Origin of the sequence: Kitasatospora sp. NPDC094015, assembly GCF_040304075.1 — a bacterium.
Lineage (GTDB): Bacteria > Actinomycetota > Actinomycetes > Streptomycetales > Streptomycetaceae > Kitasatospora.
In genome coordinates, this window is record NZ_JBEOUL010000004.1 from 1 (window position 1) to 230,686 (window position 230,686).

189 protein-coding genes, 5 tRNA genes and 2 pseudogenes (1 of these 196 cut by a window edge) are annotated in these 230,686 nt (G+C 73.4%); 102 read left to right on the forward strand and 94 right to left on the reverse strand.

The window, feature by feature from the left end; all coding sequences use genetic code 11:
- The first annotated feature begins 209 nt into the window (after positions 1 to 209).
- Positions 210 to 2,033, forward strand: coding sequence for an alkyl/aryl-sulfatase (locus ABT014_RS06300; RefSeq protein WP_350637494.1), 1,824 nt, complete (start codon positions 210 to 212; stop codon positions 2,031 to 2,033).
- A 106-nt stretch (positions 2,034 to 2,139) separates the two neighbouring features.
- On the opposite strand, the gene ABT014_RS06305 is transcribed toward ABT014_RS06300, so the two are convergent.
- On the reverse strand, positions 2,140 to 2,859 hold the full coding sequence (locus ABT014_RS06305) for a DedA family protein (RefSeq protein ID WP_350637495.1): 720 nt from the start codon (positions 2,857 to 2,859) through the stop codon (positions 2,140 to 2,142).
- 314 nt (positions 2,860 to 3,173) lie between these two features.
- Here ABT014_RS06305 and fbaA point away from each other — a divergent pair, with 314 nt between their 5' ends.
- A complete protein-coding gene (gene fbaA / locus ABT014_RS06310; RefSeq protein WP_350637496.1) occupies positions 3,174 to 4,196 on the forward strand; it encodes a class II fructose-bisphosphate aldolase in 1,023 nt (340 codons plus the stop codon).
- Positions 4,197 to 4,287: 91 nt separating this feature from the next.
- Positions 4,288 to 4,701, forward strand: coding sequence for a DUF3151 domain-containing protein (locus tag ABT014_RS06315; RefSeq protein ID WP_350637497.1), 414 nt, complete (start codon positions 4,288 to 4,290; stop codon positions 4,699 to 4,701).
- A gap of 120 nt (positions 4,702 to 4,821) precedes the next feature.
- Here ABT014_RS06315 and wrbA read toward each other — a convergent pair whose 3' ends face one another.
- Together wrbA and ABT014_RS06325 are read right to left on the reverse strand one after the other, a co-directional pair.
- Positions 4,822 to 5,430: an NAD(P)H:quinone oxidoreductase gene (wrbA, locus tag ABT014_RS06320; protein ID WP_350637498.1), complete on the reverse strand. Its 609-nt coding sequence runs from the start codon at positions 5,428 to 5,430 to the stop codon at positions 4,822 to 4,824.
- A 170-nt stretch (positions 5,431 to 5,600) separates the two neighbouring features.
- Positions 5,601 to 6,242 carry a TetR/AcrR family transcriptional regulator gene (locus tag ABT014_RS06325; protein WP_350637499.1) on the reverse strand — a complete coding sequence of 214 codons (642 nt, stop codon included), beginning with the start codon at positions 6,240 to 6,242 and terminating at the stop codon, positions 5,601 to 5,603.
- A gap of 223 nt (positions 6,243 to 6,465) precedes the next feature.
- Here ABT014_RS06325 and ABT014_RS06330 point away from each other — a divergent pair, with 223 nt between their 5' ends.
- Complete coding sequence (locus tag ABT014_RS06330) at positions 6,466 to 7,317, forward strand: DUF3152 domain-containing protein (protein ID WP_350637500.1); 852 nt, start codon at positions 6,466 to 6,468, stop codon at positions 7,315 to 7,317.
- A gap of 76 nt (positions 7,318 to 7,393) precedes the next feature.
- Here ABT014_RS06330 and ABT014_RS06335 read toward each other — a convergent pair whose 3' ends face one another.
- The 5 genes from ABT014_RS06335 to purS all read right to left on the reverse strand — a co-directional run bounded on the left by ABT014_RS06335 (position 7,394) and on the right by purS (position 13,395).
- Positions 7,394 to 9,154, reverse strand: a complete 1,761-nt coding sequence (locus ABT014_RS06335; protein WP_350637501.1) for a WD40 repeat domain-containing protein — start codon at positions 9,152 to 9,154, stop codon at positions 7,394 to 7,396.
- Between the two features lie 142 nt (positions 9,155 to 9,296).
- Positions 9,297 to 10,124, reverse strand: a complete 828-nt coding sequence (locus ABT014_RS06340) for a sterol carrier family protein (RefSeq protein ID WP_350637502.1) — start codon at positions 10,122 to 10,124, stop codon at positions 9,297 to 9,299.
- An 81-nt stretch (positions 10,125 to 10,205) separates the two neighbouring features.
- Positions 10,206 to 12,461: a phosphoribosylformylglycinamidine synthase subunit PurL gene (gene purL, locus ABT014_RS06345; RefSeq protein ID WP_350637503.1), complete on the reverse strand. Its 2,256-nt coding sequence runs from the start codon at positions 12,459 to 12,461 to the stop codon at positions 10,206 to 10,208.
- Entirely contained in the window at positions 12,461 to 13,138 is a 678-nt protein-coding gene (gene purQ, locus ABT014_RS06350; protein WP_350637504.1) for a phosphoribosylformylglycinamidine synthase subunit PurQ, read from the reverse strand. Before purQ ends, purL begins: the two co-directional genes overlap by 1 nt.
- Positions 13,135 to 13,395 carry a phosphoribosylformylglycinamidine synthase subunit PurS gene (gene purS / locus ABT014_RS06355; RefSeq protein ID WP_350637505.1) on the reverse strand — a complete coding sequence of 87 codons (261 nt, stop codon included), beginning with the start codon at positions 13,393 to 13,395 and terminating at the stop codon, positions 13,135 to 13,137. The genes purQ and purS overlap by 4 nt, the downstream gene beginning before the upstream one ends.
- A gap of 460 nt (positions 13,396 to 13,855) precedes the next feature.
- Between purS and ABT014_RS06360 the strand changes: the two genes are divergently transcribed.
- From ABT014_RS06360 to ABT014_RS06370, 3 genes are all read left to right on the forward strand, one after another.
- Entirely contained in the window at positions 13,856 to 14,173 is a 318-nt protein-coding gene (locus ABT014_RS06360; protein WP_033817889.1) for a histone-like nucleoid-structuring protein Lsr2, read from the forward strand.
- A 139-nt stretch (positions 14,174 to 14,312) separates the two neighbouring features.
- Positions 14,313 to 14,385 (forward strand) — tRNA-Gly (locus tag ABT014_RS06365).
- Between the two features lie 49 nt (positions 14,386 to 14,434).
- A tRNA-Gly gene (locus ABT014_RS06370) sits at positions 14,435 to 14,506 on the forward strand.
- A 111-nt stretch (positions 14,507 to 14,617) separates the two neighbouring features.
- Here ABT014_RS06370 and ABT014_RS06375 read toward each other — a convergent pair.
- The 4 genes from ABT014_RS06375 to purD all read right to left on the reverse strand — a co-directional run bounded on the left by ABT014_RS06375 (position 14,618) and on the right by purD (position 20,667).
- Positions 14,618 to 15,517, reverse strand: coding sequence for a phosphoribosylaminoimidazolesuccinocarboxamide synthase (locus ABT014_RS06375; RefSeq protein ID WP_350637506.1), 900 nt, complete (start codon positions 15,515 to 15,517; stop codon positions 14,618 to 14,620).
- 131 nt (positions 15,518 to 15,648) lie between these two features.
- Entirely contained in the window at positions 15,649 to 17,235 is a 1,587-nt protein-coding gene (locus ABT014_RS06380; protein ID WP_502894863.1) for a N,N-dimethylformamidase beta subunit family domain-containing protein, read from the reverse strand.
- Between the two features lie 159 nt (positions 17,236 to 17,394).
- Entirely contained in the window at positions 17,395 to 18,900 is a 1,506-nt protein-coding gene (locus ABT014_RS06385) for a hypothetical protein (protein WP_350637508.1), read from the reverse strand.
- 486 nt (positions 18,901 to 19,386) lie between these two features.
- Positions 19,387 to 20,667, reverse strand: a complete 1,281-nt coding sequence (gene purD, locus ABT014_RS06390; protein WP_350637509.1) for a phosphoribosylamine--glycine ligase — start codon at positions 20,665 to 20,667, stop codon at positions 19,387 to 19,389.
- Positions 20,668 to 21,129: 462 nt separating this feature from the next.
- Here purD and ABT014_RS06395 point away from each other — a divergent pair, with 462 nt between their 5' ends.
- The gene (locus ABT014_RS06395; protein ID WP_350637510.1) at positions 21,130 to 21,921 is read left to right on the forward strand and encodes an SLATT domain-containing protein; all 792 of its coding nucleotides are present in this window, start codon (positions 21,130 to 21,132) and stop codon (positions 21,919 to 21,921) included.
- A gap of 69 nt (positions 21,922 to 21,990) precedes the next feature.
- On the opposite strand, the gene ABT014_RS06400 is transcribed toward ABT014_RS06395, so the two are convergent.
- From ABT014_RS06400 to ABT014_RS06410, 3 genes are all read right to left on the reverse strand, one after another.
- On the reverse strand, positions 21,991 to 22,638 hold the full coding sequence (locus ABT014_RS06400; RefSeq protein WP_350637511.1) for a putative DNA-mimic protein: 648 nt from the start codon (positions 22,636 to 22,638) through the stop codon (positions 21,991 to 21,993).
- A gap of 74 nt (positions 22,639 to 22,712) precedes the next feature.
- The gene (locus ABT014_RS06405) at positions 22,713 to 23,711 is read right to left on the reverse strand and encodes a GntR family transcriptional regulator (RefSeq protein WP_350637512.1); all 999 of its coding nucleotides are present in this window, start codon (positions 23,709 to 23,711) and stop codon (positions 22,713 to 22,715) included.
- Between the two features lie 168 nt (positions 23,712 to 23,879).
- Positions 23,880 to 24,677 carry a carbon-nitrogen family hydrolase gene (locus ABT014_RS06410; RefSeq protein ID WP_350637513.1) on the reverse strand — a complete coding sequence of 266 codons (798 nt, stop codon included), beginning with the start codon at positions 24,675 to 24,677 and terminating at the stop codon, positions 23,880 to 23,882.
- A gap of 166 nt (positions 24,678 to 24,843) precedes the next feature.
- On the opposite strand from ABT014_RS06410, the gene ABT014_RS06415 reads away from it, so the two are divergent.
- Both ABT014_RS06415 and ABT014_RS06420 read left to right on the forward strand, forming a co-directional pair.
- Entirely contained in the window at positions 24,844 to 25,677 is an 834-nt protein-coding gene (locus tag ABT014_RS06415) for a maleylpyruvate isomerase family mycothiol-dependent enzyme (protein ID WP_350637514.1), read from the forward strand.
- Positions 25,678 to 25,928: 251 nt separating this feature from the next.
- Complete coding sequence (locus ABT014_RS06420; protein ID WP_350637784.1) at positions 25,929 to 26,672, forward strand: BRO-N domain-containing protein; 744 nt, start codon at positions 25,929 to 25,931, stop codon at positions 26,670 to 26,672.
- Positions 26,673 to 26,703: 31 nt separating this feature from the next.
- Here the strand turns inward: ABT014_RS06420 and ABT014_RS06425 are convergent, their stop codons facing one another.
- The 6 genes from ABT014_RS06425 to ABT014_RS06450 form a co-directional block, all read right to left on the reverse strand.
- Complete coding sequence (locus ABT014_RS06425; RefSeq protein ID WP_350637515.1) at positions 26,704 to 27,957, reverse strand: MFS transporter; 1,254 nt, start codon at positions 27,955 to 27,957, stop codon at positions 26,704 to 26,706.
- A 209-nt stretch (positions 27,958 to 28,166) separates the two neighbouring features.
- Positions 28,167 to 29,354: a M64 family metallopeptidase gene (locus ABT014_RS06430; RefSeq protein ID WP_350637516.1), complete on the reverse strand. Its 1,188-nt coding sequence runs from the start codon at positions 29,352 to 29,354 to the stop codon at positions 28,167 to 28,169.
- 220 nt (positions 29,355 to 29,574) lie between these two features.
- Entirely contained in the window at positions 29,575 to 30,831 is a 1,257-nt protein-coding gene (locus ABT014_RS06435) for an ABC transporter permease (protein ID WP_350637517.1), read from the reverse strand.
- 1 nt (position 30,832) lies between these two features.
- Positions 30,833 to 31,573 carry an ABC transporter ATP-binding protein gene (locus ABT014_RS06440; RefSeq protein ID WP_350637518.1) on the reverse strand — a complete coding sequence of 247 codons (741 nt, stop codon included), beginning with the start codon at positions 31,571 to 31,573 and terminating at the stop codon, positions 30,833 to 30,835.
- Positions 31,570 to 33,156, reverse strand: a complete 1,587-nt coding sequence (locus ABT014_RS06445) for a peptidoglycan-binding protein (RefSeq protein WP_350637519.1) — start codon at positions 33,154 to 33,156, stop codon at positions 31,570 to 31,572. The genes ABT014_RS06440 and ABT014_RS06445 overlap by 4 nt, the downstream gene beginning before the upstream one ends.
- 168 nt (positions 33,157 to 33,324) lie before the next feature.
- Complete coding sequence (locus tag ABT014_RS06450; RefSeq protein WP_350637520.1) at positions 33,325 to 34,572, reverse strand: benzoate/H(+) symporter BenE family transporter; 1,248 nt, start codon at positions 34,570 to 34,572, stop codon at positions 33,325 to 33,327.
- Positions 34,573 to 34,764: 192 nt separating this feature from the next.
- Here ABT014_RS06450 and ABT014_RS06455 point away from each other — a divergent pair, with 192 nt between their 5' ends.
- Positions 34,765 to 35,484 carry a hypothetical protein gene (locus ABT014_RS06455; RefSeq protein ID WP_350637521.1) on the forward strand — a complete coding sequence of 240 codons (720 nt, stop codon included), beginning with the start codon at positions 34,765 to 34,767 and terminating at the stop codon, positions 35,482 to 35,484.
- A 71-nt stretch (positions 35,485 to 35,555) separates the two neighbouring features.
- Here the strand turns inward: ABT014_RS06455 and ABT014_RS06460 are convergent, their stop codons facing one another.
- Genes ABT014_RS06460 through pdhA (ABT014_RS06470) form a run of 3 tightly spaced genes read right to left on the reverse strand, consistent with a single transcriptional unit; the run spans position 35,556 to position 39,135 of the window.
- On the reverse strand, positions 35,556 to 36,995 hold the full coding sequence (locus ABT014_RS06460) for a dihydrolipoamide acetyltransferase family protein (protein WP_350637522.1): 1,440 nt from the start codon (positions 36,993 to 36,995) through the stop codon (positions 35,556 to 35,558).
- Between the two features lie 14 nt (positions 36,996 to 37,009).
- Positions 37,010 to 37,984 (reverse strand): alpha-ketoacid dehydrogenase subunit beta, encoded by a 975-nt coding sequence (locus ABT014_RS06465; RefSeq protein WP_502894865.1) that lies wholly within the window; start codon positions 37,982 to 37,984, stop codon positions 37,010 to 37,012.
- The gene (gene pdhA, locus ABT014_RS06470) at positions 37,984 to 39,135 is read right to left on the reverse strand and encodes a pyruvate dehydrogenase (acetyl-transferring) E1 component subunit alpha (RefSeq protein ID WP_502894866.1); all 1,152 of its coding nucleotides are present in this window, start codon (positions 39,133 to 39,135) and stop codon (positions 37,984 to 37,986) included. Before pdhA (ABT014_RS06470) ends, ABT014_RS06465 begins: the two co-directional genes overlap by 1 nt.
- A gap of 382 nt (positions 39,136 to 39,517) precedes the next feature.
- Between pdhA (ABT014_RS06470) and ABT014_RS06475 the strand changes: the two genes are divergently transcribed.
- The gene (locus ABT014_RS06475; RefSeq protein WP_350637524.1) at positions 39,518 to 40,180 is read left to right on the forward strand and encodes a response regulator; all 663 of its coding nucleotides are present in this window, start codon (positions 39,518 to 39,520) and stop codon (positions 40,178 to 40,180) included.
- A gap of 65 nt (positions 40,181 to 40,245) precedes the next feature.
- Positions 40,246 to 41,427, forward strand: a complete 1,182-nt coding sequence (locus ABT014_RS06480; protein ID WP_350637525.1) for a phosphotransferase enzyme family protein — start codon at positions 40,246 to 40,248, stop codon at positions 41,425 to 41,427.
- A gap of 129 nt (positions 41,428 to 41,556) precedes the next feature.
- Here the strand turns inward: ABT014_RS06480 and ABT014_RS06485 are convergent, their stop codons facing one another.
- The 5 genes from ABT014_RS06485 to ABT014_RS06505 form a co-directional block, all read right to left on the reverse strand.
- Positions 41,557 to 43,293 (reverse strand): protein kinase domain-containing protein, encoded by a 1,737-nt coding sequence (locus tag ABT014_RS06485; RefSeq protein WP_502894867.1) that lies wholly within the window; start codon positions 43,291 to 43,293, stop codon positions 41,557 to 41,559.
- 98 nt (positions 43,294 to 43,391) lie between these two features.
- Positions 43,392 to 44,846, reverse strand: coding sequence for a protein kinase domain-containing protein (locus ABT014_RS06490; protein ID WP_350637526.1), 1,455 nt, complete (start codon positions 44,844 to 44,846; stop codon positions 43,392 to 43,394).
- Between the two features lie 244 nt (positions 44,847 to 45,090).
- Positions 45,091 to 45,723: a bacterial proteasome activator family protein gene (locus tag ABT014_RS06495; protein WP_350637527.1), complete on the reverse strand. Its 633-nt coding sequence runs from the start codon at positions 45,721 to 45,723 to the stop codon at positions 45,091 to 45,093.
- A 243-nt stretch (positions 45,724 to 45,966) separates the two neighbouring features.
- On the reverse strand, positions 45,967 to 47,007 hold the full coding sequence (locus ABT014_RS06500; RefSeq protein ID WP_350637528.1) for a hypothetical protein: 1,041 nt from the start codon (positions 47,005 to 47,007) through the stop codon (positions 45,967 to 45,969).
- A 125-nt stretch (positions 47,008 to 47,132) separates the two neighbouring features.
- Positions 47,133 to 48,113 carry an NAD(P)H-quinone oxidoreductase gene (locus ABT014_RS06505; protein ID WP_350637529.1) on the reverse strand — a complete coding sequence of 327 codons (981 nt, stop codon included), beginning with the start codon at positions 48,111 to 48,113 and terminating at the stop codon, positions 47,133 to 47,135.
- 125 nt (positions 48,114 to 48,238) lie between these two features.
- On the opposite strand from ABT014_RS06505, the gene ABT014_RS06510 reads away from it, so the two are divergent.
- Positions 48,239 to 49,366: a potassium channel family protein gene (locus tag ABT014_RS06510; RefSeq protein WP_350637530.1), complete on the forward strand. Its 1,128-nt coding sequence runs from the start codon at positions 48,239 to 48,241 to the stop codon at positions 49,364 to 49,366.
- Between the two features lie 45 nt (positions 49,367 to 49,411).
- Here the strand turns inward: ABT014_RS06510 and ABT014_RS06515 are convergent, their stop codons facing one another.
- The 3 genes and pseudogenes from ABT014_RS06515 to ABT014_RS06530 all read right to left on the reverse strand — a co-directional run bounded on the left by ABT014_RS06515 (position 49,412) and on the right by ABT014_RS06530 (position 52,475).
- A complete protein-coding gene (locus tag ABT014_RS06515; RefSeq protein ID WP_502894888.1) occupies positions 49,412 to 50,581 on the reverse strand; it encodes a molybdopterin molybdotransferase MoeA in 1,170 nt (389 codons plus the stop codon).
- A gap of 50 nt (positions 50,582 to 50,631) precedes the next feature.
- Positions 50,632 to 51,547: pseudogene (locus ABT014_RS06525) on the reverse strand (NTP transferase domain-containing protein).
- Positions 51,548 to 51,581: 34 nt separating this feature from the next.
- On the reverse strand, positions 51,582 to 52,475 hold the full coding sequence (locus ABT014_RS06530; RefSeq protein WP_350637532.1) for an MBL fold metallo-hydrolase: 894 nt from the start codon (positions 52,473 to 52,475) through the stop codon (positions 51,582 to 51,584).
- 292 nt (positions 52,476 to 52,767) lie between these two features.
- On the opposite strand from ABT014_RS06530, the gene manA reads away from it, so the two are divergent.
- Entirely contained in the window at positions 52,768 to 53,961 is a 1,194-nt protein-coding gene (gene manA / locus ABT014_RS06535; protein WP_350637533.1) for a mannose-6-phosphate isomerase, class I, read from the forward strand.
- 168 nt (positions 53,962 to 54,129) lie between these two features.
- Entirely contained in the window at positions 54,130 to 55,056 is a 927-nt protein-coding gene (locus ABT014_RS06540; RefSeq protein ID WP_350637534.1) for an NADP-dependent oxidoreductase, read from the forward strand.
- Positions 55,057 to 55,132: 76 nt separating this feature from the next.
- Here the strand turns inward: ABT014_RS06540 and dnaB are convergent, their stop codons facing one another.
- On the reverse strand, positions 55,133 to 58,054 hold the full coding sequence (gene dnaB / locus ABT014_RS06545) for a replicative DNA helicase (RefSeq protein ID WP_350637535.1): 2,922 nt from the start codon (positions 58,052 to 58,054) through the stop codon (positions 55,133 to 55,135).
- 450 nt (positions 58,055 to 58,504) lie between these two features.
- Between dnaB and ABT014_RS06550 the strand changes: the two genes are divergently transcribed.
- Positions 58,505 to 59,833 carry an MATE family efflux transporter gene (locus ABT014_RS06550; protein WP_350637536.1) on the forward strand — a complete coding sequence of 443 codons (1,329 nt, stop codon included), beginning with the start codon at positions 58,505 to 58,507 and terminating at the stop codon, positions 59,831 to 59,833.
- A gap of 129 nt (positions 59,834 to 59,962) precedes the next feature.
- Here the strand turns inward: ABT014_RS06550 and rplI are convergent, their stop codons facing one another.
- The 4 genes from rplI to rpsF form a co-directional block, all read right to left on the reverse strand.
- Positions 59,963 to 60,409 (reverse strand): 50S ribosomal protein L9, encoded by a 447-nt coding sequence (gene rplI, locus ABT014_RS06555; protein WP_350637537.1) that lies wholly within the window; start codon positions 60,407 to 60,409, stop codon positions 59,963 to 59,965.
- A gap of 17 nt (positions 60,410 to 60,426) precedes the next feature.
- On the reverse strand, positions 60,427 to 60,663 hold the full coding sequence (gene rpsR / locus ABT014_RS06560; protein ID WP_033821237.1) for a 30S ribosomal protein S18: 237 nt from the start codon (positions 60,661 to 60,663) through the stop codon (positions 60,427 to 60,429).
- Positions 60,664 to 60,779: 116 nt separating this feature from the next.
- A complete protein-coding gene (locus ABT014_RS06565; RefSeq protein WP_350637538.1) occupies positions 60,780 to 61,391 on the reverse strand; it encodes a single-stranded DNA-binding protein in 612 nt (203 codons plus the stop codon).
- Between the two features lie 103 nt (positions 61,392 to 61,494).
- Positions 61,495 to 61,785, reverse strand: a complete 291-nt coding sequence (rpsF, locus tag ABT014_RS06570) for a 30S ribosomal protein S6 (RefSeq protein WP_100889263.1) — start codon at positions 61,783 to 61,785, stop codon at positions 61,495 to 61,497.
- A 381-nt stretch (positions 61,786 to 62,166) separates the two neighbouring features.
- Here rpsF and ABT014_RS06575 point away from each other — a divergent pair, with 381 nt between their 5' ends.
- From ABT014_RS06575 to ABT014_RS06585, 3 genes are all read left to right on the forward strand, one after another.
- Positions 62,167 to 62,463 (forward strand): hypothetical protein, encoded by a 297-nt coding sequence (locus ABT014_RS06575; RefSeq protein ID WP_350637539.1) that lies wholly within the window; start codon positions 62,167 to 62,169, stop codon positions 62,461 to 62,463.
- Positions 62,464 to 62,662: 199 nt separating this feature from the next.
- Complete coding sequence (locus tag ABT014_RS06580) at positions 62,663 to 63,781, forward strand: lipid II:glycine glycyltransferase FemX (protein ID WP_350637540.1); 1,119 nt, start codon at positions 62,663 to 62,665, stop codon at positions 63,779 to 63,781.
- 46 nt (positions 63,782 to 63,827) lie between these two features.
- Positions 63,828 to 64,856, forward strand: coding sequence for an alanine racemase (locus ABT014_RS06585; RefSeq protein ID WP_350637541.1), 1,029 nt, complete (start codon positions 63,828 to 63,830; stop codon positions 64,854 to 64,856).
- Positions 64,857 to 64,865: 9 nt separating this feature from the next.
- Here ABT014_RS06585 and ABT014_RS06590 read toward each other — a convergent pair whose 3' ends face one another.
- Together ABT014_RS06590 and ABT014_RS06595 are read right to left on the reverse strand one after the other, a co-directional pair.
- Entirely contained in the window at positions 64,866 to 66,452 is a 1,587-nt protein-coding gene (locus tag ABT014_RS06590; RefSeq protein WP_502894869.1) for a glycosyltransferase family 87 protein, read from the reverse strand.
- A 144-nt stretch (positions 66,453 to 66,596) separates the two neighbouring features.
- Positions 66,597 to 69,209, reverse strand: a complete 2,613-nt coding sequence (locus ABT014_RS06595; protein WP_350637543.1) for a transglycosylase domain-containing protein — start codon at positions 69,207 to 69,209, stop codon at positions 66,597 to 66,599.
- Between the two features lie 398 nt (positions 69,210 to 69,607).
- On the opposite strand from ABT014_RS06595, the gene ABT014_RS06600 reads away from it, so the two are divergent.
- From ABT014_RS06600 to ABT014_RS06615, 4 genes are all read left to right on the forward strand, one after another.
- Positions 69,608 to 70,279: a PadR family transcriptional regulator gene (locus ABT014_RS06600; protein ID WP_350637544.1), complete on the forward strand. Its 672-nt coding sequence runs from the start codon at positions 69,608 to 69,610 to the stop codon at positions 70,277 to 70,279.
- A gap of 146 nt (positions 70,280 to 70,425) precedes the next feature.
- Positions 70,426 to 71,508 carry an inositol-3-phosphate synthase gene (locus ABT014_RS06605; RefSeq protein ID WP_350637545.1) on the forward strand — a complete coding sequence of 361 codons (1,083 nt, stop codon included), beginning with the start codon at positions 70,426 to 70,428 and terminating at the stop codon, positions 71,506 to 71,508.
- Between the two features lie 168 nt (positions 71,509 to 71,676).
- Positions 71,677 to 73,026, forward strand: coding sequence for an MFS transporter (locus ABT014_RS06610; protein WP_350637546.1), 1,350 nt, complete (start codon positions 71,677 to 71,679; stop codon positions 73,024 to 73,026).
- A 317-nt stretch (positions 73,027 to 73,343) separates the two neighbouring features.
- A complete protein-coding gene (locus ABT014_RS06615; protein ID WP_350637547.1) occupies positions 73,344 to 73,646 on the forward strand; it encodes an LppU/SCO3897 family protein in 303 nt (100 codons plus the stop codon).
- A gap of 16 nt (positions 73,647 to 73,662) precedes the next feature.
- Here the strand turns inward: ABT014_RS06615 and ABT014_RS06620 are convergent, their stop codons facing one another.
- A complete protein-coding gene (locus ABT014_RS06620) occupies positions 73,663 to 74,379 on the reverse strand; it encodes a restriction endonuclease (protein ID WP_350637548.1) in 717 nt (238 codons plus the stop codon).
- Positions 74,380 to 74,736: 357 nt separating this feature from the next.
- Between ABT014_RS06620 and ABT014_RS06625 the strand changes: the two genes are divergently transcribed.
- Positions 74,737 to 75,540: an LppU/SCO3897 family protein gene (locus ABT014_RS06625; protein ID WP_350637549.1), complete on the forward strand. Its 804-nt coding sequence runs from the start codon at positions 74,737 to 74,739 to the stop codon at positions 75,538 to 75,540.
- Between the two features lie 9 nt (positions 75,541 to 75,549).
- On the opposite strand, the gene ABT014_RS06630 is transcribed toward ABT014_RS06625, so the two are convergent.
- The gene (locus tag ABT014_RS06630; RefSeq protein WP_350637788.1) at positions 75,550 to 76,986 is read right to left on the reverse strand and encodes a CCA tRNA nucleotidyltransferase; all 1,437 of its coding nucleotides are present in this window, start codon (positions 76,984 to 76,986) and stop codon (positions 75,550 to 75,552) included.
- A gap of 370 nt (positions 76,987 to 77,356) precedes the next feature.
- Here ABT014_RS06630 and ABT014_RS06635 point away from each other — a divergent pair, with 370 nt between their 5' ends.
- From ABT014_RS06635 to trxA, 7 genes are all read left to right on the forward strand, one after another.
- Positions 77,357 to 79,810, forward strand: a complete 2,454-nt coding sequence (locus ABT014_RS06635; RefSeq protein WP_350637550.1) for a DUF6049 family protein — start codon at positions 77,357 to 77,359, stop codon at positions 79,808 to 79,810.
- Positions 79,811 to 79,857: 47 nt separating this feature from the next.
- Positions 79,858 to 82,371, forward strand: a complete 2,514-nt coding sequence (gene murJ, locus ABT014_RS06640) for a murein biosynthesis integral membrane protein MurJ (protein ID WP_350637551.1) — start codon at positions 79,858 to 79,860, stop codon at positions 82,369 to 82,371.
- A 268-nt stretch (positions 82,372 to 82,639) separates the two neighbouring features.
- Entirely contained in the window at positions 82,640 to 84,901 is a 2,262-nt protein-coding gene (locus ABT014_RS06645) for a protein kinase family protein (protein WP_350637552.1), read from the forward strand.
- A 23-nt stretch (positions 84,902 to 84,924) separates the two neighbouring features.
- The gene (sigM, locus tag ABT014_RS06650; protein WP_350637553.1) at positions 84,925 to 85,671 is read left to right on the forward strand and encodes an RNA polymerase sigma factor SigM; all 747 of its coding nucleotides are present in this window, start codon (positions 84,925 to 84,927) and stop codon (positions 85,669 to 85,671) included.
- Positions 85,668 to 86,603 carry an anti-sigma factor family protein gene (locus tag ABT014_RS06655; protein ID WP_350637554.1) on the forward strand — a complete coding sequence of 312 codons (936 nt, stop codon included), beginning with the start codon at positions 85,668 to 85,670 and terminating at the stop codon, positions 86,601 to 86,603. Before sigM ends, ABT014_RS06655 begins: the two co-directional genes overlap by 4 nt.
- Before the next feature lie 188 nt (positions 86,604 to 86,791).
- Positions 86,792 to 87,757: a thioredoxin-disulfide reductase gene (gene trxB, locus ABT014_RS06660; RefSeq protein ID WP_350637555.1), complete on the forward strand. Its 966-nt coding sequence runs from the start codon at positions 86,792 to 86,794 to the stop codon at positions 87,755 to 87,757.
- Between the two features lie 212 nt (positions 87,758 to 87,969).
- On the forward strand, positions 87,970 to 88,302 hold the full coding sequence (gene trxA / locus ABT014_RS06665) for a thioredoxin (protein WP_350637556.1): 333 nt from the start codon (positions 87,970 to 87,972) through the stop codon (positions 88,300 to 88,302).
- Between the two features lie 122 nt (positions 88,303 to 88,424).
- Here the strand turns inward: trxA and ABT014_RS06670 are convergent, their stop codons facing one another.
- The 9 genes from ABT014_RS06670 to rpmH form a co-directional block, all read right to left on the reverse strand.
- Positions 88,425 to 89,039 (reverse strand): GNAT family N-acetyltransferase, encoded by a 615-nt coding sequence (locus ABT014_RS06670; protein WP_350637557.1) that lies wholly within the window; start codon positions 89,037 to 89,039, stop codon positions 88,425 to 88,427.
- A gap of 150 nt (positions 89,040 to 89,189) precedes the next feature.
- Positions 89,190 to 90,299 carry a ParB/RepB/Spo0J family partition protein gene (locus tag ABT014_RS06675; protein WP_350637558.1) on the reverse strand — a complete coding sequence of 370 codons (1,110 nt, stop codon included), beginning with the start codon at positions 90,297 to 90,299 and terminating at the stop codon, positions 89,190 to 89,192.
- Entirely contained in the window at positions 90,296 to 91,261 is a 966-nt protein-coding gene (locus ABT014_RS06680) for a ParA family protein (protein ID WP_350637789.1), read from the reverse strand. The genes ABT014_RS06675 and ABT014_RS06680 overlap by 4 nt, the downstream gene beginning before the upstream one ends.
- A gap of 219 nt (positions 91,262 to 91,480) precedes the next feature.
- A complete protein-coding gene (gene rsmG, locus ABT014_RS06685; protein ID WP_350637559.1) occupies positions 91,481 to 92,269 on the reverse strand; it encodes a 16S rRNA (guanine(527)-N(7))-methyltransferase RsmG in 789 nt (262 codons plus the stop codon).
- Positions 92,270 to 92,432: 163 nt separating this feature from the next.
- Positions 92,433 to 92,972 (reverse strand): Jag family protein, encoded by a 540-nt coding sequence (locus ABT014_RS06690; RefSeq protein WP_502894870.1) that lies wholly within the window; start codon positions 92,970 to 92,972, stop codon positions 92,433 to 92,435.
- Between the two features lie 80 nt (positions 92,973 to 93,052).
- The gene (yidC, locus tag ABT014_RS06695) at positions 93,053 to 94,234 is read right to left on the reverse strand and encodes a membrane protein insertase YidC (RefSeq protein ID WP_350637560.1); all 1,182 of its coding nucleotides are present in this window, start codon (positions 94,232 to 94,234) and stop codon (positions 93,053 to 93,055) included.
- Between the two features lie 3 nt (positions 94,235 to 94,237).
- The gene (yidD, locus tag ABT014_RS06700) at positions 94,238 to 94,552 is read right to left on the reverse strand and encodes a membrane protein insertion efficiency factor YidD (RefSeq protein ID WP_350637561.1); all 315 of its coding nucleotides are present in this window, start codon (positions 94,550 to 94,552) and stop codon (positions 94,238 to 94,240) included.
- Positions 94,549 to 94,977 (reverse strand): ribonuclease P protein component, encoded by a 429-nt coding sequence (rnpA, locus tag ABT014_RS06705; protein WP_350637562.1) that lies wholly within the window; start codon positions 94,975 to 94,977, stop codon positions 94,549 to 94,551. The genes yidD and rnpA overlap by 4 nt, the downstream gene beginning before the upstream one ends.
- Before the next feature lie 19 nt (positions 94,978 to 94,996).
- Positions 94,997 to 95,134 (reverse strand): 50S ribosomal protein L34, encoded by a 138-nt coding sequence (gene rpmH / locus ABT014_RS06710; RefSeq protein WP_033823201.1) that lies wholly within the window; start codon positions 95,132 to 95,134, stop codon positions 94,997 to 94,999.
- 429 nt (positions 95,135 to 95,563) lie between these two features.
- Between rpmH and dnaA the strand changes: the two genes are divergently transcribed.
- The 14 genes from dnaA to ABT014_RS06780 all read left to right on the forward strand — a co-directional run bounded on the left by dnaA (position 95,564) and on the right by ABT014_RS06780 (position 112,292).
- Positions 95,564 to 97,603, forward strand: coding sequence for a chromosomal replication initiator protein DnaA (gene dnaA, locus ABT014_RS06715; RefSeq protein ID WP_350637563.1), 2,040 nt, complete (start codon positions 95,564 to 95,566; stop codon positions 97,601 to 97,603).
- 1,073 nt (positions 97,604 to 98,676) lie between these two features.
- Positions 98,677 to 99,807 carry a DNA polymerase III subunit beta gene (gene dnaN / locus ABT014_RS06720; RefSeq protein ID WP_350637564.1) on the forward strand — a complete coding sequence of 377 codons (1,131 nt, stop codon included), beginning with the start codon at positions 98,677 to 98,679 and terminating at the stop codon, positions 99,805 to 99,807.
- A gap of 171 nt (positions 99,808 to 99,978) precedes the next feature.
- Positions 99,979 to 100,854 (forward strand): phosphogluconate dehydrogenase (NAD(+)-dependent, decarboxylating), encoded by an 876-nt coding sequence (gnd, locus tag ABT014_RS06725; RefSeq protein ID WP_350637565.1) that lies wholly within the window; start codon positions 99,979 to 99,981, stop codon positions 100,852 to 100,854.
- A gap of 109 nt (positions 100,855 to 100,963) precedes the next feature.
- On the forward strand, positions 100,964 to 102,097 hold the full coding sequence (gene recF, locus ABT014_RS06730) for a DNA replication/repair protein RecF (RefSeq protein ID WP_350637566.1): 1,134 nt from the start codon (positions 100,964 to 100,966) through the stop codon (positions 102,095 to 102,097).
- Between the two features lie 79 nt (positions 102,098 to 102,176).
- Positions 102,177 to 102,689 carry a DciA family protein gene (locus ABT014_RS06735; protein ID WP_350637567.1) on the forward strand — a complete coding sequence of 171 codons (513 nt, stop codon included), beginning with the start codon at positions 102,177 to 102,179 and terminating at the stop codon, positions 102,687 to 102,689.
- Between the two features lie 270 nt (positions 102,690 to 102,959).
- Entirely contained in the window at positions 102,960 to 104,960 is a 2,001-nt protein-coding gene (gene gyrB, locus ABT014_RS06740; RefSeq protein WP_350637568.1) for a DNA topoisomerase (ATP-hydrolyzing) subunit B, read from the forward strand.
- A 56-nt stretch (positions 104,961 to 105,016) separates the two neighbouring features.
- Positions 105,017 to 107,617, forward strand: a complete 2,601-nt coding sequence (gene gyrA, locus ABT014_RS06745) for a DNA gyrase subunit A (protein ID WP_350637569.1) — start codon at positions 105,017 to 105,019, stop codon at positions 107,615 to 107,617.
- 142 nt (positions 107,618 to 107,759) lie between these two features.
- Entirely contained in the window at positions 107,760 to 108,446 is a 687-nt protein-coding gene (locus ABT014_RS06750; protein WP_350637570.1) for a DUF3566 domain-containing protein, read from the forward strand.
- A gap of 316 nt (positions 108,447 to 108,762) precedes the next feature.
- Positions 108,763 to 110,154, forward strand: a complete 1,392-nt coding sequence (locus ABT014_RS06755; RefSeq protein ID WP_350637571.1) for a class I SAM-dependent methyltransferase — start codon at positions 108,763 to 108,765, stop codon at positions 110,152 to 110,154.
- Positions 110,155 to 110,170: 16 nt separating this feature from the next.
- A tRNA-Ile gene (locus ABT014_RS06760) sits at positions 110,171 to 110,244 on the forward strand.
- Between the two features lie 273 nt (positions 110,245 to 110,517).
- Entirely contained in the window at positions 110,518 to 111,276 is a 759-nt protein-coding gene (locus ABT014_RS06765) for a hypothetical protein (protein WP_350637572.1), read from the forward strand.
- A 110-nt stretch (positions 111,277 to 111,386) separates the two neighbouring features.
- Positions 111,387 to 111,776, forward strand: coding sequence for a DUF6191 domain-containing protein (locus tag ABT014_RS06770; protein WP_350637573.1), 390 nt, complete (start codon positions 111,387 to 111,389; stop codon positions 111,774 to 111,776).
- A 153-nt stretch (positions 111,777 to 111,929) separates the two neighbouring features.
- Complete coding sequence (locus ABT014_RS06775; RefSeq protein WP_014137031.1) at positions 111,930 to 112,058, forward strand: DLW-39 family protein; 129 nt, start codon at positions 111,930 to 111,932, stop codon at positions 112,056 to 112,058.
- A gap of 161 nt (positions 112,059 to 112,219) precedes the next feature.
- Positions 112,220 to 112,292, forward strand: a tRNA-Ala gene (locus ABT014_RS06780).
- A 106-nt stretch (positions 112,293 to 112,398) separates the two neighbouring features.
- On the opposite strand, the gene ABT014_RS06785 is transcribed toward ABT014_RS06780, so the two are convergent.
- The gene (locus ABT014_RS06785; protein ID WP_350637574.1) at positions 112,399 to 113,328 is read right to left on the reverse strand and encodes a DUF5324 family protein; all 930 of its coding nucleotides are present in this window, start codon (positions 113,326 to 113,328) and stop codon (positions 112,399 to 112,401) included.
- Positions 113,329 to 113,483: 155 nt separating this feature from the next.
- Here ABT014_RS06785 and ABT014_RS06790 point away from each other — a divergent pair, with 155 nt between their 5' ends.
- Both ABT014_RS06790 and ABT014_RS06795 read left to right on the forward strand, forming a co-directional pair.
- On the forward strand, positions 113,484 to 114,008 hold the full coding sequence (locus ABT014_RS06790) for a peptidylprolyl isomerase (RefSeq protein WP_350637575.1): 525 nt from the start codon (positions 113,484 to 113,486) through the stop codon (positions 114,006 to 114,008).
- A gap of 80 nt (positions 114,009 to 114,088) precedes the next feature.
- The gene (locus ABT014_RS06795) at positions 114,089 to 114,973 is read left to right on the forward strand and encodes a rhomboid family intramembrane serine protease (protein ID WP_350637576.1); all 885 of its coding nucleotides are present in this window, start codon (positions 114,089 to 114,091) and stop codon (positions 114,971 to 114,973) included.
- A 297-nt stretch (positions 114,974 to 115,270) separates the two neighbouring features.
- Here ABT014_RS06795 and crgA read toward each other — a convergent pair whose 3' ends face one another.
- Entirely contained in the window at positions 115,271 to 115,522 is a 252-nt protein-coding gene (crgA, locus tag ABT014_RS06800) for a cell division protein CrgA (protein WP_350637577.1), read from the reverse strand.
- A 202-nt stretch (positions 115,523 to 115,724) separates the two neighbouring features.
- Here crgA and ABT014_RS06805 point away from each other — a divergent pair, with 202 nt between their 5' ends.
- The 4 genes from ABT014_RS06805 (at position 115,725) to ABT014_RS06820 (ending at position 118,484) form a co-directional block, all read left to right on the forward strand.
- Entirely contained in the window at positions 115,725 to 116,492 is a 768-nt protein-coding gene (locus tag ABT014_RS06805) for a DUF881 domain-containing protein (protein WP_502894871.1), read from the forward strand.
- A 120-nt stretch (positions 116,493 to 116,612) separates the two neighbouring features.
- Positions 116,613 to 116,783, forward strand: a complete 171-nt coding sequence (locus ABT014_RS06810; protein WP_350637578.1) for a hypothetical protein — start codon at positions 116,613 to 116,615, stop codon at positions 116,781 to 116,783.
- 53 nt (positions 116,784 to 116,836) lie between these two features.
- Positions 116,837 to 117,496, forward strand: a complete 660-nt coding sequence (locus ABT014_RS06815; RefSeq protein ID WP_350637579.1) for an aminodeoxychorismate/anthranilate synthase component II — start codon at positions 116,837 to 116,839, stop codon at positions 117,494 to 117,496.
- A gap of 4 nt (positions 117,497 to 117,500) precedes the next feature.
- Positions 117,501 to 118,484, forward strand: a complete 984-nt coding sequence (locus tag ABT014_RS06820; protein ID WP_350637580.1) for a class E sortase — start codon at positions 117,501 to 117,503, stop codon at positions 118,482 to 118,484.
- A gap of 106 nt (positions 118,485 to 118,590) precedes the next feature.
- Here the strand turns inward: ABT014_RS06820 and ABT014_RS06825 are convergent, their stop codons facing one another.
- On the reverse strand, positions 118,591 to 119,625 hold the full coding sequence (locus ABT014_RS06825; RefSeq protein ID WP_350637581.1) for a GlxA family transcriptional regulator: 1,035 nt from the start codon (positions 119,623 to 119,625) through the stop codon (positions 118,591 to 118,593).
- 194 nt (positions 119,626 to 119,819) lie between these two features.
- Here ABT014_RS06825 and ABT014_RS06830 point away from each other — a divergent pair, with 194 nt between their 5' ends.
- Complete coding sequence (locus tag ABT014_RS06830) at positions 119,820 to 120,764, forward strand: BRO-N domain-containing protein (protein WP_350637582.1); 945 nt, start codon at positions 119,820 to 119,822, stop codon at positions 120,762 to 120,764.
- Positions 120,765 to 121,018: 254 nt separating this feature from the next.
- Here the strand turns inward: ABT014_RS06830 and pknB are convergent, their stop codons facing one another.
- The 6 genes from pknB to ABT014_RS06860 form a co-directional block, all read right to left on the reverse strand.
- Entirely contained in the window at positions 121,019 to 123,085 is a 2,067-nt protein-coding gene (gene pknB, locus ABT014_RS06835) for a Stk1 family PASTA domain-containing Ser/Thr kinase (protein ID WP_350637583.1), read from the reverse strand.
- A 296-nt stretch (positions 123,086 to 123,381) separates the two neighbouring features.
- Complete coding sequence (locus tag ABT014_RS06840) at positions 123,382 to 124,842, reverse strand: peptidoglycan D,D-transpeptidase FtsI family protein (protein WP_350637584.1); 1,461 nt, start codon at positions 124,840 to 124,842, stop codon at positions 123,382 to 123,384.
- A 97-nt stretch (positions 124,843 to 124,939) separates the two neighbouring features.
- Positions 124,940 to 126,409, reverse strand: a complete 1,470-nt coding sequence (locus tag ABT014_RS06845) for an FtsW/RodA/SpoVE family cell cycle protein (RefSeq protein WP_350637585.1) — start codon at positions 126,407 to 126,409, stop codon at positions 124,940 to 124,942.
- 39 nt (positions 126,410 to 126,448) lie between these two features.
- Positions 126,449 to 127,954 (reverse strand): PP2C family protein-serine/threonine phosphatase, encoded by a 1,506-nt coding sequence (locus ABT014_RS06850; RefSeq protein ID WP_350637586.1) that lies wholly within the window; start codon positions 127,952 to 127,954, stop codon positions 126,449 to 126,451.
- A 51-nt stretch (positions 127,955 to 128,005) separates the two neighbouring features.
- Entirely contained in the window at positions 128,006 to 128,515 is a 510-nt protein-coding gene (locus ABT014_RS06855) for an FHA domain-containing protein FhaB/FipA (RefSeq protein ID WP_350637587.1), read from the reverse strand.
- Positions 128,516 to 128,527: 12 nt separating this feature from the next.
- Positions 128,528 to 129,394: an FHA domain-containing protein gene (locus ABT014_RS06860; RefSeq protein ID WP_350637588.1), complete on the reverse strand. Its 867-nt coding sequence runs from the start codon at positions 129,392 to 129,394 to the stop codon at positions 128,528 to 128,530.
- Positions 129,395 to 129,799: 405 nt separating this feature from the next.
- On the opposite strand from ABT014_RS06860, the gene ABT014_RS06865 reads away from it, so the two are divergent.
- Positions 129,800 to 129,886: transfer RNA gene (locus ABT014_RS06865), tRNA-Leu, on the forward strand.
- Positions 129,887 to 129,983: 97 nt separating this feature from the next.
- Here ABT014_RS06865 and ABT014_RS06870 read toward each other — a convergent pair.
- Entirely contained in the window at positions 129,984 to 131,129 is a 1,146-nt protein-coding gene (locus ABT014_RS06870) for a sensor histidine kinase (protein WP_350637589.1), read from the reverse strand.
- Positions 131,126 to 131,797 carry a response regulator gene (locus ABT014_RS06875; protein WP_350637590.1) on the reverse strand — a complete coding sequence of 224 codons (672 nt, stop codon included), beginning with the start codon at positions 131,795 to 131,797 and terminating at the stop codon, positions 131,126 to 131,128. Before ABT014_RS06875 ends, ABT014_RS06870 begins: the two co-directional genes overlap by 4 nt.
- A gap of 281 nt (positions 131,798 to 132,078) precedes the next feature.
- Here ABT014_RS06875 and ABT014_RS06880 point away from each other — a divergent pair, with 281 nt between their 5' ends.
- Together ABT014_RS06880 and ABT014_RS06885 are read left to right on the forward strand one after the other, a co-directional pair.
- Entirely contained in the window at positions 132,079 to 133,887 is a 1,809-nt protein-coding gene (locus ABT014_RS06880; protein ID WP_502894873.1) for a phosphatidylglycerol lysyltransferase domain-containing protein, read from the forward strand.
- A gap of 365 nt (positions 133,888 to 134,252) precedes the next feature.
- Positions 134,253 to 134,939 (forward strand): hypothetical protein, encoded by a 687-nt coding sequence (locus ABT014_RS06885; RefSeq protein WP_350637591.1) that lies wholly within the window; start codon positions 134,253 to 134,255, stop codon positions 134,937 to 134,939.
- Positions 134,940 to 134,973: 34 nt separating this feature from the next.
- Here the strand turns inward: ABT014_RS06885 and ABT014_RS06890 are convergent, their stop codons facing one another.
- Positions 134,974 to 137,760: a SpoIIE family protein phosphatase gene (locus ABT014_RS06890; protein ID WP_350637592.1), complete on the reverse strand. Its 2,787-nt coding sequence runs from the start codon at positions 137,758 to 137,760 to the stop codon at positions 134,974 to 134,976.
- Between the two features lie 364 nt (positions 137,761 to 138,124).
- On the opposite strand from ABT014_RS06890, the gene ABT014_RS06895 reads away from it, so the two are divergent.
- From ABT014_RS06895 to ABT014_RS06915, 5 genes are all read left to right on the forward strand, one after another.
- Positions 138,125 to 139,267: a rhodanese-like domain-containing protein gene (locus ABT014_RS06895; RefSeq protein ID WP_350637593.1), complete on the forward strand. Its 1,143-nt coding sequence runs from the start codon at positions 138,125 to 138,127 to the stop codon at positions 139,265 to 139,267.
- Between the two features lie 106 nt (positions 139,268 to 139,373).
- The gene (locus tag ABT014_RS06900; RefSeq protein ID WP_350637594.1) at positions 139,374 to 140,003 is read left to right on the forward strand and encodes a DUF5819 family protein; all 630 of its coding nucleotides are present in this window, start codon (positions 139,374 to 139,376) and stop codon (positions 140,001 to 140,003) included.
- Entirely contained in the window at positions 140,000 to 141,178 is a 1,179-nt protein-coding gene (locus ABT014_RS06905; RefSeq protein ID WP_350637595.1) for an HTTM domain-containing protein, read from the forward strand. Before ABT014_RS06900 ends, ABT014_RS06905 begins: the two co-directional genes overlap by 4 nt.
- A gap of 9 nt (positions 141,179 to 141,187) precedes the next feature.
- Positions 141,188 to 143,332: an FUSC family protein gene (locus ABT014_RS06910; protein ID WP_350637596.1), complete on the forward strand. Its 2,145-nt coding sequence runs from the start codon at positions 141,188 to 141,190 to the stop codon at positions 143,330 to 143,332.
- Positions 143,329 to 143,985 carry a TrmH family RNA methyltransferase gene (locus ABT014_RS06915; RefSeq protein ID WP_350637597.1) on the forward strand — a complete coding sequence of 219 codons (657 nt, stop codon included), beginning with the start codon at positions 143,329 to 143,331 and terminating at the stop codon, positions 143,983 to 143,985. Before ABT014_RS06910 ends, ABT014_RS06915 begins: the two co-directional genes overlap by 4 nt.
- Positions 143,986 to 144,011: 26 nt before the next feature.
- Here ABT014_RS06915 and ABT014_RS06920 read toward each other — a convergent pair whose 3' ends face one another.
- From ABT014_RS06920 to ABT014_RS06940, 5 genes are all read right to left on the reverse strand, one after another.
- On the reverse strand, positions 144,012 to 145,313 hold the full coding sequence (locus ABT014_RS06920; protein ID WP_350637598.1) for a peptidoglycan-binding protein: 1,302 nt from the start codon (positions 145,311 to 145,313) through the stop codon (positions 144,012 to 144,014).
- Between the two features lie 108 nt (positions 145,314 to 145,421).
- A complete protein-coding gene (locus tag ABT014_RS06925) occupies positions 145,422 to 146,261 on the reverse strand; it encodes a pyridoxamine 5'-phosphate oxidase family protein (protein WP_350637599.1) in 840 nt (279 codons plus the stop codon).
- 38 nt (positions 146,262 to 146,299) lie between these two features.
- Positions 146,300 to 146,776, reverse strand: a complete 477-nt coding sequence (locus ABT014_RS06930; protein WP_350637600.1) for a VOC family protein — start codon at positions 146,774 to 146,776, stop codon at positions 146,300 to 146,302.
- A gap of 112 nt (positions 146,777 to 146,888) precedes the next feature.
- Positions 146,889 to 147,842, reverse strand: coding sequence for a hypothetical protein (locus tag ABT014_RS06935; protein WP_350637601.1), 954 nt, complete (start codon positions 147,840 to 147,842; stop codon positions 146,889 to 146,891).
- 324 nt (positions 147,843 to 148,166) lie between these two features.
- Positions 148,167 to 150,320, reverse strand: a complete 2,154-nt coding sequence (locus ABT014_RS06940) for a protease pro-enzyme activation domain-containing protein (RefSeq protein WP_350637602.1) — start codon at positions 150,318 to 150,320, stop codon at positions 148,167 to 148,169.
- Positions 150,321 to 150,520: 200 nt separating this feature from the next.
- Here ABT014_RS06940 and ABT014_RS06945 point away from each other — a divergent pair, with 200 nt between their 5' ends.
- Positions 150,521 to 151,066, forward strand: coding sequence for a CGNR zinc finger domain-containing protein (locus ABT014_RS06945; RefSeq protein WP_350637603.1), 546 nt, complete (start codon positions 150,521 to 150,523; stop codon positions 151,064 to 151,066).
- Positions 151,067 to 151,097: 31 nt separating this feature from the next.
- Here ABT014_RS06945 and ABT014_RS06950 read toward each other — a convergent pair whose 3' ends face one another.
- Positions 151,098 to 152,582, reverse strand: coding sequence for an FAD-dependent monooxygenase (locus tag ABT014_RS06950; protein ID WP_350637604.1), 1,485 nt, complete (start codon positions 152,580 to 152,582; stop codon positions 151,098 to 151,100).
- Positions 152,583 to 152,700: 118 nt separating this feature from the next.
- Here ABT014_RS06950 and ABT014_RS06955 point away from each other — a divergent pair, with 118 nt between their 5' ends.
- Positions 152,701 to 153,933 (forward strand): glycosyltransferase, encoded by a 1,233-nt coding sequence (locus tag ABT014_RS06955; RefSeq protein WP_350637605.1) that lies wholly within the window; start codon positions 152,701 to 152,703, stop codon positions 153,931 to 153,933.
- Positions 153,934 to 153,946: 13 nt separating this feature from the next.
- Here the strand turns inward: ABT014_RS06955 and paaN are convergent, their stop codons facing one another.
- Positions 153,947 to 155,647, reverse strand: a complete 1,701-nt coding sequence (gene paaN, locus ABT014_RS06960) for a phenylacetic acid degradation protein PaaN (RefSeq protein ID WP_350637606.1) — start codon at positions 155,645 to 155,647, stop codon at positions 153,947 to 153,949.
- Positions 155,648 to 155,778: 131 nt separating this feature from the next.
- Complete coding sequence (locus ABT014_RS06965; RefSeq protein ID WP_502894889.1) at positions 155,779 to 157,047, reverse strand: putative hexosyltransferase; 1,269 nt, start codon at positions 157,045 to 157,047, stop codon at positions 155,779 to 155,781.
- Positions 157,048 to 157,224: 177 nt separating this feature from the next.
- On the opposite strand from ABT014_RS06965, the gene ABT014_RS06970 reads away from it, so the two are divergent.
- Positions 157,225 to 157,806, forward strand: a complete 582-nt coding sequence (locus ABT014_RS06970; protein ID WP_350637608.1) for a TetR/AcrR family transcriptional regulator — start codon at positions 157,225 to 157,227, stop codon at positions 157,804 to 157,806.
- 61 nt (positions 157,807 to 157,867) lie between these two features.
- Here the strand turns inward: ABT014_RS06970 and ABT014_RS06975 are convergent, their stop codons facing one another.
- The gene (locus ABT014_RS06975) at positions 157,868 to 158,368 is read right to left on the reverse strand and encodes an Lrp/AsnC family transcriptional regulator (RefSeq protein WP_350637609.1); all 501 of its coding nucleotides are present in this window, start codon (positions 158,366 to 158,368) and stop codon (positions 157,868 to 157,870) included.
- A 229-nt stretch (positions 158,369 to 158,597) separates the two neighbouring features.
- Between ABT014_RS06975 and pdhA (ABT014_RS06980) the strand changes: the two genes are divergently transcribed.
- The 4 genes from pdhA (ABT014_RS06980) (at position 158,598) to ABT014_RS06995 (ending at position 164,045) form a co-directional block, all read left to right on the forward strand.
- Entirely contained in the window at positions 158,598 to 159,737 is a 1,140-nt protein-coding gene (pdhA, locus tag ABT014_RS06980; RefSeq protein WP_502894874.1) for a pyruvate dehydrogenase (acetyl-transferring) E1 component subunit alpha, read from the forward strand.
- Positions 159,737 to 160,741, forward strand: coding sequence for an alpha-ketoacid dehydrogenase subunit beta (locus tag ABT014_RS06985; protein ID WP_350637610.1), 1,005 nt, complete (start codon positions 159,737 to 159,739; stop codon positions 160,739 to 160,741). The genes pdhA (ABT014_RS06980) and ABT014_RS06985 overlap by 1 nt, the downstream gene beginning before the upstream one ends.
- Before the next feature lie 4 nt (positions 160,742 to 160,745).
- Positions 160,746 to 162,077: a dihydrolipoamide acetyltransferase family protein gene (locus ABT014_RS06990; RefSeq protein WP_350637611.1), complete on the forward strand. Its 1,332-nt coding sequence runs from the start codon at positions 160,746 to 160,748 to the stop codon at positions 162,075 to 162,077.
- A gap of 462 nt (positions 162,078 to 162,539) precedes the next feature.
- Entirely contained in the window at positions 162,540 to 164,045 is a 1,506-nt protein-coding gene (locus tag ABT014_RS06995) for a globin domain-containing protein (protein ID WP_350637612.1), read from the forward strand.
- Positions 164,046 to 164,102: 57 nt separating this feature from the next.
- On the opposite strand, the gene ABT014_RS07000 is transcribed toward ABT014_RS06995, so the two are convergent.
- Positions 164,103 to 164,627, reverse strand: a complete 525-nt coding sequence (locus tag ABT014_RS07000) for an NUDIX domain-containing protein (RefSeq protein WP_350637613.1) — start codon at positions 164,625 to 164,627, stop codon at positions 164,103 to 164,105.
- Between the two features lie 517 nt (positions 164,628 to 165,144).
- Between ABT014_RS07000 and ABT014_RS07005 the strand changes: the two genes are divergently transcribed.
- Positions 165,145 to 165,573, forward strand: coding sequence for an SsgA family sporulation/cell division regulator (locus ABT014_RS07005; RefSeq protein ID WP_350637614.1), 429 nt, complete (start codon positions 165,145 to 165,147; stop codon positions 165,571 to 165,573).
- Positions 165,574 to 165,637: 64 nt separating this feature from the next.
- Here the strand turns inward: ABT014_RS07005 and ABT014_RS07010 are convergent, their stop codons facing one another.
- Positions 165,638 to 166,009 (reverse strand): phage holin family protein, encoded by a 372-nt coding sequence (locus ABT014_RS07010; protein WP_350637615.1) that lies wholly within the window; start codon positions 166,007 to 166,009, stop codon positions 165,638 to 165,640.
- A 299-nt stretch (positions 166,010 to 166,308) separates the two neighbouring features.
- Between ABT014_RS07010 and tenA the strand changes: the two genes are divergently transcribed.
- Both tenA and ABT014_RS07020 read left to right on the forward strand, forming a co-directional pair.
- Positions 166,309 to 166,971 carry a thiaminase II gene (tenA, locus tag ABT014_RS07015; protein WP_350637616.1) on the forward strand — a complete coding sequence of 221 codons (663 nt, stop codon included), beginning with the start codon at positions 166,309 to 166,311 and terminating at the stop codon, positions 166,969 to 166,971.
- Positions 166,972 to 167,219: 248 nt separating this feature from the next.
- A complete protein-coding gene (locus tag ABT014_RS07020; protein ID WP_350637617.1) occupies positions 167,220 to 167,420 on the forward strand; it encodes a DUF5326 family protein in 201 nt (66 codons plus the stop codon).
- 25 nt (positions 167,421 to 167,445) lie between these two features.
- Here the strand turns inward: ABT014_RS07020 and ABT014_RS07025 are convergent, their stop codons facing one another.
- From ABT014_RS07025 to ABT014_RS07045, 5 genes are read right to left on the reverse strand one after another with little or no spacing between them, the layout of a single operon-like run.
- Positions 167,446 to 168,342: an NAD-dependent epimerase/dehydratase family protein gene (locus ABT014_RS07025; RefSeq protein WP_350637618.1), complete on the reverse strand. Its 897-nt coding sequence runs from the start codon at positions 168,340 to 168,342 to the stop codon at positions 167,446 to 167,448.
- Between the two features lie 4 nt (positions 168,343 to 168,346).
- Positions 168,347 to 169,429, reverse strand: a complete 1,083-nt coding sequence (locus ABT014_RS07030) for a cytochrome P450 family protein (protein WP_350637619.1) — start codon at positions 169,427 to 169,429, stop codon at positions 168,347 to 168,349.
- Positions 169,426 to 170,895, reverse strand: coding sequence for a class I adenylate-forming enzyme family protein (locus tag ABT014_RS07035; RefSeq protein WP_350637620.1), 1,470 nt, complete (start codon positions 170,893 to 170,895; stop codon positions 169,426 to 169,428). Before ABT014_RS07035 ends, ABT014_RS07030 begins: the two co-directional genes overlap by 4 nt.
- Positions 170,896 to 170,907: 12 nt before the next feature.
- Entirely contained in the window at positions 170,908 to 171,648 is a 741-nt protein-coding gene (locus tag ABT014_RS07040) for a glycosyltransferase family A protein (protein ID WP_350637621.1), read from the reverse strand.
- A complete protein-coding gene (locus ABT014_RS07045; RefSeq protein WP_350637622.1) occupies positions 171,645 to 172,655 on the reverse strand; it encodes a 3-oxoacyl-ACP synthase III family protein in 1,011 nt (336 codons plus the stop codon). The genes ABT014_RS07040 and ABT014_RS07045 overlap by 4 nt, the downstream gene beginning before the upstream one ends.
- A gap of 189 nt (positions 172,656 to 172,844) precedes the next feature.
- Here ABT014_RS07045 and ABT014_RS07050 point away from each other — a divergent pair, with 189 nt between their 5' ends.
- Positions 172,845 to 173,543: a VC0807 family protein gene (locus ABT014_RS07050; RefSeq protein WP_350637623.1), complete on the forward strand. Its 699-nt coding sequence runs from the start codon at positions 172,845 to 172,847 to the stop codon at positions 173,541 to 173,543.
- 122 nt (positions 173,544 to 173,665) lie between these two features.
- Here the strand turns inward: ABT014_RS07050 and ABT014_RS07055 are convergent, their stop codons facing one another.
- Both ABT014_RS07055 and ABT014_RS07060 read right to left on the reverse strand, forming a co-directional pair.
- Positions 173,666 to 175,153: an SPFH domain-containing protein gene (locus ABT014_RS07055; protein WP_350637624.1), complete on the reverse strand. Its 1,488-nt coding sequence runs from the start codon at positions 175,151 to 175,153 to the stop codon at positions 173,666 to 173,668.
- A 180-nt stretch (positions 175,154 to 175,333) separates the two neighbouring features.
- Positions 175,334 to 175,540, reverse strand: a complete 207-nt coding sequence (locus ABT014_RS07060) for an NfeD C-terminal domain-containing protein (protein WP_350637625.1) — start codon at positions 175,538 to 175,540, stop codon at positions 175,334 to 175,336.
- Between the two features lie 228 nt (positions 175,541 to 175,768).
- Between ABT014_RS07060 and thiC the strand changes: the two genes are divergently transcribed.
- Positions 175,769 to 177,604, forward strand: a complete 1,836-nt coding sequence (gene thiC / locus ABT014_RS07065; RefSeq protein WP_350637626.1) for a phosphomethylpyrimidine synthase ThiC — start codon at positions 175,769 to 175,771, stop codon at positions 177,602 to 177,604.
- 119 nt (positions 177,605 to 177,723) lie between these two features.
- Here the strand turns inward: thiC and ABT014_RS07070 are convergent, their stop codons facing one another.
- Positions 177,724 to 178,224 (reverse strand): NUDIX domain-containing protein, encoded by a 501-nt coding sequence (locus ABT014_RS07070; protein WP_350637627.1) that lies wholly within the window; start codon positions 178,222 to 178,224, stop codon positions 177,724 to 177,726.
- Between the two features lie 210 nt (positions 178,225 to 178,434).
- Between ABT014_RS07070 and ABT014_RS07075 the strand changes: the two genes are divergently transcribed.
- The 3 genes from ABT014_RS07075 to ABT014_RS07085 all read left to right on the forward strand — a co-directional run bounded on the left by ABT014_RS07075 (position 178,435) and on the right by ABT014_RS07085 (position 180,090).
- On the forward strand, positions 178,435 to 178,647 hold the full coding sequence (locus tag ABT014_RS07075; RefSeq protein ID WP_350637628.1) for a hypothetical protein: 213 nt from the start codon (positions 178,435 to 178,437) through the stop codon (positions 178,645 to 178,647).
- A 111-nt stretch (positions 178,648 to 178,758) separates the two neighbouring features.
- On the forward strand, positions 178,759 to 179,625 hold the full coding sequence (locus tag ABT014_RS07080; RefSeq protein WP_350637629.1) for a GyrI-like domain-containing protein: 867 nt from the start codon (positions 178,759 to 178,761) through the stop codon (positions 179,623 to 179,625).
- Between the two features lie 108 nt (positions 179,626 to 179,733).
- On the forward strand, positions 179,734 to 180,090 hold the full coding sequence (locus tag ABT014_RS07085; RefSeq protein WP_350637630.1) for a PRC-barrel domain-containing protein: 357 nt from the start codon (positions 179,734 to 179,736) through the stop codon (positions 180,088 to 180,090).
- 56 nt (positions 180,091 to 180,146) lie between these two features.
- On the opposite strand, the gene ABT014_RS07090 is transcribed toward ABT014_RS07085, so the two are convergent.
- The 3 genes from ABT014_RS07090 to ABT014_RS07100 form a co-directional block, all read right to left on the reverse strand.
- Entirely contained in the window at positions 180,147 to 180,971 is an 825-nt protein-coding gene (locus ABT014_RS07090) for a hypothetical protein (protein ID WP_350637631.1), read from the reverse strand.
- A gap of 234 nt (positions 180,972 to 181,205) precedes the next feature.
- Positions 181,206 to 182,555 carry a metallophosphoesterase gene (locus ABT014_RS07095; protein WP_350637632.1) on the reverse strand — a complete coding sequence of 450 codons (1,350 nt, stop codon included), beginning with the start codon at positions 182,553 to 182,555 and terminating at the stop codon, positions 181,206 to 181,208.
- A gap of 189 nt (positions 182,556 to 182,744) precedes the next feature.
- The gene (locus ABT014_RS07100; protein ID WP_350637633.1) at positions 182,745 to 183,902 is read right to left on the reverse strand and encodes a LacI family DNA-binding transcriptional regulator; all 1,158 of its coding nucleotides are present in this window, start codon (positions 183,900 to 183,902) and stop codon (positions 182,745 to 182,747) included.
- A 338-nt stretch (positions 183,903 to 184,240) separates the two neighbouring features.
- On the opposite strand from ABT014_RS07100, the gene hisC reads away from it, so the two are divergent.
- From hisC to ABT014_RS07155, 11 genes are all read left to right on the forward strand, one after another.
- Positions 184,241 to 185,320, forward strand: coding sequence for a histidinol-phosphate transaminase (gene hisC, locus ABT014_RS07105; RefSeq protein ID WP_350637634.1), 1,080 nt, complete (start codon positions 184,241 to 184,243; stop codon positions 185,318 to 185,320).
- A 254-nt stretch (positions 185,321 to 185,574) separates the two neighbouring features.
- Positions 185,575 to 186,960 carry an efflux RND transporter periplasmic adaptor subunit gene (locus ABT014_RS07110; protein WP_350637635.1) on the forward strand — a complete coding sequence of 462 codons (1,386 nt, stop codon included), beginning with the start codon at positions 185,575 to 185,577 and terminating at the stop codon, positions 186,958 to 186,960.
- Positions 186,960 to 187,736 (forward strand): ABC transporter ATP-binding protein, encoded by a 777-nt coding sequence (locus ABT014_RS07115; protein ID WP_350637636.1) that lies wholly within the window; start codon positions 186,960 to 186,962, stop codon positions 187,734 to 187,736. The genes ABT014_RS07110 and ABT014_RS07115 overlap by 1 nt, the downstream gene beginning before the upstream one ends.
- On the forward strand, positions 187,733 to 188,935 hold the full coding sequence (locus ABT014_RS07120) for an ABC transporter permease (protein ID WP_350637637.1): 1,203 nt from the start codon (positions 187,733 to 187,735) through the stop codon (positions 188,933 to 188,935). Before ABT014_RS07115 ends, ABT014_RS07120 begins: the two co-directional genes overlap by 4 nt.
- 28 nt (positions 188,936 to 188,963) lie before the next feature.
- Positions 188,964 to 189,623 carry a hypothetical protein gene (locus ABT014_RS07125; protein ID WP_350637638.1) on the forward strand — a complete coding sequence of 220 codons (660 nt, stop codon included), beginning with the start codon at positions 188,964 to 188,966 and terminating at the stop codon, positions 189,621 to 189,623.
- Between the two features lie 330 nt (positions 189,624 to 189,953).
- Positions 189,954 to 190,742: a response regulator transcription factor gene (locus tag ABT014_RS07130; RefSeq protein ID WP_502894890.1), complete on the forward strand. Its 789-nt coding sequence runs from the start codon at positions 189,954 to 189,956 to the stop codon at positions 190,740 to 190,742.
- Between the two features lie 688 nt (positions 190,743 to 191,430).
- Positions 191,431 to 192,498 carry a sensor histidine kinase gene (locus ABT014_RS34580; protein WP_502894891.1) on the forward strand — a complete coding sequence of 356 codons (1,068 nt, stop codon included), beginning with the start codon at positions 191,431 to 191,433 and terminating at the stop codon, positions 192,496 to 192,498.
- Positions 192,499 to 192,778: 280 nt separating this feature from the next.
- Complete coding sequence (locus ABT014_RS07140; RefSeq protein ID WP_350637640.1) at positions 192,779 to 194,320, forward strand: cytochrome ubiquinol oxidase subunit I; 1,542 nt, start codon at positions 192,779 to 192,781, stop codon at positions 194,318 to 194,320.
- Positions 194,321 to 194,332: 12 nt separating this feature from the next.
- Positions 194,333 to 195,349 carry a cytochrome d ubiquinol oxidase subunit II gene (gene cydB / locus ABT014_RS07145; RefSeq protein ID WP_350637641.1) on the forward strand — a complete coding sequence of 339 codons (1,017 nt, stop codon included), beginning with the start codon at positions 194,333 to 194,335 and terminating at the stop codon, positions 195,347 to 195,349.
- 13 nt (positions 195,350 to 195,362) lie between these two features.
- Positions 195,363 to 198,845: a thiol reductant ABC exporter subunit CydD gene (gene cydD / locus ABT014_RS07150; protein ID WP_350637642.1), complete on the forward strand. Its 3,483-nt coding sequence runs from the start codon at positions 195,363 to 195,365 to the stop codon at positions 198,843 to 198,845.
- 81 nt (positions 198,846 to 198,926) lie between these two features.
- A complete protein-coding gene (locus ABT014_RS07155) occupies positions 198,927 to 200,789 on the forward strand; it encodes a sensor histidine kinase (RefSeq protein ID WP_350637643.1) in 1,863 nt (620 codons plus the stop codon).
- A 64-nt stretch (positions 200,790 to 200,853) separates the two neighbouring features.
- Here the strand turns inward: ABT014_RS07155 and ABT014_RS07160 are convergent, their stop codons facing one another.
- Together ABT014_RS07160 and ABT014_RS07165 are read right to left on the reverse strand one after the other, a co-directional pair.
- The gene (locus tag ABT014_RS07160) at positions 200,854 to 201,462 is read right to left on the reverse strand and encodes a hypothetical protein (protein ID WP_350637644.1); all 609 of its coding nucleotides are present in this window, start codon (positions 201,460 to 201,462) and stop codon (positions 200,854 to 200,856) included.
- A 114-nt stretch (positions 201,463 to 201,576) separates the two neighbouring features.
- Positions 201,577 to 202,389, reverse strand: coding sequence for an HAD family hydrolase (locus ABT014_RS07165; RefSeq protein WP_350637645.1), 813 nt, complete (start codon positions 202,387 to 202,389; stop codon positions 201,577 to 201,579).
- Positions 202,390 to 202,640: 251 nt separating this feature from the next.
- Between ABT014_RS07165 and ABT014_RS07170 the strand changes: the two genes are divergently transcribed.
- From ABT014_RS07170 to ABT014_RS07185, 4 genes are all read left to right on the forward strand, one after another.
- Positions 202,641 to 203,363, forward strand: a complete 723-nt coding sequence (locus ABT014_RS07170) for a WXG100 family type VII secretion target (protein ID WP_350637646.1) — start codon at positions 202,641 to 202,643, stop codon at positions 203,361 to 203,363.
- Positions 203,360 to 207,100, forward strand: a complete 3,741-nt coding sequence (locus ABT014_RS07175; protein ID WP_350637647.1) for a DUF6531 domain-containing protein — start codon at positions 203,360 to 203,362, stop codon at positions 207,098 to 207,100. The genes ABT014_RS07170 and ABT014_RS07175 overlap by 4 nt, the downstream gene beginning before the upstream one ends.
- Positions 207,097 to 207,567, forward strand: coding sequence for a hypothetical protein (locus tag ABT014_RS07180; RefSeq protein ID WP_350637648.1), 471 nt, complete (start codon positions 207,097 to 207,099; stop codon positions 207,565 to 207,567). Before ABT014_RS07175 ends, ABT014_RS07180 begins: the two co-directional genes overlap by 4 nt.
- A gap of 61 nt (positions 207,568 to 207,628) precedes the next feature.
- Entirely contained in the window at positions 207,629 to 207,874 is a 246-nt protein-coding gene (locus ABT014_RS07185) for an LLM class flavin-dependent oxidoreductase (protein ID WP_350637649.1), read from the forward strand.
- 905 nt (positions 207,875 to 208,779) lie between these two features.
- On the opposite strand, the gene ABT014_RS07190 is transcribed toward ABT014_RS07185, so the two are convergent.
- Positions 208,780 to 209,667, reverse strand: coding sequence for an LLM class flavin-dependent oxidoreductase (locus ABT014_RS07190; protein WP_502894876.1), 888 nt, complete (start codon positions 209,665 to 209,667; stop codon positions 208,780 to 208,782).
- A 400-nt stretch (positions 209,668 to 210,067) separates the two neighbouring features.
- Here ABT014_RS07190 and ABT014_RS07195 point away from each other — a divergent pair, with 400 nt between their 5' ends.
- Positions 210,068 to 210,751: an NsdA family TPR-like regulatory protein gene (locus ABT014_RS07195; RefSeq protein WP_502894877.1), complete on the forward strand. Its 684-nt coding sequence runs from the start codon at positions 210,068 to 210,070 to the stop codon at positions 210,749 to 210,751.
- 316 nt (positions 210,752 to 211,067) lie between these two features.
- Here the strand turns inward: ABT014_RS07195 and ABT014_RS07200 are convergent, their stop codons facing one another.
- The 5 genes and pseudogenes from ABT014_RS07200 to ABT014_RS07220 form a co-directional block, all read right to left on the reverse strand.
- The gene (locus ABT014_RS07200; RefSeq protein WP_350637650.1) at positions 211,068 to 211,478 is read right to left on the reverse strand and encodes a hypothetical protein; all 411 of its coding nucleotides are present in this window, start codon (positions 211,476 to 211,478) and stop codon (positions 211,068 to 211,070) included.
- Positions 211,479 to 211,489: 11 nt separating this feature from the next.
- Positions 211,490 to 216,403 (reverse strand): RICIN domain-containing protein, encoded by a 4,914-nt coding sequence (locus tag ABT014_RS07205; RefSeq protein WP_350637651.1) that lies wholly within the window; start codon positions 216,401 to 216,403, stop codon positions 211,490 to 211,492.
- Positions 216,404 to 216,814: 411 nt separating this feature from the next.
- Positions 216,815 to 217,825: pseudogene (locus ABT014_RS07210) on the reverse strand (hypothetical protein).
- Complete coding sequence (locus ABT014_RS07215) at positions 217,822 to 218,145, reverse strand: MobC domain-containing protein (RefSeq protein ID WP_350637652.1); 324 nt, start codon at positions 218,143 to 218,145, stop codon at positions 217,822 to 217,824. Before ABT014_RS07215 ends, ABT014_RS07210 begins: the two are co-directional and overlap by 4 nt.
- Before the next feature lie 11 nt (positions 218,146 to 218,156).
- Positions 218,157 to 218,498: a hypothetical protein gene (locus ABT014_RS07220; RefSeq protein ID WP_350637653.1), complete on the reverse strand. Its 342-nt coding sequence runs from the start codon at positions 218,496 to 218,498 to the stop codon at positions 218,157 to 218,159.
- Between the two features lie 386 nt (positions 218,499 to 218,884).
- On the opposite strand from ABT014_RS07220, the gene ABT014_RS07225 reads away from it, so the two are divergent.
- The 9 genes from ABT014_RS07225 (at position 218,885) to ABT014_RS07265 (ending at position 227,573) form a co-directional block, all read left to right on the forward strand.
- Positions 218,885 to 219,610, forward strand: a complete 726-nt coding sequence (locus ABT014_RS07225) for an LLM class flavin-dependent oxidoreductase (RefSeq protein ID WP_350637796.1) — start codon at positions 218,885 to 218,887, stop codon at positions 219,608 to 219,610.
- Positions 219,611 to 219,863: 253 nt separating this feature from the next.
- Complete coding sequence (locus ABT014_RS07230; RefSeq protein WP_350637654.1) at positions 219,864 to 220,835, forward strand: hypothetical protein; 972 nt, start codon at positions 219,864 to 219,866, stop codon at positions 220,833 to 220,835.
- Positions 220,836 to 220,899: 64 nt separating this feature from the next.
- On the forward strand, positions 220,900 to 221,775 hold the full coding sequence (locus tag ABT014_RS07235; RefSeq protein WP_350637655.1) for a hypothetical protein: 876 nt from the start codon (positions 220,900 to 220,902) through the stop codon (positions 221,773 to 221,775).
- Positions 221,772 to 222,728: a hypothetical protein gene (locus ABT014_RS07240; protein ID WP_350637656.1), complete on the forward strand. Its 957-nt coding sequence runs from the start codon at positions 221,772 to 221,774 to the stop codon at positions 222,726 to 222,728. The genes ABT014_RS07235 and ABT014_RS07240 overlap by 4 nt, the downstream gene beginning before the upstream one ends.
- Complete coding sequence (locus ABT014_RS07245; protein WP_350637657.1) at positions 222,725 to 223,750, forward strand: hypothetical protein; 1,026 nt, start codon at positions 222,725 to 222,727, stop codon at positions 223,748 to 223,750. Before ABT014_RS07240 ends, ABT014_RS07245 begins: the two co-directional genes overlap by 4 nt.
- A 124-nt stretch (positions 223,751 to 223,874) precedes the next feature.
- Positions 223,875 to 224,921 (forward strand): ABC transporter ATP-binding protein, encoded by a 1,047-nt coding sequence (locus ABT014_RS07250; protein WP_350637658.1) that lies wholly within the window; start codon positions 223,875 to 223,877, stop codon positions 224,919 to 224,921.
- A complete protein-coding gene (locus ABT014_RS07255; RefSeq protein WP_350637659.1) occupies positions 224,905 to 225,801 on the forward strand; it encodes an ABC transporter permease in 897 nt (298 codons plus the stop codon). Before ABT014_RS07250 ends, ABT014_RS07255 begins: the two co-directional genes overlap by 17 nt.
- Before the next feature lie 9 nt (positions 225,802 to 225,810).
- A complete protein-coding gene (locus tag ABT014_RS07260) occupies positions 225,811 to 226,728 on the forward strand; it encodes an ABC transporter ATP-binding protein (protein WP_350637660.1) in 918 nt (305 codons plus the stop codon).
- A gap of 125 nt (positions 226,729 to 226,853) precedes the next feature.
- Entirely contained in the window at positions 226,854 to 227,573 is a 720-nt protein-coding gene (locus tag ABT014_RS07265) for an ABC transporter permease (protein ID WP_350637797.1), read from the forward strand.
- 127 nt (positions 227,574 to 227,700) lie between these two features.
- Here the strand turns inward: ABT014_RS07265 and ABT014_RS07270 are convergent, their stop codons facing one another.
- Positions 227,701 to 228,969 (reverse strand): CynX/NimT family MFS transporter, encoded by a 1,269-nt coding sequence (locus ABT014_RS07270; protein ID WP_350637661.1) that lies wholly within the window; start codon positions 228,967 to 228,969, stop codon positions 227,701 to 227,703.
- Between the two features lie 71 nt (positions 228,970 to 229,040).
- On the reverse strand, positions 229,041 to 229,769 hold the full coding sequence (locus ABT014_RS07275) for a FadR/GntR family transcriptional regulator (RefSeq protein WP_350637662.1): 729 nt from the start codon (positions 229,767 to 229,769) through the stop codon (positions 229,041 to 229,043).
- 376 nt (positions 229,770 to 230,145) lie between these two features.
- Between ABT014_RS07275 and ABT014_RS07280 the strand changes: the two genes are divergently transcribed.
- A protein-coding gene (locus tag ABT014_RS07280) for a sporulation protein (RefSeq protein WP_350637663.1) crosses the window boundary here: on the forward strand, positions 230,146 to 230,686 show its 5' portion. 380 nt of this gene lie beyond the right edge of the window; the window shows 541 of its 921 coding nt (coding positions 1-541); the start codon lies at positions 230,146 to 230,148; the stop codon falls past the right edge of the window.

Below are 230,686 nucleotides of genomic sequence, written 5' to 3' on the forward strand. Positions count from 1 at the left end.
CAGCCCTTTCCCATCTGTACCGCCCGCCCCACCCCCTGCACCACCCCGCCCGGGGCTGCGCCCTTGCGGGCCCCCCCCCGGCGTGGCGGCCGGTGGGCCGCGTTGTTTCACGTGAAACAACGCGGCCCACCGGCCGTTGGCGTACCGAGGTCCGCCCGACGCTGGATCCGCCGGGCGACAAACCGGGCAAACGGTGCGATTCTCGGCCCATGACGACGCTTCCCTTCGAGGACACCGAAGACTTCTCCGACGCCGAACGCGGCCTGGTCGACACCCTCTCCCCCGCGGTCGTCACCGCCCCCGACGGCCGGGTGGTCTGGGACAACGACGCCTACGCCTTCCTGGCCGGGGAGTGCCCCGACACCGCCGACCCGAGCCTGTGGCGGCAGGGGCAGCTGGCCGCCAAGCAGGGGCTGTACCTGGTGACCGAGGGGATCTACCAGGTCCGCGGCCTGGACCTGTCCAACATGACGCTGGTCGAGGGCGACCGCGGGGTGATCGTGATCGACCCGCTGATCTCCGCCGAGACGGCCGCCGCGGCCCTCGCGCTCTACCGCCGCAACCGCGGCGACCGCCCGGTCACCGGGATGATCTACACCCACTCGCACGGCGACCACTTCGGCGGTGCCCGCGGCATCCTCCCGCACGGCCACGACCCGGTGCCGGTGCTCGCCCCGGCCGGCTTCCTGGAGCACGCGGTGAGCGAGAACGTGTACGCCGGCAACGCGATGACCCGGCGCGCGGTCTACATGTACGGCGCCCGGCTGCCCAAGGGGCCGGAGGGCCAGATCGGCTGCGGACTGGGGATGACCACCTCCACCGGCACCATCACCCTGGTCCCGCCGACCGTGGACATCACCCGCACCGGGCAGGAGGAGGTGGTCGACGGGGTCCGGATCGTCTTTCAGCTCACCCCGGGCACCGAGGCGCCGGCCGAGATGAACTTCCACTTCCCCGACCGCCGGGCGCTGTGCATGGCCGAGAACGCCACCCACACCATGCACAACGTGCTCACCCTGCGCGGGGCGGTGGTCCGCGACGCCCGGATCTGGGCCCGCTACCTGGACGAGGCGCTGCGGCTGTTCGGCGCCGACAGCGACGTCTCCTTCGCCTCGCACCACTGGCCGACCTGGGGCGGCGAGCGGATCGCCGGACACCTGACGATCCAGCGCGACCTGTACGCCTACCTGCACGACCAGACCCTGCGGCTGCTCAACCAGGGCCTGACCGGCGCGGAGATCGCCGAGGCGATCCGGCTGCCCCCGGCGCTGGAGCGGGCCTGGGCGGCGCGCGGCTACTACGGCTCGGTCAGCCACAACGTGAAGGCGGTCTACCAGCGCTACATGGGCTGGTTCGACGGCAACCCGGCGCACCTGTGGCCGCACCCGCCGGCCGAGGAGGCCAAGCGGTACGTGGACGTGCTCGGCGGCCTCGCGGCGACCGTCGCCAAGGCCCAGGGGTACGCCGACACCGGCGACCTGCGGTTCGCCGCCACCCTGCTCGACCACGCCGTCTTCGCCGAGCCCGGCCACCGGCCGGCCCGGGAGGCGCTGGCCGCGGTCTACGAGCGGCTCGGCCACGGCGCCGAGAACGGCACCTGGCGCAACTTCTACCTGACCGCCGCGATGGAGCTGCGCGGCACCTTGGCCACGGTCGACCTGGACGTCGGCAACCCCGAGATGGCGATGGCCCTCACCGTCGGCCAGCTGATCGACACGATGGCGGTGCGGCTCGACGGCCCGCGGGCCTGGGACACCGCGCTCACCGTCGACCTGCTGGTCACCGACCAGCGGCGCGGCTGGCGGCTGACCCTGTCCAACGGGGCGCTGACCCACCACAGCACACCCGCCGGGGAACCGCTCGGGGCCGGCGCCGCGAACCTGACGCTGACCCTGACCAAGCCGCAGCTGCTCGGCCTGCTGGCCGGCGGCGGCCTGGACGGGATCGAGCACACCGGGGACCCGCGGGCCTTCGCCACCCTGGTGTCCTTCCTGGACACCCCGGACCCGGACTTCCCGATCGTCACCCCCTGATCGCGCGGGGCGCCCCCGCACCCCCGTACGACGGAGCCCCGGCCCCCGGACGCGGTGTCCGGAGGGCCGGGGCCCGGTCGTGCCTGGTGCGGGGTGCGCCGCGGGATCAGCCCTTGCGGTGCCGGCCACCGGCCACCGGGTGCTGCTCCTCCTCGACGGCGGCGCCGGCGGCCTTCTTCTTCTTCCGCTCGCGCACCACCTCGAAGATGATGGGGGAGATCGAGATCAGGATGATCAGGGCCATCGCCGGGATCAGGTACTTGTCGATCACGGGGGCCAGCGAGTCACCGGTGAAGTAGCCGATCAGCAGCATGGACTCGGTCCACAGCACGCCGCCGACCACGTTCCACACGAAGAAGGTCCGGGCGGGCATCTCCAGGGTGCCGGCGACCGGGTTCAGGAAGGTGCGCACCACCGGGATGAAGCGGGCGATCACCACCGCCTTGGCCGGGCCGAACTTGTCGAAGTACTCCTCGGCCTTGACCACGAAGTCCCGCCGGAAGATCTTCGACTCCGGCTTGTCGAAGAGCCGTGGGCCGACCTTGGCCCCGAAGAAGTGGCCGAGCTGGGCGCCCGCGATCGCGCAGATCGGCGCACCGATCAGCAGCACCGCGATCGGCAGCCGGGCACCCTCCCCGAGCACCGAGGAGGCCGCGCCGGAGGCGGCCACGCCGGCCAGGATCAGCAGCGAGTCACCCGGGAAGAAGAAACCGATCAGCAGGCCGGTCTCGGCGAAGATGATCGCGAGCAGTCCGATGGCGCCCAGTGACGAGATCAGCGACTTCGCGTCGAGCACATTGACGGCGAGCTGGTTGTAGGTGTCCACGCGCGCAGGATAGCGCCCCCTGATGACGGGACGCTCAGGGCGCCGTCCGGGCGCCCGGCGACCGCACCCACCTGCTCCGTCCCAAGTGGCGGGCCGCCGGGTGTCCCGGGCGCCGAGTCTGGGAAGATGACACAGGTGTCCGGCCCGCGGTCGTGGACCACCCTCAGTCCCGTGCCGCATCGGACCCGTCGATCCTGGTACCACCAAGCCGTACCGCTGAGTCGCGTCGGCCCGGTGCCACACGTCGTACCACTGGCGTACTGAGCATCGGACAGCGTCGTCCGATCGCCCCACACCGACAGGAGCGGATTCGCATGCCCATCGCAACTCCCGAGGTCTACAACGAGATGCTCGACCGGGCCAAGGCGGGCAAGTTCGCCTACCCGGCCATCAACGTCACCTCGTCGCAGACGCTGCACGCCGCCCTGCGTGGCTTCGCCGAGGCCGAGAGCGACGGCATCATCCAGATCTCCACGGGTGGTGCGGAGTTCCTGGGCGGCCAGCACAGCAAGGACATGGTGACCGGCGCCGTCGCGCTCGCCGAGTTCGCGCACATCGTGGCCGCCAAGTACGACGTCACCGTGGCGCTGCACACCGACCACTGCCCCAAGGACAAGCTGGACGGCTACGTCCGCCCGCTGCTGGCGATCTCCGCCGAGCGCGTCGCCCAGGGCCGCAACCCGCTGTTCCAGTCGCACATGTGGGACGGCTCCGCCGAGACCCTGGCCGACAACCTGGCCATCGGCCGCGAGCTGCTGGCCAAGGCCGTCGCCGCGAAGATCATCCTCGAGGTAGAGATCACCCCGACCGGCGGCGAGGAGGACGGTGTCTCGCACGAGATCAACGACGAGCTGTACACCACGGTCAACGACGCCGTCCGCACCGCCGAGGCGCTCGGCCTGGGCGAGCAGGGCCGCTACCTGCTGGCCGCCTCCTTCGGCAACGTGCACGGCGTGTACAAGCCCGGCAACGTGGTGCTGAAGCCGGAGCTGCTGCGCGAGCTGCAGGACGCGATCGGCAAGCAGTACGGCAAGACCGACCCGTTCGACTTCGTCTTCCACGGCGGCTCGGGCTCCACCGCCGAGGAGATCGCCACCGCGCTGGAGAACGGCGTGGTGAAGATGAACCTCGACACCGACACCCAGTACGCCTTCACCCGCCCCGTCGTGGACCACATGTTCCGCAACTACGACGGTGTGCTGAAGGTCGACGGCGAGGTCGGCAAGAAGAACACCTACGACCCCCGCACCTGGGGCAAGCTGGCCGAGGCCGGCATGGCCGCGCGCGTGCTCGAGGCCGCCCAGCAGCTGCGCTCGGCGGGCAACCGCATCAAGTAGGGTCCGACGCCCCGGTGCCCCCGCACGGCTCGCGCCGTCCGGGGGCACCGGCGTCTCCGCCCGGCCCCCGGTCAGTGGTTGACTGGGGCCCATGAGCATGCACGAGAACCTGCTCGGCGGACCGCCGCCGACCCACCTGCCGGCCGAGACCGGCCCGCTGGAGCTGCTGGCCTCGGGTGCCACGCCCGCCGAGGTCGCGGCCAAGTACCCGACCTCCTCGCTGGCCTGGGCGCAGCTGGCCGACGACGCCTTCGTGGCGGGCCGGACCATCGAGTCCTACGCCTACGCCCGCACCGGCTACCACCGCGGCCTGGACGCGCTGCGCCGGGCCGGCTGGAAGGGCCACGGGCCGGTGCCGTGGGACCACGAGCCGAACCGCGGCTTCCTGCGCGCCCTGCACGCGCTGGCCCGGGCGGCCGGCGCGATCGAGGAGAAGGACGAGTACGAGCGCTGCACGCAGTTCCTCCGGGACAGCTCGCCGACCGCCGCCGACACCCTCGGCTGACCCGCTCCCGCGCCCCGGCCGCCCGTTCGGGCCCGTGCCGATCCGCCGAAACCCGCCGCCGCCCAGGGCCTGCCCGGGCGGCGGAGGGCTGTCCGGGGCCGGTGCCCGGGCGGCGCGGCCTCAGTCCTGCCGGCCGGCCAGCAGGCGCTCGGTGAAGGTGGCCAGCCGGGTGCCCTGGTAGCGGGCGGCGGCGAGCAGTTCCTCGCTCGGGGCGCCGGCGCCGGAGGGGTGGGCGGCGCCGTACGGGTTGCCGTAGGCGGCGAACACGGACGGGTCGGTGTAGCCGGGCGGGATGATGATGGTGCCCCAGTGGTACAGCGTGTTGTAGAGCGCCAGCAGGGTGGACTCGTTGCCGCCGTGCATGTTCTGGGCGCTGGCGAAGGCGGTGGCCGGCTTGTCCTGGAGCTTGCCCTGGTACCAGAGGCCACCGGTGGTGTCGAGGAACTGCTTGAGCTGGGCGGCCACGTTGCCGAACCGGGTCGGGGTGCCGAAGGCGTACGCGTCGGCCCAGAGCAGGTCCTCGTGCGAGGCGACCGGCACGTCCGCGGTGGCCTCCAGGTGGGCGCGCCAGGCCGGGTTGGCGTCGATCGACTCCTCGGGCGCCAGCTCGGCGACCCGCCGCAGCCGGACCTCGGCGCCGGCCTTCACGGCCCCCTCGGCGACCGCCTCGGCGAGCTGGTGGACGCTGCCGGTGGCGGAGTAGTAGATGACTGCGACCTTGCTGGCCATGAGAGTTGGTCCCCCTGTGCGATGGGCTGCTGCCGGACGTGCGCTGGTCAACCTTGCGGCACCCGCGGCGGGGTACGGCAGGGTTTCCCGCCCGAACGCCGCGACTGCGTCAGGTCGACAGTAAAGCGGAGCGCACTCCGCTTACAAGGGGTATCCGGAACGAGTTCCGCTCAGCTCGTCCCCGGGCCGCCGCAGAGCCCGTCCACCAGGTCCCGCACCGCGTCCTTGATCTGCTGCGGATCCATCCCCCGCCCCTCCCGGAACCACCGCAGCTGCTCGGCCGAGAGCGCCGCCAACAGGGTGTCGGCGAGGAAGTGCGGGTCCGCGCCCGGCCGGACCCGGGCCAGCAGGATCGACAGGTGGGCGTGGTGGACCGAGTACCGACCGCTGCGCAGCCGGCCGGCGGGCGAGCTGCGCTCGGCGAGCAGGGCCAGCTCGTGCTGCGCCTGGATCCGGTCCACCAGCGCCGACAGGAAGGCGCGCAGCCTGACCTCGTCCGGCGCGCCCGGACCGAGCGGCGGCGGGCCGGACATGAAGGCCGCCTGGAACTCGCGCTCGCGCTCGTCCAGCAGCGCCAGGAGCAGTCCGGTGCGGTCACCGAAGCGGCGGTAGACCGTGCCGACCCCGGTGTCCGCCACCCGTGCCACCTCGGCGACCGACAGGCCCTCGGGCCCCGCGGCGTCCAGGATCTCGGCGGCCGCACGGAGGATCTTCAGCCGGTTCCGGGCCGCGTCGGCGCGCTCGGGGGGCGCCTGGCCGGCGACCGGGAGCGGGTCGGCCGGCCCCCGCAGTGGCTCCGGACTGCGGCTCATGACGGTCCTCCCAGCACTCCCACGGTTCGCCGGAACCCTATCCGACCAGGCGGAACCGGGTGGCGCCCGCAGGCGTCCAGGACGTTCGGAGCCGTCGGCGCACCCGCAGGGCATACCGGGTATGTAGACACTCGGCGCGCGCCCGTGCGATGGTGATGTTCGATCCGCCGCTTCCGCACCTTGACGGCGGCTCAGGCCATGTCCCCGAACAGAAGGGCCCGTAGTGCCTACAGCCCGCAACTCCCGGCGCGCACCCGCGCGGGGTCGCAGGCGCGCCGGTCGGCGCCGACGCAGCCGGCTCGGTACGGGCATAGCCCTGGCGCTCTCGCTGGCGGTGCTGGGCGCCGCCGCGGTCGCCCTCCTCCTCCCGCACCACGAACCGGACGGCACGGGCCCGAGCCGGCAGGCCAGGGCCGTCCCGGCCGAGACCGAGCAGCCGGCACCGGACAGCCCCGAGCCCGTGCCGCCGTCCCCCACGCCCGCCCCGAGCAGCGCCCCGCCGGCCGACCAGGACGTCAAGGGCACCGGGGAGTTCAGCACCGCCGCGGCCAACGGGCCGGCGGTCGGCAAGGGCACCGTCCGGCGCTACAAGGTCGAGGTCGAGGGCGGGATCGGCATCGACCCGCAGGGCGCGGCGGCCGAGGTGCAGGCCATCCTGGCCGACAAGCGCGGCTGGACGGCCGACAAGCGCTACGGCTTCCAGCTGGTGGCCGACGGCAGCTACGACTTCACCGTGCGGATCGCCTCGCCGGCCACCGTGGACCGGATCTGCGCGACCGCCGGGCTCAACACCCAGGGCGAGGTCAACTGCGACGTCGGTCGCCAGGTGATGGTCAACTCCAAGCGCTGGCAGAGCGGTTCGCCGCAGTTCTCGGGCCCCGTGACGGAGTACCGGGCGCTGATCATCAACCACGAGGTCGGCCACCGGATCGGCCACGGGCACGAGGGCTGCCCCGGCCCCGGCAAGCCCGCGCCGGCCATGATGCAGCAGATCTACGGACTGAACGGCTGCGTGCCCAACGCCTGGCCGTTCTCCGCCGAGGGGACCTACCTCGGCGGCCCGAGCGTGCCCTGAGGTCACCGCGCCTGCCGCCGGCGACGCTCGGCCGGTCGGGCGGTGGTGGGCGGCGGTCCGGCGGCGGTCGGCCGGCTCAGCCCGCCCGGACGGCGGCGACGCCGTCGGAGGTGCCCAGCACCAGCAGGCCGTCGGCCAGGGCCAGCGCCCAGATCGGTGACCCCAGGCGCAGGTCGACCGGCCCGGCCCCGGGCCGGCGCAGCCGGACCAGACCGTCCGCCCAGGCCGCCGCCACGGTCAGCCCGTCGGCGCCGGCGGCCACCGCGACCGCGCCGACCACCCGCTCCCGCCGGTCGAGCACCTCGACCGGCTCCGCGCCGCCGGGCCGCCAGAGCTGCACCGATCCGTCGAAGCCGCCGCTCACCAGCACCGGCCGCCCGGCCTCCAGGGCGGCCGCCAGCGCGGTCACCGGGCCCCGGTGCGGCCGCGCGGACAGCGGTGCGCCGCCCGCGTCCCGCCAGTGCAGGGCGCCGGCCTCGTCCCCGAGCGCGGGCACCGCACCGGGGAGGCCCGGCACGGCGGCCACGGCGCTCGGCGCGGTCCCCGCAACGGCCACCAGCTCGGCCAGCGCCGCACCCGGGCGGCTGTCCGCCTCCGCCGCGGACGGCAGCACCGCACTCTCGCCCCAGGAATCCAGCAGCACCACGCTGCCGCCCCCGGTGACGGTCAGCCCGCGCAGCGGCCGCGGCCCCGGGGTGGGCACCCGGGCCAGCGGGCGGCCCGAGGCGGCGTCCACCGTACGGACCGTGCCGCCGGGGTCGGCCAGCAGCAGCTGGCCGGCGTACGAGCCGGCGCCCAGCGCCAGCGAGGAGACCGGGCCGGGCCAGCCGAAGGCGGAGTCCGGCCACATCGCCCAGGCACAGTGCCACGGGCCCGGCACCGCGGCCAGCCGGTCGGCCGCGGGACCGTCCAGACCGATCAGCCGGGTGCGCAGCACCGCGGCCCGCACGCCGGGGTCGGGCTCCTCGACCAGCGCCGGGCCGGCGTTGCGCCACTGCTCCGGCACGGCGCCGGGCCGCCCGGCCAGCGCGGCCGAGACCACCACCGGGTCGGCGTGGGTGAGCAGCCGGGCGTCGCCGAGCAGCCGCTCGACCCCGCCCTCGCGGGTGGCCGCCCGCCACAGGTCGGTCAGCAGCCTCGGCTCGGCCGCCGCCGGGTCGGGTGCGCCGTCCGGGCCGGCGGGGAGTTCGGTGGCCAGTTCGAGCAGGCTCCGGCGCGCTGGTTCGGCGGGGTGTCCCAGGGCGGCGCCCGGGCTGGGGTAGCGGTCGGGGTCGGCGGCGGCCGCGGCGCACCAGGCGGCGAACCGCGCGGGGTCGGTCCACTGCGGCAGGTCCAGGTCGAGCACCGCCGGTGCGGCGACCGCGGTGAACGCTCCGGCGCCGCCCTCGACCACCAGTCTGATCCGCTCCAACCGCAGCAGCGGGTCGAGCAGTTCGGCCACCAGCTCGGCCGGGTCGGCGGCCCGGCCGAGGTCCGGTACGCAGATCACGGTCGGGCGGTCGTCCTCGGCCAGCGCGGCGAACAGCTCGTCGGGCGTGCGGACCAGCAGGTCCAGGCGCCGGCCGAGCCGCCAGGCCGCGCTCTCCACGGTGGCCCCGGCGGCGGGCAGCACGGCCCGTACCCGGGCACCGGCACCGGCAGCGGCACCGGCAGCGGCGTGCGCCTCGGTGCCCGCCTCGGCCAGCCACGCCAGCAGGTGGCTCTTGCCCGCACCCGGTGCCCCGGTGACCTGGCACAGCCGCGGCGCCCGCTCGTCCGCGAGCCAGCCGAGCAGTGCCAGCCCGGCCGGCCGGCGGCCCGCTCGCAGTGGCGGTATCCGGCTCCCCTGTTCACCCACGGCCCTGTCCCCCTTCAGCGCTGCGTCGGCGCCAACCGGCCAACCGTCAGGAGGACGAGCTTACTGACGGGGGCGGTGCGGGCACCCGCGGCCACCGCGGGGCTCCGGCCGGCCCGCGGCCGGCAGCGGCCGGCGCACGGTCTCAGCCCAGCACCGGCAGGTACGGGCCGAGGCCGCTGCGCTCGCCGCTGGCCGACACCGCCGCGTCCTCGACCGCCGACGCCCAGTCGAGCCGGCCGGTGGCCAGCCGGATCCAGGTCAGCGGGGCGGCCTCGACCACGTTCGGCGGGGTGCCCCGGGTGTGCCGGGGACCTTCGACCGCCTGCACCACCGCGTACGGCGGCACCCGCAGCTCGACCGCCCCGCCGGGTGCCTTGGCGGCGAAGGCGTCGGCCAGCAGCCGGGAGACCGCGGCGAGGGCCTGGCGGTCGTGCGGGAAGTCGGTGCGCCCGAGCGCGGCCGCCAGGTCGTCCGCGTGCACCACGGTCTCCACCAGCCGGGTCACCAGCATCTCGGTGAGGGTCAGCGCACCGAGCCGGATCTCGAACCGCCGGGCCGGGTCCGTCGCCGCCGGACCGGCCAGCAGGTCGAGCAGCAGGACGGCCTCGTGGTCGAAGGCGGCGGCGACCTGCGCGGGCGGGCCGGCGAACGCCTCGGCGGCGTGCGCGCGGGCCGCCTCGTCCAGCACCGGCGCCAGCTCGCCGACCCCCATCGCCCACTGCGCCAGGCCGATCGCCGGCCGGCCCTGCTGCGGATCGTCCAGGTGCCGGGGCACCCACCCGACCTGCAGCGCGAGGTGCGCGAGCAGGTCGCGGACGGTCCAGCCGGCCAGCCCGGTGGGGCCGGCCAGCAGCCGCACCGCCGCCGGGTCGGCGCACAACCCGCCGACGGCGGTGCGCAGTGCCTCGGTCTGCGCGGCCAGGGCGGCGCGCACCTTCGCGGGGTCGTACGTACGGGTCCGGTTCGCCATGACCGGAAGGCTAGCCGGGAGCGGTGCGGACGCGCGAAGGGCGGCCCGGTCGGTCGACCGGGCCGCCCTCGGTGCGCGGGATCAGGCGAGCAGCGCCTCGATGACGCCGGTGTGGGCGTCCTTCAGCTCGGCCAGTGTCACGCTGAACTGCCCCTGGACGTCCAGGACATCACCGTCGACCACGCCGATCCGGGCGACCGGCAGGCCGCGGGCGCCGCACATGTCGTTGAACCGGAGCTCCTCGCTGCGCGGCACGGACACCACGGCCCGGCCGGCCGACTCGGAGAACAGGAACACGAACGGGTCGAGCTCCTGCGGCACCACGATCCGGGCACCCTTGCCGCCCTTGAGGCAGCTCTCCACCAGGGCCTGGCCCAGGCCGCCGTCGGAGAGGTCGTGCGCCGCGTCGATCATGCCGTCGCGGGAGCCCGCGATCAGGATCTCGGCGAGCAGCCGCTCGCGCTCCAGGTCGACCTTGGGCGGCAGGCCGCCCAGGTGGCCGTGGACGACCTCGCTCCAGGCGGAGCCACCCAGCTCGTCGGCGGTGTCGCCGAGCAGGTAGAGCAGCTGGCCCTCCTCGGCGAAGCCGATCGGGGTGCGACGGGTGACGTCGTCGATCACGCCGAGCACCGCGACCACGGGGGTCGGGTGGATGGCGGTCTCGCCGGTCTGGTTGTAGAGCGAGACGTTGCCGCCGGTGACCGGGGTGCCGAGGACCTGGCAGGCGTCGGCGAGGCCCCGGGTGGCCTCGGCGAACTGCCACATCACGTCCGGGTCCTCGGGGGAGCCGAAGTTGAGGCAGTCCGAGACGGCGAGCGGCTTGGCGCCGCCGGCCGCGACGTTGCGGTACGCCTCGGCCAGCGCCAGCTGGGCGCCGGTGTACGGGTCCAGCTTGGTGAAGCGGCCGTTGCCGTCGGTGGCGACCGAGACGCCGAGGTTGGTCTCCTCGTCGATCCGGATCATGCCGGAGTCCTCGGGGGTGGACAGCACCGTGTTGCCGAGCACGTAGCGGTCGTACTGGTCGGTGATCCACGCCTTGGAGGCCTGGTTCGGGGAGCCCGCGACGGCCAGCAGGGCCTCCTTGAGCGCCTCACCGGTGGCCGGGCGCAGCAGCCGTCCGGCGGTCGGGGCGTCGGCCTGCAGCGCGTCCTGCCAGCTCGGGCGGGCGTACGGGCGCTGGTAGACCGGGCCGTCGTGGGCGACGGTGCGCGGCGGCACGTCGACGACCTGCTCGCCGTGCCAGAAGATCTCCAGGCGCTCGCCGTCGGTGACCTCACCGATCACGGTGGCGATGACGTCCCACTTCTCGCAGATCTCCAGGAAGCGGTCGACCTTGCCGGGCTCGACGATGGCGCACATGCGCTCCTGCGACTCGCTCATGAGGATCTCCTCCGGCGAGAGCGTCTGGTCGCGCAGCGGCACGGTGTCCAGCTCGATCCGCATGCCGCCGGAGCCGGCCGAGGCCAACTCGCTGGTGGCGCAGGAGAGTCCGGCGCCGCCGAGGTCCTGGATGCCGAGCACCAGCTTCTCGGCGAAGATCTCCAGGGTGCACTCGATCAGGAGCTTCTCCTGGAACGGGTCGCCGACCTGGACGGCCGGGCGCTTGGCCGGGCCGGTCTCGTCGAAGGTCTCCGAGGCCAGCACGGAGACGCCGCCGATGCCGTCGCCGCCGGTCCGGGCGCCGTACAGGATGACCTTGTTGCCGGCGCCGGAGGCCTGCGCGAGGTGGATGTCCTCGTGCTTCATGACGCCCACGCACAGCGCGTTGACGAGCGGGTTGCCCTGGTAGCAGGAGTCGAAGACGACCTCGCCGCCGATGTTCGGCAGGCCCAGGCAGTTGCCGTAGCCGCCGATGCCGGCGACGATCCCGGGCAGCACCCGGCGGGTGTCCGGGTGGTCCGCGGCGCCGAAGCGCAGCGGGTCCATCACGGCGACCGGGCGGGCGCCCATCGCCAGGATGTCGCGGACGATGCCGCCGATGCCGGTGGCCGCGCCCTGGTAGGGCTCGATGTACGACGGGTGGTTGTGCGACTCGACCTTGAAGGTGACCGCGTAGCCCTGGCCGACGTCGACCACACCGGCGTTCTCGCCGATGCCGACCAGCATCGCGTCGCTCTCCGGGGCCTTCTCGCCGAACTGCTTGAGGTGGACCTTGGAGCTCTTGTACGAGCAGTGCTCCGACCACATCACCGAGTACATCGCGAGTTCGGCACCGGTGGGCCGGCGGCCGAGGATCTCCCGGATCCGCGCGTACTCGTCCTGCTTCAGGCCGAGTTCGGCCCAGGGCTGGGCGGAATCCGGGGTCTGCTCGGCGTTCTTGACGGTGTCGAGGGACATCAGGCGTTCACCAGCTGCTTCAGGACGGACGTGAAGAAGCCCAGGCCCTCGGTGGTCGGGCCGGTGAGCGGCTCCACCGCGTGCTCGGGGTGCGGCATCAGACCGACGACATTGCCGGCGGCGTTGGTGATACCGGCGATGTCGCGGTACGAACCGTTGGGGTTCAGATCCACGTAGCGGGCGACCACTCGGCCCTCGGCCTCGAGCTCGTCGAGGACATGCCCGTCGGCGACGAAGCGGCCCTCGCCGTTCTTGAGCGGGACGACGATTTCCTGGCCGGCCGAGTAATCGGCGGTCCACGCGGTGTCAGCGTTCTCGATCCGCAGCTTCTGGTCGCGGCAGATGAAGTGCAGCGAGTCGTTGCGGGTGAGCGCGCCGGGCAGCAGGTGCGATTCGCAGAGCACCTGGAAGCCGTTGCAGATACCGAGGACGGGCATTCCCAGCCGGGCCTGCTCGATGACGGTCTCCATCACCGGCGAGAACCGGGAGATGGCGCCGCAACGCAGATAGTCGCCGTAGCTGAATCCGCCCGGCAGGACGACGGCGTCGACCTGATGGAGATCCTTGTCACGGTGCCAGAGTGCGACCGGCTCGGCGCCGGCCAGACGGACCGCGCGCTGGGCGTCGCGGTCGTCGAGAGAGCCGGGGAAAGTGACGACGCCGACGCGGGTGGTCACTTCGCCTCTCCCTCGACCCGGACGGTGAAGTCCTCGATCACGGTGTTGGCGAGAAAGGTCTCGGCGGCTTCGCGGATGCGGGCGAGGGCGGCGTCGTCGACCGGCCCTTCCAGCTCCAGCTCGAATCGCTTGCCCTGGCGGACGTCGGCGATCCCGTCGAACCCGAGACGCGGCAGTGCACGCTGCACCGCCTGTCCCTGCGGGTCGAGGATCTCCGGCTTGAGCATGACGTCGACTACGACGCGTGCCACTGGCACTCCCGGGTGTCGTGCGTGAAGGCGGGGGGACCTTCAGACTACCTGGGCTTTCGGGCCGGATTGCGGGCCGGAGGGGGCGACGCGCGTAGACCATCGCCCCTTACGCGCCAAGGGTTCCAGGCCTCTCCGGCACCCGCGCGGCGGCCGGTTTTCGGCCCGGTTAATGCCCCGTGACAGGGCCCGGCGAGAACACCCGAATACCGGCACACCGGACAGATCGACCACCCCTATCCGTCCGGTATCCGAGCTCGCGAGCATCGCGTGAATTTCCGGAAAAAGGAATCCCCAACCCTTCGTATTCGGCCCCCTTTGGGTGCAGAATAGGGCGACCGGCGACCGCAGGCGCGGCGCATCGGCATGGCCCCGAGCCTGTCCGTTTACGCCCGGGCCCACCGGACACCGGGGCACCCGGGGCACTTCCGACACCCGGCGGCCGAATTGCCCGAGAGGATTGACACCCATGGCTCAGCGTGTAGTCGTCACGCTCTCCGACGACCTGGACGGCGGCGCCGCCGCGGAAACCGTCCACTTCGGCGTCGACGGGAAGTCGTACGAGATCGACCTGTCTGCGGACAACGCGGAAAAGCTGCGGGAGGCCCTCGCCCCGTTCGTCGCGGCCGGACGCCGCCAGAGCCGCACCGGAAAGTCCTTCCGGCGCACCGCGCTCACCCCGGATCCGGCCGCCGTGCGCGCCTGGGCCCAGTCCAACGGCATGGAGCTGCCGGCCCGCGGCCGCATCCCCAAGCACGTCTACGAGGCGTTCGCGGACGCCAACTGAGCCGCTCCGGCCGCTCGGCCGCCCCTCCCCTCCTCCCCCCGGAGGAAGGGTGGGGCGAGCACTCCGATCGATGTTGTAGAGTAATTCTCGTCGCCACAACGGGGAACACCCGGAGAGGCGGCCGGTGCCCAGGCACCGTGCGGACGTGGCTCAGTTGGTAGAGCATCACCTTGCCAAGGTGAGGGTCGCGAGTTCGAATCTCGTCGTCCGCTCGCAGTGTCGAAAGACACAGCAGCACAACGCAGGACAACTTCACAGCATGCGGACGTGGCTCAGTGGTAGAGCATCACCTTGCCAAGGTGAGGGTCGCGAGTTCGAATCTCGTCGTCCGCTCGGTACGAAGGCCCCCTCTCCGGAGGGGGCCTTCGGCGTTCCCGGCCCCTGGGCGGCGGCCTGCGGGCCCGCGGGCGCCGGGTCGCCCCGGCGGCCGCGGGCCGTGCGCGGTCAGGCCCAGGCGGTGCCGGTGAGCCGCTCGTAGGCCTCGATGTACTTGGCCCGGGTCAGCTCGACGACCTCCGCGGGCAGCGCCGGCGGCGGCAGCTCGCCGTGCCGGTCCCAGCCGGAGGCCGGCGAGGCCAGCCAGTCCCGGATGATCTGCTTGTCGAAGGACGGCTGCGAGCGCCCCGGCTGCCACTGGTCGGCCGGCCAGAACCGGGAGGAGTCCGGGGTGAGCACCTCGTCGCCGATCACCAGCTCGCCGTCCAGCAGGCCGAACTCGAACTTGGTGTCGGCCAGGATGATCCCGCGCTCGCGGGCCACGTCCCGGGCCCGGCCGTACACGGCCAGCGTGGTCTGGCGCAGGGTGGCGGCCAGCTCGGCGCCGATCCGGCGGGCGGTCTCCTCGTAGGGGACGTTCTCGTCGTGCTCGCCGACCTCGGCCTTGAGCGCGGGGGTGTAGATCGGCGCGGGCAGCTCGGAGCCCTGCTCCATCCCCTCCGGCAGGGCGATCCCGCACACCGTGCGGTCGGCCTCGTACTCCAGCAGGCCCGAGCCCGCCAGGTAGCCGCGGGCGACGCACTCCACCGGCACCATCTCCAGGCTGCGGCAGACCATCGTGCGACCCTTCCAGTCGGCGGGGGCGCCGGCCGGGACCTCGGTGGAGACGACGTGGTTGGGCACCAGGTCGGCGATCCGGTCGAACCACCAGAGCGAGAGCTGGGTGAGGATCCGGCCCTTGTCCGGGATGTCGTTGGGCAGCACCCAGTCGAAGGCCGAGGTCCGGTCGCTGGCCACCATCACCAGGTCGCCGGAGTCCGCCCGGTAGAGGTCGCGCACCTTGCCGGTGTGCAGGTGGACCAGGCCGGGCACCTGGACCGGCTCGGGCTTGGTGACAAATCCGCTCAAGTCGTCTCAGTCCTCAGGGGTGGTTCGCGTGTCCGCGGGCCGCGAAGGGGGAGGTCACTGCCCCGAGTCTGTCACGGCCGGTCCGGCGCCCCCGCTGCCTCCCCGGCCCACCCCCGCGCCTCGACCGCCGCTCAGCCCTCCTTGCACAGGTGGTCGAGCAGGTTCGCGGTGGCCCGCTGGATCCGCTCGTCGGTGTGCCCGGGCCGGTCCAGCGCCGGCGACCAGGCGAAGGTGCCGGCCGCGAAGACGTACGCGCCGCTCGGCGCCCGGTAGAGCGAGGTCTCCTGGTGCGCCGGGCGGCCCTCGGAGTCCCGGTACGGCGAGTGGGCCAGCAGGATCCGCTCGGTGTGCTCGGGCAGCGCGACCTTGGGGAAGTAGCGGTCCGCCTCGCCGGCGACCAGGTCCGGCACCGGGTCGCCCTCGGCCAGCCCGGTGCCCGCCCACAGCCAGTGCGCGGTGTTGCGGGCCACCAGCGGCACCGGCGCCGGGACGCTGCCCGCGTACTGGACGCCCAGCAGGTGCTGCTCGGGCTCGCCCGCGTCCCGCCAGAGCGCGCTGGCGGCGCCGGCCGGACCGGCGGCCGTCCCGCCGGGGCGCACCCGCTGGCGCTTGCGGCAGTTGAGCAGCCGGTTCGGCTCGCCGGACGGCCCTGCCGAGAGGTCGACCCGCCAGTACATGGTGTTGGCGGACAGGAACACCAGCGAGGTGCCCGCGTCCCGGGCGCCCTCCACCGCCCGCCGCATCGGCTCCGACCAGTACTCGTCGTGCCCGGGGAAGATCAGCGCCCGGTGCCGGGTCGGGTCGACCAGCCCGGCGTGCAGGTCCGAGGCGGTGGCGTAGGAGAGGTCGTAGCCGTAGCGCTCGGCCCACCGGATGAAGTCGTAGGCGTGGCCGACGTGCAGCGGCAGCCCGGCCCCGGCGTGCGGGCGGTCGAAGGAGACCGTCACCGCCGCCTCCGCCTCCCCGACCAGCCGCCCGCCGCCGTCCCAGGCGTGGTAGAGGCTGGCGCCGGTGCGCCCGTCCTCCGGGAAGAGGTTGTAAGCCTGCCAGGTCACGTCCGGCAGCACCAGCAGCAACTCGGACTCCGGGCCGCGGCGTTCGGCCGCCACCGGGGCCGGCGGGGGCGCGGCCGCGGCCGGCTGCTCGGCGAAGTCCCGGACGGTGAACGGGATGTGGCTGCGGTGCCGGTTGTCCGCGGTGGTCAGCACCGCGACGTACGCACCGGGCCGCCAGTGCTGCGGGACGTGCAACCGCCAGGACTGCCACCAGTGGTGGCAGGAGACGGTGCGGCCCACCACCAGCGGCGCGGCCTGCGCCAGCCCGGCGATCAGCGGGCTGGAGGTGACCACGTGGGCCCCGTCGCCGCCGTAGCGGCCGATCCGGTAGACGTCCACGCCGAACTCGCGCGGCGGGTTCACGGTGACCCGGAAGTCCACCGACCCGCCCGGCCGGATCACCCCGGCCGAGGCGAAGCCCTTGATCTGCTGGTCGACGTCGTCCGAGTTCTTCGGCGTGCCGACCGGCGGGCGCGGCCGCGGCCCGGTCACCGGCTCCTGGCCGGGCGCGTCCACGCTCACGTACCAGGGGACGGCGGCCTCGACCCCCGCCAGGTACTCGTCGGGGCTGCGCAGCCAGGGCAGCGGCCCCTGCCCGAAGGGGTCGGACACGCTGTGGGCCAGCGTGGCGGACTCCCAGCGGCGGTTGAGTTCTCTCCCCACGCGCCCTCCCCACGGCGAGTCGCACATGCTCCGCTGGCACGTGCCGGCCGAATGTGCGTGCCGTCCAGCACACCACACAATGCTGGCGCTGCGTCACCCAACGGTAGCAACTGGTGGTCGGGAAACCCCGACCCGGCGGAGCGCCCCCCGCGCGGCCGGTCAACCCGGCAGCCGGACCGGCCGCTCCAGCCGCACCCCGGCCGCCTCCAGCCAGGCCCGCAGCGGCTTGTCCTCGCCCTGCTCGACCGCCCGGGCGACCGCCGCCGCGGGCTCGCCCCGGCGGCCGTCCGCCATCAGCAGCACCGGGCCGTCCAGCCAGTCCAGCCCCGGCACCGCGACGCCGGTGTCCACGGCCGCGCAGCAGACCATCGCCGTCACGTGCTCGACCAGCAGCTCGCGTCCGCTGCGCACGGGAGGCAGCGGGGGCGCGACCTTGGCCGCGCGCGCCACCTGGCCGGCCAGTGCGGCGGCCAGCGCCTCGCCCTCGCCGCCGGCCAGCCGGCCGAGCAGCCGGGTGAGGGTGGGCGCGCCGGCCGGGCCGACCGGGCCCGCGCCGTCCATCGCCGCCTGCAGGGCGACCGCCTGGACCCGCCAGCCGCGGTCCACCACCTCGGCGGGGTAGTCGGTCCAGTCCAGTGGCTGCCAGCCGACCGCGGGCGGCTCGTGCAGCAGGCCGGCGGCCAGCAGCGAGACGGCCTCGTCCACCCGGCCGGGCTCCTCCAGCAGGTCGCAGGCGGGCCGGTCGCCGAGCCGGCTGCCGTAGCTGTCGGCCAGCCGGTCGCGGCGGGACAGCTCGGTCAGCGCGGCGACCACGCCGGCGTTCAGGTGCTCGGGGTGGCGGCCGAGCCGCCAGGCGGGCAGCGCGACCCGGGTGAGCAGCCGGTCCCAGCCGGCGTAGGCCAGGCCGACCTGCTCCTGGGCGGCGATCCGCAGCCCGTAGTCGACCGCCCTGGCCTGCTCGGAGGCCCAGGCGGCGACGGCCCGCTCCAGCTCCGCGGAGTGCTCCCGGCAGGCCCCCAGCAGCGCCCGGTTGATCCGGTCGACCAGCGCCAGCGGGCCGCGGCGGCGGGTGCCGAGCGCGGCGTCCAGCCCCCGGACGAACCGGCGGGCGGCCGCGATGTCGGGATCGGCCGAGGCCGCGGCGCCGGCCACCACGGGGGCCAGCAGCGCGCGCAGCTCGCCGGCCCGCATCCACCAGAGGAAGGGCGAGCCGATCACCAGCACCGGCGCGGGCGGCTCGGCGCGGCGCCCGCGGCGGCGCGGCCGGGCGTCCTCCAGCCAGCTGTCGCAGTCCGGGGTGAGCGAGATGCCGGCCGGGGCGCGGACCTCCAGCCGGTCGGCCAGCTCGCCGATCAGCCGGTGCAGCTCCGGGGCGGCCGACTCGGTCAGCGGGACGGCGGGGGTGACCGGCGGCTCGGCTCGCGACTGCGACCGTGCCACCAGACCGGCCAGCAGCAGGGTGACGGCGGCGACGCCGCAGACCACCCAGCGGACCGCGTCCCAGCCGGGCGCGTCCGGGGCGCCGGGCGCGCCGATCCGGCCGGTGAACCGGCCGGCGAGCAGCACCGCCCCGAGGGCGGCCGGCAACACGGCGGCGGCCAGGGCGAGGCCGCGGACCCGCAGCACGGCCTGGGCACGTGCGCGGGCAGCATCGGCAGCGGCCATACGGCGCGACACCCCCTTCGCGGCACTCGGCCGCCGCTGTGACCGTGATCCGCCGGGACCAGCGATCAGGACGCCCGAGACCTCTCGGAAACGATCGATATCCGAACGGGAAGCGGCGGAGCCGGCCCCCGGTTGTGCATCCTGCGTGGCACTTCTGACAGTTTTGACGCCCGCGTGCGGCTGGGTGTTCCGGACCGCCCGCGATTCCACCCGTCCTGATGACGGCGCGCGCGCACCGGCGGCCCCAGCATCCCCCCGGCGTGGCCCCGCCACCGGCGGCGACCACGGCGGCTCCCAGCAGGCCACGGCGATTCAGCGCACCCTACGGCGGTCGGTCGTGTCCCGTCAGCCGGATACCCAAGGAGTCACCCGAAGGGCTGGAAATCCTCGGCCGGCCGCGTTCGGCGGCCCGGCAGCGGAAAAGCCGCGGGCGCCGCTGCCGGACGGGTGGTCCGGCAGCGGCGCCCGGTACGGCGCGGCGGCAGGTCAGCCTGCGGCCGCCTCCAGCGCGATGTCACGGCGGTGCTGGGCGCCCTTGAAGCCGATCCGGCCGACGCCCTGGTACGCCCGCTCGCGGGCCTCGGCGAGGTCGGTGCCGACCGCGGTCACGGACAGCACCCGGCCGCCGGCCGTGAGCACCTGCCCGGCCTCGTCGGCCCGGGTACCGGCGTGCAGCACGAACACCGTGCCGTCGGCGCTGTCCGCCTCGGCCAGGCCCTCGATCACGTCGCCGGTGCGCGGGGCCGCGGGGTAGCCCTCGGAGGCCAGCACCACCGTGACGGCGGCGCCCTCGTGCCAGCGCAGCGGCTCCAGGGTGTCCAGGGTGCCCTTGGCGGCCGCCAGCAGGACGCCCGCCAGCGGGGTGTCCAGCCGGGCCAGCACCACCTGGGTCTCCGGATCGCCGAACCGGGCGTTGAACTCGATCACCCGGGTTCCGCGCGAGGTCAGCGCGAGGCCCGCGTAGAGCAGCCCGGAGAACGGCGTGCCGCGCCGGCGCAGCTCGTCCACGGTCGGCTGCAGGACGGTGTCCAGCACCTCCTGCACCAGGCCCTCGGGGGCCCAGGGCAGCGGGGAGTAGGCACCCATGCCGCCGGTGTTGGGGCCCTGGTCGCCGTCCAGCGCGCGCTTGAAGTCCTGGGCCGGGACGAGCGGGAGCACGGTGTCGCCGTCGGTGATCGCGAACAGCGAGACCTCGGGGCCGTCCAGGTACTCCTCGATCACCACCCGGCCCGGGCCGTGCGGGCCCGGGGAGGCACCGAAGCAGGCGGCGGCGTGCGCCAGCGCCTCGGCGCGGTCGGAGGTGACCACCACGCCCTTGCCGGCCGCCAGGCCGTCGTCCTTGACCACGTACGGGGCGCCGAACGCGTCCAGCGCCTCGGCGGCCTCGGCCGGGGTGGTGCAGACGTAGGCGCGCGCGGTCGGGATGCCGGCGGCGGCCATCACGTCCTTGGCGAACGCCTTGGAGCCCTCCAGCTGGGCGGCTTCGCCGGACGGGCCGAAGACCGGGATGCCGGCCGCGCGCACGGCGTCCGAGACGCCCGCGACCAGCGGGGCCTCCGGGCCGACCACGACCAGGTCGGCGGCCAGCCGCTGGGCCAGCGCGGCGACGGCCGCTCCGTCCAGCTGGTCGACCGGGTGGACCGTCGCCACCTGCGCGATCCCGGCGTTGCCCGGGGCGCAGTGCAGCTCGCTGACGGCGGGATCTTGGGACAGGGAGCGGCACAGGGCGTGTTCGCGGGCGCCGCCGCCGATGACGAGGACCTTCACGTCTGGAAGGGTAGTCGGTGGCCTGTTCGCGGCCCGCGCCGGCTCCGTCGGATCCTCCCACTGCGGCCCCCGATACCCGGCTTGTTCCTGGAGGAACATCCAAGTCGGAGCGGCTCCGCGCCCTCGGGTCAGTGACCGGCGCCACTCGCGCCTCGCTCGGAAGGGTGAAATCTCGCCACCCGCCGCAACCCTCCGACCTCGCGTTCCGGAGGTGAATTCGGATAACGATCACCTCCGAAGCGGCCCCACGGTCAGCCATTTGGCGGTAAGAAGTGCTGTTGGACCAATGCCGGTCACGGGCCGGGACGCGACACCATGGGCGGCCCGCACCCGCGCACGGAGTCACCGACCGGACCCCGGGTCGGCCGGACCGACACCGGCCGATGCAGCATCAGATCCACACACTGTCGGTCCCGGTAGCCGCCGGGCCTGCGCAGTCACCCGCCACAGGGAGCGCCACAGGTGAGCCAGCCGGAAATGCAGCCCGAGGAGAGTGCCTGGGGCAAGGACGTCGGCGAGGAGGACCAGCCGGTCCTGCCCGTCGCCGCGGGGCGCACCCCGACCCGACGCCGTCCCACCGATCTGAGTGCGCGCCAGTTCCCGCTGGGCGACTGGGGCGAGCCCGCCGAGCGGCTGGAGGAGCTCTACCGCTGGTCCGAGGAGCGGGCGGTCGAGGCGATCGACTGGTACCGCAGGGACCGGGTGTGGAAGCGCCGTTGGGCCCGCCTGCTGCGGTTCGGGGCGGCGACCTTCGCGGTCGGCGGCATCGGCGCCCCGCTGGTGGCACTCACCGGCGTGCTGGACCGGGCGGCGCCCTGGGGGTACGTCGGGCTGGCCATGTCGGCGTCCTGCCTGCTGGCCGACCGGGCCTTCGGGCTGACCTCCGGTTGGATGCGCGACGTCTCCACCGCCCAGGCGCTCCAGCGGCGGCTGGAGGCGTTCCAGTTCGACTGGGCCTCGGAGTGCGTGCGCGAGGTGCTCGGCCCCACCGAGGGCACCGCCGGCGAGGCCGCCGAGCGCTGCCTGGGCGTGCTGCGGCGGTTCTGCGAGGACGTCTCGGACATGGTCCGCAGCGAGACCTCGGAGTGGATGCTGGAGTTCCGGGCCTCGATGACCCAGCTGCCCACCCAGTCCCCGGGCCTGTGGGGCGGGCGCAGCGAGGGCGGGGTGGGCGCCCAGGTGCGGGTGCTGCCGCCGCCGGGCACCCGGCCGACCATGCCGCGCCAGCGGCCGCCGGAGGGCCCGCTGCGCTGACCGGCGCGCCGGGCCGTTCGACCGGGAGCGGCGGCCTGTGCCCGCGGTCGGGGCCGGTCGGCCGGCCGGTCAGGCGAAGACGACCATCGAGCCCTGGGTGACGCTCCGGGTGGCCGCCGCGTAGAGCCCGGCCCAGGCGTGCCGCTCGCGGGCGTACGGGTGCAGGTCGTCCAGCGGCGGGCCGAACGGCTGCTGCAGCTCGGTCGGGCCCAGCGGCCGGGTCGGGGCCGGCGGGTCGAGCACGTCGATGCCCAACACCGGTGCGACCGCATGGAGTTCGCGCAGCAGGCCGAACGAGGAGCCGAGCGGGCCGCCTGCCGCGAGCAGGCCGTCGTCCACCAGCGGGAGCTGGAAGTCCACCGGCACGTAGGCGCCGGCGTGGTCGAAGTGCCAGACCAGGTGGGACTGTTCGGCGGTGGACTCGAACATCTCCAGCAGCTGCTCGTAGTCGCCGCCCAGCGCGTCCACCGGGGTGATCTCGAAGCCGGTGAGGCCCAGCATGTAGGCGCGGCGCAGGAAGTGCAGCGAGTCGTAGTCGAACGCGGCTATCGGCTCGACCTCCCCGCTGATCCCCGGCACGTACTGGTAGACCGGCACCTCGGGCAGGCCGTGGGCGGCGAGCACCGCGTTGTAGCGGACCAGGTCGTCCCGGAACGGATTCTCGGGGCTGTGGGTCAGGACGTCCACGAGCGGGACGAGCCAGAGGTCGCAGGCCATGGGCCGGCTCACCCTCTCCGGTGGGCGGGCGCCGGGTGCGGGGCACCGCGGCGGACGGGCAAGGACGGCCCACCCTACCGGCCCGCGGCAGGCCCTCCGCCCTCCGGCTGCGACAGCCGCAGCGGCCGCCCGAACCGCCCGGGCGGTACGAACCTGGGCAGCGGCACCCGGCCCAGCCCGAGCCCCGCCCGGCCGGCCGCCGGGCGCACCGCCGGTTCGTCCTCGACGGGTTCGGGCGCCACCGTCACCACCGGCGGGTGGTCCGACGGCGGGCGCAGCAGCGGCAGCACCGAGACCGAGTCCAGCGGCTCCCCGGTGAGCCGGGCGAGCAGTTCGACGGTGAAGACGTTGTACTCGTTGACCACCCGCTGGGCGCCCGTGACGTCGTGCTCCTCGATCCGGTCGACCAGTGCGCCGTGCCCGTCCCAGCAGACCCCGCCCAGTTCGCCCGCCGCGCGCAGGTGGGGCGCGGCGAACATCCAGGACTGCACCCGCAGCCAGCCGAGGTAGTCGGCGATCCGGGCGTTGCCGAGCAGCGCCGCCGCCTCCTGCCAGAACCTCAGGTCGCAGCCGACCAGCACGTCCAGCTGGCCGGCCCGGGAGGCCTGGGTGGCGGCGGTCGCCCGGCGGCGCAGCGAGGGCAGCCGGCCCCAGTCGTAGCTCGGCGGCCGCACCAGCAGCTGGCGGATCGCGCTGTCGGTGAGCAGCGCCCGGGCCTCGAAGATCTCCAGGAAGTCGGTCCAGCCGAACTCCGGGACGGTGAAGCCGCGGTGGTGCTCGGCCCGGAGCAGGCCCTGGGCGGCGAGGTCGACCAGCGCCTCCCGGGCCGGGGTGGCCGAGACCCCGTACAGCTCGGCGATCTCCTTGACGGTGAAGTTGCGGCCGGCCGGGAGGCGGCCGGCCATCATCTCCTCGCGCAGCGCCTCGGCGATCTGCTCGCGCAGGCTGTTGCGCCGGATCGCGGGGCGCCCGTCGGCGCCGGGACCGTACGAGCCGGGGAGGCCGAATCCGGGCAGGCCGAAACCGGTCCGCGGGCGGCCGGGGCCGTCGCCGGACATGCGGGACTCGGGCACCCCTGACCTCCCCCTCCTCGACCGGCCTGAACGCGACGCAGGCTCACCTTCTCAAGAGTTGCGCACATGGGTGCCAAACATGTCAAGGACCGGCAAAAGCGGACCCCTGTCACCACCGCTGCGCCGCGCGGCTCCCGGGGCCCGCGCGGCGGGCGCGGCGGCGCGCGATCAGCGCTGGACGGGGGCCGGAATGCCGAGCAGGCGGTCGCGGTGCACGGGGAACTCCGCGCGGGCCTTCGCCACCTCCGCCGGGTCCAGGTCCACCGTCAGCACCTCCTCGTCCGGACCGGCCTCGGCCAGCACCTGGCCCCAGGGGTCGACCACCAGGCTGTGCCCGGCCTGCTCGACCCCGCCGTGGGTGCCCGCCGTGTTGCAGGCCAGCACATACGCCTGCTCCTCCACCGCGCGGGCCCGGGCGAGCAGCGTCCAGTGCTCGCGCCGCTTGGCCGGCCAGGCCGCCGGGACCAGCAGCAGCTCCGCCCCGGCGTCCAGCAGGGCCCGGAACAGTTCGGGGAAGCGCAGGTCGTAGCAGGTCGCCAGGCCGATCCGGCCGAGGTCGGTGGCGGCCGTGACGATCTCCTGGCCGGCGCCCATCACCACTGCCTCGCCGCTGTCGAAGCCGAAGCGGTGGATCTTGCGGTAGGTGTGCACCAGCTCGCCGTCCGGGGCGAACAGCAGTGAGGTGTTGTAGATCGGCCCGTCCGGGTCCCGTTCGACGATCGAACCCGCGTGCAGCCACACTCCCGCGGCCTCGGCGGCGGCCGCCATGGCCTCTGCGGTGGGCCCCTCCAGCGTCTCCGCGCCGGCGCTCCAGGCCTCGTAGGCGAACCCGCCGAGCGGCCAGAGCTCCGGGAGCACCACCAGGTCGGCACCCTCCTGGGCGCGCACCAGGGCGGCGGCCCTGGCCCGCCGCTCGGCCGGCGGCTCGGCATCGGAGACCGCAAGTTGGATCAAAGAAGCGCGCACAGTACCACCGTCCACGACAAGAGTCCTACGATCATCACCCGAAAGCGCTGCCCTGCTGTCACCCGGCAGCGTAACGTGCGGGTAGCGCGTGCGCCCGGAAGCTCAGGAGTCTCCCCCCTCTCCCGGGCCACGTGGCCAGGAAGCTGACGGAGGACCGGAGATTCCCGTGACGGAGAACCAGACCGTGCAGGCGTACACCGACGCATGGCTCCACTCCATCGAGTCGATAGCGGAGCTGCTCGCCCCGCTGCCCACCGACGCCTGGAACCGGGCCACCGAGTGCCCCGGCTGGTCGGTCCGGGACGTGGTCTCGCACATCATCGGCATCGAGTCCGAGCTGCTCGGCGACCCCCGGCCGATCCACTCGCTCCCCCGCGACCTGCGCCACGTCACCAGCGAGTTCGCCCGGTACATGGAGCTCCCGGTCGACAAGCGGCGCTGCCACACCCCGGTCGAGCTGACCGGCGAGCTGGAGTACACCGTCATCCGCCGCAGCCGCGCCCTGCGCAACGCCAAGCAGGGCCCGCAGGACCTGGTCCGCTGGCCGGCCGGCCCGCTCTCCCGCGACCTGCCGTACGAGCAGCTGCTGCGCACCCGCGCCTTCGACGTCTGGGTGCACGAGCAGGACCTGCGCCGGGCCCTGCGCGCGCCCGGCAACCTCGCCTCCCCCGCCGCCGTGGTCAGCCGCGACTACCTGGTGGAGGGCCTGCCCCGGGTGGTCGCCAAGCTGGCCGCCGCCCCGGCCGGGACGGCGGTGACCTTCGACGTGACCGGCGAGCTGGAGTTCCTGCGCACCGTGCGGGTGGACGCGAGCGGCCGCGGCTCGGTGGACGACTCGGCCGGCCCGGGCCCGGACGTCCGGCTCACCCTCGACTGGGAGACCTACCTCCGCCTCGCCTGCGGCCGGGTCCGCCCGGAGGCCGTGCCGCACGCCGTCCGGGTGGACGGCGACGGCGAGCTGGCGGCCCGGGTGCTGGCCAACTTCGCGCTGACCCCGTGACCCCGTGACGCTCTGAACCGCTGCTTCGCCGGCCGCGTCAACCCCGAACGGTGGTACGCGGAGCATCGCGCGCCGGCGCGGCCATCCGCACTCCCGTACGTCGGAGCGGTACCGGTACGTCACCCGTTCGGTGTCGTTGTTCCGGGCAACCCGTCACCGAACGTGAAGGAGGGGCGGCAGTGGACGACACGGCCGACATGGAGCTGGTACGGACGAGCTTCCCGGGGACCGGGCAGCCGATCCGGGTCGTGATGATCGACGGAGAACCGTGGTTCGTCACGGCGGACGTCTGCAGGGTGCTGGGGAGGAAGAACCCCAGCGACACGGCGAGCAGTCTCCCGCCGGGGCAGTCCAGGGTGGTCGACCTGCGGTCGGTGACCCTATCCCTGACTGAGGGTTACGACGTTTCCGCAGGTCGGAAACCCTATGAAGGCGGTAACCCGCTGATCGGGGCGATCAGCGAAGCGGGCCTGTACCGGCTGATCATGCGGTCGGACAAGCCCACCGCCCGCCCCTTCCAGGACTGGGTCACCGGCGAGCTGCTGCCCTCGATCCGGCGCGGCGACACCGACGTCCCGGGGCAGCGGCGGCGGATGGCCGAGACGCTGTCGGAGGCGGTCGGGCAGCGGGTGCAGATCCTCGCCGAGATCGACCACCTGGACGGCGCGGGCATCCACATCCGCTCCGACGGGGAGGTGCACTGCCGACACGGCCGGATGGAACTGCGCTCGCCGGAGCCGGAGCAGGACAGCGGACCGCCGTTCGGCCCGTACTACGAGTGCACCAGCGTCGAGCGGGTCGGCATCCGCGGCGGCCGGGCGTTCCGCCGCTGCGCCCGGCTCAAGGTGGTGGACATGGTGCGCCACCTGGCGCACGCGCCCGAGCCGCGGCCCGGCCCGTACAGCGGGCCCCTGGTCTGCGAGTTCGGGCGGGCCCGGATCTACGGCGAGGCGCCGGACATCGCGGACCTGCTGCGCGAGGCCGGGGAGCTCTGAGCGGCGCGGCGCCGCGGGGCCGGCCGACCGGTCAGCCCCGCGGCGCCCGCCGCACCGTCCGGTGCAGCCGCAGGATCATCGCCGCCCCCAGGGCCAGCGGCAGGAACTGCCAGCAGAACGCCCACCGGTAGGCCTCGGCGGTGTAGCCGCCCCCGTCCGACAGGGCGTCCAGCAGCACCCCGATCCCCAGCAGGGTGAGCACCGCCCCGACGAAGCCGCCCATGTTGGCGATGCCGGAGGCGGTGCCCATCCGCTCGGCCGGGTTGTGCGCGCGGGCGAAGTCGAGGCCGATCAGGGAGCCGGGTCCGTTGCTCCCCATCACCACCAGCAGCAGCACCAGCAGCCACCGCGGCGGGTGGCCGTCCGGCCAGGCCAGGACCACTGCCCAGGACAGCGCCGTGGCGGCGACCACGGCGCCGGCGATCGGCATCCGGGCGGCCGCGCTGAGCGAGACCAGCCGGCCGAACAGCACCCCGAAGAGCATCGTGCTGACCACCATCAGCGTGAGCAGCCCACCCGCGGCGCCCCGGCTCAGACCCTGGCCCTCGACCAGGAACGGCAGGCCCCAGAGCAGGCCGAAGGCGGCGGCGGGGAAGGCGGTGGTGAAGTGCACCCACATGCCGAGCCTGGTCCCCGGCTCCTGCCAGGAGTCGCGGATCTGGCGCCGCACGGACAGCCGTGGCGGCGCCGGGGCGACCAGGCCGAGTGGCACGGCCGGCGCCTCCCGGAGCAGCAGCACGAGCGCGAGGACGGCGGTCCCGGCCAGCGCGATCGCCCCGAACGAGAAGGTCCAGCCCTCCTGGTGCAGGGCCCGGGCGAGCACCACCGTGGTGACCAGGTTGCCACCCATCCCGGCCAGCCCGGTCAGCTGGGCGACCAGCGGATTCTGCGCGGCCGGGAACCAGCGCGCGCTCACCCGCAGCACACTGATGAACGTCATCGCGTCGCCGCAGCCGAGCACCGCCCGCGAGCCGAGGGCCGGCCCGAACGAGGTGGAGAACGCGAACGCGAGCTGGCCGAGGCTCATCAGCAGCACGCCCAGCATCAGCACCCGGCGCGGTCCGAAGCGGTCGACCAGCAGCCCGACCGGGATCTGCATCGCCGCGTACACCAGCACCTGGAGGATCGAGAAGGTGGAGAGCGCGGAGGCGCCGATCCCGAACCGCTCGGTGGCGTCCAGGCCGGCGACCCCCAGGCTGGTCCGGTGCACCACCGCGAGCACGTAGACGGAGCAGCCGATCGCCCAGGCCAGCCAGGCCGCCCGCCCGCCCGGCGGACCGACCACCGACGGAGCGACGACCGGCGGACCGGTGACCGGCTCCCCGGGACGGGGGCCCGGTACGGCTCCGACGGCGGCGGCAGCGGCGGGTACAGGTACGGGTACGGAGCGAGCGGCGCCCACGGGGTCCACGGTCATGGTGGCCCCAGGCTAGTCATCCCATCAAATGATCAATCCTGCAGGGGTCGGCCCGCCGGGCCGGGGCCGGGCCAGGCTCAGCCCGTCACCGTCCAGCTCACCGAGCGGGTCATGAACTCCTGCCGGAAGCCCTCGTCCCGGACCCAGTCGGTGGTGTCGGTGACGGTGGCCTGCACCGTCACCCGCCGGCCGGGCGCCAGGGCCAGCGCCGCGGTGTCCAGCCAGGTCCGGTCCGGGGCCTGCGGCTCCACCGCCACCCCGTCCACCGTCCAGTCCACCCGCAGCTGCCGGGCGCCGGTCAGCTGCAGCGGTTGCACCGCCAGCCGGGCCGGGGCGGCCACCTCGCCCGGCGCGGGGGTGGCGCCGTCCAGCGGGCGGACCCGTCGGTAGAGCTGCTCGATGATCGCCTCCCGGGACGGCAGGTTGTAGGAGCCCCCGAGGGTGCGCATCACCGAGTCCTCGGTCGGCCGGTACAGGCCGTTGGCGCTGCGGTACGCGCCGACCGTGCCGCCGCCGTCCGGGGACGGCGCGTCCAGCCAGCGCCACCACTTCACCTTGGTCCGGCGCATCTGGTCGGCGTCGACGGTGGCGAGGTTGGGGTAGTCGGCGTCGTCCGGGGCGCTGTCGTACTCGTCGCCCAGCTCGCCGACGGTGTGCCCTATCTCGTGCTGGATGATCCGTCCGGCGTCGGGGCTGCCGCCGGCCAGCGTGGTGACGCCGGTGCCGCCCGCGCCGCCGTACTCGCTGGAGTTGGCGAGCGCGATCAGGTACTGCGGTCCGTCGCCCTCGCCCGCGTACCGGGCGGTGGCGGACTCGTCCGCGCACAGCAGCCGGGCGGTCCCCTCGCACCAGAAGTGCATGCCGAGCGGGGTCCGGGTGGAGCGTCCGGTGGACTCGCTCTCGGCGATGCCGGAGGACGGCGAGACCACGTCGACCCGCCTTATGTTGAAGAACCCCTGGTAGGTGCGGAACGGTTCGATCTCCATCAGCGCGCGCCAGGCCCGGTCGGCCTGTTCCCGGAAGACGTTCTGCTGGTCCTCGGTGTACCCGTCGCCGAGCAGGACCAGGGTGATCCGGTTGGCCGGGTCGCCGGAGCGCCTTATGTCGACGGTGGGCGCCGCGGGGGCCCGCAGGTCCGCCTGCTGGGGGCTGCGCGGCGGGGCCGCGTGGTCGGTCAGTGGTCCGGCCGGCGGACCTATCACGGTCGACGGCGACGGTGCGGCCAGTTCGAGCACGGCGGGCAGCGCGGCGGCCGAGAGCAGCACCAGCGCTGCGGTACTCCGGACGAAACGGCCATGAGTGCCAGACGGCATACGGGTCGTCCTCGGTGCTCCGGTCACCCGGCGGGGCGCTCGGGTGGGGGGTCGGAGAGACGTACCCCGGGCGCGTCGCCGCGCTGCCCGCGCGGCCGGAAGTTCCCCCCGGCGGCGCACCGGCTCACCGGGTCGGCCGAGTCCGCGCCCCACCGGCTTGCGGACGGGGCGGTCAGCTGCCCCCGCGCAGCGCCCGCAGCGGGTCGGTCCGGGCCGCCCGGACGGCCGGGTAGAGGCCCGCCAGCAGGCCGACCAGGCTGCCGATCAGCGGCGCCGGCAGGGTGGCCGACGGCTGCAGCACGGCGGTCCACCCGCGCAGCGCCGCGACCGCCGGCACCACCAGCACCCCGAGGCCGGTGCCGACCAGGCCGCCGAGCGAGCCGAGCGCGGTGGACTCGGTGAGGAACTGCGCCGCGACGTGGTGGGTGCGGGCGCCCAGCGCGCGCCGCAGTCCGATCTCCTCGGTCCGTTCCAGGACCGCCACCAGCGTGGTGTTGGCGATCCCGACCGCACCGACCACCAGGCAGATCGCGGCCAGCGCGAGGAACAGCCCGGTCAGGTCGGAGGTGACGTGGTCCTGGAGGGTGTGCGGGTCGGGCGGCGCGGAGACGGTGAGCCGCTCGACCGCGTCCGGCCGCAGGGCCGCCGCCAGCTGCCGGGCGACCACCGGGGCGGCCCCGACCCGGGTGGCGGCCAGCAGGTGGGCGGCCTGGTCCTCGCCGGTGCCGGGGTTGCCGAAGCGGTCCAGTGCGGTGGTGCTCGGCACGATCATCCCCAGCAGGGTGTCGGGCAGCCGCCGGACGTCCTGGTAGATGCCGATCACGGTGTACGGCAGCCCGTCGATGAAGACCGCCGGCTGGGCGTCCGGCCTGGTCACCCCGAGCCGGGCGGCGGCGGCCCGGCTGAGCAGCACTACCGGCAGCCGGGCCCGGTGGGCGTACGGGTCGAGGGTGACCCCGGCGGCCAGGGTGGGCTGCATCGCGGCGATCGCGCCCGGCGTCGCCGCGTACAGCGCCAGGTTCTGCCCGGCCGCGCCGTCGCCGGCGGGGGTGGCGGAGATCCGCAGGCCGTCCGTGGGCACCTGCCACCAGACGCCGGCCGCGGTCACCCCGTCGATCCGGCCGGCCAGCGCGTCGGCGTCGTCCGGGAAGCTGGTCGGCGGCCGGGCGCCCGGGGCCAGGCCGTCCTGCGACGGGTGGTCGGTGACCGTCACGGTGGTGGCCTTGGTGAGGTCGAACTGCCGCCCGATCTGCCCGGAGGCGGTGGCGGTCAGTCCGAGCACCGCGACGAAGGCGCCGACCCCGAGCACCGTGCCGAGCATGGTGAGCACCGAGCGGCCCGGCCGCTGGAGCACCCCGGCCAGCGCCTCGGCGAGCAGGTCGCGCGGGCCGAGCCGGGAGCCGGGCCCGGGAAGGGCGGTCCGGGCCATCTCAGCGGGCCGCCGGCCGGTCGGGGGCCGGGCCGTCCAGCCGGCCGTCGGCGATCCGCACGGTCCGGCCGGCCCGAGCGGCGACCGCCGGATCGTGGGTGATCACCAGCAGGGTGTACCCCTCGGCGTGCAGCCGGTCGAACCGCTCCAGCACCGCGGCGGCGTTGGCCGAGTCCAGGTTGCCGGTGGGCTCGTCGCAGAGCACCAGGCTGGGGTCGTTGACCAGGGCGCGGGCGATCGCGACCCGCTGGCGCTCGCCGCCGGACAGCGTGGTCGGCAGCGCGTCCAGCCGGTGGCCGAGCCCGACCTGGCGCAGCGCCGCACGGGCGGCGGCGAGGCGGCGCTCGCGGGGGGTGCGGTTGTAGACCTGGGCGAGCAGCACGTTCTCCTCGGCGGTCCGGTGCGGCAGCAGGTGGAAGGACTGGAAGACGAAGCCGATCCGCCGCCCGCGCAGGGTGGAGCGCTCGCGGTCGCCGAGCTCGCCGGTGTCGATGCCGTCCAGCAGGTAACGGCCACTGGTGGGGGTGTCGAGCAGGCCGAGCAGGTGCAGCAGGGTGGACTTCCCGGAGCCGGACGGGCCGGTCACCGCGACGTACTCCCCCGCCCGCACGGTGAGGTCGCACGGGTGCAGCGCGGTCACCGGGGGCGGTCCGGCGAAGCTGCGGCCGACGCCGTCGAGCCGGATGACCGGCTCGGCGGGGACGACCTCGGCAGGGACGACCTCGGCGGGAGCCCGGCTCACCGGCCGACCACCACCTGGTCGCCCGCCGCCAGCGGGGGTCCGTCCGCGCTGACGCCCACGTAACCGTCGGCGCTGATCCCGCAGGTGACCGGCACGTTCGTACGCCGCCCGGCCGGGTCGACCCGGGTCACGGCGGTCCGTCCGGCGGCGTCGGTGAAGACCGCCGCCACCGGGACGCTCAGCACCGGCCCGGCCGAGGTGTCGCGCTGCACGGTGATCCGGACGTTCTGGCCGCTCAGCGCGGCCGGCAGCGGCTGCGCGGGGGTGATCCGCAACGGCACGTACGAGGCGGCGGGTTGACCGCCCTGGCCGGGGCCGCCTCCCCAGGTCGCGCCACCGCCCGCCGCGCCACCGGCACCGGCGCTGCCGCCGGCGGCCGGGGCCGGTGCACCGCCGATCGCGATCACCCGGCCACCGGGGGGCGTGGTGGTCGGGGCGCCGACCTCGGCGACCGATCCCGGCAGGCTCTGCCCGGTGGTCTCGGCGAGGATCTCCACCGCCATGCCCGGGACGATCCCGGCCGCCTGTCCGGGGTCGAGCCGGGCGGTGACGGCCAGTTGACCGCTGGTGAGCGAGAGCAGCGGGCCCTGGACGGGTGAGCCGACGGTCGCGTTCACGGCGGTGACCAGGGCGGGCAGCGCGGGCAGGAACACCACCTCGCCGGCCGGCACCATCGGGCCGTTCACCGCGGAGGCCTGTGCGAGCGCCGCACTGTCCTCGGCCAACTTCTGCCGGGCCGCCGTGAGTTGGCGCGCCAGGTCGGCTCCGCCGGCCGCGACCGGCGCGGCGGCCGGGGCCGGCTCCGGAGCTCGGTCCGGCATCGGATCCGGGGTCGGGACGCCGGAGGGCGAGGCGGCGGAGGGGGTCGGGGTCGTCCGGGGCGCGGTCGGGGCCGCGGCCTGCTGGGCCTTGAGCGCGTCGATCGCCGACCGGTCGGCCTCCACGGCCCGGCGCGCGGTGTCCACCGCCTGCTGGGCAGCCGCGCCGGTGGTGGGCACCGGGTAGCCGATCCGCCGGTAGTAGCCGGCGACCGCCTCGGCCGTCCCCGGACCGAAGCTGCCGTCCGGGTCGGCGCCGTGCCCGTGGCCCAACTGCTCCAACGCTGACTGCAGTTCGGCGACGTCCGGCCCGCTGCTGCCCGGCTTGAGGTCCCGGTACGCCGGCACCGGCCCCTGCAGCACGAACAGCGGCTGGCCGGACACCTCCGCCAGCACCTGCCCGTTGGCCACCTGGTCGCCGGTGCGCACCGGCGGGCCGGACACGTAGAGCTGGTTGATCTCGGACGAGGCGGCAGCCGGCGTGACGTCGTACCGGGTCGGCGGGTAGACCTGGCCCCGGGTCACCGCGGACCGGTTCAGCAGCCGGGCGGTGACGGGGGCGGTGAGCAGGGTGTCCGGGGGCGGGGCAGTGTCCGCGGCGCGCTCGGCCGGCGACCTGACCAGCGAGGCCGCGGCCAGCCCGCCGCCGGCGACCACCGCGGCGGCCAGCACGGCCGCCAGCAGGACCCGTCGCCGGCGCCGCAGCCGCGACCCTGCGGCAGCGGGCGCAGCCGCCTCCACCCGCTCCTCGACCAGCTCGCTCAATGCCAGGCCCCAGCCCACTCGGACGCGCGAGAACGCCGTCGCTCCGCGCCTACCCCTCGCCGAACGGGCAGAGCCTACCGGCCGGTTGGGCGCGATCGACCGTGTTCGGTCAACTCCGTTCGGACGACCGCGGCCCGCGCTCCGGGCCGACCGCCCGGCGCGTACGGATCACGCCGTACGGCGATGCGCGCCGAGCACCAGGTGCGTGGCCAGGCCCAGCAGCAGGCCCCAGAAGGCGGCGCCGATGCCGAACAGGCTCATCCCGGACGCGGTGGCCAGGAAGGTCACCACCGCGCCGTCGCGCCCGCGTTCGTCCGCGACGGCCGCCGCCAGGCTGCCCTGGAAGGAGGCCAGCAGGGCCACGCCCGCGATCACCGCGATCAGCGCGTGCGGCAGGCCGGTGAACAGGCTGACCAGCACCCCGCCGAAGCTGCCCACCAGCAGGTAGAGCACGCCCGCCGACATCCCGGCGACGTAGCGCCGGCGCGGGTCGGGGTGGCTCTCGGGGCTGGTGCAGATGGCCGCGGTGATGGCCGCCAGGTTCACGCCCGGGGAGCCGAACGGCGCCAGCAGCACCGACAGTCCGCCGGTCGCGCCGATCAGCAGCCGGTCGTCCGGCCGGTACCCGCAGGCCCGCATGATGCCGAGGCCCGGCGCGTTCTGCGAGGCCAGCGCGACGATGGTGAGGGGCAGCGCCAGGCCGACCGTCGCCGCCCAGGAGAACGCCGGCACGGTCAGCACCGGCCGGGTCGGGCCGCCCGCCCCAAGGTGCAGCGGCAGCCCCACGGTGACCGCCGCCAGCGCCGCCCCGGCCAGCAGCGCCACCGGCACCGCGTACCGCGGCAGCAGCCGCTTGGCCACCAGGAAGGCGGCGAAGCAGCCCAGCACCAGCACGGGGGCGGTCCGAAGTTCGGTGAAGATGCCGGCGCCGAAGGTGAACAGGATGCCGGCCAGCATCGCGTTGACGATCCCGACCGGGACGGCCCGGATCAGCCGCCCGAACAGTCCGGTGATCCCGAACAGTGCCACCACCGCGCTGCTCACCAGGAAGGCCCCCACCGCCTCCCGGTACGGGTACGCGCCCAGGCCCGCCACCAGCAGCGCCGCGCCGGGGGTCGACCAAGCGGTGATCACCGGCGTTCTGGTCCACCATGAGAGCACCAGGCAGGTCAGCCCGCTGCCGACGGAGACCGCCCAGATCCAGGACGCGGTGTGCGTCTGGTCGAGGTGGCCCGCGGCCGTGGCGGCGAGCACCACCACCAGCGGGCCGGAGAAGGAGACCGCGATGCACACCAGGCCGGCGAGCAGCGCGGGGAGCGAGACGTCCCGGCGCAGCGACGGCCGGGCGGCGGGCTCCGCCGCGGGTGCCTGCGCGGGGCGGACGGCGGGGTGCTGGACTGTCGGTCGGTCGGTCACCGGAGCAGTATCCCGGGACACCGCCCAGGACTCCCGAAGAATATTCCGGAACCGCCTGCGCCCCCGCCGGGCTGGCGCATCCGGCACTGTGCGGGGCACGGGGCTCGCGGCCGGCGCCAGCGGCCGGACGCGAGCGACCGGCCCACCCCGTCCACCTCGTCGCCGACCCACCGCCCCTGGGGGTTCCCCGCCATGCGTACGCCTGTCATCTCCCTCCTGGTCCGCGCCTGCGCCACCGCCGTCGCCGCCCTCACCATCGGCATCGGCCTGCCGCTGACCGCCGGCGCCGGCACCGCTCTCGCCTGCGGCGAAGGGCCCGCGGCCGCGGCCACCACCACGACCGCCACCGCGCAGGGTCCGGCCGACACGGTCAGCGGCTTCATCGCGCCGGCTCCCACCGGCATCACCGCCGGCGGCCCGCCGATCGAGATCGGCGTCGAGGAGGCCAACCTCAGCGGCAGCGCGATCGACCGGGTGGTGCCCTCGTTCGCGCTCTACAACGAGCGGGCGAGCGGCGAGGGGATCGGCACTCCGCTCACCGTCGGGGAGGTGTCGGTGGAGGTGATGTCCGGCGGGCAGTGGACCCCGGTCGCGCTGCACACCGGGTGCGACCCGGTGATCCTGGCCGACCTGACCGCGCTCGCCGGTCCGCTGGCCGACGGCCAGGCCCACCGGCTGCTGTTCCGGGTCGGTCTGGTCGCGGACGCCCCCCGCGACCAGACCACGATCCAGGTCTTCTCCGGCCGTACCGCGCAGGGCAGGACCAACCGGCTCGACCTGGAGGTGGAGCACCCGGCCCCGCCGGCGCCGCGGCCGTCCGGCACGCCTTCCGCCGCCACCACGCCGACCGGCACGCCTTCCGCCGCCGGGGCCCTCGCGGTCGGCCTCGGGGTGCCGGCCCCGGTGCGCTGACCGGCGACCCGGACGCGGACGGGCCCCGCACCTCGAGGGAGGTGCGGGGCCCGTCCGTGTCGCTGGTGGGATCAGCCCCAGGTGATCAGCCGCTTGGGCTGCTCCAGGATCGCGGCGACGTCCGCGAGCACCCGCGAGCCGAGCTCGCCGTCGACCAGCCGGTGGTCGAAGGAGAGCGCCAGCGTGGTGACCTGGCGCGGCACGACCTTGCCCTTGTGCACCCACGGCAGGTCCCGGACCGCCCCGAAGGCGAGGATGGCCGCCTCGCCCGGGTTCAGGATCGGGGTGCCGGTGTCGACGCCGAAGACGCCGACGTTGGTGATGGTGATCGAGCCGCCCTGCATGTCCGCGGGCGAGGTCTTCCCCTGCCGCGCGGTGTCGATCAGCTCGCCGAGCGCGACCGCCAGCTGCGGCAGCGTGCGCGAGCCGGCGTCCTTGATGTTCGGCACGATCAGCCCGCGCGGGGTGGCCGCGGCGATGCCCAGGTTGACCTGGCCCTTCACCACGATCTCCTGCGCCGCCTCGTCCCAGCTGGCGTTGACCTCCGGGTAGCGGCGGACCGCCGTCAGCAGCGCCTTGGCGACCAGCAGCAGCGGGCTGACCCGCACGCCCTGGCCCAGCTCGCCGCTCTCCTTGAGCTTGCGCACCAGCTTCATCGTCCGGGTCACGTCGACCTGGACGAACTCGGTCACGTGCGGGGCGGTGAAGGCCGAGGAGACCATCGCGGCCGCGGTGGCCTTGCGGACCCCCTTGACCGGGATCCGGACGTCACCGGTGCCCACCGCGACGGCGGGCACCGCCACCACCGGCGCCGGAGCGGCCGGGGCCTCGGCGGGCGCCGCCACCGGCAGGACGGCGGCGTGCACGTCCTCGCGGGTGATCACCCCGCCCGGACCGGTCGCCACGACGCTGCGCAGGTCGATGCCGAGGTCCTTGGCCAGCTTGCGGACCGGCGGCTTGGCCAGCGGCCGGTCGCCCTCCACCAGCTGCGCCTGGGCCGGTACGGCCGCCACCACGGGCGCCGGAGCGACCGGGGTGACCGCCGGGGCGACCGGGGCGACCGGGGCGACCGGCGGAGCGGGCACCACCGGCGCCACCGGGGCGGCCACGGCGGCGGCAGCGGTGACCCGCTTGGCGCGGCGCTGGGTCCCGCCGGTGCGCGGGCCGTACCCGACGAGCACCTCGCGGCGCTCCGGGACGGCCTCGGCCTCGGCGGGGGCCGCCGGGGCGGCGACCGGCTCGGCGCCGCCCGCACCTTCGACCGCCACCGAGATGATCGCGGTGCCGACGTCGACCGTCGACCCCTCGGGGAAGAACAGCTGCTCGACCGTCCCGGTGAACGGGATCGGCAGCTCGACCGCCGCCTTCGCGGTCTCCACCTCGCAGACGACCTGGCCGTCCGTCACGGTGTCACCGGGCTTCACGAACCAGGTGAGGATCTCGGCCTCGGTCAGGCCCTCGCCGACGTCCGGCATCTTGAACTCGCGGAGCGAGCGAACTTCGGTGGTCACGGCTCTCGCTCCTCTCAGAACGCCAGTGCGCGGTCGACGGCGTCCAGCACCCGGTCCAGGTCCGGCAGGTAGGTCTCCTCGACCCGCGACGGCGGGTACGGGGCGTGGTAGCCGCCGACCCGCAGGATCGGCGCCTCCAGGTGGTAGAAGCAGCTCTCGGTGAGCCGGGCGGCCAGCTCGGCGCCCAGGCCCAGGAAGACCGGAGCCTCGTGCACCACGATGCCGCGCCCGGTCCGCTTGACCGAGGCCTCGACGGTGGCGAAGTCGATCGGGGAGAGCGACCGCAGGTCGACCACCTCGAGCTTGCGGCCGTCCTCCTCGGCGGCCGCGGCCGCCTCCTGGCAGACCTTGACCATCGGCCCGTACGCGATCAGCGTCGCGTCGGTGCCCGGCCGGACGATCCGCGCCGCGTGCAGCGGCAGCTCGGCCGCGTCCTGGACCTCGCCCTTGTCCCAGTAGCGCCGCTTCGGCTCCAGGAAGATCACCGGGTCGTCCGACTCGATGGCCTGCCGCAGCATCCAGTGCGCGTCGTTCGGGTTCGACGGGCTGACCACCCGCAGACCGGCGGTGTGCGCGAAGTAGGCCTCGTGCGACTCGCTGTGGTGCTCCACCGCGCCGATGCCGCCGCCGTACGGGATCCGGATGGTGACCGGCATCTTCACGTGGCCGAGCGCGCGGGCGTGCATCTTCGCCAGCTGGGTGACGATCTGGTCGAAGGCCGGGTAGACGAAGCCGTCGAACTGGATCTCCACCACCGGGCGGTAGCCGCGCAGCGCGAGGCCGATCGCGGTGCCCACGATGCCGGACTCGGCGAGCGGGGTGTCGATCACCCGGTCCTCGCCGAAGTCCTTCTGCAGGCCGTCGGTGATCCGGAAGACACCGCCGAGCTTGCCGATGTCCTCGCCCATGAGCAGGGTCTTCGGGTCGTTCTCGAGCGACTTGCGCAGCGCCTCGTTGAGCGCCTTGGCGATGTTGAGCTGACCTGCCATCAGAGGTTCTCCCCGCCCTCGAAGGAGGCCGCGTACGCCTCGTACTCGGCCCGTTCCTCGTCCACCAGTGTGTGCGGTTCGGCATACACGTGGTCGAAGATCAGGGTCGGGTCCGGGTCCGGCATGCTGCGCACGCCCTCGCGCACCCGCAGGCCCAGCTGCTCGCTCTGCGCCTCGACCTCGGCGAAGAACGCCTCGTCGGCGAGGCCCTCCTTGTCGAGGTGGGCCCGCAGCCGCAGGATCGGGTCCTTGGCCTTCCAGGCCTCGGTCTCCTCGCTGGGCCGGTAGCGGGTCGGGTCGTCGGAGGTGGTGTGCGCGCCCATCCGGTAGGTGAACGCCTCGACCAGCACCGGGCCGTTGCCGCTGCGCGCGTGGTCCAGCGCCCAGCGGGTCACCGCGAGGCAGGCCAGCACGTCGTTGCCGTCCACCCGGACGCCCGGGAAGCCGAAGCCGGAGGCGCGGCGGTACAGCGGGATCTTGGTCTGGTTGGTGGTGGGCTCGGAGATCGCCCACTGGTTGTTCTGGCAGAAGAAGACCACCGGGGCGTTGTAGACCGAGGCGAAGGTGAAGGCCTCGTTGACGTCGCCCTGGCTGGAGGCCCCGTCGCCGAAGTACGCGATCACCGCGTCGTCCGCGCCGTCCTTGGTGATGCCCATCGCGTACCCGGTGGCGTGCAGGGTCTGCGAGCCGATCACGATGGTGTACAGGTGGAAGTTCTTCTCGTTCGGGTCCCACCCGCCGTGGTTCACACCGCGGAACATGCCGAGCAGGTTCAGCGGGTCCACGTCCCGGCACCAGGCGACGCCGTGCTCCCGGTAGGTCGGGAAGGCGTAGTCGCCGGGGCGCATCGCGCGGCCCGAGCCGACCTGGGCGGCCTCCTGGCCGAGCAGTGAGGCCCACAGGCCCAGCTCGCCCTGGCGCTGGAGCGAGGTGGCCTCGGCGTCGAAGCGCCGGACCAGCACCAGGTCACGGTAGAGCGCCCGGATCTCCTCCGGGGTCGTCACCAGCGGAAACTCCGGGTGCTCGACCCGGTCACCCTCCGGCGTCAGCAACTGTACGAGCTCCGCGGGGGCGTCCGTACCCGTGCGGAGATTGTCAGGGACGCCGGGGGCGGCCTTCTTGCGCGCCCTCGCCGTGCTTTTGACGGTCACGTTCACTCCTCGGTCTGTCCGGCCGCCCGGGGTCGCCGGTGACCGGTCCGGTCACCGCCTCGCGGGGCGCGCTTGGGTGTGCGCGCCGGGTGCTCGGCAGGTGGTGATCCTTTTCCGACGGCGTCCCTTCTGCGAGAACGTTACCCAGCGCCGCCCCTTGGCGCGCTTGCGCTAGGACGTCCTAGTTCTTCGCTCCCCAGAGCCGCGGGTGTGGCGCAGCTCTCTTCGGCGGGGCCGTCGGGACACCAGCGCACGCTATCCGGGCAGGGCGCTCCGCGTAAGGGGGTAACGGGAATCGATTCGGTCCCGGCACCGGAGGGGCCGGCGCGCCCGGCCTGCATCCGCCCAGGACGGTGCGAGGGCGATATGGGAGGCTTTGGACGTGAGTGAAAACGGACGAATCACAGTATTCCTCCTCGATGATCATGAGATCGTCCGACGCGGCGTCCACGATCTGCTGTCCATGGAGGACGACATCGAGGTGGTCGGCGAGGCCGGCACCGCGGCCGAGGCGCTGGCCCGGATCCCGGCCGTGCGGCCGGACGTCGCCGTGCTCGACGTCCGCCTGCCGGACGGCAACGGCGTCGAGGTCTGCCGGGAGGTGCGCTCGCAGGATCCCTCGATCAGGTGTCTGATGCTCACCTCCTTCTCCGACGACGAGGCGCTGTTCGACTCGATCATGGCCGGGGCCTCCGGCTACGTGCTGAAGGCGATCCGCGGCACCGACCTGCTCACCGCCGTCCGCGACGTGGCCGCCGGCAAGTCGCTGCTCGACCCGATCGCCACCAGCCGGGTGCTGGAGCGGTTGCGCACCGGCGGGAGCCGGGAGGAGGACCAGCGACTGGCCCAACTCACCAAGCAGGAAAGGCGAATTCTCGACCTGATCGGTGAGGGGATGACCAACCGGCAGATCGGGGGTGAACTTCACCTGGCGGAGAAGACGGTGAAGAACTACGTCTCCAGCCTGCTCGCCAAGATGGGCATGGAACGCCGCACCCAGGCAGCGGCCTACGTGGCCCGCCACCAGGCCGATCAGCAGAACTGAGCTCCCCTAATCACATTCCTGACCGTCTGTCAAGTACCGATTGCGCCAGGCATTACGCTCGCCCCGTGACCGCACAACCGCACCCCTCGGCCCCGTCGGACCCGGCATCGGCGCTGCTCGCGCCGGTCTTCCTGCCCCGCCCCTCGCTCCCCGGCGACACCCGGGCGTCCGGCCGACCGATAGCGGGTGCACCGGCCCGTCCCGATCCGACCGCCCCGCCGGTCGGCACCCTCAGCCCCCCGGTCGCGCCGGGCACGGTGACCGCGGTGCTGCGGGAGTTCCGCACGGCCCCCGCGCTGCGGGTGAAGCCGGTGGCCGAGGGGCTGCTCAACCGCGGCTACCGGGTGACCACCGAGGCCGGCAGCTACTTCCTGAAGTGCTACGTGGACCAGGCCACCGCCACCCGCCCGGCGATCACCGCCCAGCACCACGCCACCCTCGCCCTGCACCGCCTCGGCCTGCCGGTGGCCCCGCCGCTGCCCGCCCAGGACGGCCGCACCGTCCACGCGCACGGCGGCCGGTTCTTCGCCCTCTTCCCCTGGGTCTCCGGCGTCCACCGGCACGGCACCGAGCTGGACCAGCAGCAGTGCGCCGAGCTGGGCGCGCTGCTCGGCCGGCTGCACGGCGCACTCGCCAAGGTGTGCGCCCCCGTCCGGCAGCCTCCCGGGCGGCTCTCGGCCGACCCGGTGGAGACCGGCTTCCTGATCGCCGAGCTGCTCCGCCGCGCCCGCCACCAGGAGCCGCGCCGGCCCTTCGACGAGCTGGCCGAGCAACGGTTGCTCGAACGCGCCGAGTTGATCGCCGCCCACCAGCACCGGCGGCCCGTGCCGACCGCCGCCCCGCCGACCGGCTGGACCCACGGCGACTTCCACGGCCTCAACCTGCTGCACCGCCGCGGCCGGGTGGTGGCGGTGCTCGACTGGGACAAGCTCGGCCTGCACCCGATCGCCGAGGAGGCCGTCCGCGCGGCCACCCTGATCTTCAACGACCGGACCACCGGCGTGCTGGACCTCTCCCGGGTCCGCCACTACGCCCGCGGCTACCGGGCCACCGGCGCCGCCGACGCCCGCCAGCTGGCCGCCGCCGTGCACCGGGTCTGGTGGGAGCGGCTGAACGACCTCTGGATGCTCCAGTGGCACTACCAGCGCGAGGACCACCGCGCCGACCCGCTGTACGCCGCCTCCGCCGCCCAACTCGCCTGGTGGTGCGAGGAGTACGAACAGGTGCTGGACGCCTTCACCAACTGACGCGCACCGCCCGGCCCACCGAACCGCCGGACCCGGCGCCCGCACGCGGCCGACCGCCGTACCCACCCGACCGGCGCCGGACAGGCCGACGGCCCCGCCCGATCCGGGCGGGGCCGTCGTGGCAACCGGCTACTGGCTTCCGCCACCGGCCGCGGGCGTCCCGGAGGACGTCGGACCCGCACTCTGCGAGGTACTCGGCTTGGCCGAGGACGGAGCCGGGGACGAGGCGGGCGCCGAGGCGCTTCCCGACTTCGAGGCGCTCGCCGACGGCGAGGCCGACGGCGAACCGGAGCGGCTCGCGCTCGGCGAGGTCGACGGCAGGTTGCTCGGCGACTCCGGCTGGCGGGTCGTGGTGTTGGTCTGGCTCCGGCTCGCCGACGGCGACGGCGCCCCGGTGCTCGGCTCCACCGTGCTCGGCTGGGAGTTGACCGAGGGCGGCGGCGTCACCACCGGTTCGTCCTTGTGCTTCTGGCCGCCGCTGAGCGCCAGCGCGGTACCGATGGCCGCGGCGAGCAGCACCGCCACCACGCCCAGCACCCAGCCCCACGGGTTGCGCCGGCGCGGCGGCTCCTCGTCGTCGCCGTCGTACCCCGGGCCGCCGCCGCCCGGCCCGCCCGCCGCCGGGTACGGCTGCGAGGGCGTCCGGTACGGCGAGGTCACCTGGTAGGGCAGCGCCTCGGTCGGCCCGGTGCCCGAGCCGGGGCCGAGCTGGCCGAGCGGGGCGGTCATCGCGGTGCCGCCGCTGGGCGGCCCCTCGTAGCCGGGGTAGCTGCCGCTGCCGCCCGCGGCCGCGGCGGCGGCCAGCCCGGCGGCCGCGCCCGGGTAGCCCGCGCCGGGGTGGCCCGCGCCCGCGGCGCCGTGCAACTGCCGCAGCGCGTGCTGCACGTGGGCCCGGAACTCGTCCGCGCTCTGGAACCGGTCGTCCGGGTTCTTCGCCAGCGAGCGCAGCACCAGCTCGTCCAGCTCGGGCGGCACCCGCCGGTTGACCTGCGAGGGCGGCACCGGGATGTCCTGGACGTGCTGGTAGACCACCGCGAGCGGGGTCTCGCCGACGAACGGGGGCCGCAGCGCCAGCAGTTCGTACAGCATGCAGCCGGCCGCGTACAGGTCGGAGCGGTGGTCCACCGCCTTGCCCAGGGCCTGCTCCGGCGAGAGGTACTGCGGGGTGCCCATCACCATGCCGGTCTGGGTCATGGTGCTCGCCGCGCCGGTCAGCGCACGGGCGATGCCGAAGTCCATCACCTTGACCGCGCCGCCGGTCGTGATGATCACGTTGGCCGGCTTGATGTCGCGGTGCACGATGCCGTGCCGGTGGCTGTACGCGAGCGCCTCCAGCACCCCGGCGATGATGATCAGCGCCTGGTCGACCGGCGGCGCCTCCTCGTCCACCAGCAACTCGCGGACGGTGCGACCCTCGACCAGCTCCATCACGATGTACGGCGTGGTCTCCTCGCCGTCCTCCGGGCCGATCCCGTGCTGCTCCTCGCCGGTGTCGTAGACCGCGACGATCGAGTGGTGGTTGAGCGCCGCGACGGCGTGAGCCTCGCGGGTGAACCGCAGCCGGGCCACCTCGTCCTGCGCCAGCTCTCCGCGCAGCAGCTTGACCGCGACCGTGCGGCCGAGCCGGACGTCCTGGGCCGCGAAGACCTCGGCCATCCCGCCCCGGCCGAGCCTGCCGGTCAGCCGGTAGCGGCCCGCCCCGACCGTGCCGAGCGGGGCGGCGGTGCCGCGCGACGGGGTCCCGAAGGGCGCCGACAGCATGGCCGTCTCGGCGGTCGACTCCGGGCTCCGCGGGCCCTGCGGGGTCTCCCGGGTGCCGGCATGCTGCTCCGGCTCGCCCTCGCCCGGCTGCTCTGTCTCTGCCATCGCTCCTCGCCCCGGGCCGTCGCTCGGTGCGCAGTCGCCCTGTCGGTTCCGTCCCTGTGCACGCTACCGCTTCACGCGGGCGCCCGGTGTCCGGTGACTCAGACCCCCGGCGGGATCCGGTCGCCGCCGGCGGCGGGCTCCAGCACCACCACGTGGCGCGGCGCCCCGTCGTAGCTGGTGCCCTTGTTCTTGTCCTTCTCGGCCTGGGCCGCGGCGATCGCCACGATCACCACCGCCAGCACGATCACGCCCACGATCACGCCGACCACGATCAGTGCGGTGGAGCAGCCGTTGTTGGGCTTGACCTGGGTCGGCCCGTACGGTCCGACCGGGCCGGGCACCGGCGTGTGCGCCTGCTGCGGGAAGGGGTGCGGGGTCTGGTACGGCTGCTGGTACTGCGGCTGCGCGAACGGCGGCGGGGTCTGCGCCTGCTGCGGCTGCGGGAAGGGCGGCGGCGTGTGCGGGGCCTGCGCGAACGGCGGCGGGGTCTGCGGGGCCTGGTACGGCGACGGGGTCGGCGCGGCCGGCTGGTAGTGCTGCTGGACCTGCGGCGTCGGCGTCCGGATGTCGCCGCCGACCTGCGGGAAGTTGGTCATCGACGGGGCCGCGTGCACCGAGCGCGGACCCTCGCTGATCACCAGCGGGGTGCTCGCCTGCAGCGGCACGCCGCCGCCCTGCTCCGCCCCGGCGACCCGCTCGACCTCCTCGCGCATCGCCTCCGCGGTCGGGAACCGGTGCGCCGGATCCTTGCGCAGCGCCCGCGCCACCAGCGCGTCCACCGCGGCGCTCACCGTCCGGTTGACGCTGGACGGCGCCGGCGGCGGCTCCTGCACGTGCTTGTAGGCGATGGTGAACGCGGTGTCGCCGTCGAACGGGAGCTGCCCGGTGAGCAGCTCGAAGAGCATGCAGCCCACCGAGTAGAGGTCCGCCCGCGCGTCCACGCTCTTGCCGAGCGCCTGCTCCGGCGAGAGGTACTGCGGGGTGCCGACCACCATGCCGGTCTGGGTCATCGAGGTCACGCCGGACTGCAGCGCGCGGGCGATGCCGAAGTCCATCACCTTGACGACGCCCTTGGAACTGACCATCACGTTGCCGGGCTTGATGTCGCGGTGCACCAGGCCCTGGTCGTGCGAGGCCTCCAGCGCGGACAGCACCGAGGCGGTGATCTTCAACGCCTGCGCGGTCGGCATCGCGCCGTGCTGGGCGACGGCGTCGTTGAGCACGTCGCGCAGGGCCAGCCCCTCGACGTACTCCATCACGATGTACGGCGTGGCCAGCCCCTCCGGGGAGACGTCCTCACCGCTGTCGAAGACCGAGACGATGTTGGTGTGCTGGAGCCGCGCCACGGCCTGCGCCTCGCGCCGGAACCGCTCCTTGAACGCGGCCTGGCCGCCGAGTTCGATGTTCAGGGTCTTCACGGCGACCAGCCGGTCGAGCACGGTGTCGTGCGCGAGGTGGACGGAGGCCATGCCGCCCTGGCCGAGCAGGCGCTGGATCACATAGCGGCCGTTGCCGAGGGAATGTCCCCCGACCGGGTTGGCGTCCTCGCTCATGGTCCCTGCTTCCCCCTCGGCGCGGCGGGGCCGCAGCCTTACGGTCTGGTCCGGATGCACCGGGCGGGCGGGCCCGTGGCCGCCGCCCCCACCGTCGGTCGAGTCCGACGGCAGGGGCCAGGGTATCGGCTCGCACCGACGTGATCGGGTTCAGGGGCGGGAACGTGTCCGAGCTGCTACAGAGCCGGGACAGCCCTGCCGCGAACGGGCCCGGACGGTGTGCCGGGGCAGCCCCGCGGGTGCCCTAGAGGTACGGCCCCGAACGGATCCCGCGGCCGGGGGCCGGCTCCTCCGGCTCGCCCTCGGCACCGTTCAGGCCGGGCGGCAACGCCCGCCGCATCTGCTCAAGCTGCGCGCGCGCCGCCATCTGCTGGGCGAACAGCGCGGTCTGGATGCCGTGGAACAGCCCCTCCAGCCAGCCCACCAGCTGCGCCTGGGCGATCCGGAGCTCGGCCTCGGTGGGGATCGCGTCGTCGGTGAACGGGAGCGACAGCCGCTCCAGCTCCTCGACCAGCTCCGGGGCGAGACCCAGCTCCAGCTCCTTGATCGAGCTGGCGTGGATCTCCTTCAGCCGGACCCGGCTGGCCTCGTCCAGCGGCGCGACCCGGACCTCCTCCAGCAACTGCTTGATCATGCTGCCGATCCGCATGACCTTGGCGGGCTGCTCGACCATCTCGGTCACCGGCAGCTCCCGCGGCTCCGCCGGATCGTTCCCGGCGCCGCGGCCGAACCCGGAGCCCGGCACGGCGCCGATCGGCATCCCGTCCGGTCCGACGATCAGCACCTTGGGCCCGTCGTCCTGCTGCCCGCCCGACGCCTGGTACGGCTCCGACGCCTGGTAGGGCTCCTGCGGCCGTTCGTTCATCGGATTGGTCATAGCTCCTTCATATGCTTCGTCCATCGAGCTGGTCAACGAACCGGTGCCGCCGCACGTTCGCGGCCGCCCACCGCCGGCTCCCGGCGCCCGGGCCGGCGTGCTGCTTCGGACACCGACCGACAGCGGACCGATCGTCCCACACCAGGCGGTACGGGCGGCCCCGGCCGCCACCAATCCGGAAGCCCGGCGCCGCTGTTGACGCGGCGGCGGGCAACGCCCCCGGACCGGCCGGCACCCACCGGGTCAGCCCCGGCGCAGCCGCAGCCCGATCAGCGCCAGCCCGCAACCGATCAGCGCCAGTCCGGCACCGAGCGGGAACTGCAGGCCCGCCGGGTCGGCGGAGCGTCCGGGCACCGCCGGCTGCGCCTGGTACTGCAGCACCGGGCCGGCCGCCTGCACGCTCGGCCCGTCGGGGCTCGGCGGGGCCTCCTCGCCACCGGCCGGCGCGCTCGCGGCCGCGCCGGGGCCCTGGCCCGTACCGCCCGACGCCGGGCCGGCGGCACCGGGCGCACCGGGGCCCGCCCGGTGCTCCGCCCCGGCGGACGGCGGGTCGGAGGGCGGGTCCGACACCGGGTCCTGCGGGACGCCCTGCTCCGGGACGCCCTGCTGCGGGGTGCCCTGCTCCGGGCCGGCCTGCGCGTACGCGGGCGCCGGCTGGTGGTGGTGCCAGGACGGCGGATCCGCGGGGGGCGCCGGTTCGGCCCCGGCCCCGGAGGCGGTGGGCGAGGACGGCGCGGTCACGCTCACCGGCGCGGCGGACGGGCTCTGCACCGCCGGCGGGCTCGGTGCCGGGCCGAGCACCGCACTCGGGCTCGCCGACGGCCCCCCGTGGCCCGCCGAGGGCAGCGGGGTGGAGCGGACCGGGTCGGCGGCGGGCGGGCACGGGTCCACGCCCTGCGCCCCGTCCCCGTCCTGGTCCGCGCTCGGGTCCCCGTGCCCGGCGTCCCCTTGCTCGGCGCCCGGCTCGTCGATCACGGCGGGCGGTCCGGCCGGTACAGGCTGCATCGCGGCGGCCTGGCGCAGCGCGGTCGCGAGCTGCTCCTGCACGGGCGCGGAGAGTTCCCCCGCGACCGGCGCCGGGATCGGGACCGCGACGGCGGGAGCGACGGCGGAGGAGGCGGCGGGAGCGGCCGGTGCGGCGACCGGTACGGCCGCGACGGCGAGGGCCGGGCCCGCCAGCAGGACCGGCAGGGCCAGTCCGGTGCCGGCCAGCACGGCACCGCGGCGCAGCGTGCCGGGAAGGGCGGAGCAGAACGCTGAGAGCGCAGACGGAAGTGCAGCCATGGGAAGCAGGTCCTTCCGACGGCCGACCGCGCTCGGCGCGATCGGCGGCGGACAGCTCCGCACCAGCCTCACACATTCCGACAATCAGGGCATTTCGGGCACCAACCACGCCGTCGCCGGCCACCTCACCCCACCCGCAGCACCACCTTGCCAACCTGCTCGCCCGCCTCCAGCACCCGGTGCGCCGCCCCGGCCTGCTCGATCGGCAGCACCCGGTCCACCACCGGCCGCACCACCCGCGCCTCGACCAGCGGCCACACGTGCTCCCGGACCGCCGCCACGATCGCCGCCTTCTCCTCCAGCGGCCGCCCGCGCAGGTTGGTCGCCGCCACCGCCGCCCGCTTGCGCAGCAGGCCGCCCAGGTCCAGCTCGCCCTTCACGCCGCCCTGCAGGCCGATGATCACCAGCCGGCCGCTGACCGCCAGCGCGTCCACGTTCCGCTGCAGGTACTTGGCGCCCATGATGTCCAGGATCACGTCCGCCCCCGCCCCGCCGGTGGCCTCCCGCAGCGCCACCACGAAGTCCTGCTCGCGGTAGTCGATCAGGATGTCCGCGCCGAGCTCGGCGCAGCGCTCCAGCTTCCCCGCACTGCCGGCCGTGACCGCCACCCTGGCGCCGACCGCCTTCGCCAGCTGGATCGCCATCGTGCCGATGCCGCTGGCCCCGCCGTGGATCAGCACGGTCTCGGCCGGGCGCAGGTGCGCGACCATGAAGACGTTCGACCAGACCGTCGAGGCCACCTCGGGCAGCGCCGCCGCCTCCACCAGGTCCACGCCGCGCGGCACCGGCAGCAGCTGGCCGACCGGCACCGCCACCAGCTCGGCGTACCCGCCGCCGGACAGCAGCGCGCACACCTCGTCCCCGACGCCCCAGCCGGACACCCCCGGGCCCAGCGCGACGATCCGGCCCGAGCACTCCAGCCCCGGGTACGGCGAACTCCCGGCCGGCGGCTCGTAGAAGCCCTGGCGCTGCAACAGATCGGCACGGTTGACGGCGGTCGCCGCCACCTCGACCAGGACCTCCCCGGCGGCCGGCACCGGATCGGGCACCTGCTCCCAGCTCAGCACCTCGGGTCCACCGGCATGGGCGATGTTGATGGCTCGCATGGCGCCACGCTACGCGCGCACACCCCCTCACGTCCGCGCGGCCCACCCGGCGGTGACCACCCGTCGGCCGCGACACCCCGGCGCCGCGACCCGCCCGCGACCCGCCGCACCCCATGCTTGTCCCTGTGCCGAACACCGACCCCCACCCCGATACCGACCCCGGCAGCCGGACCGCACGGAGGGCGCGGACGGCAACGGGCGCGCCGCCCGGCCAACGCGGCCGGCGCGGACCCGGCCCGGACAGTGACCAGGTCCGCAACGTCCTGCTGCCCGCCCGCACCCCGACCCCGCCGATGCGCCAGGTCGCCAGGCGCCTGCTGATGGCGCTCGCCATCCTGGCCGTCACCACCCTGGTGGTCTGGCTCGACCGCAGCGGCTACACCGACAACTCCGACGGCTCGGTCGACCTGCTCGACGCCGCCTACTACGCCACCGTCACCCTCTCCACCACCGGCTACGGCGACATCACCCCGGTCAGCGACACCGCCCGCCTGATCAACATCCTGGTGATCACACCGCTGCGGGTGGTCTTCCTGATCATCCTGGTCGGCACCACCCTGGAGGTGCTCACCGAACGCACCCGCCAGCACTGGCGGATCGAACGCTGGAGGTCCACCGTGCGCGAGCACACCGTCGTGATCGGGTACGGCACCAAGGGCCGCAGCGCGGTCGGCACCCTGCTCGGCCAGGGCGAGCCCAAGGAATCCATCGTGATCGTCGACCCCCAGCGCAAGGTGGTCGAACAGGCCACCCTGGACGGCCTCACCGGCGTGGTCGGCGACGCCACCCGCACCGAGACCCTGCTGCGCGCCGAACTCCCGCGCGCCTCCCGGATCGTGGTCGCCCCCGAACGCGACGACACCGCCGCCCTGATCACCCTCACCGCCCGCCAGCTCAACAAGGGCGCCACCGTGGTCGCCGCCGTCCGCGAGGACGAGAACGCCCCGCTGCTGCGGCAGAGCGGCGCCGACGTGGTGGTCACCAGCTCCAGCTCGGCCGGCCGGCTGCTCGGCATGTCGACGCTCAGCCCGAACACCGGCTCGGTGATGGAGGACCTGCTCACCTACGGCAACGGCCTGGACGTCCTGGAACGGCCGGTCACCCGCGCCGAGGCCGGCCACGGCCCGCGCGAGTGCACCGACCTGGTGGTCGCCGTGGTCCGCGGCCGCCGGGTGCTCAACTACACCGACCCCGAGGCCGCCACCCTGCAGCTCACCGACCGGGTGGTGGTGATCAGGCCCGCCCGCACCTGAGACCCCGCAGGCACCCGAGACCCCGACCTGACCGCCCCGGCCGGCTCACGGCACGTCCAGCAGCTCCACCCGGCCGCCCACCGGCAGACCGCCCGGTGGCACCACCGCCAAGGCCTCCGCCAGCGCCAGCCCGCGCAGCATCGCCGGCCCGTCGAACGCCAGCGGCGCCACCCCGCCCCCCGTCCGGACCACCGGCAACAGCCGGGTGTCCGACGGGTGGCCCGGCAACGCCACCCCCACCGGCTCGATCCGGTGCGCCGGCGCCGGCCGACCGCTCAACGCCGCCAGCAACGGCAGGGCCAGGGTCACCGCGCCGGCCACCGCCGCCAGCGGATTGCCCGGCAGGCCCACCAGGTGCCGCCCGTCCGGCAGCTCGGCCAGCAGCATCGGATGCCCCGGCCGCACCGCCACCCCGTCCACCAGCAGCCGCGCCCCGGCCGCCGCCAGCGCCCGGTGCAGGAAGTCCACCGGACCTGCCGCCGTCCCGCCCGTCGTCACCACCAGATCCGCCGGCGAGCGCCGCACCGCGTCCCGCAGCAGCCCGAACTCGTCCCGGACATGGCGCCGGGCGATCAGCTCCGCCCCCGCCGCCGCCAGCCACGGCGGCAGCAGCGGCCCCAACGCGTCCCGGACCAGCCCCGGCCGCGGCGGCCCGCAATCCAGCAACTCGTCCCCGAGCACCAGCAGCTCCACCGTCGGCCGCCGGTGCACCGACAGCCGGTCGTGGCCCGCCGCCGCGGCCAGCCCCAGCACCGCCGGCGTCACCACCCGGCCCGCCGGCAACAGCTCCTCAGCCCGCCGGCACTCCTGCCCGCGCGGCCGCACGTCCTGGCCCGGCACCAGCGCCGACCCGCGCAGCAGCCCCCGGTCCAGCCGCCCGTGCTCGCGCCGCAGCACCCCGGTCGCGCCCGGCGGCAGCTGCGCACCGGTCGCGATCACCACCGCCGTACCGTCCGCCAGCGGACCCGCCCGCTCCCCCGCCAGCACCCGGCCCACCTCGTGCCACGGACCCGGCCCCGCCACCGCCCAGCCGTCCATCGCCGAGGTGTCGAAGGCCGGCAGATCCGTCAGCGCCACCAGCGGCTCCGCCAACGTGTGCCCGAGCGCCGCCGCCAGCTCCACCACCCGGACGGCCAGCGGCCGCCCGCCCGCCAGCAACGCCGCCCGGCGGGCCCGCGGCCACGCACAGTCCCGCAGCACCGGCTCCCCCGCCACCGCCTCCCGGCCCGGATCCGCCTCCCCCCGCCCGAGGCCCGTCACCGCCGTCACGGCTGCTGCTCCGCCGCGGCCCACCGCTCGGCCAGCGCGGCCGTCCGCGCCCCGGCCGCCGCCACCGCCTGCGCACCGCCGCCCTGCTGGGCAGCGGCGTAACCGACCAGGAAAGCGGTCAGCGGCGCCGCCGGGCGGGCCACCCCGTGCGCGACCACCCGGGCCAGATCGAGCAGTCCGGGCACGTCCACCTCCAGGTCGATGCCCAGCTCGGTGCCGACCGCGGCGATCCAGTCATCCAGCGTGCGCTCCATGCCTCCCATGCTGCCCGATCCCGGCGCCGCCGCAGCACCTGGCCGGTGACCATCAGGATTCGCTCTGCTCACCGGCCGCCACCCCCGGCCGTGCGGCCGCCCGCTCCCGGGCCAGCGCCAACTCCTGCCAGGTGTCGCAGTCGAACGCCGCCCCACCCCGGTCCGCCACCCGGACGGTGCGCAGCGGCGCCAGCAACCGGCGCAGCGACTGCCCCGCCGGATCACCCAACTCCGCCAGCGCCGCCCGCAGCGCCGCGGTCCGGTAGGCCGCGGTCAGCGGCTGCTCCTGTCCCCCGGCGTCCACCAGCAGCGCCGCCTCCGGCTCCGGATCGTCCAGCGCCGCGAGCAGCCGCTCCAGCGTGCCGCGGTCCAGGAACGGCAGATCGGCGGCGAGCAGCAGGACCCGTTCGGCGGTCACCCGGCCGAGCCCCGCGGCCAGCGCCGCCACCGGCCCGCCACCCGGCGGGTCCTCCCGGGCCCGGAGCACGCCCCCGAGCTCCCTGGCCGGCCCCACCACCACCGTGCGGCCCGCGCCCGCGCAGGCCGCCACCACCCGCTCCAGCATGGTCCGCCCGCCGACCACCAGGGCCGGCTTGTCCACCCCGCCGAGCCGGGCCGCCCCGCCCCCGGCCAGCACCACCGCGTCGTACGCCGCCATGCGGCCAGTATCCCGCCCGGTCCCGGACCCGGGCTCAGTCCTCCGGGTCCTCGACGATCTCCGCGTCGATGATGCCGCCGTGGTCCTCCTGCTGCTCGTACGGCTCCACCCGGCGCAGCTCCGCCGTCCGCGGCGCCGTCGCCGCCGCCGCGCCCAGCTCCAGGATGGCCGGCAGGGTCAGCCCGCCGTACCGCGCGTTCACGGCCGCGGCCAGCGCCTCCGCGTCGTGCGGGTGGGCCGCCAGCGCCAGGTCGAAGTCCCGCAGGTAGTCCCCGGTGAACCGGAGCACCCGCTGCGCGTCGTCGTCCGCCCCCGGCGCCCGGTGCCCGGCGATCACCCGGTACACCCCAAGATCGGCGATCCGGCCCAGGTTGCGGCCCCACTCGACCCGCTGGTGCGGATCGGTGTCGGCGGTCCACACATGGGTGCCGTTGTAGACGAAGTCCCCCGCCAGCACCGTCCCGATGCTCGGGACGTGCACCACCGTGGAATCCGCGCAGTCCGCCTGCCCCAGCTGGAGCACCCGGATCAGCTGCCGGTCGATCATCAACGGCTGCGGCAGCAGCGCGGCCGGGACCAGCGGCTGGTCCGGGATGTCCGCCCCGTAGACCGGCTTCCACTGGGCGACCTTCGCCGCGGCCGTCCGGACGATCCCCGCCACCACCGACGGCGCGGCCAGCAGCTGCGCGGCCGGGAACAGCCGCAGCACCTCCTCCGCCCCGAAGTAGTGGTCGGGGTGCTGGTGGGTGACCACGATCGCCAGCAGCTGCCGGTTCTTGCCGGCGACCCACTCGGCCAGCTCGCGCCCCGCGCTCCGGGTGAGCTGGGCGTCCACCAGGATCGCCGCCTGCTCGCCCATGATCAGGCTGGAGGTGGCGAAGAACGCCGTCTCGGGGCCGGTGAACACCTCGACCTCCAGCGGCCGCACCGGCGGACGCCCCCGGTCCGCTCCGCCCGCTCCGGCAGTCCCCTCGGGCGACGACGGCGTCACTTCTGCTCCCTGGTCGGCGCGGCGGGCCGGCTCGGGCCCCGTGCGCTACCAGCTTGGGAGGAAGCCCCCGCCAAAGCCGGGAAGGCGCGCCCGGCGAGTGGTCCGGGAGCCCCTCGCCGTCCACCGCCCGCCCATCTGCCCGTACCCGTCCTCGGCTAGAGTCTGACGCTCAGCGGCAGACCACCCAGGGACCGGACACCCGGTAGAGAACGGAATCGGGGACAGCGCGATGGACAGGCTCCGGAACACCGTCCGCCCCTACGCATGGGGGTCCCTCACGGCCATCCCCGAGCTGCTCGGCCAGGAGCCCACCGGCGAACCGCAGGCCGAACTCTGGATGGGCGCCCACCCCGGCTCACCCTCCCGGGTCGACCGCGGCCACGGACCGCGCTCGCTGGCCGAGGTGATCTCCGCCGACCCGGTCGGCGAACTCGGTGCCGAGGCCACCGCCAAGTTCGGGCCCACCCTGCCCTTCCTGCTCAAGGTGCTGGCCGCCGGCCTCCCGCTGTCCATGCAGGCCCACCCCACCCTGGCGCAGGCCCGGGCCGGCTACGCCGACGAGGAGAACCGCCGGATCCCCCTCGACGCGCCCGAGCGGAACTACAAGGACGCCAACCACAAGCCCGAACTCATCTGTGCGCTCAGCGAGTTCGAAGGCCTCTGCGGCTTCCGCCGGCCCGCCGACGCGGCCGACCTGATGGCCTCCCTCGACCTGCCCGCACTCGACCCGCTGATCGAGACCCTGCGCGGCAAGCCCGAGACCGAGGCGCTCAGCAGCGTGCTGGGCACCGTCCTGTCGATGACCGGCGAGGACGGCCGCCGGCTGGCCACCGAGGTCGCCGCCGCCGTCACCGCCGCCGCCCCCGGCGACCCCACCGGCGCCATGGCCGGCTACGCCTTCGTCGGCCGCACCCACCCCGGTGACACCGGGCTGATCGCCGCCCTGCTGCTCAACCACGTGGTCCTGCGGCCCGGCGAGGCCCTGTACCTCGGCGCCGGCGTCCCGCACGCCTACCTGCGCGGCACCGGTGTGGAACTGATGGCCAACTCCGACAACGTCCTGCGCTGCGGCCTCACCCCCAAGCACGTGGACGTCCCGGAGCTGCTGCGGGTGGTCGACTTCCGGGCCGGCCGGCCGCAGATCCTGCACCCCGAGCCCGGCCCCGACGGCGAACGCCACTACCCGGTACCGATCGACGAGTTCCGGCTGTCCCGCTACACCCTGGGCACCGAGACCCGCCGGCTGGACGGCCGCACCCCGCAGATCCTGCTCTGCACCCGCGGCACCGCCCACCTCACCGCCGACGACGGCAGCACCCTCACCCTGCGGCGCGGCGAGTCCGCCTTCCTGCCCGCCACCGGTGCCGGCACCGACCTGGCCGGCCCGGGCGCCGAGGTCTTCCGCGCCACCGTCACGCTCTGACCGCGTCGGTCCCCCGCCGACGGTCGCACCCCCGGCCAGGTCGCACTCCCGGCCGGTCCCAGCCCGGGACCGCCGATCCCAGGCAGAACGCTCCTCTCCTCAGCCGCGCGCCGCGGTGACAGCCTCGATCCCGTCACCACGAACCACCCAGGGAGAAGGAGCGCCACCATGCGCGCAGTCCTCGTCAAGACGTTCGGCGGACCGGAGACCGCAGAGATCGCGGAGATCGAGCTGCCGGAGCCCGGCCCCGGCCAGGTCCGGATCCGCAACCAGGCGCTCGCCGTCCACCCCGCCGACGTCGCCGTCCGGGCCGGCTTCCTCGCCGCCCTCCTCCCCGAGCAGCCCTCCTACCGCCTCGGCTGGGACACCGCCGGCGTCGTCGACGCGATCGGCGAGGGCGTCGAGGACCTCCGGACCGGCGACCCGGTCATCGGCCTGACCCACTGGTTCGCCACCCGCAACGGCACCCACGGCGACTTCGCCGTGCTGCCCGCCGCCACGGTCGCCCCCGCCCCGGCCGGCCTGACCCCCGCCGAGGCCGCCACCCTCCCGCTCAACGGCCTCACCGCACTGCAGGCACTCGACCTCGCCGAACTGCGCGACGGCGGCACCCTCCTGATCACCGGCGCCGCCGGCAACCTCGGCCACTTCGCCACCCAGCTCGCCCGCTACCGCGGCCTGCGGGTCATCGCGATCGCCCGGGCCACCGACCGCGACGGGCTCACCGCGCTCGGGGCGGAGTTCGTCGAAGCCGGCGACCAGGCCCTCGCCGCCGTCCAGCGGCTCGCCCCCGGCGGCGTCGACGCCGTCCTCGACACCGCGCTGACCGGCGCCGCGCTGCTCCCGGCGGTCCGCGCCGACGGCGTCTTCCTCGCGGTCCGCCCGCCGGCCGCACCCGAGTCCGAGCGCGGCATCAAGGTCGTCGTGGTGAACGTGCGCCCCGACGGCCACCAGCTCGGCGAACTGACCAAGCTCGCCGAGGACGGCCGCCTCACCACCCGGATCGCCGGCACCCACCCGCTCACCGAGGTCGCCGCCGCCCACGAGCACGCCGCCCGCCCGGGCATCCGCGGCGCGGTCGTCCTCACCGTCTGACCACCCCGAAGGGCCGGCCGCCCACCCCGGCCGGCCCCGGGCGGGTCCTCCCCGCACCGGTCGGCAGGCCGACCGGTCAGGTCACGTCGCGGGTCATGTCGACGAAGCGCGAGTAGTGGCCCTGGAAGGCGACCGTGATGGTGGCGGTCGGACCGTTACGGTGCTTGGCCACGATCAGGTCGGCCTCGCCGGCGCGCGGGGACTCCTTCTCGTAGGCGTCCTCGCGGTGCAGCAGGATCACCATGTCGGCGTCCTGCTCGATCGAGCCCGATTCACGCAGGTCGGAGACCATCGGCTTCTTGTCGGTGCGCTGCTCGGGGCCACGGTTCAGCTGGGAGAGCGCGATGACCGGGAGTTCGAGCTCCTTGGCCAGCAGCTTCAGGTTTCGCGACATGTCGGAGACCTCCTGCTGGCGGCTCTCCGCCCGCCGGGAGCCACCGGCCTGCATCAGCTGCAGGTAGTCGATGACCACCAGCTTGAGATCCTGACGCTGCTTCAACCGGCGACACTTGGCGCGGATCTCCATCATCGACAGGTTCGGCGAATCGTCGATGTACAGCGGCGCGTTGGTCACGTCCGGCATCCGCCGGGCCACCCGGGTCCAGTCCTCGTCGGTCATGTTGCCGGAGCGCATGTGGTGCAGCGCGACCCGGGCCTCGGCCGAGAGCAGGCGCATCGCGATCTCGTTGCGCCCCATTTCGAGCGAGAAGATCACGCTCGGCAGGTTGTTGTGGATCGAACAGGCCCGCGCGAAGTCCAGTGCCAGCGTGGAGTTGTGGACCACGATGTCGTTGGCGACGAAGTTGTGGGTGCCGTCGACCGTCAGGTCGTAGACCTGCTCCTCCCCGGCCGGGACGATCGACTCCACCCGGTCCCACTGGACGTCCGAGTCGGCGATGTCCAGCAGCTCCCGCGAGTCCAGCGCCTTCGCCAGCTCCGTCAACCGGTGCCGGCTGACCTGCTGGCCGACGTGCCAGTTGTGGTTGCGCGGCCGGCCGCAGCGCGCGCTCACGTCCGCCCAGCTCGACGCGCCCTTGGCGGCCGCGATCAGCTCCCAGACCTCACCGGGCACCAGATCCAGGTTGGGCTGGCCGGTCCGCTCGCCGATGCTCTCCAGCACCTCGGCTACCTGGCGCTCCTTGGAGAAGATGCCGACCCGCGCGGCGAAGGTCCGGATCTGGTCGATGTCGTGGATCAGGACCTGGAAGGCGGGCCGCCGCTCGCCCTGGTACGGCACGGTCCGCCGGACCACCTTGGCGACGATGCCCAACCGCAGCAGCAGGTGCGCCACGTCGCGGGCGAGGCGCTCGCTCACCGAGCAGTAGCCGATCTGCGGCTGGTTGCCGGGCTTGGAGACCGAGGCCCAGCCGTCGGTGGCGTACAGCCGGGACAGGAAGAGCGCGATCTGCGCCTCCGGGAGCCGGAAGAACACCTCGGGGACGAACTTGGTGTGGCTGCCCCGGCCCATCAGGCCCCACTCCTGCAGCCGCGCCGTCAGCTGATTGGGGCCGGGCACGGCGCTCGCGAAGGTGAGCCGCGACGGATGCTGGTGACCGTCCGCCGGCGAGGCGCAGTCCCGGTCGGCGCAGGCGCGGACGACACCGTGGTGGGTCCGCAGCAACAGCTGCCGCGCCCAGTGGTCGGCGTCCTGGCGGACCGGCTCGGAGAACGCGGTCAGCTGCGGAGTGGCGGCGAGCAGGCAACCGTCACCGATCAGGTAGCCGGTCAGCGCCACCAGCGCGCTCGGCAGTTCCGTCGACGGCAGGGCGGGCAGGCTCCGGGCCACCGCGATCCGGTCGCCGGGGCGGAGTTCCTCCAGCGGCACCCAGCCGCGGAGGGTGCGGAACGGGTGGTTCGCCGTCGCGGTGATGGACCGCCCGAGCTGGGTGGTCAGCTCGAACACCGCGCGACGGCCGTTGTCGATGAAGTCGGACGGGCGCACGCTGCGCAGCTTCCAGGCCTCGTCGAGGGTGTACACCTCCAGGTGCTCACCGGCCCGCCCCCGCCGTACCAGCTCGGCCATCGTGATGCGTTCACCGCTCAGCGCCTCGGTAAGGACCGTACTGCCGGTAACGCACTTACCCATAGCGGGCCGTGCCGCGATCACGACCATCTGGCCCGGGTGCAGGCCGTTGGTCAGCGCGTCGAGGTCGGCGAAGCCGGTCGGGACGCCGGACATCTGGCCGGCCCGGGAGCCGATCGCCTCGATCTCGTCGAGGGCGCCCTCCATGATGTCGGCGAGCGGGGCGTAGTCCTCGCTGGTGCGCTGCTCGGTGACGGCGTAGATCTCGGCCTGGGCCGCGTTCACGATCTCGTCCACGTCGCCCTCGGCCGCGTACCCCATGCCGGCGATCCGGGTGCCCGCCTCGACCAGCCGGCGCAGGACGGCCCGCTCGTGGACGATCTCCGCGTAGTACTCGGCGTTGGCCGCCGTCGGGACGGAGTTGACCAGGGTGTGCAGGTAGCCGGGGCCGCCGACGCGGGAGAGCTCGCCGCGCTTGGTGAGCTCGCCGGCGACGGTGATCGGGTCGGCCGGCTCGCCGCGGGCGTAGAGGTCGAGGATGGCGCCGTGGATCAGCTCGTGGGCGGGCCGGTAGTAGTCGGCCGGCTTGAGCACCTCGACCACGTCGGCGATGGCGTCCTTGGAGAGCAGCATGCCGCCGAGCACGGACTGCTCGGCCGCGAGGTCCTGCGGCGGGACCCGCTCGAAGCCGTCGGCGCCGCCCGACCGCTCCTCGGAGCGCTCGGCGTCACCCCGGCCGCGCCGGGCGACCTCGCCGCCCTTGCCGCCGCCCTGGAAGCCGCCCTTGGAGCCCGCGCCGCCACCATTGCCGCCACTACCGCCGCTGCCGCCGCCCTCGCGGCGCTGGCGGGAGACCGGGAGCCGGTCGCCGGGGCCCTCCGGGAAGGGGGCGCTGGGGAAGGCATCGTCGGAGGGCTGCCAGTCGTCCTCCGGCGGGGGCGGGACGTCGTGGTCGTCGTAGTGGGGGCCGGTCACGCGTCTTCCCCGATCAGCGAGTGTGGAGCGAGTTGGTTCTGGCGAGCCGTGGCGCGTCCTGTCCTTATTACGCCAGCGGGCCGACAAATCCGCGCCGGGCCGGGCGGTGTCGCCGGGCGGTGGAGTCGGGGCCGCGTCCACGCTACGGGGCCCGGGGCCGATCGGCCAACATGGTTATCCACAGGCCGTGTGGATAACCGGGCCAGGTCTGTGGAGAACCCACCCAAACCTGTGAACAACCCTGTGGACACCTCTGTGGATAACCACACGATCGCCCTGGTGTCAACTCGCTGACCTGCGGCAACCCCCACGGGTGGCTGTGCATGAGAAATTCTTCACACACCCCGCCCGACCCGGTTCACGCCGTCGCCGAGCCCGATCGACCGGACTTTCGAGTAAGTGTCACATCCCACAGTTGTCTCTTACCTGTGGATGAGTAGGCTGGCAGCCATGACCACCGCCGCCCCGCACCGCCGCAGGCACGACCGCGAGATCCTCGCCCTGGCGGTACCGGCCTTCGGCGCCCTGGTCGCCGAGCCGCTGTTCCTGCTGGCCGACTCGGCCATCGTCGGCCACCTCGGCACCGCCCAGCTGGCCGGCCTCGGGGTCGCCTCCGCCGCGCTGACCACCGCCACCGGCGTCTTCGTCTTCCTCGCCTACGCCACCACCGCCGCGGTCGCCCGCCGGATCGGCGCCGGCGACCGGCGGGCCGCCGTCCAGCAGGGCATCGACGGCATCTGGCTGGCCCTGCTGCTCTCCGCGGGCATGGTGGCGCTCACCCTCGCCCTCGCCCCGCAGGCCGCCGCGGCCCTCGGCGCCTCCCCGACCGCCGCCCCGTACGCGGTCGACTACCTGCGGATCAGTGCCCTGGGCATCCCCGCCATGCTGATGGTGCTGGCGGCCACCGGGGTGCTGCGCGGGCTGCAGGACACCCGCACCCCCCTGGTGGTCGCGGTCGGCGGCTTCACCACCAACATCCTGCTCAACCTGGGCCTGGTGTACGGCGCCGGGCTGGGCGTGGCCGGCTCGGCCTGGGGCACGGTGCTGGCCCAGAACGCGATGGCGGCCGCGTACCTGGTGGTGGTGGTCCGCGGCGCCCGCCGGGAGGGCGCCGGTCTGCGTCCCGACCCGGCCGGCATCCGCGCCTGCGCCCGGGCCGGCGGCCCGCTGGTGGTCCGCACCGTGAGCCTGCGCGGGGTGCTGCTGATCGCCACCGCGGTCGCCGCCCACCTGGGCGACACCGAGGTGGCCGCCCACCAGATCGCGATGACGGTGTGGACCTTCGTGGCGTTCGCGCTGGATGCCATCGCCATCGCCGGCCAGGCCATCATCGGCCGCCACCTCGGTGCCGGGGACGTCCCCGGCACCACCGCCGCCACCCGGCGGATGGTCGAGTGGGGCATCGGCTCCGGGGTGGCGCTCGGACTGCTGATGGTGCTGGCGGCGCCGCTGTACGTCCCGCTGTTCAGCGCGGACCCGGCGGTACGGTCCCAGCTGACCGCCGTCCTGCTGCTGGCCGCGCTCACCCAGCCGGTGGGCGGCGTGGTGTTCGTGCTGGACGGGGTGCTGATGGGTGCCGGCGACGGCGGCTACCTGGCCGGGGCGATGCTCGCCACGCTGCTGGTGTTCACCCCGGTGGCGCTGGCGGTGCCGGCGCTCGGCGGCGGGCTGGTGGCGCTGTGGTGGGCGATGAACCTGTTCATGCTGCTGCGCGCGGGATTCCTGGTGCTGCGGGTGCGCGGTGGCCGGTGGCTGGTGACCGGCGCGGTCCGGGCCTGAACCCCAGCCCGGCCTGAACCCAGCCCGGCCTGAAGCGGCCGCCCCACCCGCGTACCGGCAGACGCCGAGGGCCGGGCTCCTCCGAGGAGGAGCCCGGCCCTCGGACTGTCACCAGCTACGGCTGGACGTTCAGGCGGCGACGACGTTGACGTCGAGGTTGGCCTGGACATCGGCGTGCAGCTTGACCGAGACCTTGTGGGTGCCCACGGTCTTGATCGGCGAGCCGATCGCGACGGCGCGCTTGTCCACGGTCGGGCCGTCGGCGGCCTTGATGGCGTCGACGACGTCGGCCTGGGTCACCGAACCGAACAGGCGGCCGGCCTCGCCCGAGCGGACGGCCAGCTTGACCTGGAGACCCTCCAGCTTGGCCTTGACCTCGTTGGCAGCCTCGAGGGTCTGGATCGAGTGGATCTTGCGAGCGCGACGGATCGCGTCGACGTCCTTCTGACCGCCCTTGGTCCAGCGGATGGCAACGCCACGCGGGACCAGGTAGTTGCGGGCGTAGCCGTCCTTGACCTCGACGACCTCGCCGGCGCTACCGAGGCCGGGGACCTCGTGAGTGAGGATGATCTTCATTCTGGGGTCACCCTCTCTTAGCGCGTGGTGGAGGTGTAGGGCAGCAGCGCCATCTCACGGCTGTTCTTCACGGCCGTGGCGACGTCACGCTGGTGCTGGGTGCAGTTGCCGGTCACTCGACGGGCACGGATCTTCCCGCGGTCGGAAATGAACTTCCGAAGCAGGTTGGTGTCCTTGTAGTCGACGTACGTGACCTTGTCCTTGCAGAAGACGCAAACCTTCTTCTTCGGCTTGCGAGCAGGCGGCTTCGCCATCATGTGCTCCATTTGGGTTGACGGTCCGGGTGCCTGCAAAAACACCGCGGACCGCACGAAATCTCATCGCAATGCCTGGGCCCCGAGGGGCCCGGCGCACACCGCTTCAGTACCGCTTAGAACGGGGGCTCTTCCGAGAAGCCGCCGCCGGAGTTTCCACCCCAGCCGCCGCCACCCTGGTTCCCGCCGGAGGGCGCGCTGGACGCCCACGGGTCGTCGGACGGACCGGACTGACCGCCGCCGGAGTTTCCACCCCAGCCGCCGCTGCCCTGGTTGCCGCCGCCGCCGTAACCGCCGCCGCCGCCGCCCTGCTGGCCGCCGAAGCCGCCACCGCCGCCGCCCTGGCCGCCGGGACCGCCGGAGCGGTTGGCGCGGGTGACCTTGGCGGTCGCCGAGCGGAGGCTCGGGCCGACCTCGTCGACCTCGACCTCGAAGACCGTCCGCTTCTCGCCTTCCTTGGTCTCGTAAGACCGCTGGCGCAGTCGGCCCTGCACGATCACGCGCATGCCGCGCTGCAGCGACTCGGCCACGTTCTCCGCCGGCTGACGCCAGACGTTGCACGTGAGGAAGAGGCTCTCGCCGTCCTTCCACTCGTTCGTCTGACGGTCGAAGGTGCGCGGGGTGGACGCGATACGGAACTTCGCGACCGCCGCACCCGACGGGGTGAAGCGCAGCTCGGGGTCGTCGACGAGATTGCCGACGAGGGTGATGACGGTCTCGCCTGCCATGGTGGTGATGACCTCTCGGAACGGAGTTCTGCGGTGCTCGCCCGATGTTTCACGTGAAACACCGGACGTGAACCACCTGACGCCCGCGGGCGTCAGGAGTGGCTCAGTGGGTGTCCGGGCGCAGGACCTTGGTCCGCAGAACCGACTCGCTCAGGCTCAGCTGACGGTCGAGCTCCTTGACGACCTCAGGCGTGGCCTTGAGGTCGATGACCGAGTAGATGCCCTCGGACTGCTTGTTGATCTCGTAAGCCAGACGGCGCCGGCCCCAGGTGTCGACCTTCTCAACCTTGCCGCCGCCGGTGCGGACGACGTTGAGGAAGTTCTCGATCAGGGGGGAGACAGCGCGCTCCTCGACCGACGGGTCGAGGATGACCATCAGCTCGTAGTGACGCATGTGGAACCCACCTCCTTTGGACTCAACGGCCACGGTCTCTCCGTGGCAGGAGGGTTGTGCAGCGTCGGCACCGGAGCAGTGACCGACCCGCTCACCGTAGTGAAGGGGTCCGACATTCGGGCCCCGGCCCGCGAACGGGCATGAAGGGGCACAACTACACCAGTGCAGACCGCACAGCCTACCTGGCCCCGGACGGCCCAACCAAACCGCTTCCGCTCCGGGTCGGCGGCCGGCCCGTCGGAGGCGGGCGTCGGGGCCGGTCGCCGGGCGGCCTCACGGACCGTGTCCGCAGGGGTTGTGATCCGCGCCATACGGCAGCAATCTGGACAGAACGGCATGTCCCTCCCGTGGACATGCCTCCTCCAACGGAGGTGGGTCCTCATGGCACAGACCATCCGCCGCATGCCCCCGCTCACCCTCAACACCGACGGCCGGCCGCACCCGCGGGAGAACACCCTGGTCGGCATCTCCGCCGTGCTCGGCCTGGTGGCGTTCATCAGCTGCTGGTTCTACAGCGTGCACCTGCTCAGCTCCTGGGCCGGCCTGTTCGGCATCGCCGTCGCCCTGTGGGGCCAGTTCATCTCGGTGACCACCGCCGAGCGGTTCGTCCTGGTCATCTCGCTCGGAATGTCGGCCATCGGTTTCTACCTCGGCATCGCCCACGGCGGCCTGTGGTGAGGCGCGCGGAGCCGGCCGAGCGCCGATCCGCCACCTGAGGTGACAACAGCGCCGTAACCTTCATCGCCCTCCTTGCGTAGATACCTGTGCAGAGGTCCGCAAGGAGGGCGACGCCATGTCGGCCCGACCCCACCGAAACGGACCATTCGGGCGATAGGGTCAAACCCTGGATCGGCCCACCGAGGAGGAGCACCCGAGAATGAGCCTGCGCCTGAGGACCATCACCCGCGAGGAGCACCTGGACTTCATCCGGAGCCGGCCCTCCGCCAGCCACATGCAGGTGCCGTCCTGGGCCGCCGTGAAGGCGGAGTGGCGCTCGGAGAGCCTCGGCTGGTTCGACGAGGGCGGCGCCCTGGTCGGCGCCGGGCTGGTGCTCTACCGGCAGCTGCCCAAGCTCAAGCGCTACCTGGCGTACCTGCCCGAGGGGCCGGTGATCGACTGGTTCGACCAGGAGCTCGGCCACTGGCTGGAGCCGATGCTCGCCCACCTCAAGTCGCAGGGCGCCTTCTCGGTGAAGATGGGGCCGCCGGTGGTGATCCGCCGCTGGGAGGCCACCACCATCAAGGAGGCGATCGCCGGCAACGAGGCGAAGCGGCTGCGCGACGTCGACCCGGACTGGTACGAGCCGCGCGCCTTCGAGGTGGCCGACCGGCTGCGCAGGTCCGGCTGGCTGCAGGGCGAGGACGGCGGCGCCGGCTTCGGCGACGTCCAGCCCCGGTACGTGTTCCAGGTCCCACTGGCCAACCGCTCGCTGGACGACGTGCAGCGCGGCTTCAACCAGCTGTGGCGCCGCAACATCAAGAAGGCCGAGAAGAGCGGCGTCGAGGTGGTCCAGGGCGGCTACGAGGACCTGGCCGTCTTCCACCAGCTCTACCTGGTCACCGCGGAGCGGGACCGCTTCACCCCGCGCCCGCTGAGCTACTTCCAGCGGATGTGGACGGCGCTGGTGGCCGAGGACCCGAACCGGATGCGGCTGTACATCGCGTACCACGAGGGCGAGCCGCTGGCCGCGACCACCATGCTGACCGTCGGCGAGCACGTCTGGTACTCCTACGGCGCCTCCGCCAACCACAAGCGCGAGGTCAAGCCCTCCAACGCGATCCAGTGGCGGATGATCCGCGACTCCTACGCGCTCGGCGGCAGCGTCTACGACCTGCGCGGCATCAGCGACACCCTGGACGAGGACGACCCGCTGTTCGGGCTGATCCAGTTCAAGCTGGGCACCGGCGGCCAGGCCGCCGAGTACCTCGGCGAGTGGGACTTCCCGTTGAACAAGCTGCTGCACAAGGCGCTCGACCTCTACATGTCGCGCCGCTGACCGCAGCGGCGCCGACCGACCACCGACCCACCCGGGGAGAGCACGCATGACCCTCTCGTTGTCCGTGGAGACCGCCCGCTGGCGGGCCCACCAGCAGTCCGTCCTGGCCGAGTTCCCCGGGCTGGTGCCGGTCGCCAAGGGCAACGGCTACGGCTTCGGGAACGTCCGGCTCGCCGAGGAGGCCGACCGGCTGGGCGCCCGGCTGCTCGCGGTCGGCACCGGGCGGGAGGCCGCCGAGGTGGCCGCGGTGTTCCCCGGGGACCTGCTGGTGCTGACCCCCTTCCGGGCCGGCGAACCGTTGGAGGGCCCGGCGGGGCGGACGGTGCGGACGGTGTCGCACGCGGAGGTGCTGCACGCGCTGCCGGCCGGGTCCCGGGTGGTGGTGGAGTGCATGACCAGCATGCGCCGGCACGGCATCGCGCCCGGCGACCTCGACCGGCTGGCCCTGGACGGGCTGGTGCTGGAGGGTTTCGCGCTGCACCTGCCGCTGGACCGGCCGGACGGCTCGGACCCGGTGGCCGAGGTCGCCGAGTGGGTGCGGGCGATCACCGCGGCCGGGCTGCCGGCCTCCACCGTCCTGCTCAGCCACCTGCCCGCGGCCGACCAGGGCCGGCTGCGGCGGCAGTTCCCGGACACCGCGTTCCGCTCCCGGATCGGCACCCGGCTGTGGCTCGGCGACGTCGGCGCCCTGCAGGCCCGGGCGACGGTGCTGGACGTCACCCCGATCGCGAAGGGCGAGCGCTACGGCTACCGCCAGCACAAGGCGCCCTCCGACGGGCAGCTGCTGGTGGTCACCGGCGGCACCGCGCACGGGGTGGGCCTGGAGGCGCCGAAGTACGTGCACGGGGTGGTGCCCCGGGCCAAGGGGCTGGCCCGGGCGGGCCTGGCCACGGTGAACCGCACGCTGTCGCCCTACGCGTGGGACGGCCGGCAGCTGTGGTTCGCCGAGCCGCCCCACATGCAGGTCTCGATCCTCTTCCTGCCCGGCGACACCAAGCCCCCGGTGATCGGTGACGAGCTCCTCCTGAACGTCCGTCACACGACCACCCACTTCGACCAGGTGGCGGACCGCTAGCGTCTGCCGCTACGGCCGGTCGGGCCCGTCCCCGCGCTCGGGGGTCTCGGTGCCCGCGGACACCGGCACCGGCGTCAGCCAGTCGGGCTCGCCGTCGGGGGCGTACTGCGCGTAGGTCGACTCCTCGCGCAGCCGGCGCGCACTGCCGAGCACGAAGACGTCCGGGGCGTGGTCCAGGACACCGCCCGAGGGGTCGTCGCTGCCGTCCCAGCGGACCGGGTCGCGCTCCGGCTGGAGGATGTCGCGGACCACCATGAAGCACAGGTAGAGCGTGCCCACCAGGTGCAGCACGATCGCCAGGTGGTACCAGTCCTGGCCGATGCCGTGTTGCTTGGAGTCGCCGATGAAGGCCAGGTAGGACCAGACCCCGAGGAAGTACAGCGCCTCGCAGGCCTGCCAGATCAGGAAGTCGCGCCAGCGCGGGCGGGCCAGCGCGGCCAGCGGGATCAGCCAGAGCACGTACTGCGGCGAGTACACCTTGTTGGTCAGGATGAAGGCGGCGACCACCAGGAAGGCCAGCTGGGCGAAGCGCGGCCGGCGCGGGGCGGACAGCGCCAGCCAGCCGACGCCCAGGCAGCAGGCCACCAGCAGCGCGCCGATCCAGGTGTTCAGGGTGGGCAGCTGCTGGTTGCGGTCCTGCATGAGGATCAGCCAGAAGGAACCGAAGTCCTCCTTGCGGGTCTGGCTGAAGGTGTAGAAGGTCGCCCAGCCCTGCCGGTTGGCGATGATGATCGGCAGGTTGACCACCAGCCAGGCCCCGACCGCCCCGCCCAGCGCCTGGCCGAACGCCCGCCACCGGCCGGCCCGCCAGCAGAGCACCAGCAGCGGACCGAGCAGCAGGATCGGGTACAGCTTGGCCGCGGTGGCCAGGCCGATGAAGACACCGGCCCAGCCGGCGCGCGAGTTGGCCCAGTACGCCATCGCGACCGCGGTGAGCGCCACCGCCAGCAGGTCCCAGTTGATGGTGGCGTCCAGGGCCAGGCAAGGGGCCAGCGCGAACAGCAGCGCGTCCCAGGGCCGGCGGCGGTGGGTGCGGGAGACCGCGATCACCGCGATCACCACGCAGATCAGCAGCATCGCCGCGTTGACCGTCCAGAACCACTGCTCGCGGTGCTCCAGGGTCCCGTCCGGCGTCGTCAGCCAGGCCGCGACCTGCATGAACAGGCCGGTCAGCACCGGGTACTCCAGGTACTGCATGTCCGGGGACGGGGACGGCAGCTTGTCCAGGTAGGGGTGCAGGCCCTGGTCGAAGCCGCGGCCCGAGTAGAGGTGCGGGATGTCGCTGTAGCAGGCGTGGGTGTACTGCGCGGTCGCGCCGTGGAACCAGCCGCCGTCGTAGCAGGGCGCCTTCTGGACCACGCCGAGCAGGTAGACCGCGATGACCACCAGCGCGAGGAACCGGGCCGGGATCCACCAGGAGGTGCCGAGCAGGGCACGGCGTCCGGGCGGCCCGCCGAACAGCTCGCTGCCGGCCGCCGCGACCGGATCCTCGTCGGCCGGCACCACCACGGTGTTGGGCAGCGGACCCTCGGGCTCGGCCGGGGGCTGCGGGATGCCGGCGGCCTCGTCACGCTTGCTCGACGTCATGGCGCACATACTGCCGCACCAACGGCCCCACGAGGAGACTGCCCTCCCAACACGCCGCGCCCCGCAACGCCGGACGCCGGCGGCCCGGGTGGGGCCGCCGGCGTCCGGCGGTGCTGCAGCGGTCGGTGCTCCGCCGCTTCGGGGTCCGGGGCGCTAAGGCACCGGCACCCCGCTGGCGCTCCCGCTCGGCGAGGCCGTACCGCTCGGCGACTTGGTGCCGGTCGGCTTCCCGGTCGGCCTGGTCCCGCTGGGCGAGGGGCACAGCGGGCCGAGGAAGCAGGGCTTCTCGGTGTCGGTCGCGCTCGCGCTCGGCGAGGAGGGCGCCGAGGAGGAGGTCGACGGCCCCGGCTGCGGGTCGGTGGACGCCGGCGCGCTCGCGCTCTCGGAGGCGGAGGCCGAGGCGGACGGCGAGGCCGGCGCGCCGGAGGAGTCGACCTCCTCGCCGATCGGCTCGGGGGTCGGGAAGTCCATCTTGGGCTGGCCGTTGAGGGCCGCCTTCATGTACCGGGTGAAGATGTCGGTCGGGAAGTCACCACCGTGCACGGACTCGTGGCCGGCGGTGCCGTTCAGCGACAGCAGCTTCGACGTGCCCGGCTCCTCGCGCCACATGCCGACCGCGGTGGTCAGCTGCGGGGTGTACCCCACCCACCAGGCCGAGGTGCCGGCGTCGGTGGTACCGGTCTTGCCCGCCACCGGGCGGCCCAGCGCGTTGGTCTTGGTACCGGTACCGGCCTTGGCCACGTTCTCCAGCACGTCGGTGACGTTGTCCGCGACCGCCTGGTCCAGCACCGTCTTGAGCTGGGGCTTGGTGAAGGCCGGGACGGCCGCGCCGTTGTACGTCAGCTTGCTCACCGAGTACGGGTCGGCCTGCTGGCCGCGGGCGGCGAACACCGAGTAGGCGGTGGCCATCCGGATCGAGCTCGGCGTCGAGGTGCCCAGCGGGTAGGTCAGCGTGGAGTTGGCGACCAGGCTCTCCTTGCGCAGGCCCAGCTTGAGCGCCATGTCCTCGACGGCCTTGCCGCCGACGTCCTGGCCGAGCTGGACGAACGGCACGTTGTACGAGTACTGCATGGCCGTCTTCAGCGAGACGTAGCCCGGGTTGTTCCGGCTGTCGTTGCGCTGGTGGTAGGGCTTGCCGTCGTCGCCGATGGCGGGCGAGCCGTCGGACTTGTGGATCTCCGAGTTGTCGTCGGCCAGGTACTTGGACGCCGCGTTTATCCGCTTCGGCTTGCCCTGGTCGTCGGTCTCGGTGAGCACGCCGGTCTGCATCGCGGTGGCCAGCACGAACGGCTTGAAGGTCGAGCCGACCGGGATACCGGTGGAGTCCGCGTTGTTCGAGTAGTGCCCGTTCTCGATGCCCGGGCCGCCGTACAGCGCCACGATCGCCCCGTCGCCCGGCCGCACCGAGGCGGCGCCGACCTGGACGAACTTGTCCGCCTCGCGCTTGTCCGGCTTCAGCGAGTCGGCCTGCACGTCGTCGACGGCCTTCTTCAGCTGCTCCACCTTGTCCTTCTCGAAGGTGGTGTAGATCTGGTAGCCGCCCTGGTCGATCTTCTGCTGGGTGATCGAGGGGTCCTTGCTGGCCAGGTACTTGTTGGCGGTGTCGACCAGGTAGTAGACCTCGCCGTTCATGTTGGCCGGCGCCTTGCGCTCGATCGGCGGCGGGAACTCCTTGCCGCACTTGTCGCTGTCGGCCTGGTTGATCTTCCCGGTGGCCACCATGCGGGACAGGATCCAGGTCCAGCGCTCCTGCATGTTCTTGTGGTTGCCGTCGCTGAGCGTCGGGTCGTAGACCGCCGCGCCCTTGAGCAGACCGGCCAGCATCGCGGCCTGGCAGACGTTGACGTCCTTGGCGTTCACCCCGTAGTACGCCTGGGCGGCGGCCTGGATCCCGGTGGCGCCGCGGCCGTACCAGCTGGTGTTCAGGTAGCCGGTAAGGATGTCGTCCTTCGAGAGCTGGCCGTTGATCTTCAGCGTGATGAAGAGTTCCTTGACCTTGCGGGTCAGGGTCTGGTCCTGACTCAGGTAGGCGTTCTTCACGTACTGCTGCGTGATCGTCGACCCGCCCTGGGTCTCACCGCCGGTCGCCATGTTGTAGACGGCGCGGGCGATGCCCTTGGGGTCGATACCGCTGTCGCCGCGGAAGGACTCGTTCTCGGCCGCGATCACCGCGTCCTGGGCGGGCCGGCTGATGTCCGACAGCTCGACGATCTGACGGTTGGTGGTGCCCTTGCGGGTCATCTCCGAGCCGTCGGCCCAGTAGTAGATGTTGTTCTGATCGTGCACCAGCTCGTTGAGCTTGGGGATCGGCGTCATCTGGTACGCGACCCCGACCGCGCCGACGGTGCCGCCGAAGAAGATCAGGAAGAGCGACAGCACCAGCTTCCACGAGGGCAGCCAGCGGCGGAACCCGGACTTGCCGAACCGCGGGTAGTCGATGAACCGTTTCTTGCCGGGCTTGCCCCCCGACCGGTCCGCGCGTCCGGGCGGCCCGGACTCGCCGCCCCGGCCACCACCCTTCTTCTGCGCCTGCTTGCGCATCTCCGCACGGGTCAGCCGGGGCTGCTGAGCGGTCTCCCGGGCGCCGCGCCGGATCCCCTCGGAGCGCAGCTCGTCGGGCCCGCCGGCCGGTCGGCCGCCGCGCCCGTAGCGGGGCGCGCCCTCGACCGGGCTGCCGAAGGCGTACGGGCGCTCGCCGTCCGACCCACCGCCCGCGGGCTGCTCCCCGTCGCCCGGGTTGGACGACCTCCGCCGGTGTTCGCTCATCTCTCAGCAACTCCTCGGTCAGGCCCTGCGGACCTGAAGGCAGGGTTCTCCGGTGCCCGACGCCGCCCGGCCCCGGGAGCCGATGGTTCCTGGGGGGCGGTCCTCGTGCACACGCGACAGCGTACGCACCCCTGATTCCGTACTAATCGGGCATCAACTGCCATTAGCCGCAAAACGACGGCAGATCATTACATGCCCGTTGCCCAGACCCTCTCCGATGCACTTGACCTGCGCCGCCCCGGCACTCCGGGGCTCTTGTGATCACGTTCACGCGTGCCCCCCTTGCTCGTTCCGTGACCCAGGTTTACTGTTCTCGATATATCGAGCCGATACATCGGGACGGCATAAGCCACCCGTACGTCGGCCGCCACGACTGCGGGGGAAGGAGGCGGGCAGCGTTGAGCAGGCGCTCCGGCGTGCTGGAATTCGCCGTCCTCGGACTGCTGCACGACGCTCCGATGCACGGCTACGAGCTGCGCAAGCGGCTCAACGTCCTGCTCGGTTCGTTCCGCGCCTTCTCCTACGGCACGCTCTACCCCTGCCTGAAGAACCTGGTGGCCCAGGGCTTCCTGGTCGAGGACAACCCGGACTCCGAGTACGTCCCCGCCACCGCGCTCAACGGCAAGCGGTCGAAGATCGTCTACCGGCTCTCCCCCGAGGGCAAGGAGCGCTTCGAGGAGCTGCTCGCCGAGTCCGGACCGGACGCCTGGGAGGACGAGCACTTCGGTGTGCACTTCGCCTTCTTCGGCCGGACCGACAAGGCCGTCCGGATGCGGGTGCTGGAGGGCCGCCGCAGCCGGCTGGAGGAGCGGCTGGAGCGGATGCGCAGCTCGATCGCCCGCACCCGCGAGCGGTTCGACGACTACACGCTGGAGCTCCAGCGGCACGGTCTCGAATCCGTGGAGCGCGAGGTCCGGTGGCTCAACGAGCTGATCGAGACCGAGCGGGCCAACCGCACGGTACGCGGCGGAACGCCGCCGGGTACCGCACAGACTTCGGACGGCCGTGGCCAGGAGGCCGGGTCCTCGGACCCGCCGAGGCCACCGCACGACCGCCCGGGGCGTTCCTGAGTGGAACGCTGCACCGCCCGCGCCCGGCGCCGGCGGTAGGTGAGGGCGCCTCGTGCGCCCGTCTGACAAGTAAGACAGTCATACAGATGTTGAACGAGAACCGCTGAACCACGGCGGATCTCATGAGATCTCAGGGAGCAACCGGAATGGGTTCGGTTCGCGTAGCCATCGTCGGCGTGGGCAACTGCGCCGCCTCGCTGGTGCAGGGTGTCGAGTACTACAAGGACGCCGACCCGGCCGGCAAGGTCCCCGGGCTGATGCACGTGCAGTTCGGCGACTACCACGTCAAGGACGTGGAGTTCGTCGCCGCGTTCGACGTGGACGCCAAGAAGGTCGGCTTCGACCTGGCGGACGCCATCGGCAGCAGCGAGAACAACACCATCAAGATCTGCGACGTGCCGCCGACCGGCGTCACCGTCCAGCGTGGCCACACCCTCGACGGCCTGGGCAAGTACTACCGGGAGACCATCGAGGAGTCCGACGAGGCCCCGGTCGACGTCGTCCAGATCCTCAAGGACCGCCAGGTCGACGTCCTGGTCTGCTACCTGCCGGTGGGCTCCGAGGCCGCCGCCAAGTTCTACGCCCAGTGCGCCATCGACGCCAAGGTCGGCTTCGTGAACGCCCTCCCGGTGTTCATCGCCGGCACCAAGGAGTGGGCGGACAAGTTCACCGAGGCCGGCGTGCCGATCGTCGGTGACGACATCAAGTCGCAGGTCGGCGCGACCATCACGCACCGCGTGATGGCGAAGCTCTTCGAGGACCGCGGTGTCATCCTCGAGCGCACCATGCAGCTGAACGTCGGCGGCAACATGGACTTCAAGAACATGCTCGAGCGCGAGCGCCTGGAGTCCAAGAAGATCTCCAAGACGCAGGCCGTCACCTCGCAGATCCGTGACCGCGAGCTGGGCGCCAAGAACGTCCACATCGGCCCGTCCGACTACGTCGCGTGGCTCGACGACCGCAAGTGGGCGTACGTCCGCCTCGAGGGCCGCGCGTTCGGCGACGTCCCGCTGAACCTGGAGTACAAGCTCGAGGTCTGGGACTCCCCGAACTCGGCCGGTGTCATCATCGACGCCGTGCGCGCCGCGAAGATCGCCAAGGACCGCGGCATCGGCGGCCCGATCCTCTCCGCGTCCTCGTACTTCATGAAGTCGCCGCCGGTCCAGTACTTCGACGACGAGGCCAAGGAGAACGTCGAGAAGTTCATCCGCGGCGAGGTCGAGCGCTGAACCGCCGCCCGCGCGGTGTCGCGGGTCGCGCCCGGCGAGAGCTGTGCGCCGATCCCGTCTGACGCTCCGTGACGCCAGGGGGTCCCGGTCCTGCACCGGGGCCCCCTGCGGCGTTCCCGGCCCATGTTTCACGTGAAACATGGGCCGCCGTCATGGCACCCTGGGCGGGTGTCGATCACGGAGCACGGCAACCCGCAGGACGCGCAGCAGACCTCGCTCGGCAGGCTGCTGCGCGGCCGTGACTTCCGGCGCCTGCTGGGCGTCCGGCTGCTCTCCCAACTCTCCGACGGGGTCTTCCAGGTCTCGCTCGCCGCGTACGTGATCTTCTCGCCCGAGCGCCAGGCCTCGCCGTCCGACATCGCGGCGGTGCTGGCCGTGATGCTGCTGCCGTTCTCCGTGATCGGCCCGTTCGCCGGCGTGATGCTCGACCGCTGGCGGCGCCGGCGGGTGCTCCAGCTCGGCAACCTGGCCCGCTTCGGCCTCGGCCTGGTGACCGCCGCCCTGCTGCTGGGCGGGGCTCCCGAGTGGCTGTTCTTCGCGGCCGCCCTGCTGGTCACCGCGCTCAACCGGTTCATCCTGGCCGGACTGTCCGCCGCGCTCCCCCGGGTGGTCGGCTCCGGTGAGCTGGTCACCGCCAACGCGGTCTCCCCCACCCTGGGCACGGTGGCCGCCGCGGCCGGCGGCGGCGTCGGCTTCGCGGTCCACCAGGTCCTCGCACCCGGCCGGCAGGCCGACGCCGTCCTGGTCACCCTGGCCGCACTCCTCTACCTGAGCGCCGCCCTGGCCGCCCAACGGATCCCGCCGGACCTGCTCGGACCGACCCAGCACCCGGACCGGCCCCCGCTCCGGCGCGCGCTGGCCACCGCCGGGAAGGGGCTGCTGGACGGGGTCCGCCACCTGGTCCGGGACTGCCGCCCGGCGGTGCACGCCCTGGGCGCCGTCACGGTGGCCAGGTTCTGCTACGGCGTGCTGATCGTGGCCGTGCTGATGCTCTCCCGCTACACCTTCAACCACGCCGAGGACAGCGCCGGCGGCCTCGCCAGCCTCGGCCGGGCGGTGGCCTTCTCCGCCGTCGGCTTCTTCCTCGCCGCGGTGATCAGCCCCTGGTGCACACGCCGGCTCGGACTGGCGGGCTGGATGACGACCTGTCTCGGCGCGGCCGCGGTCTTCGTGCCGGCGCTCGGCCTGCTGTTCTCCGAGGGCCCCGCGATGGTGGCCGCACTGCTGCTGGGCGTGGTCACCCAGGGCACCAAGATCTGCGCCGACACGCTGGTCCAGGAGTCGGTGGAGGACGAGTTCCGGGGCCGGGTGTTCGCCATCTACGACGTCCTGTTCAACCTCTCCTTCGTGGCCGCGGCCGGGGTGACCGCCCTGGTCCTGCCGCTGGACGGCCGCTCCGCGCCGGTGGTGGTCGGCGTCGCCGTGGTGTACGCGCTCGGCGCCGTGGGCTACGCCCGCGCGGCCCGCCGCGCACCGGCCCGCCCCGCCGAACGGGCCGACGCCCCCGTGGGCCGATAAAGTACGTCAACGCACCGCGTTGTCACCGTAGTTGCCCCGGGGAACATCTGATGAGCACGCCGCCGCCCGGCCCGTACCACCCGCCCCCGTACGGACCGCCGCCGGCGGGGCCGCCCGTCCCGCCGGTAGCGCCGGTACCGCAGCAGGGCTACGGGTACCCCGGGTACGGGCCGCCGGGGCACCCGGTGCCGCCGGCCCCGCCGTTACCGATCGCGCCGTTCCCGCCTTCACCGCGGCCCTTCCCGCCACCGGTCGCGGCGCCGCCGCCCCGGCGGACCGCGTGGCTGCCGCTGCGGGCGGTCGGGGCCGGGTTCGTCGTGCTCCTCCTCCTGCTGGTCGGCTTCCTGGCGGTCGACGGCGGCCCGGCCAGACCTGCGGCCGGCGACTGCGTGCGCATCGTCGGACGCACCGACCTGGACAAGGTCGCCTGCACCGACCCGAACGCCGACCACCGCGTGCTGGCCCGCTTCGACGCCAGCACGGACATCGCGCGGTGCAGCGGCGTCCCGGGCACCACCGCCCAGTACCGCGGCTCAACCGGACGACGCTGGCACAAGCGGGCGTACGTCCTGTGCCTGGGCCCGCTCGCCGGTACCGGTGCCCCGGCGGAGCGGGCCTGACCGTCGGGCCGCACCGTCAAGCGGTGAGACCGTCCGGGCTGTCGGGCACCCCCTCGTCCAGCGCGCTCAGCAACCGCCGGCGGCGCCTGGCGACGGCCCGCTCGTCGTCGTCCAGCACGATCCGCTCCAGCCGGTCCACCCGGTCGGTGACCGCGTCGAGCCGCCGGCTGTTGCCGCCCACCTCGTCCACGAGGGCGTTCAGCACCGGGACCACGGTGGCCGCCAGCACCGCGCGGACCACCTGCTCGGCGACCCTGGCGACAGCGGCGTCCACACTGCCTTCGGGCGGCCCGGGACGGTTGTCCACAGCCTCCTCCGGCCCCTCCGGGACCTTCGCCGACCGCGCCCGCTGCTCGGCATCGAGCAGGTAGCACCGCACCTGACGTGCGGTTTCGCTGTCCCGCAGGAGCATCGCGACGTTCAGCACGGTGCGGCGGGTGAACAGCGCCAGCGACCGCGCGCGGGACTGGATCCGACAGACTTCCTTCAAGGAATTCAGTCGGACGCCGGTCGCCACCACGTACCCGTTCGAGGTGAGCTCGGCCCGGTGGTCGTGGACCAGCGAGTAGATCGCCTGTTCCGTCACCCCGAAGTACGCGGCCACCCCCTCGGTGGTGACGTGGACCTCGTCCGGCAGCAGTTCGAGGGCCTTGACCCGGTCGAGCACCTCGACCCGGTCGGCGACCGTCGATCGCATCGTCGGGGACTCCAGCAGTACGGCGTCGACAGACATCTCACGACCTCGCTCTCCGAAGGACGGACCCTCCGCCTTCGGAGCACAGCGAACGCCACCGCGGCCCACCGGGCGGCCGTACCGGCCGGGAACACACGATCGAGTGGAAGAGCTAAAGCGGCACCTTCCCCTCCGAGCACACCTGTCCCACCGTCATCTCAAAGCACGCCATAACGGTTGGATGACCATCTATCTGACGGACTATCTCATTGCATGACAAAACCGATAGCGTCCGGGCTTTGCTTCCACATGACACTCATCCCGGGGGACCAAGTCTTGACCACGCCGCCGACACCCACGCCGACACCCACGCCGCCGCTCCCGCCGCAGACGCCGCCCGCTCCTGCCGCGCCCACCGTGCCCACCTCGCCCGCCGCGCCCACCTCGGACGCGCCCGCACCGCCGATCGTCTACGGCGCCCCACCGGCGGCCGTCCCCGGCCAGCAGCTGCCCGGCCCCTTCCTCGGCCGCCCCGAGGCCCAGGCCCTCCCCGCCGACCAGCAGTTCCACCCGGGCCCGTTCTGCCGCTTCTGCGGCTCGGTGCCGGCCGTGCCCGCCAGCATCCGCGGCCACCAGGGGATCCTCGTGGTGATGCGGTTCCTCAAGCTCACCGGCCCGTTCTGCCGGACCTGCGGCATCGCGGCGCACCGCAACATGACCGCGAAGAGCCTCGTCGAAGGCTGGTGGGGCATCGCCTCCTTCGTGATCAACCCGCTCACCATGCTGGTGAACCTCCCGCAGCGCTGGAAGATCAGCCGGCTGGCACCGCCCGTCCCGGGCGCACCCGGCCGGCCGATGGACCCGGGCAAGCCGCTGTACCGGCGGATCGCCGTCCTCGGCTTCCTGGTGCCGCTGCTGGTCGTCGGCGCGATCGCCTTCATGGCCGGACGTGACGCCGACTTCGCGGACACCGGCGACTGCCTGCACAACTCCGGCACCCGCGCCGCCCCCGACGTGACCGTGGTCGACTGCGGCGACCCGGACGCCGACTACCGGCTGCTGGGGAAGATCAGCGACACCACCGACCCGCAGGCCTGCGACATCTACCCCGGCACCACGGCCGTGTACTACAAGGAGTACCGCTCCACCCGGTACGTGCTCTGCCTGGTGAAGCTCGGCGGCCCGGCGCCGTCCACCGGCACGGCGCCGCTCAGCAGCTGAGCGTCGGCCTCACTGCTCGCCGGTGGCCGCCCACCACTCCCGGAGGGCGGCCACCGCCGCCTCGTGGTCCATCGGGCCGTGCTCCAGCCGCAGCTCCAGCAGGTGCTTGTACGCCCGGCCGACCTCCGGACCGGGCCGCAGGCCGAGCAGCTCCATGATCTGGTTGCCGTCCAGCGCGGGGCGGATGGAGTCCAGCTCCTCCTGCTCCTTGAGGGCGGTGATCCGCTCCTCCAGCGAGTCGTAGGTGCGCGCCAGCGCCGCCGCCTTCTTGCGGTTGCGGGTGGTGCAGTCCGAGCGGGTCAGCTTGTGCAGCCGCTCCAGCAGCGGGCCGGCGTCGGTGACGTACCGGCGCACCGCCGAGTCCGTCCACTCGCCGCCGCCGTAGCCGTGGAAGCGCAGGTGCAGCTCGACCAGCCGGGAGACCTCCTCGACCAGGTCCTTCGAGTACTTCAGGTCGCGCATCCGCTTGCGGGTCATCTTGGCGCCGACCACCTCGTGGTGGTGGAAGGAGACCCGGCCGTCCGACTCGAAGCGCCGGGTGCGCGGCTTGCCGATGTCGTGCAGCAGCGCGGCCAGCCGCAGCACCAGGTCGGGGCCGTCCTGCTCCAGCGCGATGGCCTGCTCCAGGACGGTCAGCGAGTGCTCGTAGACGTCCTTGTGCCGGTGGTGCTCGTCCCGCTCCAGGCGCAGGGCCGGCAGCTCGGGCAGCACGTGGTCGGCGAGGCCGGTGTCGACCAGCAGCCGCAGGCCCTTGACCGGGTGGGCGCCGAGCAGCAGCTTGTTCAGCTCGGCCTGGACCCGCTCGGCGGAGACGATGGCGATCCGGTCGGCCATCGCGGTCATCGCGGCGACCACCTCGGGGGCGGGGTCGAAGTCCAGCTGGGCGGCGAAGCGGGCGGCCCGCATCATCCGCAGCGGGTCGTCGGAGAAGGACTCCTCGGGGGTGGCGGGGGTGCGCAGCACCCGGGCCTCCAGGTCGTCCAGCCCGTGGTGCGGGTCGACGAAGCCGCGGCCGGGCAGGTCGACGGCCATCGCGTTGACGGTGAAGTCGCGCCGCACCAGGTCCTGCTCGATGGTGTCGCCGTAGGTGACCTCGGGCTTGCGCGAGGTGCGGTCGTACGCCTCGCTTCGGTAGGTGGTGATCTCGATCAGGAAGCTGCCGTCCGCGGTGTCCTTGCGGGCGCCCACGGTGCCGAACGCGATGCCGACGTCCCAGACCGCGTCGGCCCAGCCCTTGACCAGCTTGAGGACCTGCTCGGGGCGGGCGTCGGTGGTGAAGTCGAGGTCGTTGCCGAGGCGGCCCAGCAGGGCGTCCCGTACCGAGCCCCCGACCAGTGCGAGCCGGAACCCGGCAGACTGGAAGCGGCCGGCGATCTCGTCGGCGACCGGGGAGACCCGCAGCAGCTCCTGCAGACCGCGGGTCTGCGCCTCGCTGAGGCCCGGCAGGGCGGCGACGGTCTCGGAGCTGGAATGATTGGCGCTGGACGCGTTGGCAGTGGACACGGCTCACAAGGGTACGTGCCCCGGCATCCGGGGCGCCCGCGATATCCGCACCGGCCCCGCCGGGGTGGCGGGCCCGCCCGGTGTTCCCGGCCCTGCCGGGGGTGTCGGACGGGCGCAGCGTCCGGCCCGCAACACTGCGGCCCGGGCAGCGTCGTTACCATGCCGGAGGGGACAGGCGGGACGGACCGCCGCGAACCGGTCGATCAGGGCTGCCCCGGCACCGCGAGGTGCCGCCGCGGCGCCCTCGGTGGGCGGGTCCGGGTGGCGGCTGACGGTTGACTGATCGGTATCGACGACGGCGAGGGCGAAGCGCGTGGACGAGCGAAGCGTGGGGTCGGCCCCGGCCGCGGTCCGGCGGACGGCCCGAGCGCGCCGGGCGGTCCGGCGGCTGGGCGGTCTGCTGGCGGCCGGCGCGGTGCTGCTGGCCTCCGCCGCCGTACCGGCCGCCGCCGCTCCGGAGGCCGCGGACTACCCCGCGGTGATGACGATCAGCACGGTGTCCCCGGCCATCGCCGGTGAGAACGGCACCGTGACGATCACCGGGAAGGTCCTCAACTCGAGCCGCACCGCGATCAAGTCGGCCCACGTCGGGGTGCGGGCGCCGCTCTCCGGCAAGAAGCCGCTGGGCACCCGCAACGAGGTCGCGCTGATCTCCCAGCGCTCGACCCCGACCGGCACCGACGGCTCGGACGTGCCGAACCTGGAGGCCCCGGTCGGCGACCTCGAACCGGGCCAGTGGCACGACTTCAGCATCCCGGTCGGCACCGCGGAGCTGGACCTCGGGCGCAGCGGTGTCTACGAGCTCGCGGTGGACATCTGGGGCACCTCCGGCGGTGCCAAGGAGCGGGTGCTCGGGATCGCCCGCACCTTCCTCCCCTACAACGTCGAGCCGACCCAGAAGAAGACCCAGCTGGCGGTGGTCTGGCCGATCACCCACGCCCCGGAGCTGGTCGCCCAGACCATGCCCGACAACGACCAGACCCCGGTGCTGCGGGACGACAGCCTGGCCACCGAGCTGGCCCCGGGCGGGCGGCTGTACGAGCTGGTGTCGACCGGCGCCAAGCTGCAGAACCTGACCTGGATGATCGACCCCGACCTGCTGGACACCGTGTACGCGATGACCCGGCCGTACCGGGTGCAGAAGCCGGACACCGGTGGCGAGTCCGCCCGGGACGACAACACCGTGGCGGGTGGCGGCCGGGACGCGGCGCTGGCCTGGCTGGCCCAGCTGCGCACGGCGGTGTCCACGGCGGGGCACGAGGTGGTCTCGCTGCCGTACGCCGACCCGGACCTGGCCTCGATCGCGCACAACGGCGCCGACCTGCCGGGCATGGAGAACGCGCTGCGCAAGGCGGCCACCGCGGGCCGGCTGACCGCCGAGGGCCGGCTGTCGGTGGACGTGAAGTCGGACGTGGCCTGGCCCTACCAGGGCCGCCTCGACCGGCGGACGGCCGCCACCGCGCGGACGGTGGGCGGCCAGCTGGTGCTGGTCGACGGCGCGTCGATGCCGGAGTCCGACTCGCTCGCGTACACCCCGGGCGCGGCCCGGCCGATCGGGGACGGGCAGACCGCCGTGGTCGCCGACCACACGCTGTCGTCGCTGTTCGAGCAGCCGCTGGGCACCCCGGAGGCGAGGACCGCCGCCGTGCAGCGGTTCCTGGTGGAGACCCTGCTCATCAACCAGCAGATGCCGGAGCTGCCGCGCGGGCTGCTGGTGCTGCCGCCGCGCAACCTGGACGCGGCGACGGCGGGCGCGCTGGCCGAGGCGGTGCAGAAGGCCCAGCAGGGCGACTGGATCAGCCCGGCGACGCTGCACACGGTGGCTGCCGCCAAGGCCGACCCGGAGGCCGGTACGACCGTCGCGGAGGGCTATCCGCAGGAGGTGGCCGCCTCCGAGCTGTCGTCCAGCGCGCTCGGCCGCACGATGGCGGTGCAGAACGGCCTGGACCAGCTGATGCTGATCCTGACCCAGCCGCAGCGGGTGCGCAGCCCGTTCAGCGCGGCGATGGTCCGCTCGATGTCGACCGAGTGGCGGGAGCAGGCCAAGCCGGGCACCGCCTACCGGGAGGGGGTCCAGCACTACCTGGACAACCTGACCTCGGCGGTCCGGGTACCGGCGAAGAGCGAGATCACCCTGCCGGGTGACAACGCGACGCTGCTGATCAGCGTGAAGAACGACCTCAACCAGGCGGTCGGCAACCTGGAGCTGCGCCTCACCTCGACCCAGCTGAACCGGGTCAACGTCGAGCAGACCCCGAAGCCGGTGGTGCTGGACGGCACCACCAGCCGCACCTACCGGTTCGCCGCCGAGGCCCAGGTCAACGGCTCGGTGCAGATGACCGCCCAGCTGTGGACCACCGGTCCCAACCCGCAGCGCTACGGCGCCCCGGTGACCTTCATGGTCCAGGTGACCTCGGTGACCAACGGCGTGCTGTACGTCATCGGCGGCGGCGTGGTGCTGATAGTGCTGGCCGGGGTGCGGTTCTACCTCCAGCGCAAGAAGCGGGCCGCCGACGGCGGCGAGGAGGCGCCGGAGCCGCAGGACGGTCCCGGGGCGGGCCCGGACGCCGACACCGGTCGGGAGGCCGGGGCGCAGGGTGCCGGGGAGACCGGCGGGCAGACCGCCGGGGACGCCGCCGGGGAGCCCGCCGTCGACGGGGTGCCGCAGGCCGCGGGGACGGGCGGGGACGGCGGTTCCGACGCGGAGCCGGAGTCGGCCGCTGATGACGCTGATCGGGTCACCGGTGATGAGAAGGTGGGTCACTGACGGCGCCCCGCACCGGGTGCCCGCCCCCAGCAGCGAATTGAGGTGGCATGACCGGGCCGCGCGAGGAGCGAGCAGAGAGCCAGGGCAGTGGCGGGCCGAACGGCCGTGGTGCCGGGCCCACCGGGTCGACCGAGTCCGCAACCGACTGGTACGTCGCCGACACCTTCGCCCGTGACCCGTTCGCGGCCGAGGCGTACGAGGGCGGCACCGGGACCGATCCGTACGCCGCGGCGGCCGCCGAGGCCGCGGCCGCGCTCCCGCAGCAGACCGTCCGCCCCGCCGATGTCGCGGAGGCCGAGCCCTCCGCCGTGCCCGAGCCGCAGCTGACCGCGCCGGCCACCCGCTGGGCAGGTCCGGCCGCCGTCCCGACCCCGGAGCCGGCCCCGGTCGGGGCACCCGCCCGGCGCGGCTCGCCCTGGGAGAGCGGGCGCCCCGACGGTCCCGAGTTCGTCGGGGTGGACGCCCTGCTGGGTGGCGGGCCCGCCTCCGGCGGCGGCGCCCCGGCCCCCGGACCCGCCGACGACGGCCGGGAGCAGCCGAAGCCGCAGCCCGGCGAGCCCGATCCGTCCGAGGCACAGTCTCCGGCGGAGCCCGAGGAGCCGGGCGAGCCTGAGCAGCCCGAGGAGCCCGATCCGTCCGGCGCCGCCGAGGCCACCGAGGAGCCCGAGCAGCCCCGCGAGCAGTACGTCCCGCCGATCGAGTTCGACCCGCCGCTGTCCGAGGAGGAGGCCCTCCTGCAGGCCGACGCGGCGGTGCGCGAGGCGACCGTCGCGGCGCTGGCCGCCGAGGCACGGGCCGAGACCGAGGCGGCGGCCGGCCCGGTCGCCGGTTCGAAGGCCCGGACCGGGCCGGCCCCCGCCGCCGGGACGGAGGCCGGCGAGCGGCCGCCCGCGACCACCGGGGAGCAGCCCGCGGCCGGCCGGGTGGCCGGTCTGCTCGGCTCCAGCGCGGTGATGGCCGCCGGCACCCTGGTCTCGCGGGGCACCGGCTTCCTGCGCACGATGGTGATCGCCGCCGCGATCGGCGTCGGCACCATGGGCGACTCGTACAACGCGGCCAACACGCTGCCCACGCTGCTCTACATCCTGATCGGCGGCGGCGCGCTCAACGCGGTCTTCGTGCCGCAGCTGGTGCGCAGCATGAAGCACGACGACGACGGCGGCACCGCCTACGCCAACCGCCTGCTCACCCTGGTGATGACCGGCCTGGCCGGGGTGGTGTTCGTCGCGGTGCTGGCCGCGCCGGTGCTGGTGCAGCTGATCTCGCACTCGCTGATGCGCGATCCGGGCAGCGCCGACACCACCGTGGCGCTCGCCCGGTACTGCCTGCCGACCATCTTCTTCATGGGCGTCCACGTGGTGATGGGCCAGATCCTCAACGCCCGCGGCCGGTTCGGCGCGATGATGTGGACCCCGGTGCTCAACAACATCGTGGTGATCTTCACCTTCGCGATGTACATCGTGGTGTTCGGCACCTTCCAGCACAGCGAGGTCACCCCGGCCACCGCCTCCCCCGAGGGGATCCGGCTGCTCGGCATCGGCACCCTGCTGGGCCTCACCGTCCAGGCGCTGGCGATGATCCCGTACCTGCGGGCGTCCGGCTTCCGCTTCAGGCCGCGCTTCGACTGGCGCGGCCACGGCCTCGGCAAGGCCGCCCGGCTGGCCAAGTGGACGTTCCTTTTCGTCCTCGCCAACCAGGCCGGCTACCTGGTCGTCACCCAGCTCGCCACCGCCGCCGGCAGCAACGCCGAGGACCACGGCTACCTGGGCGTCGGCCTCGCCGCGTACTCCAACGCCCTGCTGATCTGGCAGCTCCCGATGGCCGTGGTCACCGTCTCGGTGATGAGCGCCGTGCTGCCCCGCCTCTCCCGCTCGGCCGCCGACCACGACCAGGGCGCGGTCCGTGACGACCTCTCGTACGGGCTGCGCACCTCGGCGGTGGCGATCGTGCCCGCCGCCTTCCTGTTCCTCTCGCTCGGTCCGGTGATCGGCAGCGCCATCTACGGGCTCGGCAACGGCGGCGCGGTCGCGCACGGCACCACCGCGGTCGGCTTCATGCTCTCCGCCTTCGCGCTCGGCCTGATCCCGTACTCCGTGCAGTACGTGCTGCTGCGCGGCTTCTACGCCTACGAGGACACCCGGACCCCGTTCTCCAACACTGTCTGGGTCGCGCTCTGCCAGGCCGGGACGGCGGTCTTCTTCTTCCTGGTGCTGCCCGACCGGTGGGCGGTCACCGGGATGGCCTTCGGGTACGGCGTCTCGTACGCCGTGGGCGTCGCCGTGGCGGTGCCCAAGCTGAAGGCGCGGGTCGGCGGGCTGGACACCGCGCGGATCGGCAAGACCTACGTCCGGCTCGGCATCGCCTCGCTGCCCGCCGCCGCGGTCGGTCTGGCCGTCGAGCTGCTGCTCGGCACGGTGGTCGACGGCTGGCTCGGCAGCGTGCTGACCCTGCTGGTCGCGGGCTCGCTGCAGCTCGGCGCGTTCCTCCTGCTGGCCCGGCGGATGCGGATCGAGGAGCTCAACGCGATGGTCGGAATGGTCCGCCGCCGACTGGGGCGTTGACCTTCCGTCAACCGGAGCACCCTCGATCTCCTGCTCCCTCAGGTGGCCTACCCGGGGCCGGATTCGGTGATCTTCACCGAATCCGGCCCCGTCCCAGCTGAATCCCCCCTCGCTGTGCACGAATACGCAACCAGTCGGCCTCCCCAGCGGTCGTACCAGGGGGCCGGGAGTGGGCACAATTGACCCTGGCACCCGCGCACCCCCAGCAGGGGCGGGCAGGAGCCCGACTTCTCGGTACCGGGGCGATACAAGGGGAGGCAGGACCACGGTGGCTGATGGCACCAAGGCGGTTGTCGACACGTCCGTGACGGACGCGGCTGCGCTCGCCACGGCACTCGGGGAGCTCCCCGCAGAAACGCCGGCACGCTCGGCCGACCGCCCGACGCACGAGCCCGCAGCTCCTGCCAAGCCCGCGGCCGGCAAGGCCGGCAGTGCCGGCAAGAAGGCCGCACGGAACACCCGCACCGGCAAGGCCGCCGGCGCCCCCAAGTCCGGCGCCGCCAAGCCCGGGCCGCGGGCCGCCGCGACCGGCAGCGCGACCGGCGACGCGGCCGACGACGCGACCCGGCCCGCGGCCCCCGTCTCGTCCTCCGCCGAGGACGGCCCCGCCCCGGAAGGCCCCGTCGAGGCCGCGGAAGCGCCCGAGGAAGTGTCCGCGAAGCCCGCCGGGGAACCTGCCGACGGCGCCACCTCCGCCACCGCCGAGAGCCCCACCGAGGGCACCGCCGAGAGCCCCGCCAAGGGCGCCGACGACGAGAGCGCCGACGAAGGCGACCGGGCAGCGGCGCCGGAGCCCGAGGACCCGGAACAGCCCGGCGAGAGCACCGCCCCGCTGTCGACCGCCGAGATCGCCGCCGAGCTGGCCGACGGCGCCGCCCGGCTGGCCAAGGCCGCCCGGGCTGCTGCCCCCCGCCGCCCCACCAGCGCGCGCACGACCAGCACCGAGACCCTGGACGCCGACACCGGCACCCTCCCCACCACCCTCGTCGCCCCGCTGCTGCGCAGCGGCGACAAGATCGCCGACCGGTACCGGTTGGAGGAGTGCACCACCCACACCGAGGTCTTCAGCAGCTGGCGCGCGGTCGACGAGACGCTCCGCCGCGCCGTCGGCGTCCACCTGCTGGCCGCCGGGCACCAGCGTGCCAAGGCCGTGCTGACCGCCGCCCGCTCCGCCGCGCTGCTCGGCGACCCGCGCTTCGTGCAGGTCCTGGACGCGGTGCAGGAGGGCGACCTGGTCTACGTCATCCGGGAGTGGCTCCCGGACGCCTCCGACCTCGCCCGGCTGCTCGCCGGCGGCCCCATGGAGCCGTACGAGGCCTACCAGATGGTCCGCCAGGTCACCGACGCGATCGCCGCCGCGCACCGCCGCGGCCAGGCCCACCTGCGGCTCACCCCGACCTGCGTGCTGCGCACCGAGACCGGCCAGTACCGGATCAACGGCATCGCCGTGGACGCCGCCATCCGCGGCCTGTCCACCGACGACGCCGCGCTGTGCGACACCAAGGCGATCGGCGCCCTCCTGTACGCGGCGCTGACCCACCGCTGGCCCTACCCCGAGGACCGCTACGACCTACAGGGCATGCCCAAGAGCCTCGGCTGCGTGCCGCCCGACCAGGTCAAGGCCGGCGTCCACAAGGGCCTCTCGGAGCTCGCCGCCCGGGCGCTGGGCGAGCACCTGCCGCACCACCAGGAACCGCTGACCACCCCCGAGCAGCTGGCCAAGGCGCTCGCCCTGCTGCCCAAGATCCGCCAGCCCGAGCCGCCCGCGCCGCCGGTCTTCACCCCGCCGCGCTACCCGGCCGGCCGCCCGGCCGGCGGCGGCGCCCCGCGCCCGCACCACCCCGTCGCCGACCCGCCCCGCGACCTTCCCCGGCCCGGCGCCCCCGCGCCGCGCCGCCGCGGGCTGCGCACCGCCGCCCGGTGGACCGCCTCGCTGCTCGCGCTGGCCGCCATCGGCCTCGGCTCCTGGCAGCTGGTCGAGCACCTCCACAAGCCGACCACGCACAGCGCCGGCCAGCCCGCCCCGGCCGACCAGAGCCCCTCCGGCACCTCCTCCGCCCCGGCCGCCACCAAGGTGACCATCGCCGGGCTCAGCCCCTTCAACGCCTTCGGCCAGGAGAAGGACGAGCACAGCTCGCAGCTGCCGAACGCCCGCGACGACAACCCCAGCACCTTCTGGACCACCCAGGGCTACAACGACCAGTTCTCCGAGGACGGCTACCGCAAGGGCACCGGCATCCTGGTCGACCTCGGCAGCGCCCAGCAGGTCTCCTCGGTCGACCTCACCTTCGTCGGCGACCACAAGGTCGAGCTGAAGGCCGCCCCGGGCGGGCTGACCACCGCGCCCGGCGCGGACGACGCCGGCTACCGGGCCTTCGGCAACGCCGTGGCGAGCGGCTCCGGCAGCCAGGTCAAGCTCACGCCCCCGAAGCCGATCACCACCCGCTACCTCTTGATCTGGCTCACCGGCATCCCCAACGATGGGGACCAGTTCCGCGGCAAGGTCGCCGAGATCAAGGTGAACGGCTGAGCGGTACCGGAGAGGGGGCGAAGATGGCAGCGGAGGAACCCACCGACGCCGAGCTGCTCGCCCGGCACGCCGCCGGCGACCCGGCGGCCTTCGGCGTCCTGGTGCGCCGCCACCGCGACCGGCTGTGGGCCGTCGCCGTGCGCACCCTCGGCGACCGCGAGGAGGCCGCCGACGCCCTCCAGGACGCCCTGGTGTCCGCCTTCCGGGCCGCCCACACCTTCCAGGGCCGCTCGGCCGTCACGACCTGGCTGCACCGGATCGTCGTCAACGCCTGCCTCGACCGCGCCCGGCGCACCGCCACCCGGCGCACCACCCCGCTGGACGGCGACCAGGACCGGCTGGACCGGGTCGTCGGCGCCACCGAGGGCGCCGAGGCGGCCGCCGTCCGGGCCGAGCTGCGCCGCGAGGTGACCGGGGCACTCGCCACCCTGCCCGCCGACCAGCGGGCCGCCCTGGTCCTGGTCGACATGGAGGGCTACTCGGTGGCCGAGGCCGCCCAGGTGCTGGACGTGCCGGTGGGCACGGTGAAGAGCCGGTGCGCCCGGGGTCGGGCCAAACTGCTCCCGCTGGTGCGCCACCTGCGCGCGGCCCCCGCCCCGGAGGCCGCCGACCCGCCCGGGCCCGATCCCGCGGCGGCCCGCGCCGCCCGCCGGCCCGGCGATGTTTCACGTGAAACGGCGACCGGGAACCCATCGGCCCGCTCCGCCGTCCCACCACCGGGCCCGGCACACCCGGCCACCCCCCTGGAAGGAGACGTGAGCAAGCGATGACGCCGCACACCCCTTCCCCGCACCCCGATCGGGCCCCGGCCGACCACCCCGACATCGAACTGCTCGCCGACCTCGCCGAGGACCTGCTCGACCCCGCCCGGGCGAACGAACTGCGCCGGCACCTCGCCGGCTGCCCCGAGTGCGCCGACACCTACGCGGCGCTGGCGGAGGTCTCCGCGCTGCTCGGCGACGGCGAGCCGGAGCCGATGCCGGCCGACGTCGCCGCCCGGATCGACGCGGCCCTGGCCGAGGCGGCGGCCACCGGCTCCCCCGTACCGACCCCGTCCCGCTCCGGGCCGCCCTCCCGGCCCGGACAGCCGGCTGCGCCCGGCCGCACCGGACCCGGCGGCACCACCGCGCCCGCGGGCGCCGGCCCCGGGCGGCCGCGCCGCCGCCGCGGCCGGGTCCTGCTCGGCACCGCCGCCCTCGCCGCGGTGCTCTCGCTCGGCTCCTGGCTGCTCACCCAGCCCTGGCAGGACGCCGGCGGGGCCGGCACCGCCGCGGGCTCCGCCCCCGGCCGCAGTGCCGCCGTCGCCCCCGGAGACCGCTCCCCCCGGGCCGCCGGCAGCGGCTCGACCGAGTACCGCGAGGACCAACTGGCCGACCAGGTCCGCGAACTGCTCACCCGGCAGACCGGCTCCCCCGCATCCGCGGAGGGCCACCCCTCGGCCCAGCTCCAGCCCGGCGACGGCGGACCGGGCACCGCCGGCACCCCGCAACCCCCGGCCACGCCACCCGCCTGCGTCGGCGAGGCCGCCGGCCACCCCGGGCAGCCGCCGCTGGCCGCCGCCCCCGGCCGGTACGGCACCGACCCGGTCACCGCCCTGGTCTACCCGGCGCCCGGCCGCACCGACCTGATGGATGTCTACCTGGTCACCCCGGACTGCCCCGGCGCCACCGTCCTGCTGCACCGCACCGTCCCGGCGCCCTGACCAGCCAAGGAGAACACCGCTCCCGGCCTCCGGAAGCTCGGCCCCCGGAGCCGGGCACGCCCGGAGTGCGGGCACCGGGTACAACAGGGCCTGGGAATGCGGGAGACTGGTCAGTCGTTGTCCCGGGCGGCGGAGCAGGACCGCCCTCCCCGCAGATGCGCGGGTCGCGATGCGAACCAGGAGATGCAGTGAGCGACGTCCGTAATGTGATCATCATCGGTTCCGGTCCCTCCGGGTACACCGCTGCGCTCTACACCGCCCGTGCCTCTCTCAACCCCCTCGTCTTCGAGGGTGCTGTGACGGCCGGCGGTGCCCTGATGAACACCACCGAGGTGGAGAACTTCCCCGGCTTCCGGGACGGCATCATGGGCCCCGAGCTGATGGACGGCATGCGGGCCCAGGCCGAACGGTTCGGCGCCGAGCTGGTCCCCGACGACATCGTCGCGGTCGACCTCACCGGTGACATCAAGACCGTCACCGACTCCGAGGGCACCGTGCACCGCGCCCGCGCCGTCATCGTCGCCACCGGCTCCCAGCACCGCAAGCTCGGCCTGCCCCGCGAGGACGCGCTCTCCGGGCGCGGCGTCTCCTGGTGCGCCACCTGTGACGGCTTCTTCTTCCGCGACCAGGACATCGCCGTGGTCGGCGGCGGGGACACCGCCCTGGAGGAGGCGACCTTCCTCTCCCGGTTCGCCCGCAGCGTCACCGTGGTCCACCGCCGCGACAGCCTGCGTGCCTCGAAGGCGATGCAGGAGCGGGCCTTCGCCGACCCGAAGATCAGCTTCGCCTGGGACAGCGCCGTCGAGGAGATCCACGGCGACCCGAAGCTCTCCGGCCTGACCCTGCGCGACACCACCACCGGCGAGACCCGCGAGCTGCCCGTCACCGGCCTGTTCATCGCGATCGGCCACGACCCGCGCACCGACCTCTTCACCGGCCAGCTCGACCTGGACGCCGAGGGCTACCTCAAGGTCGAGGCCCCCTCCACCCGGACCAACATCCCCGGCGTGTTCGCCGCCGGTGACGTGGTCGACCACACCTACCGCCAGGCCATCACCGCCGCCGGCACCGGCTGCGCCGCCGCCCTGGACGCCGAGCGCTACCTCGCGTCGCTCGCCGACCTGGAGGCCCAGGCCGCCGCCGTCGCGGTCTGATCCGAACGCTCAGGCTGCTCCGCCCGCCCCGGGTGGAGCAGCCCGCTCCACCGGCCGCCGCGGGCCGTGACACCATGGCCCGGCAGCACCGCAGCACCAAGCCCCCTCACCCGAGAAACAGAACGGCCCCCGCCGTTGTTGTCCCTCTCGAAGGTGCCGGGCCGTCCCACACACGGTCGGGCACCACCCGTACGTGACCCTTAGGAGTTCCCGTGGCCGGCGCCACCATCACCGTGACCGACGCGACCTTCGACGCCGACGTCCTCAAGAGCGACAAGCCCGTCCTGGTCGACTTCTGGGCCACCTGGTGCGGCCCGTGCCGCCAGGTCGCCCCGATCCTGGAGGAGATCGCGGACGAGCACGGCGAGTCGCTCACCATCGCCAAGCTCGACGTCGACGCCAATCAGGAGACCGCGGCCCGCTACAACGTGATCTCCATCCCGACCCTGAACATCTACCAGAACGGCGAGCTGGTGAAGACCATCACCGGCGCCCGCCCGAAGGCCGCGCTGCTGCGCGAGCTCGCGGACTACCTGCCGCGCTGACCCAGCCGCCCGGCACCGCCCGGGTCGCTGGAGCGAGGCCCCGGAGGCGGGCCCCCGAAAGATCGGGGGCCCGCCTCCGGCGTTCGCGCGGACAGCTCGGGACGGCCTTCCCGGAGGCGGCCTCAGAACGGCCGCAGCGCCGGCTCCTTGCGGCCGCCGAGCAGCCGCTCCAGGGCTCCCTCCACATCGCCCTTCCAGGACAGCGTGGTGCGCGCCTCCAGCCGCAGCCGCGGGTACCGGTGGTGCGGCCGGACCGTCTTGAAGCCGACCGCCAGCAGGTGCTCCGCCGGCAGCACGCAGCTCGGCACCTCCCGGCCCAGCGCCCCGAACGCCTCGATCGCCCGGAAGCCCCGCCCGATCAGATCCTTGGCCACCGTCTGGACCAGCACCCGCCCCAGCCCCTGCCCCTGGAAGCCGGGCAGCACCCGGCTCACCATCAGCTGCACGGCGTCCGGCGCCACCGGGCTGGTCGGGAAGGACTGCGAGCGCGGCACGTACGCCGGCGGGGCGTACAGCACGAAGCCGGCCGGCACCTCGTCGACGTAGGCCACCCGGCCGCAGGACCCCCACTCCAGCAGCACCGCGGAGATCCAGCCCTCCTTCTCCTGCTCGGCCTTGCCGTCCTCCACCGCGGCCCGCGCGGTCACCGGGTCCAGCTCCCAGAACACGCAGGACCGGCAGCCCGCCGGCAGGTCCGGGAGGTTGTCCAGCGTCAGCGCGGCGATCCTGCGTCCCACTCCCCCACACCTCCTCCTCGGCCCGGGACCGTACGGCCGGCAGACCCGGCGGCGGCCCGCACCGAACCCCTCCCCCGCACTCCTACCCAAACGAAGTGGGTGCACGTTTCACGTGAAACATGCACCCACGACCCGCGGATCACTCCCGGCTCAGCCCTGCGACAGCCGCAGCCCGTCCTCGCCCGGCGCCAGACTGTCCAGGATCCGGTTGAGGTCCTCCACCGAGGCGAACTCCAGCACCACCTTGCCCTTGCCGAGCTTCCCGTTGCGCTGCGACACCTCGACCTTGACCCGGGTGTCGAACCGGTCCGAGAGCCGCCCCGCCAGCTCGTTGAAGGCCGGCGAGAACAGCTTCCCCGCCTTGGGGGCGGCCGCCCGGGACGAGCCGGCGGGCTCGTCCGGGTGGTTCATCAGCTGGACGATCTCCTCGGTGGTCCGCACCGAGAGGCCCTCCTGGTTGATCCGGGTGGCCAGCTTCTCCTGCTGCTCGACCTCGGACAGCCCCAGCAGCGCGCGCCCGTGGCCGGCCGACAGGACCCCGCTCGCCAGCCGCAGCTGCACGCTCGGCGGCAGCTTCAGCAGCCGCAGCGTGTTGGAGACGTGCGAGCGCGAACGCCCGATCCGGTCCGCCAGCTCGTCGTGCGTGCAGGAGAAGTCACCCAGCAGCTGGTCGTAGGCGGCCGCCTCCTCCAGCGGGTTCAGCTCCGCCCGGTGCAGGTTCTCCAGCAGCGCGTCCAGCAGCAACCGGTCGTCGTCGGTGGCCCGAACGATCGCCGGGATCAGCTCCAGGCCGGCCTCCTGCGAGGCCCGCCAGCGCCGCTCGCCCATGATCAGCTCGTAGCTGTCCGCACCGACCTGGCGGACCACCACCGGCTGGAGCAGGCCCACTTCCTTGATCGAGACGACCAGCTCGGCGAGCTTGGCCTCGTCGAAGTTGTCCCGGGGCTGGCGCGGGTTGGCCCGGATCGCGTCCAGCGGCAGCTCGGCGAACCGGGCGCCCTCCACCGGCGAGAGCTCCGCCTCCAGGACGCTGCGCGGATGCGGATCCGCCGCCAGCTCCCGCAGGCTCTCCGCCGCCGCCTTGGCGGCCACCGTGCCCCGGCCGCCGGTCGCGGCCGGCGCGGGCGCTCCGGCGGACCGGGCCGGTGCCACCGTGACCGTCTCCGGCGCCGCGGCCGTTCCGCCCGCCGGCACCACGGCCGGCGAGGCGGCCGGGATCAGCGCCCCCAGCCCTCGACCCAGGCCCCTGCGCGTGCTCACCGGTTGTCCTCCATCGTGCTCTGCTGTGCCACCGGTGCCGGCTGCTCGCCGGCCCCGTTCCGCTGCTGGCCCACCCCGTGGAAGGGGGCCTGCCCACCCTGCGCCGCACCCGGCGCCCCGCGCATCGCCAGCTCCCGCGCGGCCTCCAGGTACGACAGCGCACCGGTGGAACCAGGATCGTAGGTCAGCACCGTCTGCCCGTAGCTCGGGGCCTCCGAGATGCGCACCGAGCGCGGGATGGCGGTGCTCAGCACCTCCGCCTCGAAGTGCGTCCGGACCTCCTCGGCCACCTGCGAGGCCAGCCGGGTGCGGGCGTCGTACATGGTGAGCAGGATGGTCGACACGTGCAGCACCGGGTTGAGGTGCGCCCGCACCAGCTCCACGTTGCGCAGCAGCTGGCCCAGGCCCTCCAGCGCGTAGTACTCGCACTGGATCGGGATCAGCACCTCCTGCCCGGCCACCAGTGCGTTGACCGTGAGCAGGCCGAGCGAGGGCGGGCAGTCGATCAGGATGTAGTCCAGCGGCTGCTCGTACGCGGCGATCGCGCGCTGCAGCCGGCTCTCCCGGGCGACCAGCGAGACCAGCTCGATCTCGGCTCCGGCCAGGTCGATGGTGGCCGGGCAGCAGAACAGCCCCTCCACGTCCACGACCGGCTGCACCACGTCGGCCAGCGGCTTGCCCTCGACCAGCACGTCGTAGATGGACGGCACCTCGGCGTGGTGGTCGATCCCGAGCGCGGTGGAGGCGTTGCCCTGCGGATCGAGGTCGATCACCAGCACCCGCAGCCCGTGCAGGGCCAGCGAGGCGGCCAGGTTGACGGTGGTGGTGGTCTTGCCCACCCCGCCCTTCTGGTTGGCCACCACCATCACCCGGGTGGCGGCGGGCCTGGGCAGACCTTCGCCGGTCCGGCCGACGGCCTGGACGGCGGCCTGGGCAGCCCGCGCGATGGGGGTGTCATCGATGAGGTCGATGGTCTCCGAGTCCTGCATGGGGGTCAGTGTTTCACGTGAATCCGGAGCGGCAACAGTCACCGCCCGGCTGCGGCCGAGGATTCCGGAAAGCAGGGAGCGACGTTTCACGTGAAACACGATGCCCGTATTGTCGGAAATCTGACGGACCGACACTCCGGCACCCGGGCGAGACCCGCACCGCCCGAGTGCCCTCCACCGCCCTGACCAGGCTCAGCGCCGGCGCCGCGCCCCGCCCCGGCCACCCTCGGCGGGCCTGCCGCCGCGCCCGGCCCGGGCCGCCTTCGCCCGCCGGGTCGCCGCCTTCACCCCGCCGGGGCTCTCCCCCGCCTCCACCCGGACCACCCGGGTCGAGGTCTCCAACGTGCCCTCACCGACCGCCAGCACCGACCAGCCGACCGCCCCCAGCTTGGTCAGCGCCGAGCGGGACTCCTCCAGCTCCTGCTCCGCCGTGTCCCCCTTCAGCGCCAGCATCTGCCCGTACGGCCGCAGCAGCGGCATCCCCCAGCCGGCCAGCCGGTCCAGCGGCGCCACCGCCCGGGCGGTCACCACGTCCACCGCCAGCTTCCCGACCATCTCCTCGGCCCGGCCGCGCACCACCGTCACGTTCTCCAACCCCAGCAGCCGTACCACCTCCTCCAGGAAGGTGGTACGCCGCAGCAGTGGCTCCAGCAGCGTCACCGAGACGTCCGGACGCGCCATCGCCACCGGGATCCCCGGCAGCCCGGCCCCCGAACCGACGTCGCACAGCGTCGCGCCGGCGGGCAGCAGCTCGGCCAGCACCGCGCAGTTCAGCACGTGCCGGTCCCACAGCCGGGGCACCTCGCGCGGCCCGATCAGCCCGCGCTGGACCCCGGCCGTGGCCAGCAGCTCGGTGTACCGCTCGGCGACCGGAAAGCGGTCACCGAAGATCTCCGCCGCCACCGCCGGAGCCGGGGCGAGGTCCGCCACCGCACCGGCCTCCGCCGCATCGTCCTTGGCGGCCACGCCGTCCCTGTCCATTTCGACCTCTCCGCTCACCGGAATCCACCCACCCGTACAAGCACTGTTTCACGTGAAACATCCCGCCCCCACCCGACCGCCGGACGGATCCGGACCGGGCCACAACGGGAACGACCCCGCCCGCGCGAAGCGGACGGGGTCGATCGACGGACCGCCACCGGCGTCAGCGCGGCAGCACGACCACGCAACGCTCGGGCTCCTCGCCCTCCGACTCGCTGCGCAGCCCGGCGGCCGCCACCGCGTCGTGCACCACCTTGCGCTCGAACGGGGTCATCGGCCGGAGCTTGACCTGCTCGCCCGAGCTCTGCACCCGCTCCGCCGCCTCGGCGCCCAGTGCGGCCAGCTCGGACCGCTTGCGCGCCCGGAAGCCCGCGATGTCCAGCATCAGCCGGCTGCGCTCACCGGTCTCCCGGTGCACCGCCAGCCGGGTCAGCTCCTGCAGCGCTTCCAGCACCTCGCCGTCGTGCCCGACCAGGCGCTGCAGCGACCGGTCGGCGCCCTCACCGACGATGGAGACCAGGGCGCGGTCGCCCTCCACGTCCATGTCGATGTCCCCGTCGAGGTCGGCGATGTCGAGCAGACCCTCCAGGTAGTCGGCCGCGATGTCACCCTCCTGCTCCAGGCGGGCGAGGGTGCCCTCGGTGCCCGAGCCGGCCTCGGCCTCGGACTCGGTGCCGACGGCGGAGATGGTGCCTTCCGTCACTGCTGGACTCCTTCAGGAATGGGCCCTCAGGTGGGGCCGAGAACGAAGATCTGGGGCCGGTGTCGACGGTCTGGGACCGGTCAGGACTTCTTCTTCGGCCGCTGGCCGCCCTGGCCGCCCTGCCCGCCGCGCTTGGGCTGCTGGCGCGGGGCGGGCTTGGCCGCCGCGGTCTTCGCCGCCGCCTTCCGGGCCGCCGGCGCCGAGGTCTCCTCGACCGGGGCGGCATCGACCGGGGCCGACTCCTCCGGCTCGGCGGACTTGGTCAGGCTGGCGGTGGTGTGCGCCGCGCCGGCCTGGCGCTGGGCCTTGGTCTGCTTGCGCGGCTGCTGCCGGCGGACGTGCACGCTGTCCTCGACCACGGCTGCGGCACCGGTCGCGGTGGCCGCCGGAGCGGACGCCTTGCCGCCGCCGGAGATCATCGCGAGCACGCCGACCTTCTTGACCGACCCGTCCGGGTTCAGCCGGCCCGCCTTCTTCAGCCGCGCCTGGCGCTCCGCGAAGGCCTTGCTGCCCGGTGTCGGGTTGTTCCGGATCACGATCAGCTGCTGGCCCATCGACCAGACGTTGGTGGTCAGCCAGTAGATCAGGACACCGACCGGGAAGTTGATGCCCATGACGGCGAACATCACCGGGAAGACGTACATCAGCATCTTCTGCTGCTGCATGAACGGCGTCTTGACCGTGAGGTCCATGTTCTTGGTCATCAGCTGGCGCTGGGTGATGAACTGCGACAGCGACATCAGGACGATCATCACCGCGACGACGATCTTGACGCTGACCTCGGTGGACCCCAGGAAGGTCGCCGACAGCGGAGCGCCGAAGATGTGCGCCTGCTGGGCGCTGTCGAGCAGGGGCTGGTCGAAGACGCCGATCGGCTTGTCCTTGGCCACCGAGGCCAGCACGCCGTAGAGGGCGGTGAAGAACGGAGCCTGGACCAGGATCGGAAGGCAGCTCGAGAAGGGGTTGGTACCCGCCTCCTTGTAGAGCTTCATCATTTCTTCCGACTGGCGCTGCCGGTCGTTCTTGTACCGCTCCTGGATGGCCTTCATCTTCGGCTGGATCGCCTGCATGGCCCGGGTCGCCTTGATCTGCTTCACGAACAGCGGGATCAGGCAGATCCGGATGACGACGACCATGGAGACGATCGACAGGCCCCACGCCCAACCACCGTTGGGATCGAAGACGTGGCTGTACAGCGAGTGGAACTGGACGATGATCCAGGACACCGCTGTGTAGAGGGGACTCAGAAAACCGAAGGTCACCGGTCAGACTCCTTGGGCATCGGGCTTCGCCACCGGCTCCGGCTCGGCGGTCCCGCTCGTGGGGCTCAGCAGATTGCGCAGCCGGCGGTGCCACACCGGGTGCTTGCGCGGCGGTACGTGATCGACCCCCCCGGGGGACCAGGGATTGCAGCGCAGGATGCGCCAGGCGGTCAGGCCACTGCCCTTGACCGCCCCGTGCACCTGCACCGCCTCGTACCCGTAGTGCGAACACGAGGGGTAGTAACGGCAGACCGGCCCCAGCAGTGGACTGATCGTCCACTGGTAGAGCCTGATCAGCCCCATCAGCAGGTACTTCATCGCCCTGGTCCTGTCGGCGCGCCGCCGCTCGGCTCCGACCTGAGCAGGCGCCGCAGCGCCGCGTCCAGGTCGTGCTCAAGTTCGAGGTACGAAGCCGTCGCCGCGGCCGGCAACGCGCGTACCACCACCAGGCTACCTGTGGGCAGCCGGGACAGACGCGCCCCCACCAGATGGCGCAACCGGCGCTTGACCAGATTGCGCACCACGGCCGGGCCGACGGCCTTGCTCACGACGAAACCCGCACGCGCCGGAGGGAGCCCCTCGGCGACGTGCGGGCTGGAATCGCTCTTCGGGCCTGCCGGCCCCGTCGGAACGCCATCTCTACCGAGATGAACCACCAACAGGGGCCGACCGGCCCGACGACCGCGTTTCACCGCGATCGAGAAGTCCTGGCGCCGCCGCAGCCGATGCTCGGAGGGCAGCACTGCAGACCCTTGACGCGAATCAGGCGGACAGGGCGGAACGGCCCTTGCCGCGGCGCGCGGCCAGGATGGCGCGGCCGGCACGGGTCCGCATGCGCAGCCGGAAGCCGTGGGTCTTGGCACGACGGCGGTTGTTCGGCTGGAAGGTGCGCTTGCTCACTCGGGGGCTCCTGAGGTGAATCGTAGGGTGACCGGGTATCGCTTGGCCGTCACCGTGCGTCCGCGTGATCTCCCCCATCAATGGGAAATCCGGCCCCGCACACCCAGATCTGCTGGGTGAGGAGGCAATCCACGGCGCCCGTGCTGCGCGCGTCATGGAAGCGGGCGGACCCGCGGACATGCGGCAGCGGCCATCGACAACTCGACCTGGTTACGGTACGCGGACCAGGGCCGGAGGGTCAAACCAGGTGGTCCCGGGCCTGCACCCGGGCCGCAGATCCACGATACCCACAGCCTGTGGACAACAACTTGAATCAGCTCTGTCCGCTGACTACCGTTGCAGGACTTGTCTGGTTTGTTCTTCGGGGCGGACCACCACCCCCGAAGTCCCTTGACACCCCCCGCGCGGGGAACGAGAAGGCGTGCACCAGTGGCTGATGTCAACAGCGATCTCGTCCCGGTCTGGGCGTCGGTCGTCGAGCGGCTGGTCAACGACGCAAGTGTCGGGGACAGCGACAAGATGTGGCTGCGCCGCACCCAGCCGATGTGGATGATGCACGACACCGCGCTGCTGGCCGCACCGAACGAGCGCGCCAAGCAGGTGCTCGAGGGCCGGCTGCTGCCGCAGCTGAGCGAGGCGCTGTCGCAGCAGTTCGGGCGCCCGGTGCGGATCGCCGTGATGGTGGACGCCAACGCGGTCGCCCCGGGCGGCAGCCAGGTCCACGACCCGGGGCCGCACGGCGAGCCGCTCTCCGGCCCCGGCTCCGACCCGCACGGCCGCCCGCCCGCGGAGGACTGGCCGCACCACCCCGAGCACCGGCAGCCCGACCACCGGCAGCCCGAACCGCACCGCCCCGAGCACCGCCGGCCCGCCCACCGGCAGGACCAGGACTTCGACTCCCGCCAGGACCGGCCCGGCCACCAGGACCACGCGGGCCACCAGGAGCACCAGGACGCCCCGGGTGCCTGGCCGCGCCCGGAGAGCTACCCCGCGCCGCAGGAGTACCCCGCCGAGGACTACCCCCGCGGCTACTCGCAGCAGCAGTCGTTCGGCCAGGGCTACCCGGCCGACCGGTACGACCAGCCCTCCGGCTACCAGCAGCGCCCCGCCGGGTACGGCGAGGAGCGCCCGGCCTGGCGCTCCCAGGGCGGCTCGGAGGACGGCTGGGAGTCCGCGCCGCAGCCCGCCCCCGCCTCCGAGCGGCCGAAGAGCCTGCCGCCCGCGACCCCGGCCCAGGGCGACCTGTTCGGCGGCGTGCTGGAGCACTCCCCCGCCCCCGGCCGGCAGCGCCCGGGCGGTCCGGCCCGGCGTACCGCAGGGCCGGGCGGCGCCGCGGACCGGCGTCCGGGCGGGGGCCTCGCCGACCGCACCCCGGCACCCGGCGTCCCGGCGCCGCCCGGCGCACCCCCGGCCGGCGGCTCCCGCAAGGACGAGCCGAACGCCCGGCTGAACCCGAAGTACCTGTTCGACACCTTCGTGATCGGGGCGAGCAACCGGTTCGCGCACGCGGCCGCGGTGGCGGTCGCCGAAGCGCCCGCCAAGGCGTACAACCCGCTCTTCATCTACGGCGAGTCCGGCCTCGGCAAGACGCACCTGCTGCACGCGATCGGCCACTACTCGCGCAGCCTCTTCCCGGGCACCCGGGTGCGGTACGTGAGCTCGGAGGAGTTCACCAACGAGTTCATCAACTCCATCCGGGACGGCAAGGCGGACGCCTTCCGCAAGCGCTACCGGGACATCGACATCCTGCTGGTCGACGACGTGCAGTTCCTGGCGAGCAAGGAGTCGACCCAGGAGGAGTTCTTCCACACCTTCAACACCCTGCACAACGCGAACAAGCAGATCGTGCTCTCCTCGGACCGGCCGCCCAAGCAGCTGATCACCCTGGAGGACCGGCTGCGCAACCGCTTCGAGTGGGGCCTGATCACCGACGTCACCCCGCCCGAGCTGGAGACCCGGATCGCGATCCTGCGCAAGAAGGCGATCCAGGAGCAACTCAACGCGCCCGCCGACGTGCTGGAGTTCATCGCCTCCCGGATCACCCGCAACATCCGGGAGCTGGAGGGCGCGCTGATCAGGGTCACCGCGTTCGCCAACCTGAACCGGGCGCCGGTCGACCTGGAGCTGGCCGGGATCGTCCTGAAGGACCTGATCCCCGGCGGCGACGAGGACGCGGGGCCGGAGATCACCGCGCAGGTGATCATGCAGCAGACCGCGGCGTACTTCGGGCTCGGGGTGGACGACCTCTGCGGCTCCTCGCGCAGCCGGGTGCTGGTGACGGCCCGCCAGATCGCCATGTACCTCTGCCGGGAGCTCACCGACCTCTCGCTGCCCAAGATCGGCGCGCAGTTCGGCGGCCGGGACCACACCACCGTGATGCACGCCGACCGCAAGATCCGCTCGCTGATGGCCGAGCGGCGCTCGATCTACAACCAGGTCACCGAGCTGACCAACCGCATCAAGAGCTGAACACCCGGCCCGCCGTGGGCCGTTGGGGACCGCTGAAGGGGAGCCGGGCACGCGCCCGGCTCCCCTTCGCCGTACGCCCGGCCAGGGGGCCGTCAGGCGGGTCGTCGGGCGGCCGCCAGGTGGCAACGGGGCGGCCACGCGGGCGGTGGGGCCCCGGCTCCGTCCACCGCGGGCGGGCGAGGCACCGGCACGGAGCGGGTGTGAGCGGGGCCGATGCGGGCAGGAATGCACCGGTCGGCCGGCCTCCGACTCCCGCGCCCGACTCCCGCGCCCGGCCGAACAACTGACCAGCAATTCGAACGTGACGGCCGCCGAACGAGTTCATCCACAGGTCGGGTGGATTTCTCCCGTCCACACCCCGGAGCTGGGCCAAGTTATCCAGAATTCCTCCACAGGGGTGTCGGCGCTACGCTCTTCGGCGCAGGTCAGGTGCCTGTGGACTTGTGCACAACACTTATCCACAGCCTGTGGACAGTTGGCGGACCGTCAGGGGGCCATCCGGGTTGTCCACCGGTTGTCCCCAGGGTTCGGGCGGTTATCCCCAGGTTCTCCACAGCTGCATCCACAGTTCGACAACATTGATGAGACGTTCATTCCCAGGTGTGAAAGCCGTCACGTGATGTTGCCCGAGGCCCGTGGATAACCGGTCCATGATCTGGGGACAGCCCTGGGGATAACCTGTGGATACTCAGGGTGCCCTGTGGGTAACGCTCCGCTGTCCACAGCAGAGCCTGGTTGTCCACATCCGTCCTCCACAGGCGCTGTGGACAAAAAACCGGGTCTGACCTGCGCAAACGGGGTTATCCACGGTTTCCACAGGCCCTACTACTACTACTACCCTTAGAGACCCCCTAGCTTGATCAACAGTGGGGCTGGCCGAAATCTGTGGACAACCGGGGCCCGACACTTGTTCGGCTTGCTTCCGCCCATCTGCTCCGTCTGTCGGTGGAGTACGTCAGACTGTTCTCCGGCAACTGGAAGCCGGGGAGCTCCCCGGTGAGGCGGAAGCCGGCAGACGAAGATCGAAGATCCGAGCGCGTACAGCGACAGCAGGAGCCAGGAGGCGGTTACCGGTGAAGTTCCGGGTGGAGCGTGATGTCCTCGCGGAGGCGGTGGCCTGGGCTGCTCGCAGCCTCCCGGCGCGGCCGCCGGTGCCGGTGCTGGCCGGCCTGCTGCTGACGGCACAGGAGGGCTCGCTGGCCCTCTCCGGGTTCGACTACGAGGTCTCGGCCCGGGTCGAGCTGGAGGCCGACGTCGAGGAGCCGGGCACGGTGCTGGTCTCCGGCCGCCTGCTCAACGACATCTCCCGCAACCTGCCCAACCGCCCGGTGGAGATCTCCACCGACGGCATGCGGGTCAGCGTGGTCTGCGGCAGCTCGCGGTTCACCCTGCCGACCCTCCCGGTGGACGAGTACCCGACCCTGCCGCAGATGCCGAGCGCCACCGGCACGGTCGCCGGCGAGGTCTTCGCCGCCGCGGTCAGCCAGGCCGCCGTCGCCGCCGGCCGGGACGACACCCTGCCGGTGCTGACCGGCGTCCGGGTCGAGATCGAGGGCGACCGGATCACCCTGGCCGCCACCGACCGGTACCGCTTCGCCGTCCGCGACCTGCTGTGGAAGCCGGAGCAGGCCGACATCTCGGCCGTCGCCCTGGTGCCCGCCAAGACCCTGCAGGACATCGCCAAGTCGCTGGGCAGCGGCGACACGGTCTCCATCGCGCTCTCCTCCGGCGGCGCCGGCGAGGGCCTGATCGGCTTCGAGGGGGCCGGCCGGCGGACCACCACCCGCCTGCTGGAGGGCGAGTTCCCGAAGTTCCGCAGCCTCTTCCCGACCGAGTTCAGCGCGGTCGCGGCGATCCAGACCCAGCCGTTCCTGGAGGCCCTCAAGCGGGTCTCCCTGGTGGCCGAGCGCAACACCCCGGTGCGGCTCAACTTCGAGCAGGGCGTGCTGACCCTGGAGGCCGGCTCCGGCGACGACGCCCAGGCCACCGAGCGGATCGACGCCGACCTCGAGGGCGACGACATCTCGATCGCGTTCAACCCGGGCTACCTGGAGGAGGGCCTCAAGGCCATCGACTCCGCGTACGCCCAGCTCAGCTTCACCACGCCGACCAAGCCCGCGCTGCTCAGCGGCAAGGTCGCGGTGGACGCCGAGGCGGACGAGGCCTACCAGTACCTGATCATGCCGGTGCGCCTGTCGGGCTGACCGCCCGCGCCGGACCGCGCCCCCGCGAGCCCGTCCACAGCCTGTGGACCACGTCAGGCCTCGCCCGGACAGTCCCTGTCGGGCGAGGCCTGGCACCGTTCCCGGCGTAGGCTCTGGGCAGCGCGGCAACGGCGCCGCCATCAGGCACGACACCACAGTGAAGGACTTGTCATGGAGCTCGGCCTCATCGGTCTCGGCAAGATGGGCGGCAACATGCGCGAGCGCATCCGCCGCGCCGGCCACACCGTCATCGGCTACGACCGGAACCCGGAACTCGCCGACGCGGACAGCCTGGAGGAGCTCGTCAGCAAGCTCCAGGCCCCCCGGGTGGTCTGGGTGATGGTGCCGGCCGGCGGCCCGACCCAGGAGACCGTGGAGCGCCTCGCCGACCTGCTGTCGCCCGGCGACGTGGTGGTCGACGGCGGCAACTCCCGCTGGACGGACGACGTCAAGCACTCCGAGCAGCTGGCGGCCAAGGGCATCGGTTTCGTCGACTGCGGCGTCTCCGGCGGCGTCTGGGGCCTGGAGAACGGCTACGCGCTGATGTACGGCGGCGACGCCGAGCACGTCGCGATGGCCCAGCCGATCTTCGACGCGCTCAAGCCCGAGGGCGAGTTCGGCGCCGTGCACGCGGGCAAGGCCGGGGCCGGCCACTTCGCCAAGATGGTCCACAACGGCATCGAGTACGCGATGATGCAGGCCTTCGCCGAGGGCTGGGAGCTGCTCGAGGCCGCCCCCGAGGTCACCGACGTGCGCGAGGTCTTCCGCAGCTGGCAGGAGGGCACCGTGATCCGTTCCTGGCTGCTCGACCTGGCCGTCCGGGCGCTGGACGACGACGAGCACCTGGCCAAGCTCAAGGGCTGGGCGGCCGACTCCGGCGAGGGCCGCTGGACGGTCGAGGCCGCGATCGACCACGCGGTCCCGCTGCCGGCCATCACCGCCTCGCTGTTCGCCCGTTTCGCGTCCCGGCAGGACGACTCCCCGCAGATGAAGATGATCGCCGCGCTGCGCAACCAGTTCGGCGGCCACGCGGTCGAGTCCAAGTAGTCCGGCAGTTCGGCAGCCCAGCAGTCCGGTAGTCCGGTAGTCGTAGCAACCCACGCAGTCCGAGCGGTCGGCCGCGAAGGCCCGCAGAAGGCGAGCGCAGTTCCCAGCCATGCACGTCGCGCACCTGTCGCTCGCCGACTTCCGTTCGTACGCCCGGGTCGAGGTTCCGCTCGACCCGGGCGTGACGGCGTTCGTGGGGCCCAACGGCCAGGGCAAGACCAACCTGGTCGAGGCGATCGGCTACGTGGCCACGCTGGGCAGCCACCGGGTCGCCACCGACGCCCCGCTGATCCGGCTGGGGGCCGAGCGGGCGGTGGTGCGCTGCTCGATCGTGCGCGACGCCCGGCAGACCCTGGTCGAGCTGGAGCTGACCCCCGGCAAGGCCAACCGGGCGCGGATCAACCGCTCCGACAACGTCCGCCCGCGCGACGTGCTGGGGCTGCTGCGCACGGTGCTGTTCGCCCCCGAGGACCTGGCCCTGGTCAAGGGCGACCCGGGCGAGCGCCGGCGCTTCCTGGACGAACTGCTGACCGCCCGGGCGCCGCGGCTGGCCGGGGTTCGGCAGGACTACGAGCGGGTGCTCAAGCAGCGCAACGCGCTGCTCAAGACCGCGGCGATGGCCCGCCGTTCGGGCGGAGGCAAGGGCGCCGACCTGTCCACCCTCGAGGTGTGGGACGGCCACCTGGCGCGCGCGGGAGCCGAGTTGACGGCTTTCCGGCTGCAACTGGTGGCCGCGCTGCAGCCGCTGGTGGCGCACGCCTACGCCCAGCTGGCGCCGGGCGGCGGGGACACCCTGCTGGAGTACCGCAGCTCCTTCGAGGGCGAGCTGCCGACCAGCCGCGAACAGGCCGAGGAGCAGCTGCTGGCCGCCCTGGAGGCGGCCCGCGGCCAGGAGGTGGCCCGCGGGCTCACCCTGGTCGGCCCGCACCGCGACGAGCTGACCCTGCGGCTGGGCCCGCTGCCGGCGAAGGGCTACGCGAGCCACGGGGAGTCCTGGTCGTTCGCGCTGGCGCTGCGGCTGGCCTCGTACGAGCTGCTGAAGGCGGACGGCGGCGAGCCGGTGCTGATCCTGGACGACGTGTTCGCGGAGCTGGACGCGCGGCGGCGGGACCGGCTGGCGGAGCTGGTGGCCGGCGGCGAGCAGGTGCTGGTGACGGCGGCGGTGGCGCAGGACGTGCCGGCGGCGCTGGCGGGTGCCCGGTACGCCGTCTCGGACGGCACGGTGTCCCGTCCGGACCCGTGAGTCCCGGGAACCTCGTACGCTGGACGGTCCACGCCTGGATCCGGGCGGTCGTCCACAGCCTGGGGAAAGGTGCGCGGGTATGAGCGAGACGCCTGAGCTGTCGGGTGTGGACCTGGCGCGGGTGGCCCTGCGGGCGGCCAAGGAGCAGGCCAGGAAGCGCGGGGAGCAGGTCCGGGAGAAGCGCGAGGCGAAGCGGCACGGGCTGCGCAGCGGTGCGCGGGCGGACGGCCGTGACCCGGTGCCGCTGGGTGCGGCGCTGAATCGTTTGATCACCGAGCGGGGCTGGGAGGCGCCGGCGGCGGTCGGCGGGGTGATGGGGCGCTGGCCGCAGATCGTCGGTCCGGACATCGCGGCGCACTGCGTGCCCAAGAGTTACGCGGAGGCGGAGGCGGTGCTGACGGTGCAGTGCGACTCCACGGCCTGGGCGACCCAGCTGCGGTTGCTGGCCCGGCAGCTGGTGGCCCGGCTCAACCACGAGCTGGGGCACGGCACGGTGAAGGTGATCAAGGTTCTGGGGCCTGACGCTCCGGTCCGGGGGTACGGGAGGCTGCGCGCACCGGGGAGCAAGGGGCCCGGCGACACCTGGGGGTGAGCCGCGGTCCGGAGGACGGGGGTCCGGAACCCCTGGCGGCCGCTGTGAGGGCCCTGAGCCCCCTGGCCGAGTATCGGGACATGTGCAGAGGGGATTCAGGGCGGCACATCTGCCCTCAGGGGCTGCCAAACGCCCCTCTCTGTCAGTCGTACCGGTAGACTGAGAGCCAAACACTGTTGCTCGCAGCAACCGAGTCGAAACGCCGTGGTCGCAGGCCGTCCGGATCACCCGGGTGGCGTGCGACCCGCGCTGTGCCAGAGAGGGCGCTTCGTGGCCGATTCCGGCAACCCCAGCCAGACCCCAGACCCCACCGACCAGTCCGGCGAGAAGTCGTACGACGCCAGCAACATCACGGTGCTGGAGGGCCTCGAGGCCGTCCGCAAGCGCCCCGGCATGTACATCGGCTCGACCGGTGAGCGCGGCCTGCACCACCTGGTGTACGAGGTCGTGGACAACTCCGTCGACGAGGCGCTGGCGGGGTACGCCGACACGATCGACGTGACCATCCTGGCCGACGGCGCGGTCCGGGTCGACGACAACGGCCGTGGCATCCCGGTCGACATCGTCCCGGGTCAGGGCAGGCCCGCCGTGGAGGTCGTGCTGACGGTGCTGCACGCCGGCGGCAAGTTCGGCAACGGCGGTTACGCCGTGTCCGGCGGTCTGCACGGTGTCGGTGTCTCGGTGGTGAACGCGCTGTCCACCCGGCTGGCGATCGAGATCCACCGGGACGGCCACCGCTGGACCCAGGACTACAAGGCGGGTGCGCCGACGGCCGCGCTGGAGCAGCACGAGGCGGCCGAGCGGACCGGCACCAGCGTGACGTTCTGGGCCGACCCGGACATCTTCGAGACCACGGTCTACTCCTTCGAGACGCTGTCGCGGCGTTTCCAGGAGATGGCGTTCCTGAACAAGGGACTGACCATCGCGCTGACCGACGAGCGTCCGGAGCACGCCGACGAGGAGGGCCGTCCGCTCTCCGTCACGTACAAGTACGACGGCGGCATCGCGGACTTCGTCGCGCACCTCAACTCCCGCAAGGGCGACCCGATCCACCCCTCGGTGATCGACTTCGAGTCCGAGGACAAGGACAAGGCGATCTCGGTGGAGATCGCGATGCAGTGGAACTCCTCGTACACCGAGGGGGTCTACTCGTTCGCCAACACCATCCACACCCACGGTGGCGGCACCCACGAGGAGGGCTTCCGCGCGGCGCTGACCGGTCTGGTCAACCGCTACGCGCGGGACAAGAAGCTGCTCCGCGAGAAGGACGACAACCTCTCCGGCGAGGACATCCGCGAGGGTCTGACCGCGATCATCTCGGTGAAGCTGGGCGAGCCGCAGTTCGAGGGCCAGACCAAGGACAAGCTGGGCAACACCGAGGCCAAGACCTTCGTCCAGAAGGTGGTGCACGAGCAGCTGAACGACTGGCTGGACCGTCACCCCACCGAGGCCTCGGACATCATCCGCAAGTCGATCCAGGCGGCCACCGCCCGGGTCGCGGCCCGCAAGGCCCGTGACCTGACCCGGCGCAAGGGCCTGCTGGAGAGCGCCTCGCTGCCCGGCAAGCTGAGCGACTGCCAGTCCAAGGACCCGGCCGAGTGCGAGATCTTCATCGTCGAGGGTGACTCCGCCGGCGGCTCGGCCAAGCAGGGCCGTGACCCGCGCACCCAGGCGATCCTCCCGATCCGCGGCAAGATCCTGAACGTCGAGAAGGCCCGGATCGACAAGGTGCTGCAGAACACCGAGGTCCAGGCGCTGATCTCGGCCTTCGGCTGCGGCATCCAGGAGGACTACGACGAGTCCAAGCTGCGCTACCACAAGATCGTGCTGATGGCCGACGCCGACGTCGACGGGCAGCACATCCGGACCTTGCTGCTCACCCTGCTGTTCCGCTTCATGCGGCCGCTGGTCGAGTCGGGGTACGTGTACCTGGCGATGCCCCCGCTGTACAAGATCAAGTGGGGTCGGGACGACTTCGAGTACGCCTACTCGGACCGCGAGCGCGACGCGGTGATCGCGGCCGGCGTGGAGGCCGGTCGCCGGCTCCCCAAGGACGACGCGATCCAGCGCTTCAAGGGTCTGGGCGAGATGAACGCCGAGGAGCTGCGCGTCACCACCATGGACGTCGCGCACCGCCTGCTGCTCCAGGTCACCCTGGAGGACGCGGCCCGCGCCGACGACCTGTTCTCCGTCCTGATGGGCGAGGACGTGGAGGCCCGTCGGTCCTTCATCCAGCGCAACGCCAAGGACGTCCGGTTCCTGGACGTGTGACGACCCCAGCGGTCCCCCACACCACCAGGCCCCGCGTGAAAGGAAACTGACCACCAGTGGTCGACGACAACCGTCCGGACGGCGACGAGCAGCCGGAGAACAGCAGCCAGGGCACCGTGCGGATCGAGCCGATCGAGCTCGAGACGGAGATGCAGCGTTCGTACCTCGACTACGCGATGAGCGTGATCGTGAGCCGTGCGCTGCCCGAGGTCCGCGACGGCCTCAAGCCGGTGCACCGCCGGGTGCTCTACGCGATGTACGACGGTGGCTACCGGCCCGAGAAGGGCTACTACAAGTGCGCCCGCGTGGTCGGCGACGTGATGGGCAACTACCACCCGCACGGTGACACCTCGATCTACGACACCCTGGTCCGGCTCGCCCAGCCCTGGTCGATGCGGATGCCGCTGGTCGACGGCAACGGCAACTTCGGTTCCCCGGGCAACGACCCGGCCGCGGCCATGCGGTACACCGAGTGCAAGATGATGCCGCTGGCCATGGAGATGATGCGGGACATCGACGAGGAGACCGTCGATTTCGCCGCCAACTACGACGGCCGCCAGCAGGAGCCGACCGTCCTGCCGGCCCGCATCCCCAACCTGCTGATCAACGGTGCCACCGGCATCGCGGTCGGCATGGCCACGAACATCCCGCCGCACAACCTGCGTGAGGTCGCCTCCGGTGCGCTGTGGGCGCTGCAGCACCCCGAGGCCACCAACGAGGAGCTGCTGGAAGCCCTGATCGAGCGGATCAAGGGCCCGGACTTCCCGACCGGCGCGCTGATCGTCGGCCGCCGCGGCATCGAGGACGCGTACCGCACCGGCCGCGGCTCGATCGCGATGCGCGCGGTGGTCGAGGTCGAGGAGATCCAGGGCCGGCAGTGCCTGGTGGTCACCGAGCTGCCGTACCAGGTGAACCCGGACAACCTGGCGCTGAAGATCGCCGACCTGGTCAAGGACGGCAAGGTCGCCGGCATCGCCGACGTCCGCGACGAGTCCTCGTCCCGGACCGGCCAGCGCCTGGTCGTGGTGCTCAAGCGCGACGCGGTCGCCAAGGTCGTGCTGAACAACCTGTACAAGCACACCGACCTGCAGACCAACTTCGGCGCCAACATGCTGGCCCTGGTCGACGGCGTGCCGCGCACGCTCTCGCTGGACGCCTTCATCCGGCACTGGGTCACCCACCAGGTCGAGGTCATCGTCCGCCGGACCACCTTCCGGCTGCGCAAGGCCGAGGAGCGCGCCCACATCCTGCGCGCGCTGCTCAAGGCGCTGGACCAGATCGACGCGGTGATCGCGCTGATCCGGGCCTCGGAGAGCGCGGACGCCGCCCGCAGCGGCCTGATGAACCTGCTCCAGATCGACGAGCTGCAGGCCAACGCGATCCTGGAGATGCAGCTGCGCAGGCTGGCCGCGCTGGAGAGCGCGCGCATCCTGAGCGAGCACGACGAGCTGCAGGCGAAGATCAACGAGTACAACGCGATCCTCGCCTCGCCGTCCCGCCAGCGGGAGATCATCTCCGAGGAGCTCACCGCGATCGTCGAGAAGTACGGCGACGAGCGGCGCTCCACGCTGATCCCCTCGGATGGCGACCTCTCGATCGAGGACCTGATCGCCGAGGAGAACATCGTCGTCACCATCACCCGTGGCGGCTACGTCAAGCGGACCCGCTCCGACCTCTACCGCTCGCAGAAGCGCGGCGGCAAGGGCGTGCGCGGCGCCCAGCTGAAGCAGGACGACATCGTCGACCACTTCTTCGTGACCACCACGCACAACTGGATCCTGTTCCTCACCAACAAGGGCCGGGTCTACCGGGCCAAGGGCTACGAGCTGCCCGACGCCGGCCGGGACGCCCGCGGCCAGCACGTGGCCAACCTGCTGGCCTTCCAGCCGGAGGAGCACATCGCCCAGGTGATGGCGGTGCGCACCTACGAGGACAAGCCGTACCTGGTGCTGGCCACCCGCAACGGCCTGGTCAAGAAGTCGCGCCTGAAGGACTACGACTCGCCGCGCTCCGGCGGCCTGATCGCGATCAACCTGCGGCAGGACGAGGACGGCCGGGACGACGAGCTGATCGGCGCCGAGCTGGTCTCGGCCGAGGACGACCTGCTGCTGATCTCCCGCAAGGCGCAGTCGATCCGCTTCACCGCCACCGACGAGGCGCTGCGGCCGATGAGCCGCGCCACCTCCGGGGTGAAGGGGATGTCCTTCCGCGAGGACGACGAGCTGCTGTCGATGAACTCGATCCGCCCGAACACCTTCGTCTTCACCGCCACCGACGGTGGCTACGCGAAGCGGACCTCGGTTGACGAGTACCGTGTGCAGGGTCGCGGTGGTTTCGGTATCAAGGCGGCGAAGATCGTCGAAGGCCGGGGTTCGCTGGTCGGGGCCCTGGTCGTCGAGGAGACCGACGAGATCATGGCCATCACGCTGTCCGGCGGCGTGATCCGGACCAGGGTTTCCGAGGTTCGTGAAACCGGACGTGACACGATGGGCGTCCAACTGATCAACCTCGGAAAGCGCGACGCGGTGGTGGGCATGGCCCGCAACGCGGAGGCGGAGGACGAGGAGACCTCGGAGGACGAGGCGGTCGAGGCTGCGGCCGAGGCGCCCGCGGCCGAGGACGGGACGACGGCGGACGGCGCGGCCGACCAGGCCTGACCTCCCGCCCACGGGCCGGTGCCCGCCCCTTCGCCGGGGCGGACACCGGACCGCTGACCGGCGTCGGCCACACGGCCGGCACCGGACCGGAGCGATGACCAGGGCGGACCGCCGGCCTGGCGGGAACTGCAGGAGGACCAGGGTGAGTGGAGCCACGGGTGCTGGAGGTGCCACGGGCGGGCTGCCGGGCGGCACGCCGTACGGCGGAGTGCCGCCCCGTCCGACCGAGCACCCGGCGGCGGCCTCCACCTCGCTGATGCCGCCGGTCGGCGCAGCGGGCCAGGCCGGCACGGCGGGGTACGGCGGCCAGCCGCAGGCGGCCCAGGGCGGCGGCACGGACGGCTTCTCCACGCCGACCACCTACGCGAAGGGCCAGCCGACCCCGGCCCGCGGCACCCGGGTTCCCGGCGCCGCTCCCCGCCGGCCCGGCACCGCTCCGGCCACTGCGCCGGGCGGGCGCACCCGCAAGGCGCGCCTGCGGGTGATCAAGGCCGACCCATGGTCGGTCATGAAGGTGAGCTTCCTGCTGTCGCTCGCCGTCGGCGTGATCCTCATCGTCGCGGCGGCCGTGCTCTGGATGACCCTGGACGGCCTCGGCGTCTTCGACTCGCTGAGCAGCACGCTCAAGGACGTCACCGGCAGCGACAGCGCCGGCAGCTTCAACCTGATGGACTACATCGGGTTCGGCCGGGTCATGATGTTCACCACCCTGATCGCGGTGGTGGACGTGGTGCTGATGACCGCGCTGTCCACGCTGTCGGCGTTCATCTACAACAGCGCGGCCGGGTTCACCGGCGGCGTCGAGCTGACCCTGGCGGAAGAGGACTGACGCCGGGTCACCCGCGCACGACCGCCGGGCCCCGAAGGCTGCTGCTGCCTTCGGGGCCCGTTCGCGTGCCGGCCCGCCTCCGGGGTGCCTGCCTGCCTCCGGGTGCCTGCCCGCGTTCGGGTGACGCCCGGGGGCGGGCCGGTGTGCCGGAAGGGACGGACGCGGCGCCCGTGGATTAGTGGATCGGGTTGGCGGACGCGGGATTAGCCGCCGCCTCGACCGGGCAGCCATTCTCACCGGCGCAGCGTCGCGCCGGCACGGCGGCACGGTGGAGCAGGCAAGCGGTGGAGCTGTTACGGCTGGTCGGAGGCCCGTCATGGCTGAGGTCGCAACACAACTGATCGGTGCGGTGGAGGGGCTGCTCGGGCTGCGCGTGCCGCTGCGGGTGCGGGCCTGGGACGGCAGCGTGGCCGGCCCGCCCGGGGCCCCGACCCTGGTGCTGCGCAACCGCCGTGCGGTCCGCCGGCTGCTGTGGCAGCCCGGCGAGTTGGGCCTGGCCCGCGCGTACGTCGCGGGCGACCTGGAGGTGGCCCCCGACACGGACCTCTACGAGGTGCTCTCCGCGGTCGCGGCGTTCGCCGAGCACCCGAAGGTGCGCCAGCTGGAGATCGGCCTCGGGGACGCCCTCGGCGCGCGCGGACGGGAGCTGCTGGCCGCCCTGGTCCGGCTGGGTGCCGTCGGCCCGCAGCCGGCCCCGCCGCCGGAGGAGGCGGTCCGCCGGCGCGGGCGGCTGCACAGCCGCCGCCGGGACCGGGCCGCGATCAGCCACCACTACGACGTCGGCAACGACTTCTACCGCCAGGTGCTCGGGCCGACCATGGTCTACTCCTGCGCGTACTGGACGCCCGCGGCGAAGAGCCTGGAGGACGCGCAGACCGCCAAGCTGGACCTGATCTGTCGCAAGCTCGGGCTGCGCCCGGGTCTGCGGCTGCTGGACGTCGGCTGCGGCTGGGGCTCGCTGGTGCTGCACGCGGCGCGCGACTACGGGGTCACCGCGGTCGGGGTGTCCATCTCCGAGGAGCAGGTCGCGCTGGCCCGGCAGCGGGTCGCCGAGGCCGGCCTGGAGGGCCGGATCGAGATCCGGCTGCAGGACTACCGGGAGATCCCGGACGGCCCGTTCGACGCCATCTCCAGCGTCGGCATGGCCGAGCACGTCGGCTCCGCGCAGTACCTGACCTACGCCACCGGCCTGTACGGCCTGCTGGCGCCCGGCGGGCGGCTGCTCAACCACCAGATCGCCCGGCGCCCGGAGCTGCCCGGCGAGGCGTACCGACCGAGCCCGTTCATCGACCGCTACGTCTTCCCGGACGGCGAGCTGGCCCCGGTGGGCAGCACGGTCGGCCTGCTGGAGGACGCGGGCTTCGAGGTGCGCGACGTCGAGTCGCTGCGCGAGCACTACGGGCTGACCCTGCGCGAGTGGGTGGCCAACCTGGAGGCGCACTGGCCGGAGGCGGTCCGGCTGGTCGGCCGCGGCCGGGCCCGGGTCTGGCGGCTCTACATGGCGGCGTCGGCGCTGGCCTTCGAGCAGAACCGGATCGGCATCAACCAGGTCCTCGCCGTGCGCACCACCGAGGCCGGGAACAGCGGGCTGCCCGCCACCCGGGAGCAGTGGCTCACCGGCCGCGGCGGCCCTGAGCAGCCCGCCCGCGAGCCCGGCTCCGGAGAGGCCGCGGATACGGATTTGGGAGATCGGCGCTCGGTCCGCTAATCTTTCAGTGCGGCAAGGGCCTATAGCTCAGACGGTTAGAGCGCTTCCCTGATAAGGAAGAGGCCACAGGTTCAAGTCCTGTTAGGCCCACCGGCACAGAAGGCCCGGAGTGATCTCACTCCGGGCCTTCTGGCGTTCCGTGCGTGACCTCCGCCGCGGTCGCTCGTTGGGCCGGGTGCACAGAGGCACTTGTGGGGATGAGCGACTCGAAACTCCTGTGAAGTCGGGGATAGCCGGGCGTCAGTACCGGTCATTGGATCTGTGGACGTGTGCGACCTCTGCTCCGGCCGGCGGATGTCCGGTCCCGTACGCCCCGGGTGATGTGGCGGTCCACGATCCACTTCAACCATGGAGGGCATCCCCATGTCCATGGAATCCGTCGTGCTCGAATCCCCGACGTTGCGCAGCGAGTTGGTCCAGCGGATGGACGGCCGCACCGAGGCGCTCGACACCGTCAAGGCACTCGTCCTGCTCCCGGACGGCGTGCACGTGACCGTCCGGATGGCCGCCGACTACTTCGAGGTCACCGAGGTGGTCATCCGGCAGCTGCTGGTCCGCCACCGCGAGGAGCTGGAGGCGAGCGGCGTGCGCGTGCTCCGCGGCGCTGACCTGCAAACTTTTAAGAGTGACACGCTGTCTCTCTTTTCCGGGGGGAGTTATCCACAGGCTCGTTCCGGCCTCACCCTCCTCCCCCGGAGGGCCGTGCTGAACGTGGCGATGCTGCTGCGGGACAGCGAGGTCGCCAAGGCGGTCCGGCTGGAGCTGCTGGACGCCGCCGAGAGCTTCTGGCGGGCCGGGGCGCCCGAGCCGCCGGTGCGCGAGTTCCGGGGCCGGCCGCGGCCGTGGAGCGGGCTGCGCTGGGACGAGTACGAGCGGGCCGCTGCCGACCCGGCGGTCCGCGAGTGGCAGCGGCGGATCGACGGGGAGGGCCCGTTCGACCCTTTTGACCGGGTGGAGCTGCGGCTGCTCGCGATCGAGCGCCGGCTGGACGCCGGTGAGCGGGTGGTCGCGGCGATCGGGCAGCGGCTCTGCCGGCACGGTGACGACCTGCGGGCGATCCGGGCGGACCTGCGGATCCTGCGCCAGGAGGTGAGCGGCCCGCGCGGTCGCCGCAGGCGGTGAGCGCCGGGGCCGGTGCGTCGGGGCTCCCGGCGCGCCGGCCCCTTCTGCGTGGCGCGTGCGGGGGCGCATGATGGCACTGTCGGATGCGGGCGAGCGGCGGGGAGCGAGCGGTGGCGGTCTTCTGGGCGATGAGCATCCCCGGGCTGGTGTGCGCCCTGGTCCTGGTGGGCCTGGTCGACCAGCTCGCGCTGCGGGCGAGCCGGACCCGCTGGATCCCCTGGCGCGGGACGGGCCGCGAGGGTCAGATCTCGGCGACCGGGTTCGAGCAGCTGCACGCCCAGTTCGCGTCCGGCAAGCAGCACGAGCTGGACCAGCGCCGCAGCACGCTGATGCTGCGCGACGAGGAGGGCGAGGGGGCGCCGCCGCGCAGCACGGTGGATCTGGCCGCCGGGACGGCGGTGCTGCGGGTGCCGGCCGGCCGGGCACACCGTACGACAGGAGGCGTGCCGTCAATCCCGGGCTCGGATCGGTCGGTTGGACCGGGCAGTGGCAGCTCTTGACCGGGTTACCGGTGTGTATCATCGGCCGCAAGGCGGTCTCCACCTCGACCGCTGGTTCGTGCTCGTACACCAAAGGGTTCGCGGGTGCTGCCTCCCGGTCGGGACGGCGGGCCGGTGATCCGCTACTGCAAGCAAGAAGGACGAGGTCCCGCGGTGAAGAAGCTTCTCCTGGTCGCCCTGGTCGCCCTCGGCGGCTTCTTTGTCTACCGTCAGGTCCAGGCGGACCGCGCCGAGCAGGACCTGTGGACCGAGGCCACCGACCCGGTCCCGGCCGGCCGCTGAGCCCGGACGACGATCTTTCGGGGGCCGGGACGCCGGTCTCCGCGGGTCGGCCCCGGCCTTCCGGCCGGGGCCGGTCCGCCCTCCCGGACGCTGCGCGGGGTGCCGTTGATCGGCCCGCGCGGGATTCGTGCCGGGAACGGGTACGCTAGTGCCCGGAACACGGGGCTTTAGCTCAGTTGGTAGAGCGCTGTCTTTGCATGGCAGATGTCAGGAGTTCGAATCTCCTAAGCTCCACACCACACGGCGGCCGCCGACCTGGGATCCAGGTCGGCGGCCGTTGGCTTTTCCGGGCCGGTTTCGGGCCGCGGCGGGTTCGAGCGGCCGGGGTCCGGGGGCCGGGTCAGTGCGGCTTGCGCGGGTCGTGCGGCTTGGGCCGCTCGTCGTGGTCGGGGTGGGGGGCCGACCCGCCGCCGGAGGGGCCGTGGCCGGCGTCGCCGTTGCCCGTTGTGCCGGGCCCCGTGCCGCCGCCCGGCCCGTCCTCCGGCCGGTGGTGGGGGCCCGCGGCGGGCCGGCCGGCGCCGCTCGGGGTCGAGCCGTTCACCAGGGTCTCCTCCACCACGGTGCCCGTGCCGCTGGTGGTGCCGGCGGAGCCGCCGGTCGCGGGCGTACGCGGGGCCGGGGGCTCGACCAGCCACTCCGGGTTGCTCTGCTTGCGGTACCACTGCCAGATCAGCACGCCGCTGCCGATCGCCACCGTGCCCGCCACCGCGAGGCCGGTCGCCCAGCCGTGCCGGTGCTGCTTCTTCGCGTTCTTCGCCGCGAGGTCGCTGATCTCGGCCGCCGTCACGTGGCCGTGCAGGGCGGTCAGCGCCGCCGCCCCGCGGGTCTGCGCCTCCTGCGCCAGCGGGGTGACGGTGGCCTTGGCGCTGCCCACCGCCGAGGTGACCTTGGGGACCACGGTGGCCTTGGCCTGCTCGGTGGTCCTGGCCGCGGTGAGCTTGGCGGCCAGGGCGGCCTCCTGGGCCCGGTGGACGGCCTTCAGCGTGCTCTGCTGGGCGTGCGGGGGCAGACCGGCGAAGGCCTGCTCCAGCTGCGGGACGACGTGCTTGGTGTACTGGGTGCGGGCCGCCAGGGCCGCCTGGGCGGCGCCCGTCCTGGCCTGGGCGCCGGCGGCGGCGGCCTTGGGCCCGAGCGCGTCGATCCGCGGGGTGAGCATCAGCTTGGCCTCCTCGGCGTAGTGCAGGGCGGCGTCCTTGGCGGTGACGGCGTAGGGCGTGAGGTTGTCCTTCGTCCGGCCGGCGGTCTCGCGCGCTGAGTCCAAACGGGTCACGAGCTTCTCCTCCTCGGTGGCGTCCTTTATGCACCTTTCCACCTGTTTGGAGATCATGCACGGCGCCGTGCGGCGGGGCACGCCGGGCTGAGCCGTCCGCGACGGTCATGGGATGATTCCGGGCGTTAGTGATCCCAGAGAGAGGAAGTCGTTCCGTGGCCGAGGACCTGACCGCCACCCTGAAGACCAACCGCGGTGACATCGTGGTGAAGCTCTTCCCGAACCACGCCCCGAAGACCGTGGCCAACTTCGTCGAGCTCGCCGAGGGCGCCCGTCAGTGGGTCGACCCCCGCACCGGCCGGCCGTCGAACGCGCCGCTCTACGACGGCACCGTGTTCCACCGCGTCATCGGTGACTTCATGATCCAGGGCGGTGACCCGCTGGGCACCGGCACCGGTGGCCCGGGCTACAAGTTCGCCGACGAGTTCCACCCGGATCTCGCCTTCACCAAGCCGTTCCTGCTCGCGATGGCCAACGCCGGCCCGGGCACCAACGGTTCGCAGTTCTTCATCACGGTCACGCCGACCGCCTGGCTGACCAACAAGCACACCATATTCGGCGAGGTCGTCGACCCGGCCAGCCAGGCCGTCGTCGAGCAGATCTCCAAGGCCCCGACCCGGCCGGGCGACCGCCCGCTGGAGGACGTGGTGATCGAGTCCGTGGTCATCGCCCGCGGCTGAGGCACCACGGCGTAGCCTGGACGGTCCCGGCGCCCCCCGGAACGGGTGGGCGGCCGGGATCCGTCATGAGGAGGTAGCGGATGCTTCCGGGCTCGCCCGACGACAGCCCGCAGGTCGGGAACGGGGGCGGCCTGCAGGGCTGCTACCGCCATCCCGAGCGGGAGACCGGGGTGGCGTGCACGCGGTGCGGACGCCCGGTCTGCCCGGAGTGCATGACCGGGGCGGCGGTCGGGTTCCAGTGCCCGGAGCGCGTGCGGGAGGCGCACCGCGGCGGGCGGCCGGCCGGCAGGTCGATCGGCGGTCCGGTCCGGGCACTGGCGCCGGTGACCGCGGTGCTGGCCGGGCTGAACGTGCTGGTCTTCCTGCTCACCGAGTACCTGGCGCCGGCCTGGCAGCTGCGGCTCGGGCTGTACAGCTACGTGCCCGCACCGGGGGTGTCGCTCGGCGTGGCCGCCGGGCCCGAGCAGTGGTACCGGCTGCTGACCTCGGCCTTCGTGCACGCGGGCTTCGCGCACCTGGTGACCAATCTGGTCAGCCTGCTGGTGCTCGGGCCGCCGCTGGAGCGGGCGCTCGGCCGGGTGCGGTTCCTCGGCCTCTACCTGCTGTCCGGGCTGGCGGGGAACGCGCTGGCGTACCTGGTCGACGGCGGCTCGCTCTACTCGGTGGGGGCCTCCGGGGCGATCTTCGGCCTGCTCGGGGCCACCGTGGTGCTGGTGCGCCGCAACCGGGCGCCGATGGGGCCGGTGGTCGCCCTGCTGGTGTTCAACCTGGTGGTCACCTTCTCGGTGAGCTGGATCGACTGGCGCGCGCACATCGGCGGGCTGGTGGCCGGCGCGGCGATGGCGGCCGGGCTGGTGTACGCCCCGCCGGGGCGCCGCCGGCTGGTCCCCGGGCTGACGGCGGCGGCGCTGCTGGCGCTGGTGCTGGGCGCCCTGGTGCTGGGGACGGCCCGGCTCGGGGTCTAGGCCTTTCGGATCTTGCCGGCACCGGTTGTCCACAGCGGGCACCCGACTGTGCACAGTGGGTGTGCGGCGGCTCGCCCCGGCCCCTGGTCTACGCGCGTTCAGCTGGCCTTTCGGTTGCCGTCAGGGGCGCGTGGAGGCAATTCCCGGCGCGGAGTTATCCACAGGAAGCCCCGACTTTTCCCCAGTGTGGATAACCGTGTGGATAAACATATGGTCGAGACCGGTGGAGGCATGGCGAAACACCGCCCCGGCGTCGGGCCGAGGCGGTGCGAGGTCGGACGGGAGAGCGGCCGGAGCCTACTTCCACTGGGTGGAGACGCCGAAGCCCGCCGCGATGAAGCCGAAACCGGCCAGAATGTTCCAGTTGCCCCAGCTCGCGATCGGCCAGCTCCCGCTCGTCACGTAGTAGGTGACGATCCAGACCAGGCCGATGAGGAAGAACGCCAGCATGAGAGGGGCGACCCAGCTCCGGCCGGAGCTGATCTTCACCGCGGTCGCCGAGGCCGGCGGGGTGTAGTCGTCCTTCTTGCGGACTCGAGACTTCGGCACGAGGGAATCTCCTGTCGATGCGCTGTGACCGCGCGGGTGCAGCGGGAAAGCGGGCGGCTGTGGGGACCGGATCCGTACGGGAGGCCGTCAGCCGGCACGCAGCACGGGCAGGCCCGCCGTCGTGCCGGGACCAGCTCTCCGCACATGCCACCGGCGTCCGTTAGCGTAGTGGCTCGCCGGGTCTTAAGGAGATAAGGGTACGGTGCCGAATTCCACGATTCCCCCACAGCCCGGCCCCGCGCGCCCCGGCCGGACCCGAATTGTCGGACGTGCCCTGACCTGCACCGTCTTCGCGCTCGCCGGACTGCTCTTCTACATCAGCGCGCAGACCGCCCAGGGCACCGATCTGCGCACCGACAACTCGCTGCTCAAGCTGAGCGACGTGATACGCCAGCGCAGCGAGCAGAACCAGCAGGTGCAGGCCCAGGTCGGCGAGTTGCAGGACCGTACCGACGAGCTGGCCCAGCAGCAGGGGAGCCCGGCCGACACCGACCGGCTGGACGCGCTGCAGCAGGTCGCGGGCCTGGAGCCGCTGCGCGGCCCCGGCCTGACGGTGACCCTGAACGACGCCCCGCCGGGCGCCACCGCCCGGATCCCCAACGTCCCCGAGCCGGACGTGAACGACCTGGTGATCCACCAGCAGGACATCCAGGCCGTGGTGAACGCGCTGTGGCGCGGTGGCGCCGAGGGCATCCAGGTGATGGACCAGCGGCTGATCTCCACCAGCGCGGTGCGCTGCGTCGGCAACACCCTGCTGCTCCAGGGCCGGGTCTACTCCCCGCCGTACGTGATCAAGGCGGTGGGGAAGACCGACGCGCTGCGCGCCGCCGTCGACTCCGACCCGGCGGTCAAGCGGTACCTGCAGTACGTGGTGGCCTACGGGCTCGGCTGGAAGGTCCAGGAGAACGCCGACCTGACCCTGCCCGGGTACGCCGGCTCGGCCGACCTGCGGGCCGCCGCCGGGCAGTAGCGGGCCGGGGCCGGCGGGAACCGGGCGCCCACCGCCCGCTGTCCACCAGGGTGATATGCGCGATACGGAGCCGGGCGGCGGTCTAGTCTGGTTCCCGACCTGAACCTCGCGAGGAGCACCATGTACGGCTGGATCTGGCGGCACCTGCCGGGCAACACCCTGATCCGGGCGCTCATCGCGCTGCTGCTCGTCGTCGGGATCGTCTACGTCCTGTTCCAGTACGTCTTCCCGTGGGCCGAACCGCTGCTGCCCTTCGGTAACGTCACCGTGGACGAGGGCGGTGCCGGCTGACGCCGGTGCCACCGCCTGCCCCGCCTGCCCGACTCTGCACCAGGAGTAGCGCGATGAACTCCGGCCGCCCGCCCCGGATCCTCGTGGTCGACAACTACGACAGCTTCGTCTTCAACCTCGTCCAGTACCTCTACCAGCTCGGCGCCACCTGCGAGGTGGTCCGCAACGACGAGGTGACGGTCGAGCACGCGGCGCTCCGCGACGGCGAGCACGGCTTCGACGGGGTGCTGCTCTCCCCCGGCCCCGGGACGCCCGAGGAGGCCGGGGTCTGCGTCGAGATGGTGCACCGCTGCGCCGCGATCGGCCTGCCGGTGTTCGGGGTCTGCCTCGGCCTGCAGTCGATCGCGGTGGCGTACGGGGCGGTGGTCGGCCGGGCGCCCGAGCTGCTGCACGGCAAGACCTCGCCGGTGACGCACGAGGATGGCGGCGTGTTCGAGGGCCTGCCCTCGCCGCTGATCGCGACCCGGTACCACTCGCTGGCCGTCGACCCGGCGACGGTGCCGGACAGCCTGGTGGTCACGGCGCGGACGGAGAGCGGCGTGATCATGGGTCTGCGCCACCGTGACCTGCTGGTCGAGGGCGTGCAGTTCCACCCGGAGTCGGTGCTGACCGAGGGCGGCCACCGGATGCTGGCCAACTGGCTGGCGGAGTGCGGGTTCGCCGAGGCGGTGGGGCGCTCCACCGGGCTCGCCCCGGTGATCGGACGGGGCTGAGCGCGTGACGGCGGTGCGCCCGGAGGGGAACGCGCAGTGGGCCGGTGGCCCCGGTGACGGTACGGCGCCGGGGGACTGGGGGGTCTACGAGCAGGCGGGCGGGTACGGCGGGCCCGCGCCGTACGAGCCGCCCGCGAGCGAGCGGACGATGAACCTGCGGACGGTGCCGGCCGCCGCGGCGCCGCCCGAGGCCGAGGCCGAGGGCGAGCGTGGCCGGCGGCCCGAGGGCCGGGCCGCGCTGGGCCCGGGCACGGGCCGGCGCCGGGCGTCCGGACCGCGCCGACCGAAGCCGCGGCCCAAGGAGTCCGTGCCGGTGGTGGCCGCCCGGATGGTCGGCGAGGTGTTCATCACGCTCGGCCTGGTGATGCTGCTGTTCGTCTCGTACCAGCTGTGGTGGACCAACGTGCAGGCGGACGCGGCGGCCGACGGCACCCGCAACCAGCTGGAGCAGCAGTGGGCCCAGCCGCAGCCAGCGGCGCCGGGCGGGCAGGCGCCCAAGGACCCGGGCAAGTTCGAGCCGGGCCAGGGCTTCGCGATCGTCTACATCCCCAAGCTCGGTCTCAAGTACCCGATCGCGGAGGGCACCAACAAGCAGCAGGTGCTCGACAAGGGCCTGGTCGGCCACTACACCGGCACCGCGATGCCGGCCGACAAGACCGGCAACTTCGCGATCGCCGCCCACCGCACCACGCACGGCCAGCCGTTCCGCAAGATCGGCGAGCTGAAGCCGGGCGACAAGATCGTGGTGGAGACCGCGACCAGCTTCTACACGTACGAGGTGGCCGGTGGCATCCCGGAGACGCCGCCGAACAACGTGACGGTGATCCAGCCGGTGCCCAAGGGCTCCCCGTTCACCCAGCCGGGGCGGTACATCACGTTGACGACCTGCACCCCGGAGTTCAGTGCCCGCGGCCGGCTGATCGTGTTCGGCAAGCTGGCCGGCGAGCAGCCGCGCAGCCAGGGCCAGCCGGCCGCACTGACGGGCTGAACCGGCTGAGCCGCGCGAGCGGTACGGGAGCGGTACGGGAGCGGGTCGGCGGGCGCGTAGAGGCGCCCTGCCGGCCCGCTCAGGCCTTCCGGGGCCTTCCGGGGCCCTACCGGGCCGGCTGGTGCCGCGGGCGGGCGCCCGGGGTGGTCTCCCGGTGCGGGGCGGCCGTCGGGACGCGCTGGAGGCGCGGGGAGCCGCGGTAGGTCCGCCGGTAGGCGGCGGGGGAGACGCCGAGCGAGGCGGCCAGGTGCTGGCGCAGCGAGGCGGCGCTGCCGAAGCCGGAGCGCTCGGCGACCTGGTCGATCGGCAGGTCGGTGCCCTCCAGCAGGCCGCGGGCCAGGCCGAGGCGCTGGGCGGTCAGCCACTGGCCGGGCGTCTGGCCGGTCTCGGCGAGGAAGCGCCGGCTGAAGGTGCGCACGCTCATGCCCGCCCGGTGGGCGAGTTCGGCCAGCTGGAGCGGGCGGTGCAGTTCGCGCAGGGCCCAGTCGTGGGCGGCGGCGGTGTCGGCGCCGGTCGGCGGGGGGACGGGGCGCTCGACGAACTGGGCCTGGCCGCCTTCCCGCCAGGCGGGCACCACGCAGCGGCGGGCGGTCCGGTTGGCGACCTCGGTGCCGTGGTCCCGGCGGAGCAGGTGCAGGCAGAGGTCCAGGCCGGCGGCGGCGCCCGCGGAGGTCAGCACGTCCCCGTCGTCGGTGAACAGCACGTCCGGGTCGAGCCGGGTGCGCGGGAAGAGCTGCCGGTAGCGATCGGTGTGGAACCAGTGGGTGGTCGAGGGCCGGCCGTCCAGCAGACCGGCGGCGGCCAGCACGAACGAGCCGGTGCAGATGGACACCCAGCGGGTGCCGGGGCGGGCCCGGGCCAGTGCCTCGCGCAGGCCCGGCGGGAGCTCGCCGTTCAGGACCGACGGGTGGTAGCTCGGGGCGATCACCACGGTGTCGGCGCGTTCCAGGGCGCTCGCGTCGTGTTCGACGGCGATCGAGAAGTCGGAGTTGGTGGGCACCGGCCGCCCGTCCGGGCTGCAGGTGGTGACCCGGTAGAGCGGCTGCCCGTCGGGGCCGTACGCCAGGCCGAAGACCTTGGCCGGGATGCCGAGTTCGAAGGGGATGACGCCGGGGAGGGCGAGGACGACGACCTGGTGCATGGCCGGATCCTCTCACTTGCTCGGGGTGCGGCCAATCGGTCCGGTCGAAAACGGGGTCGCCGCGATCGGTCGGGGGTGAACCGGTGCGGCCGGCGGAGCGTACGCCGGGGGAGTGATTCCCGCGCCCCCGGGTCACACTGACCTACTTTCAGGTAACCGGTTCTCCGTCACCCGGGTGCGTCGTTGTGCCGGGTATGACGAACACGAACGGAACGCCGGCCCAGTTCGACTTCGACGGGCACGAGGTGAGGGTGGTCACGATCGACGGCGACCCCTGGTGGGTGGCGAGGGACGTCTGCGCCGTCCTGGAGATCATCAATCCGACCAGGGCGCTGGACGCTCTCGACGAGGACGAAAAGGGGCTTCACAGTATGAAGACCCTTGGCGGTGACCAGCAGGTTTCCGTCATCAACGAGCCCGGTCTCTACTCGCTGGTGCTCCGCTCCCGCAAGCCGCAGGCGCGGGCGTTCAAGCGCTGGATCACCCACGAGGTGATCCCGTCGATCCGGCGGACCGGCCGCTACGCGGTGGACGAGGACCAGGCGCCGCAGGTTTCGCCGGAGACGATGCAGTTCTTCCGCCTGGTGGCCCGGGCCGCCGCCGAGGCCTTCGGTGCCGAGGCCCGGGTGGCGGCCCGGCGGGCCGAGGCGGCGGTCACCGCGGCGGTGGGTGCCAACGGCCGGGCGATCGAAGGCCTTGACGAACGGATCAGCCGGCTGATCGAAACCCTGGAGGCGGGTGCCCGGCCCGGGGTGCCGCCGCAGCGCGCGGCCGGCCCGGCGCGCCCGGCGCCCGAGGGGGAGCCGATCAGGCACCAGGACATCCCCGAGGAGGCGCTGACCTTCGACGCGCTCGCCGAGCTGCTGGCCCTGGAGATCGGCCGCCCGGGGCTGAGCCGGCACGAGCTGTTCGAGACGGCCTGCGACGCCGGGCTGCTGCGGCGGCTGTCCGCGCCCCACAGCGGTTACTCGCTGACCGACCGGCGGCTCGCCGTGCTGTTCCGGGTGCGCCGGATCAGCGGCGCCGCGCACGGCTGGCCCTGCGTGCACCACCACCAGCCGCTGGTGCTGCCGCAGGGCGTGGCGATCATGCGCCAGCTGGTGCTGCAGGACATCGGCCCGGGCGTGTTCCAGGCCTAGGCCCTCTCTTTCGGATCTTGTCGGATCAGCGCGCGGCGGTGGGCGCCCGGCTGGGCGTGCCGGCGGAACGTCCTCGTGCTGGGTGCACTTGGGCGTTTCGCCGGTGCGTCCAGCCGGGATGCCCGGCGTCGTGCGCCCGGCAAGATCCGGAAGAGAGGGCCTAGTCGGAGGAGCTTCAGCGGCCGGCGTCCTCGGGTGCCGGGAAAGCCCGGAGGGGCCGTGCGATCCGCACGGCCCCTCCGGTGACACGGCTGTCAGTTGTTGCCGCCCGGCGTGCCACCGTCGGGCCTGCCCGGCAGGGTGAACAGCTGGACGCTGCTGCCGGCGTCCACCAGGTTGTTGGGGCCGGGGTTGGTGTTCTGGACGACGTTGGTGCTGTCGCCGCCGGCGCCTGTGAACGTCCAGACCAGGCCGGCCTTCTGCAGCGCGGCGGTGGCGTCCTTGACCGTCTTGCCCTTGAGGTCGGGGATCTGGACCTTGTCCGGCTGCTTGCCGACCGTGATGGTGACGGTGCTGTCCCGCTTGGCCGAGGTGTTCTTCGGCGTCTGGTCGCTGACCAGTCCGACCTTGGTGGGGTCGGTGACCGGCTGGGTCTTGACGGTCACCTTGAACCCGGCGTCGGTGAGCTGCTGGGTGGCCGCGTCCTGGGTCTGGTTGATCACGGTGGGCACCGGGATCTTGCCCTGGCCCTGGGAGACCGTGAGCGTGACGGTGGCCCCGGCGGCGGCCTTGCCGGCCGGCGGGTTCTGCGAGATGACGCTGTCCTGCGGCACGGTGTCGTCGGTCTTGTAGACCGGCGGGCCGACCACGAAGCCGGCCTTCTGCAGGGCGGCCGAGGCGTCGTTCAGGCTCTTGCCGGTGAAGTCGGGCAGGTCGACCGCGGCGGGGCCGGAGGACAGCTGGACCTTGATCACTGTGTTGGCGGCGATCTGGGTGGTGGCCGGCGGGTCCTGGGTGCAGACCTGATCCTTCTGGATCTTGGTGTCGGGGCAGGCGACCGGGTCGCCGGCCTGCACGCTCAGCGACGGGTTCTGCGCCTTGGCGGCGTTCTGCGCCTCCGCCAGGCTCTTGCCGACCAGGCTCGGCGCGGTGGTCTTGCCGCCCGCGCTGTCGCCGGTCTTGACCATGGCCTGGACCACGAAGAACGCGCCGACCAGGACCAGCACCGCCGCCACGGCGAGGATGATCCAGGAGGTGTTGTTCTTCTTCGGCGGCTCCTCGCGCCGACGGCCGCCGCCCCCGCCACCACCGTTGTAGCCGTCGTCGTAGCCGCCACCGCCGCCGTAGCCGTTCTCCTGGGGCGGGTAGCCGTAGCCGCCCTGGGCGTTGCCGACCTGCGGCAGCATGGTGGTCGGGCCGGCCGCGCCCTGCTGCGGGAGCAGGTTGGTCTGGCCGTACGGGTCGTACTGGGCGCCGCCCTGGTCGTAGCCGTAGCCCGCCGCACCCATGCCGTACGCGGCCTGCTGGGCGGCGGCGACCGGGAGGCCGTCCAGGAAGCGCTCGATGTCGTCGCGCATCTCGTCGGCGCTCTGGTAGCGGTAGTCCCGCTCCTTGGCGAGCGCCTTGAGCACGATGGCGTCGATCTCGGGCCGCACCTCGGGGTCGTACGCGGACGGCGGCTGGGCCTCCTCGCGGACGTGCTGGTACGCGACCGCGACCGGGGAGTCGCCGACGAACGGCGGGCGCACGGTGAGCAGCTCGTAGAGCAGGCAGCCGGTGGAGTAGAGGTCCGAGCGGGCGTCGACGGTCTCGCCCTTGGCCTGCTCGGGGGAGAGGTACTGGGCGGTGCCGATCACGGCGGAGGTCTGCGTCATCGTCATGCCGGCGTCGCCCATCGCGCGGGCGATGCCGAAGTCCATGACCTTGACGTTGCCCTGCCGGGTGAGCATCACGTTGGCGGGCTTGATGTCGCGGTGGACGATGCCGGCCCGGTGCGAGTACTCCAGCGCCTGGAGGATGCCGATGGTCATCTCGAGCGCGCGCTCGGGCAGCAGCCGCCGCCCGGAGTGCAGCAGCTCGCGCAGGGTGGACCCCTCGACGTACTCCATCACGATGTACGGGATCGAGATGCCGTCGATGTAGTCCTCGCCGGTGTCGTACACGGCGACGATGGCGGGGTGGTTGAGGGAGGCCGCGGACTGGGCCTCGCGGCGGAACCTGGCCTGGAAGGACGGGTCTCGGGCCATGTCGGCGCGGAGGGTCTTCACGGCGACCGTACGGCCGAGCCGGGTGTCATGGGCGAGGTAGACCTCGGCCATGCCGCCGCGTCCGAGGACGCCGCCGAGCTCGTACCTGCCGCCGAGGCGACGAGGCTCTTCCATAGTTCCGACCCTCTCCCCCACCGGTCGGTGAGGATGTGACGTAGGTGTCCCCGCACGCTCTCTTGGACGCATCCGGGGCCCGCGTTGGTTTCGCGGTCCCGGCCCACGGCCCGGGCCGTGGGTGTGCGGCGGGCAGACCCGCTGCTTGCGGATACGCTACCGGGCCAACCTCCGCGAGCCGGACGAGCCCGCCAGCTGAGACCAGACCGGTATCGACCGGGACCGTCCTATTGTGACAATCTCCGGGTAAAAGCGGGCGGCGTCGGTCCTGATCGGTCGGGCGGCGACCCACGGGCCTACTTGTTGACGACCGCCTCCATGACGGCCTTGGCGATCGGCGCGGCGATCGATCCACCACTGATCTCGTTGCGCTCGGCCGCGCCGTCCTCGACCACCACGGCGACCGCGACCTGCTTGCCGTCCGCGCCCTTGGCGTAGGACATGAACCAGGCGAACGGCAGGCCGCTGTTGTCCTGGCCGTGCTGGGCGGTGCCGGTCTTGCCGCCGACGGTGGCGCCGTTGATCTTGGCCTTGGAGCCGGTGCCGTTCTGCACCACGCTCTCCATCAGCTGCTGGAGCTTCTGCGCGGTGCCCGGGCTGACCGCCTGGCTCAGCTGGTGCTCGGTGTGGTTGGAGATCACGTCGAGGTTGGCCGAGCGCTCCTGGGCGACCAGGTAGGGCTGCATCAGGCTGCCGTTGTTGCAGATCGCGGCGGCGACCATGGCCATCTGCAGCGGGGTGGCCCGGGTGTCGTGCTGGCCGATGGCGTCCATCGCGGTGCCGTCCGGGCTGGAGTTGGACGGGAAGACGCTGGTGACGGCCCGGATCGGGGTGTCGATCTTGCCGTTGTTGAAGCCGAACTTCTCCGCCTGCGCCCGCAGCTTCTCCTTGCCGAGGTCGGCGCCCATCTTGCCGAACACGGTGTTGCAGGACAGGTCCATCCCGTGCTCGACGGTGGCGTTCTCGCAGTCCTCGGTGGGGCTGGCGTTCTTCAGCTCGGTGCTGGTGCCGGGCAGGATGAACGGCTTCGGGGTCTGGGTGGCGTCGTCGACGTTCTTGTACAGCCCGGTCTCGAACGCGGTCGCCGCGGTGATCAGCTTGAAGGTCGAGCCGGGCGGATAGGTCTCGCGCAGCGCCCGGTTCAGCATCGGCTTGTTCGGGTCGTTGTTGAGGTCCGTCCAGGCCTTGGAGTCCTCCTTGGCGCCGCCCGAGAAGCTGCCCGGGTCGTACGAGGGGGTGGAGACCAGGGCGAGGATCTTGCCGGTGCGCGGGTCGAGGGCGACGGCCGCGCCCTTCTTGTCGCCCAGGCCCTCGAAGGCGGCCTTCTGCGCCTTGGGGTCGATCGTGGTGACGACGTCCCCGCCCTTCTTCTGCTCGCCGGTGAGCATGTCGAGGGTGTTGCGGAAGAACAGCCGGGAGTCGGTGCCGGCCAGCACGCCGTCCTCCAGCTGCTCCAGCTGGCTGGTGCCGAAGGACTGCGAGGAGTAGCCGGTGATCGGCGCGTACATCGGGCCCTCGATCCAGCTGCGCTTGTACTTGTAGCGCAGGCCGTTGACGAAGTCCGAGTTGGTGACCGGCTGGCCGCCCGCGATGATGTTGCCGCGCGGGTAGGCGTACCGGTCGTACTTGTTGCGGTCGTTGTGCTTGTTGCTCGCCCAGGCCTCGGCCTGGACGCCCTGGACCCAGTTCACCCGGGCCATCAGGGCCAGGATCAGGACCAGGCAGAAGATCGAGACCCGGCGGATCGGCTTGTTCACGGGACGGGTCCCCTCCTGCGCTCTTCGGTCATGGGGTGCGGCTCGGCCGATGGTGGCACAGCTCTGTGAGATTCAACCGCATGGATCACCACGGGATTCAGCCCCGGGTCGGTTCCGCTCCGGTCGGGGATCCGGCCCCGGCCCCCGGTGCGGGCTCGGTCGAGGGCTCGGCGGCCGGGCGGCGGGCGGTGTCGCTGATCTTCAGCAGGATCGCGATCAGGGCCCAGTTGGCCACCACCGAGGACCCGCCCTGGGCCAGGAACGGCATCGTCATACCGGTCAGCGGGATCAGGCCGGTGACCCCGCCCGCCACCACGAAGACCTGCAGCGCGAAGGCCGAGGACAGCCCGACCGCCAGCAGCTTGCCGAACGGGTCGCGGGCGGCCACCGCCGTGCGCAGGCCGCGCTGCACGATCAGGCCGTACAGCACGAACAGCGCCATCATGCCGGTGAGCCCGAGCTCCTCGCCGAACGAGCCGAGGATGAAGTCGCTCTTGGCGGCGAACTGGATCAGCCAGGAGCGGCCCTGGCCGAGCCCGGTGCCGGTGACCCCGCCGGTCCCGAAGGACATCAGGGTCTGGCCGATCTGCTCGCTGGTGCCGGCCGGCGGCGGGTCCTGGAAGGCCGCCATCGGGTCCAGCCAGGAGTTGATGCGGGTCTTGACGTGCGGCTCGGCCATCGCGACCACGGCCGCGCCGCCGATCGACATCACCAGACCGAAGACGATCCAGCTGGTCCGCTCGGTGGCGACGTAGAGCATCACCACGAAGAGGCCGAAGAACAGGAACGAGGAGCCGAGGTCGGTCTCGAAGACGAGGATCAGGATCGACAGCAGCCAGACCACGATGATCGGGCCGAGGTCGCGCCCGCGCGGCAGGTACAGGCCCATGAAGCGGCGGCTGGCCAGTGCCAGCGCATCCCGCTTGACCATCAGGAAGCCGGCGAAGAAGACCGTCAGGATGATCTTGGCGAACTCGCCCGGCTGGATCGAGAAGCTGCCGATGTGGATCCAGATCTTCGCGCCGAAGTCCCCGGCCCGGGCCGGGAAGAAGGCCGGCGCCGCCAGCAGGACCAGCGCCACCACCATCGAGATGTAGGTGTAGCGCTGCAGGATCCGGTGGTCCTTCAGCAACAGCATCACGCCGATGAAGAAGGCGATGCCCAGCCCGGACCACATCAGCTGGTTGGCCGCCGCCGGGTAGTTGGACGCGAGCAGGCTGCCCGCCTTGTCCAGGCGCCAGATCATCACCAGCCCGAGCCCGTTCAGCAGCGTCGCCAGCGGCAGCAGCAGCGGGTCGGCGTACGGCGCGAAGCGGCGCATCACCAGGTGCGCGACGAGCGCCAGCGCGCCCATCCCGAGCCCGTACTCGAGCATGCCGGCGGGCAGCTTCTTGTCGATGGCCAGCCCGACGTTGGCGTAAGCCGCCATCGGCACCACCACCGCGAAGGCCAGCATGACCAGCTCGGTGTTGCGCCGGTTCGGGGTGCCCTGGGGCGTGATGGTGGTGTTGGCCCGCCGGCGGGCGGGATCGGACGCGCGGTTGCTGCTCAGGTCAAAGGTGCTCACGTGACGGCCGCTCCCCGACGGCTGGACCCCGGGGGGCCACTACTGGGTCGGGCAGGAGGTGGCCAGCTGCGCCTCCGCCTCGGTGAGGGGCGCCACACCCCCTGGGGTGGTCGTGTCGGTGGTGCCGGGCGCGGGGCTCGGCGGGGCGGAGGGCTTGGCGCCGGCGGCGACCTTCTTGCACACCGTCGCCTGCTCGCCGAGCCGCTTCACCTGGTCCTCGGCGTCGCCCAGGCTCTTGGCCTGGATGGTGTTGGACACCTGCGTGCGCTGGTAGCCGGGCAGGAACTTCAGCTCGATGTCGCCGTACTTCTGGTGCACCGAGGACAGGCCGATGCCGGCCAGGTTCTGGTTGATGCCCTGGTAGACGGCGACGCTCTCGCCGTCGGCGCCGACGTAGTACTGCTCCTGGGTCCAGCGGTAGCCGAACCAGCCGGCCGCGCCCAGCGCGCCGAGGATGACGGCCACCGTGACCGTCACCTTCAGCCCGCGCCGCTTGCGGCGGCGCCGGCCCGGTGCGGGACGGTCGGGCTGTTCGGCGTCCGGGTACTCGCCGTAGGGCTCGCCGAAGCCGCCCTCGGCGGCCTCCCCGTAGCCCTCCTGCGGGTAGCCCTCGGCCGGGCCGAAGCCGGGCGCCTGGCCGCCGTCGTAGCCGCTGGCCGGGCCGAAGGCGCCCTGCGGGGCCTGCGGGCGGCCGAGACCGGCCGCCCGGCCGGCCGCGGTGTTCATCAGGTTCGGGTCGGTGGCCTGGTGCGGCTGCGCCTCGGCGACCGCGCCGACCACCACCGGGAAGTCGGCCAGCTGGCCGCTCAGGGTGTCGGTGGCGCCGACGTCGATGACGTCCGCGACGATGCAGGTGATGTTGTCCGGGCCACCGCCGCGCAGCGCCAGCTGGATCAGCTCCTGGACGGTCTGCTGCGGGGCGTAGAAGCTCCCGAGCGTCTCCTCCAGGGTCTGGTGGCTGACCGGGCCGGACAGGCCGTCCGAGCAGATCAGGTAGCGGTCGCCGGCCCGGACCTCGCGGATCGACAGGTCCGGTTCGACCTGGCCGCGCCCGTCCAGCGCCCGCATCAGCAGCGAGCGCTGGGGGTGGGTCTCGGCCTCCTCCGGGGTGATCCGGCCCTCGTCCACCAGCCGCTGCACCCAGGTGTGGTCCTGGGTGATCTGGCTGAGCGAGCCGTCCCGCAGCAGGTACGCCCGGGAGTCGCCGATGTGCACCAGGCCCATCCGCTGCCCGGTCCAGAGCATCGCGGTGAGGGTGCAGCCCATGCCTTCGAGTTGCGGGTCCTCCTCGACCATCTGCCGCAGCCGGTCGTTCGCGGTCTGGACCGCGTCGTTCAGCAACGTGAGCAGGTCGGCACCGGGCACGTCCTCGTCCAGCCGGACGATCGAGCCGAGCACCTCGGAGGAGGCGACCTCACCGGCCGCTGCCCCGCCCATGCCGTCGGCCACGGCCAGGAGGCGCGGGCCGGCGTAGCCGGAGTCCTCGTTCCCCTCCCGGATCAAGCCCTTGTGGGACCCGGCGGCGAAGCGCAGCACGAGACTCATGCGGTCCCTACCCTCCTCTGGGTGGACGGGGTGCTGTCCCTCATGCGCTGACTACTTCCGCAGCTCGATGACGGTCCGGCCGATACGGATCGGCATCCCGGGCTGGAGCGGCTGCGGCGACGTGAGCCGCTGCCGGTCCAGATAGGTGCCGTTGGTGGAGCCTAGATCCTCGACCGTCCACTGCCCAGTCTGATCGGGGTAGATCCTGGCATGCCGCGAGGACGCGTAGTCGTCGTCGAGCACGATGGTGGAGTCGTGCGCGCGGCCCAGCGTGATGGTCTGGCCCTGCAGGGCCACGGTGGTGCCGGCCAGCGAACCCTGCACCACCACCAGGTGGGTGGGGGCGCCGCGGCGCTGCCGGGGCTGGCTCGGTGCGGCGTTGGCCTGGGTCTGCGGCGGCCTGCTCGGAGCACCCGCCGGGGCGGCGGCCCGCCGCGCGGAGCGCGGATTGACCTTGGTGCCGAACAGATCGCTGCGGATGACCTGCACCGCGACGATGACGAACAGCCACAGCACGGCGAGGAAACCCAGCCGCATGACCGTCAGGGTCAGATCTGACATAGGAGGCCCGCTCTACCCTTCGACCTGTCGGTAGACGATGGTGGTGGACCCCAGAACGATTCGGGAGCCGTCGCGGAGCGTAGCGCGCTGGGTGTGCTGCCCGTCCACCACGATGCCGTTGGTCGAGCCGAGGTCGAGCACCATGGCGGGTGTGCCGGGCCTGATCTCGGCGTGCTTGCGGGAGACCCCGGGGTCGTCGATCCGGACGTCCGCCTCGGTGGAGCGGCCGAGCACCAGGGCGTTCCCGGTGATCTGGTGCCGGTTGCCGTTGACCTCGATCCAGCGGCGCGTGTTCGCGCCGCTGTGGCCCGCGCCGGGGAACGGGCGGACGTTGCCGCCGCCCATCGCGGGGGGCGCCGGGGGCATGGCGGGGGGTGCGGCGGGCGGGGCCGGCGTGCCGTACTGGCCCGCGCCGGGCTGCTGCCAGGGGGCGCCGGGCGCCTGCGGGGTGGGCGGCCGGCCGTAGCCCGGCTGGGCCTGCGGCGGGGCGGCCGGTGGCTGCTCCTCGGCTGCGAGGGTGCGGCTGCGCACCCGGTACAGGCCGGTGTCCAGGTCGTCGGCCTTCTCCAGGCTCACCTGGAGCGGGCCCATGAAGCTGTACCGCTGCGCCTCCGCGTACTCGCGCACCATGCCGGCCAGCTCCTTGCCGAGCTGTCCGGCGTAGGGGCTGAGCCGCTCGTGGTCGTGCGGGCTGAGCTCGACGATGAAATCGTTGGGCACGACGGTGCGGTCGCGGTTCCAGATGGTCGCGTTGTTGTCGCACTCGCGCTGCAGCGCGCCGGCGATCTCGACCGGCTGGACCTCGGACTTGAACACCTTGGCGAAGGTGCCGTTCACGAGACCCTCGAGCCGCTGCTCGAACTTCTTCAGGACTCCCACGGGGCACCCCCTTCCAGGGCGTTTGGGTCGACCGGGCCGCGCCGGGTGGGCGGGGCGTCTGCGGTCGACGGCGGTTTTCCGTACTGATCGTATCCACGCCGGGCCCATCCGTACGGTTCCCCCGGCATGTGGTGCCCGTGGGTGAGCCCCGGCACACCCGGCCCTCGGTGGTAACGGCATGCCAGGGCTACCCCGTCCGCGTGCGCCCAACCCCTCGATCACCCGTTCACCGGCGGCCTTCCGGGCGGCGGCCGGGGAAAGGGATTTCGGGCTACCCCACGGGCCGTGCTAATGTTTTCCACGTCGGAAGGGGCGCCCCGAAAGGGAGCCGGGCCGGATGACCAGGAAGAACCGGAAGGTTCGGAGCGGGTCTGAAGATCAGGTAGCATCTACGACAACACCCATGCGCGGGTGGCGGAATAGGCAGACGCGCTGGATTCAGGTTCCAGTGCCCGAAAGGGCGTGGGGGTTCAACTCCCCCCTCGCGCACCACTGAGGCCGGTCGGATTTACTCCGACCGGCCTCTTTGTGTTGTCCGCCGGCCACCCCGTCGACGGCTGCCGCTCCGCCGCTGGTCGGTCGCCGGCGGTCAGTCGCCGGCGGCGGGCAGCACGGCGCGGACGGTGAAGCCCCCGTCCGGGGCCGGGTCGGCGCTCAGGCTGCCGCCGAGCAGCTGGGCCCGTTCACGCAGGCCGACCAGACCGTGGCCGCCGCCGGGGAGGTGGTCCGGGAGCGCGCTCGCGGCGCCGGGCGCCGGCGGCCCGTTGCGCACCTCCACCAGCAGCCGGGTCCCCCGGGCGGCCAGCCGGACGCTGACCTCGGCGCCCGGCGCGTGCTTGCGGATGTTGGTGAGCGCCTCCTGCACGGTGCGGTACGCGGCCCGCTCCACCGCCTCCGGCCAGTGGCGGCCGTCGGGCAGCAGCGAGGCGGTGACCGGCAGCCCGCTGCCCTCGATCAGCCGGGGCAGGTCGGCCAGCCGGGGCTGCGGGGCGAGCGGCTCGTCCCGGCGGGCGCCGGCCGCCCGCAGCACGCCGACCATCTGGCGCAGCTCCTCCAGGGTGCGCACGGACAGCTCGCGGATGGTGCGGGCGGTGTCCTTGGCGACCGGGTCGGCGGTGGACACCTGGAGCGCGCCGGCCTGGATCGAGATCAGGCTGACCTGGTGCGAGACCACGTCGTGCATCTCCCGGGCGAGCCGGGCGCGTTCGGCGCCCAGTACCCGTTCGGCCAGCAGCCGGCTCTCGCGCTGCTGGCCCTCGGTCAGCTGGACGATCCGTTCGGCGAGTTCGCGCCGGGTGCGGGCGAGCAGGCCGAGCGCGGCCGGGCCGGCGGCCAGCATGGCGCTCTCGATGGCGTTCAGGGCGGTGTCCCGGTCGACCTCGAACATCGCCGCGTCGAGCGGCCAGTGGAAGTACTCGACCAGCGCGAACAGGGTGGCGCAGACGGTGGTGGTGCGCACGCTCGCCCGGTGCGCGGCGACCGAGTAGACCGCCGTCATCGGGGCGATCCAGATGTACTCGACGTAGGCGCCGGGCAGGGTCAGCAGCAGGGTCAGGACCGGGAAGCGGCGGCGCAGCAGCAGGGCGGCCACCGCGACCGAGGAGAGCAGCAGCTCCCACCAGGTGCCGTCCTTGCCGACCAGGAAGGCGTCGACCCCGGCCAGCAGCACCGGCAGCACCAGGGCCGCGGTCGGTCCGGTGGCCCAGCCGCGCAGGGATCTGCCGCCGGCGGTCATCGGCCGGGCTGCCCCGGGGCGCGGACCAGCCCGGCCCGGTGGGCGACGACGGCGGCCTGGACCCGGTTGGCCGCGTTGAGCTTGCCGAGGATGGCGCTGATGTGGTCCTTGACGGTGCCGGTGCCCAGGAACAGCCGGTCGGCGATCTCGGCGTTGGACAGGCCCTCGCCGAGCAGCGCCAGCACGTCCAGTTCGCGGCCGGTGAGCTGGCGGGTGAGCACGGCGGCCTCGGTGTCGGGGACGCCGCCCTCGACGTAGCCGCTGATCACGCTGCGGGTGACGGTGGGCGACAGCACGCTGCCGCCGGCCGCCAGCACCCGCACCGCGTGCACCAGCTGCTCGGGGGCGGTGTCCTTGAGCAGGAAGCCGGCCGCGCCGGTGCGCAGCGCGGTGCCGATGTACTCGTCGGTGTCGAAGGTGGTGAGCATGGCGACGGCGGGCGGGTCCGGGAGGGCGCGCAGCCGGCGCAGCACGGTGATGCCGTCCAGGTCGGGCATCCGGATGTCGAGCAGGACCACCTGCGGGGCGAGGGCGGCGACCTGCTGCTCGGCCTGGCCGCCGGAGCAGCTGCCGACCACCTCGAGGTCGGGGGCGGACCCGACGATCAGGCCGAGACCGGAGCGGACCAGGACCTCGTCGTCCACGATCAGGACGCGGATCGGCGGCATGGTCTCTCCTCCTCGTCGGTGGGCGCTCGCCCGTGGTTGCTTCGAGCGTAGGCGCCGCCGGCGGCCGGTGGCCCGGCGGCCCGGGTGATGCCACCCCCGCCGATCGGCGGGGGGTCAAATCCGCTACCGGATTCACGTCATTCTCATCCTGGGTGGGCAACCATGGAACGGATGGGCCCCTCGCTGCGGGCCGACGGGACCCCGGCCGTTCGGCCCGGGCCGCGCCCCCTTCGGGTGTCGTGCGGATGCGTGCCCCGGTCCGATCGCTTGGAATTGGAGCTGTGTCCACTGTGAAGACGGTCCCGTCCACCGGCTCTGCCGCTCCCACCACCGACCCCGGGCCGTCGCCGCGGTGGCGGGCGCGCGCGGCGTCCGGGACGGTCTGGTACCTGCGCCTGATGGCGCTGCTCAACCTGGTGGCGGTGCTCGCGGTGCAGTTCCGCGAGCAGGTCCGCACCCACAACGAGGGCGAGTACTTCACGCCGTACCTGGTGACGGCCGGCCTGAGCACGGTGGTGCTGTCGGTGTTCCTGGCGGTGGCGATGCGGCGGCGCAAGCGGGCCGCGTGGATCTTCAACACGGCGCTGGCCGGGCTGTTCTTCGTGCTGTACCTGACGCTGATGCTGGTGCCGGGGGAGCGGTTCGCGGACCATCCGCTGAACTACTTCTCGACCGTGATCACCGGGCTGTTCGTGCTGGCCCTGGCGGTCAGCCGCAAGGAGTTCACCTCCAAGGGGGACCGGTCGAACCCGAAGACCGCGGTGGCCACCTTCTTCGCCGGCCTGCTGGTCGGCGGCGGGGTCGGCTCGGTGCTGGTGGCGATCACCAACACCATCCCGGGTTCGGACCTGGGCGACCGGTTCGCGTACGCGGTGGCCCGGATGGTGACCGTCACGCCCTCGGAGCACGTGGCGGGCGTGATCGCGGTGCCGACCTGGGTGAACGCCTGCATCAACGCGATGGGTGCGGTGCTGTTCCTGCTGGTGCTGTACGTGGCGTTCCGCAGCCCGCGCGGGCAGGAGCTGCTCACCGAGGAGGACGAGGGCCGGCTGCGCGCGCTGCTGGAGCGCCAGGGCGAGCGGGACTCGCTGGGGTACTTCGCGCTGCGCCGGGACAAGGCGGTGGTGTTCTCGCCGAGCGGCAAGGCGGCGGTGGCGTACCGGGTGCTGGGCGGGGTCTCGCTGGCCTCGGGAGACCCGATCGGGGATCCGGAGGCCTGGCCGGGGGCGATCGAGGCGTGGCTGGGCGAGGCCCGCGAGCACGCCTGGGTGCCGGCGGTGATGGGCGCCTCGGAGGAGGCCGGGGTGATCTACGCCCGGCACGGGCTGGACGCGCTGGAGCTGGGTGACGAGGCGATCGTCGAGCTGGACGAGTTCTCGCTGGACGGCCGGGCGATGCGGGTGGTCCGGCAGGCCTACAACCGGGTGAAGCGGGCCGGTTACACGGTGCGGATCCGGCGGCACGAGGACATTCCCGAGGCGGAGATGGCGGCGCTGGTGGACCGGGCCGACCACTGGCGCGACGGGGCCACCGAGCGGGGCTTCTCGATGGCGCTGGGCCGGCTCGGCGATCCGGACGACGGGCGCTGCGTGATGCTGGAGTGCCACGACGGCGAGGGCCGGCTGCGGGCGCTGCTGAGTTTCGTGCCCTGGGGCGAGGACGGCCTTTCGCTGGACCTGATGCGCCGGGACCGGGACAGCGAGAACGGCCTGATGGAATTCATGGTGATCGAGCTGCTCCAGCGGGCCGAGGAGGTCGGTCTCGCCCGGGTGTCGCTGAACTTCGCGATGTTCCGGTCGGTATTCGAGCGCGGCTCCAGGCTGGGTGCGGGTCCGGTTCTGCGGCTCTGGCGTTCGGTGCTGGGATTCTTCTCCCGCTGGTGGCAGATCGAGTCGCTGTACCGGGCCAATGCGAAGTACCGCCCGATCTGGGAGCCGCGCTATCTGCTGTTCGAGAAGAGCAGCGAGATCCCGCGGATCGGTATCGCGAGTGCGCGGGCCGAGGGCTTCATCACCGTGCCGAGCCTCCCCGCGTTGTTCCGCCGCCGGCACGTCAGGGCGGCGGCCGATCCGGCCGCGCCGAAGGCGTGACCGGCGGAGCGGTTCGGGGTGGGATGGTCCCTCCGCCGGGGGGCGGAGGGAATCCTTCCGGATGTTTCGGGACCGGGGGCCGATCGGGGGGTGGGTCGGGGGCGAATGGGGGAGTGTCTCCGACTTGAGGATGACACCGGTTCGCCACTTGTGTTGATGCCGCCTGTTTAGCCGTTGCCTACCGTAGATGTAGTGCTCGAACGAAGACTGTTTTCGGGTGCGACTACCTCAGGTCGGGGAATTCGGGTGCGCGGACGGGGAGCGGATCGGCTGTGAAGGAAATGGCCCACGCGGGGGGCGTGCGAAAGGGACTGCCGGGGATTGTCGTGCGGGCCGCGGTCGCCGAGTGGGGGAATCTGTTCTCCGTGGTCAGGCACCGGGTGGCGCGCCGGCGGTTCGCCTCGGTGCCGCTGGCCACCGCGGCCACCCTGCTGATCCTGGCGTTCAGCATCGTCCAGCACCTGCCGGGCGGGGCGAACCTGGTCACCGTGATCGGCGTGGTGAAGGCCTCGCTGCCGCTGGACATCTCGCTGCTGCGCACGCCGCTCTCGCTCTACGTGCCGGCGCTCGACCTGCCGGTGTGGGGGGCGCTGGCGCAGGTCTTCCTGGTGTTCGGGCTGGCCGAGATCGTGCTGGGCCGGCGCCTGACGCTGGTGGTCGCGTACGTCTGCACGCTGGCCGGGACGCTGTTCGCCCGGGTCGGGGTGGCGATCGGACCGAACCACCTGTTCGGCTTCCCGCACTGGGTGGCGCACGTCCGTGACACCGGGCCGTCGGCCGCGGTGGTGGCGCTGGCGGTGTGCGTGGCCTTCCGGACCAGGGCGTGGTGGACGGGCGGCGCGGTGGCGCTGGTGATGGTGGGCGAGGCCGTGGTGCTGCCCAACCTGGCAGGTCTGGAGCACGTGGTGGCGCTGCTGACGGCGGTGCTGATCGCCGCCTCGGTGGAGGTGTTCGGGAGCTTCTGGCCGCGGGTGCTCGCCGGGGTGGGGGCGGCGGCCGAGGTCGCCACCGAGGCCGCCCGCCGCACCCCCGCCGGCGCGCCGGCCCGCTGAGCCGCCGGCGTCCGACGTCGGACTGCCAGCGGGCTCAGCCGCGGGGCAGCGCCAGCTCGAACCAGACCACCTTGCCGACCGCCTTGCGCGCGGTGCCCCAGCGTTCGGCGAGCTTGCTGACCAGGTTCAGGCCGCGTCCGTTCTCGTCCATCGACTCGGCGGGCTCCAGCGAGGGCAGGTTGTGGTTGTCGTCGCTGACCTCGACCAGCAGCTTGTCCACCCGGATCAGCTGGAGCTGGACGTCCGCGCGGCCGACCCGTACCGCGTTCGTGACCAGCTCGCTGACCAGTAGCTCCACCGTGTCGGTGAGCGCGGTCAACCGCCAGGCGGAGAGCTGCTCGCGCACCAGCCGGCGGGCCCGGCGCACCTCGGTCAGCTCGACCGCGAGCTTCCAGGTGGCCACCTCGGTCGGGGCGACGCCGTCGAAGCGGGCCACCAGCAGCGCCACGTCGTCCTTGCGGTCGTCGGTGTGCAGCCGGTCCAGGACGGTGTCGCAGGCCTCCTCGGGGGTCTTCTTCGGGTCGATCAGGTTGCCGCAGAGCGCGGCCAGCCCCTCCCCTATGTCGCCGCCCCGGACCTCGACCAGGCCGTCGGTGCACAGCACCAGCATCGAGCCGTCCCGGACGCTGATCTTCTTGGCCACGAACGGCACCCCGCCGACGCCGATCGGTGCGCCCTCGGGGATCTCCAGCAGCTCGCCGCGGCCGTCCGGATGGACCAGCACCGGCGGGACGTGGCCGGCGCTGGCCAGCTCGCAGGTGCGGTTGATCGGGTCGTAGACCGCGTACAGGCAGGTCGCCAGGTGGTCGTCGCCGAGCTTCTGGGCGAGGTTGTCGAGGTGGCGCAGCAGCTGCCCGGGCGGCAGGTCGAGCGCGGCCAGGGTCTGCATGGCGGTGCGGAAGCGGCCCATCGCGGCGGCCGAGTGCAGGCCGTGGCCCATCACGTCGCCGACCACCAGCGCGACCCGGCTGCCGGGCAGCTGGATCGCGTCGAACCAGTCGCCACCGACCTCGGCCTTCGGGTCCCCGGGCAGGTAGCGGTGGGCGACCTGGACGCCGGGGATCTTCGGCGGGCGGGTCGGGATCATCGAGCGCTGGAGGGTGGTGGCGACCTTGGACTCGGCGCGGTGCAGCCGGGCGTTGTCCAGCGAGAGCGCGGCCCGGGCGGCGAGCTCCTTGAGGGTGTCGGCGTCGGCCTTGGTGAACGGGCCGCGGTCGGCGAGCCGGAGCAGCTTGAGGATGCCGAGGACGGTGCCGCGCGCGGACAGCGGCAGCACCAGCATGGAGCGGTCGACCACCAGCGGGACCAGCTCGGGGCCGCCGAGCGAGGCCGCGTACTCGACGGCGACGTCGGCGGTGATCACCGGGACCAGCACCGGCTTGTTCTCCTGCAGGGCCAGGCCCGGCGGGGTGGTGCGGGGCATCGCGAGCAGCCGGCCCTCGTCGAGCACGTGGCTCCAGTTGCCGGAGCCGGGGTTGAAGACCCGGGCCACCCGGCGCAGCATCGTGGAGTCGTCGGGGCGGTCCCGGGGCAGCTCGGAGTCGGAGATCAGGCCGTCCAGCAGGTCGACGCAGGCGAAGTCGGCCACCCGGGGGACCAGCACGTCGCACAGCTCGCGCGCCGTGGTGTCCAGGTCGAGGGTGGTGCCGACCCGGCCGCCGACCTCGCTCAGCAGGGCCAGCTGGTCGCCGTCCGGGGTGCCGCGCACCACCTCGACGCCTTCCACCGGGACGGGGGGTGCGGGCGGCGCGGCGGTCGGGGCGGCGGGTCCGGCCTCGCGGACGGGGGCGCTGCCGTTGGCTGCGGACTCGATGGCGGGGCCTCCCGGGTCGCTGGATTCGCCGGTGCCGGCCACCTCGCGCTGGCCGGGGATGGTGCCGCCGAGCGCCCGCCCGCCGTCGGGGGCGGTGGCGGCCGGCAGGTCGAGCGTACGGCGCGTGCCCGCCGCGGCGCCGCCGGTGCGCGGCGTGCCGTCCGGCCGGGTGGCGGGCAGGCCGGCCTCGGGCGGGCGGCGGTCGGCCCGGGGCTGGGCGACCCGCTGCTGCGGGGTGGGGTAGCGGCGTCCGATCCCGGCGGCGAGGCGGGCGGTGCCGGTGGGCGAGGACTGGTAGGGCAGCACCGGCAGCAGGGTGGCGGAGTCGACCCACAGTGCGGGCAGTCCGGCGGTGACCAGCTGGGCCAGCAGCCGCCTGCGGCGTTCGGCGGAGCCCCGGGGCAGCAGTGGTTCCAGCGCGGCGGCGCCACCTCCGGCGGCCGGGGCGAGCGCGGCCGCGACCCGCAGCGGGCGGGCGGCGGTGGTGGGCGCCGCCGCGTACGGCAGCAGTCGCTCGCCGAGCGCGATCCGCAGTCCGGTGGTGCGCAGCGGGCGGGCGTCGGCGGCCAGCACCAGCAGGCCGCGCCCGCTCGGCTCGGTCAGCGGGTAGGCCCACCAGAGGATGTCGCGCAGCCGCTCCTCGCGGTCGACGACGGCCATCGCGCCGGCCCACGGGGTGTTCAGCTGGGTGAGGTCGTCCAGGGTGGAGAAGGCGTCGCAGCGGTGGCCGGTGCCGGGCGGCAGCGGGGCCGCGGTCTCGGGGCGGGGTTCGACGGCGGGCAGCAGCCCGGCGGCGTTGCGCCCGAAGACGACCTCGGCGCGGTGGCCGAAGAGCTCCTCGGCGGTGCGGTCCCAGTGGGCGATCCGGCCGTCCGGATCGATCAGGACCGAGGCGACCCGCAGCAGCGCCACGACCCCGGAGGGGTGGGCGCCGGAGGCCGCCGAGCCACCGGAGGGCGCCGGCGGCTCGGTTCCTTGGTTCGGTGTGGAGTTGGGCTCGTCCACCATGGATTCGGTCTGCTCCCGCCTGGCCGCTGTGCCGTGCGACGGCCCCGCTCGGATCGGGGCGGCGTGCTGGGCTTCCTTGTCTTCGGCCGCTCCTGCCTGTTCTGATTCCCGCGCGCACCCGGTGCCGTGCAGTGGCTGTTCGGCACTCGTCCGTACGTGCGGTGCAACCCCGTGCACCCTCCAGCGAAGCACGGACCGGGGCGGCTACGACAGCGAATCGGGGAGATTCGTCAGTATCAGTTGCGTGTCACGCATCGTGCGCCGGAGCGGGCTTCCGGTTCACCCGTTCGGCTCGGCGGTGCACCGGGCGGCCGCCCCGGTAGGGTGGCAGGCCGGACCAGGTCGACCGGACGAAGGCGAGCAGGTGAGCACGGAGATCCCGGCGCGGTGGAGCGACCCGGAGCGGGAGCGGCTGGAGGAGCAGGTGGCCGCCACCGAGCTGGCCTGGCTGACCCTCGAGGTCGACGTGGAGACCCTGCGGGTCGAGATCGACAACTTCGCGCTGGTCCACCACCAGCTGCTCGGCCCGCTGTACGCCAGCCTGGACGAGCTGGACGCGCTGATCGCCGAGGCGCTCGCCGCCCGCACCGGCCACCCCGACGACCTGCGCCGCGCGGTGGAGGCCAGGGCCCGGGTCGAGCCGCCCACCGACCCCGAGCTGGCCCAGGGCCTCGCCGACGTGGAGCCGGAGCCCACCCGCAAGGTCCGCCCGGACCGCGAGGCCCAGCGGGTCTACCGCGAGCTGGCCCGCCGGGCGCACCCCGACCTCGCCACCGAGCCCGCCGAGCAGGAGCGCCGCTCGGCCTTCATCGCCCGGGTGAACGAGGCGTACGCGCACGGCGACGCCGCCGCGCTGGAGCAGCTGGCCGAGGAGTGGTCCACCGACCCCGAGTCGGCGCCCGCCGCGGACGCCCCCGAGCGCCCGGACTGGCTGCGCCAGCGGTTGGAGTGGCTGACCGGGAAGATCGGCCGGCTGGCCGCCGAGCAGGTCCGGCTGGAGCGCACCCCGATGGGCGAGCTGCTGCTGCTGGCCCCGCAGGAGCCCGAGCGGCTGCTGGAGGAGCTGGCCGAGAGCCTGCTGGGGCGCGCCGCCGAGCAGCGGGCCGAACTCGACCGGCTGCTCGGCGATCCCGGCCACAATGGTGGCGACCGACCCCGTGAACCCCAGGAGAACCCGACGATGTTCGCTCAGATCCCCACCACCGACGCGGCCTCGGTGCCCGCCGACGCCGCGCTGCTCGACGTCCGCGAGCAGGACGAGTGGGACGCCGGCCACGTCGAGGGCGCGCTGCACATCCCGATCGGTGAGGTGATCGCCCGGCTGGCCGAGCTCCCGGAGCAGAAGCTGTACGTGCTCTGCCGGGTCGGCGGCCGCTCGGCCCAGGTCGTCCAGTACCTGGTCGCCCAGGGCCGCGAGGCGGTCAACGTGGACGGCGGCATGTTCGCCTGGGAGGCGGCCGGCCGCCCGATGACCTCGGCCGGCGGCCGGGACGCCTTCGTGCTGTGACCTGCTGACGGGCCCTCGCCGGTGCGGCGCCTCCCCTGTTGCCGGTGACCCCGGTTGGGGCAGGATGGCCGGGCGTGCCGCACCGGTGAGCGTGGGAGGAGGGGCCGTGCGCGTCTGGTCCACCCCCGCCCTGCTGGTGATCTGCCTGTCCGGGGCCGCCCTGCTCGGCGGCACCGGGCTCTTCCTCGCCGCGCTGTTCCTGCACGTGGCGCCGGTCAACGCGGTCTCCACCGCGTACCGGGGCGACGTGGACCGGGTGGTGTACCCCGAGTTCGAGCAGAACTGGAAGCTGTTCGCGCCCAATCCGCTCCAGCAGAACGTCACCGTGGACGCCCAGGTGCGGACGATCGGCGCCGACGGCGCCCTGACCACCCGGGAGTGGGTCGGGCTGACCGCCCAGGACGTCGCCGCGATCCGCGGCAACCCGGCGCCCAGCCACCTGGACCAGAACATGCTGCGCCGGGCGGTCGACTTCTACACCTCCACCCATCCGGAGCAGGACGGCGCGGTGGTCGGCCCGCGCGGGGCGCTGGCGCAGCAGTACCTCGAGCGGATCGCGCTCCAGCGGCTGGGCCGGACCGCCGGCGGGGAGCGGATCGTGGAGATCCGGTTCCGGCTGGGCACGGCCACCATCGCCCCGCCCGCCTGGAGCCACGAGCAGCCGGCCACCGACGGGCCGGGCGAGGAACTGCCCTGGTGGCCGGTGACCGAGGACGACTTCCGGGGGCTCGGGTGAGCGGTCCGATACCGGGCGGGGAGGGCGGGCGCCCGCCGGCGGCGGGCCTGCTGCCGCGGCAGGCCGGCGTGACGCCGAAACCCGTCGCCCCGGCCACCCGGTTCGAGCGGTGCTTCGACGCCTTCACCGCCCGGACCCAACTCCCCCGGCAGGCCGCCGTGGTGCGGATCGGGATCGCCCTGGCCTGGGGCGGCTTCCTGCTGCGCGAGTGGCCCAACCGCCGGGAACTGTACGGCGACCGCTCGCCCTGGTCGGCCGAGCTGGCCGGGAAGCTGCTGGGTGAGACCCACGCCTTCACCGTGCTCACCTGGTCCGACTCCCGGCTCTGGTTCGAACTGGTCTACCACCTGGGGGTGCTGGCCGCCGTCCTGCTGGCGCTCGGCTGGCGCACCAGGGCCAGCAGCCTGCTGTTCGCCGTCACCGCCGTCTCGCTGCAGAACCGCAACGTGCTGGTCGGCGACGGCGGGGACAACGTGGTCCACCTGATGGCGATCTACCTGGTGCTGGTGCGCTGCGGCCGGGTCTGGTCGCTGGACGCCCGCCGGCGCCGGCGGCGCCCGCCGCGCGCCCCGATGGGCGAGCCCCGGGCCGTGCTCGACGCGCTCGTCACCATGGTGCACAACTGCGGCATGCTGGTGATCGCCGCCCAGGTCGTGCTGATCTACTCCACGGCCGGCTGGTACAAGGTGCAGGGCTCGCGCTGGCAGGACGGCACCGCACTGCACTACCCGCTGCACCTGGACTACTTCACCCCTTGGCCGGGGCTGTCCGGGCTGCTCGGTTCCAGCCTGCTGCTGACCTTCCTGCTCACCTACGGCACGGTGATCCTGCAGGTGGGCTTCCCCTTCACGCTGGCCAACCGGCGGCTGAAGAACGTGCTGCTGGCGCTGATGATGGCCGAGCACCTGGCGATCGCGGTCACCCTCGGCCTGCCGTTCTTCTCGCTGGCGATGATCGCGGCCGACGCGGTGTTCCTGCCGACCGGGGTGCTGCTGCGGCTGGAGCGCCGGGTGGCCCGGGCCCGCCGCGCTCGGACCTCGGAGCGGACCCCGGAGCGGACCCCGGAGCGGACCCGGGAGCCGGACGCCGGTGCGGACGTGGTGGACGTGGTGGACGGGCCCGACCCGGACGTGGCCGAGCGCGGGAGCGCCGGGCTGCGGCAGGGCAGCGGATAAGCTCCCGATATGCCCTGGTTCGCCTCGCTTCGTGACACCGCGAAGGCCGGGCTGACCCTGGACCGTGCCTACTCCGACCCCCGCCGGGCGGTGCGCGGCGCCCTCGCGGTGGCCCTGGTGCTCTTCCCCACCCTCGCGCTGGCCGGGCCGGGGCCGGCCACCTCGGCCGCGATGGGCGCCTTCATCGCCGGGACGGCGACCTTCCAGCGCAGCTTCCGCCCCCGCACCTCGCTCGCGGTCGCCGCCGGCCTCGGGCTCGGGCTGAGCACCTTCCTCGGCTACCTGGCGGTCGGTGTGCCCGGCGCCTTCCCGGTGCTGCTGGCGCTGTGGTCCTTCGGCGCCGGGATGGCCTGGGCGGTCGGGCCGACCGGCGGGGTGGTGGCCTCCACCACCGTCTCGGTGATGCTGGTGGTGGTCCAACTGCCCGTCAGCGTGGAGACCGCGCTCGGCCACGGCGCGCTCTGCGCGCTCGGCGGCGCCTCCCAGGCGCTGGTGGTGACGCTCTGGCCGATCGACAGCTGGGGCGCCCAGCGCGGCGCGCTCGCCGACACCTACGCGGCCCTCGCCGACTACGCCCGGCGGCTGCGGCAGGACCCGACCGCGCACGTCGACCCCGAGCCGTTCTTCCTGGCCCGGCAGGCCGCCGAACTGACGCCCTGGCAGCAGCGGCACCGCCCGCCCGAGCTGGGCGGTCTGCGCGGGGTGGCGGAGAAGGTCCGCCCGGCACTGGCCGCGCTGGCCGACCCGGGGGTCGGCGCCCCGGCCGAGGGCCCGGCCCGGGACCGGGCGCGGGAGATCCTGGCCGCCGCCGCCGAGGTGCTGGACGCGCTGGCCCGGTCGATCCGCTCCGGCGACTCCTACCGCCCGCCGCGGTCCACGCCCTCGCTGGCGCTGTTCACCCCGGACGAGCGGCCCGCGCTCTCGGGGGCGGCCCGGCGCTCGGCGCGGCGGCTGGCCGGCCTGCTCAGCCGGGCGGTCGACAGCCTCGACAAGCAGGACCAGTCCACCGTGACCGGCCCGCCCACCGGCCCCGGCCTGCACCGCCCGCCGCTGCTGCGGGTGCTGCCCTCGGCGGCCCGTACCGTGCGCCGCCAGCTGGAGCCGCACGCGGCCGTCCTGCAGCACGCCGTGCGGCTGTCCGCCGTGGTCACCGGCGCGTACGTGGTGGCCAAGGTGCTCGGGGTGCGGCACGGGTACTGGGCGCCGATGACCGCCGCGATGGTGATGCGGCCGGACTTCGCACAGACCTACAGCCGCGGCGTGGCCCGGCTGGCCGGCACGGTGGCCGGCGTCGCGCTGGCCACCGCCGTGGTGCGGCTGTTCGACCCGGGCGAGTGGCTCTCGGCGGCGCTGGCGGTGGTCTTCATCGGCGGCGCCTACCTGAGCCTGCGCACCGGGTACGCGCTGGCCACCGCCTGCATCTCCGGCTACGTGGTGTTCCTGCTCGGTCTGGAGGACGTCGACCCGACCCAGACCGCACTGGACCGGATCGCCATGACGCTGCTCGGCGGCGCCCTCGCGCTCGGCGCCTACGCGCTCTTCCCCACCTGGCACACGGCCCGGCTGCCCGAGCGGCTGGCCGAGTGGCTGGCCGCCGCCGGCCGGTACGCGGCGGCGGTGGTGACGGCGCTCGGCGAGCCGGACGAGCGGCACACCCGGGCCGTCGCCCAGGCGCTGCTGGACCTGCGGGAGACCAGGTCCGAGATGCTCCAGGCCCAGCAGCGGGCGGACGCCGAACCGCACCGCGACCCGGACCGGCTGACCGAGCTCCCGCGCAAGCAGCTCGACCGGGCCCGGGCCGCTGTCGGGCTGCTCGGCCGCAGCGCGATGCTGATGGAGGCGCACCTGCCGGCCGCCGACAGCCCGCCGCTGCCCGGCACCGCCGAGTTCGCCGAGGAGCTGCGGGACGCCACCGCGATCGCCGCGGCCGCCGTGCTGCTGGGCCAGCCCACCGACTTCTCCGGCCTGCGGGCGGCGCACGAGACCTGGGACGCCCGGCTGGCCGCGCTGCCGCCGGACCCCGGGGCCGAGGACCGGGGCACGGTCGCCCGGGCCGGCGCCCGGCTGCTGATGCAGGCGCTGGCCGAGCTGGAGAAGGCCGTCCGACCGCGCCGCCGGAGTGAGCCGGCCGGGCCCGTACCCTCGAAGGCGTGAGAGAGACGGGTGTGCCCCTGGCGGGCGAGCAGTACGACGAGGCCTTCGCACCGGACGACCGGGAGATCGGCGTCGGCCCGCACCCGCGGCCCTGGCCCGAGGGGCCGCAGTACGACCCCGAGCTGCTCGCCGCGGGCGACCGCCGCAACGTGGTCGACCAGTACCGGTACTGGGCCCACGAGGCGATCGTGGCCGACCTGGACACCCGCCGGCACGGCTTCCACGTGGCGGTGGAGAACTGGCAGCACGACTTCAACATCGGCTCGGTGGTGCGCACCGCCAACGCCTTCCTGGCCGAGCAGGTGCACATCGTCGGCCGGCGGCGCTGGAACCGGCGCGGCGCCATGGTCACCGACCGCTACCAGCACCTGCGCCACCACGAGGACGTCGCCTCGCTGGCGGCCTTCGCGGCCGAGCGGGGCCTGCCGCTGATCGGCATCGACAACCTGCCGGGCGCGGTGCCGATCGAGACCTTCGAGCTGCCCGAACGCTGCGTGCTGCTGTTCGGCCAGGAGGGCCCCGGGCTGACCGAGGCCGCCTGGCAGCACGCCGACGCGGTCTGCTCGATCGCCCAGTACGGCTCGACCCGCTCGATCAACGCGGGCGCCGCCGCCGCGATCGCCATGCACGCCTGGGTGCGGGTGCACGGCTGACCGCGGCGGCGCTGCCCTCCGGGACCTCAGCCGAACAGCAGCCGCCAGGTGTCCGGGCCCGGGTAGCCGTCGGCCTCGGCGCCGCGCCAGCCCTGGGCCAGCTGGAAGGCCTGCACGCCGAGCCGGTCGGCCTCGCCCCAGGCCGGGCCCGGACCCACCGTGTAGAAGCGGCCGTAGCCCTTGCGGACCAGCTGCTCGCCGAGCTGCTGCACCCAGGCGTTGACCTGGCCCGGGGCGAACAGCGCCGCCCCGGGGAAGGCCGGGACGCCCGGCGCCGGTGCGGGGGCCGGTGACGGGGCGGGGGTGGCCGGCGGGATGTCCTGCCCGGTGCCGTGCACCAGCCGGTCCCAGGTGTCCTTGCCGGGGTAGCCGTCGGCCTCGGCGCCGCGCCAGCCCTGGGCCAGCTGGAACGCCTCGGTGGCCCGGCGGTCCGCCTCGCCCCAGGCGGGGCCCGGTCCCACGGTGTAGAACCGGGCGCCGCCGCGGGCCACCAGCAGCTCGCCCAGGCGCCGCACCGAGGCGTTCGAGCGACCCGGGCCGAAGGCGGCCGTCCCGGGGAAGGCGTCCGGGTCCGCGGGCACCGGCGCCGGGGCGGGGGCCGGGTCGGGAGCCGGCGCGTTCAGCCCGCGGTAGCGGTAGGGCAGGTAGGAGCCGGAGTTGTTCCAGTACGCGTAGGGCGTCGCCCGGGTGAGGGTGCTGGGCCTGGTCTGCTCGTACGCGGTGTAGCGGGTGTGGGAGGCGTCCGTCCAGCCGCCGAACAGGACGGCGTGCGAGCCGCCGCCCGGGTCCGCCGGGTTGTTGTAGAGCAGGACGTCGCCGGGCTGGAGTTCCGAGGGGGCGATCCGGTCGGCGAAGTCGGGCAGGGTCCAGGTGGTCTGGCTGCTGCCCAGGCCCCAGGCCATCGACACGAAGCCCGAGCAGTCCTGCCGGTAGCCGTCGGTCCAGTAGCTGGTCATGCTGTACGGCACGTGCTGGGCCAGCCAGCGCTGGGCCCGCGCCATGATCTCCGACCGGGTGGTGGCGGGGGCCGCGGCCCGGAGCCGGGCGCCGAGCGCCTGGGCGCCGTACAGGCCGCTGACCTCGCCCTGGGGGGCGTCGGGTATCTGCCCGGCGCTGTCGCCCGGGGCCCGGGAGGTGACCGCGCCCGCGCCGGTGGCTCCGCCGAGCACGGTGGTGACGGTGGCGAGCAGGACGGCGGCCCGGCGGGCGCCCCGGGCCGCCGGGTGGCCGCCGTCCTCGGTGCGGGCGGCGTGCAGCCGGGCGCGTCGGCGGGCCCCGCACCCGGGGCAGGCGCAGCCCTCGTCCGGCGGGGTCTCGGTGAACTCCATCAGCACGGTGATCCCTGTCCTTCCGTCATGGGGTGCTCATGCATTCCACGACGGGCTGAGGGAATATCATCTGAAAATATAACGAAACGGACGCCGGGTCGGTCCGGGTCAGGCCTCGGCGGGTTCGGCCCAGGTCAGCGCGGTGGCGTGCGGGAGCCACACGGTGCCGAGCACCTGGTAGTCGACCCGCGGGGCGGCGGGATCGCGCCAGTCCACCCGTGCGGTGCCGGTCAGCAGCAGGGCGCCGCCGCTCTCCCAGTCCGGCAGCAGCAGCCCGGCCGCCGGGGCGAGTTCCAGGTTGCCCAGCGTCATGAACATGGTGTTGCCCGGGTACTCGGACCAGCTCAGCCGGTCCGGGCCGAGCACGGACAGGAACCCGGGCGGCCCGCCCCGGTGCGAGGCGTCCACCGCGCCGGTCGGGCCGGCGGTGGCGATGAAGAAGGTGTCGGCGGTACCGGCGGCCAGCTGCTGGGGGAGCGTCAGGACGGTGCCGGTGGTGGCGGCGCCGGCGGAGGTGCCGGGGGCGGCCGGTGCGTCCAGCGGGCTGCGCCGGTGGATGTACCGGGGACAGTTGGAGTACACCTGCTCCGCCGCGACCAGCAGTCCGCCCCGGCCGTCGGGGGTGGCCCGGCCGTTGACCCGCATCCGGCGCCGGCCGGCCGGGTCGAGGGCGAGGGTGCCGACCTCGGCCGGCCGCCGCAGTGCGTCGGCGAGCGGGTCGCCGGGTCCGGGGCGGGTGGCCACGGCGAGGGTGCGCTCGTCGGCCGCCCGCAGGAAGCCGGCCGGGCCGCCGAGCAGGGTGGCCCAGAGCCGGCCGTCCCGGTCGGCCGCGCCCAGCACCAGCGTGCGGCGTTCGGTCAGGAAGCGGGCGGCCACCGGCGGGATCACCTCGCCGATCGAGCGCCCGACGTGGTCGGCCCGCTCCAGCAGGCCGGTGCGGCGCTGCACCGCCCGCTCCCCCCGGTGGTAGGTCCCGGGCCCGGCCATCAGAAGAAGCCGCAGGTCGGGGCCTCGCCGCTGGGGGCCGCGGCGCCGGTGTCGTCGACCCCGGAGAGGGTGAAGACCTCCAGCCGGATGCCGTCCGGGTCGGCGAAGAAGACACCGCCGGAGGACGCGCCCTCGGCGTGCGGGACCACGCCCTGGTGGGCGAAGTCCGCGCCCAGCTCGCGCAGGGTGCGCTCGGCGGCCCGGACCTCCGCCACCGAGTCGACCTGGAAGGACAGGTGGTGCAGCCCGGGTGCCCCGCCGTCGAAGGAGCCGGTGGACTGCTGCCACAGCGTCAGCACCAGCCGCCCGTCGCGGCCCAGCATGGCGTACCGGCGCCCGGGGTCGGTGCCCTCGGCGGTCACCTCCAGGCCGAGCAGCCGGCGGTAGAACGCCGTGGAGCGGTCGAGATCGGTGACGTTCAGACCGATGTGGCCGGTCTGCAGGGTGGGCAGGACGGGTGTGGCGGTACCGGACATGCGGACACACTCCCAGGACGGGTCGGCTCGACCGTGCTAACCATTACTCGTGACAGTAAGGGTTAGTCGGGCGGGCGTCAAACCGCTTCGGAGTTGTGTACCGGTTAGGTGGTCACTCCCACTGCCAGCGGATCCCGACCTGGCCGGGCTGCTGGTCCGGGGAGAGCACGTGCGCGCTGGCCGACGCGCCGATCCACAGCTGCTGGTGGTGGCGGTCCACCTCGGCGCCCGGATCGCGGTCGAAGCGCTCGCAGTGGGCCGGTACCGAGACCGGGTCGAAGTGCACCTGGAGCACGTACTCGCGCACCGGCGCGGCGAAGAACCGGCCGTAGTCGGTGGTCGGCCCGGTGCCCGGGATCTCCACCTCGTACTCGAAGACGGTGGAGTCGCCGAGGCCCAGCGGCCGGTCCAGCAGCAGTTCGGCGACCAGCAGGCCGTTCTCCGGGCGGCGGCGGACCCGGCCGAGCCGGGCGTGCCGCACCGAGGTGATCTCCGGGCAGCCGACCGCGCCCTCGTCCGCCTTGTGCACCACCACCAGGCGGGCCACGTCGGCCACGGTGGCCCGGACCACCTGGCGCATCCGCAGCAGATGGCCGCGTCGGCCGGCGTCGACGAAGTAGGAGTCGTGGATGGACAGCCGCTCCAGCTGCCCGGTCGGCGGGGCGTCCAGCTCCACGAAGACCTCGCTGATCTCCTGCTCGCCCGGCCAGACGTCCTCCACCCGCAGGGCGTCCGGGCAGGCGGGGGTGACCCAGCGTCCGCGCGGGCGCGGCGGGCCGAGCTGCGCCGTGAGGGCGTCCGCGGGCAGGCCGAGCAGCTGCTCCAGCAGCAGGACGGCGCGCAGCGAGGTGGCCCGCTCGGGCTGGCTGCGCCCGCGGCGCCAGTAACTCAAGGTGGTGACGCTGACCCTGACACCCTGTTTGGCCAGCGCCGATCTGATCCGGTCGAGGCTGAGCCCGCTGGCCTCGATCGCGGCGTTCAGGGTCTCGGCGAAGCCGCTCACCGGGGCGGGCGGCGGGGTGGTCGGGGCGCCCTGGCCCGGGCCGGTGGGCCCCGGGGGGTTCACCGCCCCGCTGTCCCGCCGGCCTACCAGCCGGAGGCGACCCGTCTGCTGCGGTTGCTGCGATCCCATCCCGACACCTTCCCCACCAGGTGAGTTCGGCGGGTCCACCCCGGCGCGCACCTGCGCCGGGAGTTGTGCCACCGAGCTGTGGGAACCCTACGCACGGCCCGAGGCTACGTCATCAACTTGGACATATGACAGTGGTCACGACAAGGAATCGGAAAAACAAGCGATCTTGAAACATTGCGGAAACAACAGCACCTGCCCGCGACCCGCAGGTCGGGGCAGGTGCTGAGGTCTAAACCACATAAGCCTGCTGAGCGAAAGTCAGGAAATGCTCAGCGAGGCGTCGTCGACGACGAAGCTGGTCTTCAGCGAGGAGTCCTCGGCGCCGGTGAACTTCAGCGTCACGCTCTGCCCGGCGAAGGCCGACAGGTCGAAGGTCTTCTGCACGAAGCCGGTGGCCGCGTTGGCGTTGGAGTACGTCGCCAGCGTGGTCGAGCCGGCCTGCACGGTCAGCTTGTCGTACGCGGTCGACCCGGTCTCGGCGGTGTCGATGTGCACCCAGAAGCTGAAGCTGGCCTTGCAGCCGGCCGGGATCGACACCGTCTGCGACAGCGTGTCGGTGTGCGAGGAGCCGTAGCCGTCCATCCAGGCCTTCCAGGAGCCCGCGTGCGCGGCCTCGCCGGAGGCGTTGTCGACCACGCCGCTGGAGGCGGTCCACGGCGCGGCCGTGCCGGTCTCGAAGCCGCCGTTGCCGATCAGCTGGCCGGCCGTGCAGCCGCCGGGCGGCGGGGTGGTGCCGCCACCGCCGCCGAGCAGCGCGGTGGTCAGCTGGTCGGCGACCGGGGTGCCCCAGCCGGTGACCTGGTCGTAGCCGGCCTTGGTGCTGAAGTCCTGGTTCTTGCCGCTGGTGACGTCGTGGAAGACCGAGCCGTAGCTGCTGGTGTTGGCCAGCGCGTAGAGCTTCGGGTTGGCCTCGCCGAGCACCGCCGAGCCGGCCGCCTTGGCCTTCTGGTTGTACAGCGCCGCGTAGCCGGACCACAGCGGGGCGGCCGCCGAGGTGCCGCCGTAGACCTGCCAGCCGCCGGCCGTGTAGATGGCGAAGCCGCTGGCCGGGTCGGCGTTGGAGGACACGTCCGGGACGGTGCGCATGGTGCCGCTGACCCCGGTGCCGGTCTGCCAGGCCGGCTTGGCGAACTGGGTGGAGACGCCGCCGCCCGCGGTGGACCAGGCGCTCTCCGAGGAGTACGCGCTGCCGCTCACCTTGAGGTTGGTGCCGCCGACGCCGGTGTTGTACGGGCTGGACGCCGGGAAGTCGACCGCCTTGACCGAGGAGCCGCTGTCGGAGCGGGTGCAGTCGCGGGAGCCGTCGTCGCCGGAGGCGGAGAAGATCGATATGCCCTGGGCGGCGGCCTGCTTGAACGAGTTGTTCACCGCGTTCATCGAGGCCGGGGTGGTGTCCGGCTCGCAGGAGCCCCAGGAGATGGAGATGACCGAGGCCCGGTTGTCCGCCACGATCTTGGCGGCCATGTCGATCTCGCCCTGGTCGCTGTTGGGGGCCTCGTAGACCAGCTGGGTCGCCTTGGGCGCCACGCCGCGGACGATCTCGCTGTCCAGCTCGACCTCGCCCTGGCCCTCGCCCGGCGTGCTGTCGTAGTTGGCGCCGTCCACCGACACGGTGCTGACCGTGGGGCCGGTCAGGCCGTACTGCTTGTCGTAGGTGGTCAGATCGGTGGACTTGTAGCCGTCGAACTCCCAGAGCGCGACGTTCACGCCGGTGCCGTCGGTGCCGACCTTGCCCAGGTTGTAGGCGCCGTCGTACTGCGAGGGGCCGAAGCCGCTCGGGGCGGCCTGCGGGGCGGCGCCGTTCGGCTTGGCCAGCTGGGCCTTGCGCACGGTGTGGTTGTTCAGGCCGAGCACGCCGTCCACCACGCCGGCCAGCGCGGCCGGCACCGAGGCGGCCGAGTCGTTGGCGAAGAAGGCGCGGTCGCCCTCGGCCGGGTCGGTGTAGGAGCTCTCGTGGGTGCCGAAGGCCTTGGCGAGCTGGTCGGCGGTGCCCTGGGCGTTGACCACCTGGCGGTTGGCGCTGACCGAGGAGACGCTCAGGCCCTGGGAGGTCAGGAAGGCGCGGACCTGGTCCACGTCGGCCTGGGTCGGGCCGTAGGCGGCGGTGAACTGCTCCGGCGTGAGGTACCGGCCGTAGTCCTTGCTGCCCGGGGTGGACACCGCGGTCAGGAAGCGGTCCAGGTCGGCGGTGTTGCGCAGCTTGAGGCTGACCGCCACCGAGAGCTGCTGGGACGCGGGGACGTCACCGTGCTTGTGCGACCGGGCCACGGCGGGGGTGACGGTGGCGGGCAGCGAGACGCGGGCGGCGGCGTTGGGGACCGGCGCGGCCTGGGCGGTGGAGACGCCCAGGGAGACGATGGTGAGCGGCAGGACGGCGATGGCCGCGGAAAGGGCGAGCGAGCGGGGTCGCACGGGCTCCTCCGGAAAGTGTGGGGCGTTCCGGGTTCGAAAACGCTGGCCAGACTTTCGCAGAGAATTCCGGGGTATAGGCCCATGGCCGGGCAATTGCTTACTAAAAAACAGTCAAGTGTGGAGGGCGAATTCATCAACAGAATTCTGCGCCAGGAATACAGTGAATATGGTTCGGGTGGAACAGAGTTACACTCGGCGGCATGGCTGACCCCCGTGACCCGCGCCCGCTGACCGGCGAACCGATCTCGCTCGATCTGCTCAACACGCGCTGGGCCGGCACCCCCGTCAACGACCTGCTCGCCGACCCCGACGGCTACCGGATCTGGCTCTCCTCCGTCGGCCTGGCCGAGCGGTGCCCGGCCGACCAGGCCGGGCTGGCCGCCGTCCGGGAGGCGCGGGACGCGCTGGCGGAGCTGGTCGAGGCCGCCGACCGCGGGCACGACGCCGCGCCCGACGGTCTGAACCGGGTGCTCGCGCACGGACGGCTGCGCCACCGGCTCGGCGCGGCCGGGCCGGAGCGCACGGCCGAGGTGGACGAGCCGCACCGGCTGGCCGCCTGGCTCGCCGCCGACAATTACCTCGGCCTGCTCGACCAGGGCGCCCACCGCATCAAGGCGTGCGCCCACCCCAACTGCATTCTTCACTTCTTCGACACATCGCAGAACGGCCGTCGCCGGTGGTGCTCGATGGCATTGTGCGGAAATCGGGCGAAAGCGGCCCGGCACTACGAGAAGGCCGGGCGCTGACCGGCTCCCGCGCGGTGCTCCGCCGGTCCGCTCACTCCTCGGGGCGGCCGAGCCACTCGGTCAGCGCGGAGAGCAGCTCGCCCTGGGTCGGGTCGACGGCGGCCCAGGCCGCGTAGCCGTCCGGGCGCACCAGCAGCACGGTGTCGCGCAGCTTGCCGTGCGGATCCGCCGGGGCCGCCGTGACCAGCCGCCCCGCCCAGGGCGCGGCCACCGCCAGCTCGTCGTTGCTGATCAGCACCGCCCGCCCGGCCCGCAGCGCCTCGTACAGCCGGGCCGGGCCGCCCGGCCGGTCGACCGCCAGGCGCAGGTCCGGCAGCCGGCGCCCGGTCAGCGGGTGCGCGTGCGGCGGCGCCGGGTAGCGCACCGAGAGGCCGGAGACCTGCCGGGCGCCGATTCTGGTGACCGGGCCGAGGTGGTCGGCCACCGAGGTCAGGGCGGTGCGCAGGGCCCTGGTCGGGGCGGAGTGGGCCAGCGCCACCCGGATCAGCGCGCCGGAGCTGCGCAGCACCGCCCGGCCCACCGGGTGCCGCTCGGTCTGGTAGGTGTCCAGCAGGGCGTCGGGGGCCCAGCCGCGGAGGGCGGCGACCAGCTTCCAGCTCAGGTTGGCCGCGTCCTGCAGGCCGGTGTTCATGCCCTGGCCGCCGGCCGGCGAGTGGCAGTGCGCCGCGTCGCCGGCCAGGAACACCCGGCCGGAGCGGTAGCTCGGCACCTGGCGCTCGTCGCTGTGGAAGCGGGACATCCAGCGCGGGTCGTGCAGGCCGAAGTCCTCGCCGAGCACCGTGCGGGTGAGTTCGGCCAGGTGGGGCAGGGCGACCGGGGCGTCCTCGGGGAGCTGGTGGTGCCGGTCCCAGGCGATCACCCGGTACCAGCCGTCGCCGAACGGGGCCAGGAAGGCGAAGCCCGCCTCGGTGGCTCCGGCGGTGAGCAGGTCGGCCGGCTCGCGCTCCAGCCGGACGTCGGCCAGCAGCACGGAGTCGACCACCGACTCGCCGGGGAACGGGATGCCCAGCAGGTCGCGGACGGTGCTGCGGACGCCGTCGGCGCCGACCGCGTACGCGGCCCGGTGCTCGCGCGGCCCGTCGGGGCCGGCGGTGGTCAGCGTGACCCCGCGGCCGTCCTGCCGCAGCCCCGTCACCTCGGCGCCGCGCAGCACGCTCGCGCCGGCCTTCACGGCCCGCTCGTGGAGCAGCCGCTCGGTCTGCGACTGCGGGGTGATCAGGACGAACGGGAACCGGGTCGGCAGCTGGTCCAGCTCCACCCGCAGCCGGCCGAACAGCCGCAGCGAGCCGAGCGGCGTCCCGGTGGCGACCAGGTCGTCGGCCAGCCCCCGGGCGTCCAGCTGCTCCAGGGTGCGGGCGTGCACGGCGAAGGCGCGGGTCAGGTTGGACTCCGCGGCGCGCTTCTCCAGGACCGTCACCCGCAGGCCCGCGCTCGCCAGGTCACCGGCCAGCAGCAGGCCGGTCGGGCCGGCGCCCACGACCAGCACGTCGTCGGCGCCGGGCTGCTTGTCTGACATCGGCCATCTCCCCTTGTTCGGCAGGACAACTCGGTACGCGCGGCGGAGGCGGGGGTTTTCAGCGTGCTCTCAGCCTCCCATCATCGCGGCCCCATCAGGGGCTGTGAATGTCCTTCCCATGACTCAGCCCATGACGCACGGTGCGACCCTGGCCGAACCGGTGACCGCCGACCGGCGCCGGCCGCACGTCGGCACCGTCGAGGTGGTCGTGCCGGTGTACAACGAGGAGCACACCGTCGAGCGGTGCGTGCGGCGGCTGCACGCCTACCTCGCGGAGACCTTCCCCTACCCCTACCGGATCACCGTGGCGGACAACGCCAGCACCGACGGCACCTGGGCGGTGGCCGCCGCCCTGGCCGCCGAGATCCCCCAGGTGGACGCCGTGCACCTGGACCTCAAGGGCCGCGGCCGGGCGCTGCGCGAGGTCTGGGGGCGCAGCGAGGCGGACGTGGTGGCGTACATGGACGTCGACCTGTCCACCGGTCTGGAGGCCTTCCTGCCGCTGGTGGCCCCGCTGCTGTCCGGCCACAGCGACCTGGCCATCGGCAGCCGGCTGCACCGGGGTTCGGCGGTGGTGCGGGGCCCCAAGCGGGAGTTCATCTCGCGCACCTACAACCTGCTGCTGCGGGCCACCATGGCGGCCAAGTTCTCGGACGCCCAGTGCGGCTTCAAGGCCGGGCGCACCTCGGTGGTCAAGCGGCTGCTGGACGAGGTGGAGGACAACGCCTGGTTCTTCGACACCGAGCTGCTGCTGCTGGCCGAGAGGTCCGGGCTGCGGATCCACGAGGTGCCGGTGGACTGGGTGGACGACCCGGACAGCCGGGTGGACCTGGTCCGCACCGCGCTGGACGACCTGCGCGGGATGGCCCGGGTGGCGCGCGGGGCGCTGGCCGGGCGGGGCCGGGTGGAGCTGCCCGAGCGCAGCCACCGGGAGCAGCTGCCGCCGGGCCTGGGATGGCAGTTGGCCAGTTTCGCGGTGGTCGGCACGCTCTGCACGCTGGCGTACGTGCTGCTCTTCCTGGGGCTGCGCCAGCTGGTGCCCGCGCTGTTCGCGAACGCGCTGGCGCTCGGCCTCACCGCGGTGGCCAACACGGCGGCCAACCGGCGGTTCACCTTCGGGGTGACCGGGCGCCGGGACGCGCTGAAGCACCAGCTGGAGGGCGGTGCGGCGTTCGTGCTGGGCCTGGCGCTGAGCAGCGGGGCGATCGGCCTGCTGCACCTGCTGCGGCCGGGGGCGGCGCACGCGGCGGAACTGGCGGTGCTGGTGGTGGCCAATGCGCTGGCCACCCTGGTGCGGTTCCTGCTGCTGCGGATCTGGGTGTTCAACCCCGGGCGCGGGGCCCGGGGTTGAACACCCGGCCGGCTCAGGCCGGGCGGCGGACCTCCACCGTGCGGAACCGGTTGGCGACGAACGCGCCGTCGCAGTACGCCGAGTTGGCGGCCGGGTTGGCGCCGGTGCCGTGCAGGTCGGAGAAGGCGGCGGTCTGGTTCACGTAGACCCCGCCGGTGAGGTTGAGCGAGAGCGAGACCCCGCCGTCCAGGCAGGCCTCCACCAGCGCGGCCTCGACCTGGTCCGACACGGTGTAGGCGCCGGCGGTCATCGCGCCGTGCTCCTTGGCGCTGCGGCGCAGCAGCTCGACGGCGGCCTCGGTGGACTCGACCGCGACCGCGAAGGAGACCGGGCCGAAGCACTCGCCGAGGAACGCCGAGCGGTCGTCCGGCTTGTCGGCGTCGACCTTGATCAGAGCGGGCGTGCGGATGGTCGCGCCGGGGAACTCGGCGGACTCCACCACGCGCGGGGCGAGGGCGAGTTCGCCGTACTCGCCGCCGGCGGCCGCGACCGTGCGCTGCAGCACGCCGGGGTTGACCACGGCGCCCAGGATGGCGGCGGCGCGGGCGTCGTCGCCGAGCAGGCCCTCGACGGCGGCGGCGAGGTCGGCCACCACCTCGTCGTAGGACTTGCTGCCCTCGTCGGTGCGGATGCCGCCGCGCGGCACCAGCAGGTTCTGCGGGGTGGTGCACATCTGGCCGCTGTAGAGCGAGAGCGCGAAGGCCAGGTTGGCCAGCATGCCGCGGTAGTTGTCGGTGGAGTCGATCACCACCGTGTTGAGGCCGGCCTTCTCGGTGTAGACCTGGGCCTGGCGGGCGTTGTCCTCCAGCCAGTCGCCGAAGGCGGTCGAACCGGTGTAGTCGATCATCTTGATCTCGGGCCGGACGGCCAGCACCTTGGCGATCGTGCCGCCGTCGTGCTCGGCGGCCAGGCAGACCAGGTTGGGGTCGAAGCCGGCCTCGGTCAGCACCTCGCGGGCGATCTCGACGGTGAGCGCCAGCGGGAGCACCGCGCGCGGGTGCGGCTTGACCAGGACCGGGTTGCCGGTGGCCAGCGAGGCGAACAGGCCCGGGTAGCCGTTCCAGGTCGGGAAGGTGTTGCAGCCGATCAGCAGCGCCAGGCCGCGCGGCACCACGGTGAACTCCTTGACCATGGTGAGCGGGTCGCGCTTGCCCTGCGGCTTGCTCCAGCCGGCGCTGGCGGGCAGCCGGGTCTGCTCGGCGTACGCGTAGGCGACGGCCTCCAGGCCGCGGTCCTGGGCGTGCGGGCCGCCGGCCTGGAAGGCCATCCCGTAGGCCTGGCCGGTGGTGTGCATCACCGCCTGCGCGAACTCGTGCGAACGGGCGTTGATCCGCGCCAGGATCTCCAGGCAGACCGCCGCCCGGGCGGCGGGGGTGGCCGCCGCCCAGCCCGGCCGGGCCGTCTCCAGTGCGGTGATCAGCGCGTCCGGGTCCGCGTGCGGGTAGCTGACGCCGAGCTCGATCCCGTACGGCGAGGCCTCGCCGCTGACCGGCTCGCCGGAGCCGGGCTGGCCCTCGATCGTGAACAGCCGGCCGAGCCGGGCCTCGAACGCCGCCTTGCCGTCCGCCGGGCCGCTCTCGCCGTAGGCCTTCGGGAACTCCGGGTACGGGGACCAGTAGTCACGGGTCTTGATCGCGTCGAGTGCGCGGTCGAGGGTGTCCTGGTGGCGTTCGATCAGTTCGGCGACCGAGGGGGTCGGGGTCGCAGCAGCCATGGTGCGCTCCTCACAGGGGCAGGCGGGACACACCTCAGAGTAACCGAACGATCGGTCGGTGCAAGACCCTGCGGCCGGTTCCTCGGGCGGCGTCCCCAGGGCCGTCACCCGGTGCACCCGGCCGGGCACGGTTACGGGATGCCGAGCTCGAACAGCACGTAGCCGGCGTACCAGCCGGAGGCGACGGCGGCGGTGCCGAGCACCACCGCGAGCGAGGGCCGCGACAGCCGCCGCAGCGCGACCGCGAGCGGGACGAACAGCGGGAAGGCGGGCAGCAGGTAGCGCGAGGTGTTGCCGAAGATCTGCTGGCTGCCGAGCACCAGCACGACTGTCACCACCGTGTAGACCACCAGGAACACCGGTGGCCGCAGCCGGATCAGCAGGGTCAGCAGGACGGGCAGGGTGGCCACCAGCAGGACCGCGATCAGGTCCTCGGTCGGGTACGCGAACAGGTAGCCGTTGTGCCCGAGCAGCACGCCCTCGAAGACGTCCAGGGTGTGCGCACCGCTGTCGAAGAAGTGCAGCCACGCACCGCGCTGGAGCGTGAAGTAGCCGGTCAGGTCGCCCATCCGCCAGCCGACCCAGGCGATGTAGCCGAACATGCCGAGCGGGGAGACGACCGCGGCCGCGAGCGGACCGAGCACGCCGTCCCGGCGCCGGTGCAGCGCGATCAGCGCGGCCACCCCGACGGCGGCCACCAGCGCGGCGGCGGTCGGCCGGTTGAGGCCGGCGACGAAGGTGGTCAGCCCGGCGGCCGCCCAGTTCCGGGTGAGCACGAACCAGCAGGCCCAGACCGCCAGCGCGACGAACAGCGAGTCGGAGTAGACCGCCCACTCGGCCCCGGAACCGGGGAAGACCCCCCACAGGGCTGCCGCGATCACCCCGGCCCGGCGGTCGGTCAGCCGGGCGGTGAGGGCGTAGATCCCGGCCGCCGCGGCGAACGAGGCCAGCACCGAGACCAGCATCCCGGCGCCGTACGTGCCGAGGCCGGTGCAGGCCGCGACGATCCGGATCAGGCCCGGGTACAGCGGGAAGAAGGCCGAGGAGTCCTGCTGGTACGACCACACCTGGCCGACCAGCGGCACCAGGTGCGGGTCGTAGCCGTTCTGCGCGACCTGCTGGTACCACCAGCCGTCCCAGCCGCCGAGCACGTCCCAGGGGTGGACGCCGCCACCGAAGCGGTGGTCCTTGGTGAGGTACTCGCCGGACCACTCCAGCAGCCACATGAAGACCGCGAAACCGATCAGCTTCACGGCACCGTACAGCCCGAGCGCCGGCCCGTACTCGCGGGCCGCCCGGGCGCCCCGGGCGCGTAGCGCCGCGGCCCGGCCGGTCGCCGCCCCGGTCGCCGGGACTGCCTGCGGACGGGTGTCGACGTCCGCGCCGGTGGGTGCGCCCATGGGGATGTGGTCCTGACTTCCGCTGGTGGTCACGCTGAGATGATCCCCCAAGTCTGCCGTGCGGCCGTCCGGGGGAACAGTGGTCCGTACCAATAGCGCCCGGCCGGGGTCCGCGGAGGCCGGGCGGCGCCCGGCCCCGGCTGCTTCGCCGCGCGCCCGGCGGGGATACTCGTGCGTATGGCCGAGAACTCCACCCGCACCGCCTACACCGTCGACTCGCTGCTCGCCGTGACGGTGGAGGTCTTCAACGAGCGCGGTTACGACGGCACCTCGATGGAGGACCTGTCGCGGGCGGCCGGGATCTCCAAGTCCTCGATCTACCACCACGTCCGGGGCAAGGAGGAGCTGCTCCGGCTGGCCGTCGGGCGGGCGCTGGACTCGCTGTTCGGCATCCTGGAGGAGCCCGAGGCCGCCACCGGGCGGTCGGTGGACCGGCTGGAGCACGTGGTGCGGCGCACCGCCGAGGTGCTGCTCGCGGAGCTGCCGTACGTGACGCTGCTGCTGCGGGTGCGCGGCAACACCGGGACCGAGCAGTGGGCGCTGGAGCGCCGGCGTGACTTCGACCACCGGGTGGCCGAGCTGCTGCGGGCGGCGGTCGTGGAGGGGGCGCTGCGCGCGGACGTCGAACCCCGGCTGGCCACCCGGCTGCTGTTCGGCATGATCAACTCGATCGTGGAGTGGTACCGCCCCGGCAGCCGCAGCGCCGACGGGGTCGCCGACGCGGTGGTCCACCTGGCCTTCGACGGCCTGCGCGCGTGACCGCCTGACCACCTGACCGGGCCCCTGACCGCCTGACCGGGCCCCGGGTCCGGGTCCGGCGTCAGATCCGGTCCGGCCGGACCGGCCCCGGGTCCGGTCCCGCACCCCAGGGCGCCGCGTCCGGCGGCACCTGGTCGGTCTCCTCGAACACCAGCAGCGTCTGCGTGGTCAGCACCTGCGGCACCGACTGGATCCGGTTCAGCACCAGCTCGCGCAGCGCCCGGTTGTCCGCCGTGTGCACCAGCAGCAGGACGTCGAACTCGCCGCCAACCAGCGCGATGTGCGCCACCCCCGGCAGCTGCAGCAGCTGCTCGCGGACCGTCCGCCAGGAGTTCTGCACGATTTTCAGGGTGATGTACGCCGACGCCCCCTGCCCGGCCCGCTCGTGGTCGACCCGGGCGGTGAAGCCGCGGATGATGCCGTCCTCGACCATCCTGGAGATCCGGGCGTAGGCGTTCGCCCGGGACACGTGCACCCGCTCGGCCACCGAGCGGATCGAGGCGCGACCGTCCTGCTGCAGCAGCCGCAGGATCGAGCGGTCGACACGGTCGAGTCTGGACATCTGTTCAGCCGACATGGCCCCCTACCCTCCCCGATTGGACGTGCTGATCCCAGCAGACCGCTGTTCGGGCCGATTGTCCACCACCTCGACGCGACTGTGGCCAGAATGCCCAGACGACCGAACAATCGGTAGGGAACAGTGACCCCCGGCGGGCCCCCTCCGCCACTGCGCACCACGGCATCACCACTGCCCCCTGCAGCACCCTCCCCGACCCTTGGAGGTGCCCGAGATGACCGTTCTCGATCACAGACACCCGACCGCCGTCCCCGGCTGGCTGCCGGGCGCCACCGGCCCCCGGAGCGACCCGGCGCCGCTGCTGCCCGACACCGCCCCGGTCCGGGTGCTCGGCACCCCCGCCCTCGAGCGGACCGACCCCGACCTGCTGCGCGAGCTCTACCGCCGGCTGGTGGTCGGCCGCCGCTACAACCAGCAGGCCACCACCCTCACCAAGCAGGGCCGGCTCGCCGTCTACCCCGCCTCCACCGGCCAGGAGGCCTGCCAGGTCGCCGCCGCCATGGTGCTGGCCGAGCAGGACTGGCTCTTCCCCAGCTACCGCGACACCCTCGCGGTGGTCGCCCGCGGCGTGGACCCGCTGGAGGCGCTCACCCTGCTGCGCGGCAGCGCGCACACCGGGTACGACCCCAAGGCCACCCGCACCGCCCCGCTCTGCACCCCGCTGGCGACCCAGGCGCCGCACGCCGTCGGCCTGGCCCACGCCGCCCGGCTGGCCGGCGACCCGGTGGTCGCGCTCGCCATGCTCGGCGACGGCGGCACCAGCGAGGGCGACTTCCACGAGGCGCTGAACTTCGCCGCCGTGCTGAACGCCCCCGTGGTCTTCCTGGTGCAGAACAACGGCTACGCCATCTCGGTGCCGCTCACCCAGCAGTCCGCCGCCCCGACCCTGGCCCACAAGGCCGTCGGGTACGGCATGGCCGGCCGGCTGGTGGACGGCAACGACGCCCCCGCCGTGCACGCGGTGCTGGCCGAGGCGTTCGAGCGGGCCCGCTCCGGCGGCGGCCCGACCCTGGTCGAGGCGCTCACCTACCGGGTCGAGGCGCACACCAACGCCGACGACGCCACCCGGTACCGCGAGGACGAGGAGGTCACCGCCTGGCGCGAGCACGACCCGATCCTCCTGATGGAACGGCACCTCGGCGCTGCCGGACTGCTGGACGAGAAGCTGGTGCGCGACTGCGCCGACGAGGCCGAGACCCTGGCCGCCCGGATGCGCGCGGAGTTCCACGCCGACGCCGAGCTCGACCCGATGTCCCTGTTCGCCCACGTCTACGCCGAACCCACCCCGCAGCTGCGCGAGCAGGCCGACCAGCTGACCGCCGAACTCGCCGCCGAGGCCGAGGTGCACCACTGATGACCACCGCCACCCCCGTCCGCGGCACCCGCACCACCAGCATGGCCCAGGCACTCAACGCCGCGCTCCGGGACGCCATGCAGGCCGACCCCACCGTCCACGTGCTCGGCGAGGACGTCGGCCAGCTCGGCGGTGTCTTCCGCATCACCGACGGCCTGACCGCGGCGTTCGGCGCCGACCGCTGCCTGGACACCCCGCTCGCCGAGGCGGGCATCCTGGGCACCGCCGTCGGCATGGCGATGTACGGGCTGCGCCCGGTGGTCGAGATGCAGTTCGACGCCTTCGCCTACCCGGCGCTGGAGCAGCTGTTCTCGCACGTCGCCAAGATGCGCAACCGCACCGCCGGCCGGCTCCCGCTGCCGATCACCATCCGGATCCCGTACGGCGGCGGGATCGGCGGCGTCGAGCACCACAGCGACTCCTCCGAGGCGTACTACACCCACACCCCGGGCCTGCACGTGGTCACCCCGGCCACCGTCGCCGACGCCTACGGCCTGCTCCGGGCCTCGATCGCCTCCGACGACCCGGTGGTCTTCCTGGAGCCCAAGCGGCTCTACTGGGGCAAGACCGAGTGGGACCCGGCCGAGGCCACCGAGCCGATCGGCAAGGCGGTGCTGCGCCGCCCCGGGCACTCGGCCGTCCTGATCACCTACGGGCCGTCGCTGCCGGTCTGCCTGGAGGCGGCCGAGGCCGCCCGGGCCGAGGGCTGGGACCTGGCCGTGCTGGACCTGCGCAGCCTGGTGCCGTTCGACGAGCGGACCGCCTGCGAGGTGGTCCGCTCGATCGGCCGGGCCGTCGTGGTGCACGAGGCGGGCGGCTTCGGCGGGGCCGGTGCGGAGATCGCCGCCCGGATCACCGAGAAGTGCTTCCACCACCTGGATGCGCCGGTGCTGCGGGTGACCGGGTTCGACATCCCGTACCCGCCGCCGATGCTGGAGCACCACCACCTGCCCGGGGTGGACCGGATCCTGGACGCGGTCGCCCGGCTGCAGTGGGAGGACTGACGTGATGCCCGTGGTGCGCGAGTTCACGCTGCCCGACCTCGGTGAGGGTCTCACCGGGGCCGAGGTGGTGCGCTGGATGGTCGAGGTCGGCGAGGTGATCGCCGTCGACCAGCCGGTGGTCGAGGTGGAGACCGCCAAGGCGGTCGTGGAGGTGCCCTGCCCGTACGGCGGCGTGGTCACCGCCCGGTTCGGCGAGGTCGGCGAGGAGGTGCCGGTCGGTGCGCCGCTGGTCACCGTCGCGGTCTCGCCCGGCGAGGGCCCCCGGGTGTCCGGGGGCGGGGCGGACGAGCGCCCGCTGGTCGGCTACGGGGTCGCGGACGGGCCCAAGGGCGCGCGCCGGGCCCGGATCCGGCCCGGCGGCGGCGCGGGCACCCTGGTGGCGCCCGCCGCGACGGCCCCGGCCGTCCCCGCGGCCGTCGTGGCGGCCCCCGCGCCGGTCGAGACGCCCGGTGCGCCCGGAGCGCCCGCCGTGGTCGCGGTGATCTCGCCACTGGTGCGGCGGATGGCCCGGGAGCACGGGATCGACCTGGCGACGCTGGCCGGCAGCGGCCCGGACGGCCTGATCATGCGGGCAGACGTGGCCCGGGCCCTGGAGTCGGGTGCCGTGGCCACCGTGGCCGCGGCGCCGGTGTCCGCCCCGGCGGCCGGCGACGAGCTGGTCCCGCTGCGCGGCCTGCGCCGGACGGTCGCCGAGAAGCTCGGCCGCAGCCACCGGGAGATCCCCGCCGCCACCTGCTGGGTCGACGCGGACGCCACCGAACTGATGGAGCTGCGCGCCCGGTTGAACCAGGCACCGGGGCCGAAGATCAGCGTGCTGGCCCTGCTGGCGCGGATCTGCACCGTGGCGCTGGCCCGCTTCCCCGAGCTCAACTCCAGTGTGGAGCCGGATGGTTCGGCCATCCGCCGGCATGCCGCGGTGCAGCTGGGCTTCGCCGCCCAGGGCGAACGCGGCCTGGTGGTACCGGTGGTGCGGGACGCCCACGGACTGGGCACCGAACAGCTGGGCGCCGAGCTGGCCCGGCTGACCGAGGCGGCCCGGACGGGGAAGCTCACCCCCGCCGAGCTGACCGGGGGCACCTTCACCCTCAACAACTACGGCGTCTTCGGGGTGGACGGCTCGACCCCGATCCTCAACCACCCCGAGGCGGCGATGCTCGGGGTCGGCCGGATCACCCCCAAGCCGTGGGTGCACCAAGGCGCCCTGGCGGTGCGGCAGGTGACCCAGCTGTCCTTCACCTTCGACCACCGGGTCTGTGACGGCGGCACCGCGGGCGGCTTCCTGCGCTTCGTCGCGGACTGCGTGGAACAACCGGGGATGCTGCTGCGACAGCTGTGAACGGAGCCCGACCGGGCCGCCTCGCCCGAGCCGTTGCCCGCCGCCGCGGGCGGGCGAGGTGGCCATAGGTCGGGCGAGCGTAGCGTGCGGGTGGGCCGGCTGTCCGGCCTTCTCTTGACTTGTCGGATGAGCTGTTCGGGCGTGCCACCCTGCTGAAGGCGTCAGCAGAGACGGACCAGGTGTGGTTTAGGGACGACCGGAAGCGAAACGATTCTCTTGGGCACACGTCAAGTTGCGGTGAAGGCACGCCCGCTGAAAGTCACGGCCGGACACGGATCGATCGCGGCGGCAGCCGTGCCGGGGCTCCCCCCGACTCCCCCGACCCCTCCGACTCCTCCGGATTCGGGCCGCAGGCCCGCGCCGGCCCGTACCCCGGAACGGCCCCGCACTCCGGAACGGGCCGGCGCCCCCGGGTCGGCCGCCGCCGAGCCGGCCGACCCGCCGGCGGCGGAGCCCCCGCCGATGCCGGCCGAGCCGCCCCGGATCCCCGCCCCCGCCGCGCCCGTCCCCTGGACGCCGCAGGGCCCGGCCGCACCGGCCCCCGGCGCGCCCGCGCTGCCCTCCGGCGCGCCCGCGCTGCCCTCCGGCGCGCCCGCGCTGCCCTCCGCCGCGCCCGCGCTGCCCGAGCCGCCCGCGCGCGGCCCCGCCCCGATGCCGCCGTACGAGCCGCTGTTCACCGACGCCCCCGGGCTCAACTGGTCCGGCCCAGGCGACCACTGGAGCCGGGCCTGGGCGCTGGAGACGGTGGCCCAGGGACCCGCCCGCCCCGGCGTCCCGGCCCTGCCCGCCGCCCCGGCGCCGGGGACCGGGCGTCCGGCGGACGAGCCGCCGACCCCGCGCGACCTCCAGCTGATCCGGGACACCCTCGCCGTCGTCGAACCGCTCGCGGACCGGGCCACCGCCCACTTCTACGCGCTGATCTTCCTGCACCACCCGGAGATCCGGGCGCTCTTCCCGGCCGCCATGGACGTCCAGCGCGACCGGCTGTTCCGGGCGCTGCTGCTGGCCGCCCGCAGCGCCGACGACCCGGCCGGCCTGACCGTGTACCTGAGCCGGCTGGGCGAGGGCCACCGCAAGTACGGCACCCTGACCGGCCATTACGGACCGGTCGGCGAGTGCCTGGTGGCGGCTCTGGCCAAGTACTGCGGCAGCCGCTGGGACGCCGACACCGAGCTGGCCTGGCGCCGGGTCTACCGGCTGGTCTCCACCATCATGATCGAGGCGGCCGAGGCCGCCGCCCGCACCGCACCGCCCTGGTGGCAGGCCGAGGTGGTCTCGCACCAGCAGCGCACCCCGGACATCGCGGTGCTCACCCTGCGCCCCGACCAGGCCTACCCGTACCGGGCCGGCCAGTACGCCCCCGTGGAGACGCCCTGGTGGCCCCGGGTCTGGCGGCACTTCTCGTTCGCCACCGCCCCCCGGCCCGACGGGCTGCTGACCTTCCACGTCAAGGCCGTCCAGGCCGGGTGGGTCAGCAACGCGCTGGTCCACCGGGCCGCCCCCGGCGACGTGCTGCGGCTCGGCCCGGCGGCCGGCCGGATGGTGCTGGACCACGGCACCGGGGACGGCGAGGGCCTGCTCCTGCTCGGCGGCGGGACCGGGATCGCGCCGATCGGGGCGCTGGTGGAGGAGCTGGCGGAGCACGGTGCCGGGGGCCGCCGGGTCCAGGTGTTCCACGGGGCGCGCCGCGCCGCCGAGCTGTACGAGCTCCCGGCGCTGCTCCGGGCGGCCGACCGGCACCCCTGGCTGACCGTCCATCCGGTGCTCTCGGCCGAGCCGCCGACCGCCGGCGCGCTGCACGGCGAGCTGCCGGAGGTGGTCGCCCGCTACGGACCCTGGCACGGGTACTCGGCGTACCTGAGCGGCCCGGCGGCGATGGTCCGCCGGGGCACGGCGGTGCTGGCGCGCGCCGGGGTGGCCGCCGAACGGATCCGGCACGATCTGGTCGGCGACCTGGCGGCCGGCTGACCCGGAGCTCGGCGCGGTGCCGGTACCCGGCCCACCGGCCCTTCCCGGCCGGCTGCCTCAGCCCAGGTCGGCGGCGAGCAGGGCGCGGACGCCCTCGATGTTCGCGGCCAGGTAGGCGCGCAGGCTGGGCGGCACCACGTTGACGGAGGTGACGCCCTCGCGGGTGAAGGGCAGCCGGACGATCTCGTACTCGCCGCGCGGCTCGTCCACCTCCGGGCCGTGCCGGCGGGCCGGGTCCATCGCGGCCAGCCGGCAGACGAAGAAGTGCTGCACCTTGACCCCGTGCGGGTGGGCCAGGGTTCCGTCCTCGTGATGGGAGTGGGAGACGGTGTCGACGAACGCGGGGACCACGTCCTCCACCTTGCCGCCGAGTTCCTCGTCCACCTCGCGGTGCAGGGCCTCCACCACCGTGCGGTCGGTGGGCTCGACGCCACCGCCGGGGGTGATCCAGTACGGCGGCCGGCCGGGGCGGGTCCGCTTGATCAGCACGATGCTGCCAGGGGCGTGCGGTCGCTCCTGGTCCAGCTCCAGCAGGATCGCCCGGGCGGTCCGTTTGACGACAGGGCGGGCCGGGCCGGTCATGGCCACCTCCGAGGGGCTGGCGTTGTGCGGGATTCTGCCGCGCCCGGCCGCGCCTGAAACTCCTGGGGCCGCACGATCGGGAGGATCGGATTCCGCTGAACGGATGATTCGCCCGCCCGCTGTGTGTCCCGTCGGGGCCATGGGAGCGCGCCCGAAGGATCTTCGATCCGCCGTTCGGGGGTCGGCCGGGCATTGCGCGGGCCGGGGCGGACGGAGATCGTGCCTGGTTTTCGAAGGTGAATCCGGAGGCGGATACCTGGGAATGATTGAATGCCCGCCGCCCCTGTGCTGGAATGAGCGCCACTCGCGCAATTGGAGCAACGGGCTCCGCACGTCCCCCCGCACCGGCGCCGCCGGCCTGCGGCCCATCCGGCCGCGGAGCAGGTCGCAGGATCGTCACCGGCCCGGAGGATGGTGTACGAACGGCTCGTCGGGGAGATGAACCGCAGACTCAAGCCGCACGTCGCCGCCCCGCACGCCCCGCGTACGGGCCGGGCAGAACGAGAGGTACTGGCGCATGCACGGCACAGTCCAGAACCACGTGGTGATGAACCTCGTGGTCTCGCACGAGCTCTCCGTCCGGATCATGGTCGACCTGGAGTACGACGCGGCCGACCCCTATGCCGTCCGATTCACCTTCCACCTGCCCGGTGACGATCCGGTCGCCTGGGTGTTCGCCCGCGAACTGCTGGTGGACGGGATCAGCCGGCCCACCGGCGAGGGGGACGTCCACGTCCACCCGGTCGGGGCGGACCTCGCCGAGGTGGGCGTGGTGCTGCACGCCCCGGAGGGCGACGCCGTGCTGCGGGCCGCGACCCCGCCGCTGATCGCCTTCCTGGCCGGCACCGACCGCCTGGTGCCGATGGGCGAGGAGGCCACGGCCGGCGATCTGGACGCGCAGCTGGCCAGCATCCTGTCGGCCCCGGGGTGCGAGAACCAGGGCTGAGCCAGGTCGGGCCCGCCGGCCGGGCGGATCGGCGGCGGGCCCGGGGCCCGGGAGTGCGGTCGGTTCAGTCGTTCAGGGCCATGCTGAGACCCCAGGACACGATGCTGATGATCAGCGCGCCGCCGAGCGCCGGCCAGAACCCCTCGACGTGGAAGCTCAGGTCGAGCTTGTCCGAGGCCCACGACGTCAGCCAGAGCATCAGGGCGTTGATCACGAAGGTGATCAACCCCAGGGTCAGGATGAACAGCGGCAGCGAGAGCAGCTTCACCAGCGGCTTGATCAGGAAGTTCACCACACCGAAGATCAGGGCCACCACGATCACCGTGACCGTCTTGTGCCACCAGTCCTGACCGGACAGCACGATGCCGCCCACGATCCAGGCCGCCGCCCAGATGGCCACCGCGTTGATGAGGGTTTTGATCACGAAACTCTTCATGACTCGCGATGGTGACAGGCCGCCGCGCTGCTGGGAAGCTCCGGCCGGAGCAGGTGTCCCCCGGTGCCCGGCCACGCGGGAGCCACAACGGTGCTGTTCTCCCCGCCCGAGGACCGAACCGGCCGGAGCCGTCCCGACCGCGGCCGGTAGGGTCTGCCGGTGGAACAACCGAACACCGCGGGAGCCCGTAGCAACGGGCTGAGAGGGCGCTGACGGCCGCCGGCCGCAGCTGCGCCGACCGCCAGAACCTGGCCGTGGCCGCGGCGTTCCGCGGCCCGGGTCGGGGAGGGAGACAGCACGTGGCACTGACCGACGAGCTCTGGACGGCCATCGAGCCGATCTACGCGGAGATCCTCGACCACCCCTTCATCGGCGGCCTCACCGACGGCACCCTGCCGCGCGAGGCCTTCCGGCACTTCGTCGTCCAGGACTCGCACTACCTGCGGGACTACGCCCGGGCACTGGCGGTGTGCGCCGCCAAGGCCCCGTCGGAGGAGGACGTCCAGGCCTTCGCCGACGACGCGGTCGGCGCGATCGCGGCCGAGCAGGGCATGCACACCGAGTTCCTGACCGCCTTCGGCGAGAGCGCCGAGCAGGCCGCGGCCGAGCCGGTGCTGCCCACCACCCGCGCCTACACCAGCTACCTGCTGGCCACCGTGTACGGCGGGTCCTTCGCCGAGGCCGTCGCGGCGGTGCTGCCCTGCTACTGGATCTACGCCCGGGTCGGCGAGCAGCTGCTGGCCCGGTCCTCCCCGGAGCCGCTGTACGCCAAGTGGATCGCCACGTACGGCGACGAGGCCTTCCAGGCGGTGGTCCGCCGGGTGCTGGCGCTGACCGACCGGCTCGGCGAGGAGATCTCACCCGCCGAACGCCGGCGGATGGTCGAGCACTTCACCACCACCTCGCGCTACGAGTGGATGTTCTGGGACGCCGCCTGGCGCGGCGAACGCTGGCCGGTCTGACCACCGACCCCGAGGAGGACGGCTCCGACCTGCGCCGATCCCCTCACCCTCGCGCCGGGAACGGGGTGCACCGCCAACCCGTCCAAGGGTCTCCCCCAGCCCGTGGCTCGGGGTGATCTCCGGGTTCTCTCCGGGGCAGCAGCCCTCGTTCCACCGGTTGCGGCCGCCTACGATCGAAGTATCGAAAGCTGACCGGGAAGAGCGGCGGACACACCGACGCCGAGCCCGAGGGGAGAGAAGGAACAGACATGGCCGAGCTCTGGAAGTCGCTGCCCTCGTGGGTGCGCAACATCGTCGTCCCGATCCTGGTGCTGGTGCTGGCCTGGAACCTGATCTGGTTCGTGGTCGGCGTGGTCGGCACCCTGATCGCGCTGCTGCTCAAGGCGCTGGTGCTGGTGGGCGTCGCCGCCGCCGTGGTGATCCTGGTCAAGAAGGCCGCCAAGAGCTGACCCGCCGCTCGGCGCCCGCACCCCCTCACGGGGTGCGGGCGCCGACTGCTGCCAGGTGCTCGTCGAGCCCGTACCGCGCCACCCACCCCTGCGCCCGCGCCCGGCCGGTGTCCAGCACCACGCTGCGGGCCAGCTGGTCCAGCGCGTACGGGGTCAGCTCCGCGCCGCGCGCCCGCCGGGCCAGCGCCAGCGGCACCCGGACGATCCGGGCCCGCACCCCGTACGCCCCGAGCACCCGGCGCAGCACCTCGTCCCGCCGGTACGGCCGCGCGTCCGCGATGTTGTACGCCCCGGGCGGCCAGCCGGGCGCCGCCAGGCAGGCGTCGGCCAGGTTCTCCACCGCCGTCAGGCTGAGCTCCACGTCCCGGCCCGGCAGCAGCAGCACGCCCCCGCGGACCCGGGCCAGCAGCCGCGGCACCAGGTGCGGATCCCCCGGCCCGTACACCGCGCGCGGCCGCAGCACCACCGCCCCGGCCGCCAGGGCCAGTTGCTCGCCGAGCGCCTTGCTGCGCCCGTAGCCGTTCAGGTGGCCGGCTCCGGTCGGATGGTCCTCCCGGATCGCGGGCCGCCCCGGCCGGGCGGCGCCGGGCCGCGGGTCGTACACGCTGGCGCTGCTCACCCACACCACCGGCCGGTCGCCGGCCGCGGCCAGCAGCCGGGCGGTGCCGTCCACGTTCACCGCGTACTGCTCGGCCTCCGCGGGGGAGCCGGCCGGGTGGTCGCCGACCGCCGCCGCGCAGTGCAGCACCAGGTCGGCGGCGCCGAGTTCGGGCTCCGACCGGGCGGCGTCCCAGGGCAGGTGGCGGCCGACCGGGCCGGGGCGCCGTCCGACGCACAGCACCTGCGCCCCGCTCGCGGCGGCGGCCCTGGCCACGTACCCGCCGCAGAAGCCGCTCGCGCCGGTGACGGCGATCCGCAGCATCCCCTCACCCCCGCCCGACCAGCAGCGCCGCGTACCCGGGCAGCGCCGACCGGCGGTCCACCCGGGCCCGCAGCACCCGCGGGCGGTGCGGGGCCAGCGCCGTCAGGAAGTCCGCGAGCTGCGCGCGGGCCAGCGCCGCCCCCGGGCAGGCGTGCGGGCCGGCGCCGAACACCGCCTGCGCGGCGCCGGCCGCGGGCCGGGGCAGCGCGCGGTGCGCCTGCGCGGCGTGCCGGGCCACCAGTACCAGCCGGTCACCGCGCCGCACCGGGCAGCCGGCCACCGTCGCGTCGGTGGCGGCGACCCGCGGCAGGATCGGCGACGCGGCCGTCAACCGGAGCAGCTCGACGGCCAGTTCGGGGGAGACCTCACCCCACAGGCCCGCCCGGGCGCACCAGGCCGCGGCCCTGGGCAGGGCGGCCACGGTGGTGTTCACGGCGGCCACCGCGACCATCGCGTCGAGCGGATCGGGCAGCAGGGCGGTCAGCCGGGCGGCCGCCGCCGTGGCGTCCCGGCGCCGGGGCAGCAGGCTCGGCAGGTGCTCGCCGGCCGCCGCCGAGGCCGCCTCGGCGGCAGCCGTCGCCAGCGCCACCGGGTCGGCCGGCGAGCCGGTCAGCGCGGCCGCGGTGGCACCGGCGAGCTCCCGCACCACCGGCACCAGGTCCAGCCGGGCCGGGAGTTCGGCGAGCCGCCGCTCCAGCACCCGCTGCCACAGCGGGCGCAGCCGCTCCACCCCCGGACCGCTCAGCCGCTCCGCCAGCGCCCGGCGGGCCAGCCGGTGGGCGGCGCCCTCCTGGTCGAAGAGCAGCCCGCCCTCGGTCAGCCGCGCGGCGGCGCCACCGGTGGTGCGCTGCGCGGTCCGGTCCAGCGGCACCCGGGTCAGCACCTCCCGGTACGCCTGCGGGTCGTGCACCAGCACCGTGCCGCCGAGCCGGACCACCGGGCGGCTCCGGGTGGCGGCCAGCAGCGCGAACAGGACGGGGTGGCTGCCCAGGTACACCCGCCGGTCCAGCCGGCGGGCCGCCCGCGCGCCGCCGGCGCTGTGCCTCGGCTCCTCGACCCCGCTCATCGGCTCCTCGACCCCGCTCACCGGCCGCTCAACTCCCGGGCGCACAGCCGCGCGGCGGCCGCCCGGTCGGGCTTGCGGGAGCGCCCGGCCAGCGGCACCTCGGCGAACAGCAGAGCGTCCGGCCGGGCACTGCCCATCCGCTCCAGCGGGCCCTGCAGGTCGCTGCGCAGCCGGCGGTGGTCGGCGCCCGGGCGCGGCTGGACCAGCGCGACCAGCCGCTCGTCGCCGTCCCCGGCCGGGACGCCGACCAGCACCGCGAGGTCCACCTCCGGCAGGTGCAGCGCCGGCTCGTACAGGCTCGGGTAGATGTTCTCGGCCCGGCGCAGCACCATGTCCTTGCACCGGCCGGCCAGCACGATCCGCCCGTCGGCGGTGAGCCGGGCCCGGTCGCCGGTGCGGACCCAGGGGTCGGGCCGCTGGCCGAGGTAGCGGTCGCGGGCGGCGGGGCCGGCGAGCAGCAGCTCGCCGTCGCCGGTGAGCCGGGTGCGCACGCCCGGCAGCGGGTGGCCGAGCAGGTCGCCGCCCGCGTCGAAGCCGGCCTTCTCGGACTCCTCCACGGCCGCCGCCGGGAACAGCTCGGTGAGCGCGTACACGCCCCACGCCTCCCGGGCGCCCGCCCGCTTGACCCGGGCGAGCAGTTCGGCCGTGGCGGGGGCGGAACCGGTCCAGACCCGGCCGGTGAACGAGCGCACCTCGCGCAGCTGCGGCGGCGTCAGGTAGGTCTCGTCCGGGCGCAGCCGGGCCACCTGGCGGCCGAGCACCCGGGCCGAGCGGGCCGGCAGCGCGACCGAGGAGCCGGCGGCCAGTGCGGGCACCAGCACGAAGAAGGTGCCGCCCAGCACCGCCGCGCCGGCCTGCGGACGGACCAGCGCGTCCACCGCGCGCAGCCCGGCGGCCAGTCCGGCGCGGGTGTGCACCACGGCGCGCGGGGCGCTGGTGGTGCCGGAGGTGAAGACGATCACGGCGTCGCCGTCGCCCTCGTAGCGCGGCGGGGGCGTGCCGCCGCCCGCGCGGCCCGACCCGGTCAGCGCGGGGGCACAGCCCGGGTGGCGCGGGCCGACGGTGGCGACCGGGCCGAGCTCGGCCAGCGGCGGCAGCGCCAGCCGGGCCCGGCTGGCCAGCGGCCGGGCCCAGCCCGCCACCGCCTGGGCGGCCGCGTCGGCCAGCACCAGCGCGGGGCGGGCCAGCGCCAGCCGCGCCAGCAGCACGTCCGGCCCGGCGGCCGGGTCGAGCACGGCGGCCCGCAGGCCGAGCCGGTGGGCGGCCAGCAGCACGGCGATCGCCCGCGGACCGGGCCGCACCGCCACCCCCAGGGTGTCGCCGGGCCGCAGGCCGTACCGGTGGTGCAGCGCCGTGGCGTACTGCCGGGCGAGGTCGGCGAGTTCGCCGCAGCGGGCCCGGACGGTGACCGCGCCGCTGCGGGTGCAGCCGAGCACGGCGGGGCGGTCGGCGCCCTCGCGCAGGGTGCGTTCGAGTTGCTCCAGCACGGCCGTGCCTCCTCAGCGGGGGTCGACGCCGCGCGCGCCGGCGCCGCGTTCCAGGTACCAGCGGGCGGTGCCGAGCACGCCATAGGCGCGGATCCGGCGGGTGGAGTTCTGCACCACCATGTCGCGGCGGTGCACGATCGCGGTGCTGCGCCGGCGGACCAGGTTGATGAACGCCCGGTCGGTGGGCGAGGGCCGGCGCGGCATGCCGCCGACGGCCCGGTACAGCTCGGCGGTGATCGCCATGTTGTTGCCCGCGTGCATCCGGTACGGCACCAGGTAGCCGTGCCGGCGGTGGTGCGCGGGCCGGATCCGGCCGAACGCGGCGCCCAGCGTGACCAGCACCCGGAAGAGCGCGCGGCCGGCCGGGCCGTGCTCGTCCCGGCGGGCCGTGAGGTGCCCGCAGACCAGTCCGCCGCAGGCCAGCAGCCCGGCCCGGGCGGCGGCCGTCCAGCCGGCCTCGGGCAGACAGTCCGCGTCGGTCCGGGCGAGCAGGGTGGCACCGTGCGCGATGGCGTGCCGGAAGCCGCTGTCGACCGCGCAGCCGACCCCCTTCTCGGGCTCCACCAGCACCCGGACCGGGAACGGCGCCCGCGCGGCGAACTCCTCGACCAGACCGACCGTGCCGTCCGCCGAACCGTTGTCGACCACCAGCAGGGTGAACTCCTGGTCCCGCTGGGCCGCGAGGGCCCGCAGCACACCGCCGATCCGGGCCTCCTCCTGGTACGCCGGGACCACCACCCACAGCGCGGTCACGAGACCTCCCACACCATGGTCATCAGACTCACGCCGCCGCCCAGGCCCACCATCAGCACCCGGTCGCCGGTGCGCAACTCGCTTCTGATCCGCTCCAGTTGGACGCCGATGGTGGCGCTCGCCAGGTTGCCGAGCGAGTCCACCGTGACCACCAGCTTCTCGGCCGGCACGCCGGTCAGCTCCACGAACCGCTCCAGGTACGGCAGGGTCACCTGGTGCACCAGGACCCGGGCGTAGGCGTCCCAGCCGAGGCCGGTGCGGGCCGCCACCCGGCCCAGGATGGCGCCGCCGATCCGTTCGAAGACGCCGCGCAACTCCTTGCCGCCGCCCCGGAAGTAGCTGTACTCGTCGCCGCGCGGGTGGCGCGATCCGCCGCCCGGGATGCCGCCCACCGCCCAGTGCTCGGAGGCGGTCTCGGTCTCCACGTCCAGGATGCCGCCGCGCTCGACCGCCTCCACCACCACGGCCGCGCCCGCGTCCCCGAAGGTGTAGCCGGCGAAGCCCGCCCGGAACTCGGCGAGCCCGCCCGGGTCGCGCCGCATCGCCCGGCTGGGCGTCTCGCCGGTGACCACCAGCGCCCGCCGGGCCCGGCCGGCCAGGATCATCGCGCGGGCGGTGTCGATCCCGTTGAGGAAGCTGTTGCAGGCGTTGGAGAGGTCGAACGCGTGGGCCCGGGAGCCGAGTTCGGCCTGCACCAGGTGGGCGGTGGCCGGCTCGCAGACGTCCCTGGTGGCCGAGGCGAACACCAGCAGGTCGAGGTCGAGCGGGTCGAGCCCGGCCCCGTCCAGGGCCTGCCGGGCCGCGCCCAGCGCGAGGGTGGAGGCGTACTCGCCGTCGGCGGCGAAGTGCCGGGTGCGGATCCCGGTGGCCTTCTCGAACATCCCGTCGGGCAGTCGCAGGCCGGTGCCGCCCGCCACCTCGTCCTGGAGCTGCTGGGAGGTCAGCACCCGCGCCGGCAGGCAGGCGCCCACCGAGGTGATGCCGACCCGCGGTATCTGGAGGTCCATGACGGCCATCCTGGCTGCTCGCGGCGGGGCCGGACCTGAGTACCCGTACTCATCAGTGACGGGCCGCCGGCCCCGGCCATGACATCCGTCATGCGCTTTCCCACACCGCCGACACTGACGCAGCACCCGTGCCCGGAAAGAAGATTGGGACATCGCAGAGAGCGAGTCGGACGGACCAGGAGTGGGACCATGGCAACCATCACCACCAGCGCGAAGACCGAGCAGAACACCTCCGGGGCGCTCGCCGCTCTGCGGCCGCTGGCCGTGGACGTGGCCGTGCCGCTCGCCGCCTACTACGCGGCCCACTCGCTGTGCGGCATGGGACTGGTCGCCTCGCTCACCGTCAGCAGCGCCGTGCCGGCCGTGCGGACCGTGGCCGCCCTGGTGCGGGACCGCTCGGTCAACACGCTCGCCCTGGTGATGCTGGTGGTGAACGTGGCGGGCATCCTCCTCTCCTCGGTATCCGGCGACCCGCGGCTGATGATCGCCAAGGACGGTGCGCTGAGCTCCGTGATCGGCGGCTCGATGATCGTGACCGCGCTGCTCGGCCGGCCGCTGATGAGCGCCGGCATGCGGCCCTTCATCGTCAAGGGCGACGCCGCCCGCTCCGCCGCCTGGGACCGGCTGGCGGCGGGCTCGGTGCCCGGCTCGGCGGTCTTCCGCCGCAACGAGCGGGCCTTCTCGCTGGTCTGGGGCACCGTGCTGGTCGCCGAGTGCGTGGCCAAGGTGATCGCCGCCTACGCCCTGCCGGTGGAGACCATGGTGTGGCTCGGCACCGTGATGCTGGTCGGCGCGATCGGCCTGGGCGTCCTGATCGGCAACGTGTTCGCCGGCCGGGTCGCCGAGCAGGTCATCGCCGAGGCCGGCGAGGCTGCCGAGCTGGTCTGACCGGCCCCCCTGGCCCCCCGGTCGGGCAGGCCATCGGGGGCCGGCCGGGGAAGCGGACGCCCGCCCGTCGCACTGCGACGGGCGGGCGTCCGGCGTTCTGCCCCGGCGTGCGGGGCGCCGGCTCAGGAGCCGTCCTGCACCGGGATCGGCAGGCTCGCCGCCTTCTCCTTGGCCGGCTTCGCCCCGGCCCCCTGCTCCCGGGCCGGCCCCGCCTCGGCCGAGGTGCTCATCGCACCCAGCAGCTGCCGGGCCAGGCCCAGGCCGGTGCCGCCCATGGTCAGCGCCTTGGCGAACATGTCGGACATCCCGTCCGCGCCGTTCAGCAGCACCATGTGCTCGACGTTGCCGAAGGCCTCCGCACCGGCCCGGACGATCTCCGGCCAGTTCTCCGCCAGCTGCTGGGCGACCACGGCCTCCTGGTTCTCCGCGAGGGCCGCCGCCCGGGCCTTGATCGCCTCGGCCTCGGCCAGACCGAGCGCCTTCGCCGCCTCGGCCTGCGCCAGACCGCGGGCCTCCGCCGACGCCGCCTCCGCCAGACCGGTCGCCTTGGTGGCCTCGGCCGCGGCCAGGCCGCGCGCCCTGGTCGCCTCCGCCTCCGCGGTGGCCGCCACCTTCACCCGGTTCGCCTCGGCCCCCGCCTTCAGCTCGGTCTCGCGGGCCAGCGCCTCGGCCGCGGAGATCCGCGCGTCGCGGTCGGCCTCGGCCTTCGTCCGGGTCTCGTACGCGCGGGCGTCGGCCGGCTTGCGGACGTCCGCCTGGAGCTGCTGCTCCTTGCGGTGCGCCTCCAGCTCGGCGACCTTGGTCTCCTGGACCACCACCTCCTGGCGGGCGGCCGCCTGGGCGAGCGGTCCGGCCTGCATCGCCCGGGCCGTCGCCGTCTCCATCTCGGCCTGGTAACCGGCCTGCTGGATACCGGAGTTGCGGGTGGCCTCGGCCTTACGGGCGAACGCCTCCTGCTCCGCCTCGGTGGCCCGCCGGTCGGCCTCGGCAGCCGCGATCCGGGCGTCGCGCTGGACGGCGGCCGCGTGCGGCGCCGCCAGGTTGGTGATGTAGCCGGTCGGGTCCAGGATCTCCTGGATCTGCAGCGAGTCGATGATCAGGCCGAGCTTCTCCATCTCCGCGCCGGACGCCGCCCGGGTCTCCCCGGTCAGCCGCTCCCGGTCCCGGATCATGTCCTCGACCGTCAGCCCGCCGACGATCGACCGCAGGTGGCCGGCGAACACGTTGTGCACCCGCAGACCCATCATCTTCTGCTGGTCCAGGAAGCGGCGCGCGGCGTTGGCGATCGACACCGTGTCGTCGCCCACCTTGAAGATCACCACGCCCTTGACGTGCACCGGGATGCCCTGCGAGGTGACGCACTCGACGTCGAGCTCGGCCTCGTTCAGGTCCAGCGACAGCTTGCGGACCACCTGCACGCCCGGCACCACGAAGGTGCCGCGGCCGGTGACGATCCGGAAGCCCAGGCCGTCGGCGAGGCCCTCGGTGCGGTGCGTCGAGCCCGAGATGACCAGCGCCTCGTTCGGCTCCGCCACCCGCCACATGAGTTTGAAGAGCACGACCAGGACGACGATGGAGGCCGCCACGGCCCCCGCGATGCCGATGAGCATCGGCTTTCCCCCTTCGAAGCGCACCGGTTCCGTGGCTGCGCTCGGTTGTGCAGGATGGCGCGGAACGCGGTGGCAGCAGCCGATTCTTCGCCTGCCGTGATCCGTTGGGAAGGGGCGGGCGTTCTGATTGCGCATCAGGGGCGTCAAGATTGCGTCAAGACCCGGGCGCCCCCGGGGTGGTCAGCCGAACGCGGGCGCCACGTACACGGTGCGCGGCGGCTGGTAGTCCAGCACCACCACCGGCGTCCCCGGCGCCAGCGGCTCACCGGGCACCGCCAGGTACGCCAGGAACGCCTCCGACCCCTGACGCTGCGGCACGTGCAGCATCACCTCGCCGACCAGACCGGCCCCGACCCTGCCCGTCACCCGCCCCGTCAGTCCCACCATCCGGCCAGTGTGCCACCGCGTCCGCTGTCCGGAACCCGTCTGGACCTCGACGGATCGGCCCGCTACGGTGATGGACGTCTGACGCAGGCACCTCATGCCTGCGCACAACGGGAGCTCGGAGCACCGGGCTGAGAGGGCGCTGACCGGTACGTCACAGGACGTGCCAGCCGCTGCGCCGACCGCAGGAACCTGGACCGGGTAATGCCGGCGTAGGGAGTAGAAGGTCTGATGACCGTCTTTGATGCACAGCAGAAGTCTGCCCACCCGGCGGCCGCCCCGGTCAGCAGCGCGGCCACCGGCTACCCGACCCCGGCCTGGCACAAGGCCTACCTGGAGGGGTCCCGCCCCGACCTGCGGGTGCCCTACCGCGAGGTGCACCTCACCAACGGCCGGACCGTGCCGCTGTACGACACCTCCGGGCCGTACACCGACCCCGCGTACGCGCCCGACGTCCGGCGCGGCCTGCCCGCCCTGCGCGACCCGTGGATCCGCCAGCGCGGCGACGTCGAGGAGTACGACGGCCGGGAGGCCCGGCCCGAGGACGACGGGATCAAGCACACCTCGCCGCGCGGCGGCAACCTGCGCAACCTCGACGCGGTCTTCCCCGGCCGGCCGCGCCGCCCGCTGCGCGGCCGGGCCGGCGCGTCGGTGACCCAACTCGGCTACGCCAAGCGGGGTCTGATCACCCCGGAGATGGAGTTCATCGCGCTGCGCGAGGGGCTGGACCCGGAGTACGTCCGGGCAGAGGTGGCCCGTGGCCGGGCCGTCATCCCGGTCAACGTGAACCACCCCGAGGTGGAGCCGGCCATCATCGGCACCAACTTCCTGGTGAAGATCAACGCCAATATCGGGAACTCCGCCGTCACCTCCTCGATCGAGGAGGAGGTGGAGAAGATGACCTGGGCCACCCGCTGGGGCGCCGACACCGTGATGGACCTCTCCACCGGCCGCAACATCCACACCACCCGCGAGTGGATCCTGCGCAACTCCCCCGTGCCGATCGGCACCGTCCCGCTCTACCAGGCGCTGGAGAAGGTGGACGGCAAGGCGGAGGAGCTGAGCTGGGAGGTCTACCGGGACACCGTCGTCGAGCAGTGCGAGCAGGGCGTCGACTACATGACGGTGCACGCCGGGGTACTGCTGCGGTACGTCCCGCTGACCGCCGGCCGCAAGACCGGCATCGTCTCGCGCGGCGGCTCGATCATGGCGGCCTGGTGCCTGGCGCACCACCAGGAGAACTTCCTGTACACCCACTTCGAGGAGCTCTGCGACATCCTCGCGGCCTACGACGTCACCTTCTCGCTCGGTGACGGCCTGCGGCCCGGCTCCATCGCGGACGCCAACGACGACGCCCAGTTCTCCGAGCTGCAGACGCTCGGCGAGCTCGGCCGGATCGCCCGGTCCAAGGACGTCCAGGTGATGATCGAGGGCCCCGGGCACGTCCCGATGAACAAGATCCGCGAGAACATGGACCTCCAGCAGGAGATCTGCGACGAGGCCCCGTTCTACACGCTCGGCCCGCTCACCACCGACGTGGCGCCCGGCTACGACCACATCACCTCCGGCATCGGCGCGGCGATGATCGCCTGGTGGGGCACCGCGATGCTCTGCTACGTCACCCCCAAGGAACACCTCGGGCTGCCCAACCGGGACGACGTGAAGACCGGCGTCATCACCTACAAGATCGCCGCCCACGCCGCGGACCTGGCCAAGGGCCACCCGGGCGCCCAGGAGTGGGACGACGCGCTCTCGGACGCCCGCTTCGAGTTCCGCTGGGAGGACCAGTTCAACCTGGCCCTCGACCCGGAGACGGCCCGCGCCTTCCACGACGAGACCCTCCCGGCGGAACCGGCCAAGACCGCGCACTTCTGCTCCATGTGCGGCCCCAAGTTCTGCTCGATGAAGATCTCCCAGCAGATCCGCGCCGAACACGGTGGGGGCTCCACCGCGGTCGGCGCCACCGGCGGGACCGGCTACGGCACCGAGGCGCTGGCCGGCATGCAGGCCAAGTCCGAGGAGTTCGCGGCCAACGGCAACCGGGTCTACCTCCCGCTCGCCGACTGACCGCCGCCCCGTAGGACGGGAGCGCCGCACCGGGAGGCAGGAGGGGGCTTCCCGGCGCGGCGCTCCGGTTGCAGGCGAAGGAACGACCCGGCGGGTCGGCGTGGGCGGCCGGTGGCCGCCTACTCGCGCCAGGAGTCGAGTGAGACGCTTGGGCCGTCCTGGAGGTAGCTGAGAAGGGCTGCTCCCGTGGTGGACACGAATTCCCGGGGAATGGCGTCGGTGCTCACCCATGAGACCTCGGAGTGCTTCTCGGGTTCCCCGTTGCTGAGGCTGCCCGACCACTCATGCGCGGCGAACACCACCGTCAGGAAGCCGTTGGGAGCTTCGACTCCTCGGGCGCCGTGGATGACGTGCACCAAGCGCAGGTCATCGGGCTTCACGACGAGTCCGGTTTCCTCCTTGAGCTCGCGCACGGCGGTCCGGGTGATGGGTTCGCCGGGTTCGTTCTTGCCGACGGGTAGGTCCCACATGCCCTGGGCGAACTTGGCCTTGGGCCCGCGTCGCAGGAGCGCCACCCGCCGCGTCTCGCGGTCATGGACGATCACGGCGGCAACCAGCAGCGTCATCGACTCCGTGGCGGGCTTGAGCGCGGTGCACTGGTCGGCGGTTGTCTGGTCCACGTACTTCGGTCCCTTCGGGCGTGTGCGGCTGTCAGGTCAGTGCCTCACGTGCGTGGCGTTCCAGGTCTGTGGACACGGCTCGATCGGCTCGGGCTTGCGTTGCAAGGCTGTCCCCCAGGTCGGCGTCAGCGCGTTCCGGCGGTGCCGGGGCTGGTCGGGGATCAGCCGGTAGCGTGAGGGCGGCTCGCGGTCCGGACCTTGGGAGGACAGATGAACCCCGACCATCTCGCGTTGATCGAGGAATTCCGGAGGGTCGCTCCGTCCAATTTCAAGATTGAGTTCTCGGGTGACGTCATCATCATGCAGGCGTCGCCCTCGGCCATCCACGAGCGGAACCTCGCCGTCGTCCGTCGCCAGTTCGAGGCCCACGCCCCTGCCCCGTTCGGCTTCACGCTCGACACCACCGTGCTGCTCCCGTACTGAGGAAGCCGGCCGGTCGAGCTTCGGGGAGGGCGACCGGAACGGGCAGGGAATGTCGGGTCGGGTGGGGTGGGGGGCTTCTACGGTTGGGGATCGCAAGGGAAGGAGGCCGGGGTGCTGGATCGGCTGAACCAGGTCATGGAGCACATCGAGACGCACCTCGACCGGCGGCTGGAGGGGCCCGAGCTGGCCCGGATCGCGTTGACGTCCGAGTTCCACCTGCGGCGGATGTTCTCCGCGCTGGCCGGGTTGCCGCTGTCGGAGTACATCCGGCGCCGGCGGCTCACGGTGGCGGGGGCGGAGGTCCTCGCGGGCGGGCGGACGCTGCTGGAGGTCGCGGTCCGGTACGGCTACGGGTCGGCCGAGGCGTTCGCGCGGGCGTTCCGGGCGATGCACGGGGTCGGCCCCGGCGAGGCCCGGCGGACGGGTGCGGCGCTGCAGTCCCAGCCCCGGATGTCCTTCCGCCTCATCGTCGAAGGGAGCACCACCATGGAGTACCGGATCGTGGAGAAGGACGCGTTCCGCGTCGTCGGCCGGTCGGCCCGGGTCCCGCTGATCCACGAGGGCGCCAACCCGCACATCGCCGAGCTGATCAGGTCGATCCCGCCCGGCACGGTGCAGCGCATCGCGGAGCTGTCGGACCAGGAGCCCGAGGGCATCGTCTCGGCGGTCGTGCACCACTCCGACAGCCGGGAGGAGGGTGTCGAGCTGGACTACTTCCACGCCGTGGTGACCGGCGCGGACGCCCCCGAGGACCTCGACGTGCTGACCGTCCCGGCCGGCACCTGGGCGGTCTTCGAGAACACCGGCCCCTACCCGCTGGCCCTGCAGTACCTGTGGCGGGACGTCTTCACCGAGTGGTTCCCCTCCAACCCGTACGCCAGCCGGCCGGGCCCCGAGATCCTGCGGACCTCTCCGACGCCCGACTGGTCGGAGGCGACCAGCCAGCTGTGGATCCCGGTGGAGCGCACCGTCACCTGAGCCGCCCGCCGTACCGCCGCGCACGGCGGTGGTCGGTCATCGGTCGGCGGGTGCGGACGGCGTGGCGGTGGCACGATGGGAGACGCCCACCGAGCTCGGAGGTTGTGGATGTTCGAAGCGACAGACATCCGGGAGTGGCGCGGCCACGACGTGGTCGACGCCGACGGCCACAAGATCGGCACGCTGGAGGCGGTGTACGTCGACACCGCGACCGATCTGCCCTCGTTCGCCACCGTCACGGTCGGGCTGCCGACCCGGCGCCGCCTGGTGTTCGTCCCGCTCGACGGGGCGGCGGTCGGGCCGGGCTACCTGAAGGTCACCCGGCCGAAGGGGCAGGTGAAGAACGCGCCGTCGATCGACACCGACGGCGAGCTGCCGGCCGAGGACGAGCCGGCCGTCTTCGCCCACTACGAGCTGGAGTACGTGCAGGGCGAGAGCGGTGAGCGCCGCCTGGGCCGCAGGTGAGCCCCGCATGTGAGCCCCCACTGAGCCCCAGCTGCTGAGCCCCCGCCCGGCCCGGCTCAGACCTCGTCCGGGCCGGTGAAGTCCGGGGAGGTGTAGCCCGGCCCGGTGAACTCGGCCGACCGCGGGGCGCGGCCCTCCGGGTCGGTGACCCCTTCGACGCCGGGGCTGGTGAAGCTCGGGCTGGAGTAGCGGGCGCTGCTGTAGCCGGGGCTGAGCAGCTCGGGCGGGGTCGGTCGGCCGCCCGGCTGCGGGGAGAGGGCGGGTTCGGAGTCGAGGTTGGCGAGCAGGTAGGGGATCAGGGCGCGCTCGCGCAGGGCGGTGTGCCAGGCGCGGCGGGCCTCGGCCAGATCGGCGTGCAGGTGAGGGTCCTGGCCCGCGGGGGTGGCGGAGCCGTCCCGGCGGGCGGTCAGCAGCATGCCGACGGCGCCGATCAGCAGCGCGGCCAGCGCCACCACGACGGCGACCCAGCCGGCGGTGACCAGGCTGTGCCCGAGGGCGAGGTCGGGTTGGGCGGCCTGCACCGAGTAGCCGATCAGCAGCAGGACGGCGCCGCCGACCCCGGCGAGGACCGGGGTGAGGGTGGTGAGCACCGGGAACAGCCCGGCGTCCTCCACCGCGGAGGACCGGTCCGCCGCCCGGCCGGGGACGGGTGCCGCGCCGCCGAGGGCGGTGCGCAGGTCGACGTAGTGCTGGTACTCGGTGGCCGTCGCGGCGGCGATCTCGGACGCGGCGAGCACGGCCTTGGTGTGCAGTTGCTCGGCGTTGAGGTGCGGGCCGGTCGAGCGCAGTGCTGCTAGGACGGATGTGTCGCGCAGTGCTTCGTCGAGGACCCGGAGGAAGTCCGGGCGGTCCTCGGCGAGCAGGTGCGGGGCGTTGCTCATGGGTACCCCGTTCCGCTGGAGTCACGGAGGTCGATGGTCCACGCGCGCCTGCCGCGGCGGGCCGCCCGGGCCGCGTGGCCGGTGGTGGCGGTCGGCCGCGGGGCCGCGCGTGGTGCCTCGATGGTAGGGGGCGGCCCGGCGCGGCTGACAGTAGGTTTCCGGATTTTCAGTACCGTCAGCAGCAGCGCAGCGCCGGGCAGTTGTTCAGGACCGGGCCGCCGGGCCGATCCCCCGTCAGTTCAGCGGCAGCCGGGCGACCAGCAGCCGGCCCTCCATGGTGACCCCGCCGTCCATCGCGATGGCCAGCTCGTCGGCGTAGATGTACGGGCCCGGCACGTGCGGCGGCGCGTCGTCCGCCTGGTCGACCCCGGTCAGGTACGGGATCGGGCTGTGCCCGTGGACCACCCGGTAGCCGCCGTAGGCGTCCAGCAGCTCGTGCACCGCCGGCGGACCGGCCTGGCCGCGGAAGGCGAAGCGCTTGGTGAACTTGCGGAAGCAGTCCCACCACTCGTCGATGCCCTCGTCCGCCAGCACCACGTGGACCGCGTCGTTGACCTCGGCGATCGACTGCCCGTACTCCAGGTACGCGGTGGTGTCCGAGTGCAGCAGCAGGTGGCCGTCCTCGATGGCGATCGCGGGCAGCCGGGAGAGCCAGCTGACGTGGTGCTGCTCCAGGCGGTCGAGGTCGTGCTGCTGGCCGCCGTTGAGCCGCCAGGCGGCGAGGAAGGAGGCGGTGCCGGCGGTGGACTGCACGGGCTCGTCGCCGTACCGGGCGGCGCCCAGGAACAGCAGCTCGTGGTTGCCCATCAGGGCGCGGCAGTACCCGCCGGCGGCGGCGGCCTCGGCGGCCAGCTGCATCACCAGGTTGATCACGCCGATGCCGTCCGGGCCGCGGTCGGTGAAGTCGCCGAGGAACCAGACCCGGGAGCGGCCGGCCGACCAGTGGCCGTCGTCGTCGATCAGGCCCTGCTGGTGCAGTGCGGCCAGCAGCTCGTCCAGGTAGCCGTGCACGTCGCCGATCACGTACAGCGGGCCGGGGGCCTCGCCGGGCTCGGGCTGCGGGTAGGGGAAGTGCACCTCCACCGGCGGGTCCGGGATCGGGCCGAGCTCGATGGTGGGCGGGTCCTCGGGCTGCGGGTGCCCGGGCTGCGGGTGCTCGGCCGGCGCCGGCTCCCCGACCGGGTACTCGGCCTGCGGGTGGACGCCGGGGGCGCCCTCGCCCGCGGGGTACCCGGGCTGCGGGTGCCCGGCCACGGCGGTCTCGCCCGGGTGGTACTGGCGCAGGTAGTCGCCCTCGAAGTGGCCGGTCGGCGTGTAGTGGGCCGGGGCGTGGGGGGCCTCCTGGCCGACCGCGAGGTCCGCCGCCGAACCCGGTTGCGCCTGCGCGGGGTGACCGTGCGTCGGCCAGTGCTGCTCCAGGTAGCGGGCGCCGCCGAAGCCGGTGTAGGTCTGCTCGTACGGGTGGCCGGCCGGGGGGTCGGCGGGCTCGAAGTAGGAGCCGTACGGGAGCACGTCGAGGTCCTGCTGCGGGCGGGGGCCTGAGTCGGGCAGTTCAGGCCCGGGGAAGCGGTCCTCGGGTGTCATTCGCCCATCATAGGAAGACCACTCTCCCGGCGTCCTCACCTGGTCGGTATCCAATTCGTCGGAACGTCGTCCGGGCGGCCCCGACTGTCCGGTCCGCCCCCCTCTGTACTGGTCCAGACCACAGGGGGTGCGGGGAGGGGAGGGCCGCCGGGGGCGCGACGCTCACCCCCCCGCCCGGCGGCCCGGCGCTCACCCCTCGCCCGGCGGGCGCGGCGGGCTGACCGTGGTGCGCGGGCTGCGGCGTTCGGAGGAGGCCCGGACGATCAGCTCGGTGGGCATCAGGGTGCCGGGCGGCGGGCCCGTCCCGGCGGTCCGGAACCGCGGCGGGAACAGCCGGCCGGTGTCGGCGCCGGTGCCGGAGTCCACCCCTTCGATCGCGTCGATCAGCAGGTTCACCACCGTGGTGCCGATCCGCCGCGGCTTGAGCGAGAGGGTGGTGATCGGCGGTTCGGTGCCCGCGTACACGTCGCTCTCGCTGCAGCAGACCAGCAGCAGGTCGTCCGGCACCCGCAGGCCGTACCGGCGGGCGGCGGCCAGCAGGTCGGTGCCGTTCGGGTCGAACAGGCCGTAGACCGCGTCCGGGCGGTCGGGGCGGGCCAGCAGCCGGTCGGCGGCGACCGCGCCGGCCGCCGGGTCGTGGGCGGGGTAGGCCTCGTAGACCGGCTCCTGGCCGACCCGGTGGCACCAGCCGAGGTAGGCGTCGGTGGACAGCCGGGTGTAGGTGTCGGTGCTGGTGCCGGTGAGCAGGCCGATCCGGCGGGCGCCGGCCTCGCTCAGGTGGTCGAGGATGCCCAGCACGGCTGCCTCGTGGTCGTTGTCCACCCAGGCGGTGACCGGGCAGTTGCCGGGCTTGCCGTCGCTGACCACCGGGACGCCGGACCGGTAGAGCTCGCTGACCAGCGGGTCCTGGTCGGGCGGGTCGATCACCACGGTGCCGTCCAGCGCGATGTTGCTCCAGACGTCGTGCCGGGAGGAGGCCGGGAGCACCACGAGGGCGTAGCCGCGGCTGAGGGCGGCGCTGGTGGCGGCCCGGGCCATCTCGGCGAAGTAGGCGAACTCGGTGAAGGTGAAGGGCTCCTCGCCGTACGTGGTGACGGTCAGTCCGATCAGGCCGGACCGGCCGGTGCGCAGGGTCCGGGCGGCGGCGGAGGGTCGGTAGCCGAGGCGCTCGGCGACCTCGCGCACCCGGCTTCTGGTCTCGTCGGGCAGGCGGCCCTTGCCGTTCAAGGCGTCCGAGACCGTGGTGATCGACACTCCGGCGGCTGCCGCCACGTCCCGGATGCCGGCCCGCTCAAGACGCCGTGAGGCCGTGGGTCGCCGACCGCTCTGGTTGGCTGCTGCTGTCATGGCGGACCGATCGTATGGCTCATGACGGCGCTGCGTGACCGGTTCGCTACTCATTGATGAAGATACGTTTCTCCGTGCCCGCCGCGGAAAGCTCCCACCGCCACCTGCCCAGATCCGGCCGTCTTACCTCTGACATGTGCCATGGGAACCCGGCAGAATGGCTGATCTGCACCCGTACCCCGAACGAGCAACTCACCCCTTCGGGTGAGCGGCTCGGTATCGTTCGGGGCACCCGACCGGGGTGGTGCGGGTGCGACCGAGGACCGTGTGTGCCGGCGATCCCGTACGCACACGACCCGAGAACCGCAGCCTGGCGGCTGGAGAGAACGGAGACGACCGTGAGTGGAACGGCAGCGCAGGGTCCCCGGCTGAGGCCGACCCTGGACGGCATCCCGACCTACAAGCCCGGCAAGCCGGCCGGCGCCGACGCGTACAAGCTGTCCTCGAACGAGAACCCGTACCCGCCGCTGGCCGGAGTGCTGGAGGCCGCGCTGGCCGCCGCCGGCTCGTTCAACCGCTACCCGGACATGGCCGTCACGGCCCTCACCGAGGAGCTCGCCCACCGCTTCGGCGTGCCCGCCGAGCACATCGCCACCGGCACCGGCTCGGTCAGCGTCGCGCAGTCCCTGGTGCTCTCCACGGCCGGCCCCGGCGACGAGGTGATGTTCGCCTGGCGCTCCTTCGAGGCCTACCCGATCATCACCCAGGTCGCCGGCGCCACCCCGGTCGCCGTCCCGCTCACCGCGACCGAGGAGCACGACCTCGACGCGATGCTCGCCGCGATCACCGACCGGACCCGGCTGATCTTCGTCTGCAACCCCAACAACCCCACCGGCACCGCGATCCGCCGGGCCGAGCTGGTCCGCTTCCTGGACGCCGTGCCCGGCGACATCCTGGTGGTGCTGGACGAGGCGTACATCGAGTTCATCCGCGACGAGCAGGTGCCCAACGGCCTGGAGCTCTACCGCGACCGCCCCAACGTCTGCGTGCTGCGCACCTTCTCCAAGGCGTACGGCCTGGCGGGGCTGCGGGTCGGCTTCGCCGTCGCGCACGAGCCGGTGGCCACCGCGCTGCGCAAGACCGCGGTGCCGTTCGGCGTCAGCCAGCTCGCCCAGGACGCGGCCGTCGCCTCGCTGCGCGCCGAGGACGAGCTGCTGGAGCGGGTCGAGGCGCTGGTCGCCGAGCGCGCCCGGGTGGTGGCCGCGCTGACCGCCCAGGGCTGGGAGCTCGCCGACACCCAGGCCAACTTCGTCTGGCTGCGGCTGGGTGACCGGGCCCTCGACTTCGCCGCGGCCTGTGCCGCGGCGGGCGTGGTGGTCCGCCCGTTCCAGGGCGACGGCGTCCGGATCACCATCGGTGAGGTGGCGGGCAACGACCTCTTCCTCGCCGCGGCCGAGGCCTTCCGCAAGGAGCTGTAGCCCCCGTCGTCCCGGTCCGCCCCCCACCGGGCCGGCCGCCACCGCGCGGACCGGCCCGGTGGCGCGCGGCGAGGTGAGGAGCGGACCGGGAAGCGCTGGGAGTTTCCTGGGAGCTGGACCAACAATCGGTCAGCATCCGCCCTGGAACGGCCCTCCGGTGCCGGAAATCCAGCGGCTTGCGGGCATAGCGGCGGTCAGCGAACTCCCAGCCGGGGCCCAGGTTGCCGAAAGGGCGCGGCGCGAAGCTGTGCGGCATGAAGGTCCTCCCGCGACGGCGTGGTGCCGTCCTCCTCAACTCCGCGCTCGGTGTGGCCCTGTTGGGTGGGGCCGCGCTGGCGTACACCACCCTCGACGGCGGCACCAGTTCGGCCGCGAGCAAGTCCTCGGTGCGCACCGCGACCGTGGCCAAGGGCACCGTCCTGGCCACCGTGTCCGGTTCCGGCACGCTCGCCTCGCCGTCCGACGCCGGCCTCGACTTCACCACCGGGGGCCGGGTCACCGCGGTCAAGGTGGCCGTCGGCGACACGGTGAAGGCCGGTGACGTGCTCGCCACGGTCGACACCACCGCCGCCCAGCAGCAGGTGAACGCCGCGGGCTCGGCCCTCACCACCGCCGAGGCCAACCTCACCAAGGCCGAGGCCGGCGAGACCGTGACCACCACCAAGCAGCTGCCCTCCGGCGGCGCCACCGGCTCGGCCGGCTCCGGGCGCGGCGGCTCGGGCTCGGGCACCGGTTCGGGCGGCGCGACCCCGGCCCCGCAGACCACCACGGTCACCACCACCAAGGTGGACCAGGCCCAGGTCGCCCAGGCCCAGCAGCAGGTGGACGCGGCCGAGACCACCCTCACCAACGCGAAGGCCGCGCTGGCCGGCACCACGCTGACCGCCTCCTCGGACGGCACGGTCGCCTCGATCGGCGGCAAGGTCGGCGACACGGTCTCCGGCACCGGCTCCTCCGGCACCGGCGGCTCCGGCTCCACCGGCAGCGGCTCCGCCAAGTCCTCCGGCACCACCTCGACCGCGCCCAGCGGCTTCGTGGTGCTCACCAACCCGACCGGCATGCAGGTCACCGCCGCCTTCTCCGAACTGGACTCGCTGAAGCTCAAGAAGGGCCAGGCGGCCACCGTCACCCTGAACGCGCAGTCCGACACCAAGCTCAACGCCACCGTGCTGTCGGTCAGTTCGCTGCCCAGCACGTCCAGCGGCTCCTCCGGCGCGGTGCAGTACGGCGCCACCCTGCAGATCAGCGGCGACACCAGCAAGCTGCGCACCGGCCTGAGCGCCTCCATCTCGGTGGTCACCGGCGAGGCGGACAACGCGCTGTCGGTGCCGACCGCGGCGCTGGCCGGCACCGGCACCAGCCGGACGGCCACCAAGGTGCAGCCGGACGGCAGCACCGAGCGCGTCGCGGTGACCGTCGGCGTCGAGGGCGACGCCACCGTGCAGGTGGTGGACGGTCTCGCCGAGGGCGACCAGGTCGAGCTGACCAGCACCACCGCCGGGACCGGCAACGGCTTCCCCAGCGGTCGCTTCCCCGGCGCCGGCGGCACCGGGGGCGTCGGCGGGGCCGGCGCGGTGGGCGGCTTCGGCGGCGGCACCGGTGGCGGCACCACCCGTACCGGCGGCGGGGGCCGCGGCTGATGACCGAGCAGCAGCCCCCGGTGATCCAGATCCGCCGGGTGATCAAGTCCTACGGCCACGGCGACGCCGTCGTGCACGCCCTGCGCGGCCCGTCCGCGCCGGGCACCGGCGAGCCGCTCGGCGTCAGCATCGACATCGAGCAGGGCGACTTCGTCGCGGTGATGGGCAGCTCCGGCTCGGGCAAGTCGACGCTGATGAACATCCTCGGCTGCCTGGACGTCCCGACCTCCGGCCGCTACCTGCTGGACGGCATCGACGTCGGGCACCTGGACGAGGGCCAGCTCTCGCTGGTGCGCAACCGCAAGATCGGGTTCGTCTTCCAGTCCTTCAACCTGGTGCCGCGCACCACGGCGCTCGCCCAGGTGGAGCTGCCGCTCGCCTACGCGGGCGTGCGCGCCGCCGAGCGCCGGCGCCGGGCCCTGGCCGCACTCGCCATGGTCGGTCTCGCCGAACGGGCCGGGCACAAGCCCAACCAGCTCTCCGGCGGCCAGCAGCAGCGCGTCGCGGTGGCCCGCGCCCTGGTCACCGCACCGGCCATGCTGCTCGCCGACGAGCCCACCGGGAACCTGGACAGCCGCTCCACCGAGGAGGTGCTGTCCATCATCGACGGACTGAACGCCACCGGACGCACGGTGGTGCTGATCACCCACGAGGACGAGGTCGCCCGGCACGCCAAGCGGGTGGTCCGGCTGGTGGACGGCGACATCGTGAGCGACGTCCGGCAGGCGAAGGTGGCCGGTCCGCCGCCCGCGCTCGGCGTGGAGGTGGGCGCATGATGTTCTGGCAGATGCTCCGGTTCGCGCTCGGCGGACTGGCGGCCAACAAGGTGCGCTCGGCGCTCACCATGCTCGGCGTGCTGATCGGCGTCGCCGCGGTGATCGTGCTGCTGGCCGTCGGCAACGGCTCCTCGGTCGCGGTCAAGAACTCGATCACCGCGCTCGGCACCAACTCGCTGACGGTGTCGGCCAACGGCGCCCGCGGATCGGCGACGGCCGCCAAGAAGCTGACGGTGGAGGACGCCAAGGCGCTCGCCACCGCCACCGACGCCCCGGCGATCAAGTCGGTCGCCCCGGTGGTCACCACCACCGCCACCGCGCTCTACGGCAACATCTCGTACCAGCCGGGCTCGATCGTGGGCACCTACCCCGCGTACTTCGAGACCGCCAACCAGAAGGTCGCGCACGGCGACTACTTCTCCGAGGACGACGTCCTCAACTCCCGCAAGGTGGCGGTGCTTGGCTCGGCCACCGCCAAGCAGCTGTTCGACACCGAGGACGCGGTCGGCAAGCGGATCACCATCGGCTCCACCCCGTTCACCGTGGTCGGCGTGCTCCAGGCCAAGGGCAGCACCGGGTTCAACGACCCGGACGACGTGGTCGTCGCCCCGCTGCCCACCGTGCAGAACGCCTTCACCGGCTTCGGCTCGGTCAACCAGATCCTGGTGCAGGCGGTCTCCGCCGAGCGGACCACCGAGGCCCAGGACGACGTCAGCCGGATCCTGCTCGGCACCCACGCCATCGCCGATCCGACCAAGGCCGACTTCCGGATCAGCAGCCAGTCCTCGCTGCTGACCGCCCGGGAGAGCACCACCCAGACCTTCACCGTGCTGCTCGGCGCGGTCGCCGCGATCTCGCTGCTGGTCGGCGGGATCGGGATCACCAACATCATGCTGGTCACCGTCACCGAACGGACCAGGGAGATCGGCATCCGCAAGGCGCTCGGCGCGCCCCGCGCGGTGGTGCTCGGCCAGTTCCTGGTGGAATCCACCCTGCTCTCGGTGCTGGGCGCCGGCCTCGGCGTGCTGGCCGGCCTGATCGGCTCGCACTTCAGCATCGTCGGCATCAAGCCGGTGGTGATCCCCGAGTCGGTGCTCGGCGCCTTCGGCATCGCCGTGGCGATCGGCCTGTTCTTCGGCAGCTACCCCGCCAACCGGGCGGCCCGGCTGCGCCCGATCGACGCCCTGCGTCACGAGTGAACCCCTAGACGGATCAGGAGTGCCCCGCATGTCCACCGAGAACGAGTCCCCGACCGAGGTGCTGGCGACCGCGCCGGACGCCCGCGACATCAGCGCCGAGCTGGCCGCCCCGCCGCGCCGCAAGCTGCCCTGGCCGACCCTGGCGCTGGCCGGCTGCGTGATAGCCGTGCTGTCCTTCGCCGGCGGCGTCTGGTACCAGAAGGACAACGCCCCGGCCGGCGGCCAGCGGGCGACCGCGGGCGGCCAGGGCCAGAACGGCCAGAACGCCGGCCGCCGCGGCGGCTTCGGCCAGGGCCAGAACGGCCAGGGCGGCGGTCAGAACGGCCAGGGGCAGAACGGCCAGGGCGGCGGCCAGAACGGCCAGGGCGCCGGCTTCACCCGCGGCACGGTCAAGCAGGTGGACGGCACGACCGTCTACCTGACCGACGCCGCCGGCAACACCGTGAAGGTCACCACCGGCGATGCGACGAAGGTCACGCTGAACAAGGACGGCAAGGTGGCCGACCTGCAGCCGGGCCAGAGCGTCACCGTGGTCGGCAGCAAGGCCGCGGACGGCGGCTTCACGGCCACCCAGCTGACCGAGGGCGGCGCGGCCGGTTTCCCCGGCGGTTTCGGCGGCCGGGGCGGTGCGGCGGGCGGCGCCGGCACCGGCGGGGCCGGCACGGGCGGTGGCACCGGCGGCAACTGAGCCGCCCCCGTCGGAGGGCGCGTTTGCAAAGTCCCGCCGGGTCCGCGGCGCCGGGCATCCCGGCTGGACGCACGCCCGGATCACCCAAGTACGACCCAGTACGAGGGCGATCCGGGCGCACGCCCAGCCGGGCGCCCAACACCGCGGCCTGATCCGACGCGACTTTGCAAACACGCCCTATGCCCCCGGACGACTCCCGGCGGCGCGGTCCGCCGCGCCGCCGAGTTGGCCTGAACCGCTCGCGCAGAGGTTTAATCCAACCTTCATCAACCGCGCGTAGCCTCCCCGGGCTATCGTCCGATGAGCAACCATCGACCCACCGGGAGGCGGATCACCGTGTCAGGGACAGCGCAGCCGGCCGGCGGCACGGGCGTCTCCACCGCCCCGGGCGCCGGCGGCACCTCGGGCGAGGCCTTCCTGCTGGTCGTGGACGACGAGCCGAACATCCGGGAACTCCTCTCCGCCTCGCTCCGGTTCTCCGGCTTCCGGGTCGCCTCGGCGGCCACCGGCGAGGAGGCGCTCGCCGCGGTCGCCGCCGAGCGCCCCGACCTGGTGGTGCTCGACGTGATGCTGCCGGACCTGGACGGCTTCGCGGTCGTGCAGCGGCTGCGCGAGCAGACCCAGTGGCCGCAGGGCGGCGAGCACGTCCCGGTGCTTTTCCTCACCGCCAAGGACGGCACCGGCGACAAGGTGCAGGGCCTGGCGGTCGGCGCGGACGACTACGTCACCAAGCCGTTCAGCCTGGAGGAGCTGATCGCCCGGATCAGGGCGATCCTGCGCCGGGCCGGCGGGCCCGCCGAGGACGGCCGGCTGGTCGTCGCCGACCTGGTGCTCGACCCGCTGGCGCACGAGGTGACCAGGGCGGGCGTCCCGGTCTCGCTCTCGCCGACCGAGTTCAAGCTGCTGCACTACCTGCTCGCCAACGTCGGCCGGGTGGTCTCCAAGGCGCAGATCCTCGACCACGTCTGGGCCTACGACTTCGGCGGCGACCTGTCGATCGTCGAGTCGTACATCTCGTACCTGCGCCGCAAGCTGGACTCCGGCGCGGCGCACGGGCCCAAGCTGATCCACACGGTGCGCGGGATCGGGTACGCGCTGCGCCGGCCCCCGCAGGGCTGACGGCGGCGTGCGGTTCTTCGCCCGGCTCTCGCTGCGCTCCCGGCTGCTGGTGCTGGCCCTGCTGCTGGTCACCACCGGGCTGGTGGTGAGCGACACCCTGGTGCTGGGAGCGGTCAAGGTCCAGCTGGTGGACCGGGCCGACCAGCAACTGGAGCGCTTCGCCCAGCCGCTCACCCGCCGCGCCCCCGGCCGCTTCGCCGGGCCGCCCGGCCAGGGCGTCGGCCCCCGGGCGGGCGGCCAGGGCCAGTCGGGGCAGGGCCAGCCAGGTCAGGGCCAGCCGGGCCAGGCGCCCTCGGGTCAGGCGCAGACCGGCTCCGGCCAGAACGGTCAGGCGCAGAACGGTCAGGCGCAGGGCGGCCAGAGCCAGTCCGGGCAGGGCCAGGGCGGGCAGGGCCAGTTCGCGCCGAGCCAGGCCGCCCAGGCCCAGACCGACCAGTGGGCGCAGGGCGGCGGCCCCGGGGCGCTGGCCGCCCGGCGCTCCGGCCCGTTCCTGCCCAGCCAGTACGTGGTCCAGTACCTGGCCGCCGACGCCGCCGTGCAGGACATCTACCGGCAGCCGATCGACGACACCGACCCGCTGCCCAAGGTGGCCCGGCTGACGCCGGCGGCGATCGCCGAGTGGGACGGCACCTGCTTCACCGTGCCGGGGGAGCGCGGCGAGGGCAGCTGGCGGGTGCTGGTGCTGCCGATGCAACGCCTGGGCGCCGGTACTCCCGGTGCCACCGCCACCGGCGCCACGGCCGGTGAGTTCGCCGCCGCCGCCCCGAGCTACCTGCTGGTCGCGGTCTCGCTGGACGACGTGGACGCGGTGCTGGGCCGGCTGCGCACCACCTTCCTGACCATCGGCGGCGTGGTGCTGTTGGGGATCGCCGGGCTGGGCGCGTTCGCCGTCCGGGCCGGGCTGCGGCCGCTGCGGAAGATCGAGCAGGGGGCTCAGCGGATCGCCTCCGGCGAGCTGTCGCACCGGATGCCGGACCTCGGGCAGCGCACCGAGGTCGGCCGGCTGTCGACCGCGCTGAACGGGATGCTCAGCCAGATCGAGTCCGCCTTCTCGGCGCGGGCCGCCTCCGAGGCGCGGATGCGGCGCTTCGTCGCGGACGCCTCGCACGAGCTGCGCACCCCGCTGGCCGGTATCCGGGGCTTCGCCGAACTGCACCGGATGGGCGCGCTGTCCGACACCGACCGGGCGATGGACCGGATCGAGAGCGAGGCGGTCAGGCTCGGCGGTCTGGTCGAGGACCTGCTGACGCTGGCCCGGCTGGACGAGGAGCGCCCGCTCGACCTCGAACCGATGGACCTGCGCACGCTGGCGGCCGACGCGCTGCACGACCTGACGGCGCTCGATCCGGGCCGCCCGGTCGCGCTCACCGGCCCGGACGGTACGGGAGCCCCGCAGCCCGCACCGGTGCTCGGCGACGAGGCCCGGCTGCGCCAGGTGGTGACCAACCTGGTCGGCAACGCGGTCAAGCACACCCCGTCCGGCACGGCCGTGCGGATCGGGGTCGGCACGGTGGACGGCGGCTGCCTGCTGGAGGTCGCCGACCAGGGACCGGGCCTGAGTCCGGGTCAGGCCGTGCAGGTCTTCGAACGGTTCTACCGGGTGGATGCCTCCCGCAGCCGGCACGAGGGCGGCGGTGCGGGGCTCGGGCTGGCGATCGCGTCCGCCCTGGTGCGCGCGCACGGCGGTGCGCTGACCCTGGACACCGCGCCCGGCCGGGGCGCCGCCTTCCGGGTGCAGCTGCCGCACCAGCGCTGACGGGCGTTCTGTCAAGGGCCCGACCGTCCAAGCGGGCGGTCCGGAGCGGTCTTGTCGTACCCGGCCCGGCGGTCCGATCATCGGCTTGACCGATCCGGTCCTCGATGTCCCCACCCCCTGTTCGAACCCGGATAAGCATGGTGGATACTGAGCTTGTGAACGTGTTCACGTTCACAAGCGGACAAGCTTGGTGGGGCTGGTACCGGTTTCGTGCTAGTCATGCCGTTTGTCCGCAATGAGGTGGAACAGGGCAGGCCCAGCAGAGCAGAGAGAGGGCGCAGTGGAGCTAGCAATCGCTCACGAGACCGTCGCGCGGTGGCAGTTCGGAGTCACCACCGTCTACCACTTCCTCTTCGTCCCCCTGACCATCAGCCTGTCCGCGATCGTGGCGGGGCTGCAGACCGCCTGGGTGCGCACGGGCAAGGAGAAGTACTTCCACGCCACCCGGTTCTGGGGCAAGCTCTTCCTGATCAACATCGCGATGGGCGTGGTCACCGGCATCGTCCAGGAGTTCCAGTTCGGGATGAACTGGTCCGACTACTCGCGCTTCGTCGGCGACGTCTTCGGCGCCCCGCTGGCGATGGAGGCGCTGATCGCGTTCTTCTTCGAGTCCACCTTCATCGGCCTGTGGATCTTCGGCTGGGACCGGTTGCCGAAGAAGATCCACTGTGCCTGCATCTGGATGGTGGCGATCGGCACGGTGCTCTCCGGCTACTTCATCCTGGCCGCCAACTCCTGGATGCAGCACCCGGTCGGCTACCGGATCGACCCGGCCACCGGGAAGGCCCAGCTCACCGACATCGGCCGGGTGCTGTTCCAGAACACCACCCTGGTGCAGGTCTTCCACACCATGACCGCCGCCTTCCTGACCGGCGCCGCCTTCATGGTCGGCATCGCCTCGTACCACCTGTGGCGGGCCAAGCGCGGCAAGGAGACGGACCGCCGCAAGACCGCGGCCATGCGCACCTCGCTGCGGGTCGCCCTGGTGATCGCGGTGCTCGGCGGGCTGGGCACCGCGCTCAGCGGCGACACCCTGGCCAAGGTGATGTTCGAGCAGCAGCCGATGAAGATGGCCGCCGCCGAGGCGCTCTGGGACACCCAGGACCCGGCGCCGTTCTCGATCTTCGCGGTCGGCAACGTCAACGAGGGCCACAACTCGGTCGAGCTGGAGATCCCCGGGATACTGTCCTTCCTGGCCAACAGCAACTTCAGCTCGCCCGTCCCCGGCATCAACGACACCGCCGCGGCGGAGGCGGCCCGCTACGGCGGCCAGCCCTCGGACTACATCCCGAACATCTTCGTCACCTACTGGGGCTTCCGCCTCATGATCGGTTTCGGGATGACCTCCTTCGTGGCCGCCCTGATCGGCCTGTGGACCACCCGGCGCAGGTTCTGGCTCGACCCCGAACACCGCACCGCCGAGGACGAACCGCCGAAACTGATGCTCACCAGGACGCGCGAGTTCAGCCCGCTGCTGACGAAGTGGAGCTGGCGGATCGGCATCCTCACCATGGGCTTCCCGCTGGTCGCCAACAGCTTCGGCTGGATCTTCACCGAGATGGGCCGCCAGCCCTGGGTGGTGTTCGGCCTGATGCGCACCGCCGACGCGGTCTCCCCCAACGTCGGCATCGGCACCCAGATCGGCGCCCTCACCACCTTCACCCTGCTCTACGCGGTGCTCGCCGTGGTCGAGGTGAAGCTGCTGGTCAAGTACGCCAAGGCCGGCCCGGTCAGCTCCGAGGAGCCACCGGCCAAGGACCCGACCCTGCGCGGCCCGTCCTCGGACGAGGACGCCGACAAGCCCCTCGCCTTCGCGTACTGAGGACGGACGAGCATGCACCTCCACGACTTCTGGTTCCTCCTCATCGCCGTCCTGTGGATCGGCTACTTCTTCCTGGAGGGCTTCGACTTCGGCATCGGCATCCTGACCCGCACCCTCGCCCGCGGTACCGTCGAACGCCGGGTCCTGATCAACACCATCGGCCCGGTCTGGGACGGCAACGAGGTCTGGCTGCTCACCGCCGGCGGGGCCACCTTCGCGGCCTTCCCCGACTGGTACGCCACGCTGTTCAGCGGCTTCTACATCCCGCTGCTGGTGATCCTGGTCTGCCTGATCGTGCGCGGGGTGGCCTTCGAGTACCGGGCCAAGCGCACCGGCGAGCGCTGGCAGCGCAACTGGGAGCTGGCGATCTTCTGGACCTCGCTGCTGCCCGCCTTCCTGTGGGGCGTGGCCTTCGCCAACATCGTGCACGGCGTGGCGATCGACCGCGAGAAGAACTACGTCGGCGGACTCGGGGACCTGCTCAACCCGTACGCGCTGCTCGGCGGCCTGGTCACGCTGGTGCTGTTCACCTTCCACGGCGCGGTGTTCGCCGCGCTCAAGACGGTGGGCGACATCCGCGAGCGGGCCCGCGCCCAGGCGCTCGGGCTGGGGCTGGCCACCGCCGTCCTGGCGCTGGTCTTCCTGGTCTGGACCCAGGCGCACCGCGGCGACGCGTGGAGCCTGACCGCCCTGGTGATCGCGGTGGCGGCCCTGCTCGGCGCCCTGGCGGCCAACCAACTCGGCCGGGAGGGATGGGCGTTCGCACTCTCCGGGCTGACCATCGTGGCCGCCGTCGGGATGCTCTTCCTGTCGCTCTACCCGGACGTGATGCCCTCCACCCTGGACCCGGCCTACTCGCTGACCGCCGCCAACTCCGCCTCCTCGCCCTACACCCTGAAGGTGATGACCGTGGTCGCGGCGGTCTTCACCCCGATCGTGCTGCTCTACCAGGGCTGGACGTACTGGGTGTTCCGCCGGCGGATCGGCGTCCAGCACATCCCGGCCGCCCAGCCCGCCGCCGAGCACTGAGAGGCCCGCACCGATGGAGCGTCAGCAGCGGCTGCGGCCGGTCGACCCGAGACTGCTCGCGCACGCCCGTACCACCCGCGCGTTCCTCGCCGGATCCGTGCTGCTCGGTGCGGTGGGCGCGATCCTGCTGGTGGTCCAGGCGAGCCTGATCGCCGAGATCGTGGTCCGCGCCTTCCAGCGCCACGAGTACGCGCTCACCGGCCCGCTGCTCCTGCTGGCCGCGACCGCGGCCGGCCGGGCGGCGGTCGCCTGGCTCACCGAACTGACCGCGCACCGCTCGGTGGCCCGGGTGAAGTCCACCCTGCGGGGCCGGCTGCTGGAGCACGCCACCGCGCTCGGCCCGTCCTACCTGGCGGGCCGGCGAACCGGCGAGCTGACCGCACTGGCCACCCGGGGGGTCGACGCCCTCGACGACTACTTCGCCCGCTACCTGCCGCAGCTGGCGCTGGCGGTGGTCGTCCCCGCGGTGGTGCTGGCCCGGATCCTGGGCGCGGACTGGCGCTCGGCCGCCGTCATCGCCGGCACGCTGCCGCTGATCCCGCTGTTCATGGTGCTGATCGGCCTGGCCACGCAGAGCCGGATGGACCGCCAGTGGGAGGGCCTCGCCCGGCTCTCCCACCACTTCCTGGACGTGGTCGCCGGCCTGCCCACGCTCAAGGTCTTCGGCCGGGCCAAGGCCCAGGCCCGCACCATCGCGCGGATCACCGACGAGTACCGCCGGGCCACCCTGCGGACCCTGCGGATCGCCTTCGTCTCCTCCTTCGCGCTGGAGCTGCTGGCCACCCTGTCGGTCGCGCTGGTCGCCGTCTCCATCGGCTTCCGGCTGGTCGAGGGCACCCTCGACCTGGAGACCGGCCTGCTGGTGCTGGTCCTCGCCCCCGAGGTCTACCTGCCGATCCGTCAGGTCGGCGCGCTCTACCACTCCAGCGTCGAGGGGCTGACCGCCGCCGGCGAGATCTTCGAGGTGCTGGAGACCCCGCTCCCGGCGGCCGGCACCCGGCCCGCCCCGGCCGCCGGCGCGGCGGTGATCACGCTGGCCGGCGTCACCGTCGCCGTCCACGGCCGCGGCGCCCCGGCGCTGGACGGGGCCACCCTCACCCTGGAACCGGGCACCACCACCGCGCTCACCGGCCCCAGCGGCGCCGGCAAGTCCACCCTGCTCTCGGTGCTGCTGGGCTTCACCCGGCCCACCGCCGGCCAGGTCCTGGTCGACGGCCGGGACCTCGCCGAACTCGACCCGGACGGCTGGCGCCGGCAGATCGCCTGGGTGCCCCAGCGTCCCCAGCTGTTCGCCGGCACCGTCGCCGAGAACGTCCGGCTGGCCCGGCCCGGGGCCACCGACCAGCAGGTCACGGCAGCCCTCGACGCCGCCCGGGCGCTCGACTTCGCCCGGCTCGACACCGTGCTCGGCGAGGACGGCGCGGGCCTGTCGGCCGGACAGCGGCAGCGGATCGCGCTGGCCCGGGCGATCCTCGCCGACCGCCCACTGGTGCTGCTGGACGAGCCGACCGCCAACCTGGACGGCGCCGCGGAGGCCGCCGTGGTGGACGCCGTCCGGGCGCTCGCCGCCGGGCGCACCGTGCTGCTGGTCGCCCACCGGCCGGCCCTGCTCGCCGTCGCCGACCGGCGCCACCACCTGGCCGGCCCGGCGCCGGCCGCTGCTGAGCCGGTGCCGGTGCCCGCACCCGCACCGGGCGCCCCCGCGGCCGGGGCCGGGGCCCGCGCGGCGGACCCGGCGCCGCCCGTACCGGTGGCCACCCCGACCCGCCCCCGGCTGGCGCTCGCTGTCCTGCTCGGATCGCTCGCCCTGGGCTGCGCCGTCGCGCTGATGGCCACCTCCGGCTGGCTGATCGCGCGGGCCTCCGAGATGCCGCCGGTGCTCTACCTGATGATGGCGGTCACCGCCGTCCGGGCCTTCGGCATCGGCCGCAGCGTCTTCCGGTACGCCGAGCGGCTGGTGGCGCACGACGCGGTGCTCAAGGCACTCGGCGGCGTACGGACGGCTGTGTACGCCCGCCTGGAGCGGCTCGCGCCGGGCGGACTGCCCGCCTTCCGCCGGGCCGACCTGCTGGCCCGGCTGGTCTCCGACGTGGACGCGATGCAGGACCACCACCTGCGCTGGCGGCTGCCCGCCGCCGTCGCCGTGCTGGTCTCGCTGGGCTCCGCCGCCGCCCTCGCCGCCTTCCTGCCGCTGGCCGGCGGGCTGCTCGCGCTCGGCCTGCTGCTGGCCGGCGCCGCCGTACCGGCCCTCGGCACCCTGCTGTCCGGCCGGGCGGAGCGTCAGCAGTCCCCCGCCCGGGGCGCGCTGGCGGTCGCCGTGGTGGACACCCTCACCGGCACCGCCGAACTGACCGTGGCGGGCGCCCTGCCCGCCCGGCTGGCCGCCGCCCGCGCCGCCGACCGGGAGCTGACCGCGCTCGCCGCCCGCTCGGCCGCCGGCGCCGGAGCCTCGGCCGGCCTGGTCGCCCTGGTCACCGGGCTCACCGTCGCCGCCACCGCGGCCGCCGGGGTGCACGGGGTGGCCGCCGGCACGCTCCCCGGGGTCTGCCTGGCCCTGGTGGTGCTCACCCCGCTGGCCGCCTTCGAGGCGGTCGCCGGGATGCCGACCGCCGCCCGGTACCGCGCGCGCAGCCGGGCCGCCCGGGCCCGGCTGGACGAGCTGCTGACCGCTCCCGAACCGGTCACCGAGCCCGCCGAGCCGCAGCCCGTACCCGCACCGGCGCTGCCGATCGCCGTCCGCGGCCTCACCGCCCGCTGGCCCGGCCAGGACCGGGACGCGCTGCACGGACTCGACCTCGACCTCACCCCCGGCCGCCGGATCGCCGTGGTCGGCCCGTCCGGCTCCGGCAAGACCACCCTGGCCCAGGTCCTGCTGCGCTTCCTCGACCAGCGCGACGGCCGGGTCACCCTGGCCGCCGGCCGTCCACAGGCTGTGGACAGCCGGGCGGTGTCCGGCGACGAGCTGCGCCGCGTGATCGGCCTGTGCGCCCAGGACGCCCACGTCTTCGACAGCTCGCTGCGCGAGAACCTCCGGCTCGCCCGGCCCGGCGCCGACGAGGCCGAACTGCGCGCCGCACTGGCCGGCGCCCGGCTGCTGGACTGGGTCGACACCCTGCCGCGGGGCCTGGACACCATGGTCGGCGAGCACGGCGCCCGGCTCTCCGGCGGCCAGCGCCAGCGGCTCGCGCTGGCCCGCGCCCTGCTCGCCGACTTCCCGGTGCTGATCCTGGACGAGCCCGCCGAACACCTCGACCTGCCCACCGCCGACGCCCTCACCGCCGACCTGCTGGCCGCCACCGAGGGCCGGACCACCCTGCTGATCACCCACCGGCTGGCCGGCCTGGACGACCGCAGCGTGGACGAGGTGCTGGTGCTGGAGCAGGGCGAGGTGGTGGAGCGGGGCCGGTTCTCCGAGCTGGCCGCCCGGCCCGGCGGCCGGCTGGCCGCCATGCGCGAGCGCGAGCGGCGGGCGGACACCCTGCTGGCGGTGGGCTGAGCGGCCCGCCGGCCGCTCGCCTTCCCCCTGACCGTCGGCTCCGGCGCGGCGAACGCAAACCCGGCAAATTACCCTCGACCCATGGAGACCCCGCAGCGCCCGCCCGGGCCACCGGACCGCCCCGACCCCTTCGGCCGGCCCGAGCAGCCCGAGCCCTTCGCGCCGCCGGACCCGACCGGGCAGCCCGACCCGGTCCCGCACCGGGTGCCGGAGATCTCCTCGCTCGGCCTGGACACCCTGGTCACCGAGGTCTCCGAACGCCTCCAGTCGGCCGCCGCCGTCACCGACCGGATGCAGCGGCTGCTGGAGGCCGTGGTCTCGGTCGGCGCCGGCCTGGACCTGCACGCCACCCTGCAGCGGATCGCCACCGGCGCCGCCGAACTGGTCGACGCCAAGTACGCCGCCCTCGGCGTGATCTCCCCGCACGGCTCCGGACTCTCCGACTTCATCCACGTCGGCATCGACGACGCCACCGCCGCCGAGATCGGCGAGCTCCCCTCCGGGCGGGGCATCCTCGGCGTGCTGATCGACCACCCGCAGCCACTGCGCCTGGCCGACCTCGGCCGGGACCCGCGTTCCGCCGGCTTCCCCCCGCACCACCCGCCGATGACCTCGTTCCTCGGCGAGCCGATCCGGGTCCGCGACGAGGTGTTCGGCAACCTCTACCTGACCGAGAAGAAGGGCGGCGCCGGCTTCACCCCGGAGGACGAGCAGGTGGTGCACGCGCTGGCCGCCGCGGCCGGCGTCGCGATCGAGAACTCCCGGCTGTACGAGGACGGGCGCCGCCGCGAGCGCTGGATCGCCGGCGCGTCCGCGGTCACCACCGCGCTGCTCTCCACCGACGAGGCCAAGGTCGCCCTCACCGTCGCCGCCGAGCAGGTCCGCGACCTCGCGGACGCCGCCGTCGGGATGATCCTGCTGCCCACCGTCGACGGGCAGATGCGGGTCGCGCACGCCTCCGGCGAGGTCGCCGAGTACCTCAACGGCGAGCTGATGCCGCCCGGCAGCTTCGCCACCCACCTGATGGCGGGGGAGAGCGTCCACCTGGACGACATGTCCTCCGACCCCGCCGTGGTGCTCCGGCTGGCCCGCCGCTTCGGCCCGTCCATGGCCGTCCCGATGATCTCCTCCGGCCGGGTGCTGGGCGGGCTGTGCGTCTGGCGGCACCAGGGCTCGGCGCCGTTCACCGACGACGAGAAGCAGCTCGCCCAGACCTTCGCCTCGCAGGCCGCCCTCGCCCTGCGGCTGGCCGAGGGGCAGCGCGACAAGCAGCGCCTGGCGGTCTTCCAGGACCGCGACCGGATCGCCCGGGACCTGCACGACCTGGTCATCCAGCGGCTGTTCGCCACCGGCATGATGTTGGAGGGCGCGGCCCGCCGCGCGGTGGTGCCCGAGGTCAGGACCGGCATCGGCCGCGCGGTCGACGAACTCGACGCCACCATCCAGGAGGTCCGCACCACCATCTACGCCCTCCAGCACGGCGACACCGACGACCAGCCGGACACCCTGCGCACCAGGGTGCTGCGCGAGGGCAGCCAGGCCGCCGCCGCGCTCGGCTTCAAGCCGACCATCACCTTCACCGGACCGGTGGAGAGCCTGGTCGGCGAGCAGGCCGCCCGCCAACTCCTGGCCGCCCTGCGGGAGATGCTCTCCAACACGGCCCGGCACGCCCGGGCCTCCCGGGTCGCCGTCGAGATCGCCGCCACCGTCCACCTGGACGACGAGGGCCGGCCCGTGCCCGGCGACCCGGAGGCCCTCGACCGGGCGGGCAAGCCCGGCGTGCTGCTCACCGTCACCGACGACGGGGTCGGCATCCCGGCCGGCGGGCGGCGCAGCGGTCTGCGCAACCTGGCCCGGCGGGCCGAGGCGCTCGGCGGCGACGCCTGGCACGAGCCGGGTCCGCACGGCAAGGGCACCCGGGTCCGCTGGACCGCCCGCTACTGAGCCGGACCGGATCGGGTGGGCTCTTGGGGCCCTGGTATCGGGGGTGTCAGGGGTGTCGGGGGTGTCAGGGGTGGAACTTCTCGCTCACCTTGGTGATCTTCCCGGAGGCGTCCAGCACCACCTCGTAGGTCAGGTTGCTGAAGCAGGGCCGCTTCTCCGGGTCCTCGGTGTGGTCCAGGCACTTGGCGGTGTGCTCCGCCAGCTGGGCGAGGGTGACCTTGGTGGTCCGGAAGGAGAGGTCGGTCAGCTCGGCGACGGCGCCGGGGGCGAAGGCGTACGGCTTCTCGGGGCCCGCGTCCGCCCAGTGCCCGTCGTTGGGGTCGCAGGCGAAGCGGGTCTCCTTGGCGTAGAAGACCGTGCCGCTCGAAGCCTTGGACACGTTCAGCATCCGGTGCCCGGCGGCCATGGTCGGTGCGGCGCCGCAGTCCGCGCCCGGCTCGGCGCCCGGGTCGCCCGGGTCCGCGCTCGCCTTCGCCGACGCCGTGGCGGCCGGCGCGCTCGCCTTGGGCGACCCGGCGCCGGCGGCGGGGGTGCTCGCGGCCGGCGTGCTCGCGGCCGGTGCGGCGGCCTGACCACCGGTGTCGCCGGACGGGTCGCAGCCGGTCAGCGCGAGGCCCGCGGCGGCGACGGTGGCGGCGGTGGCTGCGGTGCACAGAACTCTGCGGACGGACACGGCTCTTGATCCCCCAAGACGGCAACGCTGGTCGAACTGACGGTCGGCCAGACTACCGTGCGCCACCGACACGTCACCCGCCGGGCGGGGCCCCGGCAGCCGCTCGGCGGCAGGTCAGAGCAGGGTCTCGATCACGGCCGCCACGCCGTCCTCGTCGTTGCGCACCGTGTGCTGCGCCACCGCCGCGAGCACCTGCGGGTGCGCGTTGGCCACCGCGTACGAGCGGCCGGCCCAGGCCAGCATCTCCAGGTCGTTCGGCATGTCGCCGAAGGCCACCACCTCGGACCGGTCGATGCCCTGCTCGGCGCACCAGCGGGCCAGCGTGCTCGCCTTGGTGACGCCGCGCGCGCTGATCTCCAGCAGCGCGACCGGGCTGGACCGGGTGATCTCGGCCAGGCCGCCGGCCACCACCCGCGCCCGGGCCAGGAACACGTCCGGGTCCAGCTCCGGGTGCTTGGCCAGCAGCTTGAACAGGCCGGCCACCCGGCCGTCGCCGAGCAGCTCCTCGGCCGGGGCCACCGCGTGGTCCTCGTCCGAGCCCCACATCCGCAGCTCGTACCCGGGCTCGCGGGCGAAGCCGCCGGGGTACTCGAAGGCGAACGCGGTGCCCGGCAGCTCGGCCCGCAGCGCGGTCACCACCGCCAGCACGTCCGCCACCGGCAGCGGGAAGCTCTCCAGCAGCTCCCCGCGCCGGACGTCGACCACCGCCCCGCCGTTCGAGCAGATCGCCACCCCGTGGCCGCCGATGTGCGCGCTCAGCTGGGTCATCCAGCGCGGCGGCCGGCCGGTCACGAAGACCACCCGGATCCCGGCCCGCTCGGCCTCCAGCAGTACGGCGGCCGTCCGCTCGGAGACGGATCCGCCGGTGCACAGCAGGGTGCCGTCCAGGTCGGTGGCGATCAGGCGGGGGCGCGGAGAAGTGGTCACCGCTCCATCTTCGCCCACCTGCGCCGGAGTCCGGCAGAGCGTGCCGTCCGGCACCCCGGCGCACGCCCGGCGTGGACCGTCTCCCGCACGCCCGGAGGGGGTCGCACCGGGCCGCTCGGGTGCCCGGCCGCGGGTCGTCGCTCGTGTCGTAGCCGGTCGGATCCGGTCACGGTTGGGGAAAACCCCTGTCCACCCCCGGTTGCGCTGGGCTACCTTCGCGTGCGCACACCGTCACGGGGGAGGGTTCTGCCATGGCCATCGAGCTGCCTGGCGAGGTGGTCTCGCTGCTGTCGTTCGTCGGGATCAACTGGCCGACGGTGAACGAGGACAAGGTGCGGGAGTTCGCTTCGCACGTCCGGGAGTTCGCGCAGAACGTGGAGTCGGCCCACCGGGATTCGACGGCCACGGTCCAGCAGCTGGGCGAGGCCTACCAGGGCGCGTCGTACGAGGCGCTGCTGGCGAAGTGGTCGGCGCTGTCCGACAGCCACTTCGACGAGCTGGTGCAGGCCTGCCACGTGGTGGCCACCGCGCTGGACCTGGCGGCCGAGGTGATCGTCGGGATGAAGGTCGAGACGATCGCGGAACTGGTGGTGCTGGCGGCGGCGCTGATCGCGGACCAGGCGGCGGCGGTGGCCACCTTCGGCCTGGCCGAGGCCGCGGTGATCGCGATCGAGGAGGCCGCCAAGCGGCTGATCAACTACCTCGAGCAGCAGCTGGAGCAGTACGTCATCGGCCAGGTGATCGAGGCCGCGATCGACCCGCTGGTCGAGGTGGTGGCCGGCGCGGTGGCCGGTCTGGTCTTCGGGGCCGCCGAGTCGGCCCTCGGCGTCCAGGGCGGCTCGTCCGGCACCGGTTTCCGGATCGACCCGGACGCGCTGGAGGCCCACGCCCGGACCATGCACGACCACGCCGAGACGGTGGCCGGCCACGCCCAGGCCTTCCAGTCCAAGATCGCGGGGGTGAGCTTCGAATGAGCAACCAGATCGTCAAAGCGCTGGAACACGGTGCCCAGAAGCTCGGCAGGACGCTGGCCGAGGACGCCGGCAAGGCGCTCAAGAACTTCTACCGCAAGGCCGGCGACAACCTGAAGAAGGTCGCCCACAACACCCGCGAGGCCGACGCCCAGCACGCCCGCGACCTGGAGAAGATCCTCAAGGGCGACGGAAAGGGCAGCGTCCCGCACCCTCGCTCCGGTGGCCGGGACCGGCCCGGCAGGCCCGGCGGCCCGGGTAGGCCCGGTCAGCGCTCCGAAGGAAATCGGAAGTGCAGGAAGGCCGGCGACCCCGTCGACGTCGTGTCGGGGCAAATGATCGCGTCCTACACCGACCTCGAACTCCCCGGCCTGCTGCCACTGGTGATCAGCCGCTCCTACGCCTCCGGGTACCGGCTCGGCCGGGGGTTCGGACCGGGTTGGTCCTCGACGCTGGACCAGCGGGTCGAGATGGACGATTCGGCGATCCACTACGTGGGGGACGATGCCCAGGTCCTGTACTACCCGCGTCCCTCCCATTCCGGCCAGACGGTCCTACCGGTCGACGGACTCCGTTGGCCGCTGCGCTGGGACCAGGAGAGCGACCTGGTCCTCATCGAGGACCCCGGTACCGGATGGACCCGGCACTTCCCCGCAGCACCGGACGCCGACGGATCGCGGCTCCTCGCCGCGATCACGGACCGCGCGGGTCACCGCATCGACTTCCACTACGACTACGCGGGCGTCCCCACCGAGATCCGCCACTCCGGTGGTTTCCGGATCGCGGTCGACGCCGCACCTGGCACCGCAGGGTCGCGCGTCGCGGCACTGCGCCTGTTGGACGGATCCCACGCCGGGCTCGGTACCACGATCGCGTCGTACGAGTACGACGGCTCGGGCCGGCTGGTCGCGATCGCCGATCGGACCGGGAAGTCCTTGGTCCTCACCCATGACGGTGAGGACCGCATCACCTCGTGGACCGACCGCAACGGCTACACCTACGGCTACACGTACGGGACCGACGGCCGAGTGGTCGCCGGCCGCGGATCGGACGGTTCGCTCACGGCGGTGTTCGACTACGACGCCGCCGATCGGGTCACCACCGTCACCGACGGTCTCGGCCGGCGCACCCGTTTCCACTTCGACGAGAACAACCACGTCACGCAGGTCGTGGACGGACTCGGCCACAGCACGGCGACCCGGTACGACCGCTACGGCCGGATGCTCGCCCAGATCGACGCGCACGGCAATGCCACCCGCTACACCCTCGACGACCACGGCGACGTGGTCCGCGTCGAGCGACCGGACGGAACGAGCGTCTCCGTCCGGTACAATGCGCTCCGCCTCCCCGTGCACGCGCAGGCGCCGGACGGCCGGGCCTGGAACTACGACTACGACCGCTTCGGGAACCTCACCGAGTACCGGGATCCGACCGGCGCCACCACCCGCTTCGGATACGACGACGCCGGGCACCCGTCCTCGGTCACCGACGCCCTCGGGCACACCACCGCCATCCGGTGCGACGCCGCCGGCCGGGTCGTCGAGCTGGTCGATCCGGTCGGCGGCCGCACCACCGTGGAGTACGACGCGTTCGGGCAGCCCGCCGTTGTCACCGACGCGCTCGGCCAGGTCACCACCACGGTGTGGACACCGACCGGGCTGCCCGTCTCACGCAGCACCCCTGACGGGACGACCGAGCGGTGGACCTACGACGACGAGGGCAATCCGGTCGGCCACCACGACCGCGCCGGTGCGGTGACCGCCATGGAATACGGGGGCTTCGGCGTTCTCGCCGCCCGGACCGGCCCCGACGGTGCCCGCTACCAGTTCGCCTACGACAGCGAACTCCGCCTCACCGAGGTCACCAACCCGGTCGGACAGCGCTGGCAGTACGGGTACGACGCCGCCGGCCGGCTGGTCTCCGAGACCGACTTCAACGGCCGGACCCTCGCCTACATCGTCGACGCCGTCGGCCGTCCGGTGTCCCGGACCAACGGGGCCGGCCAGAGCGTGCACTACGCGTACGACGCCGTCGGGAACCTGGTGTCGAAGAACGCGGACGGCGCCGTGACGACCTTCACCTACGACCGGGTGGGGCGGCTCGTCGGGGCCGAAGGCCCGGACGGGCGGATGGAGCGCGAGTACGACGAACTCGGTCGGCTGACCGCGGAGTCCGTCGACGGGCGCGTCTCCCGGTTCTCCTACGATGCGCTGGGCCGCCGGGTGGACCGTCGGACACCTTCGCAGCACGTCAGCTCCTGGACGTACGACGCTGTCGGCAATCCGCTCACCCTGAATTCCGCGGGCCACCAGGTCGCCTTCGCGCACGACGCGCTCGGTCGGGAACTGGAACGGCGGACGGGAACGAGCCTGGTCATGGCATCCGTCTGGGACGGGGCCGACCGCCTCGTCGAACAGAGCCTCGCCCGGGCAGGGGGCCTGCCACTGCAGCGCACCCGGTACAGCTACCGGGCCGACGACGTCCCGCTCTCCGCGACCGACCACCGCGGCCGGTCCCGCCGGTGGGACGCCGATGCTGCGGGCCGGGTCACCGCTGTCGATTCCGTCTCCTGGAGCGAGCGCTACGCCTACGACCCGCTGGGCAACGTCACCAGCGCCTCGTGGCCGGGCAGCGACGAGGCCGCCCACGGCGATCGCGTCTACCAGGGCACGCTGATCCGGAGCGCGGGCCGGGTCCGTTACGAGCACGACCTCCAGGGCAGGATGACCGTCCGCCGCCAGGCCACCCTGTCGGGGCGGACCAGCACGTGGTCCTACGAGTGGGACGCCGAGGACCGGCTGACCGCGGTGACGACTCCCGACGGCACACGCTGGCGGTACCGGTACGACGTCCTGGGACGGCGTACCGCGAAGCAGCGGCTCGAGGCGGACGGACAACGGGTCGTCGAGTGGACCGAGTTCACCTGGGACGGCACGTTGCTCGTGGAGCAGACGGCGCACGGGCCCGCACTGCCCGGCCCCTACACGCTGACCTGGGACCACGACGGGCTCCAGCCCGTCGCCCAGAGCGAGCGGATCGGCAGCGCGCCTGCGGACGCCGGACAGGCCGAGGTCGACCGCCGCTTCTTCGCCATCGTCACCGATCTGGTGGGAACTCCCGTCCAACTGCTGGCCCCCGACGGGAGCACCGCCTGGCAGGCGCGCTCCAGCCTCTGGGGAGTCACCTCGTACCCGAAGGACTCCAGTACCTACACGCCGCTCCGCTTCCCCGGCCAGTACTACGACCCGGAGAGTCGGCTGCACTACAACCTCCACCGCTACTACGACCCCGAGACCGCCCGGTTCGCCTCGCCGGACCCGCTGGGGTTGGACGCCGACCCGAACCACCACGCGTTCGTCAGCAACCCGCTGGTGTGGGTGGACCCGCTGGGACTTGCGGCGAAGAAACCGAAACGACCCAAGGGGCAGTTCGGCGCCCCCATCGGCCTCGGCGAGGGCTTCACCGGGCGCTTGGACAAGTTCGACCACGGACACGGCCAGGACTTCGAGATCCACGTGTACCGCAACGGCGAGGAGTTCGGCCTGTTCGGCAGCAACGGGTGGTTCTACAAGCACGGTACCGGTGGCGGCGCCGTCCCGCCGAGCGTCGAGAACCGTCTCAAGGGGAAGGCCGTCAAGTTCATGCGCGGGAGCGGGCGGCTCGGCAAACTGGGCACCGAGAACATCAAGGGCGACCGGTGGAAGCGACCCCGGCTCGGCAGCGAGGAATGCGACACGTGAAGTACGTCAAGGTCGAATGGGACGACGAGGACAGAGGATTCGTGCTGGGCGCGGGCGACTACCTGGCGGTCCTGGCCCAAGGCCTGGAGCTCCCCGCAGGTGCGTCCGCATTCGCCCGGCAGCCGGGGCACTACGACTTCACCGGCCGGCGCTGCGTGAAGGACCTCGCCCTGGAGCGGATCTCGTGGTCCCCCACGGGGGCGGGCATCCTGCAGATCTCCTTCCTCCCGCATCCGGCCAAGCACGACGAGGGACTGACGCTGAGCTACCGGGGCGTCTCGGAGTTCTCCGTCGGCCGGTCCGAAGCGGACCCCGCCGCCCGGGAGCCCGACACCGTCCTGCTCGACGAGCTGCTGCCCGCGGAGGAAGGCTGCGCGCACGAGATCGAACTGACCAACTCCTGCATCACCGTCGTCGCTGCGGACCTCGAAGCCGTCTGGGGCGCGCCCGGCGCCTCCGTGCCGTAGCGGTTGGAAACGAGGACGATGCGTGACTGCGCGGGCGAGGTGCTCCCGTAGGGTCGGTGGGATGCGCTTGAGCACCGTGATCCTCCCCATCCACCGGTGGAGCGAGGGACAGAAGATCTGGCGGCGGGCCGAGGACCTCGGCTTCCACGCCGCGTACACCTACGACCACCTGAGCTGGCGGTCGTTCCGGGACGCCCCCTGGTTCGGGGCGGTCCCGACGCTTAGGGCCGCCGCGACGGCGACCGAGCGGATCCGGCTGGGCACGCTGGTGACCTCGGCCAAGCCTTGTTCACCTACCGCGGCCTGACCTGCGGAAACGCGTATCACCGCTCGCCAGTCAGTGCCCGGCCGCTACCGGATCCGCCGCTCGATCTCGGACAGGCGTTGCGCTGCATGGCCGTTTCCGGCTTTCGCTGCGAGTGCGTAGAGGCCCTCCGCACCAGCGATGTCGCCCTCCCTGAAGCGGCGCCTGCGCATGCAACTGCTCCCAGGCAACCGGTCCGGGCCTACGCCCCAGCCGGTGTGCCCGCGCCTCCAACTCGCCGATGAGATTCAGGACTGCCTGACCGTCACGCGGCACTGATTCGCCGTGTAGCCAGTCGCTGAACGACGAGCTGGTTACGGTGACCACGGGTGTCGCTGCCGTTTGCCCCAGCGGGTCAGCTCCGCATACGTAGGAGACCCAGCAGCCTCGAACAAGGTGCGAAGCGCGGAGCTGAACCTCGATACCGCCTCGTCCGACACCACACCTCCGCGTTTCCGGACCATCACCGGAACATAGTCCCTTGCCTTCCTACCAGGCGGGTCGTATCCGCTGAGAGCACCGGAACTCGCCGGAAACCCTCCGGACGACATCTCCTGTTCGCCGGCCCGGCAGATAGCTGGCCAGCAATCAAGGTAGGTGACACGTATGTTCGGGGCTTTGGACGTCATGGTCCGCCACGCACTGCCCAGTACAGCGGCGGCAGCTGCGCTGCTCTACAGCGCGACCGTTGCACCGACTGCTTCTGCATCAGTGCTGGCTGTGACGCGCAGCGGCGTAGGGGCGCTCGCGCCACTCTCGGCGTCCTCCTTCGGCGAATCCCGGAGGGCAACGCCCGGCGGCCGCGCAGCTGAAGAGAGCGATGCTCGGCTGATCTGTGCTGATGCGGCCGGGGCCGTTTACCCGGCCGCATCTGTGGGGCGTGACGACCAGCCCCAGCCTGCTACGGCTCACGTCAGCTGGGCGAGGCCCTCGGTGGCGATCTTCTCGAAGACGGCGAGGTTGTTCTCGAAGACCGAGTCCGGCACCGGCCAGTGGATCACCAGCTCGGTGATGCCCAGGTCCCGGTAGGTGCCCGCCCAGTCGACGAAGGCGTCCACCGACTGCAGCGGCTTCTCCGCGGTCGAGCCCTGGAGCAGCACCTTCTCCAGCGTCGCCACGTCCCGGCCGGTGGCCTCGCAGGCCGCCGTCAGCTTCTCGATCTGCTGCGCGATCACCTCGGGCGCCTGCTCCACCGGCACCTCCGCCGGCCCGCGCGGGTCGCCGTACGTCACCCAGCCCTGCCCGTACTCCGCCGCCAGCCGCAGCCCGCGCGGCCCGGTCGCGGCCACGTAGAACGGCACACGCGGGGTCTGCACGCAGCCGGGGACGTTCCGCGCCTCGACCGCCGAGTAGTACGTGCCCTCGCGCGTCGTGGCGTCGTTGGTCAGCAGCTCGTCCAGCAGCGGCAGGAACTCCCCGAACCGCGCCGCCCGCTCCTTCGGCGACCACGCCTCCTGCCCCATCGCCGTCGCGTCGAACCCGACCCCACCGGCGCCGATGCCCAGCGTCAGCCGCCCGCCGGACACGTCGTCCAGCGTGATCAGCTCCTTGGCGAGCGTCACAGGGTGGCGAAAGTTTGGCGACGTTACGAGGGTTCCCAACCGGAGCCGCTCGGTGGCCGTCGCCGCCGCGGTCAGGGTCGGCACGGACCCGAACCAGGGCTCCTCGCGGAAGCTCCGCCAGGACAGGTGGTCGTAGGTGTAGGCGGCGTGGAAGCCGAGTTCCTCGGCTCGTCGCCAGATCTTCTGCCCCTCGCTCCATCGGTGGATGGGGAGGATCACGGTACTCAGACGCATGCCGTCGACCCTATGCGGAAGGTCCCCCGGTGTCCGGTGATGCAGGGGGCGCCTAGGGGGTGCGGGCGCGCACCTCAGGCAGCAGCGTGAGCACGCCGCCCACCAGCCATCGCGGAGTAGAGGGCCGCCCTGACAGGCGCGGCACCCGCAGTCGCTACGTCAGCTATGGACGAGCTAGTGGGCGGTGCCGCCGATCGTGAAGCCGCGGTGGTCCGCCGTTTCCGGGGCTCGCTCCCGCTCGGCCTGACATCGAGTCAACAGGTCTGCGCTGGGCGTGAACACGGTAGGGACACCCCGGATGCTTGAAACCCTTGAAACCTGGCCCGGGGGCGGCGATGGCGGCACGCGAACGGACACCGAACAGCAAGCTCGCAGCCCTGGTCGCCGAGTGCCGGTGGCCGTGGACGAGCGCCTGGACCTGCTCGGCCAGAGCTACTACACCGAGGCCCTGGAGCTCGCCCTCGCGGCCGGCGACCACCTGACCTACTGCACCACCCTGCGGGGCATGAGCGTCCAGGCCGTCGAACTCGGCCACGGCGCGCCAGCGTTGCGGTACGCGAACGCCGCCGCTGCCGCCTCACCCGAGGCCGGACCGAGGATGCGAGCGTTCCTCGCCGGCCAGCAGGCGTACGCCCTCGCCCAGACCGGCGACCGCGCCGGTGCCCTGGCGATGCTCCGAGGGGCCGAATTCGCGATGGAACAGGCCGAGTCCAAGGCCAAGGCCCACGGCTCCTACGACCCGGCCTCGCTCTCGTGCCACGTCGCCCAGGTCAACTACGAACTCGGCGACCGCGAAGGCGCGATCCGGGCCCTCCAGCACTCCGAGAATGTCAGGCCTGCGGTGTACCTCCGAGCCCGCGTCCGCCACCGCGCGATGCTCGCCGAACGGCAGCTCGAAGCCGGACGGCTGGAGGAAGCCGTGCAGGGCTGGAACCTTGCCCTGGAGGACTTCCCCCACGTCCAGTCAGGCCGGGCCGACGACCGCTTCCGCACGATGCTCTCCGCGACCCGCCCGCACCGGCGCAACCCCCACGTCCGCGAACTACTCGACCGCGCCCGGCCGATCGCTCCCCGTCCGGCCTGAGCCACCCCAACAAATCGGGCGGGGCGGGGTCCGGAGGAGCCCCCGCCGGCACTTCCGCACGGTTGGAAGCCCAACACGCCGGCAAACGGCGGGATCGACCAGGCGTGCGGCACCTGGAACCGGGAGCGCAGGAACTCGACGAGCGGGCAGCCGCATTCCTCGTCTGACCAGACTGCCACCGTGGCCAAGTCGGGCCTGCCCAGGATGCCCCTGGGCAGGCCCGAACCTCAGACGTCGGACCACACGGCGGTCATGACTGCAGCCGCCTCGCCATGGTGTGGCGAGGCGGCTGCAGGGGTTTCGACAACTACGTGGGTCAGCGCTCGGTGGGGGCCTTCCCTCGGATCTTGATGGCCGACTCGTGGACACCGATCAGGGTCCGGTCCACGACCCATCCGGCCCTGACGAGGATCCGTTCGACCGCGTCGGTCATCGCTTCGAGGGTGATGCTGCCGAGCGGGATGGCTCGTTCTACGGCGAGCTGCGGCGAGTTCACGATCAGCTCCTTGATCTCCTTGCTGGAGCGCCAGGAGACGAAGACACCGCCGGACTCGTCGTCGCTGGGATCGTAGAAGATGTCGAACGTCGCCGAGCCGCGGTCACCGCCGGCCCAGCTGTCGCCACGTTGGAGGACAGGCAGTCCCACGAATCGGAGGTCGGACTCCACGGCGGCGGCTCGACGGGCGAGTTCCTCCTCCGCTTCCCGGCTTACGCGCTCGGGGTACATGACAGAACTCCTTACAGCCCACGGCGGGATTTGGCCTTTTGGACCATAGCAGCGAGCTGGTCGGCCCAGGCTTCGTTCAGCAGCCTGCCCTCCGGGGTGCTCGGTGAGGAGTACGGGATGGCGTAGGTGATGGTGGCACCCTTCACGCGCTCCTCATTGCTCAACATCGGCGAGCAGGTGTCGGGGCACGGTGCCCGGTCGGTGAATAGGGCCAGTACCTTGTCGTCCGGCTTCAGCTGGTTGACGACCTCCTGTTCGGCGTGGATGACGTCACCCTTGGCGGACATGCGGCTGTTGCCGTAGACGAGGCGGGTTGTGCCGTCGGCGCCCTGGACCTTCGCCACGGCCACATTGCGGTCCGCTTCCCAGTAGCCGGACTTGTACCGGAACTCGAAAGCCGCCGTGCTCAGCTCGTCACTGTCGTAGACGATCTTTACCGGGCAGATGGTGTTGTGCACCAGGACCGGTGTCGTGCCTGCGACGACGTAGTACGTGTGGACGTTGTTGACGGTCAGGTTGTAGGCGGGCTGGAGGGTCTTCCAGTGGCGGACGCCGGTGATGCGGACGGTCCGGCCGTCGGAGGTGCGAAGGGTGTCGCCTGCGGCCAGAACAGCGGCGTCGCGCCAGTGGTGGGCGTTCTGTGACCAGTAGGGGTGGTGGTCGGTGGAGGTGATGGCGGAGGTGGTGCCGTCCGGCGCCGCGATCGTGAGCTCGGTGAACTCGCGGTCGTCAGGGGTGTAGATGGTGTTCTCGACACGCTGGGCGCTCGTGGCGCCGGTGGTCGGGTCGGTGGCCGTCACCGTGTCCCCGACGCGGATCTGTTCGATCGGTCGGCGCGTGCCGTCGCCCATGAGGACGGCGGTGCCAGCCGGGAAGCTGTTCGCGCAACTGGCGAACGCGCCCTTGGCTGCCTCCAGTTCCCGGGTGAGCTGGGAGGCCGTGGCGGCTTCGATGTCGGCGCCCTTGACGGCTGCGAGGACCTTGTCGATGTCGACGCCGGTGGTGATGGCCTTGTCTGTCTGCAGGGCCATCTCGGCGCCCTTGACGGCCTTGCCTCCGGGCAGGAAGGTCAGCCCCACCATGCAGCTGGGCGAGGTGCGGTTACTACGAGTGCACTCGTCGGCGTCCTTGGCGATGCTCTGGGCCGCAGCCTCGATAACAGCCTTGGCGAGCTTGAAGAAGATTCCGATCTCGGTGAAGCGCTGGGTGACCTTCTTGTCCACCTCGGTGTTGGTGCTGCTGAGCCAGACAATTTTGTAGGACGGCGCGGGAATCGGTAGGTCAGGGATATCGGCCTGTGGGAGTCGCGTGTAGAAGTCGATCCGGACGTTGAACCGGAGCGTGAAGGTGACATCGCAGAAGCTCATGGCGCCGTTGAGCTTGCACTCGTTGTCAGGGGTCGGATCGCCGATCGGGGTCACCGTTTGCTGGGTGAACACGTTGGGCGTTCCGGTGGCTCCGCCGGTCTTCAGCTGAGCTTGCTGGTCTGCGGCGGCCTTCTGCGCGTCCGCGCGGGCCTTGGCCTCCTGGTCTGCGGCTGCCAGCTTCTCCGCGTTGAGCGCGGACTGGCGGGCGGCGGCCGCCTGGGCCTGGGCGTCCTTGGCCGCGGCTGCGGCGGCCTCGGCGTCCTTGGCCGCCTGGGCGGCAGCGCTGCGCGCGGCGGCGGCTGCGGACTGCGCGTCGCTGGCTGCGACCTTCGCCTTGTCCGCGTCGTCCGCGGCCGTGACGGCCGAGGTGCGGGCATCGCTCGCGTCGCTGGCGGCGCCCTTGGCCGCGGCCGTGGCCGCCGCCGCGTCGGCGGTTGCCTGGGCGTCGTAGCCGACCGCCCTGGTCTGCGAGGCGAGCGCATCGGCCAGGGCCTGAGCGGCGGTGGCGGCCGAGGCCAGGGCGTCCCTCGCCGACCCCTTCGCCGTAGCCGCGAAGCCGGCCGCACGTGCGGCGGCCTGGTCGGCCACCTGGGCGTCACCCGTCGCGGCGTTGGCCAGCGAAGCCGCCTGATCGGCGGCCTGCTTGGCCTGGTCGGCCTTGACCTGCGCGACCGCCTGCTGCTGCTGAGCGATCGTCTTGGTCGCCTGACCGGTCAGCACCGCCAGGCCTGCCGAGGCGTCGCTCTCCTGGTACGGAGCGCCGAGCTGGATCGCGTCGTTGGCCGGCGCGACCACCTGCTGTGCCGAAGCCGAAGCCGCGCCCGCAGCCTGCGCGGTGGCGTAGGCAAAGCCTGCCGCCGAAGCGGCGGTGGCCTGGGCCTGGCCGGTCTGGGCCCAGGCCTGGGAGGCATTCGACTTCGCCGAATCCGCCTGCGCCTGGGCCGTCGCGGCGTCGTTCTGGGCGCCGGCCGCAGCTGCGGCCGCCGCGCCGGACGCCACACCCGCGTCCGCGACCGCGAGCTGGTCGGTGCGAACCGCCTGGTCCGCCGTCGCCTTGGCGGCGTTGGCGTCGTTCGCGTCACTCTGTGCCTTGGCCGCTGCCCCCTCGGCGCGCGTCGCCTCGGCATTGGCCGTCTGCGCGTCGGTCTTGGCCTGGTCGGCCGCCTTCGACGCCTGATCGGCGTTCGTCTGTGCGGTGGTGGCGTCCGTGGCGGCGGCCGTGGCCGCTTCCTTCGCTGCCTGAGCGTAGGGACCCGACGCCTTCGCCGCGGCATCGGCGTTGGCGGCTTCCTCCTTCGCCTGAAGCGCGTTGTGCGCCTGCTCGGCGTCCCACGCCTTGCGCCGCGCGTCCTGCGCGGCTGAGTCTGCGGTCTGAGCCGCGCTGCGCTTCTGCGCCGCCGTGGCCCCGGCCGCCTTCGCAGCGTCCGCAGCCGTCTTCGCCGCCTCCGCCTTGGTCTGCGCGGTGGCCCGGTCGGTAGCGGTCTTGGCCTGAGCGGCGACCGCCTTGTCCTTGGCGTCCGCCGCGGTGGCCTTCGAGGCCTCGGCCGCGGCCCGCTTGGCCTTCGCCGTGTCCGCCGCCTGCTTCGCAGTCTGCTCGGCGGCCTGGACCGTGGTCAGCGCCGCCTGCGCGTCCTTGGCCGCCTGCGCCGCCCTCGTCGCCTGCAGGGCCGCGCCGTCGGCCGCGGCCTTCGCCTGGTCGGCCGCCGCCTGCGCGGCAGCGGTACGGAACGCGGCCTGCGCGGCGTGCAGCTGGGTCTGCGCCAACTGCTGCAGCGCCTGACTGTCCGCGCCGGAGGCCATCGTGGCGTTGTAAGCGGTCTCGGCCGCCTTCACCACCGCGTCCAGAGCCGCCGCCGAAGCCAACGTCGCCTGAGCCTCCTGCTGCGCGGCCAGCAGACCACGCCCGCGCGGCTGACCGGCGGCATCAGCGATCGCGTACGCCTGCTGCAGCGCGGCGGCGGTGTCCGTCGCCGCCTGACGCGCGATCGGCGCCTGCTGCCGGGCGATGTCCAACTGCGCCTTCGCCGCCTGCTGGGCAGCGCTCAGCGCGGCCCGCGCCGCATCGAACTGCGCCGGCTTCGGGTAACCCAGGCTGTCCGTTCCGGTGCCGGTTCCGCCGTTGTCCTGCGTCGCGTCGAACTGCTGTGGCCAGGTGGTGTTGCACTCCCACACCTGCGAGGCGGAGGTGCCGCGCGGGGTGTTCATGTCCATGCAGAGGTTCGTATTGGCCAGCTGCAGACGGGTCTTGCCGCTGGTGGTGGTGAACTGCCACTTCTGGTTGGCACCGCCGTTGCAGGTCCAGATCTCCACCCGGGTGCCGTTCTGCGGCGGCCCGTTGCTGCCGACGACGTCCAGGCACTTGTTGGTGGCGAAGTTGACCATCGATCCGTCCCAACCAGGTATCCACTTCTGGTTGGCACCGCCGTTGCAGGTCCACAGCTCCACGTCGTTGCCGTCGGTCGCGTCGCCGCGCGGCACGTCCAGGCACTGGTCCGGCGAGCTGTGCAGCTGGTAGACGATCGGGCCCTGGCCCTGGGTGCCCTTGCCGCCCGGCAGCCAGTACCCCTGCCAGCGGCTGAGGTGGTCGGCCAGCCAGGACTGCGCCAGCGCCTCGCCAAGAGCCTGCGAGCTGTTCTGCAGCGCAGCCGTGGCCTTCTGGGTCGCGGCGAGGATCGTGTCGCGCTGCACCTGCTGGCCGGCGATCTCCGACTGCCACTCGGCGGTGGCCGCCTGGACCTGCGGGCCGAGCACCTTGTTGGCATCGACCCTGTCCGGGTTGGTGCTGTCACAGGAGGCGTACCGCGTCTTCAGGTCCTCCACCGCGACACGGAAGTCGGCCGTACCGGCCTGCGGCGCACTCCTCGGAAAACCGCCGTACTGAAGGAAGAGACGGATGTCATCCGGTGTCAGGAGGAACCCGACGTTGTCCTGCTCCCAGAGCAGGTTTTCACCGGCCTTGCGCAGGTAGTCCGGATCGTTCACGTCCGGCCACGGCCCGCCGTACCGCGCATCGCCCAGCGTCTTGGCCGCCTTGACCGTGTCGGCGGACGGTGTGGGCGTGACGACCTTCGTGACGTCGCCTTCGGTGGTGAACATTCGCTTGCCGAGCCAGGAGCCGAGGCCGGTCTGCTCGAAGAAGTCCCCGCGCGGATCCCCCCCAGACCCGGGCGCCCACTGGAAGTCCGCCACAGACTGGAAACCCGCCCCCGCGCCTGGCACCGTCAGGCCGGCCAGCGGTGCTTCCCAGGAGAAGTGGCGGGCGTTCAGCTCGTCCGCCTTGTCGTGCACGGCCTTGTTGTCCGCGACGTAGGCGTCGTGCAGCGGAGTGCTGTGGTTGCGGGTGTCAGTGTCCGCCGCGGCGTGCAACTGGGCCGGCGTGCCGTCGAGCGCGGTCGCGGCCAGCTGCTTCATGGCCGGGCCGCCCAGCCGCAGCACACCCGACATCAGGCACTGGTCCTGGCGGTACTGAACGGCGTCCACGGAAGAGGGCTGGTCGGCCGGCGGATCCGCCGCCAGCGCCTGGACGTTCGACGCCCCCAGCGCTCCGGTAGTCACCATCGCTGTGACCATCAGTAGCCGTGGCAGAACTCTCCGAACCCGATAGCGGGCGCGGAGGATTGGCATTTTCACGAACGGGATCCCCTGATTCAGGGCATGCGCGCGCATGAGCCGGCACACAAGCCCCCCGGCACGTGCATGCCGACCACTCGACCGCGACGCCGGTCCCCCTGGGCGGCGGCCTTCCCCCGGTTACAACGGGGGCGCGAGCGGAGCCGAAGCACTTCACCCCGATCCGCATACGGACTCTCAGTATTTACGCAGGAATCTTTAAGGTCAACGGGTTTCAGATCCTGATGGCGCGTAAGCCATGCGCCCACAATCGGCGACTGCTGGTTCGACGCATAACGCCGGCTCGGTGGCCCGGCATGTGGGTCGGCCAGGCGCGTGGACGCCGCGGCCAGGGAGGGTTCAGCGGGTTCGGCGCTGAGGTGCGGCGGGCGGTGCGGCCGGGCTGGCCGGGGTGGTGGGAGTGGTGGGGGTGGTGGGAGTGGTGGGGGTGGGCCGCTGGCCAGGAGAGAGCGCTGTGGCTGCGCGTATACGGGCGGCTTCGGCGGCGGAGTTGTAGCTGGGGTTGCGGCTGGTGTGCTGGATGCGGCCGAGGAGGACCTTGGCGGGCAGGCGGGCGGTGGTGAGTTCGCGGCGGGCGGCTGCCTCCTGGAGGAGTTGGCGAGGCTGGTGGCCGAGGGCTTTGGCGTCGGCGAGGACGGTGGCCAGGGCGGGCCAGTTGGGGTCGGCGAGGATGCGCTTCGCGTGGTCGGGGACGGCGGAGCGGACATCGCCGGCGAGGGTGTTGGTGATCTCCTTGGTCGGCTGGCGGTGGATGAGGGCGGCGAGCTGGTCGGTGGCGGCCTGGTCGTAGGCGGCCTGAAGGTGTTGGACGGCCTGCCGGGCGGCGTGGGCCTGCTGGGCGTGGCCTGGTGCCAGCGGCCGGTGAGGATTGCCGCCCACACGAGGGCCGCGATCATGACGGTGAGGGCGTTGCCGTCCGCGGCCGTCCTCGCGGACGGTGGTGGCGAGGATATGGACGTGGTCGTCGGTGTGGCGCACCGCGATCCAACGGCAGCCGTGCGGGTCATGGTCAGGAGCAATGCCGACGGCGTGGACGATGCGGCGGGCGATCTCGCCCCACTCGGCATCGGAGAGGTACCGGTCGCCGGGGGCGGCGCGGACGGGGCAGTGCCAGACGTGGTCGGTGGCCTTCTTCCCGAAGCCGCTGTTGTGCAGGTTGACCGGCTCGTCGAGGATCCGGGCGAGCTGGGTGAGGGTGGCGTCCGGGTCGCGGCCGGGATCGCGCAGGCCGAGCGGGCTGAACGAGGCGACGATGTGCGGGTCGACGTGCTCGTCGTGGCGGCCGGGCCCGTAGAGGTAGGCGAGCAGGCCGCGGGTGTTGCCGCCGGGGGCCTTGATGGAGGGGATCACGCGCTGGCACCTCCTTCTTCGAGGCCGGTCGGGGTCGTGGGTATGAGCAGGGCTCGGGCGATGTCGGTCAGCAGCCCTTCGAGGCGTTCCAGGCGTTCGCCGATGTCGGGTTCGACGCGGTCGTCGCGGTGCAGTACGTGGGTGAGCTGGCTGATGTTGTTGCCGATGGCGTTGATCTCCTGGCGGACCTCGGCCCGGAACTCCTGGAGGGCGAGTCGGTCGGTGTGCAGAGGCAGGTCGACGGTGAACTCGCCCCGGATGAGCGCGAGCGCGATGTCGCCGAGGTACCCGGAGATCGTGTCCTTGTAGCCGTGGCGCACGGCGGCGTCCCTCAGCTCGACGAGTTCCGCTCCGTGAAGCCGACCGGGCCGACCCGCTCTGTACGGCGGGTTCCGGTGTGCTTGCGGTGCTTGCCCTTGGGCATCGGTTGGGCGCCTTCGGGAGTGTTCAGTTTCGGGACGTCGAGGGCTGCGGTGTTCTCGTGCAGGAACGCGGAACTGGCGGCGCGGACGCTCTCGTCATCGACGACGGCGGGCGTCTCGGTGCTCGGCTGGTCGGCGCGGACACGCGCGAGGATGTCGCGCTGCAGCGCGTCGAGCTTCTCCGCGTCCAGGCCGCCCGCGGCCTGGACCTCCTGGCCTGGCGCGCCCTCGCGCCGGGCCTCCTCCGCCACCCCTGGGGCGGAGGACCCCAGACCCGCGCGAAGTGTCGGAGACTGGGTACAACTGGCTCCGCCAGGAGCAGAGTTACCGAACGCGCGGAGCAGACGGCCGATCAGCCTACCGCTCTTGGCGCCCTTCTCGGCAACGGCGGGAAAGATGTCGCGGGGGTGCTGCGGGGCGGGCACGGGGTCTCCGGATTTCTGTCGGGACAGGCGGCGGGGTTACGGGTGATGGTCCGGGCGAATGCCGGTTAGGCGGTGCCGGAGATGCGGTGCAGAAGGCGGCGGTCCGGGCTTCACACGGCCGGGGAGTGGGCGCGACGCTGAGCCGGATGCGGTGGGGCGGGCACCTCGCCTCACTGGGTCGGCGAGGTGCCCGGATGCGTGCGGATCAGTCGATGGCGGTCTGCTGGTGGGGCTCGTCGTCGGGGCGGAGCATCTTCATGACCTCGCCGAACTTCCGGCACCCGGTCACGCTGGCGAAGGAGCTGCTGACCGTCGACGACGTGTCGCAGGGGCGGCTGACGGTCGGCATCGGCGCCGGCGGGGTCGGCTTCGACGCGACCGCGATGGGTCAGGAGCCGTGGTCGCCGAAGGAGCGGGCGGACCGGTTCGCCGAGTTCCTGCCGCTCCTGGACGAGCTGCTGACCACCGACGCGACCACCCGCGAGGGCCGGTACTACTCGGCCGTCGAGGCGCGGAACATCCCCGGCTGCGTGCAGCGGCCCCGGGTGCCGTTCTACGTGGCCGCGACCGGGCCGCGCGGGCTGCGGCTGGCGGCGGAGCACGGACAGGGCTGGGTGACGTACGGCGACCCGCGCGGCCCGGCGGACGTGCCGGTGGAGCAGGCGCCCGCGGTGATCGCCGGGCAGCTGGCCAAGCTCACCGCCGCCTGCGAGGCACAGGGCCGGGACGTGTCGGAGCTGGAGAAGGTGCTGCTCCAGGGCTCGACGGCGGAGAAGCCGCTCGCCTCGCTGGACGCCTTCGTGGACTGGGCCGGCACCTACCGCGAGCTGGGCATGACCGAGCTGGTGATCCACTGGCCGGTGGCCGATTCGATCTTCGCCAACGACCTCGCGGTCTTCGAACGGATCGCCACCGAGGGCCTCGCCCAGCTGGGCTGATTCCCTGTCCGGCGGGGCGGGCAACGGTCGGGCGGCCACGGTGTGGCCGCCCGATTGCGGTTCGATCACGACGTGTCCGATTGATGTCCCAATGGCACGACTTCGCTCGTGAACCCGGTTGTTGGCGGGCTCGGCGCGCTCTCATAATTCCAGCTGACACGCGTGTCGGCCGGTTTTGCGGGAGTCGCTGGGGGGTGACTTCGGAGCACCAGGTGCGAGCGCGGCACAGTCCGTTCTACCTGGGGGGAGTCCCTTGACCGTGCCCGAAGACAGCCCTGACGACACCGGATCGGCAGCCGCCGAGCGGCCCGCGCCGCCGGTGGCCCCGGCGCCCGCTCCGCAGCCGGTGGCCCTCGACAAGGCGGACCCTGCACCGGCCCCCGCCGACCCGGCGCACCCCGTCGATCCCCTCGACCCCGCCCTCCTCGACGCCGCGGCCCTCGACGGTGACGCCGCCGCCCCGCAGCCTTCGCGCGGCCTGAACCGCGGCGCCCGGGTGGCGCTCGCCGTGGCCGGCCTGCTGGTCGTCACCGCCACCAGCACCGCCGTCACGGTCGCCGTCGGCAAGCCGGACACCGCGCCGCGTGCCGTCGCCGCCGCGCCCACCGCCGCGCCCACGGCGTCGGCCTCGGCGAGCCCGACCCCGACCTCGGTGCCGACCCCGTCCGCCAGCACCCCGCCGCCGCCCGCGCCGAAGCCGAGCAGCACCCTGCACGGCACCGTCAACGGTGACAAGCACGGCGGTGACCTGCGCTTCTTCCTGATCCCGATGCCGGACGGCGCCGAGTCCTACGGCTCTTCCGACGGCGTGCAGTTGAGCACGGACGAGGTGTCGAAGGAGTTCGGCAACGCCGACGAGATGCCGCGCATCCTGAAGTCGTACGGCTACCAGGACGACGCCGCCGAGCGGCGCTACCGGACCGCCGACGGCAAGCAGGAGGTCGAGGTCCGGATGATGCGGTTCAAGAACCGCGACATGGCGAAGGAGTTCGCCAAGGGCATGACCTTCGACACCGGCGACACCTTCGACGTGGACGGCGACGGCGCCGCCCGCGGCATCATGATGAAGCCCGAGCAGGAGGCCTGGACCGGCCAGATGCTCGGTGTCTCCTTCGTCGGCGACGTCGAGTACGAGGTCACCGTCTACGTGAAGGGCACCCCGGACAAGGCCCTGCTGGCGGACGCGATGAGGCGTCAGCGCGAGCGGCTGGGCTCCGGTGGCTGAGCCGCAGCCGGCCGAGCGGCCGGATCCCGTCCCTGATGCGACCTCACCTGCCCAGGAGCACCCCGTGACCACCGAGACCCCGGAACCGCCCCCGGTTCCCGAGGCTCCCGCCGCACCACCGGCCACCGCACCGGACCACAGCCCGGAGCCGGCCACCGAGCAGGCCGCCGCACCCGCCCCGGACACCGATTCCGACGCCGGTCCCGAGCAGGCGCCCGAGGCCGACCCCGAGCAGGCCCCCGCCGCCCGGCGGATCAGCACCGGCCGGCTGCTGCTCGCCGCCGTGCTGCTCGGCCCGCTGCTGGGCGCGGTCGGCGGCTACGCCATCCAGGCGAGCCGCCCGCCGACGCCGCTGCCCCCGCTCCAGGTCGGCGCGCCGCACTACCCCGCCACCACCCTGGACGAGCAGGCCGTCGCGGCCGCCCAGCCCAAGCCGTTGGCGGTCGACGGAGACCTCCGCAAGCTGATGATCAGCAAGCCGGACGGCGCCGAGAACTGGGACGACTACGGCTACGGCGACGACTCCGGCTGGATGTCGATCGGTGAGAAGGCGCTGTCCTACGGCCGCGCCGACCGGGAGTTCCGGGCGCTGGTCCAGCAGGGCTTCAAGCGCGACGCCTTCCTCGCCTGGAAGAAGGGCGAGACCAAGTACCTGGTCGAACTGGTCCAGTTCGACGAGGACTCCAGCCAGTCGGCCGTCTCGCTGGTCGGTGACACCCAGGCGGGCGCTCAGCCGCTGGACGGTGGCACCATCAACGGTTCGTACAGCGCGAGCGACAAGCAGTACACGTACGCCGAGAGCACCGAGAAGTACTACCTCGGGGAGGCGGTGGCCCGGCGCGGAAACGTGGCGATGGTGATCTCCGTCTACTCCCCGACCCAGGTCAACGGCGATGAGCTCAAGGCCCTCGCCAAGCTGCAGTGGGAGCGGCTGGTATGAGTGAGTCCGCAGTGAACCCTGCGACGGCCGAGCCGTCGCCCGCCCCGACCACGGCCCCGGAAGCGGCCCCGGAAGCGGCCTCGGAAGCGATCCCGGCTCCGGCCCCCGAGGCGGCCCCGGCCGCACCCGCCGGCGCCGACCCGTTCGCGGCCCCGTCCACCGAGCCGCGGCCCGAGCCGCCCGCCGAGCCGTACCCGGCCGCCGCCCCCCGCACCGCCTCCCGTGCCGGCTTCGCCGTGCGGGCCGGCGCCGCCGTGGTGGCCGCCGCGCTGGTCGGTGTCGGGCTGGGCCTTGGCATCATCAAGGTCCGCTACGACGACGCCCCGGCCACCGCGGTCGCCGCCCTGGCGCCGACCGCGACCGCCTCCCCGAGCCCCTCCTTCGGCGCCAAGTCCAACGGCAGCCACTTCGGTTCGATGCGCGATCTGCTGCTCCCGGTCCCCGCCGGCTACCACCTGGGGCCGGACTCCGGCGCGTACGGCAACGACACCGAGCTGACGGACGAGCAGCGCAAGGCGTGGGTCGAGGACGACGTCCGGGCCCTGCCCCCGAAGCTCCAGGACATGGTGCGCAAGGTCTGGGAGGACACCCCGCTCAAGGGCGGCGGCGTCCGCAGCATGGTGTCCACCGACTCCGGCCTGGTGGTGACGGTCTGGCTGCTGCAGTACCACCAGGAGGCGGTCAAGGCCGACAACGCATGGGCCGGGGCGCTCGGTTCGGACTCCGGACTGTTCCGGGTCGGGCCGGAGGTGCCCGGCCACGCCGAGGCGCACTGCTACCTGCCGTACATGCCGCCGGGCTCCCTGGTCGACACCCTCTCCTGCTCCGCGGCCGAGGGTGACCTCCGCGTGGTGGCGCGGGTCGAGGGGGTCGCGCCGCTGCCCAAGGACAAGGTCGTCACCCTCTTCACCCAGCAGCTCGACCGGCTGGCCCGCCCTGGAGCGTCCGTATGACCGACACCACCGCACCCGAGTCGGACCGCCGGCCCGCCGACGGGCCCACCGAGCCGGCGGTCGATCGCGAGCAGCCGCCGGCCGACCCCTGGGCCGCCCCGGCCCAACTCGGCGAACCCACCCTGGACGCCTGGTCGTTGCCGGCCGAGGCCGTGCTGGCCGAGCAGGCCTCGGCGCCCCGCCGGGCGAAGCTGCTGCGCTGGGGCGGCGCCGCACTGATCCTGGTGCTGACCGCCACCGCGACCGCCGTCGCCGTCACCCTCCCGGACCGCACCAGCCTGCCCGGCCTGCGGACCCCCAACGACGGTCGCTACGCCTTCCCGCAGCTGACGCTGCCTCCGCTCCCCTCCGGCAAGGCCGAGCCCGCCAAGGCCGACCTGCACCGGCACTTCGCGGACCTGCGCCAGCTGCTGCTGCCCGCGCCCGCCGGGGCCCGCCTCGAGGAGCCCGCACCGGCGGCCGCCGGCTCCGCCGCCCCGAGCGCCTCCACCAGCCCCTCCGCGAGCCCCGCCCCGAGCGGTACCCCCGGCGCGACCGCGACCGCGACCGCCACCGGCAGCCCGGCAACCGGCGCCGTCCCCGCCGGCACCTGGGCCGAGTGCAACGACTACGCGGCCGGCGACAAGAACGCCCCGAAGGTCACCGCGGCCCTGCTGGAGAGCGCCTGCCGGGCGGCCACCAAGCGGGTCTGGACCGGGCCCGACGGCACCCGCACCGAGATCTGGCTGCTGCGGTTCGGCTCCAACACCGAGGCCAACCGCTTCTACGAGCGGTCCTCGACCAAGACCGAACCCACCGCGACCGGCCCGCTCAAGCGTTCCGACCTGGTCTTCGCGTCCATGGGCGGGGTGGCCTCGCAGGCCCGCGCCGGTGAGCAGAAGGCGAACGGCCGCCCGGTCGCCGAGGCCGCCGACCTCGCGGCGGGCGACGTGGTGGTCCGGATCGTGATGACCAACCCCGCAGGGGTCCCCGAGCAGGCCTTCCGGCAGGTCGCGGTGCTCCAGGCCGACCTGCTGGCCTGACCCGACGGCAGCGGCCGGGCCCGCCCTTAGGGGCAGGCCCGGCCGACGTCATCCTGGAGGACGACTCCGGGCTCAGCATCCCAGCTCATGCCCGGGGCACGGGCCGCCCACTACGTTGGTGGACGTGTCCACTGTCATCAAGACGGACGGCCTCACCAAGAGGTTCCCCCGGGTCACCGCTCTCGATCAGCTCACCGTGGAGGTGCAGCCCGGGGTGGTCGGACTGGTGGGGGCGAACGGGGCGGGCAAGTCCACACTCATCAAGATCCTGCTGGGGCTCGCCCCGGCCACCTCCGGCACCGGGCAGGTCCTCGGCCTCGACATCGCCACCGAGGGCCCGGCCATCCGCGAGCTGGTCGGCTACATGCCCGAGCACGACTGCCTCCCGCCCGACGTCTCGGCCACCGAGTTCGTCGTCCACATGGCCCGGATGTCCGGCCTGCCCGCCGCCGCGGCCCGCGAGCGGACCGCGGACACGCTGCGCCACGTCGGCCTGTACGAGGAGCGCTACCGCCCGATGGGCGGCTACTCCACCGGCATGAAGCAGCGGGTCAAGCTGGCCCAGGCGCTCGTCCACGACCCACGGTTGGTGCTGCTCGACGAGCCGACCAACGGCCTCGACCCGGTCGGCCGGGACGAGATGCTGGCGCTGATCCGCCGGATCCACTCCGACTTCGGCATCTCCGTCCTGGTCACCACCCACCTGCTCGGCGAGCTCGAACGCACCTGTGACCACCTGGTGGTGATCGACGGCGGCCGGCTGCTGCGCTCGTCCTCCACCGCCTCGTTCACCGAGGCCACCCAGCTGCTCGCGGTGGAGGTCACCGACCACCCCGACGACCTGACCCTGGACGCCGACCGCGCGGTGAGCGAGCGGCTCACCGCCGCCGGTCTCACCGTCCGCCCGGACGGCGCCCGGCTGCTGCTGGTCGAGATGGCCGGCGAGGACACCTACGACACCATCCGCGACACCGTCGCGGGTCTCGGCCTCGGCCTGGTCCGGCTCGAACAGCGCCGCCACCGGGTCGCCGAGATCTTCACCGCCGGAGCCGCCGGTACCGCCGGAGCCACCCCGGCCGCCGGTACCGCCGGAGCCACCGGAACCGCCGACGCGCTCGCCGGAGCCGCCGACCAGCAGGCAGGAGGTGCCCCCGATGTCGTCGCCCGCTGAGCCGCGGACCGCGCCCGACAGCGGCGTCATCCACAACATCGGCTACCGCGGTTACCAGGGCCCCCGGCTCGGCCGCACGTACGCCACCCGTTCGCTGTTCGTGCAGAGCCTGCGCGCCGCGTACGGGCTCGGCCGCTCCGGCCGCTCGAAGGTGCTGCCGATGCTGATCCTGGCGGTCCTCGGCGGGATCGCCCTGATGATCGTCACGATCACCATCGTGACCGGCCAGAAGCACCTGCTGGTCGACTACCACCGCTTCCTCAGCAGCTTCGGCCTGCTGACCACCATCTTCCTGGCCGCCCAGGCGCCGGTGCTGATGTCCCGGGACCTGCGGCACAGCACCGTCCCGCTCTACTTCTCGCGGCCGATCACCCGGGGCGACTACGTCCGGGCCAAGTTCGCCGCGATGACGGCGGCGATGATGGTCCTGATGACCGTCCCGCTGCTGGTGCTCTACCTCGGGGCGGTGCTCGGCAAGCTGCCGTTCGGGACCAACACCGCGCACTTCCTCTACGGCCTGGCCACCGCCGCCCTGTACGCGGTGCTCTACGCGGCGATCGCCCTGCTGATCGCCGCGGCCACCCCGCGGCGCGGCTTCGGGGTCGCGGCCATCATGGGCGTGCTGGTGGTCTCCAACGTCATGGCCACCATCGTCTACGAGATCTCCCGGGCCCCCGGCGGCGGCCCCGACGCGGCCGGCTGGGTCGTGGCGATCTCCCCGGACCTGCTGGTGGAGACCGTCACCAACCGGCTCTTCGGCCTCGGCGAGGGCGCCGTCCCGCCGCCGAACACCTTCGCCGTCGTGGTCTTCGGCGTGGAGATCGCCGTGCTGGTGGCCCTCTCCTACCTGTCCCTGCTCCGCCGCTACCGGAAGATCTGAGAGCCCGTCATGGCCGTCATCACGATCGACAAGGTCTCCCGCTGGTTCGGCAACGTCGTGGCCGTCAACGACATCAGCATGGAGATCGGCCCCGGCGTCACCGGCCTGCTCGGCCCGAACGGCGCCGGCAAGTCCACCCTCATCCACATGATGAGCGGCTTCCTCGGCCCCTCGGCCGGCGCGGTCACCCTCGACGGCGCACCGATCTGGCGCAACCAGCAGGTGTACCGGCAGATCGGCCTGGTGCCCGAGCGGGAGTCGATGTACGACTACCTGACCGGCTGGGAGTTCGTGCTGGCCAACGCCGAACTGCACGGCCTGGCCGACCCCGCCGCGGCCGCCCGCCGCGCCCTCGCCCTGGTCGAGATGGAGCAGGCCCAGGACCGCCGGACCGGAACCTACTCCAAGGGCATGAAGCAGCGCGTCAAGATGGCGTCCGCGCTGGTCCACGACCCGGCCGTGCTGCTGCTCGACGAGCCCTTCAACGGGATGGACCCGCGCCAGCGGCTCCAGCTGATGGAACTGCTGCGCCGGTTCGGCGCGGAGGGCCGCACGGTCCTGTTCTCCTCGCACATCCTCGAGGAGGTCGAGCAACTCGCCCGCCACATCGAGGTCGTGGTGGCCGGCCGGCACGCGGCCTCCGGCGACTTCCGCCGGATCCGCCGGCTGATGACCGACCGGCCGCACCGCTACCTGGTGCGCTCCAGCGACGACCGCCGGCTCGCCGCCGCGCTGATCGCCGACGGCTCCACCGCCGGGATCGAATTCGACCCGCGGGAGAAGGCGCTGCGGATCCAGGCGGTCAACTTCCAGGGCTTCACCACCCTGCTCCCGGAGGTCGCCCGGCAGGCCGGCATCCGGCTGTACACCGTCTCCCCGGCGGACGAGTCGCTGGAGAGCGTCTTCTCCTACCTCGTCTCCTCCTGACCCCGGACGCCGTCGCCCGAGCCCGGAGGCCGTCGCGGCCCCGCCCGTAGCGCCGCCGACCCGGGCCTCCACCGGCCTCCACCGGCCACCGGCCGTCCGAACACCCGCCAGAAGGGCTGGAACCCATCGTGAACCCGACCGTCGCCAGGCTGACCGTGCGCGGTCTGCTCGGCCGCCGCCGCGGCGTCCTGCTGCTGGTGGTCCCCGTCGTGCTGCTGGCGATCTCGCTGATCGCCCGCGGCTCCGGCCAGGACCGCCACGACCTGGCCGCCACCATCCTCGGCCAGCTCGCGCTGGGCACCCTGGTCCCGATCCTCGGCCTGGTGGTCGGCACCGGCGCGATCGCCACCGAGATCGACGACGGCTCGATCGTCTACCTGCTCGCCAAGCCGCTCCCGCGCTGGCAGATCATCACCACCAAGCTGGCCGTGGCGGTCGCCACCACCTGGGCGTTCGCCGCCCTTCCGACCCTGCTGGCCGGACTGATCATCTACGGCACCCAGGACGGCCTGGCGGTGGGTTACGCGGTCGGCGCGCTGGCCTCCGGAGCCGTCTACAGCGCTGTGTTCCTGCTGCTCGGCGTGGTCACCCGGCACGCCGTGGTGGCCGGTCTCGGCTACGCGCTGATCTGGGAGAGCCTGGTCGGCAACTACGTCGAGGGCGCCCGGACGCTGAGCATCCAGCAGTGGGGGCTGTCGGTCGCGCGGGCCGTCGCGGGCGAGGGCGTGATCAGCGCCGACGTCGCCCTCGGCACCGCCGTCCCGCTGCTGGTGCTGGTCGCGCTCGGCGCCACCGTGCTCGCCTCGGTGAAGCTGGCCGGGTTCACCCTCGTCGCGGAGGACTGAGCCCGGCCTGCCAGACCTGCTCGGCCCGTACGGCTGCCGGCTCACCCGGCGCCCGTACGGGCCGCCGTCGCATCCGGCTGCCGGCTGACCCGGCTGCCGGCTCATGCGACCGGCGACCGGGGCCGTCTCAGAGCGTGCGGTTGCGCCCCGCGCCCCAGCCCGCCACCGCGGCCGCGCCGGCCAGCACCAGCATCAGCGCCAGCGGCACGGTCCAGCCGCCGGTCAGCTGGTGCAGCGCCCCCGCACCGACCGGCCCGGAGGCCGCCACCAGGTAGCCGACGGCCTGGCTCATCCCGCCCAGCCGGGCGGCCCCCGCCGGGGTGTCGGTCCGCAGCACGATGAAGGCCAGCGCCAGCCCGAACGAGCCGCCCTGCGCGACCCCGAGCACGGCGGCCGCGGCCCAGGCCCCGGGGACGGGAGCGAGCAGCAGCAGTGCGATGCCCGCCGCGTTCAGCGCGGCCATCGCCACGGCCAGGCCGCGCTGCCGGGTCATCCGGCCGGCCAGCAGCGGCACCAGGAACGCGCCGACCACCTGGAGCAGGTTGGAGAAGGCGAAGACCAGGCCGGCCTCGCCGCGGTCCATCCCGTGGTCGGCCAGGATCGTCGGCAGCCAGGCCACCAGGACGTAGACCAGCAGCGAGGAGATCCCCATGAAGGCGCTGATCTGCCAGGCCAGCGGGGAGCGCCAGATCCCGTCGGCGGTCCGGCCGCCCGGGGCAGCCGGACCGGCCGTCGTGTCGGGTGCCGCGGGCCGGGCGGCGGCCGCCGCTCCCGCGGCCTGCCGCTGCCGCAGCACCTGCGGCAGCCAGGCCAGCGCCGCCACCACGGCCAGCAGCGACCAGGCGCCGAGCGAGGCCTGCCAACCGCCGCCGAGCGCCCGCTCCAGCGGCACCGAGGAGGCGGCCGCCATGGTGGCGCCCACCAGGGTCGCGGTCGAGTACAGGCCGGTGGCGGCGGCCGCCCGGGCCGGGAACTCCCGCTTCACCAGGCCCGGCATCGACACGTTCAGGACCGCGATCGCCACGCCGATCACCACGCAGCCCAGGTAGAGCGCGAGCGCCGAGGGGAGCACCCGCAGCAGCACGCCGGCGCCCAGCGTGAGCACCGCGCCCAGCACCACCCGCTCGGTGCCGAACCGCCGGGTCAGCCGGGGGGTGAGCGGCGCGCCGACGCCCTGGAACAGGGCCGGCACGGTGGTGATCAGCCCGCTCGCGGTCGCGGACAGGTGGAAGGTCTGCTGGATCTCCCCGAGCACCGGGGCGACCGCCGCGAGGCAGGCCCGCATGTTCAGTGCGACCAGCACGATGCCGGTCAGGAAGAGCGCGGGGTGCGCGAGCTTGGTGCGGGTACGGACCGTGGGAATGGCAACCGGCTGCTGGGCCCGGGTGACCGACATGAGGTGGTGCTCTCTCTGCGACGGGGAGGACTGCGGCGAAGGGGATCGGGGGAGGCCGGGACGGCCCCGCCTCACTTCCGGGCGGCGATGGCGGCGAGCAGCTGCTCCACGGCGGCCGACGGCTCCGCGAGCAGCGCGCGACAGGCGGCCTCGGACCGCTCGGGGTCGCCGCTCTCGATCGCCGCGACCAGCTCCTCGTGGGTGGCGATCACCACCTCGGGCATCTCGTGGTCGCCGAACGCGGCCCGCATCGACTCCCGCACCGAGGCGCCGAAGTACCGGTAGACCTCGGTCAGCGCCGGGTTGTGCGCGGCCTCGACCACGGCGGTGTGGAACTCCAGGTCGTGCTCGACCGTCGCCTCGCGGCCGGCCCGCTCGGGGTGGGCGGCCAGCACCTCGGCCTCCCGGGCCAGGGCCGCCCGCATCCGGGCGATGTCCTGCGGGGTGTGCCGGACGGCGGCCAGCCGCGCGGCCTCGGCCTCCAGGGCGGCCCGAACCTCCAGGACGTCCCGGACCCCCGAGCGCTGCACGCCGCGCAGGACGGCGGCGGGGTCGCTGGTGCTCCGGACGAAGGTGCCCTCGCCCTGCCGGGAGACCAGCATGCCGGCGTGCACCAGCACCCGGATCGCCTCCCGCACGGTGTTCCGGCCGACCTGCAGCCGTTCCGCCAGCTCGTGCTCGCTCGGGATCTTCGACCCCACCGGCCAGGCGCCGGCGCTCAGCTGTTCGCGGAGCTGCTCGATCGCGGCGTCCACCAGGGAACGTCGGCCGGCGGCCTGCAGTCCGTCGTTGCCGGTCACGGGCGGGTCCTTCCTGGGTGGGTCGGCGGGTACGCGTCCGCGCGTACGCGGATGATCAGCAGTCATCCTACAAGTGATTGCCCGGTCATCCTACAACTGACTCGCGGGTCAACTTTCGACATCGGATCCCCCCTCCGGGTGGTGGCCCCTGTCCGGGTTGACGCCCGGGGTCCGCAGGGGCCGCCCCCGGCGGTCGTACCGGGGACGGTGGCGCGGTCCGGCCACCCGCCGGGCCCCTTCCCAGGACGGGGTCGGCCGGACCGAACGTAGAGTCCTCCCCGATCCGTTGACACAGGTGACGGGAACCGCCCCGGCGCGGGCTGCGTTTTTCCGATCGTCCCTGTCCGCTTTCCGTCCCGTCCTGGAGTCAGACCCCATGGTGTTCAAAAAGCTGCTCGGCGCGCTCGGAGTCGGCGGTCCCACCGTCGACACCGTCCTGTCCACGCCGGTCGTCCGGCCCGGCGGGTCGCTCCAAGGACAGGTGCACCTGGTCGGCGGGACGCAGGACGCGGAGATCACCGGCATCACGCTGACCCTGGTCGGCCGGGTGGAGGTCGAGCACGAGGAGGGCGAGCACACCGGGCTCTCCGCGTTCGCCCGGTTCGCGGTCAGCGCCCCGTTCCGGCTCGCGGCGGGCGAGCAACGGTCCGTCCCGTTCAGCGTCACCGTCCCGTACGAGACCCCGATCACCAGCTTCGCCGGCTGGCAGCTGCCCGGTATGGCGGTCGGCGTGCGGACCGAGCTGGAGATCAGCGGCGCCCGCGACAAGAGCGACGCCGACCCGCTCGGGGTGGCACCGCTGCCGGTGCAGCAGCGCGTCCTGGACGCCTTCACGGCGCTCGGCTTCCGGTTGCACAGCGCCGACCTGGAGGCCGGGCACATCCGGGACAGCGCCCAGCGGCTGCCGTTCTACCAGG

Excerpts from the sequence above, each read along its gene's own strand:
- purL (WP_350637503.1), bottom strand. The coding sequence starts at position 12,461 with ATGTCCCTCGACACCGTCAAGAACGCCGAGCAGACCCCGGATTCCGCC.
- ABT014_RS07025 (WP_350637618.1), bottom strand. The coding sequence starts at position 168,342 with ATGCTGCGGATCGCCGTCACCGGCGCGAGCGGCTTCTGCGGCGGGTAC.
- ABT014_RS07060 (WP_350637625.1), bottom strand. The coding sequence starts at position 175,540 with ATGGTGGGACTGACGGGGCGGGTGACGGGCAGGGTCGGGGCCGGTCTG.
- ABT014_RS06485 (WP_502894867.1), bottom strand. The coding sequence starts at position 43,293 with ATGGCAGAGACAGAGCAGCCGGGCGAGGGCGAGCCGGAGCAGCATGCC.
- ABT014_RS06850 (WP_350637586.1), bottom strand. The coding sequence starts at position 127,954 with ATGAGTCTCGTGCTGCGCTTCGCCGCCGGGTCCCACAAGGGCTTGATC.
- ABT014_RS07190 (WP_502894876.1), bottom strand. The coding sequence starts at position 209,667 with ATGCGTCTGAGTACCGTGATCCTCCCCATCCACCGATGGAGCGAGGGG.
- ABT014_RS06490 (WP_350637526.1), bottom strand. The coding sequence starts at position 44,846 with ATGAGCGAGGACGCCAACCCGGTCGGGGGACATTCCCTCGGCAACGGC.
- ABT014_RS06585 (WP_350637541.1), top strand. The coding sequence starts at position 63,828 with ATGACCCTCTCGTTGTCCGTGGAGACCGCCCGCTGGCGGGCCCACCAG.
- ABT014_RS06565 (WP_350637538.1), bottom strand. The coding sequence starts at position 61,391 with ATGGCAGGCGAGACCGTCATCACCCTCGTCGGCAATCTCGTCGACGAC.
- pdhA (WP_502894874.1), top strand. The coding sequence starts at position 158,598 with ATGACCGTTCTCGATCACAGACACCCGACCGCCGTCCCCGGCTGGCTG.
- ABT014_RS06575 (WP_350637539.1), top strand. The coding sequence starts at position 62,167 with ATGGCACAGACCATCCGCCGCATGCCCCCGCTCACCCTCAACACCGAC.
- ABT014_RS06735 (WP_350637567.1), top strand. The coding sequence starts at position 102,177 with ATGAGCGAGACGCCTGAGCTGTCGGGTGTGGACCTGGCGCGGGTGGCC.
- ABT014_RS06455 (WP_350637521.1), top strand. The coding sequence starts at position 34,765 with ATGCGTACGCCTGTCATCTCCCTCCTGGTCCGCGCCTGCGCCACCGCC.
- ABT014_RS06500 (WP_350637528.1), bottom strand. The coding sequence starts at position 47,007 with ATGGCTGCACTTCCGTCTGCGCTCTCAGCGTTCTGCTCCGCCCTTCCC.
- ABT014_RS06590 (WP_502894869.1), bottom strand. The coding sequence starts at position 66,452 with ATGTGCGCCATGACGTCGAGCAAGCGTGACGAGGCCGCCGGCATCCCG.
- murJ (WP_350637551.1), top strand. The coding sequence starts at position 79,858 with ATGACCGGGCCGCGCGAGGAGCGAGCAGAGAGCCAGGGCAGTGGCGGG.
- cydB (WP_350637641.1), top strand. The coding sequence starts at position 194,333 with ATGCACCTCCACGACTTCTGGTTCCTCCTCATCGCCGTCCTGTGGATC.
- gnd (WP_350637565.1), top strand. The coding sequence starts at position 99,979 with ATGGAGCTCGGCCTCATCGGTCTCGGCAAGATGGGCGGCAACATGCGC.
- ABT014_RS07120 (WP_350637637.1), top strand. The coding sequence starts at position 187,733 with ATGATGTTCTGGCAGATGCTCCGGTTCGCGCTCGGCGGACTGGCGGCC.
- ABT014_RS06930 (WP_350637600.1), bottom strand. The coding sequence starts at position 146,776 with ATGTCCGGTACCGCCACACCCGTCCTGCCCACCCTGCAGACCGGCCAC.
- ABT014_RS06990 (WP_350637611.1), top strand. The coding sequence starts at position 160,746 with ATGCCCGTGGTGCGCGAGTTCACGCTGCCCGACCTCGGTGAGGGTCTC.
- ABT014_RS06970 (WP_350637608.1), top strand. The coding sequence starts at position 157,225 with ATGGCCGAGAACTCCACCCGCACCGCCTACACCGTCGACTCGCTGCTC.
- ABT014_RS06385 (WP_350637508.1), bottom strand. The coding sequence starts at position 18,900 with ATGGCCGCTGCCGATGCTGCCCGCGCACGTGCCCAGGCCGTGCTGCGG.
- ABT014_RS06920 (WP_350637598.1), bottom strand. The coding sequence starts at position 145,313 with ATGGAGTTCACCGAGACCCCGCCGGACGAGGGCTGCGCCTGCCCCGGG.
- ABT014_RS06495 (WP_350637527.1), bottom strand. The coding sequence starts at position 45,723 with ATGACCAATCCGATGAACGAACGGCCGCAGGAGCCCTACCAGGCGTCG.
- ABT014_RS07085 (WP_350637630.1), top strand. The coding sequence starts at position 179,734 with ATGTTCGAAGCGACAGACATCCGGGAGTGGCGCGGCCACGACGTGGTC.
- ABT014_RS06950 (WP_350637604.1), bottom strand. The coding sequence starts at position 152,582 with ATGTCAGACAAGCAGCCCGGCGCCGACGACGTGCTGGTCGTGGGCGCC.
- recF (WP_350637566.1), top strand. The coding sequence starts at position 100,964 with ATGCACGTCGCGCACCTGTCGCTCGCCGACTTCCGTTCGTACGCCCGG.
- ABT014_RS07155 (WP_350637643.1), top strand. The coding sequence starts at position 198,927 with ATGGAGACCCCGCAGCGCCCGCCCGGGCCACCGGACCGCCCCGACCCC.
- ABT014_RS07260 (WP_350637660.1), top strand. The coding sequence starts at position 225,811 with ATGGCCGTCATCACGATCGACAAGGTCTCCCGCTGGTTCGGCAACGTC.
- ABT014_RS07175 (WP_350637647.1), top strand. The coding sequence starts at position 203,360 with ATGAGCAACCAGATCGTCAAAGCGCTGGAACACGGTGCCCAGAAGCTC.
- ABT014_RS06360 (WP_033817889.1), top strand. The coding sequence starts at position 13,856 with ATGGCTCAGCGTGTAGTCGTCACGCTCTCCGACGACCTGGACGGCGGC.
- sigM (WP_350637553.1), top strand. The coding sequence starts at position 84,925 with ATGGCAGCGGAGGAACCCACCGACGCCGAGCTGCTCGCCCGGCACGCC.
- ABT014_RS07205 (WP_350637651.1), bottom strand. The coding sequence starts at position 216,403 with ATGGTGACTACCGGAGCGCTGGGGGCGTCGAACGTCCAGGCGCTGGCG.
- ABT014_RS06975 (WP_350637609.1), bottom strand. The coding sequence starts at position 158,368 with ATGTCCAGACTCGACCGTGTCGACCGCTCGATCCTGCGGCTGCTGCAG.
- pknB (WP_350637583.1), bottom strand. The coding sequence starts at position 123,085 with ATGGAAGAGCCTCGTCGCCTCGGCGGCAGGTACGAGCTCGGCGGCGTC.
- ABT014_RS06825 (WP_350637581.1), bottom strand. The coding sequence starts at position 119,625 with ATGCACCAGGTCGTCGTCCTCGCCCTCCCCGGCGTCATCCCCTTCGAA.
- ABT014_RS07115 (WP_350637636.1), top strand. The coding sequence starts at position 186,960 with ATGACCGAGCAGCAGCCCCCGGTGATCCAGATCCGCCGGGTGATCAAG.
- ABT014_RS06870 (WP_350637589.1), bottom strand. The coding sequence starts at position 131,129 with ATGACCGCCGGCGGCAGATCCCTGCGCGGCTGGGCCACCGGACCGACC.
- ABT014_RS06755 (WP_350637571.1), top strand. The coding sequence starts at position 108,763 with ATGGCTGAGGTCGCAACACAACTGATCGGTGCGGTGGAGGGGCTGCTC.
- ABT014_RS34580 (WP_502894891.1), top strand. The coding sequence starts at position 191,431 with ATGCAACGCCTGGGCGCCGGTACTCCCGGTGCCACCGCCACCGGCGCC.
- ABT014_RS06540 (WP_350637534.1), top strand. The coding sequence starts at position 54,130 with ATGCGCGCAGTCCTCGTCAAGACGTTCGGCGGACCGGAGACCGCAGAG.
- ABT014_RS07000 (WP_350637613.1), bottom strand. The coding sequence starts at position 164,627 with ATGACCGGCCCGGCCCGCCCTGTCGTCAAACGGACCGCCCGGGCGATC.
- ABT014_RS07055 (WP_350637624.1), bottom strand. The coding sequence starts at position 175,153 with ATGCTCATCGGCATCGCGGGGGCCGTGGCGGCCTCCATCGTCGTCCTG.
- ABT014_RS06550 (WP_350637536.1), top strand. The coding sequence starts at position 58,505 with ATGACCACCGCCGCCCCGCACCGCCGCAGGCACGACCGCGAGATCCTC.
- ABT014_RS07095 (WP_350637632.1), bottom strand. The coding sequence starts at position 182,555 with ATGACACCCGAGGACCGCTTCCCCGGGCCTGAACTGCCCGACTCAGGC.
- ABT014_RS06400 (WP_350637511.1), bottom strand. The coding sequence starts at position 22,638 with ATGGCCTGCGACCTCTGGCTCGTCCCGCTCGTGGACGTCCTGACCCAC.
- ABT014_RS06945 (WP_350637603.1), top strand. The coding sequence starts at position 150,521 with ATGGCTGACCCCCGTGACCCGCGCCCGCTGACCGGCGAACCGATCTCG.
- ABT014_RS07245 (WP_350637657.1), top strand. The coding sequence starts at position 222,725 with ATGACCGACACCACCGCACCCGAGTCGGACCGCCGGCCCGCCGACGGG.
- ABT014_RS07045 (WP_350637622.1), bottom strand. The coding sequence starts at position 172,655 with ATGGACCTCCAGATACCGCGGGTCGGCATCACCTCGGTGGGCGCCTGC.
- rplI (WP_350637537.1), bottom strand. The coding sequence starts at position 60,409 with ATGAAGATCATCCTCACTCACGAGGTCCCCGGCCTCGGTAGCGCCGGC.
- ABT014_RS06955 (WP_350637605.1), top strand. The coding sequence starts at position 152,701 with ATGACTCAGCCCATGACGCACGGTGCGACCCTGGCCGAACCGGTGACC.
- ABT014_RS06655 (WP_350637554.1), top strand. The coding sequence starts at position 85,668 with ATGACGCCGCACACCCCTTCCCCGCACCCCGATCGGGCCCCGGCCGAC.
- ABT014_RS07185 (WP_350637649.1), top strand. The coding sequence starts at position 207,629 with ATGCGCTTGAGCACCGTGATCCTCCCCATCCACCGGTGGAGCGAGGGA.
- rpsF (WP_100889263.1), bottom strand. The coding sequence starts at position 61,785 with ATGCGTCACTACGAGCTGATGGTCATCCTCGACCCGTCGGTCGAGGAG.
- ABT014_RS07240 (WP_350637656.1), top strand. The coding sequence starts at position 221,772 with ATGAGTGAGTCCGCAGTGAACCCTGCGACGGCCGAGCCGTCGCCCGCC.
- rsmG (WP_350637559.1), bottom strand. The coding sequence starts at position 92,269 with ATGGACAGGGACGGCGTGGCCGCCAAGGACGATGCGGCGGAGGCCGGT.
- ABT014_RS06765 (WP_350637572.1), top strand. The coding sequence starts at position 110,518 with ATGTCCATGGAATCCGTCGTGCTCGAATCCCCGACGTTGCGCAGCGAG.
- ABT014_RS07005 (WP_350637614.1), top strand. The coding sequence starts at position 165,145 with ATGCACGGCACAGTCCAGAACCACGTGGTGATGAACCTCGTGGTCTCG.
- ABT014_RS06855 (WP_350637587.1), bottom strand. The coding sequence starts at position 128,515 with ATGTCAGATCTGACCCTGACGGTCATGCGGCTGGGTTTCCTCGCCGTG.
- ABT014_RS06420 (WP_350637784.1), top strand. The coding sequence starts at position 25,929 with ATGATCGACGGAGAACCGTGGTTCGTCACGGCGGACGTCTGCAGGGTG.
- ABT014_RS07170 (WP_350637646.1), top strand. The coding sequence starts at position 202,641 with ATGGCCATCGAGCTGCCTGGCGAGGTGGTCTCGCTGCTGTCGTTCGTC.
- ABT014_RS06435 (WP_350637517.1), bottom strand. The coding sequence starts at position 30,831 with ATGGCCCGGACCGCCCTTCCCGGGCCCGGCTCCCGGCTCGGCCCGCGC.
- ABT014_RS06315 (WP_350637497.1), top strand. The coding sequence starts at position 4,288 with ATGAGCATGCACGAGAACCTGCTCGGCGGACCGCCGCCGACCCACCTG.
- yidD (WP_350637561.1), bottom strand. The coding sequence starts at position 94,552 with ATGAAGTACCTGCTGATGGGGCTGATCAGGCTCTACCAGTGGACGATC.
- ABT014_RS07125 (WP_350637638.1), top strand. The coding sequence starts at position 188,964 with ATGTCCACCGAGAACGAGTCCCCGACCGAGGTGCTGGCGACCGCGCCG.
- ABT014_RS06815 (WP_350637579.1), top strand. The coding sequence starts at position 116,837 with ATGAACTCCGGCCGCCCGCCCCGGATCCTCGTGGTCGACAACTACGAC.
- ABT014_RS07010 (WP_350637615.1), bottom strand. The coding sequence starts at position 166,009 with ATGAAGAGTTTCGTGATCAAAACCCTCATCAACGCGGTGGCCATCTGG.
- wrbA (WP_350637498.1), bottom strand. The coding sequence starts at position 5,430 with ATGGCCAGCAAGGTCGCAGTCATCTACTACTCCGCCACCGGCAGCGTC.
- ABT014_RS07200 (WP_350637650.1), bottom strand. The coding sequence starts at position 211,478 with ATGTACCCCGAGCGCGTAAGCCGGGAAGCGGAGGAGGAACTCGCCCGT.
- ABT014_RS06620 (WP_350637548.1), bottom strand. The coding sequence starts at position 74,379 with ATGTCTGTCGACGCCGTACTGCTGGAGTCCCCGACGATGCGATCGACG.
- ABT014_RS07090 (WP_350637631.1), bottom strand. The coding sequence starts at position 180,971 with ATGAGCAACGCCCCGCACCTGCTCGCCGAGGACCGCCCGGACTTCCTC.
- thiC (WP_350637626.1), top strand. The coding sequence starts at position 175,769 with ATGACCGTCTTTGATGCACAGCAGAAGTCTGCCCACCCGGCGGCCGCC.
- paaN (WP_350637606.1), bottom strand. The coding sequence starts at position 155,647 with ATGGCTGCTGCGACCCCGACCCCCTCGGTCGCCGAACTGATCGAACGC.
- ABT014_RS06795 (WP_350637576.1), top strand. The coding sequence starts at position 114,089 with ATGCTTCCGGGCTCGCCCGACGACAGCCCGCAGGTCGGGAACGGGGGC.
- fbaA (WP_350637496.1), top strand. The coding sequence starts at position 3,174 with ATGCCCATCGCAACTCCCGAGGTCTACAACGAGATGCTCGACCGGGCC.
- manA (WP_350637533.1), top strand. The coding sequence starts at position 52,768 with ATGGACAGGCTCCGGAACACCGTCCGCCCCTACGCATGGGGGTCCCTC.
- ABT014_RS06340 (WP_350637502.1), bottom strand. The coding sequence starts at position 10,124 with ATGGCGAACCGGACCCGTACGTACGACCCCGCGAAGGTGCGCGCCGCC.
- ABT014_RS06300 (WP_350637494.1), top strand. The coding sequence starts at position 210 with ATGACGACGCTTCCCTTCGAGGACACCGAAGACTTCTCCGACGCCGAA.
- ABT014_RS06910 (WP_350637596.1), top strand. The coding sequence starts at position 141,188 with ATGCCCTGGTTCGCCTCGCTTCGTGACACCGCGAAGGCCGGGCTGACC.
- ABT014_RS07255 (WP_350637659.1), top strand. The coding sequence starts at position 224,905 with ATGTCGTCGCCCGCTGAGCCGCGGACCGCGCCCGACAGCGGCGTCATC.
- cydD (WP_350637642.1), top strand. The coding sequence starts at position 195,363 with ATGGAGCGTCAGCAGCGGCTGCGGCCGGTCGACCCGAGACTGCTCGCG.
- ABT014_RS06890 (WP_350637592.1), bottom strand. The coding sequence starts at position 137,760 with ATGGTGGACGAGCCCAACTCCACACCGAACCAAGGAACCGAGCCGCCG.
- ABT014_RS06325 (WP_350637499.1), bottom strand. The coding sequence starts at position 6,242 with ATGAGCCGCAGTCCGGAGCCACTGCGGGGGCCGGCCGACCCGCTCCCG.
- ABT014_RS07075 (WP_350637628.1), top strand. The coding sequence starts at position 178,435 with ATGAACCCCGACCATCTCGCGTTGATCGAGGAATTCCGGAGGGTCGCT.
- ABT014_RS06830 (WP_350637582.1), top strand. The coding sequence starts at position 119,820 with ATGACGAACACGAACGGAACGCCGGCCCAGTTCGACTTCGACGGGCAC.
- ABT014_RS06810 (WP_350637578.1), top strand. The coding sequence starts at position 116,613 with ATGTACGGCTGGATCTGGCGGCACCTGCCGGGCAACACCCTGATCCGG.
- rpsR (WP_033821237.1), bottom strand. The coding sequence starts at position 60,663 with ATGGCGAAGCCGCCTGCTCGCAAGCCGAAGAAGAAGGTTTGCGTCTTC.
- ABT014_RS07270 (WP_350637661.1), bottom strand. The coding sequence starts at position 228,969 with ATGTCGGTCACCCGGGCCCAGCAGCCGGTTGCCATTCCCACGGTCCGT.
- ABT014_RS07225 (WP_350637796.1), top strand. The coding sequence starts at position 218,885 with ATGGCGGTCTGCTGGTGGGGCTCGTCGTCGGGGCGGAGCATCTTCATG.
- ABT014_RS06595 (WP_350637543.1), bottom strand. The coding sequence starts at position 69,209 with ATGAGCGAACACCGGCGGAGGTCGTCCAACCCGGGCGACGGGGAGCAG.
- ABT014_RS06875 (WP_350637590.1), bottom strand. The coding sequence starts at position 131,797 with ATGCCGCCGATCCGCGTCCTGATCGTGGACGACGAGGTCCTGGTCCGC.
- ABT014_RS06605 (WP_350637545.1), top strand. The coding sequence starts at position 70,426 with ATGGGTTCGGTTCGCGTAGCCATCGTCGGCGTGGGCAACTGCGCCGCC.
- ABT014_RS07110 (WP_350637635.1), top strand. The coding sequence starts at position 185,575 with ATGAAGGTCCTCCCGCGACGGCGTGGTGCCGTCCTCCTCAACTCCGCG.
- ABT014_RS06985 (WP_350637610.1), top strand. The coding sequence starts at position 159,737 with ATGACCACCGCCACCCCCGTCCGCGGCACCCGCACCACCAGCATGGCC.
- ABT014_RS06995 (WP_350637612.1), top strand. The coding sequence starts at position 162,540 with ATGCCGGCCGAGCCGCCCCGGATCCCCGCCCCCGCCGCGCCCGTCCCC.
- ABT014_RS07050 (WP_350637623.1), top strand. The coding sequence starts at position 172,845 with ATGGCAACCATCACCACCAGCGCGAAGACCGAGCAGAACACCTCCGGG.
- ABT014_RS07020 (WP_350637617.1), top strand. The coding sequence starts at position 167,220 with ATGGCCGAGCTCTGGAAGTCGCTGCCCTCGTGGGTGCGCAACATCGTC.
- ABT014_RS06965 (WP_502894889.1), bottom strand. The coding sequence starts at position 157,047 with ATGGGCGCACCCACCGGCGCGGACGTCGACACCCGTCCGCAGGCAGTC.
- ABT014_RS06580 (WP_350637540.1), top strand. The coding sequence starts at position 62,663 with ATGAGCCTGCGCCTGAGGACCATCACCCGCGAGGAGCACCTGGACTTC.
- ABT014_RS07100 (WP_350637633.1), bottom strand. The coding sequence starts at position 183,902 with ATGACAGCAGCAGCCAACCAGAGCGGTCGGCGACCCACGGCCTCACGG.
- ABT014_RS06505 (WP_350637529.1), bottom strand. The coding sequence starts at position 48,113 with ATGCGAGCCATCAACATCGCCCATGCCGGTGGACCCGAGGTGCTGAGC.
- ABT014_RS06465 (WP_502894865.1), bottom strand. The coding sequence starts at position 37,984 with ATGGCAGGTCAGCTCAACATCGCCAAGGCGCTCAACGAGGCGCTGCGC.